Origin of the sequence: Pseudomonas sp. JY-Q, from assembly GCF_001655295.1 — a bacterium.
In the GTDB taxonomy this organism is placed as follows: Bacteria; Pseudomonadota; Gammaproteobacteria; order Pseudomonadales; family Pseudomonadaceae; genus Aquipseudomonas; species Aquipseudomonas alloputida.
The window spans coordinates 4966069-5194063 of sequence record NZ_CP011525.1 but is presented as its reverse complement, the minus strand read 5'-3'; the positions used below and the strand labels follow the sequence as shown (position 1 = coordinate 5194063).

The following is a 227995-nucleotide window of genomic DNA, read 5'->3' as shown; positions in this document are numbered from 1 at the left end:
GCCCGTGCCGCGAGTTTGATGCGTCGTGGGAGGGTGGGGTGCATAACCCGAGCTGTGATGATGCGCGGGCAGCGTATGGCCTGCCACCCTTGACTCCGCCAGAGGCCAACGAGCCGCATTGGCCGGATGATGGGGCTGAGGTGGCCTGAAGTATCAATCAGCCTGACGCGGTCGATGTGGAGCCTTGCGTCGCGAAAGGGCCGCACAGCGGCCCCAGGCATCAGCGGCACCGCGAGAATTGCCAGGGCTGCTTTGCAGCCCCTTCGCGACGCAAGGCCGCTCCCACAGGTAGCGTGCAAGGCTCCTGGCCTGTGGTGAACCTGCCGGCGACGGGCTGCTAAGCTGCCCCGAGATGCCTGAACCCTGCACTTGACGTTAAACTGTCATCTCCCCAGCAATGGACAGGAGATCCGGCGTGACCCCTCCCCGCAGTTTCCCCAGTGACCTCTGCCTCGACAGCCCACGGCTGCAACTGCGCCCCATGCGCCATGCCGATGCCGCGCAGTGGCTGGCGATCATGGCCGACCCCGAGGTCATGCGCTATTGGCACCATGCACCCTGGCAAGACCTGGCCGAGGCCGAAAGCGCCCTGGCCGCCGACCGCGAAGCCTATGCCAATGGCGACCAACTCAAGCTCGGCATGTACCGCCGCGACAACGGCGAACTGATCGGCATGGTCCAGCTGTTCAACATCGACGACATTTCCCGCCGTGGCGAAATCGGCTACTGCCTGGCCAGCGCCGTGCAGGGCAGGGGCTACATGGACGAAGCGCTGACCTGCTTCATCGACTACCTCGCCCACACCCTGCACATGCGACGCCTGGAAGGTGAAATCGACCCGCGCAACCAGGGCTCGGCACGCACCCTGGAGCGGCAAGGTTTTGTGCTGGAAGGCACCTTGCGGGCGCGCTGGTGCGTGGCGGGTGAGCTGTCCGACTCGGGTATTTACGGCCTGCTGCTTGAGCCGCCAGTAGCCTGATCTCATAACACCCGAGCGTGAATTTGGAAGCGGGGCAGGGCCTGGGTTAAGGTCGTAGGCTGTCCCGTTTCTCTCAGGAATCCCCTTTGCCCGCTTTCTACCTGAGTATCAGCCTGCTGCTGTATTTGCTCGCCCTGTTCTTCGATGGCGCGCTGATGAGCGGCGAGCGTCATATGCCGGCCCTGCAGATGCTGCTGTACGGGCCATGGGGCATGCCGTTCGGCTTGTACCAATGGTTTGCCAATCCGCTGCTGGCACTGGCCATCCTGGCTCATCGGCGGTTTCGCCGGCTGGCCTTGCTGGCCGGGCTTGGTGCGGCGTATCTGGCTGCCAGCAGTTTTGGCATCGACCGCTTGCCGGATAACCGCAGCTATGAGTTTCATGACCTTACCGGTTTTGGTGCTGGCTTCTACCTGTGGCTGGTAGCGATGGTGGTGTTTTGCCTGGGGCAAGCCTGGTTTTGCTGGAAGGCGCGAAGGGCTGACGACATGCCAGGCTGGAACTGGCTTGATGTCGCCTTGATTGCCGCCCTGGGGGTAACGTTGTATGCAGCGACGCAAATGCCCTCGCTGCGCTTCGAGCCAGGCAAGGTGCTGATGCCTCCGGAGCAGCCGCAGACGCTTTGATACCCACAAGGAGGGTTAGCATGATCAAGCATTACCTGGCAGGCCTGGCACTGGCCTGCGTGCTACCGGTAGCGATGGCGGACGATTACACGGCGGCCTACGGGCAGTGCATGGACAAGGCCTCCAGCACCGTGGCCATGAGCGCGTGCATCGGGGCCGAAACGCAAGTGCAGGACCAGCGCTTGAACCGGGTGTACAAGCAGCTGATGGGCAAGCTGGATGCCGGGCAACAGAAGAGCCTGCGGGATGTGCAGCGCAAGTGGCTGGCCTACCGTGATGGCAATTGCCAGTTCCATGTACAGGCCAGTGGTGGAACCCTGGCGCAGCTGGAAGGTGGCAGCTGCATGATGGACATGACCCGCGACCGCGCTGCGGAGCTGGAGCGGGTGCTTAGCCCTGGGCAGTAGCGCCTGTTCAGGCATGATTGGCCCACATTTGCAGGTGCGGGTTCAGCCGCGAACACCGGCTTTGCCGGTGTCATGCTCCGCGTTGCCTTCTTCACGGGTGAACCCGCTCCTACAGGGCACTGCAGGGTGCTGGTTCTATTTACGCGGTTGGCGCAGCGCCCGGGCCTTGAGGTACTCGCGCACCTCCACGGCATCCCCGGCAAACTCGATGCGCTCGGCCTTGGCTGCGCGCTGGTAGGCATACATCGGGTCGTAGTACTCGTTCAGCAAGCCTTCGATCCAGCCCCGGTGCAGGTCTACTGCGCCGCTGCGCTGCTGCTCTTGCAGGGCTTCGCGCAGCATCTCGGACAAGCGCTGATGGCGCTCTCCACCCAAACGCTTGTAGATGTTGGCCATGCTCTGCAGCATGCGCTCGGCAAACAGCCGGGGACCGTCTTCTTCGCCATGCACGGCCTTGAACTCGGCGCTCAGGTTGACCACGTAGTCGCGCAGGATGCGCTCCACGCGGTTGGTGAAGCTGTCTTCAAGCCACACCAGCGGGTAATGCTGCATGCCTTGGTACAACTCCAGCGGCACCGTGCAGCTGCCAACAATGCGGCCTTCATCTTCCAGCACAAACTGCCCGATACCGCGGGCGCGCTTTTTCAGCACGTCGATTGCCAGCTGGTTTTCAAAGTCGATCTGCGCCGGTTGCGCCGTGGCGCGCTTGCCGAAACTGGAGCCGCGATGGTTGGCGTGGCCTTCAAGGTCCAGCACGTTGTCCAACTGGTGCAGCACATCGGTCTTGCCGGTACCGGTCAGTCCACCGACCAGTACGAAATCACATTGCTCCACCGCTTGCTGGGTAGTCTCCAGCAGGAAGGTACGCATGGCCTTGTAGCCGCCTTTGACACGCGGGTACTGAATACCCGCCTCATCGCGCAGCCAGCCCTGCACGATCTGCGAACGCAGGCCGCCACGGAAGCAGTACAGGTAACCGTCAGGGTGCGCCTTGGCAAACGCTGCCCAGGCCTCCAGGCGGGCTTGCTTGGTGGTGCCACTGACCAGCTGGTGGCCCAGGGCGATGGCGGCGGCCTGGCCCTGCTGCTTGTAGCAGGTGCCGACCTTCTGCCGCTCCTGGTCGTTCATCAGCGGCAGGTTTACTACGCCAGGGAAGGCGCCTTTGGCGAATTCGACGGGGGCGCGCATGTCCATCATCGGCACGTCGTCGAGGAACAGCTGACGGAAGTCGGTGCAGTCGGGGCGCATCAGATCACCTCGACCGCATGGCTCTGTCGCTCGACCAGCTTGCCGATCGGAGACAGTTTCAGGCCCAGTTCGGCAGCCACGGCGAGGAACTCGGTTTCACCCTCTGGGGCAACAGCAACCAGCAAGCCACCGCTGGTCTGCGGATCGCACAGCAGGTGCTTCTGGTCGTCGCTGAGGGCGCCGATCTTGTGCCCGTAGCTGTCGTAGTTGCGCAGGGTTCCACCGGGGATGCAGCCTTCGGCCAGGTAGTGGTCGACGCTAGGCAGGCGTGGCACGGCGGCGTAGTTCAGGTGCGCGGTGAGGCCGCTGCCTTCGGCCAGCTCGACCAGGTGGCCGAGCAGGCCGAAGCCGGTGACGTCGGTCATGGCCTTGACCCCGTCCAGCTTGCCGAAGCGGCTGCCGGGCGTGTTGAGGGTGCACATCCAGTCACGGGCCAGGCCTTGGTCTTGCACGCGCAGCTTGGCCTTCTTTTCGGCGGTGGTGAGGATGCCGATGCCCAGGGGCTTGGTCAGGTACAGCTGGCAGCCCGCGCTGGCAGTGTCGTTGCGTTTGAGGTGGCGTTTATTGACCACGCCGGTGACGGCCAGGCCAAAGATCGGCTCAGGCGCGTCGATCGAGTGGCCGCCGGCCAGCGGGATACCCGCTTCGGCACACACTGCGCGGCCGCCGCGGATGACTTCGCGGGCGACTTCCGGCGGCAGCACGTTGACCGGCCAGCCGAGGATGGCAATGGCCATCAGCGGGTCGCCGCCCATGGCATAGATGTCGCTGATGGCGTTGGTGGCGGCAATGCGGCCGAAGTCGTAAGGGTCATCGACGATCGGCATGAAAAAGTCGGTGGTCGAAACCACGCCGCGCTCGTCGTCCAGCGCGTACACTGCTGCATCGTCGCGCGAGGCATTGCCGACCCACAGTTTCGGGTCCAGGGCCTGGGTGCCGCTTTCGGCGAGGATCACGTCCAGCACCTTGGGGGAGATCTTGCAGCCACAGCCGGCGCCATGGCTGTACTGGGTCAGGCGAATCGGCTCGCTCATATGCACCTCTGCAGGTCAAATTGTTGCGCGATTGTAGCAAAGCTGGCCTTTAGGCCCTTGCCTCTTATAATTCCCGGTGTCGGCAAATGTGTCGGCACTTCCCCGCTATTGAACCGGAGAACACCCATGCTCAACCGCCCCCTGGCGCTTGCCGCCGGCCTCGTGCTGTCTTGCTGTGCCGTTGTCGTTCAGGCCGCCGAAACCCTGCGGGTCAGCGCCATCCCCGACGAAGCGCCGACCGAACTGCAGCGCAAGTTCAAGCCTTTGGGTGAGTACCTGGCCAAGCAGCTGGGCATGGAAGTGAAGTTCGTACCCGTGGCGGACTACCCAGCGGTGGTCGAGTCGCTGGCCGCAGACCGTCTCGACCTGGCCTGGCTGGGGGGCTTCACGTTCGTTCAGGTGCACCTGAAGGACCCGACCGCCACGCCACTGGTACAGCGTGAGCAGGACGCTCAGTTCACGTCCAAGTTCATCACCGCCAACCCCGACGTGAAGAGCCTGAGCGATCTGAAGGGAAAGTCGTTTGCCTTCGGTTCCATTTCGTCTACTTCGGGCAGCCTGATGCCGCGTTACTTCATGCACAAGCAGGACAATATCAAGCCTGAAGAGTACTTCAGCCGCGTGGCCTATTCTGGCGCCCATGATGCCACCGTGGCCTGGGTACAGGCTGGCAAGGTCGAGGGTGGCGTGCTGAACGCCAGCGTGTGGCAAAAGCTGGTGGATGCCGGCAAGGTCGACACCACCAAGGTGAAGGTGTTCGCCACCACCCCGACCTACTTCGACTACAACTGGACCGTGCGCGGCAACATGGACCCGGCGTTGAAACAGAAAATCAAGAAAGCCTTCCTGGACCTTGACCCGAGCAACCCGGAGCACAAGGCGATCCTGGACCTGCAGGCCGCCAGCCGCTTCATCGAGACCAAGCCTGAGAACTACAAGGGCACCGAACAAGCTGCACGCGAGGCCGGCCTGCTCAAGTGACAGCTTCGAATGCGGCAATCCATCTTCACGGTGCCAGCCTGCGTCATGGCCAGGTACGCGCGCTTGACGCGGTGAGCCTGCGGATCGCGCAGGGCGAGCGTGTCGCCATCATCGGGCCGTCGGGGGCGGGCAAGTCCAGCTTGCTGCACCTGATGGCAACGGCCGTTCAGCCCAGCAGTGGGCGCCTGGAGTTGCTTGGCGAGCAGCCTTGGGCGCTGTCGGCAAGGGCACGCCAGCGACTGCGCGCGCAGGTTGGCCTGGTGCATCAGGCGCCGCCTTTGCCACCGCGTCAGCGGGTAGTGACCGCAGTGCTGGCGGGTCGCCTGGGGCAGTGGGGTACGCTGCGCGGCTTGCTCAACCTGCTGTACCCCAGCGATGTACCGGGGGCGCGCCAGGCCTTGGCCGAACTGGGCCTGGCCGACAAGCTGTTCGTGCAGTGTGGGCAGTTGTCCGGTGGCCAGTTGCAGCGGGTGGGCATTGCTCGGGCGTTGTACCAGCGCCCGCAGGTGCTGCTGACCGACGAACCGGTGTCGGCCATGGACCCGGTGTTGGCCGACCACAGCCTGGCCTTGCTCAATCGCCATGCCCAAGCGACTGGCGTGACGTTGGTGGCGAGCCTGCACGCCGTAGAGCTCGCGCTGGCGCATTTTCCGCGGGTGATTGGCATTCGGGAAGGGCAGGTTGTGTTCGACTGCCCGGCCGAAGCGGTCACCGAGCATCTGCTGGACGCGCTGTATGCCAACGAACAACTGGCTCCGCCGCCAACCCAAGGGCCGATCCTGACCGTGCAGATTCCGCGATGCTAAAGGCTGACGCCCGCGACCCGGCGCTGCTGCCACGGTTGCTGCTGGCCCTGTTGGCGGTAGCAGTACTGTGGCCGGCTATCCAGTCAAGCGAACTGAACCCCGGGGTGCTGTTGCAGGCGGACAACCGTCAGCAGATTGCCAGCTTTACCAGCGCCTTCTGGCCGCCGGCACATGATGCCGATTTTCTTGCACTGCTGTATGAAGCCACCTTGCAGACCCTGGCCGTGGCGACTGCCGGCATGGCGCTGGCGTTGTTGTTGGCGATCCCGGCTGGCTTGCTGGCCAGCCGTGCCTTGTCCTTGCGTGCTGCTTCACGCGGCGGGCGGGCCGGGTTCTGGTCGCGACTGTTGCGCCTGCCGGTGCGTGGGCTGCTGATTTTCCTGCGTAGCGTGCCGGAGATCGTCTGGGCGTTGCTGTTCGTGCGCGCCGTGGGGCTGGGACCGACGGCGGGCGTACTGGCTATCGCCATCACCTACAGTGGCATGCTCGGCAAGGTTTACGCCGAAATCTTCGAGTCGGTCGACCAGCGCCCGGCGCATGCCTTGTTGCAGGCGGGCAGTGGCCGGCTGGCGGCGTTTTTCTACGGCATCCTGCCCAATGCTGCCTCCGAAGTGGTGTCGTACACCGTGTACCGCTGGGAGTGCGCGGTGCGGGCTTCGGTGGTGATGGGCTTTGTCGGTGCTGGCGGGCTGGGCCAGCAGATCGACCTGTCGATGCGCATGTTTGCGGGTGCGCAAGTAGCGAGCATGCTGTTGACGTTCTTGCTGCTGGTGATCCTGGCCGACCTGCTCAGCCGCCTGCTGCGCTGGAGGCTGGCATGAACCGGGTGATCAATTGGGTGTTGCTGGGCGCCATGGTGGCAGCGGCGGTGGCCTCGTTCGCGTATCTGGAACTGGACCTGCACGCACTGGTCGGCAATGGCGGGCTGGGGCAGATGGGCGAGTACGCCGGGCGCTTCCTGCAGCCGGATCTGTCTGCCGGGCACCTCAAGGCGGTGTGGCGCGGGGCCATGGAAACCCTGGCCATGTCTGGCATGGGCACCTTGTTGGCAATGGTAGTGGGGATGTTGCTGGCACTGCCGGCGGCGGGCCGCTTCGGTTGGCCGTTGCAAGGGGCCGCGCGTTTGCTGCTCAATGCCTTGCGTGCCATTCCTGAACTGGTGTGGGCAGCGCTGACTGTGCTGGCGGCTGGGCTGGGGCCGAATGCCGGTACCCTGGCTTTGGCGTTGCACACTGCTGGGGTGCTGGGGCGGTTGTTTGCCGAGGCGCTTGAGAACGCCCCGCCCGAGCCGGCGGCGGCGATCCGTTTGCAGGGGGGCAGCCAAGTGGCGGCGTTCTGCTTTGGTACCCTGCCCAACCTGTGGCCGCAGTTGCTGGCCTACAGCTTGTACCGCTGGGAGAACAACATCCGCATGGCCAGCGTGCTCGGGTTCGTCGGGGCGGGCGGGTTGGGGCAGATGCTGTACACCACCTTGAGCCTGTTCCAGGAGGCCCAGGCCAGCACGGTGATCATCGGTATGCTGGTGTTGGTGTTGCTGGTGGATGTGTCGAGTGATGTGTTGCGTCAGCGCTATGTGCGGGCCTGACGGAAAGCCCGGGCTGCAAAGCAGCCCTGACATCTCTCAGGCGTCTACAGCCTCGGCACACTGCGCCTCCCGCTGCATCGACTCCAGGTTACGCTCGATCGTCTCGCATATGGTATCCATCTGGATCTGATGCTCGCTGAACCTGAACGGGCTCTGCAAGTCCGTGCCGATCCGCTCGATGGCCAGCAACATGAATCCTACCACCGTCGACGCCAGCGGCGTGAACCAGCCCAACGACTCCACCAGCCCCACCGGCACGATCAGGCAGAACAGGGTGATGAACAGCCGTGGGAAATACACATAGGGGTAGGGCAATGGCGTATTGGCAATCCGCTCCATGCCGCCCTGGGCGTTAGACAGGTCTACCAGCGTCGACTCCAGCCGCGCCAGGCGAATGCTGTCCAGTCGCCCGGCCTGGTATTCCCGCGCCAGCAAGGCTGCCGAGCCGCCGAGAATGTCATTGGCGAAATTGTTCGAGCGGTTGCGCCGTTCGAACTCACCTGGCGGGATGAAGGCCATCAGCTCCTCCGGGCAGGGCTCACCTTTCAGGTGCGCCGCCAGGCAGTTCACATAGGCGATATGCCGGCGCAGCAGGGTGGCCTTGACCGGGTTCAGGCTGTCATCCGGGTCATCTATCAGCGTCAGCGTCTGCCGGGCGAAGCTGCGCGAACTGTTCACCAGCGCGCCCCACAGGGTGCGAGCCTCCCACCAGCGGTTGTAGGCGCTGCTGTTGCGAAAACTCACCAGCACCACCAAGGCTGAGCCCAGCAGGGTCAGCGGGATCAGTGGCAGGGTGAACTTGCTGTTCAAGAACAGCATGAAATCGATGGTGACCAGCACATCCCAGATCAGCAGCCAGAACAGCGACCAACCGATATAGCCGATGGTCTTCACCACCAGGCGGTACTTGCGGGCGATGACGTCTTTCACGCGGGGGTACCTCGAAACGCGGGGGATGCAGGATGGGACGCCGAGGCTCGTCGAAGGTTCGAGGGTTGAATGTTGCAAGGGATTTTGTAGCTGAAACGAAGGGAAAACTCCGACCAGCCTATCAGACGTGCCTGAATTCCTGATTCAGCTCAAAAACGACAGAGTGGGTCGCTTCAATCCTTGAATGGGTGTATCCATAAGGATACGATTGGGTGACCACTTGATGTTTCTCGTTGAACAGACGGAAAGCTTTGCCGCTTGGCTATCGAGCTTGAGAGATTTGAGGGCCAGGCTGGCGATAGGTCGTAGGCTGGAGCGAGCAGCGGCGGGCAATCTTGGTGACTTCAAGTGGCTTGGAGGCGGTATTGGTGAGCTTCGCATCGACGTAGCTGCCGGTTATCGCGTCTATTTCACGCAAAAGGGGCAGAGGTTGGTTTTACTGCTGGTCGGCGGCGACAAGTCCACCCAAGCCGCCGACATCCTCAACGCCAGAAAGCTGCTGAAGGAGATGAAATGAGCGAAAAATTGATCCCGTTTGATATGGCAGCCTTGTTGAGCAGCGATGAGGCAATCAGTGAATACCTTAGCCAGGTGCTATCAAATGGCGATACCGAGGAAATCATTCGAGCACTTGGCCATATCGCTCGTGCACGGGGCATGACACATATTGCTACGGAGAGTGGGCTGGGTAGAGAAAGCCTGTACAAGGCGCTGAGCCCTGGCGCGAAGCCTCGTTTTGACACTGTATTGAGGGTCATTCGTGCTCTGGGGGTGGACCTTCTCGTTCAGCCACATGCAATGACCCGCTGATCCAGCTCGGTTAAGTCAATATTTGCTTCATCTGCACCAACGCTACCCGCGTGCCGTCCCACGCCTGCCGCTCCTCGATGCCGAACGGTGTGAAGCCCAGCTGTGGATAAAGCAGCAAGCCTGCGGTGTTGTGATTGAAGCATGACACCCAGACCTCCCGGGCGCTGTACTGCTGGCGGGCGAGGTCGATCATGGCCGTTACCAGATAACGCGCTACACCAAGGCCGCGGGCGCTGGGTGCCACCACTACGTTGCCCAGGGCACATAGGCCGCCATGTTCGGCTTTGTAGAAATTGGCGAAGGCCAGGACAGCGTCGTTACCTTCCACTACCGTGGAGCCGCTGCGTTGGGCTATGGCGTCGCTCAGCTGGTTGGGGGTGAGGGGGTAGGTGGCTTTGGGGAACATGTAGAACAGTTCGTCCGGGCTCTGCGGGAAGCTGCAGATAACGGGGATGTCTTCAGGCCGGATTGGGCGGTGGGTCAGGTGCATGGCAGGTCCTTCTCGCGTTGGCTGGCAGGGCCTCTTCGCGGGTAACCCCGCTCTCACAGGTACTGCACAAGGCTCAAATCCTGTGCAGGCCCTGTAGGAGCGGGTTTACCCGCGAAGAGGCCATCAGCCTCACATCATAGGCCGCTTTCCATCCAACACCGCGCCCCGATTCACGGCTTGGCGGCCACCGCCACGTAGCCTTTGACCGCAGCCGGCGCCCTCGGCTTGGCCTTGTGTGCCAACAGGTACTGATAGCGCCGCCATTCCTTGTCGATCTCGCTAAACGACATGAACACGCTGATGCGATCTTTACCGGCCAGGTCCGGGCGCTTGCCGGCGTCGATCTCGCTGGTGGGAATGATGGCGACGTTGATGCCTACCACCGTGCCGTCATCGGCGAACACTGGCCCGCCCGACATGCCCTTGGTGATCGGGCCGTCATGTACTGAGTAGAAGACGCTGCCAGGCGTACCCTCAAGCCGTACCAGCGACGACAGGGCATGGCCCTTGCCCTGCATCGGCATCATGAAACTGTTGAAGCCCACCGCCGTCACGGCTTCCCCTGGCACGTACTGGCGCCAGTGCGGCACGCTGCTGGCTTTGTGCTTGAAGAACACTACGTCACCGAGGCCCTCGTGGACCACGTTGCGCAGGAAGGGGGTGTGTTTGGCGGTTACAGCGTAATCCTCGTTCCACTGGATGGCGCTGGCCATCAGCAACATCGGCAGAGGGGCACCAGAAGTGACCACGAAAGCCTGACTGTAGACGGGATCTGAAACGTACGACGTTGGCACTCCATTGCACCCACTGAGCAGCATCATTGCCGCCATGCAGGGCGCGATTGTTTTCATGGGATACACAGTGCGTGGAGAAAAGGGAGCGCTACTATGGCTAAGTGCCATTACGCTAACAATACTTTCGGAATATATCTGACGAATGACAGCTTAAGTGCCAGTGCACAGCGCGGCCAATAGAATGCAGGTATGGGGGGAGGCGCGGGAGTCAGGGGGGCGGCGTCAATGACGGGCATAAATCGCAAGCAAAAAAAAACCGACCGTAAGGTCGGTTTTTTCCGGATTTTGGTGCCCCGAGGGAGACTCGAACTCCCACTCCTTTCGAAAACGGATTTTGAATCCGCCGCGTCTACCAATTCCGCCATCAGGGCGTGGCGCGCAGTATAAAGAGGTGCCGCTGGTCGGTCAATCGGCTTTCATGGTCAATTTTCACACATTGGGCTAAACTTCCCGGCCCTGCCGAACCGAACATCATCATGCGCGTCGCCGATTTTTCCTTCGAACTCCCTGATTCCCTGATCGCCCGCCACCCGTTGGCCGAGCGCCATGGCAGCCGTCTGCTGGTGCTCGATGGGCCTACCGGCGCGCTGGCGCACCGGCAATTCCCCGACTTGCTCGACTATCTGCGCCCCGGCGACTTGATGGTGTTCAACAACACCCGAGTGATCCCGGCGCGGTTGTTCGGCCAGAAAGCCTCCGGCGGCAAGCTGGAGGTACTGGTCGAACGCGTGCTCGACAGCCACCGGGTGCTGGCCCATGTGCGCGCCAGCAAGGCGCCCAAGGTTGGCGCGGTCATCCTCATCGATGGCGGTGGCGAGGCCGAAATGGTCGCGCGCCATGACACGCTGTTCGAACTTCGCTTCACCGAAGAGGTGCTGCCGTTGCTCGACCGTGTCGGCCACATGCCGCTGCCGCCCTATATCGACCGCCCGGACGAGGGCGCCGACCGTGAGCGCTACCAGACCGTGTACGCCCAGCGCGCCGGCGCGGTTGCCGCGCCTACCGCAGGCCTGCACTTCGACGAGGCGCTGCTGGAAAAGATCGCCGACAAGGGCGTCGAGCGCGCCTTCGTCACCCTGCATGTGGGCGCCGGCACCTTCCAGCCGGTGCGGGTCGACAAGATCGAAGACCACCACATGCATAAAGAGTGGCTCGAAGTGGGCCAGGATGTGGTCGATGCCATCGAGGCCTGCCGGGCCCGTGGTGGTCGGGTGATCGCGGTTGGCACCACCAGTGTGCGTTCGCTGGAAAGCGCCGCGCGTGATGGCGTGCTCAAGGCCTTCAGTGGCGACACCGACATCTTCATCTACCCGGGCCGGCCGTTCCATGTGGTCGATGCCCTGGTCACCAACTTCCATCTGCCGGAGTCCACGCTGCTGATGCTGGTCTCGGCTTTCGCCGGCTACCCCGAGACCATGGCTGCCTACGCAGCGGCGGTCGAGCATGGGTACCGCTTCTTCAGTTACGGTGATGCCATGTTCATCACCCGCAATCCGGCGCCACGCGGGCCCGAGGATCAAGCATGAGTCGCACCTGTCGAATGTCCTTCGAACTGCTGGCCACCGACGGCAAGGCCCGTCGGGGTCGCATCACCTTCCCACGTGGCACCGTGGAAACCCCGGCATTCATGCCAGTGGGGACCTATGGCACGGTCAAGGGCATGCTGCCACGCGACATCGAGGCCATCGGCGCCGAGATGATCCTCGGCAACACCTTCCACCTGTGGCTGCGTCCGGGCACCGAGGTGATCAAGAAGCACAACGGCCTGCACGATTTCATGCAGTGGAAAGGCCCGATCCTCACCGACTCCGGTGGTTTCCAGGTATTCAGCCTGGGTGCCATGCGCAAGATCAAGGAAGAGGGCGTGACCTTCGCTTCGCCGGTCGATGGTTCCAAGGTGTTCATGGGCCCGGAAGAGTCGATGCAGGTTCAGCGTGACCTGGGCTCGGACGTGGTAATGATCTTCGACGAGTGCACCCCGTACCCGGCCGAGCACGATGTGGCACGCACTTCCATGGAGCTGTCGCTGCGCTGGGCCCAGCGCTCGAAGAACGCCCATGCCGACAACACCGCAGCGCTGTTCGGCATTGTTCAGGGGGGCATGTACCAGGACCTGCGCATGCGCTCGCTGGAAGGCCTGGAAAACATCGGTTTCGACGGCCTGGCCATTGGCGGCCTGTCGGTGGGCGAGCCCAAGCACGAAATGATCAAGGTGCTGGATTACCTGCCGGACCAGATGCCTGCTGACAAACCTCGTTACCTTATGGGGGTAGGCAAACCGGAAGATCTCGTTGAGGGTGTGCGCCGCGGCGTCGACATGTTCGACTGCGTGATGCCGACGCGTAACGCGCGCAACGGTCATCTGTTCGTTGATACAGGGGTGATCAAGATCCGCAATGCGTTCCATCGTCACGATGAATCGCCGCTGGATCCGACCTGTGACTGCTATACCTGCACCAACTTCTCGCGCGCCTATCTCCATCATCTGGACAAATGCGGCGAAATGCTGAGCAGCATGCTGAATACCATCCACAACTTGCGCCATTATCAGCGCTTGATGGCCGGTTTACGCGAGGCTATTCAACAGGGTAAATTGGCCGCCTTTGTCGACGCCTTCTACGCCAAGCGCGGGCTTCCTGTACCGCCCTTGGACTGACTGTCCGCATCCATTATTAGAAAATTACATTAGGAGTGCCCAATGAGCTTCTTCATCCCCGCCGCATACGCGGACGCTGCAGCACCTGCCGCTGGCCCAGCCGGTACCGGCTTCGAGTGGATTTTCCTGGTCGGTTTCCTGGTCATCTTCTACCTGATGATCTGGCGCCCGCAGGCCAAGCGCGCGAAAGAGCAGAAGAACCTGCTGAGCAACTTGCAGAAAGGTGACGAAGTTGTCACCAACGGCGGCATCGCCGGCAAGATCGTCAAGGTTTCCGATGACTTCGTGGTGCTGGAAGTGTCCGACACTGTCGAGCTGAAGTTCCAGAAGGGTGCCATTGCTGCGACCCTGCCAAAAGGTACGCTCAAGGCTATCTGAGTTACCGGTTTTATTTTCCAGTCGGGGCGCGCAACGCGCCCCGCGTCTTGAACGGGCGGCGTGATGCTGAACAAATATCCTCTGTGGAAATATGCACTGATCGTGCTGGTACTGGTGGTCGGTTTCATTTATTCCGCTCCCAACCTCTACCCGGATGACCCGGCGGTACAGATCAGCGGTGCCAGCTCGGCGCTGCAGGTGAATCAGGCCGACCTTGATCGCGTCAGCAAGGCGCTGGTCGATGCCAAGATCGCTGTCAAGGGCGCAAGCCTGGGTGAAAAGGGCAGCGGGCTGATCCGCCTGACCAATCAGGAAGACCAGCTGCCAGCCAAGGATGTAGTGCGCAAGGCACTGGGCGATGATTACGTCGTGGCCCTGAACCTGGCCCAGACTACCCCGCAATGGCTGCGCAACCTGGGCGCAAGCCCGATGAAACTGGGCCTGGACCTGTCTGGTGGTGTGCACTTCCTGCTGGAAGTGGACATGGACAAGGCCATGACTGCCCGCATGAAAGTCTACGAAGGCGAGGTCAAGACCTTGCTGCGCAAAGAGCGCGTCCGCTACCGCAGCCTGCCTCAGCAGGATGGCGGCATCATGCTGGGCTTCGCTGACGATGCCACCCGCGAACAGGCACGCGCCCTGATCCGCAAGAATTTTAATGATTTCGACCTGACCACCACCGACCGCAACGAGCTTGCGGTGCTGCGTCTGGCGCTGACCCAGGCGAAAGTCGCCGAGATCCGCGAATACTCGATCAAGCAGAACCTCACCACCGTGCGCAACCGCGTGAACGAGCTGGGTGTGGCAGAGCCTCTGGTACAGCGCCAGGGCGCCAACCGTATCGTGGTCGAGCTGCCAGGCGTGCAGGACACTGCCGAAGCCAAGCGTATCCTTGGTAAAACGGCCAACCTGGAGTTCCGCTTCGGTGCCGAACCGGGTGCATCCAAGGCCACTACCGAGGTGTTCGAGTTCCGTGAGGGCGGCCGCTCCGCCGCAGTCGAGCGGGGCCTGATCATCACGGGTGACCAGGTTACCGACGCCCAGGCCAGCTTCGACGAGCATGGCCGCCCGCAGGTGAACATTCGCCTGGATGGCCACGGTGGCGAGCTGATGAGCCGTGCTACCCGTAGCAACGTCGGCCGTAGCATGGCGGTGATCTTCATCGAGCAGAAGCCGGTTACCCGCTACGTCAAGCAAACCGTCGGCGGCGTCGAGAAGGACGTTGCCGTGCAAAGCTTCGTCGAAGAGAAAAAAATCATCAGCCTGGCGACCATCCAGTCGCCGCTTGGCAGCCAGTTCCGCATCACCGGCCTGAACGGCCAGGGCGAATCGTCCGAGCTGGCCCTGCTGCTGCGTGCCGGTGGCCTGGCCGCGCCGATGTACTTCGCTGAAGAACGTACCATTGGCCCAAGCCTGGGTGCTGACAACATCACCAAGGGTATCGATGCCTCGCTGTGGGGCATGCTGTTCGTCTCGCTGTTCATCATCGCCATCTACCGCGCCTTCGGTGTGCTGGCCACCATCGCCCTGGCGGGCAACATGGTGCTGCTGCTGGCGTTGATGTCGCTGCTGGGGGCGACCCTGACCCTGCCGGGTATTGCCGGCATCGTGTTGACCATGGGTATGGCGGTGGACGCCAACGTGCTGATCTTCTCGCGTATTCGCGAAGAGATTGCTGCTGGTATGTCGGTGCAGCGCGCTATCCACGAAGGCTTCAATCGCGCCTACTCGGCAATCGTCGACGCCAACCTGACCACCCTGTTGGTCGGCGGCATCCTGTTTGCCATGGGTACCGGCCCGGTCAAAGGCTTTGCGGTCACCATGTCCCTCGGGATTTTCACCTCGATGTTCACCGCCGTCATGGTGACCCGTGCATTGGTCAACCTGACCTGTGGCGGGCGTGACATCAAGAAGCTGTGGGTTTGAGGGAGCTGCGATGAAAACCATCAATTTCATGGGCGTGCGCAATGTCGCGTTCGCCGTCACCGTGCTCCTCACCGTGTTGGCGCTGTTCAGCTGGTGGCAAAAGGGCCTGAACTTCGGGCTGGACTTCACCGGGGGTACGCTGATCGAGCTGACCTACGAGCGTCCTGCCGACCTCAAGGCGGTGCGTGCCGAGCTGGTCAACTCCGGCTTCCACGAGGCGGTGGTGCAGAGCTTCGGTGCCACCACCGACCTGCTGGTGCGCATGCCGGGCGATGACCCGCAGTTGGGCAACAAGGTAGCTGCCGCGCTGCAGAAGGCAGGCGGTGACAACCCGGCCACGGTCAAGCGTGTCGAGTTCGTCGGCCCGCAGGTCGGTGAAGAGCTGCGCGACCAGGGCGGCATGGGCATGCTCCTGGCCCTGGGCGGTATCCTCATCTACCTGGCCTTCCGCTTCCAGTGGAAGTTCGCCGTGGGCGCGATCATCTCGCTGATCCACGACGTGGTGGTAACGCTGGGTATCCTGTCGTTCTTCCAGATCACCTTCGACCTGACGGTGCTGGCGGCGGTCCTGGCGATCATCGGTTACTCGCTGAACGACACCATTGTTGTGTTCGACCGGGTACGCGAGAACTTCCGCGTCATGCGCAAGGCCTCGCTGATCGAGAACATCAACATTTCCACCACCCAGACCCTGCTGCGTACTGTCGCCACTTCGGTTTCGACCTTGCTGGCCATTGCCGCGCTGCTGTTCTTCGGGGGTGACAACCTGTTCGGTTTCTCGCTCGCCCTGTTCATTGGTGTCATGGCCGGTACCTACTCGTCGATCTATATCGCCAACGTGGTGCTGATCTGGCTGAACCTGAACAGCGAAGACCTGATCCCGCCGACCAAGGCCGAGGGTGTGGATGATCGTCCGTAAGGGCTAGTCCATCACCGCCTGGCGGTGTAAAAGGCGCGAGTATTGAACTCGCGCCTTTTTTTTTGCTCCAAGGCTGGGAGAAGCGCGGGTTGATACCCGCTGGTACGATCAGGAGGTCCACGTGAATAAATCAATGCTGGTGGGTGCGGTACTGGGTGCTGTCGGTGTGACTGCCGGAGGTGCTGTCGCGACCTACAGCTTGGTCAACAAGGGGCCTGAGTATGCCCAGGTCACCGACGTGCAGCCGATCAAGCAACAGGTGAAAACCCCGCGTGAAGTGTGCAAGGACGTTACCGTTACGCGCCAGGCGCCGGTCAAGGACCAGCATCAGATCGCCGGCACCGTCGTGGGTGCGCTGGCCGGTGGCTTGCTGGGTAACCAGATTGGTGGTGGTACCGGCAAGAAGATTGCCACGGTGGCCGGTGCGGTCGGTGGTGGTTATGCCGGTAACAAGGTGCAGGAAGGCATGCAGGAGCGTGATACCTACACAACCACGCAAACTCGTTGCAACACGGTCAACGACATCAGCGAGAAGGTGGTGGGCTACAACGTGACCTATTCCATCGGTGATCAGGTAGGCAAGGTGAAGATGGATCGCGAGCCGGGATCGACCATTCCGCTGGACAAGAATGGCAAGTTGATCCTGAGCGAAGCGGGTCAGTAATTTGCGTGGCCTGTGCCGGCCTCTTCGCGGGTAAACCCGCTCCTACATGGAACGCATTGTCCCTGTAGGAGCGGGTTTACCCGCGAAGAGGGCGGCACAGGCCGCGCAAAACCACCAGGCACAAAAAAAGCACCTCGAGAGGTGCTTTTTGTTTGCCAGCAATCTGCGCTTAGCGCTTCATGCTTTCTGGCAGGTGCGGTTGGATGGCAGTCAGTACTGCCTTGAAGCACTTGATGTTGCCTGCAACGATGTGACCTTTGTCGAGGAAGTCGTGGCCACCGTTGAAGTCGCTCACCAAGCCACCGGCTTCCTGGATCAGCAGTACGCCAGCTGCCATGTCCCATTCGGACAGGCCCGACTCCCAGAAGGCGTCGAAGCGGCCAGCAGCCACGTAGGCCAGGTCCAGGCTGGCGGAGCCGGCGCGGCGGATGCCGGCGGTCTGGCCGGTCAAGGCGCGGAACATGCCCAGGTAGTTGTCCATGTCCGCCATCTGGCCGTCACGGAACGGGAAGCCGGTGCCCAGCAGGGCGCCTTCCAGGCTTGTGCGCGAGCTGACGCGCAGGCGGCGGCCATTGAGTTGGGCGCCACGGCCACGGCTGGCGGTGAATTCTTCCTGGCGAACCGGGTCGACGATCACGGCGTGCTCAAGGCGGCCGCGGTATTTGCAGGCGATGCTGACGGCGAAGTGCGGGATGCCGCGCAGGAAGTTGGTGGTGCCGTCCAGCGGGTCGATGATCCACAGGTAATCTTTGCCTTCTTCGCCGCTACCCGCGTGCAGGCCGGTTTCCTCGCCCTGGATGGAGTGGTTCGGGTAGGCCTTGCGCAGGGCGTTGACGATGCTCTGCTCGGCGGCGCGATCGACTTCGGAAACGTAGTCCTTGGCCTCTTTCTCATCGACCTTGATGCTATCCAGGCGTTCGATGGAGCGGAAAATCAGTTCACTGGCGCTGCGAGCGGCGCGCAGGGCGATATTCAGCATAGGCTGCATGGGCGGGTCACCTGGAGATGTTAAAGAAGAAAGCCGATCATTCTAGCAGAAAACTTTGGCGGCAGAAGTGTCACATTTGCTTTCATGGCGTTACGTCTGTCGGTTCTGTAAGATCGAAGGCCCTGATTCCTGCATCTGTGAGCACAACACCTTGCTGCAAAATATTCGTGTTGTTCTGGTCAATACCAGCCACCCCGGCAACATCGGCGGCGCTGCGCGTGCCATGAAAAACATGGGCTTGTCGCGTCTGGTGCTGGTGCAGCCGAAAGAATTCCCCGCCGTGGATGCCAGTGCCCGTGCTTCGGGCGCCGACGATGTGCTGGATAACGCCCAGGTGGTCGACAGCCTCGAACAGGCGTTGGTCGGCTGCAACCTGGTGATGGGCACCAGCGCCCGCGAGCGCAGCATTCCCTGGCCGTTGATCGGCCCGCGTGAATGCGGTGCCAAGGCGGTGGAGCATGCCAATGGCGGCGAGGAAATCGCCCTGGTGTTCGGGCGCGAGCACGCCGGCCTGACCAACGAAGAACTGCAGCGATGTCATTTCCACGTGCACATTCCCTCCAACCCCGACTTCAGCTCGCTGAACCTGGCGGCTGCCGTGCAGGTGCTCTCCTACGAGGTGCGCATGGCCTGGCTGGCTGCCGGTGAAGCACCGGGCAAAGTCGAGAAGGTTGACGCCGCTGAGCTGGCGACCATGGATGAAATGGAGCTGTTCTACGACCACCTGGAGAAAACCCTGGTGGGCATCGGCTTCCTCGACCCCGAAAAGCCCAAGCACCTGATGCCGCGCCTTCGCCGGCTGTATGGGCGGGTGGCGGTCGAGCGTTCGGAAATGAGCATTTTGCGCGGCATCCTCACCGAGACCCAGAAGGTGGTCCGGGGCGAGTCGCATAAACGGAAGGACTGACAGATGTTCGAACGTCTGCGTGAAGATATTCAAAGCGTATTCCACCGTGACCCGGCTGCACGCAATGCCTTCGAGGTGCTCACTTGCTACCCCGGCATGCATGCCATCTGGCTGCACCGCCTGGGCAATGCGCTGTGGAGGCGTGATTTCAAATGGTTGGCCCGGCTGGTGTCGAACTTCGGTCGCTGGCTGACCGGTATCGAAATCCACCCCGGCGCCACCATTGGCCGGCGCTTTTTCATCGACCACGGTATGGGCATCGTCATTGGCGAAACCGCCGAGATCGGTGATGACGTCACCCTGTACCAGGGGGTGACGCTCGGTGGCACCAGCTGGAACAAGGGCAAGCGCCACCCCACCTTGGAAAACGGCGTGGTGGTAGGGGCCGGTGCCAAGGTGCTGGGGCCTTTCACGGTCGGCGCCGGGGCCAAGATCGGTTCCAATGCGGTGGTTACCAAGGCGGTGCCGGCCGGGGCTACAGCGGTTGGCATTCCGGGGCGGATCATCGTCAAGAGCGAGGACACCGAAGTCGAGGCCAAGCGTAAGGCAATGGCCGAGAAGATCGGCTTTGACGCCTATGGTGTCAGTGGCGACATGCCCGATCCGGTGGCGCGGGCCATCGGCCAGATGCTCGATCATCTGCAGGCCGTCGACGAACGGTTGGAGGGTATGTGTGGCGCGCTGACCAAGATGGGCAGTGACTATTGCGCCAAGGAACTGCCGGCCTTGCCGGAAGACGACTTCACCGAGGTTACCCAGGTGGCCCAGCGCGACACTCAGCCGCATTGATCGCGCCGCACTGAAGTCATGGTGGCATGTGGGGCGTGTGCTCGCGCCCCTCGTCTGCTACAATCGCGCCCGCCTCCCTGATGCAAACCCGACTAAAGCAGTAGGTCTAATAGTTGACTTAAATGCTCGGGAATCGCATACTCGCACACATCCTGAAACTCCCGTGGTACCCAATAGCCATGCGACTGACTACCAAAGGCCGATACGCCGTGACCGCCATGCTCGACTTGGCGTTGCACGCGAAGCATGGGCCGGTGTCTTTGGCCGATATTTCCGAGCGCCAGGGCATTTCCCTCTCTTATCTGGAGCAGCTGTTCGCCAAGCTGCGTCGCAGCAGCCTGGTTTCCAGTGTGCGCGGTCCAGGCGGCGGCTATCAGCTGTCGCGGGGCATGGAAACCATCCAGGTGGCCCAGGTTATCGACGCGGTCAACGAATCGGTCGATGCCACCCGTTGCCAGGGGCTCGGGGACTGCCATGCCGGTGATACCTGCCTGACCCACCACCTGTGGTGCGACCTCAGCCAGCAGATCCATGAATTCCTCAGCGGCATAAGCCTGGCCGACCTCGTCAAGCGCCGTGATGTGCAGGAAGTCGCCCAGCGCCAGGACCTGCGCCGTGTCGCAGGACGAACCGCCCAGCTGGACAAGATTGAGACGTCTGCCGTCGATTGATCCCCTGGGACGACGAGCGACGCCACCGCCTGATAGGAGAGACAAATGAAGTTGCCGATCTACCTTGATTACTCTGCGACCACTCCGGTCGACCCACGCGTGGCCCAGAAGATGGCCGACTGCCTGCTGGTCGACGGGAACTTCGGTAACCCGGCCTCGCGCTCCCACGTCTTTGGCTGGAAAGCCGAGGAAGCGGTGGAGAACGGTCGCCGCCAGGTTGCCGAGCTGATCAACGCCGATCCGCGCGAAATCGTCTGGACCAGCGGTGCCACCGAGTCCGACAACCTCGCGCTCAAAGGTGTCGCGCACTTCTATCAGACCAAGGGCAAGCACATCATTACCTCCAAGATCGAGCACAAGGCGGTCCTGGATACCGCTCGCCAGCTGGAGCGCGAAGGTTTTGAAGTCACTTACCTGGAGCCAGGCGAAGACGGCATCGTTACCCCGGCCATGGTAGAAGCGGTGCTGCGCGACGACACCATCCTGGTCTCGCTGATGCATGTGAACAACGAAGTCGGCTCGATCAACGACATTGCTGCCATCGGTGAACTGACCCGTTCGCGCGGCGTATTGTTCCATGTCGACGCCGCCCAATCGGCCGGCAAGGTCGAAATCGACCTGCAAAAGCTGAAAGTCGACCTGATGTCGTTCTCGGCGCACAAGGTCTATGGCCCGAAAGGCATCGGCGCGCTGTACGTCAGCCGCAAGCCGCGTGTCCGTCTTGAAGCCATCATTCACGGCGGCGGTCATGAGCGCGGCATGCGTTCGGGCACCCTGCCGACCCACCAGATCGTCGGCATGGGCGAAGCCTTCGCCATTGCCAAGCAGGAAATGGTTGCAGAAAACGCACGCATCAAGGCCCTGAGCGACCGCTTCTTCAAGCAGGTCTCAAACCTTGAAGAGCTGTACGTCAATGGCAGCCAGACAGCACGTGTACCGCACAACCTGAACCTGAGCTTCAACTACGTCGAAGGCGAATCGCTGCTGATGTCGCTGAAAGACATCGCCGTATCGTCCGGTTCGGCCTGTACCTCCGCGTCGCTCGAGCCGTCCTACGTACTGCGTGCTCTGGGCCGCAACGACGAGCTGGCGCACAGCTCGATCCGCTTCTCCTTCGGCCGTTTCACCACCGAAGAAGAAGTCGACTACGCCGCGCAGAAAGTCTGCGAGGCCGTCAACAAACTGCGTGAGCTGTCGCCGCTGTGGGATATGTACAAAGACGGCGTTGACATCTCCAAGATCGAGTGGGCCGCCCACTAAGCAGTCGCCGGCAAGAGCGGCTCCCTGATGAGGAAGGAATTGCACCATGGCATACAGTGAAAAGGTCATCGACCACTACGAAAACCCGCGCAACGTCGGCAAGATGAATGCCGAAGACCCGGATGTCGGCACCGGCATGGTCGGCGCCCCGGCCTGCGGTGACGTGATGCGCCTGCAGATCAAGGTCAACGAGCAGGGCGTTATCGAAGACGCCAAGTTCAAGACCTACGGCTGCGGTTCGGCCATCGCGTCCAGTTCCCTCGCCACCGAGTGGATGAAGGGCAAGACCCTGGACGAGGCCGAAACCATCAAGAATACCCAACTGGCCGAAGAGCTGGCGTTGCCGCCGGTCAAGATTCACTGCTCGGTACTCGCCGAAGATGCCATCAAGGCAGCCGTACGCGACTACAAGCAGAAGAAAGGCTTGATCTAAGTCGCCTGTTGCAAGGTAAGGAGTTCTGATGGCTATCAGCATGACAGAAGCCGCCGCCAACCACATTCGCCGCTCCCTCGACGGGCGCGGCAAAGGTGAGGGCATTCGCCTGGGCGTGCGCACCACCGGTTGCTCGGGTCTGGCCTACGTGCTGGAATTCGTCGACGAACTGGCGGACGAAGACCAGGTGTTCGAAAACCATGGCGTCAAGGTGATCATCGATCCCAAGAGCCTGGTCTACCTCGATGGCACCGAACTGGATTTCGTCAAGGAAGGGTTGAACGAAGGCTTCAAGTTCAACAACCCCAACGTGCGCGGTGAGTGTGGCTGCGGCGAAAGCTTCAACGTTTGAGGCTGGCTGTGGGTACTCCTTGTCATTACGCATTGTTTGATCTCCAGCCAAGCTTCCGTCTGGATCTCGACAAGCTGGCCACTCGCTATCGCGAGCTGGCCCGCGAAGTCCATCCCGACCGCTTTGCCGACGCCTCCGAGCGTGAGCAGCGGGTAGCGCTGGAAAAGTCCGCAGCACTCAACGACGCCTACCAGACCCTGCGCAGTGCGCCGCGGCGCGCCCGCTATCTGCTGGCCATCAGCGGCCATGAAGTGCCTCAGGAAGTCACGGTCCACGACCCTGACTTCCTGTTGCAGCAGATGCAGTGGCGTGAAGAGCTCGAGGAGTTGCAGGACGAAGCCGACCTTGATGGTGTCGGCGTGTTCAAGAAGCGCCTCAAGGCTGCCCAGGACACGCTGAACGAGGACTTTGCCGCCTGCTGGGATGCCCCAGGCGAGCGCGACAAGGCCGAGCGCCTGATGCGCCGCATGCAGTTCCTCGACAAGCTCGCCCAAGAAGTGCGCCAACTGGAAGAGCGCCTCGACGATTAACCCGGTGTTGCCCGTGATGACACCTAAGGTATTCAGATAAGCATGGCCCTACTGCAGATTGCCGAACCCGGTCAAAGCCCTCAGCCTCACCAGCGTCGCCTGGCGGTGGGGATCGACCTGGGTACCACCAACTCTCTGGTCGCTGCACTGCGTAGCGGCCGCAGCGAGCCCCTGCCCGACGCGCAGGGCAACGTCATTCTGCCGTCCGCGGTGCGCTACCTCGACGGGCGTATCGAAGTGGGGCAGGCTGCGCGTGACGCCGCCTCAAGCGACCCGCTGAACACTGTGCTGTCGGTCAAGCGCCTGATGGGGCGCGGCCTGGCCGACGTCAAGCAACTGGGCGAGCAATTGCCGTACCGCTTCGTTGGCGGTGAGTCGCACATGCCGTTCATCGACACCGTGCAGGGTCCGAAAAGCCCGGTGGAAGTGTCTGCCGACATCCTTAAGGTGTTGCGCGAACGTGCCGAAGCTACCTTGGGTGGCGAGCTGGTAGGCGCGGTGATCACCGTGCCGGCCTATTTCGATGACGCCCAGCGTCAGGCTACCAAAGATGCTGCGCGTCTGGCCGGCCTGAACGTGCTGCGCCTGCTCAACGAACCGACTGCGGCCGCCGTAGCCTACGGCCTGGACCAGAACGCCGAAGGCGTGGTGGCCATCTATGATCTGGGCGGCGGTACTTTCGATATTTCCATCCTGCGCCTGACCGCTGGCGTATTCGAAGTGCTGGCCACCGGGGGTGATACCGCCCTTGGGGGGGATGACTTCGATCACACTATTGCCGGCTGGATCATCGAACAGGCGGGTTTGTCGTCTGACCTCGACCCGGCTACCCAGCGCGCGCTGCTGCAAACCGCTTGCGCCGCCAAGGAGGCCCTGACCGACGCTGACGTGGTCAACGTCAGCCACGGTGCCTGGCACGGTGAGCTGACCCGCAGCGCCTTCGAAGCCATGATCGAACCATTGGTTGCCCGCAGCCTGAAGGCTTGCCGCCGTGCGGTGCGCGACAGTGGTGTTGAGCTGGAGGAGGTCAGCGCCGTAGTCATGGTCGGTGGTTCTACCCGCGTGCCGCGTGTGCGTGAGGCCGTCGGTGCACTGTTCGGGCGCACCCCGCTGACCTCGATCGACCCAGACCAGGTGGTGGCCATCGGTGCCGCCATCCAGGCTGACACCTTGGCCGGCAACCGCCGCGAAGGTGGCGAGCTGCTGCTGCTCGATGTCATCCCGCTGTCGCTTGGTCTTGAGACCATGGGCGGGCTGATGGAGAAAGTGATCCCGCGTAACACCACCATTCCGGTGGCGCGTGCTCAGGAATTCACCACGTACAAAGACGGCCAGTCGGCCATGATGATCCACGTCCTGCAGGGCGAGCGCGAGCTGATCAGTGACTGCCGTTCGCTGGCCCGCTTCGAGCTGCGCGGCATTCCGGCCATGGTTGCCGGTGCTGCGAAAATCCGCGTCACCTTCCAGGTGGATGCCGATGGCCTGCTCAGCGTCGCTGCCCGCGAGCTGGGTTCGGGCGTTGAAGCCAGCATTCAGGTCAAGCCGTCCTACGGCCTGACCGACGGCGAAATCGCCCGCATGCTCAAGGACTCCTTCGAAAACGCCGGTTCCGACAAGCACGCCCGCCAGTTGCGTGAGCATCAGGTAGATGGCGAGCGGCTGCTCGAGGCGGTACAGGGCGCCCTGGACGCCGACGGCGAGCGCCTGCTCAGCAGTGACGAGCGCGACGCCATCGAATTCCAGATGCAAGAACTACGTGATTTGCTGGCCGGCACCGATGGCGCAGCCATCGAGCAACAGACCAAGCGTCTGTCGCAGGTGACCGATGCATTTGCCGCCCGTCGCCTTGATTCGACGGTCAAAGCCGCACTGGCCGGGCGCAACCTGAATGAGATCGAGGAGTAATCGATGCCGCTGGTGACATTCCTGCCGCATGAGAAGTTCTGCCCCGAGGGGCTGACCGTGGAGGTCAAGCCTGGGACCAACATCCTGGAGTTGGCCCACGACCACCACATCGAGATGGAAAGCGCTTGCGGCGGCGTCAAGGCCTGTACCACTTGCCACTGCATCGTGCGCAAGGGCTTCGATTCGCTCGAAGAGGCTGACGAGCTGGAAGAGGACATGCTGGACAAAGCCTGGGGCCTGGAAGCGCAATCGCGCCTTGGTTGCCAGGTTTTCGTCGCTGACGAAGACCTGACCATCGAGATCCCCAAGTATTCGCTCAACCATGCTGCCGAAGCACCGCACTGAGGGCCTGTACATGAGTCTGAAATGGGTTGATGTACTTGAGATCGCAATCCAGCTTGCAGAAAGCAAGCCTGAGGTCGATCCTCGTTATGTGAATTTCGTGGACCTGCACCGCTGGGTGCTGGCATTGCCAGAGTTCAGCGACGATCCGTCACGCGGCGGTGAGAAAGTGCTCGAGGCAATCCAGGCCGCCTGGATCGACGAAGCCGACTAAGCGTCACTTGCAGGTTAGGCAATCCCCCGGAACCCGCGTATAATTCGCGGGTTTAATTTTTCGTAACACTCATATTCTGGAGTTTTCCATGGCTGTTCAACGTACTTTCTCCATCATCAAGCCTGACGCTGTTGCCAAAAACGTCATCGGCAAGATCACCACTCGCTTCGAAGAAGCCGGCCTGAAAATCGTTGCCTCGAAAATGAAGCAACTGTCCAAAGCCGAAGCCGAAGGCTTCTACGCTGAGCACAGCGAGCGCGGCTTCTTCGGTGACCTGGTTGCCTTCATGACTTCCGGTCCGGTCGTTGTCCAGGTTCTGGAAGGCGAGAACGCCATTGCCAAGAACCGTGAGCTGATGGGTGCTACCAACCCTAAAGAAGCTGCTGCCGGCACCATCCGCGCTGACTTCGCCGAGTCGATCGACGCCAACGCCGTTCACGGTTCGGACTCCGAAGCTGCTGCTGCTCGCGAAATCGCTTACTTCTTCGCTGCTACCGAGGTAACCACTCGCTAAGCGAAAGCTTACGGGTGAGGGTGAATCCATGACGACATCTACTGGCAAAATCAACCTGTTGGGTCTGACCCAGCCGGAAATGGAACAATTCTTCGACTCTATCGGGGAGAAGCGCTTCCGTGCCGGCCAGGTGATGAAATGGATTCACCATTTTGGCGTGTCCGACTTTGCGGCCATGACCAACGTAGGCAAGGTCTTGCGCGAAAAGCTCGAGGCCGTTGCCGAAATACGCCCACCGGAAGTGGTCAGTGAAGACATTTCCGCCGACGGCACCCGTAAATGGGTGATCCGCGTTGCCTCCGGCAGCTGCGTCGAGACCGTCTATATTCCAACCGACGACCGTGGCACCCTGTGCGTATCGTCGCAAGCCGGCTGTGCCCTGGACTGCAGCTTCTGCTCCACCGGCAAGCAAGGCTTCAACAGCAACCTCACTGCCGCCGAAGTGATCGGCCAGGTGTGGCTTGCCAACAAATCCTTCGGGACCGTCCCTGCCAAAGTCGACCGCGCGATTACCAACGTGGTCATGATGGGAATGGGCGAGCCCTTGCTGAACTTCGACAACGTCATTGCCGCCATGAAAATCATGATGGATGACCTTGGCTATGGCATTTCCAAGCGCCGTGTCACCTTGTCCACCTCGGGTGTGGTGCCGATGATCGACGAGCTGGCCAAGCACATCGACGTGTCGCTGGCCCTGTCGCTGCATGCGCCGAACGACGAACTGCGCAACAAGCTGGTACCGATCAACAAGAAGTACCCGCTGAAGATGCTGCTGGAATCGTGCATGGGCTACATGTCCACCCTGGGCGGCAAGCGCGTGCTCACCGTCGAGTACACCCTGCTCAAGGACGTCAACGACCAGCCCGAGCATGCTGCGCAGATGATCGAACTGTTGCGCGATGTACCCTGCAAGATCAACCTGATCCCATTCAACCCGTTCCCGCATTCGGGCTACGAGCGACCGAGCAACAACGCCATTCGTCGCTTCCAGGATCTGCTGCACCACGGTGGCTTCAACGTCACCACCCGTACCACGCGCGGCGACGACATCGACGCTGCCTGTGGCCAGCTGGTGGGCCAGGTCAATGACCGTACTCGCCGCAGTGAGCGCTACATCGCTGTTCGCCAGCTTTCTGCGGACGTCGAACTGCCAGACAGCGCCGCCAGCCACTGACAGGTACCTTGCCCATGAGCCTGCGCGCCGCGCTGTCGATCCTTGCGCTTTCGCTGCTGGCCGGCTGCGTGTCGGGCGGCGCGAGCGACCCCTTGGCCAGCCGCCAGGGCAGGGTGGAGGCGGGGCGGGCTTATGTGCAGCTTGGCTTGGGCTATTTGCAACAAGGGTTGACCGAACAGGCCAAGGCGCCGCTTGGAAAGGCCCTGGCGCTGAATGACCAGGATGTCGATGCGCACGCCGCCCTGGCAGTAGTGTTTCAAGCCGAAGGCGAGCCGGCGCTGGCCGAAGCACACTTTCGCAAGGCCTTGCTGATAAGCCGCGGTGACACGCGAATTCGCAACAATTACGGCAGTTTCCTTTATGCTCAGGGGCGATTTGCCGAAGCCAAGCAGATGTTTCGCCAGGCCAGTGCCGATACCCTGTATCCTGAGCGCTCACGCGTGTACGAAAATCTGGGCCTGACCGTCCTGAAGCTCGAACGCCGCGATCAGGCGCACGCGTATTTGTTGAAAGCGTTACAACTCAACCCGCGGCAACCAAAAGCGTTGCTGGAAATGGCTGAGTTGTCCTACGAAAACAGGCATTATGTGCCGGCCCGGGACTACTACGATCGTTTCAGCCAGTTGAGCGACCACGACGCCCGTAGCCTGCTGCTGGGCAGCCGCCTTGCCAGGGTGTTCGACGAGCAGGGCGCACTGGCCGAATTGGGCCAGCAATTACAACGACTTTATCCCGGTACGCCGGAATACCAGCAATACCTGTCGGAGCAACGATGAACGCCGCGCACCCCGAAGTAGCAGTAGCGCCTGGCCAGAACCCCGGTGAGCTTTTGCGCCTGGCCCGTGAGAAACGGGACTGGTCTCAAGCCGAGGTGGCCCGCAAGCTCAACCTCACTGTCAGTTCGTTGAACCACGTGGAAACCGGCGCCTTCGACAAGCTGCCCGGGCATACTTTCGCTCGTGGCTACATTCGTGCCTACGCCAAGCTGATGGACCTCGACCAGGCCGCCCTGGTAGACGCCTTCGACCGTTACACCGGTACCCACGCCAAAGGCAGCGACGTGCATTCGCTGGGCCGTATCGAAGAGCCTGTGCGTCTGTCGCACAACATCCTGCGCGGCGTCAGCCTGCTGTTGCTGGTGGCTGTGGTCGGTGGTGGCTTTTTCTGGTGGCAGGACCAGGGCAGCCTGCGGGGCAAGGACCTGGCCAAGATTGCCCTGGAGCATGTCGAGGTCGAAAGCGCCGACGGCACCACACAGATTCACCCGCTCGATGAGCCTGAAGACCAGGCCGTTTCCGCTGGCCAGCAAGCTGAAAGTGCGCCGCTGGCGCTGGAGCAGGGCGCTGCCGAGCAGCCTGCTTCCGCTGAACAAGCACCGGTAAGCTCTGAGGCCGCCATTGCCGCAGCGCCTGCTCCAGCACAGCAAGCGCCGGTGCAAACCGCCCCTGCTGCTTCGCCTGCACCGGTTACGCCTCCGGTACAGGCCACTGCTGCACCTGCACCTGCACCGGCCGTGGCGGCCACCGAGCCTGCCGCAGTGCCAGCTGGCAGCGCCAAGGTCGCCATCCAGTTCACCGCCGATTGCTGGACCCAGGTCAGCGACGGCAACGGCAAGGTGCTGTTCAGCGCCATCAAGCGCAAGGGGGACAACCTCGAGCTGACCGGCAAGCCGCCATTCGCGGTACGCCTGGGCTTTGCCCGGGGCGCCCAGGTCAGCTACAACGGCCAGGCCGTCGATGTTGCCCCATTCACCAGTGGCGAGACTGCTCGCCTGAAGTTGGGACAGTAAGTCATGCACGGCGAATCTCCGATCAAACGTCGCGAATCCCGCAAAATCTGGGTTGGCAATGTGCCGGTGGGTGGTGATGCGCCCATCGCGGTGCAGAGCATGACCAACACCGACACCAACGATGTCGCTGCTACCGTGGCGCAAATCCAGCGACTGGTCGATGCCGGCGTGGACATCGTGCGTGTCTCGGTGCCGGACATGGACGCCGCCGAAGCGTTTGGCAAGATCAAGCAACGGGTCAGCGTGCCGCTGGTCGCCGACATCCATTTCGACTACAAGATTGCCCTGCGCGTTGCCGAGCTGGGCGTTGATTGCCTGCGGATCAACCCGGGCAACATCGGCCGTGAAGACCGTGTGCGCGCTGTGGTCGATGCCGCCCGCGACCGCGGCATTCCGATTCGTATCGGGGTCAACGCCGGTTCGCTGGAAAAAGACCTGCAGAAGAAGTATGGCGAACCGACCCCGGCCGCACTGGTCGAGTCGGCCCTGCGCCACGTCGAGCATCTCGACCGCCTGGATTTCCAGGACTTCAAGGTCAGCGTCAAGGCCTCGGACGTGTTCATGGCTGTCGAAGCCTACCGTCTGCTGGCCAAGCAGATCGTACAACCGCTGCACCTGGGCATCACTGAAGCCGGTGGCCTGCGTTCGGGGACGGTGAAGTCCGCCGTCGGCCTCGGTATGCTGCTGGCCGAGGGTATTGGCGATACCATTCGCATCTCGCTGGCGGCCGACCCGGTCGAAGAAGTGAAAGTCGGCTACGACATCCTCAAGTCGCTGCATCTGCGTTCGCGTGGCATCAACTTCATCGCCTGCCCGAGCTGCTCGCGGCAGAACTTCGATGTGGTCAAGACCATGAACGAGCTGGAAGGGCGTCTGGAAGACCTGCTGGTGCCGCTGGATGTGGCGGTGATCGGTTGCGTGGTCAACGGCCCGGGTGAAGCCAAGGAGGCCCATGTCGGGTTGACCGGCGGCACGCCGAACCTGATCTACATCGACGGCAAGCCGGCGCAGAAACTGACCAATGACAACCTGGTCGATGAGCTGGAAAAGCTCATCCGCCAGAAAGCGGCCGAAAAGGCCGAAGCTGACGCGGCGCTGATCGTCCGTGGCTGACACACCGAATTCGTAAGGACTTTTCGTGAGCAAATCGCTGCAAGCCATCCGTGGCATGAACGACATCCTGCCAGAACAGTCGCCGCTGTGGCGCTACTTCGAAGGCACCGTGGCCGGGCTGCTGGACACCTACGGGTACAGCCAGATCCGCACGCCGATCGTCGAGTTCACCGAGCTGTTCAAACGCTCGATCGGTGAAGTGACCGACATCGTCGAAAAAGAGATGTACACCTTCGAGGACCGCAACGGTGATTCGCTGACCCTGCGCCCTGAAGGCACCGCGGCCTGCGTGCGAGCGGTGCTCGAGCACGGCATCACCGGCAACGGTCAGGTGCAGAAGCTGTGGTACATCGGCCAGATGTTCCGCCACGAGCGCCCACAGAAGGGCCGCTACCGTCAGTTCCACCAGATTGGCGTGGAAGTGTTCAACCTGGACGGCCCGGACATCGATGCCGAGCTGATCATGCTGACCTGGCGCCTGTGGGGCCTGCTGGGCATCCAGGACGCGGTCAAGCTGGAGCTCAACAGCCTGGGCACCAGTGAAGCCCGCGCACGCTACCGTGACGCGCTGGTCGAGTTCCTCTCGGCGCGCCTGGAGCAACTGGACGAAGACAGCCAGCGCCGCCTGAAGAGCAACCCGCTGCGCATCCTCGACAGCAAAGACCAGAACACCCAGGCGGTGTTGGTCGGCGCGCCGAAGCTGGAAGACTACCTGGACGAAGAGTCGCGCGTGCACTTCGAAGGCCTCAAGGCCCGCCTGGACGCCGCCGGTATTCCGTTCGTGATCAACACCAAGCTGGTACGTGGCCTGGACTATTACAGCAAGACCGTGTTCGAGTGGGTAACCGACAAGCTCGGCGCCCAGGGCACGGTGTGCGCGGGTGGCCGTTACGACGGCCTGGTCGAACAGATGGGTGGCAAGCCGACCACTGGCGTTGGTTTCGCCATGGGCATCGAGCGCCTGATCCTGCTGTTGGAAACCTTGGGCAAGGTGCCGGAGTCCATCAGCCGTCAGATCGACGTTTACCTGTGCGCCTTTGGCGAGCAGGCGGAGCTGGCAGGCCTGCGCCTGTCCGAAGGCTTGCGCGACCGCTTGCCGGGCCTGCGCCTGGCTGTCAACGCCGGGGGTGGCAGCTTCAAGAGCCAGTTCAAGAAAGCCGACAAGAGCGGTGCACTGTTCGCCCTGATCCTCGGCGACGACGAGCTGGCCAAGCAAGAGATCGGCTTGAAGCCCCTGCGTGGCCAGGGCGAACAACAGAACATTGCCTGGGATGCTCTTGCAGAGCACCTGGAAACCGCGATCGCGCAGGCGTAACGCGGTTCAACAAGCGAATAGGCGAAAAGGAGTATTGGGGTGTCGAGTACCGATGATGATGACCTGGCAGGGGTCAAGGACTGGTGGAACCGCAACGGCAAGCCGCTGCTGACCGGTGCATTGCTGGCTGGCGTGGTGGTGTTGGGCTGGAATACCTGGCACAAGTACCAGACCAACCAGTCGCAAGGTGCCTCGCAGTTGTATCAGGCGCTGATTGAAACCAGCCTGACACCGACCGGCCAGCCGGACGCCACCAAGGTCGCGGAACTGGCCGGCAAGCTCAAGAGCGAGTTTGGCGGCACCGCTTACGCCCAGTACGGCAGCCTGTTCGTGGCCAAGGTCGCGGTCGACAGCGGCAAGCTCGATGACGCCGCAGCCGAGCTGAAAAGCGTGCTGGACAAACCGGCCGACGTTACCTTGGGCGAGATTTCGCGTCAGCGTCTGGCGCGCGTACTGGCAGCCCAGAACAAGGCCGAGGATGCCCTCAAGCTTCTCGACGGCGACGCCGACAAAGCCTTCCTGGCCAGCCGTGAAGAGTTGAAGGGTGACCTGCTGGTGCAGCTGGGTCGCGCCGACGACGCACACAGCGCTTACGAAAAAGCCAAGGCTGCGCTGTCCGATGACGCGGCGGTCGGTGGCCTGCAATTGAAGCTGGATGACCTGGCTAAAGGGGACGCGTAAGTGATCGGTTGGAAACATGCAGCAGTGCTGACCCTGGCCGTACTGGCCGCAGGTTGCAGCAGCAACAGCAAGAAGGAACTGCCCCCGGCCGAGCTGACCAAGTTCACCGAGGAAGTGGTGCTGAAGAAGCAGTGGAGCCGTTCGATCGGTGACGGCCAGGGTGAAACCTACAACACCCTGGTACCGGCCATCGAGAACGACCGTATCTACGCTTCCGACGTCAACGGCGAAGTCTTCGCCCTCGACCGCATCACGGGTGACGTGGTGTGGAAGAAGGACCTGGAGCTGCAGGTTTCCGGTGCAGTTGGCGTAGGCTATGGCCTGGTCATGCTCGGTACCCTCAAGGGTGAAGTCATTGCTCTGGACTCCAGCACCGGTGAGGAGCGTTGGCGCTCGCGCGTGACCAGCGAAGTGCTGGCCCCACCTGCCAACAACGGTGACGTGGTGGTGGTGCAGACCCAGGACGACCGCCTGATCGGCCTGGATGCCGCCACTGGCGACCGCCGTTGGATCTACGAAAACTCCCCGGCCGTGCTGACGCTGCGTGGCACCGGTGCGCCGATCGCCACCAACCGCCTGGCGGTTGCCGGCCTGTCCACCGGCAAAGTGGTCGCGGTTGACATCAACAACGGTGTGCCGGTGTGGGAAAGCCGCGTGGCCATCCCGAAGGGCCGTTCCGAGCTGGACCGTGTGGTTGATATCGACGGCGGCTTGCTGCTGTCTGGTGGTACCCTGTACGTCAGCACCTACCAGGGCCGTGTAGCGGGCCTGGACCTGGAAAGCGGCCGCGAGCTGTGGCAGCGCGATGCTTCCAGCTATGTGGGTGTCGCCCAGGGCTTCGGTAACGTCTACGTCAGTGAAGCCTCGGGTACCGTGGAAAGTGTGGATGAGCGCTCTTCCAGTGCCCTGTGGAGCAACGACAGCATGGCTCGCCGCCAGTTGACCGCCCCTGAAGTGTTCAGCAGCTACGTGGCTGTGGGTGACTTTGAAGGTTACCTGCACCTGCTGAGCCAGGTGGATGGCCGCTTCGTCGGCCGTGAGCGTATCGACAGCGATGGCCTGCGCGCCCGCCCACTTGTGGTCGGCGACACCATCTATGTCTTCGGCAACAGCGGCAAGCTCGAGGCACTGACCATCCGCTGAAGCTATGCTTGAAGCCTTGGCGGGCTTCAAGCCGCGGCGTAGGACACGCCGCCCAAACTCCGGCCGCTGCCTTGCAGCGGCCTTTGCATTTTCAAGAATTCGAGAGTGGAGAGCCGATGGTTCCCGTAATTGCCCTGGTGGGCCGCCCGAACGTCGGCAAATCCACCATGTTCAACCGCCTGACCAAGACCCGCGATGCCATCGTCGGTGACCTGTCGGGCCTGACCCGTGACCGCCAGTATGGTGATGCCAGCTGGCAGGGTCGTTCCTTCATCCTGATCGACACCGGTGGTATCACCGGTGACGAAGTGGGCATGGACGAAAAAATGGCCGAGCAGTCGCTCATGGCCATCGAAGAAGCCGACTACGTGCTGTTTCTGGTTGATGCCCGAGCGGGCATGACCGCAGCAGACCAGATGATCGCCGAGCACCTGCGCAAGCGGAACAAGGCCGCGATCCTGGTTGCCAACAAGATCGACAACATCGACCCCGACGTTGCCCGCGCCGAATTCTCGCCAATGGGCATGGGCAACGCCATTCCGGTGGCAGGCTCCCAGGGCCGGGGTATCAGCGCCTTGATGGAGGCCGTGCTCGGTCACCTGCCGCGTGATGCCGAAGACGAAGCCCTCGAACAGGACGTTGCTGAAGGTGAGGAAGCCGTGCGCATTCCTGGCCCAAGCGAGAAGGATGGCATCAAGATCGCCATCATCGGCCGCCCGAACGTTGGCAAGTCGACGCTGGTCAACCGCATGCTCGGCGAGGAGCGTGTGGTGGTCTACGACGAGCCGGGTACTACCCGTGACAGTATCTACATCCCGTTCGAGCGTGATGGTGACAAGTACACCTTCATCGACACCGCCGGTGTGCGCAAGCGTGGCAAGATCCACGAGGAAGTCGAGAAGTTCTCGGTGGTGAAGACGCTGCAGGCGATCAAGGACGCCAACGTCGTCATCTTCGTCATGGATGCCCGCGAAGGTGTGGTCGACCATGACCTGAACCTGCTGGGCTTTGCCCTTGAAGCCGGTCGCGCCATCGTCATTGCCCTGAACAAGTGGGATGGCATGGAGCCGGGTGAGCGCGCCTACGTGAAGACCGAGCTGGAGCGTCGGCTGTTCTTCGTCGATTTTGCTGACATCCACTTCATTTCTGCGCTGCATGGCACGGGCGTGGGCAACTTGTACAAGTCGGTGCAGGCTGCGTTCCAGTCCGCGGTCACCCGCTGGCCGACCAGCCGCCTGACGCAGATCCTCGAAGATGCCGTGAGCGAGCACCAGCCGCCGATGGTCAATGGTCGCCGCATCAAGCTGCGCTATGCCCACCTCGGCGGTGCCAACCCGCCGCTCATCGTGATCCACGGCAACCAGACCGACAGCATTCCCAAGTCGTACTCGCGTTACCTGGAAAACACCTATCGCCGGGTGCTCAAACTGGTCGGTACGCCGATTCGTATCGAGTACAAGGGTGGTGAGAACCCGTACGAGGGTAAGAAGAACACCCTTACCGATCGCCAGGTCAACAAGAAACGCCGCCTGATGTCGCACCACAAGAAGGCCGAGAAGAAGCGTCGCGACAAACGCTAAGTAGCGCCATGTGGGGGCGGGCAAGGCTGCCCCCACAGATGCCCTTTGATCCAGAGCAATCCCCCTATTGTTTCAACCTTTTTCCTGACCGCTCGATCCGCTATGCTCGGACTCCACCCCGTGCCGGATATACCCCAGGAAAGAGGGCTCCATGATCCGCAGCAAACTGCCGAATGTCGGCACGACCATCTTCACCACCATGTCCCAGCTCGCCGTGCAGACTGGCGCGCTCAACCTGTCCCAGGGCTTTCCTGACTTCAATGGCCCGCAGGCCCTGCTCGATGCAGTGGGCCGGCACGTGGCTGCCGGGCATAACCAGTATTCGCCGATGACCGGCCTGCCGGCCTTGCGCCAGCAGGTGGCGGCCAAGGTCGAGCGGCTGTATGGGGCCAGGGTGGATGCCGATCAGGAAGTGACTATCACCCCCGGCGCCACCGAGGCTATTTTCTGTGCCATCCAGGCGGTGGTGCATGCCGGTGACGAAGTGATCGTCTTTGACCCCTGCTACGACAGTTACGAGCCGTCCGTGGAGCTGGCCGGTGGTCGCTGTGTACATGTGCAGTTGAGCGACGGCGATTTCCGTATCGACTGGCAGAAATTCAGCGATGCTTTGAGCCCGCGCACGCGCATGGTCATCCTCAACTCGCCACACAACCCCAGCGGCGCGTTGATCACCCGCGAAGACCTCGACCAGTTGGCCGCACTTATTGCCGACCGCGATATCTACCTGGTCAGCGATGAAGTGTACGAGCACCTGGTCTACGACGGCGTACGCCACGCCAGTGTGCTGGCCCATGAGCAGTTGTACTCACGTGCCTTCGTGGTCAGTTCCTTCGGCAAGACGTACCACGTTACCGGCTGGAAGACCGGTTACGTGATCGCACCGCCAGCCTTGAGCGCCGAGCTGCGCAAAGTGCACCAGTACGTCAACTTCTGTGGCGTGACGCCGCTGCAGTGTGCTTTGGCCGACTTCATGGCCGGGCACCCCGAGCATATTGATGAGTTGCCGGCCTTCTACCAGGCCAAGCGCGACCTGTTCTGCGGTTTGCTGGACGGTTCGCGTTTCAACTTTACCCGCACGACGGGCACTTATTTCCAGCTGGTGGACTATTCGCAAATCCGTCCGGACCTGAACGATGTCGACATGTCGCTGTGGCTGACGCGTGAGCACGGCGTGGCGACCATCCCGGTATCGGTGTTCTACCAGCAACCCATCCCCGAGCAACGCCTGGTGCGCCTGTGCTTTGCCAAACGAGAGGAGACGCTGCGTCAGGCAGCGGAAAGACTATGCGCGATCTGAGTACACTGCCGAACCTGAAAGTCGCCCTGGTGCAAACCACCTTGGCCTGGCACGACCGCGAGGCCAACTATGCGCACTTCGAGGTGCTGCTGGAGCAGGTGGGTGAGGTTGACCTGGTGATCCTGCCGGAAATGTTTACCACCGGTTTTTCGATGCAATCGGAAAGCCTGTGCGAGCCGGAGAACGGTCCGACCTACAAATGGCTGAAGGCACAGGCCAAGAAGCACAACGCGGTGATTACCGGCAGTGTGATCATCCAGGCCGCCGATGGCAGCCACCGCAACCGCCTGTTGTGGGCGCGGCCGGACGGCGAGATTCTGCACTACGACAAGCGCCACCTGTTCCGCATGGCCGGTGAGCACAAACATTACACCCCAGGCGAGCGGCAGGTGCAGTTCGAGGTCAAGGGCTGGCGGATTCGCCCGCTGATCTGCTACGACCTGCGCTTCCCTGTGTGGAGCCGTGACGCCCAGGACACCGACCTGCTGCTGTACACCGCCAACTGGCCGGCCGCGCGTCGCCAGCACTGGAACCGCCTGCTACCGGCGCGGGGGATCGAGAACCTGTGCTATGTGGCGGCGGTGAATCGAGTGGGCACGGACGGTAAAGGCTTTGCTTATTCTGGTGACAGCCAGGTGCTGGATTTCCAGGGTGAGAGCCTGCTCAGTGCCGGGGAGGCGGACGGGGTGTTCACTGCAGTATTGAGCGCGGCGGAACTGGCGGCGTACCGGGCCAAGTTCCCGGCCAACCTGGATGCCGATACCTTCGAGCTGCACTGACAGCAGGGCCGGCTTCTTCGCGGGCTTGCCCGCGAAAGGGCCGGCCTGCTGGCCAATTTCCACCTGTCGTTCACCATTGCCGCCGCCACCGTATTCGCGGGAAAACCGCGCCTACACACGTATCGGCGGGTCACAGGCCGTTGTGTAGGAGCGGGTTCACCCGCGAAAGGGCCGGCCCTGCTGGCCAATTTCCATCCGACGTTCACCGTTGCCGCCGCCACCGTATTCGCGGGTAAACCCGCGCCTACACACGTATCGGTGGTTGGGGAAAGGCCGTCGTAGGAGCGGGTTTACCCGCGAAGAGGCCGGCCCTGCTGGCCAATTTCCACCGGCCGTTCACCGTTGCCGCCGCCACCGTATTCGCCGGTAAACCCGCTCCTACACACCGATCAATACACATCCCGCCGATACCGCCCATCCTCGATCAACTGCTGTACAGCAGCTTCACCCAGCATGCCTTTGAGCGCCGCATCCACCCCCGCCGCCATGCCTTGCAGGCTGCCGCAGACATACACGCAAGCCCCGTCGGCCACCCAGCGCTTGAAGTCCTCGGCCTGCTCCAGCATCACGTCCTGCACATACACCTTCTCAGCCTGATCGCGCGAGAACGCCAGGTCCAGCCGTGCCAGGTCACCGTTGTCCAGCCAAGCGTGCAGCTCATCGCCACACAGCAAGTCATGCGCCCGATTACGCTCGCCGAACAACAGCCAGTTGCGCTGCTCACCGGCATTGACCCGCGCGCGCAACAGGCTGCGAAGGCCCGCCAGGCCAGTGCCGTTGCCGATCAGGATCATCGGCGCAGCAGCCTCAGGCAGATGGAAGCCACTGTTACGCCGCAGGCGCAGGCTCAGGGTGCCATTCATTGGCAGGTATTCGGTCAGCCAGCCAGAGCCCAAGCCAAGGCTGCCGTCGGGGTGGCGTTCCTGGCGCACGATCAGCTCCAGCACACCATCGCTGGCGATCGAGGCGATGGAGTACTCGCGGCAACCGATTGGCACCAGTGCATCGACCAGCGCTTGTGGCTGCAAGCCGATCAGGTGGTCGCGGCGCGTCGGCAGTTGGCGGCCAGCGAGTGCCTGGGCAAGGGTTTCGCTCAGGCCATTCACCTGCACCTGGCTGCTGGCGTCCAGTGCCATGCCCTTGAGGAACGCGTCGATCCGTGGCTGCCCATTCAGCGGCAGTACCTCCACCAGGTCGCCGGCTTCCCAGCTCGCAGGTTCTGCAGCCTGCAGGCCAAGCAGGTACACCGGTTGGCCTTGGCTGCCGGGGTTGAGCAGTTTGCGGCGCACCAGCGACCAGTTGGCAAAGGTTGGCGGCTGCCAGGCGGCCACCGGCTGGACGCCCGTCAGTTGCGCCAGTTCCTGCTGCCATTGCTGCAGGGCGGCCTGGTCGGCGTTGTCCACTTCCACCGGGCTGAATGCACTGCTGGCACCGCGCTCCCCCAGCCACGCCTGGAGACGACGAGCGAAACCGCAGAAGTGCGGGTACTGACGATCACCGAGGGCGAGCAGGGCATAGTTGAGGTTGTTCAGTGCCCAAGGCTGGCCGAGCACCTTGCGCTCGAAGACGCGAGCGCTGTCGGGCGCTTCGCCGTCGCCGAATGTACTCACCACGAAGAGCGCGCGATGGGCCTGGCGCAGGTCGTTTTCACCCAGCTCGGCAAGGGCGCGCACTTGAACGGGCTGGCCAGCTGCCTGCAGCTGCTCGGCACTCTGCCAGGCCAACTGTTCGGCAAAGCCACTCTGGCTGGCGAAGCCGATCAGCCAGCCGTCGCCAGTGCCGCTGTTGGCGACGTTGCCACGGGCTGCGCGCACCTGACGTTTCTTGCGGCGGCGGTCGAGGTACAGCAGCCAGCCGGTGACGAAGAACAACGGCATGGTGAGGCTGGCGATGGTGACGATGATGCGCCCCGGCAAGCCGAAGTATTCGCCGACGTGCAAGGCGTAAACACTCTGCAGCAACTGCGCCTTGAATGACTTGTCGGTGTAGCGATCGTGCTTCTTAACTTGGCCGGTGGCCGGGTCAAGGACCAGGGTATTGAAGGCACGTGGGTGCGCGGCGTTGTCGAGCAGGTAGAACAGGTTGGCCGGCTGACCGCCAGCAGGTGGCAGGCGCAGGTTGTAGGTGGACAGGCCTGGGCCTGCGGCCTCCTGGAGGTTGGCCCAGATGGCGTCGTAGTCCACCACCAGCGGTGGCGCATTCTTGTCGACTGTTTGCGGCCCGTGCCGGCCACGGCCTTCACCTCGTTTTTGCTGCTGGCCCGCGGCTGGCGCGTCGGCCAGCAGCTTGTTCAGGCCTTCACGGTACCACTCATAGGACCAGAACAGCCCGGTCAGGGCGAACAGAAGATAGAACAGCAGGCACCAGGTGCCGGCAACGGCGTGCAGGTCCCAGTTGAAGGCGCGGCCTTTCTTGGCCCAGTCGAAGGTCAGCCAGGTGCGCCAGTCCAGCGCTTTACGCGGCCAGCGCAGGTAAAGGCCGGACAGGCAGAAGAACACCAGCATCAGGGTGCAGGCCCCGGTGATTTGCCGGCCAGTATCGCCCATGGCGAGGAAGCGGTGCAGCTTGAGCATGAGGTTGAAGAAGCCTTGCCCGGCCGCTTCGCCCTTGAGTTCGCCGGTGTACGGGTCGGCATAGCGCAGCTCGCCACGGCGTTCGCCCGGTGCGGGCATGAAGAAGATCCGTGCAGCGTTGCCTTCGCGCACGTCGACCCACAGCATCGAGACTTTGTCGTGTTGCTGGGCTTCGACCCGCTTAACCAGCTCGGCCGGCGGTAGCACGCCTTCGGTGCGTACTTCTACCTTGAGTACATCGGCATTGAATGCGCGCAGCAGTTCTTCCTGGAACGAGTACAGCGCCCCGGTAATGCCCATCAAGGCCAGCACCAGGCCAGCGGTGATGCCAAAGAACCAGTGCAATTGGAACAGCGTCTTCTTCACCACGTTTCTCACCTTGAGTTGCTGCCGCGACCCGCGCGGCGTGCATTATGCCTTGATACGCAAAAGCCCCGCTCACAGGAATGAACGGGGCCAGGTGGGCTGCTTTTCGTGTTGTCTGTGCGGGCCTCTTCGCGGCTAAGGCCGCTCCTGCACCGGCAACGCAGGAGCGGCTTTGGCCGCGAAAGGGCCCGCACAGGCGCAGCCCTTCAACAGATCAACCCAACCCAGACATCAGAAGTGCACGCTGGTGGTCAGCAGTGCCGTCCGCCCGGCCGCCTGGTTGGCGAAGTGGGTGGAGAAGGCCTTGTCGTAGTACACCTCGTTGGTCAGGTTCTGCACGTTCAGTTGCAGGTCGACGTTCTTGGTCAGCTTGTAGGCGGCCATGGCGTCGTAGCGTACGTAGCTGTCGACCATGGTGGTGTTGGCCACGCTGCCGTACACGTCATCCACGTAGAACGCACCACCGCCAACGGTCAGCTTTGGCGTGATCGAGTAGGTGGTCCACAGGCTGGCGCTGTTGTTTGGCGTGTTCGGCAGCTGGTTGCCGTCGTTGGCCTTGCCCACCGGGCCGCCGTCGATCTGGCGAGCCTGCATGTAGGTGTAGCCGGCGAACACCTGCCACTTGTCGGTCAGCTTGCCGCTGGCCGACAGTTCGATACCCTGCACGCGAGTTTCGCCGACGTTCTCGTAGGTAGTGGTGTCCACCTGAACGCGGGCGTTTTCCTTCTCAGTGCGGAAAAGCGCCGCTGCCAGCGACAAGCGTTCGTCCAGTAAGTCCCACTTGGTACCGATTTCGTAGTTGGTGGTTTCTTCTGGTTCCAGGTCGCTGCCCAGAATATTGCCGCTGCGGTCGGTTGTACCTGGCAGTGAGTTGGTCTCAGTACCTTCGCCGAGCATTGCGCCTGGCGGTGTCGCCGAGGTGGCGTAGGAAATATAGATGCTACCGTTCTCGGCTGGCTTCCACACCAGACCCAGCTGGCCCGTGAAGAATTCGCTTTTGTCGCGACCTTTGGTGGGTACGCCGTTCTTGTTCAAGACGGTTGCGCCGCTGGCGTCGTAGGTGCGGAACTTGGTATCGAAATGGTCGTAACGCAGGCCCATGTTCAGCAGCCATTGGGGTGTGAGCTCCAATGTGTCGAAGACATAGATCGCTCGGGTCTTGCCGCTGGTCTTGGTGCCGGCGTAGTTGCGCGAGACAGTGCCGTCCCAAGTGTCGTCCGGGTTAGGGTCGCTCAGTGAGGTGCAGCTACCACCATTGCCAGGCCCGGTGCAGGTGAGCTTGCTGTTTGGCGTGACGGTGTAGCTCTGGCGGTCGGATTCTTCCTTGGTGAGTTCGATACCGGTCGAGAAGTTGTTTTTGAAACCGCCGACGAAGAACTCGCCGAACAGGTCGGTCTGGTTGGTGGTGGTGGCGGTGTTACCCACGCGGGTGTTGGCACGACGCCATACACCGTTGTTGTTCACGTTGCCGGCACTGTCATCCGGCTGGGTCAGCACGTAGTCTTGCATGCTGTTGCCGTGACGCAGGGTGTTCTTGATGGTCAGCGAGTCGGTCAGGTCGTGCTCGATGGCGAAAGTGGCGATGTCCACGCGGCTCTTGCGGAAGTCGCGACCGGTTAAGCCGTAGAAGTTGTCGCTGTCACCGCCATCGATCGGCTTGCTCGGGTGCGCCGAAGTACGGGCAGCGCTGCCAGTAACGGGGATGCTGTAAGGGATACCCGAATCCGGCAGGTCGTCGCTTTCCAGGTGGTAGTAGTCAAGGTTGACGCGGGTCGGCGTGCCCAGGCCAAAGGCCAGCGACGGGGCGATACCCCAGCGGTCGTAGTTGACCTTGTCGCGGCCGGCGACGTTGCTTTCGTGGGTCATCAGGTTCAGGCGACCGGCAACGGTATCGCTGAACTGGTAGTTGCCATCGAAGGTGTAGCGCTGGGTCTGGTCGCTGCCCCAGGTCCAGGCGCCGTCCAGCGAGTTGCCCAGATGCGCGCGTTTGCTTACCAGGTTGATGGTACCGCCGGCCGCGCCGCGGCCACCGATGGCCGAGTTCGGCCCCTTGGCCACTTCAACGGATTCGATGGCGAAGATTTCGCGGGTTTGGGCGCCAGTGTCACGTACGCCGTCCAGGTAAGTATCGCCCTGGGCGTCGAAGCCGCGGATGAACGGGCGGTCACCTTGTGGGTTGCCGCCTTCGCCAGCGCCGAAAGTAATGCCTGGCACGGTGCGCAGGGCATCCTGCAGGGTCAGGGCGTTGGTGTCCTTGATCACTTGCTGCGGGATCACGGTTATCGAGCGCGGGGTGTCTACCAGCGGCGCGGTGTACTTCTGCGAGGCGGCCTTGTCCACCTTGTAATCGGTGCTGGCTTGTTCAGCCTTGCCGTTGACGCTGGTGGCATCGAGGGTGATGGCGCTGCTGGCGGCCGGATCGGCGGCATAGACCGACGAGGCACTCAGGGCGACACCGATGGCAGACACGATCAGGCGTGGCGAACTCACAGCAGATGGTACGTACTGGCGCATTGCAAAGAACCTTCCCCAAGGTATTGAGGCGGTGGATCTTAATGTAAGCAATTTTGACTAACAATTGAGACTCGTTACCATTCGTGAAGAATTTACAATCTTTACAATTTGTCTTTACGGTTTCATGCCGCTTAAACGTCTTAAGTGGCGAATGGGGCTTGTGTAGCGCAAAAGGGAATCAATATCATTGCGCCTTTACATTTCCTAACGGTGCCGTTGCCATGCTGCTTCACATCCCAGGCCTGTTCGACGCTGATGAACTGGCCCGTATCTGCGAGGCGCTGGAGCGGGCCGACTGGGCCGATGGCAAGGTTACGGCGGGTTATCAGTCGGCCAAGGCCAAGCACAACCTGCAGTTGCCGGAAGGTCATGCGCTGGCCAAGGAAATCGGCAGTGCGCTGATCGACCGCCTGTGGAAAACCCCACGCTTCATGTCGGCAGCCTTGCCGCACAAGGTGTTCCCGCCGCTGATCAACTGCTACCGCGAAGGCGGCAACTTCGGTTTCCACATCGACAACGCCCTGCGCCAGCCCAAGGGCAGCCCGGAGCGGGTGCGTACCGACCTGTCTTCCACGCTGTTCCTCAGTGACCCGGAAAGCTACGACGGCGGTGAGCTGGTGATCCAGGACACCTATGGCGTGCAGCAGATCAAGCTGGCCGCCGGTGACATGGTGCTGTACCCCGGCACAAGCCTGCACAAGGTCAACCCAGTAACCCGTGGCCAACGCTATGCCGCATTCTTCTGGACCCAGAGCCTGGTGCGCGATGACAGCCAGCGGGCGCTGCTGTTCGAGATGGACAACGCCATCCAGCAACTGACCGCCGATGTGCCGGACCATCCTTCGCTGTTGCAGCTGACGGGCACCTACCATAACTTGCTGCGCCGCTGGGCTGAGGTCTGAGCCGTGTCCTACCTGCTGCGACGTGAGGAAGTAGTGGATGTGGCCGGCTTGCAGGCCATGCTCGAGGAAACCCCTGGCAAGGCCGCCCAGGCGATTCTGGCGGCAGCGGGGCAGGGCGCGGTCGAGGCGCAGTTGCTGCTGGGGCAGATCCTGCTGGATGGGCGTGGCATCCAGCAGGATGCCACGGTTGCCCGGCGTTGGTTCGGTATCGCTGCACAGGGTGGCAGTGCCATGGCGCACAACATGCTCGGGCGTTGCCTGGAGCATGGCTGGGGCGGCGAGGTGAGTTTGGTGCAGGCGGCCGTTCACTACGCCCGTGCGGCCGATTCGGGTTTGGACTGGGGCCTGTATAACCTGGGCAACCTTCTGGCGACCGGGCGTGGGGTGCCGGCCAATCAGGCGCAGGCACTGATGTGCTACGAGAAGGCTGCGCAGCTGGGGCATGCCAAATCGATGAACCTGTATGGGCGTTACCTGGAGCAGGGCATTGCCACGGCACCCAGCCCGGCGCGGGCGGTGCGCTGGTATCGGCGTTCGGCCGAGGCGGGGGATTTTCGTGGGATGTTCAGCCTGGCGCTGGTGCTGGTCGAGCGTGGGCAGTTGGCCGAGGCAGGGCAGTGGCTGGAGCAGGCCCGGGTTGCGGGGAACATGAATTTCCTGCGTGCTGCGTTGGTAACCCTGCAGGGTGCGGGGCCGGTGTTGATGGCCTTTGCGGCGCGGTATGCCGAGGAGATCGATCGGCGTGGTGAGTGAGGTTGACTGTGCCGGCCAATTTCCACTGGCCGTTCACTGTTGCCGCCGCCACCGTATTCGCGGGTAAACCCGCTCCTACACACGCATCGGTGGTTGGGCGCAGGCCGTTGTACGGTTTACCCACCAAGAGGCCAGCATCGACAGCACGCACATGAAAACGGGGCCTTTCGGCCCCGTTGTGCATTACAGGTAGTAAGCCTTCAGCGGCGGGAAGCCGTTGAATTCCACTGCGCTGTAGCTGGTGGTGTAGGCGCCGGTCGACAGCCAGTACAGGCGGTCACCGATGGCCAGGTTCAGCGGCAGCCCGTACTTGTAGTTCTCGTACATGATGTCGGCGCTGTCGCAGGTCGGGCCGGCGATGACCACTTCTTCGGCTTCGCCTTTCTTCTCGGTCCAGATCGGGAACTTGATGGCTTCGTCCATGGTTTCGATCAGGCCGGAGAACTTGCCCACGTCGGTGTAGATCCAGCGCTCGACGGCGGTACGCGACTTACGTGCGACCAGCACCACTTCGCTGACCAGGATGCCGGCGTTGGCGATCAGCGAACGGCCGGGCTCGAGGATGATTTCCGGCAGTTCGTCACCGAAGTCTTCCTTGAGGAAACGGATGATTTCTTCGGCGTAGGTTTCCAGGCTGTTGGTACGGGTGATGTAGTTGGCCGGGAAGCCACCACCCATGTTGATCAGCTTCAGTTCGATGCCGTCTTCTTCTTTCAGGCGTTCGAAGATTACCTTGACCTTGGCGATGGCGGCGTCCCATACGCTGATGTCGCGTTGCTGCGAGCCCACGTGGAAGGAGATGCCATAAGGCACCAGGCCCAGGTCGCGGGCGAGGATCAGCAGGTCCATGGCCATGTCGGTCTGGCAGCCGAACTTGCGGGACAGTGGCCAGTCGGCAGTGGTGGAGCCTTCAGTCAGAATACGCACGTACACTTTCGAGCCCGGTGCGGCCTTGGCGATGTTGCGCAGGTCGGCTTCCGAGTCGGTGGCGTACAGGCGCACGCCCTTCTCGTAGAAGTAGCGGATGTCCTTGGACTTCTTGATGGTGTTCCCGTAGCTGATACGGTCGGCGCTGACACCGCGGCCCATCACTTTGTCCAGCTCGTAGATCGAGGCGATGTCGAAGCTCGAACCTTTCTCTTTGAGCAGGTCGATGATTTCCACGGCCGGGTTGGCCTTGACCGCGTAGTAAACCTTGGCAAATTCGAAACCGGCGCGCAGGTCGTCGTACGCCTGGCTGATCATCTGGGTGTCGATGAGTACGAACGGGGTTTCCTGCTTGTCAGCGAACGCCTTCATTTTCTGGAAGGTTTCACGCGCGAAATAGTCTTCGACCTGGATCGACATGCTCAGGGACTCCATGGGCAAACTGAAAGATTAAGTGGCTGCAAACTGAACGTCCTCCGTATCCCCACTTTGGTTCGCCTACTCAGTACTTGAGCCGGATGGATCGTTTCCAGCATGGACGTTCGGCGCGCACTTTAGGGCGTGAAGAATGCAGAATCAACAGGCAATCCGGGCGTGATCGACGTGGATCGACGACCAGCCATTTGAATAACCGACTCGTGTGACCGGCTGATGTTCCCTGCGATCTTTCAAGCGTAAAAAATTGTGGAATGGAGCGTGTTGGGCCCTTCGCGGGCAAGCCCGCTTCTACAGGGGATACGCGTTCCATGTGGGGGCGGGCTTGCCCGCGAAAGGGCCGGAGGTGTTCATATTTATGGCCACATTTTCCTGGTACCCCCGTACAGGAAATCGCCCATAAATTTTTTGTTACCGACTGGCGGATTTGCTGCTTTTGATGCGAAACATTACTATTCGCACCCTTATCTGCCTCCCTGATGACCCCCGACCGTGTCCGGACACAAAGGCTTCCTCGACCACTACCATGAGCTGATCGGCACCTGGACGCGCAAGCTGCGCAGTCGTCAGCAGGCCGAGGATCTCACCCACGATGCCTTTGTCCGGGTACTGGAAACCCCGCGCGAGCAGGTTGAGCAGCCACGCGCCTACCTGCATCAGGCTGCGCGCAACATCGCCGTGGATGGCTTCCGTCGCGAAGACCGCCGCCAGGCCCTGGAGCGGGAAGCCTTCGACGAAGGCGCAACCGGCAGTGGCGACCCGGAAGCCTACGTGCATGCCCTGGAGCTGGCCGACAGCGTCGAGCGGGCCCTGGCCGAGCTGCCACTCAACTGCCGGCAGGTGTTCATCTGGCAGAAGCTCGAAGGCCTGACCCAGGCCGAGATTGCCGAGCGCATGGGGTTGAGCAAGAACATGGTCGAAAAGTATATGATCCGCACGCTTCGGCACTTGCGTGAGCACCTGGATGTGTCGGCATGAAGAGTCAGGAGGCCTTTTCGATGAAACAGCACGGTACCGATGCCGTCCGCGAGCAGGCGGCCGCATGGTTCGCCCGCGTGCAGGATGCGCCTCGGGATGCCGGGCTGCACACGCAGTTGCATGCCTGGTTGGCGAGCGACGAGCACCACCGGGAAGAATATGAGCATCTCTGCCGCGTGTGGCAGGCCGCCGGCTTCATTCCACGCCAGCACCTGGAGGCGCTGTGCCAGCCAGACCCGGTGCAGCAGCTGCCACGACGGCGTTTCATGCGCCAGGCGTTGGCCGCCAGTGTTGCGGTAGTGGCGCTGGGCCTGGGCTGGGGCGGCTGGCACCACCTGCAACTGAACCATCAAGGCAGCCTGCAGACGGCCTTCAATGAGCGCCGTCAGGTCGAACTGCCGGATGGCTCGCATCTGGAGCTCAATGGCAGCACGCAGGTGCAGGTCAAGTTCAGCGCCGGCCAGCGGCACGTGCGCCTGAACGCCGGTGAAGTGATGTTCAGCGTCGCCCATGACAGTAACCGGCCATTTGTGGTCGACACTGCCCAGGGCAGTGTGATCGTCACAGGTACCCGCTTTGACGTCCGCCTGGACCCAGCCAGCACCCGTGTGGCGGTGGAACAGGGGTCGGTGCGGGTGCAGGGCAAGGGCGACTCGCCGGCGCTACTGACGGCCGGGCAGGGGTCGCATATAGATGCACAGGGCCTGGTCGCCGCACCCTATGCGGTCAACACCGGCGCCATGACCGCATGGCGACAGGACAAGCTGGTGTTCGACAACGCAACCCTCGCCGAAGTAGTGGCCGAAACCTCGCGCTACCGTCGCCAGCCATTGCGGGTCGCCCCTGGGAAAGTCGCCCGGCTGCGCCTGTCCGGTACCTTCAGTACCAACGATACAGACGCTCTGCTGCGGGCCTTGCCGAGCATCCTCCCGGTGGCCATCAAAGCCCATGAAGACGGCTCCAGCGAAATAATCGCCAACTAGATTCAGGTTTTTTTTCACTCGTTCGTCTTCCTCGCCAGCTGCAACTGCCAAGCATTTCCATTTGCACGCGGTTGGCGTTTATTCCGCATTCCAGGATGTTTCGACGACGTGAACAACAACAAACCTCTCCCACGCTTTCGCGCCCTGGCGCTGGCCCTGGCGGTCAGTACTGTGGCCGTTGGCAGCCAGGCCGCAGAGGCCGCTAATGCCCTCCACATCCAGGCCCAGCCGTTGGGTTCGGCGCTGAACCAGCTCGGCCAGCAAACCAGCCTGCAGCTGTTTTTCAGCCCCGAGCTGGTCGCCGGCAAACAGGCCCCGGCGGTATCGGGCAACCTGGCGCCGGTGCAGGCGCTGCAACAGCTGTTGCAAGGCAGCGGGCTCACCTACGAGATGTCCGGGGACACCGTTGTGGTGAAGCCTCTGCCGACTACCCTTGACCTGGGCAGCGGCAGCCTGGAGCTGGCACCCACCGACATCAAGGTGGTCGGTGACTGGCTGGGTGATGCCCAGCAGAGCGTGGTACAGAACCACCCTGGGGCACGCACCGTGGTACGCCGCGAGGCAATGGTGGAGAAGGGCGCAATGAACGTGCGCGACGTGCTGCGCGGCATCCCCGGCGTGCAAGTGCAGGACTCCAACGGGACCGGTGGCAGCGACCTGTCGCTGAACGTGGGCGTACGCGGCCTTACTTCGCGCCTGTCGCCGCGCTCCACGGTACTGATCGATGGCATCCCGGCCGCCTTCGCGCCGTATGGCCAGCCACAGCTGTCGATGGCACCGATTTCTTCTGGCAACCTCGACAGCATCGACGTCGTGCGCGGTGCCGGCTCGGTGCGCTATGGCCCGCAGAACGTGGGCGGCGTGATCAACTTTGTAACCCGGGCGATTCCGGAAAAGGCCTCGGCAGAGCTGTCCACCACCCTGGAGACCTCTCAGCACGGTGGCTGGAAACACACCGAGTCAGCCTTCGTCGGTGGCACGGCCGACAATGGCATGGGCGTGGCGCTGTTGTACACCGGGGTGAATGGCAACGGTTACCGTGAAAGCAACAACGGCAACGACATCGATGACGTAATCCTCAAGACGCATTGGGCGCCAACCGATGTCGATGAGTTCTGGCTCAACTTCCATTATTACGATGGCCGTGCCGACATGCCGGGTGGCCTGACCCAGGCCCAATACGACAGCAACCCGTACCAGTCGCTGCGCGATTACGACTACTTCGCGGGCCGGCGCAAGGATGTGTCGTTCAAATGGCAGCGGCAGCTCGACGATGCCACCCAGTTCGAAGTGCTGACCTACTACACCGACAGCTTCCGCGGCAGCACCATCGCCTCGCGGGACATGAAGACGTTGTCGTCGTACCCGCGCAACTACCACACCTTTGCCATCGAACCCCGTGTGTCGCGCATCTTCTTTGCCGGCCCAACCACCCAGGAAGTCAGTGTCGGTTACCGTTACCTGAAGGAAGCGATGCGCGAACAATCGACTCGCCTGGCGCTGATCGACAACGTGCCGACGGTGACCCCGACTTCCGACGGCCACGTGTTCCAGGACCGCAGTGGCGGCACCGAGGCCAGCGCCTACTACATCGACGACAAGATCGACGTGGGCAACTGGACCATCACCCCTGGCGTGCGCTTCGAACACATCAATACCGACTGGCGCGACCGCCCGGTGCTGGACGCCAACAACCGCCCGGTAGCCGAGAAGAAGCGCAGCATCACCAGCAACGAGCCTTTGCCGGCACTGAGCGTGATGTACCACGTTTCCGATGCCTGGAAGGTGTTCGCCAACTACGAGACTTCGTTCGGTAGCCTGCAGTACTTCCAGCTGGGCCAGGGCGGTTCTGGCAACAGTACGGCCAATGGCCTGGAGCCGGAAAAAGCCAAGACCTACGAAATCGGTACCCGTTATGACAATGGCGGCTTTGCCGGTGAGCTGACGGCGTTCTACATCGACTTCGATGATGAGCTGCAGTACATCAGCAACGACGTGGGCTGGACCAACCTCGGTGCGACCAAGCACCAGGGCATCGAGGCTTCGGTGCGTTATGACCTGGCCGGGCTGGACCCGCGCCTGGACGGGCTGTCGGTGAGCGGTGGCTACACCTATACCCGCGCGACCTATGAAGGGGATATCCCAGGGTTCAAGGGCCGAGACCTGCCGTTCTATTCACGCCAGGTGGCCACTGCCGGGGTGCGTTACGCAGTTAACCGCTGGACCTGGAACCTGGACGCCTATGCCCAATCGAAGCAGCGTGCGCCGGGAACCGGGATCAATGCCGATGGCAGCTTCAATGGCGATTACATTACCCAGCCAAGTGCCGACGGGCAGTATGGCGATATTCCGGGTTATGTGACCTGGCATGCCCGCGGTGGGTATGAATTCGGGCCTGAACTGTCCAACCTGAAGCTGGCGGCGGGGGTGAAGAACCTGTTCGACAAGCAGTACTTCACCCGCTCCAGTGACAACAATGCCGGCCTTTACGTGGGTGAGCCGCGGACCTTCTACGTGCAGGCCAGTGTTGGGTTTTGATCCGAGATTGCCGGGGCCGCTTTGCGGCCCTTCGCTCGCTCTTGTAGGAGCGGGTTTACCCGCGAAAGGGCCGGGCCTGCTGGCCAATTTTCACCAGTCGTTCACCGTTGCCGCCACCACCGTATTCGCGGGTAAACCCGCTCCTACACATGATCGGTGGTGGACATACATCGGGGATTGAACACAGGCCGTTGTAGGAGCGGGTTTACCCGCGAAGGGGCGCAAAGCGCCCCCGACGATTACGAAACCACCGCCTCGGCCGGCGAAACGATACTGCTTTTCGCCCCCCGCGATCTCCCCGAGCTCAGGTACGCGGCAATCGACTCCTGCGTCACCTCGCCCAAGAACACCTGCTCGGCATCCAGCACCGGCAACCACGCGCGGTTGAACTCGTACATGCGCGACAGCAGGATGCGCAAGTGCTCATCGTACGAGGCCGTGGCATTGAACGGCCGCAGGAAATCGCCACACGTCCCTTGCTGGCGGTGCATGTCGCGCCGGCGCACATAGCCCAAGGCCTTGTTTTGCGCATCGGTCACCACCACGTAGCGGCGGTCGTGCTCATCCAGCAGCTCCAGCGCGTCGCCCACCGGTGTTTCCGGGCTCACCGACGGCGCGTTGTCCGCTGCATCCTCGGCACGCACCAGCAACAGGCGTTTGAGGGTGCTGTCCTGGCCCACAAAGTTGCTGACGAAATCATCCGCCGGGTGCGCCAGCAGGGTATCCGGGTGATCCAGCTGCAACAGCTTGCCGGCACGGAAGATGGCAATCTTGTCGCCCAGCTTGATCGCTTCGTCGATGTCGTGGCTGACCATGATCACGGTCTTGTTCAGCGCCCGCTGCATTTCGAAGAACTCGTTCTGGATCATTTCGCGGTTGATCGGGTCGACCGCGCCGAACGGTTCATCCATCAACAGCACGGGTGCATCTGCTGCCAGGGCGCGAATCACGCCGATACGCTGTTGCTGGCCGCCAGATAGCTCGCGCGGGTAGCGTTGCAGGTACTGCTTGGGTTCGAGCTTGATCATGTGCATCAGCTCGCGAGCCCGCTCGTGGCATTTCTGCTTGTCCCAGCCAAGCAGGCGCGGGACCACGGTAATGTTCTCCTCGATGGTCATGTTGGGGAACAGACCGATCTGCTGGATCACATAGCCGATGTGCCGGCGCAGGGTAACTTCGTCCAGGCCGGTGGTGTCTTCGCCGTTGATGAACACCTGGCCCGAGGTGGGCGTGATCAGGCGGTTGATCATTTTCAGCGTGGTGCTCTTGCCGCAGCCCGACGGGCCGAGGAACACGCAGATTTCCCCTTCATTGACGGTGAGGCTTACCGAGTCGACGGCTTTGACGTCCTTGCCGTTGACGTTGAAGGTTTTGCTGAGGTTCTTCAGTTCGATCATGAGCGCAGTCCTTCTGGAGTCAGGGCACGTTGCAGGGTTTGCAGCAGCAGGTCGGCGATGATCGCCAGCAGGCTGACCAGTACGGCGCCGACCAGCAGCATCGACATGTCGCTGCGGCTGATGGAAGTCAGGATCAGCACGCCGAGGCCGCCGGCGCCGATGGTGGCGGCAATGGTCATCACACCGATGTTCATCACCACGGCGGTGCGCACGCCGGCGAGGATCACCGGTACGGCGATGGGCAGCTCGACCATGCGCAGGCGCTGACCGAAGGTCATGCCGATGCCACGCGCGGCTTCACGGATACCGGGCTCGACATTGGTCAGGGCCAGGTAGGTGTTGCGCATGATTGGCAGCAGCGAATAAAGAAACACGGCAGTGATCGCCGGCAAGGGGCCCAGCCCCTGGCCGAACTTGGAGTAGAACGGCAGCAGCAGGCCGAACAACGCAATCGAGGGGATGGTCAGCAGCACTGTGGCGCTGGCCTGCAGCGGGCCGGCCACCGCCGGGAAGCGGGTCATCAGGATGCCCAGCGGCACGCCAACGAGGATCGCCAGGCCGACGGCGATGCCGACCAGCATGATGTGCTGCCAGGTCAGTTGCAGCACCTGGGCCCAGTCGAGGTGGGCGAACGTGTCGAGCAGGCTCATGGCTGTACCTCCTTGAGGGGATGCTCTCGCAGGAATGCGGCGGCCACAGCGGTCGGGTTCTGGTGGTCTACGTCAACCTTGGCATTGAGCTGGCGCATGGTCTCGTCATCGAGCTGCTCGGCCAGTGGCTTGAGTAGGGCGACCAGTTGCGGGTTGGCGTCGAGCACGGCCTTGCGCACCACCGGGGCGGCGGTGTAGTCGGGGAAGTAGTGCTTGTCGTCTTCGAGCAGCTTGAGGTTGAACGCGCTCAGGCGACCGTCGGTGGTGTAGACCAGGCCTGCGAACACCTGGTTGTTGTGCATGGCCGTGTAGACCAGGCCCGCGTCCATCTGGCGGATGTTGGCGCGGCCGACCTGCAGGTCGTACATTTCCTTGAGCCCGACCAGGCCGTCGGGGCGGTTGGCGAACTCGGTGTCCAGAGCCACCAGGTGATTACGCTTGCGCTCGTCGCGCAGCACCTGATTGAGGTCGCTGATCGAGTTGATCTGCGGGTAGGCCTCGGCGACCTGCTTCGGCAAGCCGAGGGCATAGGTGTTGCTGAATTTCGACGGGGTCAGCCAGATCAGGTCTTTTTTGGCATCCAGCTCCTTGACCTTGGCGTAGGTGGCCTCGGCGCTGGGCATACGCTCATCGATATGGTTGTAGGACACCAGCGACACCCCGGTGTATTCCCACATCAGGTCGAGCTGGCCGGTTTCCTGGGCCTGGCGAGCAATGCTGCTGCCCAGGCCGGTGGTGACGCGTACGTCAAAGCCGTTGGCGCGCAGGTACTGCGCGGTGATTTCGGCGAGCACGGTCTGTTCGGTGAACACCCGCGCGCCGATGCGCACCAGGGGTTTTTCCGCTGCCTGGGCAACTCCTGCGAACAGCAGGGCCGCGCCCAGCAGCAAGGCGATTCTCTTCTTCATACGTTTCCTATCCTTATTGGGCCAGGCCACGTTCCAGCCAGCGCCTGCTGGAGAAACTCACCGCCGCGTCCAGCACCAGTGCCAGCAGCGCGGTGCAGGCGGCACCCAGCAGCAGCTGCGGCTGGTTGTTCAGGGCGATGCCGGGAAAGATCAGGCTGCCCAGGCTGTTGGCGCCGATCAGGAATGCCAGCGGTGCGGTGCCCACGTTCAGCGCCAGGGCCACGCGTACGCCGCCGACGATGATCGGCACGGCGTTGGGCAGTTCCACCTGCCAGAGTTGCTGGCGCGGGGTCATGCCGATGCCGGTAGCGGCTTCCTTGAGCGATGCGGGGACGTTTTTCAGGCCTTCGTAGGTGTTGCGCACGATGGGCAGGAGGGACGCGAGGAACAGTGCGAAGATCGCAGGCCCGGCGCCGATGCCCAGGATACTCAGGGCGATGGCCAGAACGGCCAGAGGGGGGATGGTGTTGCCAACGTTGAAGAACTGCATGAAGCGCTCGGCTTTGTCGACCCGGTGCGGTCGACTCAACGCAATGCCGGCGGGGATGCCCACGGCCAGCGCTGCCACCATCGAAGCCAGCACCAATACCAGGTGCGCTTGCAGGTAGAACCCAAGATCGTCGCGATAACGCGCGATCGTGTCGATGCCGATCCAGTGGACCAGCAGGGCCAGGATGACGAGCACGGCGGCCCATCCCAACAGCCCCTTTCCGTAGCGTTTAGCCACAGGCGGACTCCTTGTGTTGTCGGCGAGCACACTTCTTGGAAGCCGGCCAATCCTGGCGGCGGGTGGTGTGTTCGCGAGTAGCAGCGAGATGCAAGCCGAAGGCTGCGATCAGGCCATGAGCCGAACCCCGTCGGGCCCGAAAATGCTGATGAAACCAGTCCCCAACCGAAGCGGGTTGCAGGGGAGTGGACGTCTCCGTGGGCGTAAAGGTTCCCATCTGAGGCGGCATTTGGCCAGCGTTAATCGCTGGGTTGCGGGATTTTTGGCGAGAAAAAACAGCGGCTTAATACGCTGCAGGCGTTGAAATAACTGCGCTTTTGGCATTTGTCGTGATAAATCGATTGCCTGTTGGATTTCTTTTGTCTGTGCCGGCCTCTTCGCGGGTAAACCCGCTCCTACAGTGACTGCACCGCATCCGAACCCTGTGTCGTACCTGTAGGCGCGGGTTTACCCGCGAAGAGGCCGGCACAGGTGCCATTCATTCGGCAGATTTTGGTCCAGGCCCAACTTCAGGTATGATACTGCCCCTTTCAAATCCCCCAGTCAGGCGATTTCCCATGACCAACCAGGCCGCCGAAGTCGCGAAGCGCCGCACTTTCGCAATCATTTCCCACCCCGACGCCGGTAAGACCACCATCACCGAGAAGCTGCTGTTGATGGGCAAGGCCATTGCCGTCGCCGGTACCGTGAAGTCGCGCAAGTCCGACCGCCATGCCACCTCCGACTGGATGGAAATGGAGAAGCAGCGCGGCATCTCCATCACCACCTCGGTGATGCAGTTCCCGTACCGCGAGCACATGATCAACCTGCTCGACACCCCCGGCCACGAAGACTTCTCGGAAGACACCTACCGCACCCTGACCGCGGTGGACTCGGCGCTGATGGTGCTCGACGGCGGTAAAGGTGTAGAGCCGCGTACCATCGCCCTGATGGACGTGTGCCGCCTGCGCGACACGCCCATCGTCAGCTTCATCAACAAACTCGACCGAGACATCCGCGACCCGATCGAACTGCTCGACGAAATCGAAGCCGTTTTGAAGATCAAGGCCGCGCCAATCACCTGGCCGATCGGTTGCTACCGCGACTTCAAGGGCGTGTACCACCTGACCGGTGACTACATCGTGGTGTACACCCCGGGCCACGGCCACGAGCGCACCGAAGCCAAGATCATCCAGAAGCTGGACTCGGACGAAGCCCGCGCGCACCTGGGCGACCAGTACGATTCGTTCGTCGAGCAACTGGAGCTGGTGCAGGGCGCTTGCCACGAGTTCAACCAGGAAGAGTTCATCAACGGTCAGCTGACCCCGGTGTTCTTCGGTACTGCGCTGGGCAACTTCGGTGTCGACCACGTGCTCGACGCCGTGGTCGACTGGGCGCCGCGCCCGCTTGGCCGTGTGGCCCACGAGCGCACCGTGGAGCCTGTGGAAGAGAAGTTCACCGGCTTCGTGTTCAAGATCCAGGCGAACATGGACCCGAAACACCGCGACCGTATCGCCTTCATGCGCATCTGCTCGGGCAAGTACGAGAAGGGCATGAAAATGCGCCACGTGCGCTTGAACAAAGACCTGCGTATCGGCGATGCGCTGACGTTCTTCTCCTCCGAGCGTGAGCAGCTGGAAGAAGCCTTTGCCGGTGACATCATCGGCCTGCACAACCACGGCACCATCCAGATCGGCGACACCTTCACCGAAGGCGAGGCGCTGGGCTTCACCGGTATCCCGCACTTCGCGCCGGAGCTGTTCCGCCGCGTCCGCCTGAAAGACCCGCTGAAATCCAAGCAACTGCGTCAAGGCCTGCAGCAGCTGGCCGAAGAAGGTGCTACTCAGGTGTTCTTCCCTGAGCGCAGCAACGACATCATCTTGGGTGCGGTCGGTGTGCTGCAGTTCGACGTGGTCGCCAGCCGCCTGAAGGAAGAGTACAAGGTCGAGTGCGCCTACGAGCCTATCACCGTCTGGTCGGCGCGCTGGATCAGCTGCGATGACAAGAAGAAGCTCGAGGAATTCCAGACCAAGGCCATGGAAAACCTGGCTATCGACGGCGGCGGTCACCTGACCTACCTGGCGCCGACCCGGGTCAACCTGGCGCTGATGGAAGAGCGCTGGCCGGACATCAAGTTCCGCGCTACCCGCGAGCACCACTGATCTCAGTCGCCTGCTCCTGACCCTGTGTAGGAGCGGGTTTACCCGCGAATGCGGCGTCAAGTCTACCGACGCATTCGCGGGTAAACCCGCTCCTGCCAGTGATCGCGTAGCGGGTGAAATCAGTTCCCTGCTTTGATACTGGTCCAGATTCGCGTACGAATACGGTCGATCTTCGCCGGCATCGCCTCCAGCGCATACAGCTTGCCCATCACCTCGTCGCTCGGGTAAATCATCGTATTACCCTTCATCGCCGGGTCCACCAGCCCGTCCGCCTTGAGGTTGCCGTTGGCGTACTGGACGTGGTTGCTGATGTTGGCCATCACCTCCGGCTGCAGCAGGTAGTTCATGTAGGCATATCCGGCCTTTTCATCCGGCGCATCGACGGGCATGGCGACCATGTCGAACCACATCGGCGCGCCCTCCTTAGGTATCGAATAGCCCACCTTCACGCCATTGTTCGCCTCATCGGCGCGGTTCTTCGCCTGCAGCACATCCCCCGAGAACCCCACTACCACGCAGATATCGCCGTTGGCCAGGTCGCCCGTGTACTTGGACGAGTGGAAATAGCTGATGTAAGGCCGCACTTTCATCAGCAGGTCCTTGGCCTTCTCGTAGTCCTTGGGGTCTTGGCTGTGATGGGGCAAGCCCAGGTAGTGCAGGGCGATCGGCAGCAGTTCGGGGCCATTGTCCAGCACCGCGACGCCACAGCTTTTCAGCTTGCTCATGTACTCGGGCTTGAAGATCAGGTCCCAGGAGTCCACGGGCGCGTTGTCGCCGAGCACCGCCTTGACCTTGTCGATGTTGTAGCCAATACCGGTACTGCCCCACAGGTACGGGAAGCCGTACTGGTTGCCCGGGTCGTTCACCTCCAGCGCCTTGAGCAGCACCGGGTTGAGGTTGTGCCAGTTAGGCAGCTGGGATTTGTCCAGGCGCTTCAAGGCCTTGCCCTGGATCTGCCGGGCCATGAAATGGTTGGAGGGGAACACCACGTCGTAGCCGGAATTGCCGGTCATCAACTTGCCATCGAGGGTTTCATTGCTGTCGTACACGTCATAGGTCGGCACGATGCCGCTGGCTTGCTGGAAGTTCTTCAACGTATCGGGGGCCACGTAGCTGGACCAGTTGTAGATCTTCACCGTTTCAGCGGCGCTGGCCACGCTGGCGGCCAGCATCAGGGGGGCGAGGAGGAAGGTGCGCATGTCGGGTTTACCTTGCTTTGTCTGTTGTTATCGAAGGCAGGCGATCAGCGGATCAGAAAATAAGCACGTAGGTCTTGCGCACGGTCTCCAGGATGTCCCAGGTGCCGGTGCTGTTGGCCGGTAGCATCAATGCGTCTCCGGCTTCTATGACCAGGGGCTCGCCACCGTCGGGGGTGAACGTGCAGCGGCCCTTGATGAAATGGCAGAACTCCTGTTGCACGATCTGCCGCCGCCAGCGCCCTGGGGTGCATTCCCAGATGCCGGTCTCAACGCCATCGCTGCGCTCCACGCAGGTGACTGACGTGACTGCCACGGGTTCGCCGAGCGGTACCGCGACCGGGTTGGAGCTGTCGAGCACGGCAAATTCGGTGTTCTTGAACTGGGTGATGCTCATGACCGGTGGATCCTGTACGAGTGAAAAGGGAAGTCAGTGCATGAAGCCTTCCATGAAGTCCGCAACCGAGATGGCCAGGCGCCGCCTCCACGGCGCACTGGCGGGGTTGGCGAGGGTCCGGTCCTCATGGACGAAACTCTGGATGATCGCGTTGTAGCCCAGCCAGCGGCAGGGCTCGGGAGGCCAGCTGGCCAGGCTCGATAGCGGGCGGTTGTCGAGCACCCAGGGTTGCGCCGTCAGCTCGTTGCGCTGGTTGAGGATCAGCGCCGCCAGGGTGCGCCCACCCAGGTTGGTAGCCCCGACGCCTTCGCCGCCGTAGCCGCCGGCAAGGGCGATGCCGCGCTGGCGGTCGCAAAGCATGTGTGGGCGGAAGCGTCGCGCCATGCCGAGGTTGCCGCCCCAGGTATGAGTGATGCGTACCTGTTTGAGCTGCGGGAACAGTTCGCCGAACAGGTAGCGGCGCAGTTCGACTTCGTGTTCGTCGAGGTTGAAGTTCTCGCGCAGACGCCCACCGAAGCGGTAGCCACCGCGGGCACCGAAGACCAGGCGGTTGTCGGCGGTGCGCTGGCCGTAGGTGACCTGGCGGCTGCTTTCACTGAAGGCTTGGCCCTTGCTCAGGCCAATTTGCTCCCAGATGGCCTCTGGCAGCGGCTCGGTGGCCACCAGCAGGCTCTGTACTGGCAATTGGTGTTTGCCCAGTGGCGGCAGGCTGGCGGCGTAACCCTCCACGGCAGGCACCATCCACTGGCAGCGAATCTGTGCCAGCGGGGTACGCACCTCGCTCGGCTGCCAGTCGATGGCCGGGGTGTTTTCGTAGATCGATACGCCCAGCGCCTCCACTGCCCGGGCAAGGCCGCGCACCAGCTTGGCTGGCTGGATGGTCGCCGTGTGCGGGCTGTAGATGGCTCCAAACGCATTGCTGACCCGTAACTGGTTACCCAGCTGCTCGGGGCTCAGCCAGCGGTAGTCGTCCTCGGTCATGCCTTGGCGATACAAGTCGTCGAGGTAGGCGCGCAGGCTGCGTTCCTGCTCCGGGTAGCGCGCCGCGCAATAAAGGACGCCGCCTTTGCGGTAGTCGCAGTCGATGCCTTCGCTTTGCAGCACGCGATGCACTTCATCCGGGATGCCGTGCAGCAGGTCGATGCTGGCGCGGCGCTGTTGCGGCGAGAGGGTGCCGAGCAGGCGGTCTTCGCCGAGCAGGTTGCCCATCAGCCAGCCCCCATTACGACCGGAGGCGCCGAAGCCAGCGATTTGGGCTTCGATCACCGCGATGTTCAGCTGGGGTGCCTGGCGCTTGAGGTAGTACGCGGTCCAAAGGCCGGTATAGCCGGCACCGATGATGCACACGTCAACGTCGAGGTCATTGCGCAGTGCCGGGCGCGCGCACAGCGGCTCGTCGAGCTGGTCCATCCACAGGCTGAGCGTGCGCAGGGGTTGCATCGGGTTCGGCTCCACATCCGTCAAGGTCTGTGGGCGATGCTAGTGGTGTCAGTGGGCGGCTGTCTTACGTGCGTGCACGCAGGGAAATTTGCTTCAGGTAGGCCTTGGGCGTGAGCCCGGTGTGCTCACGGAAGCACTTGTAGAACGCCGACAGCGAGTTGAAGCCGGCACTGAAGGCCAGCTCGTCGATCGTCGCCTCGACGCTGTCGTCGCCGAGGCTGGCCATCAGGTGCTGCAGGCGTGCCTGGTTGACGTAGCGGTAGAAGCTTTGCCCCAGCACCTGGTTGAGCAGGTAGGAAATCTGGTTGCGGCTGTAGCCGCTGGCGTCGGCGACCTGTTGCAGGTCGAGCTCCGGGTCGAGGTAGGGGCGTTGACGCTGGAAGTAATGCTCCAGGTCCTGGGCCATGGTCGACAACTGCCGGGGCGACAGGCCCAGGCGGCTGGTGGCGGGGCGCGGACCGCTGTTGGCGTGGCCTGTGCCGTTCTGGCGGACCAGCGTGGCGTATTCGTTGACCCGCCAGATCAGCCCGTCCCTGACGGTGATCGCCTCGCTGGACTGGAACGCAACCAGGCCGTCGCCGCCCTGGACCGTGACCTGATACTGGATGAATGCGGTGCAGCCATCGACGCGGATGCGGTCGCTGTGGACGATGTCTTCGCCGGCTTCATGGGGCAGGCAGCCGCGTACGTAGTCGCGCAGTTCCTGATGGCCGAGCACGCGATTCTGGAAGAAGTCGTGGTACTGGATATCGGGGTGGTAGAGCGCCATGACACCGTCGAGGTCGCGATGCTTCCAGCAGAGGTGGTAGCGCAGCACGATTTCGGCGGTAAGCGGCGTTTGCTCGGGGCCGTCGGGGAGGGTGATGGCGATCATGGGTGGATAGTGCATTGCAGAACACCCAGGTGCAAGGGCGTGGATCCTGCATATTGCACGGTTTGCTCAGGCGGCTTGGAGGGTAAGCCTTTGATTCTTATGAATGTAGTTTTTTGATACAACTGGCATGGCGGCTGCACCTTTCTTGTCACCATCGAACAAGGAGAAAGGCCATGCGCTCGATACTGCTTTGGATGATTGGGGTGCCGATTCCGGTGATCATTCTGATCTGGTTCTTTATGCATTGAGATTTTGGGGGCCGCTTTGCGGCCCTTTTGCTACAACTCTTCGCTACAAAAGGCATGTGCAAGGTAGGCAGGCGCGAACATAGTCGAATCCCCAGATTTTGTAGGTTTGGAGAAAACCGCACCCACAGGTAACGTCGCAGAATGCCCTGGGCAAAGCCCTCAGTTATCTGGCCAGCAACTGGTACTAGGTGAGGGTTTCCACCGCTTTGTTGTTCGTCACCCGCTTGATGTCGGTCAGGCGACCCAGCGGGTTGTCGTAATTCAGGCGCACGTGGGTGCAGCCGGTGGCGCTGAAGTCGGTCAGTTTGCCGTCGGACGTTGTAGGCTTACCGCTGTTAAACTCAAGCGAACAACCAAGGTGACCCCGGGCACTTAGCATTAGTCATCCGAAAATGCCATTAGAAAATACAAGCTCACATATCATCCCGACCTTCAACAAAACAAATACCAATCACAGCCTTATCCTGAAGCGACTCAGCTGCCCGATTCGACACTACGATGCGCGACATGCTTTCCAATGCGCGAAAAATTGAATGAGTTGGTTCGATATCCTGCAGAACGATCCTACTGAATCTTTTAGGCCCGTCAGGCAATGATTTTATTAAGGGTTTATAAATGCACCTTTCCATATCAAAAGCGCTTTCTGATGCTAAATAGTTCACTGCGTAATAATCATTATACACATCACCATTGATCACAATACATGCAGGTACAAACTGAATCTCACCTTCAAGCCCCATACCAAGAAAAATATTGAAAAGCCTAGACGTTATAATGTCAGGCCCATCACTAAAAAGATAGTCATACTTCCTAAACGCACTCAAGCCGACCTTTTGCTTGAGTGAAAGCTGAACTGGCAAATCAGAACCCGAAATCAGTTTACACTCTTGAAAGCTCAAGTGATCTATGTTGGTCCCATGATCATAGGAAAGCCAATATTTTTCAGGATAATTATCCACAGGCTCAATCAGTTTCATTAACATGCCACCCCTCTAATTGAGTTTTTATTGAGTTTTATTTTGCCCTTGCGCAAGCCTTGACGATTTTCGCTAATAATATCTTCAACAGCTGCCTTATATTGGGCTTGTGTCCATTTTTCCTGACGCCCAATTTTCTCTACCTCATTCAAACTTGCTTTGACATCTCGACTATACCCCGGGTGAGATCCTCTGTGGACTGTTCGCGTAGGATGGAGCTCTTCATGCGTCGGGAGATAAATTATATTATTCAGCGCGTGTATATTCATGCCTGACGCTTTTAAAACAGGATGATCCACTAGCTGCTGTGGGATAATATGGTGTTTTTGGAACCCTTCGATGCCCGGCATGGTGTTATACGTTGCCAGCCCCATTGGGTCGAGCCAGAGAATAGGGCTAGGGGCATATAAATAAAGATTAAATCCTCCTTCAAGCCCAATTGGATCTTGCGTAACGAACCTCCCGCACTCCGGATCATAGTGCCTGAAAGTATTGTAGTGCAGACCTGATTCATCATCAAAGTACTGGCCTTGGAAGCGTATATTTTGCTCAATCTCATCGACTGCAAGATGTTCCAGTGCCCCCCATGACCGATAAGTCGCCTGCCAAACGATCTTGCCGTCGCTGTCCGTCAACTCCAACGGTGTACCAATCTGGTCAGTATGGAAGTAATAGACCTTCTGCCCTTCCCCTTCAACCTGATCAACCCGCGCCAACGGCGCATAGCTACCCGGCTCGTACAGGTACAAGATGCTCTGCCCAGGCGTTTCCTCCCGCAGCATCCTTAGCCCTTGCCAGAGAAAGCGCTTCTGCTCGACCTCGCCATTGATTTCAGCCTGCTTGGCTATTCGCCTCCCCAAGCTGTCGTAACGATACTCGCCTTGGCTTTCCAGCTTGCCATTGACCAACGTCTCCGCCCGCACCAGCCGGTTCTCACAGTCATAGCTGAAGTGCTGCAGCTTGCTGTGCCCCGAGCGTTTCTCGACCAGATTGCCCCACGGGTCGTAGCGGTACTCCTGATCCCGCCACTGTTTGATCCGGTTGTCCTTGACCTTGTCGAACTGCCGCGCATTGAAGTCCAGGCGGTTGGCTGCCGGGTCGTAGCGGAATTCCTCGCTGCCGATCAAGGAGCCAGTATCACGACTGCGCAACTGGCCGTTGGCTTCGTATTCGTACTTGATCTCACCGCGTAGCTTGTCGAGGGTACGCACCAGTTCACCGGCCGGGTCGTACTGGTAACGGCGGTGGATCGGGTTGTAGGCGTGCTCGACCAGCAACGAGGTATTGATGCCGGTGTTGTGCACCTGCGAGAGCTTGTCGGCCGGCAAGGTCGAGGCAAACTGCCAGGCCTTGCGCCCCATGGCGTCATAACCGAAGCAACTGGTGAGCTTGCCCTGGGTCCGGTACACCTCGCGGTGCAGGTCATCGCGCTCCATGTCGCTGATCACCTGACCATCCAGGTTCAGCTGGTGCAGGTGGCCACTGCCGTAATACAGGTGATTGACCTTACGCCCATCCGGCAGGGTCAGCGTGGTCAGGTTGCTGAGCGGGTCGTACTCGTAGCCAAGCGTGCCGTCAGGGGTGATTTCTTTGGTCAGACGGCCGAGCAGATCGTAGGTGTACTCAAGCTTTTCTTCTGTGATCCCAAGCTGCTTGCCGATCCCGGTCGGTTGCCGCTCGATGCTCAGCAACCGGTCACCGTCGTCATAGGTGAATCGCTGTTGTGCGTCGCTATTCAGTTTGGCGACCAAACGGCCAATGGCATCACGCTCGAACAGCGTATGGCGCTCCGGCCGCTCGGCATTTTCGCCATAGCCAATCTCATCCAGTCGTGTGAGATGGCCACCGACGTTGTAGCTGAAACGCCGGGTCAGGTTATCCACCCGCACTTCTTCGCTCAGCCGGTCCGAAGCGTCGTAGCCAAAGCTGTACGTGGCGTTGTTCTCGTTGACCAGCGCGGTCAGGCGAATGGCCTTGTCGTACTCGTAGCGAACCCGCTGGCCCTTGGCATCCTGGCGGCTGCTCGGCAGGCCGCGGGCGGTGCGCATCAGGCGAGTGGTCTGGCCCTTGCCGTCGGTGTGGCTGAGCACCTGACCGTATACGTTGTAGGTGAAGCTTTCCGTGGTGCCGTCCGGGTGGCTGATGCGCAGCACTTCGCCGTCGGGCTTGCGCGCCAGCGTGGTGGTCTGGTTTAGCGCATCGGTCACCGCCACCAGGTGCTGGCGTTCGTCATAGCGGTAGTACGTACTCTTGCCCGAGCAGTCCTGGTAGCGCTCGACCTGGGCCAGGGTGTTCCACCACAGGTACTTGGACTTGTAGGTCGCATCGATGATGGTGTGCGGCAGGCCGTCATCGCTGTTCAGGTACTCGGTCATCTGGCCGAGGGCATCGAATTCGGCGAGCAGGTTGCCCTTGTCGTCGTAACGCGCTCGCCAAGTGCTGCCATCCGGGTAGCTAACCTGGGTCACCAGTGTGGTCAGGTGGTGATATTCGTAGGTGGTCTTGCGGCCCAGCGGATCGGTCTCTTCTAGCAAGCGGGAGAATTCGTCGTACTTGAATTGCAGGCGGTTACCGTCCGGCAAGGTCAGGCCAACCATATTGCCGTGTTCGTCCAGCTCGATGGCGTAACGCTCCCCGCCATAATCGCGGCTGGCGACCACGCGGTGGTCGGCGTTGTACTGCACTTCCAGCTCGCGGCCAAGTACGTCGGTGGCCCAGCTGGTGCGGCTATCGAGGTCGTAGCGGAAGTGGTAGTGCTCGCCGTCGCTGGTCCAGTGCTCGACCACACGTGGCTTGTCGCCCAGGGTTTGCCAACGGTAGTGGCAGCCCAGCCCCAGCGCGTTGCTGTGGGTCACCATCAGGCCGTCGGCGTAGCTGAAGCTGCGCACGGTGTCGCCGTTGCGGTTGATCACCGCGCTCAGCTGGCCGTGTTCGTCGTAGCGGTACTGGGTAAGCGTTTCCACCGCTTCGTTGTTCACCACGCGCTTGATGTCGGTCAGGCGACCCAGCGGGTTGTCGTAGTGCAGGTGCACGCGGGTGCCGCCGGTGGCGCTGATGTCGGTCAGTGTGCCGTCGGGCGTGCGGGTGAAGTGCAGGAAGTGGCCGAGGACGTTCTCGATACGCTGCAGCGGCACTTCGGTGTTGGTGTCTGGCACTTCGCCGAAGTAGAAGAACAGGTTATCGAGGGTCTGCAGGATGTAGTGGCCGCCCTCGGTGCACACCAGGTACACCTGCTCGTGCGGGTTGTAGATGCGCTGCCCCGGTTGCAGGGTCACGAACGGGACTTCGCGGCCCTGGTTGTCGGTGAGGTAGATGAATGCCCCCTGGCGGCGCAGGCTCTGCTCCCAGGGCAGCACCCAGCCGCGGCCGAGTACGCTGTCGACCGTCAGGTCGCTGGCGTAGAAGCGCGACCACTCGATCGGCATCAGGCCCGGCAGGCTGAAGTCGATTTCATCGGGGATCAGCTTGCGGCCCGTCGTGAGGTCGACGGGGTTGCCGACCAGGCCGCCGATAGCCTTGCGGGCCACGGGTTCGACCACGTAACGGCTGGCCACCTCACCGGCGACGAAGCCGGCCGTGAACTTCAGCGCGCAAGGCATGACGGCTTTCATGCCGGCCTGGGTACCCGCCTTGATCAGCTGGGCGATACCGCCTGCGGCACCGGCGATGGCCATCAGCACATCCACGGTGGTGCGCAGCCACTCCGGGACTTCATCGTCCACGGGCAGGTAACGGTAGGTGCCGCCGCCGATGATGACGTTGTCCGAACCACCGGAAATGGTGGCGCCGCAGGTCAGCTTGTCGCCCTTGCGCGCGGCGGCGACGCTGTTGATGAAGACGTTGGTCGAGCCTTCGGCAATCTGCACCGGCCCTGGGTGCTTGTCGCAGGCACCGATGCTTTTTTCGACGCGGGCGGCCTTGCGGCTGTTGATGAACACGTTGGGTGAGGCAGTGGTTATCGTCCCTGAGGGGGACGAGAACATACTGCCTATCGCCTCTCCGGCGGCAGTCAGCAAGCTGCCCCCGATGCCGGCTGCGAGGCCGGCCAGCAAGGCCACGCCGAACCCGCAGGTGAACGTGGCGATGGCCACCGTGGCCACCAGCGCAATCCCCAGGGCGGCCCCGATCAGGAAGCCCCCCAGCGCGCTGGTGTGCGATATCTCGTCGCCGAACCTGGCCGCTTCGAACATGAGGGGTTACTCCTGTTCGCCAGATACGGGACAACGTGCGACCCGGTCGAGTCGATCCATGATCATGGGCATCTCCCTGAAATGCACGGTGAGCGTTTCAATCCAATTGCCGTGTAATCTTCCGTGAAAGGTGTCAAGTAAATAGACCCGTGCGCCGCTCTGTCAACGATGCGAAAGCCAAGTATGGTAAGGGTTATGCGCGGTTTAGCGTGGTGTCATAGAGCCACGTCCCGGGAGTTTTCTGGGTTGTAGAGAGGGGAGGGGCTTTGCGCACGAAGTCTGTATTTTTTTGAGTTTCAGAGGCGCCTGTCAGAAAAGTCGTAGTTGTTGGAGGAGTTGCACTCAGCTCAGTAATGCATCATTCCTTATCAGCGTTTCGATGAAGGGGACCGAAGCCTGGAGCAGTTCACACTACCCCGGCAGCCTCATCGGCTTTCTCGTCCCCTTCGCGTATCACCTCACAAGATTAGAGAAATTGCTCGGCATAGTGACAAGCCACCTGCCGCGTACTCACCTGCCTCAGCGCCGGCACCTCCTTGGCACACCGCTCGGTCGCATACGGGCAGCGTTTGTGGAACGCACACCCATCCGGCGGGTTCAGCGGGTTGGGCAGCTCCCCGACGATGCGAATCTTCGGCTTCAACGGGTCTGGATGAATCGCCGGTGTCGCCGACAGCAGCGCCTGGGTATAGGGATGCAGCGGCTTGTTGTAGATGTCCTCCTTCGGCCCCATTTCCGCCGGCCGCCCCAGGTACATCACCAGTACCTGATCCGCCACATGCCGCACCACCGCCAGGTTGTGCGAGATGAACACGTAGGCAGTGTTGAACTCCTTCTGCAGATCCATGAACAGGTTCAGCACCTGCGCCTGAATCGACACGTCCAGCGCGGAGGTCGGTTCGTCGGCCACCAGCACCTTGGGTTGCAGCATCATCGCCCGGGCCAGGGCGATACGCTGGCGCTGGCCGCCAGAGAACATGTGAGGGTAGCGCTGGTAGTGCTCGGGGCGCAGGCCGACCTGCTCCATCATTTTCTGCACTTTGTCGCGGCGCTCGGCCTTGCTCAGCGAGGTGTTGATCAGCAGCGGTTCGGCCAGTTGGTCACCGATCTTCTGCCGTGGGTTGAGCGAGGCGTAGGGGCTCTGGAACACCATCTGCACATCGCGGCGCAGTTGTTTGCGCTCTGCCTTGCTGGCGCCCTTCACCTCAGTGCCGGCAATTTGCAGCGAGCCGGACGACGGCTCTTCGATCAGGGTCAGGGCGCGGGCCAGGGTCGACTTGCCGCAGCCCGACTCGCCGACCACGGCCAGGGTCTTGCCGGCCTCCAGTTCGAACGACACGCCATTGAGCGCGCGCACCAGCGCATGGCCCTTGAACAGCCCGCGGGAGACTTCGTAGTGCCGGGTCAGCTCCCGGGCAGATAGAACGACGGCCATCACGCCACCTCCTGGTTCAGCGGGTAGAAGCAACGCACCAGGCTGTGGGCCTGTGGGTCGAGGGGCGGGCGCTGGCGCCGGCAATTGTCCTGTACATAGGGGCAGCGTGGTGACAGCAGGCAGCCGACCGGGCGGTCGTAGCGGCCGGGGACGATGCCAGGCAGTGTGGCCAGGCGCTCGGCGCCAATGCTGTGCTCGGGGATCGCGGCGAGCAGGGCTTCGCTGTAAGGGTGGGCGGGCACATCGAACAGTTCTGGCACCTGGCCCACTTCCACGGCTTGGCCGGCGTACATCACGCACACCCGCCTGGCGGTTTCGGCGACCACGGCGAGGTCGTGGGTGATCAGGATGAGCGCCATGTTGCGCTCCTTCTGCAGGTTGACCAGCAGTTCCATGATCTGTGCCTGGATGGTCACGTCGAGGGCCGTGGTCGGTTCGTCGGCGATCAGCAGCTTGGGCTCGCCGGCAATGGCCATGGCGATCGCCACACGTTGGCTCATGCCGCCTGACAGCTGGTGCGGGTAAGCGTCCAGGCGGCTTTCGGCGGCCGGAATCTCGACCTTCTTCAAGAGCTCCAGAGCACGCTGGCGTGCAGCCTTACCTTTCAGGCCCAAGTGCTGGCGCAGCACTTCCTCTATCTGGAAGCCCACGGTGTAGCTGGGGTTGAGCGCGGTCATCGGGTCCTGGAAGACCATGGCGATGTCTTTGCCCACCACCTTGCGCCGCTGACGGCCGCTGAGCTTGAGCATGTCGGTGCCGTCGAAGGTGAGGGCGTCGGCGGTGATGCGCCCGGGCGCATCGATCAGGCCCATCAGGGCCATCATGGTGACCGACTTGCCCGAGCCAGACTCGCCGACGATGGCCAGGATTTCGCCGGCATCCACCGCCAGGTCCAGGCCATCGACCACCGGTACCGCGTTGGCGTCGCCGAAGCGCACATTCAGGTTGTTGATCTGCAACAGTGACATGGCGTTCTCCTCAGGCGGCGTTCTTGAGTTTCGGGTCCAGCGCATCGCGCAGGCCGTCGCCCATCAGGTTGATTGCCAGCACACTGAGCAGGATGGTCAGGCCGGGTAGGCTTACCACCCACCAGGCGCGCTCGATGTAATCCCGGGCCGAAGCCAGCATGGTGCCCCACTCGGGGGTTGGCGGCTGTACGCCGAGGCCAAGGAAGCCCAGTGCGGCGGCGTCAAGGATGGCCGAGGAGAAGCTGAGCGTGGCCTGCACGATCAGCGGTGCCATGCAGTTGGGCAGCACGGTGACGAACATCAGCCGGGGCAAGCCGGCGCCGGCCAGGCGGGCGGCGGTGACGTAGTCGCGGTTCAGTTCGCCCATCACCGCGGCGCGGGTCAGGCGCACGTAGGACGGCAGGGAAACGATGGCGATGGCGATCACGGTGTTGATCAGGCCAGGGCCGAGGATGGCGACGATGGCCACGGCCAGCAACAGCGACGGCAGCGCCAGCATCACGTCCATCAGGCGCATGATCGACGGGCCGAGCAACTGCGGGAAAAAGCCGGCCAGCAGGCCAAGGAGAATGCCCGGGATCAGTGACATCACCACTGACGACAGGCCGATCAGCAGCGACAGCCGTGCACCTTGAATCAGCCGCGAAAGCAGATCACGGCCCAGTTCGTCGGTGCCCAGGATGAACTGCCAGGTGCCGCCTTCCAGCCACACCGGCGGGGTCAGCAGGAAGTCGCGGTACTGCTCGCTCGGGTCATGCGGGGCGACCCAAGGCGCGAACAGCGCGCAGAATACCACCAGGCACATGAAGGCCAGGCCCATGACCGCGCCTTTGTTGCGCGCGAAGGCTTGCCAGAATTCTTTGTACGGGGAGGGGTAGAGCAGGCTCTGGTCCACCGGGCTGGCCGGTGACACGGATTTTGTAATCGGGCTAGTCATGGCAAGGGCCTCAGCGCTGATGACGGATGCGTGGGTTGGCCAGGCCGTAGAGGATGTCCACGACGAAGTTGACCAGAATCACCAGGCAGGCGATCAACAGGATGCCGTTCTGGACCACGGGGTAGTCACGGGCACCGATGGCTTCGATCAGCCATTTGCCGATGCCCGGCCAGGAAAAGATGGTTTCGGTCAGCACCGCCCCGGCCAGCAGCGTGCCGACCTGCAGGCCGAACACGGTCAGTACCGGGATCAAGGCATTGCGCAGGCCATGCACGAACACCACACGGGCCGGCGACAGGCCTTTGGCGCGGGCGGTGCGGATGTAGTCTTCGCGCAGTACTTCGAGCATCGACGAGCGGGTCATGCGGGCGATCACCGCCAGCGGGATGGTGCCGAGCACGATGGCCGGCAGGATCAGGTGCATCACAGCGTCCTTGAACGCGCCTTCTTCATCGCTGAGCAGGGTGTCGATAAGCATGAAGCCGGTTTTCGGCTCGATGTCGTAGAGCAGGTCGATGCGCCCGGAAACCGGGGTCCAGCCCAGGCTCACGGAGAAGAACATGATCAGGATCAGGCCCCACCAGAAAATCGGCATCGAGTAGCCGGCCAGTGATATGCCCATGACCCCGTGGTCGAACAGCGAACCGCGCTTGAGTGCGGCGATTATACCGGCCAGCAGGCCGACGACGCCGGCGAACAGCAGGGCGGCGAAGGCCAGTTCCAGGGTGGCCGGGAACAGGGTGAGGAACTCGCGCCACACGCTTTCGCGGGTGCGCAGCGATTCGCCAAGGTCACCCTGGGCAAGTTTGCCGACGTAGTCCAGGTACTGGACCGGCAGTGGCTTGTTCAGGCCCAGGCGTTCCATGGCCTGGGCATGCATTTCGGGGTCGACCCTGCGCTCGCCCATCATCACTTCCACCGGGTCGCCGGGGATCAGGCGTATGAGCGCGAAGGTCAGCAAGGTGATGCCGAAAAAGGTCGGTATCAGCAGGCCAAGGCGCCGGGCAATAAAACTCAACATTGTCGGGGTTACCTCATCAGGCCGTGGGGCGATCAGCCCGGTACGGCAGTGCCGCCGGTCCCCGTGTGGGTGGCCGGCGGTCGTTGTTGTTCTACTTCACCTTGGTCGTGGCGAAGTTATTGTTGGTCAGAGGGCTGATCACGTAGCCCTCCACGTTGTCACGCATGGCCGTGAACACCTTGGGGTGGGCCATGCTGATCCAGGGTTGGTCGTCATCGTACACCTTCAATGCCTCGCTATAGAGCCTTGCGCGCTCGTCGTTGTCGATCACCTCGCGGGCACGGGTGATCAGTTCCTGGAATTTCGAGTTGCACCAGCGCGCGTAGTTCTCACCGTTTTTGGCTGCCTCGCAACTGAGCAGCGGGCCAAGGAAATTGTCCGGGTCGCCGTTGTCGCCTGCCCAGCCGGTGGACACCAGGTCGGCTTCGCCCTGCTTGGCGCGGCGCAGCATCTCGGCCCATTCCATCACGCGAATATCCAGCTTCAGGCCGATCTGCTTGAGGTCGGCTTGCAGCATTTCGGCGGACAGGCGCGGGTTAGGGTTGGTCATGCCGCCGCCGTTGCGGGTGAACAGGGTGATTACCGTGCCCTCGGGTACACCGGCCTGCCTGAGCAGGGCGCGGGCTTTATCGAGGTCGCGCGGTGGGTTCTGGTTGTGGGTGTTGTAGCCGATCATGGTGGGTGGGTAAGGGTTTACACCCACCAGTGCGTTGCCTTTGCCAAACAGTTGGTCGACATGGGTCTGGCGGTCGAAGGCCATGTTGATGGCTTTACGCACGCGCACGTCGTTGAGGTATTTGTGCTGGGTATTCATGGCGATGTAGCCGGTGACCAACGCTTCGGTCTCTGCGACCTTGAGCCTGGCGTCGGCCTTTATCGACGGCACGTCCTCGGGTTTGGGGTACAACGCCACCTGGCACTCGTTGGCGCGCAGTTTCTGCAGGCGCACGTTGCTATCGGTAGCGATGGCGAATATCAGGGCGTCGGCAGGCGGCTTGCCGCGAAAGTAATCCGGGTTAGGTTTGAAGCGGACCTGCGCATCCTTGTTGTAGCGCTGGAAGATGAACGGGCCGGTGCCGATCGGCTTGCTGTTCAGCGCTGCGGTCTTGCCGGCCTTGAGCAACTGGTCGCCGTATTCGGCGGAGTAGATCGAGGTGAACCCCATCGCCATGTCCCGCAGGAACGGCGCTTCCGGGCGGGTGAGTGTGATCACCACCGTGTGGTCGTCGGTTTTGTCCACCGACTTGAGCAGTTGCTTGAAGGCCATGCTTTCGAAGTACGGGTAGCCGACGCTGGTCTTGTCGTGCCATGGATGGGCGGGGTCGAGCTGGCGGCGCAGGCTCCACAGCACATCGTCGGCGTTGAATTCACGGGTTGGGGTGAAGTACTCGGTGCTGTGGAACTTCACCCCCTGGCGCAGGTGAAACGTGTAGGTCAGGCCGTCGGCTGAAATGTCCCAACGCTCGGCCAGGGCCGGCTGGATATCGGTGGTGCCGGGCTTGAAGTCGACCAGGCGGTTGAACAGGGTTTCGGACGCGGCATCGAAAGTGACCCCAGTGGTGTACTGAACCACGTCGAACCCTTCCGGGCTGGCTTCGGTACACACCACCAGCGGCTTGGCGGCCAGATGCGTGGCGCTGCCCAGTATCAGCGCTGCCAGGGTAAGGCGCAGCACTGGCGTTTTCCTGAAAGCTATCTGCATAGGTTGAAGTCTCCCTGCGTGCATTGATTCCAGCGTAGCTGCCACGGCCCGCAGCGAAACAGGCCGTGGCGCCCGCGCTCAGAGAATGTTGAACGGAATGGTGGTGACCACGCGGAACTCATCCAGGCTGCCATCGCCCTGGGCCTTGCTGGCGCGATGGGTGGTGTAGGTGGCGCGTATGCTGGTGTCTTTCAGCGGCCCGCTCTGCAGCGCGTAGCTGGTGCCGATACCCCACTCATAGTGGGTTTCGCCATCCAGGCCATTCACGTCGTAGGCAGTGCCGCGGTAGTGAGTGCCGTCGATACCCCAGCCGCGGGCGTTGTACAGGTTGAACTTCAGGCCAGGCACGCCATAGGGCGCCATGTTCAGCACATAGGAAATCTGCAGCGATTTCTCGTTGGGGCCGTTGAAGTCCGACAGCAGCGAGTTGGCCAGGAAGATGCCGTTGGTTTCGTGCAGGTAGTCGAAGTACTCATTGCCGTTGACCTGCTGCCAGGAGGCGCTGAGGGTGTGGGCCTGATGGGTCAGGCCCAGTGACAGGCTGTAGGTGTCGTTGTCGATCTTGCCCATTTTCTGGCTGCCGGCGTCGACGGTCTTGTAGTAGTTCAGGCCGGTGCTCAGGCTGAGCACTGCGCTGTCGCCGAGCACATGGTTGGCGCCGAAGTAGTACTGGTTCCAGAAGTCGTCGACCTTGGTGGCGTACAGGCTGGTACTCAGGCTCTTGAACGGCTGGTAGTTGATGCCGGCGGTGCTGGCACGGTCGGTTTCCACGCCGGTGGCGCTGTACTCGCTGCGGAACTTGCTGAGGCTCTGTTCGGTACGTGGCGAGACGCGGTCGAAGGTGCCCAGGTCGAGGCTGAGGTTGTCGAATTCAGCGCTGTGCAGGAACGCGCCCTGGAAGCTCGAGGGCAGGGCGCGGTTGCCGATGTAGGCGATCATCGGCGTGTCCACCGACTGGCGGCCAAGGGTAAGGGTGGTGTTGGACACGCGCGCCTTGATATTGCCCAGGCCCAGTTTGCTCCACTGGCCGACGGGGTCGCCATCGCTGTGGGTGAGGGTGCGGTTGTTGGGGCCGGCAATGGCTTCGCGGCTCTGCTGCAGGGCGATGGCGTTGTAGCCGGCAGCCTCGACGGCGAAGCCCACGGTGCCCTGGGTGAAGCCGGAGCTGTAATTGAGGATGGTGCCCTGGACCCAGTTTTCACGGCTGTGGGTGTCGTGGCGGGTGCCGTCGTTCTTGTAGTACTTCCACAGCGGCGCGCGTGCGGCACGTTCGCGGGCATACCAGTTGCGGGTGCTGCCGGACAGGCTTTGGCCGTCGATGAAGCCGCTGGCTTGCGCTTGCTCGCTGCTGCTTTTGAGGGTGAGCGGGAGGTAGTCCTGGCTCTGCGGATCTGCCTGGGCCACCGTGGAAAAGGCACCGATGGATAACGCCAGTGCGGTCAAGGTGAATACTTTCAAGGTTAAAGCTCCCTTTCTTTTCTAGTTATGGCCGGCCTTGTGGGCCGGGTGATTGCTGCGGTGTTGCCAGGGGTGCCGCGGGATCGCCGGGCAGAATCGGGGCGTTGTGTTGGCCGTTCTGGCCTCGTCGCGGGCAAGCTCGCTCCCACAGGTAGGGCGCAGTGTCCGAACCTGTCGAGATCCTGTGGGAGCGGGCTTGCCCGCGAAGAGGCCGGTACTGGCTAACGCTTAATCAACACTCACACCGGAAAAATCATTGCGCCCAAACGGGCTGACCTTGAACTGGGAAACCTTGACGCTAAGCGGCTGGCTCACGGTGGAATGCGCCACCGGCGTAATCGGTACCTGCTGCTTTAGCCGCTGCTGGGCCTGCTGGTACAGGGCGGTGCGTTGCGTACGGTCGGTCACTTGCTTGGCCTGCTTGACCAGGCTGTCGTACTGCGGGTCGCACCACTGCGAGTAGTTGTTGCTGCCGATGGCATCGCAGCTGTAGAGGGTGCCCAGCCAGTTGTCCGGGTCGCCGTTGTCACCGGTCCAGCCGATCAGGGCGATGTCGTGCTCACCGTTTTTCATGCGCTTGAGGTATTCGCCCCATTCGTAGCTGACGATGCGCACCTTGAAACCGAGTTTGCTCCAGTCGGCCTGGAGCATTTCGGCCATCAGCTTGGCATTGGGGTTGTACGGGCGTTGCACCGGCATGGCCCACAGGGTGACCTCGGTGCCAGGTTTGACACCGGCCTGCTGGAGCAGCTGTCTGGCCTTTTCGGGCGCGTACGGGGCGTCCTTGATGCTGTCGTCATAGGACCACTGGGTTGGTGGCATGGCGTTGACCGCCCGTTGGCCGGCGTCCTGATACACCGCCTGGAGGATGGCTTTCTTGTTGACCGCCATGTCCATTGCCTGGCGCACTTCCAGGCGGTCGAATGGCGGGTGCTGGGTGTTGTAGGCGATGTAGCCGAGGTTGAAGCCTGGTTGCTGGAGCACCTGCAGCGTGCTGTCGGCCTTGAGCGCCGGCAGGTCGGCCGGGCGTGGGTGCAGGGTGACCTGGCATTCGTTGCGGCGCAGCTTCTGGATGCGCACCGAGGGGTCGGTATTGATCGAGAACACCAGGTTGTCGATCTTCACCTCGTTCGCTGCCCAATAGTCCTTGTTGCCCTTGTAGCGGATCTGCGAATCCTTCTGGTAGCGCTGGAACACGAACGGCCCGGTACCGATAGGCTGCTGATTGATGTCGCTGGGGCGTCCACTGGCCAGTAGCTGTTCGGCGTATTCAGCGGAGAGGATGGAGGCGAAACTCATGGCCAGGTTCTGGACGAACGCGGCATCGACGGTGTTCAGGGTGAACACCACGGTCAATGGGTCGGTCTTCTCGACGCGGGCGATGTTCTTGTCCAGGCCCATGCCGTTGAAATAGGGAAACTCGGTAGGGTAGGCCTGACGGAACCGATGCCCCTTGTCGAGCATGCGGTTGAAGGTGAACAGCACATCATCGGCGTTGAACGTGCGGCTCGGGCTGAAGGCCTTGTTGCTGTGGAACTTGACCCCTTCACGCAGGTGGAAGGTGTAGCGCAGGCCGTCGTCGGACACCTCCCAGTGCGTCGCCAGGGCCGGGTGCACGGCGGTGCCGCCACGTTCGAACTCGACCAGGCGGTTGTAGATGGGTTCGGCGGCGTCGTTGTCGGTGGCGCTGGTGTACTGGGCGGTGTCGAAGCCAGCTGGGCTGCCCTCGGAGCAGAACACCAGATTGTTGGCCAAAAGGGCCGGGGATTGGCTGATCAGGCCCAGGGCCAGCAGGGTCGAAAGGCGTTTGGCGTGGCGCATGGCAGTTCCTTTTTCATCTGTTTGCGCCGCCTCGGGGTGCGAATGGCGGCAACAGTTAGCCGACCCCGCAGCGGATAGCCGCAGGACGACATGAAAGGGTGGCAAGGAGGGAGGGGCACCCGCCGCTCAGCGGGTGCCACGGTCAGCCTATTTGTCCACGCTGACGCCGTAGAAGGCGTTCAGCGCGAATGGGCTGATCTTGAAGTCCTTCACCTTGGCGCTCATGGGCTGGTAGACGGTGGAGTGGGCGATCGGGGTGATCGGTACCTGCTCCTTGAGGATGTGCTGCGCCTTTTGGTACAGCTCGGTACGTTTGGCCTGGTCGGACGTGGCCTTGGCCTGCTTGATCAGGTCGTCGTAGGGCTTGTAGCACCACTTGGAGAAGTTGTTGCCATCGACGGCATCGCAACCGTAGAGGGTACCCAGCCAGTTGTCCGGGTCACCATTGTCACCGCTCCAGCCAATCAGCATGGCACCCTGTTCGCCGCCTTTGGAGCGTTTGATGTACTCGCCCCATTCATAACTGACGATCTTCGCCTTGATACCGATCTTGGCCCAGTCGGACTGGAGCATCTCGGCCATCAGTTTGGCATTGGGGTTGTACGGGCGTTGCACGGGCATGGCCCACAGGGTGATTTCGGTGCCTTCCTTGATGCCGGCTTCCTTGAGCAGTTGCTTGGCTTTCTCGGGGTCGAAGGCGGCGTCCTTGATGCTGTCGTCATAGGACCACTGCGTTGGCGGCATGGCGTTGACCGCCAGCTGGCCGGCGCCCTGATACACCGACTCGATGATCTTTTTCTTGTCCACGGCCATGTCCAGCGCCTGTCGGACTTTCAGCTGGGCCATGGGGTTGGCCTCGTTGCTGCCCTTGATCTTGTCCATCACGTTGTAGGCGATATAGCCGAGGTTGAAGCCGGCCTGCTGCGGCATTTGCAGGTTCTTGTCGGCTTTTAGCGGCTCGATGTCGGCCGGGCGTGGGAACAGGGTGACCTGGCACTCGTTCTTTTTAAGCTTCTGCATGCGCACCGAGGCGTCGGTGGTGATGGCAAAGATCAGGTTGTCGATCTTCACGTCCTCGGGCTTCCAGTAGTCCTTGTTGCCCTTGAAGCGGATCTGCGCGTCCTTCTGGTACTTGCTGAACACGAACGGGCCGGTGCCGATCGGCTTCTGGTTGATGTCGGCGGCCTTGCCATTCTTGAGCAACTGGTCGGCGTATTCGGCGGACTGGATCGAGGCAAAGCTCATGGCCAGGTTCTGGATGAACGCGGCGTCCACCTCGTTGAGGGTGAACTTAACCGTGTGCTCGTCAAGCTTCTCCACCTTGGCAATGTTCTTGTCCATGCCCATGTCGGTGAAGTATGGAAACTCGGTGGGGTACGCCTTGCGGAACGGGTTGTCCTTGTCGAGCATGCGGTTGAAGGTGAACAGCACGTCGTCGGCGTTGAACGGGCGACTGGGCTTGAAGTAGTCGGTGGTGTGGAACTTGACCCCTTCACGCAGGTGGAAGGTGTAGGTCTTGCCGTCGTCGGACACTTCCCATTTGGTCGCCAGGCCCGGGATGACCGCAGTGCCGCCGCGCTCGAACTGGGTCAGACGGTTGAACACGGTCTCTGCCGAGGCGTCGAAGTCGGTCCCGGTGGTGTACTGCCCCGGATCGAAGCCGGCTGGGCTGCCTTCGGAGCAGAACACCAGGTTGGATGCGGCAACGGCCGACGGTGCGCCGCTGAGCAAGCCTGCACCCAGCAGGAACGGAATGACTGCGTGTTTGAGCATGGTGGCCTCATTGTTGTCATTTTTTGGATGAGGTGGCCTCGTGAGCCGACCTGCGGATACTTATGCAGGGGGTGTTCCCAATGCAACAGGTACAAGGATAGTTGGCGTCAGAAAAGTGGTACGACCGTACATGGATGTCGCATCGGTATAACTTTTGGCGAAGTTAAACGTTTGCGTAGGCAAAATGATGGCGTTTTGCGCGATGTTTCTAGGCAAGGGTAAACGTAGGACGCACCTTGATGGTGCGTAAGAAAGGTCTGAAAATCGTGAAAATGGCGCGTTCACCTGTAGGAGCGGGTTTACCCGCGAACACGGGCGAAGCCCGTGCCATCCACCGCCGTGTCTTGCTCGCGGGCTCCCACAGATGATGCGTGGACGCCTTATGGCATCTGCACTTCGATCAGGCCATCGGCATTCATGCTCACTTCACTGGTGCCCGCCTCGATATCTGGCGCCGGTGCTGCTTCATCAGCCCCCATGGCCTTCATTGCCATCGGCGCGCTACGCAAGTACGGGCGCGGGTAGCCGCTGCTGTTGAGGTTCAGGCTCACCACTTTGTAGCCTTTGCCACCCAGCGCTTCAGTCGCCAGTTGCGCGCGTGCCTTGAAGGCATCGACCGCATCCTTGAGCAGAGCATCCTCGCTGGCCTTGCGCGTGGCCGGGGCGATGGAGAAGTCCATGCCAGCCATTTTCAGCTCTTGCAACAAATCGGCGGTAAGCTGGGACAAGGCCGGGAAGTTGGCGCTTTCAAGGCGCAGTTCGGCGCGTTCGCGCCAGCCGGTAATTTTCTGGCCCTTGCTGTCATACACCGGGTAGCTGTTGCGGCTGCCTTGGCTGATCTTCACGTCCTTGACCTGGCGTGACTGCTGCACGGCCTTGTTCATGGTTTCGGTAATCTGCTTGGCGAGCTTGCCCGGGTCGCTGTTCTGCGCTTCGCTGTACAGGGTCACGACCATCAGGTCGCGCGCCACTTCCTTGCTGACTTCGGCACGCAGCGATACCTGGTTGAAGCGCGGTTCATCGGCGGCCAGTGCCGGCAGGCTGGCGAGCAGGCCGCAAGACATGATCAGGGCAGCGCCGCGACGTGGGATTTGCATGTGGTACTCCTTGGCATTTAAAGGCGTGGGGGCTGGTCATCCATTCCACGCATGGCCCATAAGACCGGCAACAGTGTAGTGGGTTCAAAAGTGCCATCATGAACCTGTGACAAAGTGTGGCGCTTTGCCGCATCGCTGCAGCGAGGCGCCCGGCTTCGGTATACTCCAGCCGATTTTTCTGGAGCACTCATCAGGAGAGCTCATGCTCGCCGCCGTACAACCGTTGTCCGCTACCCGCCAGAACCTCTGGCGCCTGACCGTCATTCGGGTCCTGGTCCTGGCTGCCCAGGCCGGCTCGGTGGGCGTTGCCTACTGGACCGAACTGCTGCCGTTGCCCTGGCTGTCACTGGCCGGCACCTTGGCCTTGTCTTCGTTGCTGTGTGCCTTCACGGCCCTGCGCCTGCGGCTATCGCTGCCCGTCACCGAAATGGAGTACGCCCTGCAGCTGGCCTGTGACCTGCTGATCCACAGTGCCTTGCTGTATTACTCCGGCGGCTCGACCAACCCGTTCGTGTCGTATTACCTGGTGCCGCTGGCGATTGCCGCGGTGACCTTGCCGTGGCTGTATTCGCTGATCCTGTCGGGCATTGCGCTGACGGCCTACAGCTTGCTGCTGGTGCAGTTCTACCCGCTCGAAGGGCTGCCGATGGCGCGGGACAAGATGCAGGTCTACGGCATGTGGCTGAGCATTGCCCTGGCGGCGGCTGTGATCACCTTCTTTGCCGCGCGCATGGCCGAAGAGCTGCGCCGCCAGGAGCAGCTGCGTTCAGAGCGGCGTGAAGAAAGCCTGCGCGACGAGCAACTGCTGGCTGTGGCTACCCAGGCTGCCGGTGCCGCCCATGAACTGGGTACGCCGCTGGCGACCATGAGCGTGCTGATCAACGAAATGCGCCAGGACCACACCGACCCGCTGTTGCAGGAGGACCTGCAGATCCTCCAGGACCAGGTAAAGCTGTGCAAAGAGACCTTGCAACAGCTGGTGCGCGCAGCCGAAGCCAACCGACGCCTGGCCATCGTGGAGCAGGATGTGACTGCCTGGCTGGACGAGGCGCTCAACCGCTGGCACCTGATGCGCCCGGAAGCCAGCTACCGCTTCCAGCGCCTGCGCGACGGCAAGGTGCCGCGTCTGGCGCCGCCGCCAGACCTGACCCAGGCGTTACTGAATCTGTTGAACAATGCCGCCGATGCCTGCCCTGATGATCTGGAGGTTCGCCTGGACTGGGACGCCCAGGACATCGTCATCAGTATCCGCGACCATGGTCCTGGTGTACCGCCAGCCATTGCCGAAGCCATTGGCAAACCTTTTATTACCACCAAGGGCAAAGGCTTCGGCCTGGGCCTGTTCTTGAGCAAGGCCAGCGTGACCCGTGCGGGCGGCTCGGTGAAACTCTATAGTCATGAACAGGGTGGCACCCTGACCGAACTGCGCCTGCCCTATGGCAAGCGAGGAGATGAATGATGAGCGAAGAAAACCAGGTCGAAAGCGAAGAGCTGCCGCACCTGCTGCTGGTGGATGACGATGCCACCTTCACCCGGGTCATGGCCCGGGCCATGAGCCGTCGCGGTTTCCGTGTGAGCACTGCCAGTTCTGCCGAAGAAGGCTTGATTCTGGCCCAGCAGGACCTGCCGGACTACGCCACGCTGGACCTGAAGATGGATGGCGACTCCGGCCTGGTGCTGCTGCCCAAGCTGCTGGAACTGGACCCGGAAATGCGCGTGGTGATCCTGACCGGGTACTCGAGCATTGCCACCGCAGTGGAGGCGGTCAAGCGCGGTGCCTGCAACTACCTGTGCAAGCCGGCTGACGCTGATGATGTGTTGGCAGCACTGCTGTCGGAGCACACCGACCTGGATACCCTGGTGCCGGAAAACCCGATGTCGGTCGATCGCCTGCAGTGGGAACATATCCAGCGCGTGCTGAACGAGCATGAAGGTAATATCTCGGCCACCGCGCGGGCGTTGGGCATGCACCGACGGACGTTGCAGCGCAAGCTGCAGAAGCGGCCGGTTCGGCGCTGATTCTGTATTGATGATGTTGGCCTGTTCGCGGGGGAATCCGCTCCTGCAACTGTGAGCGCGGGCTTGCCCGCGAAGGGCTGCAAAGCAGCCCCCATCAAGGCGAGCACGATGAAGGTACTGTTGGTCATCCTTGCGCTGGTTGCAGGTAGTGCCAAGGCGGAGGACTGGCCCGACCCGCAGTGGCAGAACGACCCCGCCACCCTCGACTGGCAGGCCGTCGACGCTTACGCCTTTCCTGCACGCTCCCCCTCGGAGCGCAGCGGCATCCGCACGGACGCTCTGCTGATCATCCGCGACGGGCGTATCCTCCACGAGCGCTACACCGCGCCCACCCGTGCCGCCACCGCGCACCTGACCTGGTCGGTCAGCAAGAGCGTACTGGCCACGATAATGGGCGTGGCCCAGGGCGAAGGCCGCTTCCAGCTGCAAGACCCGGTCAGCCGCTTCTATCCACCCATGCGCGCCCACCCCGGCGTGCGCGTGGCCGACCTGCTGCACTGGGCCAGTGGCCTCGAGTGGCAGGAAGACTACGAATACGCGCCGCTGAAGTCCTCGGTGGTGGCCATGCTGTATACCCGTGGCCGCGCAGACATGGCTGCCTACGCGGCGGCGCAGAGTGCCGCCGCCAGCCCCGGTCAGCGATTCCTCTACTCCAGCGGCGACAGCAACCTGCTGGCCGCCGCGCTGCGCGGCATGCTCGATGCCGGGCAGTACCCCGACTACCCCTGGCACGCACTGTTCACCCCGTTGGGTATCGGCAGTGCGGTGTGGGAGCGTGACCGGGCAGGCACCTACGTAGGCTCTTCCTATCTCTACCTCAGTGCCCGTGATTTGGCCCGTATTGGCCTGCTGATGCAGCGCGACGGGCGCTGGCAGGGCCGACAATTGCTGCCCAAGGCCTGGGTCGCCTTCAACCGCACCCCGTTTGCCCAGGCCCAAGCGCTGCCTGGTGAGGCCGTCCCTGGTGGCCATTGGTGGCTCAACCAGTCGCTGGCTGGCGCCGAGCGGCCTTGGCCCAGTGCACCGGCAGACACCTTCGCCGCCCTTGGCCACTGGGGGCAGGCGTTATATGTGCTGCCTGAGCAAAAGCTGGTGATCGTGCGCTACGCCGATGACCGCGACGGCAGCTATCGACACGACGAATTGCTCAAGCGGGTGCTGGCGGTACTGGCCGGGGAGGGGGCATGAAGCGGTTAGTGCTGCTGGCGCTGGCAGGGCTCCTGTACTGGGCCTGGCAGGAACGCCAGGCGCTGGCGGACTTCCCCGGCATACTCTCGGCCTACTCGGCCAAGGAATACTGTTCCTGCCGCTTTGTCATGGGCTTCGACAAGGTGTATTGCCAAGGGTACGTGAAGCAGTGGCTGCCACTGAGCCTGCTGGAGGAAAACAGCCAGCAGCAGCGAGTCACCGCTGAAGGCCTGGGGCGACGCAGCCAGGCGGCCTGGCAAGGCGCGCGTGAGGGCTGCCGCTTGCTGCCATGAATGCAGGCGGGTAAGGTTGGCGGCCTGGTTTCACGAGATCTGTCATGTTCAAGTTGCCCCGTCTGCTGCCTGCCTTATTGCTGGCTTTGTGCCTGCCCGCTCATGCCAATTGGCACCTGGATGGCGAATCCTCACGGCTGTCATTCATCACCGGCAAGAACGGCGACACCGCCGAAGTGCATCGCTTTCTGGTGTTGCATGGCACGGTCGATCGCAAGGGTATGGCCGGGTTGAGGATCGAGATGGACTCGGTGAGCAGTGGTATTCCGCTGCGTGACGAGCAAATGCGCGACAACCTGTTCGAGGTCGAGCGCTTCGCCGAGGCCACCGTGAAGGCGCAGATTGACCTGCAGCCGATCAATGACCTGGCCGACGGTGCACAGATCGAATTGCGCCTGCCGCTGACGGTCACCCTGCATGGCCAGTCGCACAGTTACAGTGTTCTGTTGCTGGCTACCCGCCTGGATGCGCGGCGCTTCCAGGTGGTGACCCTTGAGCCTCTGGTGCTGCGCGCCGAAGATTTTGGCTTGCTGCAGGGGCTGGAAAGCCTGCGCAAGTTCGCCAGGTTGAAGTCCATCAACCCGTCGGTACCGGTTAGCGCGGTGCTGATCTTCACTGCGCGCTGACATGGCGGGGCCGGTCTTCCCCTGGCGTGATGGCAATCAGTTCGAACTGCTTATCGACGGCCCTGTGTTTTTTCCGCGCATGCTCCAGGCGATCATGCGTGCCGAGTTCCAGGTTGACCTGGAGCTGTACCTGGTCGAGGCCGGGGCCTGTGCCGATGCAGTGGTCGACGCGCTGGAGCGGGCTGCCCGGCGTGGCGTACGGGTGCGGTGCCTGTTTGATGACTACGGTTCATTGGCCTTCAACAGCGCGTTGCGTCAGCGCCTGCTGGACGCTGGCGTGTACTTGCGCTGGTATAACCGCCTGCGCTGGAAGCGTGGCCTGCGTAATCTCTACCGTGATCATCGCAAATTGCTGCTGGTTGACGAACGTTGGGCCGTGGTGGGGGGGACGGGCGTTACCGACGAGTTCTGGACGCCCGGTGAGGCGACCAGCGAATGGCACGAAGTGATGGTGCAGATGCAGGGGCCGGTGGTGAGCGACTGGCAGTTGCTGTTTGACCGTCAGTGGCAAGCCAACAACCGCCGCACCGCCTGGCGCCCTGCTGAAGGCTTTGGTCTGCCGCGTCTGCCCAAGGTGCCTGCGCAGGGGCAGGGCATGGGCCGGGTCGCTTATGCCGACGCCCGCCAGCACCAGGACATCCTTCACGCGCTGGTACGGGCGCTGAACAGCGGCAAGAAACGGGTGTGGCTGGCCACGCCGTACTTCTTGCCGACCTGGAGCGTGCGCCGTTCATTGCGTCGGGCCGCCAGCAAGGGGCTCGACGTGCGTCTGTTGTTGACCGGTCCGCGCACCGATCACCCCTCGGTACGCTACGCCGGGCATCGGTACTACCCGCGTCTGTTGCGTGCGGGCGTGCGGATTTTCGAGTACCAGCCGTGCTTCCTGCACCTGAAGATGGCTGTGGTAGACGACTGGGTCAGCGTCGGTTCGTGCAACTTCGACCACTGGAACTTGCGCTTCAACCTTGAAGCCAACATCGAAGCGCTGGACCCGCCGTTGACAGCGGCGGTGGTGGCCAGCTTCGAGCGCGACTTCGCCCAGAGCGAAGAAGTCGACCTCGCCCACTGGCATGCGCGCCCTTTGTGGCGCAGGGTGAAGCAACGGATCTGGGGCTGGCTTGATCGGTTGGTGGTCAACTTCCTCGACCGCCGTGACTGACAGCGGCTATCGTGCAGTGACTATTCACAGTTAACCGAAGGAGTGGGCGAGATGACGGCGAAGAAAATTCTCATGCTGGTGGGCGACTACGTCGAAGATTACGAAGCGATGGTGCCGTTCCAGGCCTTGAGCATGGTGGGCCACACGGTGCATGCGGTGTGCCCGGAAAAGCTGGCGGGGCAGACCGTGCGTACCGCGATTCATGACTTTGAGGGTGAACAGACCTACAGCGAAAAGCCAGGGCACAATTTTGCCCTGAATTATGATTTCGTGCGGGTGCGGCCCGAGAGTTATGACGCGCTGCTGATCCCAGGTGGCCGCGCGCCGGAGTACCTGCGCCTGAATGAAAAGGTGTTGGACCTGGTGCGGGCGTTCGACCAGGCCGGCAAGCCGATTGCGGCGGTGTGCCATGGGGCCCAGCTGCTGGCGGCGGCAGGGGTGCTGGAGGGGCGTGAGTGCAGCGCGTACCCGGCATGTGCGCCAGAAGTGCGCCTGGCGGGTGGCACGTTCATCGACATCGCGGTGGACCAGGCGCATGTGGATGGCAACCTGGTGACCGCACCGGCATGGCCCGCGCACCCGGCCTGGCTGGCGGCGTTCCTTCAAGTGCTGGGCACGCGTATTGTCTGACAGGCTTGATTGAATTGGCAGCGGGTTGCTCAGGCAACCTGCTCAACCCAGTCATTGAGGTTGTAGTAGTTGGTCACCCGGGCAATCTTGCCACAGTGAATATAGAAGAACGCCCCCGCCGGCAGCACATAGGTTTGGCCGTTTGCTGTCGGCAACCCTTCGTCATCGGCCAGGTATTGGCCATGCACGGTGAACTCCGCCGCCGCGCGGCTGCCATCGGCGTTCTGCATCACCACGATGTCGGCCAGGCGCTCGCGGTAGCAGCGGTTCATCTTGTCCATGAACGCGGCGAACCTGGCCTTGCCCATCTGACGCTCGCCCTGGTTGATGTCGTGGATCACGTCTTCGCTGAGCAGCGCCAGAAAGCCCGGCATGTCACCCGCGTTGAAGGCGGCGTAGTAAGCATTTACCAGTTCGGTTGCGGTCATGGAACATTTCCTGTCGTGTAGGGAAAAGGCGGGTCGTTACCTCGGATGATAGGGTTTCCCCTCAAGCCCGGCTTAGCCGAGCGCGTCATCCACATCGACAAAACGACCGCCAAACATGGAAATACGCCTGTTGCACGGTGCCGCTATCGCGCCTTACATCGATGACCTCGCTCGCCTGCGCCTTACTGTGTTCCGCGAGTTCCCCTACCTGTACGACGGCACCCCGGAGTACGAGGCCGACTACCTGGCCAACTATGCCCGCTCCGGGCGCAGCCTGGTTGTGCTGGCGCTGGACGACGGCAAGGTGGTTGGCGCCTCTACCGGCCTGCCGTTGGTGGATGTCGCGCCCGAATTCCAGCAGCCATTCCTGGCCCAGGGGCGCGACCCGGCCAGTGTGTACTACTTCGGGGAGTCGCTGGTGTTGCCGGCATACCGCGGTCAGGGCCTGGGGGTTCGCTTCTTCATCGAGCGCGAGTCCTACGCACACAAACTGGCCGAGTTCGATTACTGCGCGTTCTGCGCGGTCGAGCGACCCGGTGCGCACCCGCGCCGGCCAGCCGAATACAAACCCCTGCACGGCTTCTGGCGCAACCGCGGCTTCCTGCACGACCCATCGCTGCGTACCACCTACGCCTGGCGCGACCTGGACGAGCAGGAAAGCTCCGACAAGCTGATGTCGTTCTGGCTCAAGGCACTGCCGATATGATCCGTCTGGCAGCCTGCCAGTATGCTATCGAGCTGCACGAAACCTGGGATGCCTACGCCGACCACCTGCAAGGCCTGTGCGCCGAAGCGGTGGAGGCGGGGGCACGCTTGCTGCTACTGCCGGAGTACGCCGGGCTGGTGCTGAGCGGCCAGCTGAATGCCGGGCAGCGGGAAGACCTGAAGGCTTCGATTGCCGGCATCCAGCCGCTGATCGAACCCTGGAAAGCGTTGTGCGAGAGCCTTGCCCGACGCTGGGGGATCTACTTGCAACCGGGCAGTGTGCCGGTGCTGGACAACGATGGGCGCTACCGCAACCGTGCCTGGCTGTTCGGCCCCCAAGGTGTGCTGGGTTATCAGGACAAACTGATGATGACCCGCTTCGAGCGCGAGCAGTGGGACATCGCTGCAGGCCAGGGGCTGCAGGTGTTCGAAACCGAACTGGGGCGCTTGGGCATTCTGATCTGCTACGACAACGAGTTCCCGATGCTGGCCCGCCGCCTGGCCGAGTGTGGTGCCGACCTGATCCTGGCGCCGAGTTGTACCGATACCGAGGCCGGTTACCATCGGGTGCGTATTGGCGCCCAGGCGCGCGCCCTGGAGAACCAGATTGCCGTGTTGCAGAGCCCTACGGTGGGGGTGGCGCCCTGGTCGCCGGCATTGGACGAGAATATCGGCCGGGCAGGCTTGTTCGTGCCGCCGGATCACGGGATGCCGGGGGATGGGGTGGTGGCGTTGAGCGAGCAGTTGAACCCGGACTGCAGCCAGTGGCTGGTGTGCGAGGTAGATCTGCAGGACGTGCGGCGGGTGAGGCGGGAAGGGCAGGTGTTTACCTGGCGGGACTGGCCGGAGCAGTTCGAGAGAGTCCTGTGATGACAGTGCGGCCTCTTCGCGGGCAAGGCCGCCCCACAGGTAACGCGTAGCCTTCTGGCTTGCGCTGTACGTGTGGGAGCGGGCCTGCCCGCGAAGCCGCCGCCGCAGTTACATCAGGTTACTTCACTTCGACGGCCAGGCTTTCGGCAATCTTGCTCTGCCACAGGGCAGGGCCAGTGATGTGTACCGACTCGCCGTTGCTGTCCACAGCGACGGTCACCGGCATGTCCTTGACCTCGAACTCGTAGATCGCTTCCATGCCCAGCTCGGCGAAGGCCAGTACCTTCGACTTGCGGATGGCCTGGGCGACCAGGTAGGCAGCGCCGCCAACAGCCATCAGGTACACGGCCTTGTTGTCCTTGATCGCCTCGATGGCGGTCGGGCCACGCTCGGACTTGCCGATCATGCCCAGCAGGCCAGTCTGCTCAAGGATCTGGCGGGTGAACTTGTCCATACGGGTAGCAGTGGTCGGGCCGGCTGGGCCTACCACTTCGTCACCCACCGGGTCGACCGGGCCGACGTAGTAGATGAAGCGGCCTTTCAGGTCTACCGGCAGCTCTTCACCACGGTTGAGCATTTCAACCATGCGCTTGTGCGCGGCATCGCGGCCGGTCAGCATCTTGCCGTTGAGCAGGATGGTTTCGCCCGGCTTCCAGCTGGCCACTTCTTCCGGAGTAATGTCGTCGAGGTTGACGCGACGGGCGCTTGGGCCGGCTTCCCAGACGATTTCCGGGTAGGCGTCCAGCGACGGCGCTTCCAGTTCTGCCGGGCCGGTGCCATCAAGCACGAAGTGGGCGTGGCGGGTAGCGGCGCAGTTGGGGATCATGCACACCGGCAAGGACGCCGCGTGGGTCGGGTAATCCATGATCTTGACGTCGAGCACGGTGGTCAGGCCACCCAGGCCCTGGGCGCCGATGCCCAGCTGGTTGACCTTGTCGAACAGCTCCAGGCGGATTTCTTCCAGGCGGTTCTGTGGGCCACGGGCTTTCAGTTCGTGAATGTCGATGGACTCCATCAACACTTCCTTGGCCATGACCGCGGCCTTCTCGGCGGTACCGCCGATGCCGATGCCGAGCATGCCAGGCGGGCACCAGCCAGCACCCATGGTCGGCACGGTTTTCAGTACCCAGTCGACGATCGAGTCGGACGGGTTGAGCATGGCCATCTTCGACTTGTTTTCCGAGCCGCCGCCCTTGGCTGCGACATCGACTTCCACCTTGTCGCCGGGGACGATGGAGTAGTGGATCACTGCCGGGGTGTTGTCCTTGGTGTTCTTGCGGGCACCGGCCGGGTCGGCCAGGATCGAAGCGCGCAGGACGTTTTCAGGCAGGTTGTAGGCGCGACGCACACCTTCGTTGATCATGTCGTCGACACTCATGGTGGCGCCGTCCCAGCGCACGTCCATGCCCACGCGGATGAACACGGTGACGATACCGGTGTCCTGGCAGATTGGACGATGGCCGGTGGCGCACATGCGCGAGTTGATCAGGATCTGGGCGATGGAATCGCGTGCAGCAGGCGATTCCTCACGCAGATAGGCCTCGTGCATGGCCTGGATGAAATCGACGGGGTGGTAGTACGAGATGAATTGCAGGGCGTCGGCGACGCTCTGAATCAGGTCGTCTTGCTTGATCACGGTCATGCAGCGCGCTCCTCTTAAAGACGGGAACATTCAAAAAGACGCTCGACATAGCCGACCAGCACGTCGAAGCGCCTTGCAAGGCGCCGGCAGGTCAGGCCGACGGAAAAAGGCGCGGCAGTATAGCGCGCATCCGTGCCCGGCACACCTGCGGCCGGTCTGGACCATGGTCGGTAACGGGCAGGCATGGTTTTTCTGCCAAGCGTGACGTCGCAGGCGACAGGTATCCAAGAGGCTGAGTGGTGATAGGGGGTGAGCCGACTGAAGAATATGGAGGGTACAGGCCGAGCTCGTGCACGGGTTAAGGTGAACTCGGCCTTTGATCACTACAACGTAGCAGAGGTGATGGGGTCAACTGTCCGTGTTGCAACGGAGTAAAAAGCCCAAGCGGGCACGACCGGACTCGAAATCGATTCCGCAGATGATGGTTTTGCCATTCACTTCGGCGCTGGAACTCCAGGCAACTTCGACGCTGTCACCCAATGCAATGCGTCCCCAGCCGCGGTTTTCACCAAATGCTGTGTCAGGAGTTCCGTCAAGGTTGAAGCGCCCGACGACGACATCAGCTTCTTCACCGCCTAACGTGGAACCGGTGGTGATAATTTTCTCCAAGGAACGGTTGACGTATCCGCTTGTCCACTGCCCGCCCTCACCACCAAAATCGGTGGCGCCACCGAAGCCGGGGATTTTCGAGCCGCTGCGCGTAAAGGCCGTCAGGTAGCCTTTTTGCAGGCCCTCCGAGGCGATGCAAACGATACTGCCTTCATCATTCAGCGTATCCAGATCATGGAAATACAAGCCGCTCGCGAGCTCCGATAGTAAATACCCATTCGCACAAAACTCTCCATCTTCCAACCCCGTGTCTTTCAAGCAGAGTATGTAGGGGCCACTGTCGCCATTGATTGTAGTGAAGCCGCAGACATAGATTTTTCTGCCTGTGATCAAGCAGACTCTCCCGGAGCTTTCGGAACATAGAGGAGGGGTCAGGAATTTATATCCAACCTTATTGAAGCTGGTGTCGTAATCTCCGTCGAAGTTGAACTTCATCAGCACGCTGAGTGACCAGGGGTACTGGTAGGTGACAAAAACTCCGTCTGCGCTGGATATGCTGGTGAGGGTCGGTGCCGCTGCCGGCTTCGTTGTCGGATTTGTTGAGGACTTCGGAGGTGCCGGGGGCAGTTCGATGACTTTGTGTCCATGGCTGCCGAATCGGGTGTCCAACTGCCCGTTCGCAGTGAAACGAGCCAGCGCCGGAAAATGCAAGTTGGTCGATGGGTCGTGGTAGAGGCCTGTGATGATGATGTGCTCGCCGTGCAGATGAATGCCTCCGGCTGTAGAGTTGAAGCCCTCTTTGAAGGTTCCGGTAGCCAAGCCGCCTTTGCCAAACGTAGTATCCAGTTTCCCGTTGTGGTCTATGCGCATGAGCGCATAACCCATCGCCTCGCCAATACGGGTCTCCCCCACGCACAGGCGCCATTTATCATGTTTGACTGAGACTATTGAGGCGTTTATTGCCACCACGTCCGGGTCTGGATGAACAATGCCTTGTTCGCCGTAGCTAGGGTCTAATAGTTCTGACTTTATAGATGTGAATTTCATGATGGGTACCTCCACGCTTGAGGAGATCCCAGCGTGATGTGTTAACCATCAAGGTTAAACTGTCAAATTTGTCAGTTGACACTCAATTCGTTGATTGTAAAAAATAATTCTGCCGTCGCTGTGGTACATTCGCCATGAAACCCGCCGTCAGGTTCCTTGTTTTGGAGAAACTGTAATCATGCCCATAATCTATGTGGGCTTGCGCCGTTGGACTGTGCCCATTGGCAGCAACCTGCTCGATGCCCTCAACGAGGCGGGGCTGAATGTGCCTTACAGTTGCCGTGCTGGTAGTTGCCACGCCTGCCTGGTGCGCTGCCTGGAAGGGCAACCGGCAGACGCATTGCCCGAGGCATTGGCATTGGAGAAACACGCCCAGGGCTGGCGTCTGGCTTGCCAGTGCCGGGTGGTCGAGGACCTGCGTGTGGCGTTGTACGACCCCCAGCAGGGTGGCGTACCGGCACAGGTCTGTGCGTTGGACTGGTTTGGCGATGTATTGCGCCTGCGGTTGCGCCCCGATCGGGTGGTGCGTTACCAGGCGGGGCAGCACGTGGTGCTGTGGCTAGGCGCGGTTGCTCGGCCTTATTCCTTGGCCAGCCTGCCGGGTGAGGACGATTTTCTCGAGTTTCATATCGATTGTCAGCGGCCTGGTGCCTTTTGCGACAAGGCGCGTGGTCTGCAGGTCGGCGATCAGATGCGTTTGGGGGAGTTCAGAGGCGGAGCCCTTCATTACGACCCTGATTGGCAGGAGCGGCCGCTGTGGTTGCTGGCTGCGGGAACCGGGCTGGCGCCGCTCTGGGGTATCTTGCGCGAAGCGTTGCGCCGGGGGCATCGGGGCGAAATCCGGGTGGTGCATGTGGCGCGGGATCCGGCTGGGCACTATCTGGCGGAGAAGCTGCTGGAGCTGCCCGGGGTGAGTGTCGAGCTGGTGCTGGTGGAGCATGTGGATGAAGCGTTGGCTGGGATGCGGCTGTTGTCGCGCCAGACGGTGGCGCTGCTGTGTGGGGCACCGGCGAGTGTCGAGCGGTTTGCCCGGCGGATGTTCATGGCAGGGGTACCGCGGGGGCAGGTGTTTGCTGATGTGTTCGTCGAGCATGCCTGAGGGTCGCCTTGAAGTGCGAAGGGCCGCAAAGCGGCCCCTCTTTCATGCGGCGCTGCGCTCGGCGACGGGTACCTCGGCCAGCCCCCGCCGATAGAGAACCAGGTAATACGACCCCAATCCGATCAACCAGCAGAACACTGCCGTCCACATATTGTGCGACAGGAAGTGCGCCCCCTGCATCATCCTGCCCACCGACAGTACCGACCCTGCTATCAAGGCCACTGCAAGCGCCACCCGCGCCAGGCGCGGCTTGCGATCACGCAGCATGAAGAACAAGGCGAACAGGCAGAAACCGGTCGCTGCATGCCCGCCCGGCCAGCACAGGCCAGGCTTGTCGGTAGGCGGCCGTGGTTCCAGCAGCTTGCTGTAGGTTTCGGTGCCGCCAAACTGGGTCAGGCTCCAAGGGCACTGCACCTGGGTGACTTTTTTCAGCGGTGTGACAAACGCCGTGGACAAGCCCAGTGCCAGCGCCAGGCAGCCCAGTTCACGGCGCCAGCCAAACAGGCGCTTCCAGAAAAAGCTCGCGGCAAAGGTCAGCAGCGATATCACCCCCAACAGGATCACCACTTGCTTGACCCGGTCATGCAGGATGTTTTCCAGCAGGTAACTGTGGCGGCCAATGAACTGCCCGACAGCGGGGTCGAAGAACAGGTTGGCGACATCCATGTCGACTGAAGTCAGCTCCAGCAGGATCAAGGCCAGCGCAGTCGCCAGGGGAATTCCCAGGTACAGCCAATAGTTGATCGGGCGAGGGGAGGTGCGTTGCTGCATGACGGCTCCAGGGCGCGAAAAAGATCGGGTATTGTCGGCCGCCCGCTATCCTGTGTCCGTGAAGGATCAGTGAAAAAACCGTCAAGTGCGGTGAATTTTCCCTAGGGCTGGCACCGTGCAGGCATAGGCCTTAAGCTGCGCCTGCCGCGCACCACAGCGAAGAGCGCCGCACAGGAGAAACCGATGCGCATTCTTTTGGTTGAAGACAACCGCGATATCCTGGCCAACCTGGCCGATTACCTGGGCATGAAAGGCTACACCGTCGACTGTGCCCAGGATGGCCTGTCCGGGCTGCATTTGGCCGCCACCGAACACTACGACCTGATCGTACTCGACATCATGCTGCCAGGCATCGATGGCTACACCCTGTGCAAGCGCTTGCGTGAAGATGCCCGCCGTGACACGCCGGTGATCATGCTCACTGCCCGTGACCAGCTGGACGACCGCCTGCAGGGCTTCCGCTCTGGGGCTGACGACTACCTGCTCAAGCCATTTGCCTTGTCGGAGCTGGCGGCGCGCATCGAAGCGGTGCTGCGCCGTGCCCAGGGCGGTGGGCGCCGCACCCTCCAGGTGGCTGACCTGAGCTACGACCTCGATACCCTTGAGGTAACCCGCCAGGGGCGCCTGCTGAAGCTTAACCCGGTCGGCCTCAAGCTGCTGGCGGTACTGATGCAGAAAAGCCCGCACGTACTGCGCCGCGAGGTGCTGGAAGAAGCCTTGTGGGGCGATGACTGCCCCGATAGCGACAGCCTGCGCAGCCATGTGCATCAGTTGCGCCAGGTGATCGACAAACCGTTTGAAAAACCGTTGCTGCATACCGTCCATGGCGTCGGCTATCGCCTCGCCGAGGGCCGCGATGGAGTTTAAGCAAAGCCTTGCCCAGCGCATCATCATCGCCTTTGCCCTGATGAGTGCGCTGGTGGCCGGGGCCTTCGCATTCGGTATCGTTGGCACGGTGCACCTGGTCGAAGAGCGACTGATTTCCTCGGTACTGGGCGGTGACCTGCAGCGCCTGCTGCGTATGGACAGCGTCAGTGACTGGAGTCATCGGCCTCGTCCAGACCAGCTGTTCTATTTCAGCGGCGGGCGTGACGACTTCGAGCTGCCCAAGGACCTGCGGCACCTCGACCGCGGTTTCCACGAAGTGTTCCGAGACCAGCTGTCCTACCACGCCATGGTTGAGATCGTCGATGGTCGCCGTTATGTACTGCTGCAGGACCAGAGCGACTTCGAGGAGCGCGAGCGCGTACTGTTTGCCGTGGTTGTGGTGGGCTTCGTGCTCAGCCTGGTGTTGGCGGTCATCCTTGGCTGGCTGGTTGCACGTCGGGTAATGGCACCGGTCATCCGCCTGGCGCGTCAGGTGCGCCACCGCGATCAACTACTGGGCCTGGCCCCGCCGCTGGCTCCGGATTATGCGGCGGACGAAGTCGGCCAGCTTGCAGTGGCTTTCGACGACACCCTGGGCCGCCTGCGTGATGCGCTGACCCGCGAGCGGCTGTTCACCAGCGACGTCAGCCACGAGCTGCGCACGCCTTTGATGGTGTTGGCGACCTCGTGTGAGCTTCTGATGGAAAACCCCGGCCTCGATGCCCGTGCGCGTAGCCAGGTGGAGCGCGTGGCGCGGGCCACCGAAGAAATGCGCGAGCTGGTCAAGACCTTCCTTATGTTGGCCCGCGCGCAGCGTGATGAGGGGGCAGTGGCGTCACGGGCGACCCTGCGCGAAGTGGCCGACGAGCTCATCGGGGTGTGGCGCGACACCATCGAACAGAAAGGCCTCACCCTGTATTTCGATGGCCGCGTGAGCGCTAGCCCTGTGCTGTACAACGCCACCTTCCTGCAGTCGGTGATGGGCAACCTGCTGCGCAATGCGGCGCACTACACCGACAGTGGGTATATCCGCCTGAGCCTGGAAGCCAACGGTTTCAGCGTAGAGGACAGCGGCGTGGGTATCCCCGAAGAGCAGCGTGAGGCCATGTTCAGGCCGTTCGTGCGCGGCGATGAACGGCGTGGCGAGGGCCTGGGGCTAGGGCTTTCGCTGGTGCAGCGGATCTGTGACGACCAGGGTTGGCGTGTCACCCTGACATCCACCTTGCCGCATGGCTGCCGCTTCCAGGTGGACCTGAGCAACACCGTGGCCAAAGGCGACCCGGACGCCCTGGCCGAGTAATTTCTTGTATCAGGTCAAATGGTGTTCAACGTTTTTTTCACATTGGCATGACCTGATTCCAACGCTTGCATACCTAATGTGGGCGCAATGGAGTCAGGAGATGTCCAATGCGTAGCCCCATCAAGCTTGAATTTTCCGAGAAGTACGACAAAGACCATGCGCGCGAGTACTTTCTCAAGCACCAGGACGGCCTGGCGCGACGCCTTTCCCACAAGCGAGATGAGCAGTTGGCGCGCCGCGCCCTGGCATTGGCGGGCGAGCCTGGTTTGGTACTGGACCTGCCATGCGGAGCGGGCCGTTTCTGGCCGCTGTTGGCGGAAAAGCCCAATCGGGTAATCATCGGTGCCGACAACTCCGAGGCCATGATCGAGACCGCCTGTGCGGCGCAACCGCCAGAAGTGGTGGCACGGGTACGGCCTTTGCAGACTTCGGCATTTGCCATCGACCTGCCAGATAACGCCGTGGACAGCATTTTCTGCATGCGCCTGTTCCATCACATTGGCGAGGCAGCGCACAGAAAGACCATTCTTTCGGAATTTCAACGGGTTAGCCGTGATAGCGTGATCCTGTCACTGTGGGTGGATGGCAACTTCAAGGCCTGGCGCCGGAAAAAGCTGGAGCAGCGCCGTAGCGCCAAGGCCGAACAGGATAATTACCAGAACCGTTTCGTGTTACCTGCCGAAACGGTCGAAGAAGAATTCAGGGCCGCCGGCTTCAGAATCCAGGAACGCCTGGACTTCCTGCCGTTCTATGCCATGTGGCGGGTCTATGTATTGCGTAAGGGGTAGTGTTTGATGGCTGTAGCCCATAAAGGGGAAGCACAGTTCGATTTTTACTGGCGCCAGCAAGGCGAGTGGGTCGAGGAGCCTAACCAGCGCCGCGGCGGCGAGAGTGGCGTGCAACGCCTTAACGATGCCGATGGCAAGCTGTTGTATGCCAAACGCCAGGTCGGGCATATCTACCGCAGCCTGTTGCACCCTTTTGGTCGGCCGACCGTGTTGCGTGAACTCGATGCGCTGAACAGTTTCGAGCAGTTGGGCGTGCGTGTACCGCGCATCGTCTTCTGTGGCGCGCAGCGCGATGCCGAGCACCAGTGGCGCGCGCTGCTGGTCAGCGAAGCGCTGGACGGTTTTGTCGAACTCGACACCTGGCATGCCGAAGGTGCCCGCGAGCGTTACCCGCAGGTGGTGCATGAGCGCATGCTCAAGGACCTGGCGGACAACCTGGCGCGGATGCACCTGGGGCACTGGCAGCACGGCTGCCTGTACGGCAAGCACGTATTTATCAAGGTAATCGGCGAGGGCGAGCAGGCCCGCGTCGAAGTGGCGCTGCTGGACCTGGAAAAGTGCAGGCGGCGTATCAGCTGCCAGCGGGCGGCCGGCAATGACCTGCGTCAGCTACGCCGCCATTCGTCGCTCAATGACGCGGAATGGCAGACACTGCTCTACTTTTACAAGATGGCGTTTGGCAGCGCTGTCAAAGGGTTAGAGTAATGAAACTAGAAATTGCTCGAGCTTTGTTCCTGGTAGCTGGCCTGGCGGTGACCACCGTGGCGGTGGCTGCCTGGGAAGAGCCGAGGCCAACGGTGTTCAGCAAGGCTGAGATGGCAGACCAGTGCGCGTTGCCGCGGGATGCAAAACCGCAGCAGCAGGCCCAGAGCGAGCCGGACCAGGACCTTTTGCTGTTCCTGTTTGGCCTGCGTCAAGGGTTGCGGCCATTTGGATGAACCCTGCGTTAGCTGAAAAAGCCAGAGGCCTCGCGATTGCGGGGCCTTTGGCTTTTTGCGTCTGCGTTGCCGGCCTCTTCGCGGGCAAGCCCGCTCCCACAGGTCGGTTCAAGCGATTGCAGGTGCCTTGGCGCTCGCCTTGTGCGCCAGCAGGGTGTAGATGCACGGCAACACAAACAAGGTAAACAGCGTGCCAATCGACATCCCGGTGGCAATCACCATACCGATGTCAAACCGGCTGACCGCTCCCGCCCCGGTTGCCAGAATCAGCGGCACCATGCCGAACACCATAGCCGCAGTGGTCATCAGCACCGGCCGCAGGCGAATGGCCGCTGCTTCCTCGATCGCTTCGCGCACACTCAGGCCACGCTCATCGCGTAGCTGATTGGCGAACTCGACGATCAGGATTCCGTGCTTGCTGATAAGCCCGATCAATGTCACCAGCCCGACCTGGGTGTAGATGTTCATGCTCGACACACCCAGGAACAGCGGCAAAAGCGCGCCACAGATCGACAACGGCACGGTCACCAGAATCACCAACGGGTCGCGGAAGCTTTCGAACTGTGCAGCCAGCACGAGGAAAATGATCGCCAGCGCCAGGCCGAAGGTGACCCACAATGCGCTGCCTTCCTGCACATACTGGCGGGCCACGCCGGCGTAGTCGAAAGCAAAGCCCTCCGGGGCCTCTTCGCGAGCGATGTCCTGCACGGTCTTCAGTGCCTCGCCCAGGCTGACCATGGGGACGCCCTGGATGATCGCAGCGTTCAGTTGCTGGAACTGGTTGAGCTGGCGTGGGCGAGCGCGGTCGGTGAGGGTGATCAGGGTCGACAGCGGCAACAACTGGCCCTGCTCGTTCTTCACGTAGTAATTGTTCAGCCAGCCGGGGTTGTCGCGGTAAGGCCGTTCAACCTGGGCGATTACCTTGTAACTGCGGCCTTCAAGGGTGAAGCGGTTGATTTCCGCCTCGCCCAGCAGGGTCGCCAGGGTGCCGCCGAGGGTGTCCATCGACACCCCCATCTGCGCCGCCTTTGCCCGGTCGATGTCCACCACCACTTCGGGCTTGTCGAAGGCAAGATCGATATCGAGGAAGGCGAACTTGCCCGATGCCTGAGCGCGCGTCTTGATGCGCTGGGCCACGTCCAGCAGTGCCGGGTAGTCGCCAGCGGTATTGATCACAAACTGGAATGGCAAGCCCTCGCCAGTGCCGGGCAACGACGGCAGGTTGAAGCCGAAGATCTGCAGCCCGCTGATTTCCATGAGTTTGGCCTGCACCAGCGGCAGTAGCTCCATCTGTGTGCGTTCGCGCTCGTTCCAGGGCTTGAGCAAAAAACCACCGATACCAGTCTGCACGCCGTTGAAGCCGTTGATCTGAAACGACGAGTAATACTCGGGGAAGGCCTTGAACAGCGGTGTGAACTGGTCGGTGTAGGCGTTGAGGTAGTCGAGGTTGGCCGGTTGAGGCGAGCTGCTCATCATGAAAATCACCCCCTGGTCCTCGTTGGGTGCCAGTTCGTTCTGGGTGAATTTGAGCAGCACCGGGATCAGGCACAGGATGATCACGGCAAACACCAGCACCACCGGCCGGCTGTCGAGGGTGGCGTGCAGCACGCGCTGGTAGCGCCCTTTCAGGCGTTCGAACAGCTGGTCGAGGCGGTGGGCCAGGCCGCTCGGGTTCTGCTCCCGGCGCAGCAGCAGGGCGCACATCATTGGTGACAGCGTCAGGGCAACGATACCGGAAATGACCACCGCCCCGGCCAGCGTCAGGGCAAACTCCTTGAACAGCGCGCCGGTGAGCCCGGTGAGGAAGCCGATCGGTGCATACACGGCAGCAAGGGTGATGGTCATGGACACCACTGGCATGGCAATTTCGCGCGCGCCTTCCAGGGCTGCGTCGAACGGCGACTTGCCTTCTTCCATGTGCCGGTGAATGTTTTCCACCACCACAATGGCATCGTCCACCACCAGGCCGATGGCCAGCACCATGGCGAGCAGGGTCAGCAGGTTGAGCGAGTAGCCCATCATCTGCATGAAGAACAGTACACCGATCATCGACAGCGGTATGGTCACCACCGGAATCAGTACCGAGCGCAGGGCGCCAAGGAACAGGAACACCACGACGATGACGATCAGCACCGCTTCGCCCAAGGTCTTGATCACTTCGTCGATCGAGGCCTGGATGAACCGCGTGGCGTCGTAGGCAATCGACACTTTCAATGCCGACGGCAGCTGGCTTTCCAGCTCAGGCATGATGCGCCGCACTTCCTTGATGACATCCAGTGGGTTGGCGGCCGGGGTGGCCTTGATGCCGATATAGACCGACGGGGTGCCGTCGAACGAGCTGACCGTGTCGTAGTTTTCTGCGCCCATCTCGACCCGCGCCACATCGCCCAGCAGCACGCGGCTGTCACCGCTGGTCTTGAGCGGCAGGGCGGCGAACGCCTCGGCCGACTTCAGCTCGGTGCTGGCGTTGACGCTGGTGACCACGTATTCGCCTTTCACCTCGCCAGCGGCGGAAAGGAAGTTGTAGCGGCGTACGGCATTGGTCACGTCGGTAGCCGAAAGGCCGAAACCGGCCAGCTTCACCGGGTCCAGCCAAAGGCGCATGGCGAACACCTGGTTGCCGAGGATCTCCGCCTCGGCCATGCCCGGCAAAGTGGCCAGCTTGGGCTGGATCACACGTGACAGGTAGTCGGTGATCTGCGGGTTGCTCATTTCCTTGCTGTAGAAGCTGACGTACATCAGCGCCGAGGCGTCGGCAGCTTCCTTGCTCAGTACCGGGTCTTCGGAGTCCTGGGGTAGCTTGTTACGCACCTCATTGGCCTTGGCCAGCAGCTCGGTGAACAGCCGGTCGCTGTCGGCGCCAACGCGCGCGTAAATGGAAATGATCGAGAAGTTCTGCCGGCTCACCGAGGTCATGTAGTCAATGCCTTCGGCGCTGGCCAGGCTTTGCTGCAATGGCTGGGTGATATAGCCCTGAATGGTTTCGGCGTTGGCCCCGGGGTAGGCGGTGGTGACCGTGATCAGGGCGTTTTCCATTTGCGGGTACTGGCGGATCTGCAGCTTGTTCCAGGCCTGGAAGCCGAGCAGCAGAATCAGCAGGCTGACCACGCTGGCCAGCACCGGGCGGCGGATGAACGGGTCGGTGAACGCCATGCCAGCCTCCTGTCAGTCCTTGGCCGCTGCGCCCGGTTCGGGCTTGAGGGCGTTGTCCTGGCCAATGCGTATCGCGGCACCGGGTGTGAGTTTCAGCTGCCCGGCGGTGACCACCTGTTCCCCGGCCTGCAGGCCTTCGCTGACTACAACCACGCCGTCTCGGCGCTCGCCAGTCTTTACCGTGCGCTGTTCGGCGACCAGCTGGGGTTGGCCCTTGTCGTCGTACTCCGGCTTGCCGTCCTTGTCCTTTTTCGGTGAGGCGACATACACCGAGTTGCCATACAGGGTGTAGGTAATGGCGCTTTCCGGCACCACCACTTGTGGCTGCGGGTTGGGCAGCAGGATCAACAGGCTGGCGAACATGCCTGGCAGCAGTTTGCCGTCGGGGTTGGCCATGGTGGCACGTACCAGCAGGTTGCGCGTGGTTTCCTCGACCTTGGGGTTGATGGCGCTAAGGCTGGCGGGGAAGCGCTGGCCGGGGTAGGCGGCCACTTGCACCAGCACCTGCTGGCCCAGGCTCAGGCGTGGCAGGGCCTGTTCCGGCACGTTGAAGTCTACGTACAGGCTGGACGTGTCTTGCAGGGTGGCGATCACAGCCCCGGCGGCCAGGTACTGGCCGATGTCCACCTGGCGGATGCCGATGGTGCCGCTGAAAGGTGCATTGATGCGTTTCTTGATCTTCTGCGCCTTAAGCTGCTCGACCACTGCCTGGTTGCGCCGGTACTGGGAGGAAAGGCGGTCGAACTCGCCGCGGGAGATGGCCGAATCGCCCACCAGCTGGCTGCCACGGCCGAAGTCGACCTTGGCCAGGCCCAGGTCGGCCAGGGCGGTACCGAGCAGGGCTGTTTCCTGATCGTCGTTGAGCTGCAAGAGCAGTTGCCCGGCCTTGACCTGCTGGCCTGAGTCGAAGTGCAGGGATTTGACGATGCCTTCCACCTCCAGGCTCAGATCCACACCCTGCAGCGCCTTGAGGCTGCCGACAGCGGGCAGGCGCTCTTGCCACGGGCGCTGTTCAGCCATGGCAGCCGCCACGGTGATAGGGGGCTTGGGGGCAGTGAACATCTGGATCTGCTGGTAGATCGAGAAGGCTTTGTAACCCCCCAGGGCCAGCACGATCAGCAGAACCACGGCCAACATGATGAGCATGCGGCGGCGCAGCATAGGTCCGGTTCCTTGGATGCAGTTGTTATTCGCTTCTACACGACAACGGGCGATCCTGCCCACGTGTGGATGGGGGAAGTATTGACTGTTTTTCCGGAGGTGGGGGGGTGAAATGCCTGTGCCGGCCTTTTCGCGGCTAAAGCCGCTCCTACAGGGACTGTGTAGAACCCTGTGGGATCGGCTTTAGCTGCGAGAAGGCCAGTGAGTGCGACAGAACAATCAGACGAGATGCAGGTGGTTGTCCCAGAAGCCGGACGGCAGGTTCATCGGTTGCCCGACCAGTTCGGCCTTGCGGCAATCGTAGAACCGGCAGCGGCCCTGCCCGGAGGTGACGACAAAGCCGTCCTTCACCGCGCCAACGCCTGCGCAGTCGGGCATCGGGGCATCCAGCCGCACCGCGCCGCTGTCCAGGTCCCAGACGAACAGGCGGTTGGCCCGTGGTGCCGTCAGCGCCACCAGCCGCAGCTCGCTGTGGATGGCAACGCTTGCGGTGTATTGGGCCATGGCTTGCAGTTGCCGCTCTGGCACCGGGAAGGCCTTGAATGGCTCGCCCGGGCGCTTGATCGCCAGCAGCTCGGCAGTTTCATCGGCATCGCCCATGAACTGCTGGCAGGCGGCGATGGTGCCATCGCTGGCCACTGCCAGGTGTCGCACGCTGTTCATCTGCTGGGTCAGGGTTTCCTTGCTCAGCAGGGTGCCGTCGCGCTGCATCAGCACCAGGCTCGGTTGCATGGCGTCGAGGTTCATCTCGACACGGCTTTCGGCTTCGGTACGGATACCGCCGTTGGCCACGACCAGCGTTTCACCGTCAGGCAGCCAGGCAACCTCGTGCGGGCCGATACCGTGGGTCGGGATCTCACCGGTGTGCACCAGGCGTTCGCCTTCGAAACGGTACACGCCAAGCACACCGCGCCCGGGGTCGGTGGTGTCGTTCTCGGTGGCATACAGCCATTCGCCGCCTTTGTGCACGACGGCGTGGCCATAGAAGTGCCGGTTCGGCTGCGAGGTTACTGTTTGCAGCAGGCGCCCGTCACGCAGGTCGATCAGGTAGCTTTCGGTGCCCGGGCGGCGGGCGACGAACAGGGCGATGGGCAGCTCGGGGTGGTGGATGATGGCATGGCAACGCTGAGCGACCTGGGTGCTGAACACCTGTGTGCCGTCCAGGCGAAAACCTACGGCAAAGTGCTGGCCGTTGCCGTTGTCACGCGCCGAGAGCAGCAAGGGTTCGCTGCCTTTGTTGCGGAACAGGCTCCAGCCGCCCAAGGTGAGGGCACTGAGCAATACGCTACCGAGTTTGAGTGCCTGGCGTCGCAGCATGATCAGTCACCGTCGTTGGCATTGAAGCCCAGCTGGATGTTCAGCGCCTTGGCAAGATCGCCTTCGTGCAGGCGGTGGACGACGTTCAAGCTGTCGTAGATCTGGTCGAGGGTTTGCTGACCGGCGTCGTCGGCCAGCAGCTCACCGAGCGTTTTCTGGTTGTCGGCAAGCAACTTGAGCGAAGTAGCGTAGGCGGCGTCGATCTTGTCCACCAGCGCTTTCTGATCGCTGGGCAACAGACCGCGCAGGCCCTTGTTGTCTACCCCGACCCAGACAGCTTCGGCGGCCTTGAGGCTGGCCTGCAGGCTGTTCATCGAGTTGTGGCTGCGCCAGGCCTCGGCCTGCAGCGGCTGCGGAATGCCCTTGCTCTGACGGCCCATCGGTGCGCCGAGCTTCTTCTTCAGGGTGTCCAGGGCGGTCACCTGGGCGCGCAGCAGATCGGCGATAGCCTCGTGGGAGTCGGCGTAGCGCTGGTTGGGGAACTTGGTCAACTGCGAGAGCATGCCGTCGGTGCTGTTCCAGCCTTTGAGAATCTCCTCTGCCAGGGCTTTCTGGTGTGCGCCGATGGCCACCAGCAGCGGGCAGTAGCGGGCTTTCTGTTCGGCAGTGGCGATGTCCGGCTTGCTGTCGAACAGGATGTACTCATAGGCCGACAAGCCACGTACCACTACGCTGGACTTGCCCAAAGCCTCAGCATCAACCGGCTTGTCGCCGTTGACCAGCTGCTCGACCTGACGGCCGACCAGGTTTTTCTTGTCAGGCCAGAATTGGACCTGCCAGGCGCGGTTGCCTTCAGCCAGCGGGCCGACCAGTAGCGGTTGCAGCTCGGCCCAGGCTTTTTGTGCATTGAGGAAGTCGGCGCGGGCTTTGTCCAGGCTTTCCTTGCCTTCGCAATACGCCAGGGCACTGGCAGCCAGCGTACGATCGGCCTCGACCCAGCGGCTGTAGGTAGGCAGGATCACCTGGTTGGCGATGGCGGCGGAGGTCACTGCTTGCGGGTCTTGTGGCGAGCAGGCACCGAGGGCGAGTGCGGCGAGGCTGGTGAACAACAGTTTGGGTCGGAACATGCCCGGCTCCTTTGCGCGTTTAAAGTGAGTTCAGGAACGCCAGCAACGCGGCGCGCTGCTCGGCATTGAAAGTGAGTACGAAGTTGCGTGCCGCCTCGGCTTCGCCACCGTGCCACAGCACGGCTTCAAGCAGGTTGCGGGCGCGGCCGTCATGCAGGAACTGGCTATGGCCACTGACCGTTTCGCTCAGGCCTATGCCCCACAGTGGCGGCGTACGCCAGTCCTGGCCGTTGGCGGCGAATTCGGTGCGCTCGTCGGCCAGCCCCGGGCCCATGTCATGCAGCAGCAAGTCGCTGTAGGGGCGGATGACCTGGTTGGCCAACGCGGGTTCGGTGGCGTCGGCGGCGGTGGTGAACTGCGGTGTGTGGCAACCTTGGCAACCCGCCTGGTAGAACAGGTTCTTGCCCGCCAGTACCTGTGGCGAGCCGACGTCGCGGCGGGCCGGCACCGCCAGGTTGCGGGTGTAGAACGTGACCAGGCGCAGGATGTTGTCGCTGACTTCTTTCTCGCCATCGGCACCGTCGCCGTTGGGCGCAGCCAGGCAGCCGGTTTGTGCCGGAGTGCAATCGTCGTTGGGCAGCAGGGTGCTGGTCAGGCCCATGTCGCCGGCAAAGGCGTGCACGTTCTGCTGGTTGACGTTGGGCTGCCCGGCTTTCCAGCCGAAGCGGCCGATCACTGTTTTGCCCTGGGCGTCGTCCCATACACGGTTGGCCCGCCCGCGGATGCCATCGCGGTTACGGTCGTCCGGGTCTTCGTTGGCCAGCAGGTCGGCTTCGGGGATCGCTTCAAGCAGGCCCAGGCCGATCATCGGTGGTGCCACCCGCGCAGAAAAGCGCGTGTCGGGGTGCATCACTCCATAGCCGAGCTGGGTGATTTGCAGGGCTGGCTTGCGCAACTCGACCTGATGGCCGTCCTTGAATGACACGGTTTCGCGGGTGTAGCTCACCCGCACCTTGCCTTCGGGCGCCACGCCGGGAATGGCCATGTCCTGCAACTGGGTACCGTAGACAGGTTCTGGCACCACGCCGAGGCGCTCGATCACTTTGGCCAGGTAGGGTTGGTCGGGGATCGACAGGCGTACCAGCATACCCACCGCGTTGACGTCGCCCGGCTCTGGCGGGTGGCCACGGCCATCGCGCACGTGGCAGTTCTGACAGGCGTTGGTATTGAACAGCGGGCCCAGACCATCACGCGCGGTGGTGGTTGACGGCGCGATCACCCAGGGGTTGCGAAAGAAGCTGTTGCCAACGGCGAAGTCCAGGCGCAGCGCTGGCGAGAGGTTGGCCGAGGGCAGGGAATAGGCATTGCGGTCGCTGCGCTGCACGGTCGCCTGGCCACCCGACAACGCTTCGCCGGGCTCGGCGTGAGTGAAACGCGGGGCGTCGTCACAGGCGGCCAAGGCCAAGGCCAGCAGCAAGGGAAGGAGTCGGGACAGCGACAAGGACATCGAGAATCCTGGGCGTGAGCGAAAAACCGGCGTGCAGCTTAGCAGGCCCAGGATCATTGAATAAGAGCAATTTGCGTTTGCTTGATGAAATCGCTGCCAGCGCGGTTGCTCAGGCCATATAGAGCATGAAGTGTCGGTTGACCAGGTTGACGATCAGGTTCTTGTTGCCGCCACCGCGATTATCGCCGATGACTTCGATGACGTCTTCGCTGGTGTATTCCATGGAGGAGGCGGTAATGCACTTGACCGCGTCCATGTGCGCAGGTTGCCAGTAATCCTGGAATAACCAGATGCTGGTGTCGGCAGACGGGCCGAGGATCAGGCGCAAGGCCTTGTGGTTCTCAGTCGATCTGCCGATCCACGGGATGGCCAGCGAGCCATTCCAGACGTGCTGGGCGCCGACTGCCAGGCTGTTGCTGCGGTTTTCACCGTCGATCAGGGTCAGGGTATAAGGCGTGTTATTGGCGATGGAGCGCAAGTAGGTGACGTTGGCCATGTAGTGTTTTCCTTTCAATGTTCAGTTTTCGGGCGTGGCAACGGGCTGGTCGGGGCGCGATAGACATAAGCCGCGAGCAAAGTGATTTCGTTGAACGGAGGGTCGAGCTCGGCGGGATGAAAGCGTCCGAGCAGTTGCATCCCTTGGTCAATGGCGACTGCCTCGAACATACGGCGGTCAGTTTCGTTGGGGTCGTACAGGTAGATCTTGCCGGGGCGGGCAACTACCCGGCACATTTCCTCGGCCACATGCCGGGTGATCGGAGCGCCCATCAGCGTCACGTGAGGGACTGCATGGTCGTCGAGGGGAAAGTCCGGAGCATCGTATTCGTATACGACAATGAGGTTGGGAATGTGCCCGCCAGCGAACGGCCCGTTGGAGATGAGCTGGCCAGCCTTGTTCAGGTTGTACGCATCGTTGAATCCGGTGATGAGGTCTTCCCCATTCATGCGCTGGACGATTCGGCCTTCGCCCCAGACATCAAGAATCTGCAGCACTGTGCCTCCTGTTAGCTTTGATCGAAGGCCTACAGGATGAGCATCTGCGTGCACGCCAGGCAGCGGGAAGCGTTTTACCCGGCAGCAAACGAAAACGCCCGGCACAAGGCCGGGCGTTTTCGATGAAGCGCTACAGCAGGATCAGAACTCGTGATCCGCAGTGTCCGGGTTCAGGTTGGCAATGCCCAGCTTGCCCGCGGCCTGCTCGATCGAGCCGGTCTGCTTGACCAGGGAGGCGATGGCGTCACGCACGATCTGGTTGCCGGCAGCGTTGTCGGCGGCGATCAGCTGGTCGTAGTGCTCGCCTTTGAGGGCGTGGTCGACGATCACCTGAAGCTTGGCCTCGGTGGCTTCCAGATCGGCCTTGAGGGCTGCATCGGCGGCCGGGTCAACCTTGGCGACCAGCGACGACAGGCTAGGGCCGGTCAGCTTGGTGCCGTCCGGGCGGGTGTACTCGCCCAGGTAGACGTTGCGGATGCCCTTGGCGTCGTAGAAGTGCGAATAGTGAGTGTTGTCGCTGAAGCAGTCTTGCTCGTCTTCTGGCGAGTTGGCTTCCAGCGAAACTTTCATGCGCTCGCCAGCCAGTTCGCCCAGCGACAGGCTGCCCATGCCGAACAGCATCTTGCGCAGGCCGTCGTTGACAGGCTCGGCTTCCAGCTTGGCGCGGTAGTTGTCGGCGACGTTCGGTGCCCAGTTGCCGACCATCTCTTCGAGGTCGGTGACCAGCAGGTCGGTAACCGCTTTGAGGTAGGCGCGGCGGCGGTCGTTGTGGCCGCCGGTGGCGCCCTGGCCTTCCAGGTAGTCGGATGCCGGGCGGTTGCCAGCGCCAGGGCCGGTGCCGTTCAGGTCCTGGCCCCAGAGCAGGAATTCGATGGCGTGATAGCCCGTGGCAACGTTGGCCTCGGAGCCAGCCAGCTCGTTCAGGCTAGCCAGTTTTTCGGGGGTGATGTCCTTGACGTCGACCTTCTCTTCGCCCACCTGGATCTCGGTGTTGGCGATGATGTTGGCGCTGGCCCCCGGGTTGCCCAAGGCGTGCTCGTAGCTCTTGTCGACGTAGTCGATCAGGCCTTCGTCCAGGGGCCAGGCGTTCACCTGACCTTCCCAGTCGTCGATGATGGTGTTGCCAAAGCGGAAGGTTTCGCTCTGCAGGTACGGTACGCGCGCGGCGAACCAGGCTTCCTTGGCGGCTTTCAGGGTTTCGTCGTTGGGCTTGGCCAGGAACGCGTCGACTGCGCTCTGCAGTTTCTTGGCAGTGCTCAGCGAGTCGCTGTACACGGCGTAGACCATGTCGGTGTAATGCTTGACCACGGCTTTGCCGGCGGCTTCGTCGACAGCCCCTGGCGCAACAGCGGTGGTGGCGGCAGCAGGTGCCTGGGCTTGCGGCGCGGCGGCTTTTTCGTCCTTGCCTTCACCGCAACCGGCGAGGGCGATGGCAATGGCCAGCAGACTGGCGGAGGCCAGAGGCATTCGAATCATTATTGGTTTTCCTGCATCGTGTGGTTGGACCAAAGGGGTGGACCGTGCGCCGTGGCACGCAAAACTACAACATCATGCGAAAGATTTGCATTTGCTGTAAAGAGGCGGGCGCGCAATTCATGTAAATCAGGGGCACGGCCTGTAACCGGGCAGGTGACCTCAGGACACCGAAACCCGGTTGCGTTGCGCTTGTTTGAGGAAGTGGGTCAGTTCACGGGCCGAAAGGGGCTTGCTGTAGTGGTAGCCCTGGCCCTCGTGGCAACCCTGGGCAACGATGTAGGTTTCCTGCTCGGCAGTCTCCACGCCCTCGGCGATGACCTGCATCCCCAGGCTCTTGCCCAGCTGGATGATGGCGCGAACGATGGTGGCGTCGTCATCATCGTCGAGCAGGTCCTGAACGAAGCTCTTGTCGATCTTGATCTTGTCCAGTGGCAGCGACTTCAGGTAGCTGAGGGACGAGTAGCCGGTGCCGAAGTCGTCGATGGCAATCAGCGCCCCGGAGCGGCGCAGGCTCAACAGGTGCTGGGCGGCGGTGCTGATGTCTTCCATCAGGCCGGTTTCGGTGACTTCCAGTTCCAGGCTGCGCGGTGGTAGGCGATAGGCTTGCAGCAGGTTGTTGACCACCCGTGGCAGCTCGCTGTGGTGCAGTTGCACGGTAGACAGGTTGACCGCCATGCGCAGGTCGCTGAAGCCTTGGTCGTGCCATTCGCGCAGTTGCCGGCAGGCCTGGTCAAGCACCCATTCGCCGATGCTGATGATGCTGCCGTTCTGCTCGGCCAAGGGGATGAACTGGTCGGGTGGCACCATGCCCAGTTCCGGGTGCTGCCAGCGCAGCAGGGCCTCTACGCCAACTACCCGGTGGTCGCGGTAGCTGATCTGTGGCTGATACACCAGGTAAAGCTGGTTGCGGGGCAGGGCTTCACGCAGGTCCTTTTCCAGTTCGCGACGGCGACGCATCTCGCTGTCGACGCTGGCGATATAGAACTGGTAGCGGTTGCGCGAGCGGGCCTTGGCCAGGGTCATGGTCTGTTCGGCTTTCTGCAGCAGTTTTTCGGTGCTGTCACCGTCTTCGGGGAACAGGGTGATGCCGATGGTCGCGCGCAGGCGGATTTGCTCGTGGTCGAGGTCGAACGGTACTTCCAGGTCATCAAGGATGCTTTGCGCCAGTTCGGCAGCCTCGTAGGGCTGCTCGATATTGGCCTGTACCAGGGCGAACTGGTCGCCGCCCAGCCGCGCCAGAGCGCCCAGGCGGCCGCTGTGGGCGCGTAGTCGATCGGCCAGGGCCAGCAGCAACTGGTCACCGACCTGGTAGCTGAACTGTTCGTTGATACCCTTGAAGTCGTCCAGGCCAACGCACAGCACTGCCACACGGTGCTGCAGACGGCCGCCGTCGACGAGGATCTTGTCCAGTTGCTGCTGCAGTTGCTGGCGGTTGGGCAGGCCGGTAAGGAAGTCGTACTGGGCCATGCGTTGCAGGCTGTTTTCCGCCTCGTGGCGCAGATGGGTGTTGCGCTCGATCGAGGCCAGCAACTGGTTGGCGGTGTTCACCCACAGGCCCAGTTCGTTTTTCTCGTGGCCCTTGAGCAGCGGTATCTGGTGCTGGCTGGGGCGGTCAGGGTTGATCTGGGTGAGGTGCTCGATGATCTTCGACAGCGGTTTGGTCAGCAGCCAGTGGTAGACCAGGTAAAGCACCAGGCCCATGGCCATGGCCCGCAGCACGCCGGATATGAAGATGATCACCGCGTTGATCAGGAAATCTTTGCCGTAGGAGGAGGTATCGAGGGTAATGCTGAGGTCGCCGTAGTATTCGCTGTAAGGGCCACGGCCGACCAGTTGCGTGGTGTAGGTGCGCTCCTGGCCGAGGATGAGGTCGGTAAGCCAGCGCATGGACATGTCCTGCAGCGGGCGGGACTTTTCTGCCAGCATGGTTTCGTTGGGGTGGCCAATGGAGGCCATGCGCACTGATTCGTCCTGGAACAGGCCTTCCATGACCTGCATGCCCATTTCACGGTCGAGGCTGTAAACCGCCTGGGTCGAGGGATCGCGGAACATGTCGAGGATGCGCTGGGCATCGTTGTCCACGGCCTGGCGGGTCTTGTAGGTGTCATAGACGATTTGCGCACAGCTGAGCACGACGCCAACCGCCAACGCCGACAGCAGCACGACCCTGAGCAACTTGACCGACAAGCTGTTCCGCAATTCCAGCTTCAATGGGGTTTCCTTAATCCATGCGCATGGCATCATTTTGCCATCAACGATGACGATACACTACCGGCCGACCGTTAGCAGTGTATCGGTTGCCTGACCCCGCAACTTGAATGCGCTGTATCAATCTTCCAGAGGTTTGATGTTAGCGTGGTATGCGGCCTGAGCAAGCGTTTTGCGGGTGGGGCGCAGGTGAAATGCGTGCTGGCTGCTTCGCGGATAGCCCGCCCCCCCAGGCATGGCAAACTCCTCGAACAGAGGGCCGGTGGAGCGGAAGTAACCGATGGCTGCCCCTGAAAGGCAGCGCTATTTCTCCGGCAGCGCCCAGGCAATGATGCTGTCACCCAGCTTGGTCGGAATCCGGTCATGCCCGCCGACCACGGCAACCACGTACTGGCGGCCTTCGCTCACGTAGGTCAGGGGCGACGCCTGGTTGCCGGCCGGTAGGCGTTCTTCCCACAGCAATTCACCACTTTCGCTGTTGTAGGCGCGCATGAAACGGTCGATGGCAGCGCCGATGAAGGTCACGCCGCCGGCTGTAGCCACGCCGGTGGCATCGCTCGGTGTGCCGATTTCGAAGCGCAGTTTCGAGGCGATGCCCAAGGGGCCACTGTCATAGCCGGTGCCGAATGGGCGGCTCCAGCGCACTTCACGGGTGCGCAGGTCGATAGCGGAGATGAACCCCCAGGGTGGCGCGATGCACGGTTGTTCCAGCGCCGACATCCATGGGTCCTTGATGGTCCCATACGGCAGGCCGGCCTGGACGCGGAACCCTTGGTTATTGCCGGGCGACTCCTGAAACGATTTGGCATTGATCGCATCGAGCTGCTCGCGTGGAACCAGCCCCTGCATGTACGGCAGCCGCTGGTTGTTGATGATCAGCAGGCCTCGCTGCAGGTCCACCATCACGCCGCCCCAGTTCAGGCCGCCGTGGTGCCCGGGGAAGATCAGGCTTTGCTGGCCGACTACCGGTGGCGTAAAAATCCCTTCGTAACGCGCCTGGCGAAACTCGATGCGACATTGCAGCTGATCGAACGGCGTCAGGCCCCAGGCATTGGCTTCGTTCAGCACTTCCGGGTTTTTCGATGGACGGCCCATGGTGCTCGGCATGCCCGGTGAGAAGGGTTGCGTCGCCGCGGTGTAGTCCCCTGGGGCCGTGCCCTGTGGGACGGCAGCCTCCGAGATATCGACCAGCGGTTCGCCGGTGGCTCGGTCCAGGACGAACAACTGGCCTGACTTGGTGGCTTGAATGACTGCCGGGCGTGTGCCGTTGGCGGTGGGGAAATCGATCAGCGCCGGTTGTGGGCTCAGGTCGTAGTCCCAGAGGTCGTGATGGACGGTCTGGAAGTGCCATTTGACCTTGCCGGTGAGGGCATCCAGGGCCACCAGCGAAGAGCTGAACGTGTCTTCCTGTTCGGTGCGGGTACCGCCATAGAAGTCACCTGCAGCATTACCAGTGGTGATGTAGACCAGCCCCAGCTCGTCGTCGGCGGAAATCGGCGCCCATGAGTTGGGCGTGCTGAGCGTATAGGTTTCATCTGCCTCGGCAGGGGCAGTGCTATCGGGACGGCCAAGATCCCAGGCCCACTTTTGTTTGCCGCTGACTGCATCGTAGGCGCGAACCACGCCTGACTGTGCCGGGCGCACATCCGAGTCCAGCACCCGGCCACCGGTGATGACCACCCCGCGGATGACCAGCGGTGCGGAAGTGATGCCGGTGGAGCCTTTACGGAACGTACCCAGGCCGCCCTTGAGGTCGGCAAAGCCTGCCGTGCCGAAGTCTGGGCAGGCCTGCCCGGTAAGCGCATCAACTGCACCCAGGCGGATGTCGTTGGTGCCCCAGATGATGCGTTTGGCGCACAGCCCGCTGGCATTGGGTACTTCGTAGTACGAGACACCACGGCAATAGGCACCGCCGTTGGCGAAGTAGTCCGGGTCGACTTTCGAATCGTAGCGCCAGTGCTCTTTGCCGGTGGTCGCGTTCAACGAAATGATGATTTGCTTCGGCGTGCAGGTATACAGCGAGTCGCCAACCTTGATGGGGGTCGCCTCGTTCAGATACTTGGTTTTTTCGCCAGGCTGTTTGACATCGCCATGGTGGTATTCCCACGCCTTGACCAGGCCGGAAACGTTAGCTGGAGTAATCTGCGCTGCAGCGGAATAGTGGTTGCCGAGGTTCGAGCCGGCATAGGCGGTCCAGTTGGTCTTGTCGTGAGACGCGGCGACGTTGGCGTCTGGTGATACCACCGTGCTGCGGCTGAACGGTTGCTGTGAATGCGCGGTGATAGCCGGCGAGTCGGCCAGATGAACGGTGTTCGGGAAGAACAGCGGTGCCAGGATGGTGGCCGCCATCAGCAGCGGCAGCACGCCCATGATGCTGAAGTACAGTGCCTTGTTGATTTTGGCGAAGTCGCGGCGGACCAGTGGCCAGAAAGCCAGAAAGATCACACTGAGCAGTATCAGCCAGGCCAGGCGTGGAATATAGGCCCAGCCGTTGTAGCCCGACTCCCAGATCGCCCAACCGTAGGTGGCCAGGGATGCTGCGCCATAGAGGTAGATTCCGACCGCCTTCTTCAGGCCCATGAGTGCGGCGGCCAGCAACAATACGGTGCCCATCATCGCGTAGTACGGCGAGCCACCGGCATTGACCAGCGCGCCTCCCTGATAGGCCAGTGTCAGGCCAAGCAGGGCCAGCAGAATCGTGTAGACCCCGAACAGAAGGCTCGAGACCCCCGTCCCTTTAGCCAACGTTCCTCGTTCCATTGCATCCATTCCTGTGTGATTCGGTGCCACAGTGCGTCCGAGCGGTGCGCATATTGCTTATTGTTACAATGAAATACAATAAGTGGCGCGAAATTTACGGCGAGCGCTGATTTTTCAGGTTGCTTTGTATCTTGTGTCAAAAGGAGGCAATAGCTAAGCTGCCATGCCTGATTCACGCGCGGGTTTGAAGGGAGGTGGGAGAAGGGTTATGCCGGCTGGCTTTCCTGCAAGGCAGCCTGGCCGGTTTTGAGGCGGCCTACTTCGTCCAGATGTTTCCACAGAAACCGTGCCGCCTCTTCGCGCCGACCGGATTCGATCAGGTCGAGCAGGTGCAGGTGCTCCAGGCATTGCGTCATCAGGCGACTGCGGTCGACATTGGCTTTGTAGCTCATGAAGCGTCTGAGCTGGTTTTGCCGGCGTATGGCATCGATGAAGAAGAGGTTGCCCGAGCATTGCACGATCATTTCGTGAAACTGGGCGCCGATTTCAAACAGTTGGGCACGTGACAGCGTGTGAATCTCGCCGTCGAGCATGGCCTGCTGTTGCGCCCTGGCTTTGGCAAAGGCGGCCTGGTTCACGTTGTAGCCCGGCTCACGCAGTGCGGCCGGCTCGATGGCCATGCGGAAGCGGTAGCTCTGGATGTGGGTCTGGGCGTTGTGCACGAATTCGTTGAGGCTCCAGCCTTGCCCGGGCTTGCGCTCGACCATGGCCTCGCTTGCCAGCCGGTTGAGGACCTTGAGCAGTTGCCCGCGAGGCACAGAGTAGCGTCGCAGGAGCTGGGCTTCGAAGAATTCGGCAGGGATTTCCCCGTTGAGGATGTCGTCCACCACACGCAGGTAGAAGTCTTCGAAGGGGTCGCAGACGGGCGGTACGGTGGCTTCCTGGATCTGCCCGGCGTCCTGTTTCAGAAAATAGCCGCGATTGGGCTCCTGGACCGCGATGTTCCACTCGGCGAGCAGGGCGAATACCCTGCGGATCGGGGAGCGGGAGACATCGAAGGCTTGGGCGAAGGTTTGCTCGCGCAATGGCTCGCCGGCCTTCATCGACCGGGCGCGGATCATCTCGATGACGCGAGGGGCCAATTGCAGGGCGAGGTCTTTCTTGATCACAGGCTGTATTCCGAATGTTTGACTTCAGTCGATCCGGCAGATTTGGGTCGGACTGGGGCAGGAAAATACCACACACGAAGGACCTGAGTATCTGCACGCAGCGAGCTGGCGCAGTTGCCGCCAGCGCAGTGCCTGAGCCGCGGCTCAGGATTTGGAACGACGAATGTTTTCTTCCCGGGATGGATCTTTACACATGCTCAAATTCAATGCTCACCTCGGCTTCCAGTTCAACGAAATGCCTTTTCTGCAGCGTATCGAAGCCGCCGCTGCCGCCGGATTTCGCGCGGTGGAATTCCCCTCGCCCTATGAGTTGGATGCGAGTTTGTTGGCTGATGAACTGGCGAAGTACGCGTTGCCATTGGTCCAGTTTGCCGCACCGGCTGGCGTTTCCAAGGGCATTGCTGCAGTGGCGGGCAGGGAACCCGAGTTTCGTGACGGGTTGCGCCAGGCAGCCAGCTATGCCCGCACACTGGCATGTACGGATGTGCACCTGATGTCCGGGATAACCCACGAGGATGGCGCCGGCAAGGTGTACGCGAGCAACCTGGACTATGCCGTGAAGTACTTCGAGGACCAAGGGCTGCGGCCATTGATCGAAGTGATCTGCACGCAGGAAATGCCAGGGTATTACATGTCCGACTTCAGCAAGGCACAGCAGGTGCTGGAGACGCATGTGAGTCTCGGGCTGATCCTTGATCTTTACCATGCGCAGTTGTTGACCGGAAATGCGGCCGATGTGTTGGCACAGTTCTTTGAGCGGACGGTGCATGTGCAGGTGGCCGACTGTCCTGGGCGGCATCAACCGGGGACGGGGCAGATGGATATTGCAGGGTTGTTTGCGACGCTGGAGCAGCGCGGGTATGCGGGCTGGGTCGGGTGTGAGTACCGGCCTACGGGCGCTACTGCGGATAGCCTTGGCTGGCTTGGTCAGTACGCCTCATGAAAGCCCTGTGCGCTGGCCCGTTCCAGAACCCTTGAAAAAAAACCGATGCCAGAAGACTGGCATCGGTTTTTCGAGGAAGCCCGGCGTGGATGGCAATGCTGGACTGCCAGCATTACGGCGCGAGGCCGGGTTTCTTGCTCAAGGCTGAGGGACTCAGGCCTTGAAGGTCTTGCCTTCGAACTGCTCGGCAACGAAGGCCCAGTTGACCAGGTTCCAGAACGCCTCGACGTACTTCGGACGCAGGTTGCGGTAGTCGATGTAGTAGGCGTGTTCCCAGACGTCGCAGGTCAGCAGCGGGGTGTCGCCGCTGGTCAGTGGGCAGCCGGCGCCGATGGTGCTGGCCAGGGCCAGGGAACCGTCAGCTTTCTTCACCAGCCAGCCCCAGCCGGAACCGAAGGTGCCAACCGAAGTCTTGGTGAACTCTTCCTTGAACTTGTCGAAGGAACCGAAAGCGGCGTTGATGGCGTCAGCCAGTGCACCGGTAGGCTGGCCGCCGCCGTTTGGCGACAGGCAGTTCCAGTAGAAGGTGTGGTTCCAGACTTGAGCGGCGTTGTTGAAGATGCCGCCCGAAGAGCTCTTGACGATCTCTTCCAGGGTCTTGCCTTCGAATTCGGTGCCTGGGACCAGGTTGTTCAGGTTCACGACATAGGTGTTGTGGTGCTTGTCGTGGTGATACTCCAGGGTTTCCTTGGAGATGTGCGGCTGCAGGGCATCATGGGCGTACGGCAGCGGCGGCAATTCAAAAGCCATGGTGGATCTCCTGATTCAGGTCTGTTTGCGGTTTGCGCAAGGCCGATCACGGGCGGCCCGATAAGCGTCGGCGAGTCTGTACTCTTTGCGACGCAAGGGCTGGATCATAGCACCGGGCCCGGCGCATAACCACGCAACAAACATAGGGAATAGAGGTTCCGGAGGGGTTGGGCTGTACCGACCAGTGGCTCGCCGTTGCGTTGGTGTTGCCAGTGAGGGCGAGCGTCGCTCGATCTGGCAGGCGATGAATATGCCGCACCAAGCCCCGAGGTCAGTTGAAGATCAATTGTGCCGCCACCGCGAACATCATCACCGCCACCATCAGGTCGAGCATGCGCCAGGTCGCAGGCCGCGCCAGCCACGGTGCCAGCCACGCCGCGCCAATGGCCAGGGTCGAGAACCACAGCAGCGAAGCGCTGGCCGCACCGGCCACGTAGGCGCCAGGGGCGGACTGTTGGGCGCCCAGCGAGCCGATCAGCAACACCGTATCGAGGTACACGTGCGGGTTCAGCAGGGTCACCGCCAGGGCGCTGAGCAGTACGGCGCGACGTGAGCGAACGCCCTGGCCTTGCTGGTGCTGCAGGCTCTGCTTGGAGCAGGCACTGCGCAGCGCCTTGGCGCCGTACCAGATCAGGAACACTGCGCCGCCCCAGCGGGCGATTGCCAGCAAGGTCGGGTTGTGTGCCAGCACGGTGGCCAGGCCGAATACCCCGGCGGCCACGAGGATGGCGTCACAGACGATGCACAGCGCTGCCACCGGCAGGTGATGCTCACGGCGCAGGCTCTGGGCGAGGACGAAGGCGTTCTGGGCGCCGATGGCCATGATCAGGCCGAAGGCCACCAGCATGCCATTGAGATAGCTTTGCCACATGGCAGGGCTCTCCAAAAAGGGTCACGGAAGATGCTGGCCATTGTGATGTTCGGCGCTGTATAAGAAAAACAAATAAAGCTGATCACCCATTAGGAAAATCGATGTTCGACTACAAACTGCTGGCTGCCCTCGCGGCCGTGATCGAACAAGGCGGTTTCGAGCGTGCGGCGCAGGTGCTGGGCTTGTCGCAATCGGCCATTTCCCAGCGCATCAAGTTGCTTGAGGCGCGGGTCGGCCAGCCGGTGTTGGTACGTGCCTCGCCGCCCGGCACGACCGAAGTCGGTCGGCAGCTACTCAACCATGTGCAGCAGGTGCGCCTGCTTGAACGCGACCTGCAGCGCCAGGTACCGGCGCTGGATGAAGAGGGCATGCCGGAGCGCCTGCGTATCGCCCTCAACGCCGATAGCCTGGCCACCTGGTGGGCCGGCGCTGTGGGCAACTTCTGCGCACAACAGAACGTGCTGACCGACCTGGTGGTTGAGGACCAGGAAGTGGGCCTGAAACGCATGCGTGCCGGCGAAGTGGCGGCCTGCCTGTGTGGGAGTGAGCGGCCGGTAGCCGGCGCACGCAGTTTGCCACTGGGGGCCATGCGCTACCGGGCATTGGCCAGTCCCGTGTTCATGGCGCGGCACTTCCCCCAAGGTTTTGTCGCCAGCCGCCTGGCCCGTACGCCAGCGATCGTGTACGGCCCGGACGATTTCCTGCAGCATCGCTACCTGGCATCGCTGGGCATAGAGGGTGGTTTCCTGCACCACCTGTGCCCTTCATCCGAAGGCTTCCTGCGCATGACCGAGGCCGGGTTGGGGTGGGGCCTGGTGCCTGAGCTGCAGGCCCGGGAGCAACTGGCCAGTGGGCAATTGGTAGAAATCTGCCGCGATACCCCTATCGATGTGCCGCTGTACTGGCATCATTGGCGCAATGGCGGGCAATTGCTCGCGCAACTGACCGACCACCTTCGGCACACCGCACAGCATTGGCTGGTGCCCTTGTAGCCATGGCTGGCGTCAGTTGCATCTGAAATCTGGCAAGACGGAGTGTTACATGCGAATTCTGGTCACCGGCGCGAGTGGCTTCATTGGCGGGCGCTTTGCGCGTTTCGCCCTGGAGCAAGGCCTGGACGTGCGCGTCAGCGGCCGCCGTGCCGAAGGGGTCGAGCATCTGGTCAAGCGTGGCGCACAGTTCATCCCGGGTGATCTGGGTGACGCCGAGCTGGCCCGGCGTTTGTGCCAGGGTGTCGAAGCCGTGGTGCATTGCGCTGGCGCGGTGGGTAACTGGGGGCGCTATCAGGATTTCTACCAAGGCAACGTGGTGGTGACCGAGAACGTGGTCGAGGGCTGCCTGAAAGAGCACGTACGGCGCCTGGTGCATCTGTCTTCGCCGTCGATTTACTTCAATGGCCGTTCGCGTCTGGACGTCCGTGAAGACCAGGTACCGCGTCGCTTCCACGATCACTATGGGCAAACCAAGTACCTGGCCGAGCAGAAAGTGTTCGGTGCCCAGGAGTTCGGCCTGGAAGTGCTGGCGCTGCGTCCGCGCTTCGTTACCGGTGCGGGCGATGCCAGTATCTTCCCGCGGCTGATGCAGATGCAGCGCAAAGGGCGTGTGGCGATCATCGGCAACGGCCTGAACAAGGTCGATTTCACCAGTGTGCACAACCTCAACGAGGCGCTGCTAAGTGCATTGTTCGCTGATGACCGGGCGCTGGGCCAGGCCTACAACATAAGCAACGGCCAGCCACTGCCGCTGTGGGACGTGGTCAACTACGTGATGCGCCAGATGCAGCTTCCCCAGGTGACCCGCTACCGTTCCTATGGTCTTGCCTATAGCCTGGCCGCGCTCAACGAGGCGGCCTGCATGTTATGGCCAGGGCGCCCGCAACCGACCTTGTCGCGCCTGGGGATGCAGGTGATGAGCCGTGATTTCACCCTGGATATCAGCCGTGCCCGGCAGTACCTGGACTACCAACCCAAGGTCAGCCTGTGGACGGCGCTGGATGAATTCTGCGGCTGGTGGAAGCATTTGCCGCCCGGCTGACAATGGTCATCAATGCGCCGCGCTGGCGGTTTATACTCGTGCCTCTTTGTGACTACCGCGGTTGAATGTATCCATGCGTAACCATGCTCACGATGACTTTGATGACGTGCCTGCCTTGCGGGCGGGCACCGTTGATGATGACGAACTGATGCCGGCGCATGTGATGCGCAGCCGCCAGAAAGCCGCCCGCGGGGCTAGCACGGCGCCGTTGTGGGCGTTGATCGGTGCCGCGTTCATCGCGTTGGCGGGCCTGGGTTGGTGGAGCTTTCAGCAGATCTCGCTGATGGAGCAGCAACTGGTGGCGACCCAGGAAAGCTTTGCCCGCATCAGTGAAGAGGCGGCTGGCCGCCTTCAGGCGATCAGTGGCAAGGTGGCGGCCAGTGAGTCTGGCGCCACTACCAGCAGTGAGGCATTGAAGCTACAGCTGCGCCAGTTGCAGCAGGGTGTTGCCGGGCAGACCGGCGACCTGGGCAAGCGTCTGGAGCAGGTGCTGGCCGATACCCGAGAACAGCAGAAGGCTGTGACCGAGCTGCAAAGCCAGTTGCAGGCGCAACTGAAGCTGGTGAATGGCGAGTTGGCGGCGCTGCGTTCGGGCCAGGTCGATGGTGGCAAGCTGGATGCCCAGTTCAAGAGCCTGAGCGAGCAGGTTGCCGCGCTGAAAGCCTCACAGGTGGATGGCGGCCAGCTGGACGGCCAGCTCAAGAGTTTGGGTAGCGAGGTGGCGGCCTTGAAGAAACAGGGCAACCCAAGCGCTGAGATTCAGAGCCTGCAGCAGGACATGCTGGTGTTGAAGAGCCAGGTCGACAACCGCCCGGCCGCGGCGTCATCCAGTGGTGCTTCGGTGCAGGAGTTCGATGCCTTCCGTGCGCAGATGACGCGTAACCTGAATACGCTGCAGAGCCAGATTCAGAACCTGCAGCAACAGATCAATGCTCGGCCGTGACGCCGCAGGGGAGGGCGTTGCCCTCCTATCGCGACACAAGGCCGCTCCCACTATGTACGGTGTACGCCGATTGAGCTGCGCCCCGGCAATCTTGATTACAACCGCGGGTAATCGATGTACCCCACCGGCCCCTTGCCATAGAAAGTCTCAGGCCGCGCCTCATTCAACGGCGCGTCCGCTGCCAGCCGTGCTGGCAGGTCGGGGTTGGCGATGAACGGCACACCAAACGCCACGGCATCCGCTTTGCCACTGGCCAGGGCCGCAGTGGCACTGGCCTTGTCGAACCGCTCGTTGACGATGTACGGGCCACCGAATGCCTCTTTGATCAGCGGCCCGATGCTGTCGTCGGCTTCCCGCTCCCGCGAGCAGATGAAGGCGATGCCGCGCTTGCCCAGCGCTCGGGCCACATAGGTGAAGGTCTCGGCGCGGTCGGCGTCGCCCATGTCATGGGCGTCGGCTCGCGGTGCCAGGTGCACACCTACGCGCTGCGCGCCCCACACTTCAATGGCCGCATCGGTCACCTCCAGCAGCAGGCGCGCGCGGTTTTCCAGCGAGCCACCGTAACGGTCGGTGCGCTGGTTGGTGCTGCTTTGCAGGAATTGGTCGAGCAGGTAACCGTTGGCGCCATGGATCTCCACACCATCGAAACCGGCAGCCTTGGCATTTTCGGCACCACTGCGGTAGGCCTCGACGATGTCGTTGATTTCTTCGGTTTCCAGCGCCCGCGGGGTAGGGTAGTCACTCAGCGGGCGCACCAGGCTCACATGGCCCTTGGGCTGGATCGCGCTGGGGGCCACAGGCAGTTCGCCATTCAGATAGCTGGGGTGGGAGATACGACCCACGTGCCACAGCTGCAGGAAGATGCGACCGCCCGCGGCATGTACGGCCTTTGTCACATTGTTCCAGCCACGTACCTGTTCATCGTTCCAGATGCCGGGGGTATCTGGGTAGCCGACGCCCATCGGGCTGACCGAAGTGGCCTCGCTGAGGATCAGCCCGGCGCTGGCACGTTGTACGTAGTATTCGGCCATCAGCGCATTGGGCACACGGCCTTCATCGGCACGGCAGCGGGTGAGCGGGGCCATGATGATACGGTTGGGCAGTTGCAGGTCGCCCAGTTTGATCGGATCGAAAAGCGTGGTCATTGTGGTTACCTGCCTTGTCAAAGTGCTTGGCGCAGTTGTTCGAGGAACGCCTGGATGGTGGCTTCGTCGCGTTTGAAGAAGTGCCATTGGCCAATCTTCTGGCTGCTGATCAGCCCGGCGCGCTGCAACGTGGCCAGGTGGGCAGAGACGGTCGACTGCGACAGGCCGCAGCGTTGGTCGATTTGCCCCGCACACACACCGTTTTCGGTGCTGTGGTACTGGTCCGGAAACTGGGTTGCCGGGTCTTTCAGCCAGCTGAGAATTTCTCGCCTGACCGGGTGGGCCAGTGCTTTTATGATTTCGTCGAGATCGAGTGGCATGGTTTGAGGCTCGTTGTAGCGGTATATCGCGATAGGCCGAAATATAATTCGCTGAATTCCGATATACAAATACGAAGGCGTTCTGAGCTGAGCGCGAATCGATATATCGCGTTATAACGATATGCTGGGTGGCGATGCTAGACTGCGCTCATGAACTACCTCGCACACTTGCACCTGGGCGGCCCGGCGCCGCAACAACTGCTTGGCAGCCTGTATGGCGACTTTGTCAAAGGCTCCTTGGAAGGGCGCTTTCCGCCTGCGCTGGAGGCGGCCATCCGGCTGCACCGGCATATCGACAGTTACACTGACCAGCACCCGTTGGTGCTGGCGGCTCTGGCACGTTTTCCGCGCGAGCGGCGGCGCTTTGCCGGCATCGTCCTGGATGTGTTTTTCGACCATTGCCTGGCACGGCACTGGGGCAACTACGCCGATCAGCCGCTGGAGCAGTTCACTGGCGCGTTTTATCGGGTATTGCTGGCAGAGCCCGAGCTGCCTGGGCGGCTGGCGCGGATTGCGCCGTTCATGGCAGCGGATGACTGGCTAGGGGCGTATGGCGATTTCGACACGCTGGAGCAGGTGTTCAACGGCATTGCCCGGCGCTTGTCACGGCCTGAGGGGATGGCCGGGGTGATGGTGGAACTGGAGCGACTGTATGAGCCGCTGCTGGCGGATTTTCGCGAGTTCTACCCGCAGCTGCAGGCGTTTGCGGCGGTAGGGCGGATGTCTGACAGTTAGAGGTGTGTGGGTGATACTGGCCCCTTCGCGGGTAAACCCGCTCCTACGGGCAATGCGCTCGGTGTAGGAGCGGGTTCACCCGCGAAAGGGCCAGAACAGGCAGTACACGCATTCAGGCAGCCCGCGCCTGTCGACGTGGCGCCATCTCTACGTCCTCAACCCCAAACAGCGCCAGGTGAATCGCCTGCTGTGCCTGCAATGCCAGCACCGCACGTTCCTTGCCCACGCTACCTATTGGCTGCAGCAGGTGGATGCACACCTCGCCCCGCGGCAGGGCGAACAGGCGCATCAGGTGCGACACCAGGTCGTCCTCACCAATGAACGGCGCTACCGGGTCGATCTGGCCATCACGCAGGTACTGGATAGCGACTGGCTGCACTGCCACGCCACGGTCGATGGCACCTGCCAGCAGGCGGCCATGAAAGGTGCGCAACGTGCGGCCGCTGGTAGTGGTGCCTTCGGGGAATATCAGCAGCGGGCGGGCCAGCCCCAGTTGCCCGGCGATCTGTTCGCGCAGGCGCTGACTGTCGCCACCACCACGGCGAATGAACAGCGTGCCGGCCTTTTCCGCCAGCCAGCCGGCCACCGGCCAGTGGCGCACTTCGGCCTTGGACAGGAAAGACAGCGGCGTGAGCATGCCAAGCAGGGGGATGTCGGTCCAGGAAACATGGTTGCTGACCCACAGCATCGGTCGCTGTGGCAGTTCGCCAACTACCTTGACGTCGAAGGGCAGGGCGGCGACCAGGCGCTTCATGAACAGGCAGGTCCAGCGCTGGCGCCGTTCGATCGGCGCCTTGAAGCCCAAGCGTTCGCCCAAGGCGATAATGCTGGCCATCAGCATGCCTTGCGCCAGCACCAGCAGCAGTCGGATGAGGCGGGCCAGTACCCGCAACTTCGGCATCAGACCGCCGCCTTGAAGTGGCGGGCGTAGCGTGGGCACAGCTCGTCGCGTTTGAGCAGGATGAACACGTCAGCCACCTGGAAATCCTCGTCCCAGCATGGCTCGCCGCAAATCTTTGCGCCCAGGCGCATATAGGCCTTGAGCAGCGGGGGCATTTCGGCAATGACGTTATTGGGCAGGGCCAGTTTCGGCAGCGGGTTCTTCGGCTCGGCACGCAAGTGTTCGGTGCACAGGTAACGTTCACGCAGGCGCTGCATCACTGCATGGGCCTGCACGCCGCCGTCCTGCATGGGGATACTGGCGCAGCCCATCAGATAGCTGTAGCGACCCTCGTTGAGCACCTCGGCCAGTTCGCCCCAGAGCACGGCGATGGTACCGCCGTTGCGGTAGTCGGGGGCGACGCAGGTACGGCCCAGTTCGAGGATTGGGCCTTGCAGCTGCAACAGGCCGTGCAGGCTGAATTCTTCTTCGCTGTAGAAACGGCCCAGGCTGCTGGCGGCCTGGTGATCGAGCAGGCGGGTGGTGGCAACCAGTTCGCCGGTGCTCAGATCGCGTACACCAATGTGGCGGCAGTGCACGTCGTAGTCGTCCATGTCCAGGCCCTGCTCGGCACCTTTGAGCTTGGCCTTGAATTCTGCGCTGAATACGGTATAGCGCAGAGCCTGGGCTTCTTGCAGCGCCGCGGCGCCAACCAGGCGTTCGGCTTGCAGACGGCGTTCAGTGCTGTAGTCGCCAGCGGTAGCGATCCGAGTCATTACGAGTCTCCATAAGCCAGCCAAGAAGGGTTGCGGCCGGTCGGCTTTGTTGTGCAAAGTCAGCCTAGGTAGACCCAGTGTCACCCCTGTGAATGTTTGGTGATGCTTGCGTGACACACCCTGAGCCTTAACTGAAAGCCCTCCAGCAAGGAGCTGTTCCATGGCCTGGTTGCAACGACTCAACGATCCGCTTCGCCTCGCGCCGACAGGCACCCTGGGCGAAACCTACGCCGCGCTGCTTGAGCGCCTCGGCCCGGTTGCCCCGTTCGAATTGGCGGTACTGGGTGGGCGTGCAATGGCCACCCCGGGCCTGGCCTTCCTGGTGGGTTACCAGGCTGCCCTTCGCGTGCTGTGGCCCAGTGCGCCGCACAGCCTTGGCGCCTTGTGTGCCACCGAGCGGCGCAGCGTGCGGCCGGCAGACATGCACACACGGCTGGACGCTCTGCGGCTGTCGGGCTGCAAAGACTTCGTTACCGCAGGCCTGGAGGCGGAGTGGTTGCTGGTGGCGGCGCGTAGCGAAGCGGCTGGCGCGGCGCCACAACTGAGCTTGGCGGTGGTCTACCCCGGGGAGCCTGGGGTGACACTGGAGCCATTGCCGACCCTGCCGCTGATGCCGGAAGTCGGGCACGGCCGACTGCTGCTGGAGCAGGCATCGTGCGAGTTGCTGGCCGGTGACGGCTGGGATGCCTACGTGAAGCCGTTCCGTTCGCTGGAGGATTTGTATGTGCTCACGGCGCTGACCGCTTGGTTGTATGGCGTTGGGCAGGAGTGCGCCTGGCCGCAGGGGCTTCGCCTGCAGTTGCTTGGGCTGTTGGCCGGCTGCGCCGAGGGTAGCCGGCAGTGTGCCGATAGCATGGGTTGTCACTTGTTGCTGGGCGGGTTGTTTGCACAGTTCCAGGCGTTGCGGGGGGAGATCGATGCGGCGTTGGCGACAGGGCCGGGGCATTGGGCGCACATCTGGCAGCGTGACCAAGGGGTGATGGCGCTGGCGGCGTCGGCACGGGAGAAGCGGCTGAACAAGGCGTGGGTTGCTGCGGGTTTGTCATGAATGGCTGACAGGTTTGTGTGAACCGATGAGCCGCGGCGTGGTACCTGTGGGGGCGGGGTTAGGTGCAAAGCGGCCGGTACTGGCAGCAGAAAACCTGAAAGACATGTCCTTTTATCGCGCTTGATCCCCGCAAATCCCAGCCGTTGACGTATCATTGGCCGCCTGACGGCAACCCCTCCAGGATCGCTTGCGCATGCTCGCCCTTCTTATCCAGACCCTGAACATCACGGCACCGGTTTTCGCCATGCTGTTCATGGGCGTCCTGCTCAAACGCATTCACTTGATCGACGACAACTTCAACCGCGTCGCCTCGCAGCTGGTATTCAACGTCTGCATGCCGGCGCTGCTCTTCCTCGGCATCTACCACGCCGACCTGGCCGCAGCGGTCAAGCCCGGTGTCATCCTGTATTTCATCGTCGCCACCCTGGCCGGTTTCGCCCTTGCCTGGGGCATGGCCATCTGGCGCAGCCCGATGGCCGACCGAGGCATCTATACCCAGGGCGCCTTCCGCGGCAACAACGGTGTGATCGGCCTGGCCCTGGCCGCCAGCCTGTACGGTGACTATGGCATTTCCCTGGGGGCAGTACTCGCAGGCCTGGTCATCCTCATGTACAACTCGCTGTCAGCGGTGGTTCTGGCGGTGTACAGCCCGGACCTCAAGTCCGACCCGTGGAGCATCTGCAAGAGCATTTTCAGCAACCCGCTGATCATCAGCGTGCTGGTGGCCGCGCCGATGGCTTACGGCCAGGTGCCATTGCCCAACTGGCTGCTGACCTCAGGCGACTACCTGGCACAGATGACCCTGCCGCTGGCGCTGATCTGTATTGGTGGCACGCTGTCGCTGGCAGCGCTGCGTAACTGTGGCCGGCTGGCCATCGATGCCAGCCTCGTGAAAATGCTCTGGCTGCCGCTGCTCGGCACCCTTGGGGCCTGGTTGTGCGGGTTTCGCGGGGCGGAGCTGGGCATCCTGTTCCTGTACATAGGCAGCCCGACCGCTGCGGCCAGCTACGTGATGGCGCGGGCGGCCAACGGCAATCATGAACTGGCCGCGTCGATCATCGTGATTACCACGCTAATGGCGGCGATCACCACCAACATTGGTATTTTCATCTTGCAGTGGGGCGGATGGATCTAGATCCTTGACTGCAAATAACAGCAACAACACTGCCTCACTGAGCTAAAGGACACTTCATGCAAGACCAGAGCACGCCCGAGCGGTTACAGCGCGGGCTGAAGAATCGCCATATCCAGCTGATCGCGCTGGGCGGGGCCATCGGTACCGGGTTGTTCCTGGGCATTGCCCAGACCATCCAGTTGGCCGGCCCCTCCGTGTTGCTGGGCTACGCCATCGCCGGCCTGATGGCCTTCCTGATCATGCGCCAGCTGGGCGAAATGGTGGTGGAAGAGCCGGTTGCCGGCAGCTTCAGCCACTTCGCCCACCAATACTGGAGCGAGTTCGCCGGCTTTGTCTCAGGCTGGAATTACTGGGTGGTGTACGTGCTGGTCGGCATGGCCGAGCTGACGGCAGTCGGTATCTACGTGCAGTACTGGTGGCCGGACTTCCCCACCTGGGCCACGGCGGCGATCTTCTTCGTGGTGATCAACCTGATCAACCTGACCCAGGTAAAGGTCTATGGCGAGATGGAGTTCTGGTTCGCCCTGGTCAAGGTAGTAGCCATCGTCAGCATGATCGGCTTTGGTGCCTGGTTGCTGGGCAGCGGTCATGGTGGCCCGGATGCCAGCGTGGCCAACCTGTGGCAGTACGGCGGCTTCTTCCCTAACGGCGTCACGGGTCTGGTAATGGCCCTGGCGGTGATCATGTTCTCGTTCGGTGGCCTGGAGTTGGTCGGCATCACGGCTGCCGAGGCTGACAACCCGCGCGAGAGCATCCCCAAGGCCACCAACCAGGTGGTGTACCGCATCCTGATTTTCTACATCGGTGCCTTGGCAGTGCTGTTGTCGCTGTACCCGTGGCAGAAGGTGGTGCAGGGCGGCAGCCCGTTCGTGATGATCTTCCACGAACTGGACAGCGACCTGGTGGCGACCATCCTCAATATCGTGGTGCTGACGGCTGCGCTCTCGGTGTACAACAGCTGTGTGTACGCCAATAGCCGTATGCTGTTCGGCCTGGCCAGCCAGGGCGATGCGCCGCGTCAGTTGCTGAAGGTGAGCCGTAGCGGCGTACCGCTGACTGCGCTGGCCGTGTCGGCCTTTGCGACCGGCCTGTGCGTGCTGATCAATTACCTGATGCCGGGCGGGGCCTTTGGCTTGCTGATGGCGTTGGCAGTGTCCGCGTTGGTGATCAACTGGGCGAGCATCAGCATTACCCACCTCAAATTCCGCAAGGCCAAGCTGGCCGCCGGGATCACCCCCTTCTACAAAAGCCTGGGGCACCCACTGACCAACTACCTGTGCCTGGCGTTCATCGTGCTGATCCTGGTGGTGATGTACCTGACGCCGCCGATTCGCATCTCGGTAATGCTGATCCCGGCATGGATCGCTGTGCTGTGGGTGGCCTTCAAGCTGAAGAAGGCTCGCCAGGCCAAGGGCTGATCGGGTTTGTTCGTAAGGGGCATGCCGTTAGGTTTTCGGCGCCTGTGAGATCGAGCGCCGCCCGCGCGGCGCTCGATCTCACAGGCGATGAAAGCCTAAAGGCATGCGTCTGGCGGCCCTGACGCGTGCCCCTTCCATGCCCCTCAATGCTGCCTCCGCCAGGCACGCACAGTGGTGTACAGCAACACCGCAGCGAGCACCGGCAGTACATAGAACAGCATCAATCGCTCCAGGCGGCCAGCCAGCGGCATACCCATGGTAAAAGCCGCCACATGAAGGCCGTAGGCCAGGTACAGGCAAAGAAACACCAGGCCTTCGGCGCGAGTGATGCGGTAACCGGAATAGAACACTGGCAGGCTCAGGACAGCAACGCCGAGCATTACAGGCAGATCGAAAGACAGCGCGTTAGGCGAGATCGACAGGGGTTCCGGGGTGATCAGTGCGGTCAGGCCCAGTACGGCCAGCAGGTTGAACAGGTTGCTGCCGATCACCGCGCCCACGGCGATCTCCCGTTCGCCACGCAAGGCGGCGATCAGCGCAGCGGCCAGTTCCGGCATGGAGGTGCAGATGGCGACGACTGTCAGGCCGATAATACGCTCGGACAGGCCCAGGTCGGTGGCCACCTCGATGGCAGCTTCCAGTAGCAAGTGGCCCGCCAGGCTCAGCAGGCCAAGGCCGACCAGTATCTGCAGCAGCGTACCTGACCAGAAGCGCCCGGCACCGGACCTGGCGGCGTCCGGGGCCGGGTAGGTGCGTGCGTAATGGCGCGACTGATGCCAGAGCATTGCCAGGTAACCGGCCAGCCCCAGCAATAGCAGTGCCCCTTCAACCCTACCCAGGTGGGCATTGGCGGACAGTGCATACACCAGCCCGCTGGCGACGATCATCAAGGGAAGATCCAGGCGCACCAGCTGACGAGACACCCGTAGCGGGATGATCAGCGCGGCCAGGCCGAGAATGACCAGCACGTTGAAGATGTTGCTGCCGATCACGCTGCCTACTGCCACATCCGGCGCGCCCTGGTAGGCGGCCTGCAGGCTTACGGTCAGTTGTGGCGCGGTACTGCCGAAGGCCACCAGGCTCAGGCCTATGATCAGCGGGCGAACGTGCAGGCGTTGCGCCAGGCGCAAGGCGGAGCGCACCAATAGCTCGGCGCCACCGATCAGCAACAACAGGGCAACGCCCATTTGCAGCAGGCTAAAAGTGGGGAGGGTGGCCAGGTCGAAAATGGTCGGACTCCTGTCGCGTCAGTCGCTAAGCCCTTGTACGCGCACGCGCGCTGTTCCGCTACGGAGCATACCGATTTTTTCTGCTGCTGCGCGAGACAGGTCGATCAGGCGGCCGCGGGTGTGCGGGCCACGGTCGTTGATGCGTACCACCACACTGCGCTGGTTGGCCATGTTGGTCACCCGTACACGTGTGCCGAAGGGCAGGCTGCGGTGCGCGGCGGTGAGGCCGTGCTGGTTGAACGGTTCGCCACTGGCGGTGCGTTTGCCATGGTGGCGCGAGCCGTAGTAGGAAGCGGTGCCCGTCTGGTCGTAGCCGCGCGGGTCGATGTCATGGCTGGCGCAGCCGGCCAGGAAAGAAAACAGGGCGAGGGTGCCGAGGGAACGTTTTAGCAAGTCAGGTGCTCTCCGGTGCGACCATTCGCGGGTAAACCCGCTCCTACAGGGAAAACGCTGGCTTGTGTAGGAGCGGCTTCAGCCGCGAACGAGGGCGAAGCCCTCGCAGCATTACAGGGGTAAAACCATCACCCTTCGAGCTTGGCCTTGAGCAATTGGTTCACCTGCCCCGGGTTGGCCTTGCCTTTGGAGGCTTTCATGGCCTGACCGACGAAGAAGCCGAACATCTTGCCGCGCTTGGCCTCATCGGCTGCGCGATATTGTTCGACCTGCTCGGCATTGGCTGCCAGCATTTCGTCGAGCATCTTGTCGATCGCACCCGTGTCGGTAACCTGTTTCAGGCCTTTGCTCTCGATGATGCTGTCGGCATCGCCTTCACCGGCGGCCATGGCCTCGAACACGGTCTTGGCAATCTTGCCGCTGATGGTGTTGTCACGAATGCGCAGCAGCATGCCGCCCAGTTGCGCAGCGCTGACCGGCGCCTGATCGATTTCGACGCCCAGCTTGTTCAGCAGGCTACCCAGTTCGACCATGACCCAGTTGGCCGCCAGCTTGGCATCACCACCGATCTTCACCACTTCTTCGAAGTAGTCAGCCTGTTCGCGGCTGGAAGCCAACACGTTGGCGTCGTAGGCCGACAGACCGTACTGAGTCTGGAAGCGCTCGACCTTCTGTGGCGGCAGCTCCGGCAGGCCGGCGCGAATGGTTTCGAGGAAGCTGTCCTCGATGACCACCGGCAGCAGGTCGGGGTCGGGGAAGTAACGGTAGTCGTTAGCTTCCTCTTTGCTGCGCATGGAGCGGGTTTCGTCCTTGTTCGGGTCGTACAGGCGTGTTTCCTGCACGACTTTGCCACCGTCTTCGATCAGGTCGATCTGGCGCTGGATTTCGCTGTTGATCGCGCGCTCGATGAAACGGAACGAGTTGACGTTCTTGATTTCGCAGCGAGTGCCGAACTCGGTCTGGCCTTTCGGGCGGATCGATACGTTGCAGTCGCAGCGCAGCGAACCTTCGGCCATGTTGCCGTCGCAGATGCCCAGGTAGCGCACCAGCGCGTGGATTGCCTTGACGTAAGCCACGGCTTCCTTGGCGCTGCGCATGTCAGGCTCGGAGACGATTTCCAGCAGCGGGGTGCCGGCACGGTTCAGGTCGATACCGGTGGAGCCGCTGAAGTCTTCGTGCAGGCTCTTGCCGGCGTCTTCTTCCAGGTGCGCGCGGGTTACGCCGATGCGCTTGATGGTGCCGTCTTCCAGCGCGATGTCCAGGTGGCCCTTGCCGACGATCGGCAGGTCCATCTGGCTGATCTGGTAGCCCTTGGGCAGGTCGGGGTAGAAGTAGTTCTTGCGTGCGAACACGTTGCGCTTGCCGATCTCGGCATCGATGGCCAGGCCGAACATGCACGCCATGCGCACGGCTTCCTCGTTCAGCACCGGCAGTACACCGGGCATGCCCAGGTCAACCAGGCTGGCCTGAGTATTCGGCTCGGAGCCAAAGGTGGTAGCGCTGCCGGAGAAGATCTTCGACTGGGTGGCGAGCTGAGTGTGGATTTCCAGCCCGATCACAACTTCCCATTGCATGTGTGAATTCCTCAGAAGCCGTTGGGGGCGCGGGTATGCCAGTCGGTCACCTGTTGGTAGCGGTGCGCGACGTTGAGCAGGCGGCCTTCCTGGAAGTAGGGCGCCAGCAGTTGCACGCCGACCGGCAGGCCGTCGACGAAGCCCGCAGGCATCGACAGGCCAGGCAGGCCCGCCAGGTTGGCGGTGATGGTGTAGACGTCTTCGAGATAGGCGGCAACCGGGTCGCTGCTCTTGGCGCCAAGCTTCCAGGCCGGGTTTGGCGTGGTCGGGCCGAGAATCAGGTCGACATCGTTGAAGGCGGCCATGAAGTCGTTCTTGATCAGGCGGCGGATTTGCTGCGCCTTCACGTAATAGGCGTCGTAGTAGCCGGCCGACAGGGCGTAGGTACCGACCATGATGCGGCGCTGTACTTCAACGCCGAACCCTTCGCCGCGTGAGCGCTTGTACAGGTCGGTGAGGTCTTTGGGCTCTTCACAGCGGTAGCCGAAGCGTACGCCGTCGAAACGCGACAGGTTGGAAGAGGCTTCAGCCGGGGCGATCACGTAGTAGGCCGGAATGGCATGCTGCATGTTCGGCAGGCTGATTTCCTTGACCACTGCGCCGAGCTTTTCCAGCTCTTTGACGCTGGCCTGGACCAGGTCGGCGATGCGTGGGTCTAGACCGGCACCGAAGTACTCTTTCGGCAGACCGATGCGCAGGCCCTGCAGCGAAGCGTTCAGGCTGGCGCTGTAGTCCGGCACCGGTTCTTCGATGCTGGTGGAGTCCTTGGCGTCGAAACCGGCCATACCTTGCAGCAGCAGCGCGCAGTCCTCGGCGGTGCGGGCCAGTGGGCCGCCCTGGTCGAGGCTGGAGGCGTAGGCGATCATGCCCCAGCGCGACACACGACCGTACGTCGGCTTGAGGCCGGTGAGGTTGGTCAGTGCCGCTGGCTGGCGGATCGAGCCGCCGGTGTCGGTGCCCGTGGTGGCGGGCAGCAGGCGCGCGGCCACAGCAGCGGCCGAACCACCGGACGACCCGCCCGGAACGTGCTCGAGGTTCCACGGGTTCTTCACCGCGCCGTAATGGCTGGATTCGTTGGCCGAACCCATGGCGAACTCGTCCATGTTGGTCTTGCCCAGGGTGACCATGCCGGCTTCGGCCAGCTTGGCGACCACGGTGGCGTCATAGGGCGCCTTGAAGTTGTCGAGCATCTTCGAGCCGCAGCTGGTGCGTACGCCGTTGGTGCAGAACAGGTCTTTGTGGGCGATCGGTGCACCCAGCAGCGCGCCGGTTTCGCCAGCAGCGCGACGGGCATCGGCGGCACGCGCCTGAGCCAGGGCCAGGTCGTCGGTGATGCTGATGAAGCTGTTGATCTGCGGGTCGAGCTGTTTGATGCGCGCCAGCAGGGCGCCGGTCAGCTCTTCGGAAGAAAACGATTTGTCGGCGAGTCCGCGGGCGATCTCGGCCAGGGTCAATTGATGCATGGCAGGCTCTATCCCTTACTCGATGACTTTGGGAACCAGGTACAGACCGCTTTCGGTCGACGGCGCGATGGCCTGGTAGGCATCGCGCTGGTTGCTTTCGGTGACTTGGTCAGGACGCAGGCGCTGGCTGGCCTCCAGCGGGTGGGCCAGGGGCTCGATGCCAGTGGTATCGACCGCTTGCATCTGGTCGACCAGGCCGAGAATGCTGTTCAGGGCGTCGGTAATGCGTGGCAGTTCGCCATCATTCAGGCCCAGGCGGGCCAGATGGGCGATCTTTTCCACGTCGCAGCGTTCAAGCGCCATGAGGATCTCCAAGGGAAACAAAGAACGGAATTTGGGTCCGCGGTGAGGAACATGTCAGCTTTCTGGCGGTCTAACGGCCGCGAAATTCTGCTGGCGTGCTCGGAAAAACAGCCAATTTAACATATTGGCTCCTTGCCCAAAATCCCTGCCATTGTTAGAGTTTGCCGCACTTTTTTACCCACGCTTTCCCCAGGGTCACTTTCCCATGTTCAAGAAACTGCGTGGCATGTTTTCCAGCGATCTTTCTATCGACCTGGGTACTGCCAACACCCTTATTTACGTGCGTGAGCGCGGTATCGTCCTGAATGAGCCCTCGGTTGTTGCCATCCGTACCCATGGCAACCAGAAAAGCGTCGTCGCCGTCGGTACCGAAGCCAAACGCATGCTGGGCCGTACGCCTGGCAACATTGCAGCCATTCGTCCGATGAAGGACGGCGTCATTGCCGACTTCAGCGTCTGCGAAAAAATGTTGCAATATTTTATCAACAAGGTTCACGAGAACAGCTTCCTGCAGCCGAGCCCGCGCGTGCTGATCTGCGTGCCGTGCAAGTCGACCCAGGTCGAGCGCCGCGCCATCCGTGAGTCGGCCCTCGGTGCGGGTGCCCGAGAAGTGTTCCTGATCGAAGAGCCAATGGCCGCTGCCATCGGTGCCGGCCTGCCGGTTGAAGAGGCCCGCGGTTCGATGGTCGTCGATATCGGTGGCGGTACCACTGAAATCGCCCTGATCTCGCTCAACGGCGTGGTCTATGCCGAGTCCGTCCGCGTTGGCGGTGACCGCTTCGACGAAGCCATCGTTACCTACGTGCGCCGCAACTACGGCAGCTTGATCGGCGAATCCACCGCCGAACGTATCAAGCAGGAAATCGGTACTGCCTACCCAGGTGGCGAAGTACGTGAAGTCGACGTGCGTGGTCGTAACCTGGCCGAAGGTGTACCGCGTGCCTTCACCCTGAACTCCAACGAAGTGCTCGAAGCGCTGCAGGAATCGCTGGCGACCATCGTCCAGGCGGTCAAGAGCGCCCTCGAGCAATCGCCGCCGGAGCTTGCCTCGGACATCGCCGAGCGCGGCCTGGTGCTGACCGGTGGTGGTGCGCTGCTGCGTGACCTCGACAAACTGCTGGCCCAGGAAACCGGCCTGCCGGTGATCGTCGCCGAGGACCCGTTGACCTGCGTCGCCCGTGGCGGCGGTCGCGCCCTGGAGATGATGGACAAGCACGCGATGGACCTGCTCTCCAGCGAGTGATCCCGCTCGCTGTTCACGAGCGCCCGGTTTACAGGTAGTACGTACAGTGCTACCTGTATGCGCTGGGCTGGCGCCCGTTTGGGCGCCGTATCCGTCAACCCGCAACCAGGCTGGTGCGTTGTTCCATGTCCAATGACCTCCTGAGTCGTCCACGAGGAACGGCCCATTAAACCGCTTTTCTCCAAGGGCCCTTCGCTGGGCGTTCGCCTGCTCGTTCTGGTGGTGATGTCGGTCGCGTTGATGGTTGTCGACGCGCGCTTCGACGTGCTCAAACCCGTGCGCAGCCAGATGGGCCTGGTGCTGATGGAGTCGTACTGGATCACCGATTTGCCACAGCGTGCCTGGCAAGGTGTGGCCGGCCAGTTCGGTAGCCGCACCGAGCTGATTGCCGAAAACGAGAAGCTCAAGACCGAAGCCCTGCTGCTGCAGGGGCGCCTGCAGAAGCTGGCGGCCCTGACCGAGCAGAACGTGCGGCTGCGCGAGCTGCTCAACTCTTCGGCGCTGGTCAACGAAAAGGTTGAAGTGGCCGAGCTGATCGGTGTCGACCCCAACCCGTTTACCCACCGCATTCTGATCAACAAGGGTGAGCGTGATGGTGTGTTCCTGGGCCAACCGGTGCTCGATGCCCGCGGCCTGATGGGCCAGGTCGTAGAGTTGATGCCCTATACCGCGCGGGTGCTGTTGCTGACCGATACCACCCACAGCATTCCGGTGCAGGTCAACCGCAACGGTCTGCGAGCCATCGCCAGCGGCACTGGCAACCCGGAGCGCCTGGAGTTGCGGCATGTGGCCGACACGGCCGACATCAAGGAAGGCGACCTGCTGGTCAGTTCCGGCATGGGGCAGCGCTTTCCTGCCGGCTACCCGGTGGCCACGGTCAACGAAGTGATCCACGATTCCGGCCAACCCTTTGCCATCGTCCGTGCCATCCCCACCGCCGCGCTTAACCGCAGCCGCTACATGTTGCTGGTGTTCAGTGACCGGCGTAGCCCGGAGCAGCGTGCCACCGATGCCGCCATTGCCCAGGAAGAGGCTGACCGAAAGGGGGCTGCACCTGCTGGCCAGCCGGCCGCTACCCGTGATCCGGTCGCACCCGCCGCTGGTACGCCTGCCGCGTCGGTCACACCGGCAGCACCGGCCACTCCGGTCGCGCAGCCAGCAGCCCCGTCTGCTGCACCTGCCACGCCGGCCGCACCCGCTCAACCCCGGAGGCAATGATGGCTGCATCACGCCGCAATAACGGCTGGGTCATCTGGCTTACGTTCGCCATCGGCCTGCTGCTCAGTGTTTCCCCCATGCCGCAGTTCATGGAAGTGTTCCGGCCCATGTGGCTGGCCTTGCTGGTGTCGTTCTGGACCCTTGCCGTGCCGAACAAGGTCGGCATGACCACGGCATTCGTGCTGGGCCTTGCCGAGGACGTGCTGTATGGCACGCTGCTGGGGCAGAATGCGCTGGTCCTTACCCTCATCACCTTTCTGGTGCTGTCCCTGCAGCAGCGTCTGCGCATGTTCCCCATGTGGCAGCAAAGCCTGGTCATTCTGGTGATCTTTGGTATCGCCCAGTTGATCCAGCTGTGGCTCAGTGCACTGACCGGCAACCGCCTGCCCACCCTGGCGCTGGTCTGGTCGGCGGTGATCAGTGCCTTGCTCTGGCCATGGATCAGCTTTGCCTTGCGCGACCTGCGTCGACGCTTGCACATCAACTGACGGCAACGCGCCACTGACAGGGAGATGTCTGCATGACCCCGCTATACCTGGCTTCAGGCTCGCCCCGTCGTCGTGAACTGCTGACGCAGATCGGCGTGCCGTTCATTGTCATCAGTGCCCCCATCGATGAATCTCCGCTACCCAGCGAAAGCGCCCCTGCCTACGTCGAACGCCTGGCCCGGGCAAAGGCCGCCGCCGGCCTGGCCCGTATCGACGGCCCGGCTGTAGTGCTCGGCGCAGACACTGCCGTGGTGCTCGATGGTCGTATTCTCGGCAAACCGGAAAACCGTGAAGATGCCTTGGCCATGCTGGCTGACCTGTCAGGCCGCGAGCATCAGGTGCTGACCGCTGTCGCCCTGGACGATGGCCAGCGTGTGCACAGTTTTTGCGTGACCAGCACAGTGCGCTTTCGCGCCATCAGCACCGATGAAGCGCAACGCTATTGGGCCAGCGGTGAGCCAGCTGACAAGGCTGGCGGCTATGCCGTCCAGGGGCTGGGTGCGGTCTTCGTCACCGGTCTTTCCGGCAGCTATTCGGCGGTGGTCGGCTTGCCGCTCTGTGAAACGGCCGATTTGCTTGGCCAGTTCGGCATCGCCTGCTGGCAATCGCTCGCGCATACGCCAGAGGTAACAAACCCGCAGTAGCCAGCAGTGCATACGCCATCCATCATTAGAAAGAACCTTTGACGAGAGCCTGCCATGAGTGAAGAGATCCTGATCAACATCACCCCGATGGAGTCACGTGTGGCGGTGGTGGAAAACGGGGTGCTGCAGGAAGTGCATGTCGAGCGCACCCAGCGCCGTGGCATCGTCGGCAATATCTACAAGGGCAAGGTGGTGCGTGTGCTGCCAGGCATGCAGGCGGCCTTCGTCGACATCGGCCTCGAGCGCGCAGCGTTTATCCATGCCTCGGAAATCTCCCAGCGCGAAGGCTCGGCGGTAGAGAACATCACCGCACTGGTACATGAAGGCCAGGCCCTGGTGGTGCAGGTGACCAAGGACCCGATCGGCACCAAGGGCGCGCGCCTGACCACCCAGCTATCGATCCCGTCGCGCTACCTGGTGTACATGCCACGCAGCAGCCATGTCGGTATTTCGCTGAAAATCGAGGACGAGGCCGAGCGTGAGCGCCTCAAGCAAGTGGTCAGCGACTGCATGGACAGCGAGAACATCAAGGATGCCGGCGGCTTCATCTTGCGCACCGCCGCCGAAGGCGCGCGTGCCGAGGAGATCTTGCAGGACATCCGTTACCTGCGCCGCCTGTGGGAGCAGATCGGCACCCAGATCAAGACCTGCGGCGCGCCAACGGTCATTTACGAAGACCTTGGCCTGGCCCTGCGTACCCTGCGCGACCTGGTCAATCCGAAGATCGAGAAGATCCGCATCGACTCGCGGGAAACCTTCCAGAAGACCACGCAGTTCGTTGGCGAGTTGATGCCGGAAATTGCCGACCGCCTCGAACATTACCCCGGCGAGCGCCCCATCTTTGACCTGTACGGTGTCGAAGACGAGATCCAGCGGGCTCTGGAGCGCAAGGTGCCGTTGAAGTCCGGCGGTTACCTGGTGGTCGACCCGGCCGAAGCGATGACCACCATCGACGTCAACACCGGGGCTTTCGTCGGTCATCGCAACCTCGAAGAAACCATCTTCAAGACCAACCTCGAGGCCGCTACCGCCATCGCCCGGCAACTGCGCCTGCGCAACATTGGCGGCATCATCATCATCGACTTCATCGACATGGAAGACGAAGATCACCAGCGTCAGGTACTGCGTACCCTGGAAAAACAGCTGGAGCGCGATCACGCCAAGACCAACATCATCGGCATCACCGAGTTGGGCCTGGTGCAGATGACCCGCAAGCGTACGCGGGAAAGCCTGGAACAGGTGCTTTGCGAGCCGTGTCTGGCCTGTCAGGGCCGCGGCAAGCTGAAAACACCCGAGACCATCTGTTACGAAATATTCCGCGAGATCCTGCGTGAGGCCCGTGCCTATCAGGCTGAAGGCTACCGTGTGCTGGCCAACCAGAAGGTGGTCGACCGCCTGCTGGATGAAGAGTCAGGCAACGTGGCGGAACTGGAAGCCTTTATCGGTCGAACCATTCGCTTCCAGGTCGAGTCGATGTATTCGCAGGAACAATACGACGTGGTGCTGCTCTGAGGTCTTCTGAAACACGCCACTGCATTGTCGTCCTGGCAAAACCGGCACGACGGGCCATCATGGATAAACGACTTGGAGGGCCATGGCCATGGGACGTCTGAACCGCGTTCTTGTTGCTCTGACCCGCTGGGGGTTGGGCATATGTGCCCTGCTGGCCGTATTGGTGGCGCTGTATGTCAGCCTTGGTCGTGAACTGGTGCCGCTGGTAGCCGAGTACCGTGCCGACGTAGAAAGCAAGGCCGAGCAGGCGCTGGGCCTGCCCGTGCATGTCGGTGCCCTGGAAGGGCACTGGAGCGGACTGGCCCCTGTGCTGCGGGTGCGCGACCTGCAATTGGGCGAAGGCACCAAGGCGCTCCGGCTGGACGACGTCATGGTGGTGCCCGACATCTGGGCCAGCCTCACCGCCCGCGAAGTGCGCCTGGCGCGCATCCAGCTGGGCGGGCTGCAACTGATCCTTCGCGAGAACGAGCAGGGCGCCTGGAGCCTGGAAGGCCTGCCGAAGAAGGACGACGCGCCGCTGGACCCTGCCGACTTGCTGCAGCGCCTGCGCCAGCTGGGGCGCATCGATGTGTTCGACAGTCTGGTCACTCTGCACCCCTGGCAGCGCGACCCGCTGACCCTGACTTATGTGAGTGCCGGCCTGCAGGCCGGTGCCACCCGTCAGGCCTTGGATTTGCGTGCGACCCTGCCTGACGGCCAACCCCTGGCGTTGAGCCTGAACAGCCGTATGTCGGCCGACGCTTGGCGTGATGGCGAGGTAGACGCCTATGTCAGCCTGCCGCAAAGTGACTGGGCACATTGGTTGCCGCCCAAGGTGTTGGGGCAGTGGCATGCTGACACCCTGCGGGCGGGCGGTGAGTTCTGGATCGGCTGGGGCAAGGGGCAGTTGCAACGGGCCGTCGTAAGGCTCAATGCACCCAGGCTGGAGGGGGCCTATGCCGGGCGCAAGGCTGCCAACCTGAATAATCTGGCTTTGGGTGCCTGGTTCCAGCGCCGGGAGCAAGGCTTCGATGTGGTCGTCGACTCGTTGGCCATGGACCTCGGCAAGGCCCGCTGGGAGTCTCACCTGCAGTTGCAGCAGCGCCCTGGCCAGAACGCAGCCGATGAAAGCTGGCAGTTGCAGGCCGACCGCCTCGACCTCACCCCGCTGACTCCGCTGATCGATGCCCTGGCCCCCCTGCCGGACAAGGTCAAGGATGTGGTCGATGGCTTGAAGGTGACCGGTGCGTTGCGCAATGTGCGCCTCGAGGCCAGGCCCAAGGCCGAGGGTGACCAGCGCCTGCAGTTCGCAGCCAACCTGGAGAAGGTAGGCTTCGATGCTTATCACAACGCCCCGGCGGCCGGTAACGTCAGTGGCAGCATCAGTGGTGACCTGGGCCACGGCGAGCTGCGCCTGGATACCGATGCGTTCATGCTGCATCTGTACCCGATCTTCGCCAAGCCCTGGCATTACCAGAAGGCGAATGCGCGCTTGACCTGGACCTTGGACAAAGACGGTTTCACCCTGATTGCGCCCTACCTCAAGGTGCTGGGCGAGGAGGGCAAGATCGCCGGTGACTTCCTGATTCGCCTGTTGTTCGAGGAAGGTCGCGAGGACTATATGGACCTGCGCGTCGGCCTGACCGAAGGCGATGGCCGCTATACTGCCAAGTATCTGCCCGAGGTGCTCAGTCCGGCCCTCGACGAGTGGCTGCGCAGCGCTATCGTCAAAGGCGCTGTGGATGAAGGCTACTTCCAGTATCAGGGCTCGCTGAACCATGGCGCAGCGCCGCAAGCGCGCAGCATCAGCCTGTTCTTCAAGGTGCATGACGCCGCGCTGGATTTCCAGCCCGGTTGGCCACAGGTGCAGCACGTCGATGGTGATGTGTTCATCGAGGACAGTGGCGTGCGCATCAAGGCCCAGCGAGGCGTGCTGCTCGACACCAAGGTCAGCGATGTGAATGTCGATATCCCGCATGTCGAGGGTGGCCAGCACAGCCACCTCTACCTGGATGGCGATTTCGACGGTAGCCTGGGTGATGGCCTGAAGATTCTCAAGGAAGCGCCAATCGGCACCGGGGAGATTTTCGCCGGCTGGGAAGGTGAGGGGCCGCTGAAGGGCAAGGTCAAACTCGATATCCCACTGGCCCATGGGCAGCGCCCAAAGGTGCAGGTGGACTTCGCCACCCACGATGCGCGCCTGAAAGTGGCCCCGCCAAGCCTGGAGTTGAACCGCCTGAAGGGCGACTTCAGCTTCGACTTCGACAAGGGCCTGAGTGGCAAAGGCATCAGCCTGCAGGCTTTCGGCAAGCCGGTAACGGCGCAAATAACCGCTGAAGGTCAGGCTGGGCAGATGCAGACCCGCATCAATGCCAATGGCCAGGTATCGCTCAAGACACTGACTGACTGGCTGCAGTTCAAGCAGGCCTTGCCGGCCTCCGGTGAACTGCCCTATCAGTTGCAGCTCAGTCTGGGGAGCCGGGACAACCGCCTGAATGTCACTTCCAGCCTCAAGGGGCTGGCCATCGACCTGCCGGCTCCGTTCGGCAAAGCGGCAGCAGATACCCGTGACAGCCGTTTCAACATGAGCCTTCAGGGCCCGGAGCGGCAATTCAACGCTGCCTACGCCGACCTTGCCCGCTTTGCCTATGCTGCACCGGCTGAAACGTTGACTCAGGGCCGTGGCGAGCTAGTGCTGGGCACAGGCGACGCCCGGGTACCTGCCAGCCAGGGGCTGAGGGTGCGCGGGCGCCTGGAGACCCTGGACCTGGCCCCTTGGCAAGAGCAGGCAGGCCGGCTGGCTGGGGACGACCCCGGTGGCAGCGCGCGGCAGAACCTGCAAAGCGTCGACCTGAGCATCGGCCAGTTGAAAGCCTTTGGCATGGACCTGAACCAGGCCGTGGTACGCCTGGCCCGGGGCGGCCCGGCCTGGGATTTGCGCCTCGACAGCAAGGAAGTCATCGGTAATGCGCGCGTACCGGATGCCAAGGGCGCGCCCATGGTCGTGCGCATGCAGACCTTGCGGCTGCCTGCCGCCAGCGCCGCTGAACAGCAGGCTGAAGACGGCCCCGACCCGCTTGCCTCGTTCGATCCGCGCAAAGTCCCGGCACTGGACCTGAGCATCGACAAGCTCTATCGCGGTGACGATCTTTACGGCAGCGCCGCGATCAAGCTGCGGCCGACCCCACGTGGCGTCACAGCCAGTGATATCGACCTCGACCTCAAGGGGTTGCGCATTGATGGCGGTGGTGGCTGGGAGGGTGAAACGGGCAAAACCAGCAGTTGGTACAAAGGGCGCCTTGACGGCAAGAACCTGGCGGATGTGCTCAGCGCCTGGGGCTTTGCCCCGACGGTGACCAGCCGCGACTTCCGCCTGGATGTGGATGGCCGCTGGCCGGGTTCGCCGGCCGCGGTGGGCCTGAAACGCTTCTCGGGCAGCATGGATGCAGCACTGCGCACCGGCCAGTTCGTCGAGGTCGAAGGCAGCGCACAGGCGCTGCGGGTGTTCGGCCTGCTCAACTTCAACTCGATTGGCCGGCGCCTGCGTCTGGACTTTTCCGACCTGTTTGACAAGGGCCTGGCCTATGACCGGGTCAAGGGCTTGCTGGTGGCCAGCAGTGGCGTGTACGTGACCCGCGAACCGATTACCGTGACCGGCCCGTCGAGCAACTTCGAGCTCGACGGCACGCTGGACATGGTCAGCGACCGGGTCGATGCTGACTTGCAGGTGAGCCTGCCGGTGACCAACAACCTGCCGCTGGCGGCGTTGATCGTCGGCGCGCCGGCGGTGGGCGGTGCGCTGTTCCTGGTCGATCGGCTGATCGGTGACCGCGTGTCACGCTTTGCCAGCGTGCACTACCGTGTCGAAGGGCCGTGGAAAGAGCCTAGAATCACCTTTGTGAAACCTTTCGAGAAATCCCGCTAGGAGTACCCATGAAGGCAGCGGTAATCCAGATGGTCAGCCAGGACGACGTGCAGACCAACCTGCAGCGTGCCGGTGCCCTGTTGGAGCAGGCCGCATTGGGCGGCGCACGGTTGGCGGTGCTGCCGGAAAACTTTGCCGCCATGGGGCGCAAGGACGCTGCTGCCATCGGCCGTGCCGAAGCCTTGGGGGAAGGGCCCATTCTGCCGTGGTTGAAACGCACCGCCCGCGACCTCAAGTTATGGATTGTTGCCGGTACTTTGCCCTTGCCACCGTTCGGCCAGCCCGATGCCAAGGCCCATGCGTGCTCGCTGCTGGTCGATGAACACGGCGAGGTGGCGGCAAGGTATGACAAGCTGCACTTGTTTGATGTGGACGTGGCCGACAACCGGGGCCGTTACCGCGAGTCGGATGACTACGCGCAGGGTGCTCAGGTGGTGGTGGCTGATACGCCGGTCGGGCGGCTGGGGCTGAGCGTGTGTTACGACCTGCGCTTTCCCGAACTGTACAGCGCGCTGCGCGCTGCCGGCGCGGAGCTGATCACCGCGCCAGCAGCTTTTACCGCAGTGACCGGCGCAGCACATTGGGAGGTGCTGGTGCGTGCCCGGGCCATCGAAACCCAGTGTTACCTGCTGGCTGCGGCACAGGGCGGCGCCCATCCTGGCCCACGGGAAACCCATGGCCATGCGGCGATCGTCGACCCTTGGGGGCGCATTCTCGCAGAACAGGCGCAAGGTGAAGCGGTACTGCTTGCCGAGCGCGACATTGAAGAACAAGCGTCCATTCGGGCGCGCATGCCGGTGGTATCGCACCGGCGCTTTTTTTCGCAGGGCGCGTTGCGACCTGCGCATACCTCGGAGTGACTATGAGCCAGATGTTATCCACCGTCAGTGAGCAGCTCCTGGCCCCAGGCGGCTTGACCCTGGACAGCCTGCAGAGCGTGCTGGGTGAGTTGGCTGGCCCCGGCATCGACGCCGCCGACCTGTATTTCCAGGGCCAGATCTCGGAAACCTGGGCGCTGGAGGACGGTATCGTCAAAGAGGGCAGCTTCAACCTCGACCAGGGCGTGGGCGTGCGTGCCCAGTCCGGCGAAAAAACCGGCTTCGCCTACAGCAACGCGATCAACCTTGAAGCGCTGACCTCGGCAGCCCGTGCCGCCCGTTCGATTTCCCGTGCCGGGCAAAACGGCACGGTGCAAGCCTTCCGCAGCCAGGAGGTGGCCGCCCTGTATACCGCGGACAACCCGCTGGACGTGCTCAGCCGTGCCGAAAAGGTCGAGCTGCTTAAGCGTGTCGATGCCGCCACCCGTGCCCTGGACCCGCGCATTCAGCAAGTCAGCGTGAGCATGGCCGGGGTCTGGGAACGCATTCTGATTGCCGCGGCCGATGGCAGCCTGGCTGCCGACGTACGCCCGCTGGTGCGCTTCAATGTCAGCGTCATCGTCGAGCAGAACGGCCGTCGTGAACGCGGTGGGCAGGGCGGTGGCGGGCGTACCGATTACCGCTACTTCACCGAGGAGCGGGTGATGGGCTATGCCCGCGAGGCCCTGCGCCAGGCCCTGGTGAATCTGGAAGCGATCCCGGCACCGGCCGGTACCTTGCCGGTAGTGCTGGGCTCGGGCTGGTCGGGCGTGCTGTTGCACGAGGCCGTCGGCCATGGCCTGGAAGGCGACTTCAACCGCAAGGGCAGTTCGGCGTTCAGTGGCCGCATTGGCGAGAAAGTGGCGTCGAGCCTGTGCACCATCGTCGACGATGGCACCCTTGAAGGCCGCCGTGGTTCTCTGAGCGTGGATGACGAAGGCACCCCGACCGAATGCACCACGCTGATCGAGAATGGCGTGCTCAAGGGGTACATGCAGGACAAGCTGAACGCGCGCCTGATGGGCATGGCTGTGACCGGCAACGGCCGCCGTGAATCCTACGCGCACCTGCCGATGCCACGCATGACCAACACCTACATGCGTGCCGGCGAAAGCGACCCACAGGAGATTATTGCGTCGGTGAAGAAGGGTATCTACTGCGCCAACCTCGGTGGTGGGCAGGTGGATATCACCAGCGGCAAGTTCGTGTTCTCCACCAGTGAGGCCTACCTGATCGAAGACGGCAAGATTACCGCGCCAGTGAAGGGCGCAACCCTGATCGGCAATGGTCCCGAGGCGATGAGCCGGGTTTCGATGGTCGGTAACGACCTGGCACTGGACAGCGGAGTAGGGACGTGCGGCAAGGACGGGCAGTCGGTGCCGGTTGGGGTGGGGCAGCCTACCTTGAAACTGGATGCGATTACCGTGGGCGGTACCGGGGCTTGATGGCTTCGGGAGCCATTGTAGGAGCGGGCACGCCCGCTCCCACAAGGCCCCAGTCCGTCAGCGCAACCCGCGCTGCAACTCGTCGAGGTCGCGGATGTACTTGAACACCTTGCGCGCGGCGGCAGGCGGCTTGTTCCGCGCCTTCTCGTGCTGGGCATGGCGCACCAGCGAGCGCAGCTGCTGGCGGTCGGTGTCGGGATACTCGTTGACGAAGCGCTCGAGGTCTTCGTCGTTACCGTCGATCAACCGGTCACGCCAGCGCTCCAGGCTGTGGAAACGTTCGTTGTACTGGCGAGTCGAGCTGTCCATCTGTTCGAGCAAGGCGTGGATGGCATCGAGGTCTTGCACGCGCATGAGCTTGCCGACGAACGACATGTGGCGTTTACGGGCGCCATGAGCGGTGTGCTTGCTGGCCTCGGCCAGTGCCTTGCGCAGCTCGTCGGTCAAAGGCAGGCGCGCCAAGGTATCGGCCTTGAGGGTGGTAAGCCGCTCGCCGAGTTCGACCAGCGCATGCAGTTCGCGCTTGATCTGGGTTTTGCTTTTTTCGCCGTCGAAGGCGTCGTCGTTTGAATCAACCATGGTGGCAGTCCGCTAGAAATCGCCGCCATGATAACCAGTCGGGGGCCGCTTGTCCGGCCCGGTCGTAGAATGACCCCAAGCCGTACGCAGAATTTGAGTGGAGAGAACCATGAGTGCAGTCCAGAGCGTAGGTCCGAAAGACCTGCCAGCATTGCAGGAACAGGTCGAGGCGATCATCGCCGAGGCGCGTCGGCAGGGGGCCAGTGCCTGCGAAGTGGCGGTGTCGCTGGAGCAAGGGCTGTCCACCACCGTGCGCCAGCGTGAGGTCGAAACGGTCGAGTTCAACCGCGACCAAGGCTTTGGTATCACCCTTTATGTTGGCCAGCGCAAAGGTTCGGCCAGCACCTCGGCCAGTGGTCCGGAGGCGATTCGCGAGACCGTCACTGCAGCGTTGGCAATTGCCAGGCATACCTCCGAGGATGAATGCTCGGGCTTGGCCGACGCAGCGCTGATGGCGCGTGAAATCCCGGACCTGGACCTGTACCACGACTGGGGTATCGAGCCCGAGAAGGCCATCGAAATGGCCCTGGCCTGCGAGGCAGCGGCGTTCGACGCCGACCCGCGCATCCTCAACGCCGATGGCACCACCCTCAATACCCACCAAGGCTGCCGCGTGTATGGCAACAGCCATGGGTTCATCGGTGGTTACGCCTCGACCCGGCACAGCCTGAGCTGCGTGATGATTGCCGAAGGCGACGGGCAGATGCAGCGTGACTACTGGTACGACGTGAACCGCCAGGGCAACCTGCTGGCCGACCCGAGCAGCATCGGCGTGCGCGCTGCCCAGCGTGCCGCTAGCCGCCTTGGCGCCCGACCGGTGCCGACTTGCGAGGTACCGGTGCTGTTCTCGGCCGAATTGGCCGGTGGCCTGTTCGGCAGCTTCCTGTCGGCCATTTCCGGCGGCAACCTGTACCGTAAGTCGTCGTTCCTGGAGGGTACCATTGGCCAGCGCCTGTTCCCTTCCTGGCTGACCCTCGACGAACGCCCGCATATTCCGCGCGCGTTGGGCAGCGCCGCCTTCGACGGTGATGGCCTGGCCACCTATGCCAAACCGTTTGTCGACAAAGGTGAGCTGGTGTCGTACTTGCTGGGTACCTATTCGGGGCGCAAGCTGGGTTTGCCGAGTACGGCCAATTCCGGTGGCGTGCACAACCTGTTCGTCAGCCACGGTGTCGAAGATCAGGCCGCGCTGATTCGCCGCATGGGGCGCGGGCTGCTGGTGACCGAACTGATGGGGCATGGCTTGAACATGGTGACGGGGGACTATTCCCGTGGTGCGGCGGGGTTCTGGGTCGAGAATGGCGAGATTCAGCATGCCGTACAGGAAGTTACCATCGCCGGAAACATGAAGGACATGTTCCAGCAGATTGTCGCGATTGGTAGCGATCTTGAAACCCGTAGCAACATTCATACGGGCTCGGTGCTGATCGAGCGGATGACCGTTGCTGGTAGCTGATCTTTAGCCTGCGCCGGCCCTTTCGCGGATCAATCCGCTCCTACACGGTAGTGGACGCACATCGGGGTTGGACACCGGCCGCTGTAGGAGCGGGTTTACCCGCGAAGAGGCCTACACAGCACTACACCTTTCTCTGCAAATCCGAAGACCCGGCCCTCGCGCCGGGTTTTTATTTCATCACTTTTTTTCTTGAAGTGATTCTGTTTATCACTTAATAATGAATATCATTATCCAGTAACTCGGCGATGATGTTCATGAAATCCGTCCTCCGCGAACTGCCCTACCTGGAAAACTGGCGCTGGCTCAGCCGGCGCATTCGCTGTGCGCTCGACCCCGACGAGCCGCGCCTGATCGAGCATTACCTGGCCGAAGGCCGCTATCTGGTGTGCTGCACCGAAACCTCGCCATGGACGGTGGCGCTGACAGCGTTTCGCTTGCTGCTGGATACCGCCTGCGATCGCATGCTCCCCTGGCATTGGCGTTGTCTGTGCCTGGACCAAGCCTGGCGCCCTCTGCTGGACCTGCGCAACCTCGACCGCCAGGAACAGAACCAACGCTGGCAACCCTACGCCCTGCAGTTGGCCAATTGCCGTCTGCTGCCTTCGATTTCTCCCGATGAACTGATGCAAGGATTTGATGATGAGTGATACCCGTATCGAGCGTGACAGCATGGGTGAGCTGCAGGTGCCGGCCCAGGCCCTCTACGGCGCCCAGACCCAGCGCGCGGTCGACAACTTCCCGATCAGCGGCCAGCGTATGCCGGCCCAGTTCATTCGTGCCTTGTTGCTGGCCAAGGCCGCTGCGGCCAAGGCCAACGTCGAACTGGAGCAACTGTCTGCCGGGCAGGGCCAGGCTATCGTCAAGGCTGTCGAGCAATTGCTGGCCGAGGACTTCATCCAGCACTTCCCGGTGGATGTGTTCCAGACAGGCTCTGGCACCAGTTCGAACATGAACGCCAATGAGGTGATCGCCACCTTGGCTACCCATGTACTGGGTGAGGCGGTCAACGCCAATGACCACGTCAACTGTGGCCAGAGCAGCAATGACATCATTCCGACCACCATCCACGTCAGCGCCGCGCTGGCCCTGCACGAGCAGTTGCTGCCAGCCCTGGCGCACCTCGTACAGGTGATTGAGGTCAAGTCGGCACAAGTACATCAATTCGTGAAGACCGGTCGTACTCACCTGATGGACGCGATGCCCGTGCGCATGAGTCAGGTGCTGGATGGCTGGGCAGCGCAGATCAATGCTGCCAAGGCGCACATCGAAGGGGTGCTGCCGCGCTTGCAGGCGCTGGCCCAAGGCGGAACCGCCGTGGGTACCGGCATCAATGCCCATCCGCAGTTCGCTGTCGGTTTCGCTCGCCAGCTCAGTGGCCTGACCAAGATCGAGTTCACGCCCGGCCAGAACCTGTTCGCACTGATCGGCTCGCAGGACACTGCCGTGGCTTTGTCTGGCCAGCTCAAGACCACTGCGGTGGCGTTGATGAAAATCGCCAACGATCTGCGCTGGATGAACTCCGGCCCGCTGGCCGGTCTGGGCGAAATCGAGCTGCAAGCTCTGCAGCCGGGCTCTTCGATCATGCCAGGCAAGGTCAACCCGGTGATCCCGGAGGCCACTGCCATGGTCGCCGCCCAAGTGATTGGCAACGACGCGACCATCGCCGTCGCAGGCCAAGCCGGTAACTTCGAGCTGAACGTGATGCTGCCGGTGATCGCTCGCAACCTGCTGGAAAGCATCGAGCTGATGGCCAATGTCAGCCGTTTGCTGGCCGACAAAGCCATCGCCAGCTTCAAGGTCAACGAAGACAAACTCAAGGAAGCCCTAGCCCGCAACCCGATTCTGGTCACGGCGTTGAATCCGATCATCGGCTACCTCAAGGCCGCCGAAATCGCCAAGACCGCCTACAAGCAGGGTCGTCCAATCATCGATGTGGCGCTGGAGCACACCGACCTGTCCCGCGACCAGCTTGAAGCGCTGCTGGACCCGGAAAAACTCACCGCCGGCGGTATCTGACCTGCGTCACCGCCCAGGAGACAACCATGCAGCACTGGAAACGCACCACGGAAACCGCCAACCGCCTATTCGAACAAGGCGAGCTGGTGGACGCCCGGGAACACTACCTGCAAGCCTTGGCGTTGGCCCAGGTGCTGTTCGAGCGCTGGCATGACGTGGACGAAGCGGTGGCTGCATTCGTCATCGCCCACCACAACCTGGCTGACCTGCACCTGCGCCTTGACCAGCCGCATGAAAGCGCCGACTACCTGTGCGCGGCTCATCAGCGACTGCTGCAGGCCTGCCAGGAAGCGCGCCTGCCTCAGGGGCTGCGTGATGCAGCCTTGCGCCACAGTGCGCGCACTTACACCGAGCTGCTGAGTTTCATTGCCGAGTATGGCCAGTATCCGCGTACCGAGCGCTTGCTCAACCGCCACAGCGCCGGGGCCAGCGAGCTCGCTGCCCTACCGGATGTGGCGCCCAGAACCCATGCCTACGGAATTCACTGACATGCCCCATACCTTGCCTGCATTGCCATACGCCTACGATGCGCTGGAACCACACATTGATGCCCAGACAATGGAAATCCACCACACCAAGCATCACCAGACCTACGTGAACGGCCTCAATGCCGCCCTCGAAGGTACCGAGTGGGCCGAATGGCCGGTGGAAAAACTGGTCGCTGCCGTCAAGCAACTGCCGGAGAACCTGCGTGGCGCTGTGACCAACCACGGTGGCGGTCACGCCAACCACAGCCTGTTCTGGACTGTCATGTCACCTCAGGGCGGTGGCGAGCCTGTGGGCCAGCTGGCGCAAGCCGTCACAGCACAACTTGGCGGCTTCGAGGCTTTCAAGGAGGCTTTCACCAAAGCCGCGTTGACCCGCTTCGGCAGCGGTTGGGCCTGGCTCAGCGTGACGCCGCAAAAAACGTTGGTGGTGGAGAGTAGCGGCAACCAGGACAGCCCGCTGATGCACGGCAATGCGCCGATCCTGGGCCTGGACGTGTGGGAGCACGCTTACTACCTCAAGTACCAGAACCGTCGTCCGGAATACATCGGTGCCTTCTACAACGTCATTGACTGGGTGGAAGTTGAACGTCGTTACCTTGAAGCCCTGAAGTGAGTCGGACCGGTATGCGCTCTGAGGTGATGTCTGTCAGCAGTGTGCGCTTGTTCCGCCTGGCGCTTGGGACTTTGCTTTTGCTGGCTGGCGCCGCGTTACTGGTGGCACGGGGCCTCGCCTGGCTAGACCTCGATCCGCGCATGCTGCGCGCCCTGGAGGGCGGTGCTTTATGCGCGCTGGGTACGGCACTGGGCGCAGTACCGGTACTGGTCATTCGCAATATGCCCGTGGCGCTGGCGGATACGCTGTTGGGCTTCGGTGCTGGCGTGATGCTGGCGGCCACCGCGTTTTCCCTGATCATGCCAGGCCTGGCGGCGGCTCAGTCTATTGGCTTCAGCCCTTGGGGGGCAGGTGGCCTGGTCAGTTTTGGCCTGATGTTCGGGGCGTTGTGCCTGTTCCTGGTCGACCTCAAGGTATCCTGGGCTTCGCCTGAAGCGTTGGTGGGCACAGCAAACCAGCCGGTGATTGCAGCGCGCATCTGGCTGTTCGTGATTGCCATCATTGCCCACAACATCCCCGAAGGTATGGCCATTGGTGTGTCGGCCGGGGGAGGTATGGCCGACGCCGACAGCCTGGCCATGGGCATTGCCTTGCAGGATGTGCCTGAGGGGCTGGTGATCGCGCTGGTGCTGGCAGGGGCGGGCATGCCGCGCTTCAAGGCCTTCCTGATCGGCGCAGCCTCAGGCTTGGTCGAGCCGGTGGCGGCGTTGATCTGTGCCTGGCTGGTGAATGTTGCCGAACTGCTGCTGCCGCTGGGGCTGGCCTGTGCAGCAGGGGCGATGTTGCTGGTGGTCACCCAGGAAATCATCCCCGAATCGCGCAGCAACGGCCATCATCGTCTGGCCAGTCTTGGGCTGTGTACAGGCTTCTGTCTGATGATGGTGATGGATACCGCGATGTCCTGATCTTGTGCAAGCGCAGGTTTGCGAGGCCTATTCGCCTTCGTCAAAGAAATTGTTGATCAGTTCGACCAGTGCATCCATGGCGTCGTTGTCCTGCTCACCCTCGGTATGCAGGTGCACCTGGGTGCCTTTGCCTGCGGCCAGCATCATCACCGCCATGATGCTCTTGCCATCCACCAGCTTGTCCGGGGCGCGACCCACCCGTACCTGGCAGGGGAAGCGGCCGGCCACACCGACGAACTTGGCTGCCGCCCGGGCATGCAGACCCAGCTTGTTGATGATGGTGATTTCGCGGGCGGGCATCAGGGGTGGATCCTTGGGCTAGAGGTCGCGATGACGGACCTGGACGTTTTTCAGGGTTTGCTGCAGCTGTTGACCAAGGCGCTCGGTGATGTACACCGAACGGTGATGGCCGCCAGTGCAGCCGATGGCAATGGTTACGTAGGCGCGGTTGCTGGCAGCGAAGTGGGGCAACCATTTGAGCAGGTAGCTGGAGATGTCGTTGTACATGTCTTCGACATCCGGTTGTGCGGCCAGGTAGTCGATCACGGGTTGATCGAGACCTGAGTGCTCACGCAGTTCTGGTTTCCAGTAGGGGTTGGGCAGGCAGCGCACGTCAAAAACCAGGTCGGCGTCGACCGGCATGCCCCGTTTGAACCCGAACGACTCGACCAGAAACGCTGTGCCAGGCTCGGGTTGGTTGAGCAGACGCAGTTTGATCGAGTCACGCAACTGGTACAGGTTCAGGTTGGTGGTGTCGATCTTCAGGTCGGCCAGGTCGGCAATGGGGCCCAACAAATCGCTTTCCACGCGGATCGCTTCCGCGAGCGAGCGGTTGGCGTTGGTCAGGGGGTGCCGCCTGCGGGTTTCCGAGAAACGCTTGAGAAGGACCTCTTCATCGGCATCCAGGTACAACACGTCGCACTGGATGTGCCGTGCGCGGGCTTCTTCAAGCAGCTCGGGAAAACGCATCAGGTGGCTGGGCAGGTTGCGTGCGTCGATCGAAACCGCCACCTTGGGCTGCAGCAATTCGGTGTTGATCAGTGCATTTTCCGCCAACTGCGGCAATAGCCCGGCTGGGAGATTGTCGATGCAATAGAAACCGCTGTCTTCCAGGACATCGAGGGCGGTGCTCTTGCCGGAGCCGGACCGGCCGCTGACGATGATCAGGCGCATGTTCAGTGCTCGTTCTGTACGTCCAGGACAACCTGGAACAGGGCCTCGTTGCTGGTGGCCGCACGCAGTCGATCACGGACCTCCTTGCGATCGAGCATGCTGGCGATCTGACGCAGAAGTTCAAGGTGGGCATCGGTGGCCGCTTCGGGCACCAGCAGCACAAACAGCAGGTCCACCGGCGCGCCATCGATGGCGTCGTAATCGATAGGCGCTTCCAGGTGCAGCAGGGCGCTGACTGGCGCAGAGCATCCTTCAAGCCGGCAGTGCGGGATGGCGATGCCATTGCCAAAACCGGTAGAACCGAGCTTTTCCCGGGCTACCAGTTTTTCGAAGACGTCCTGCATCTCCAGTTCTGGCACTTGGTCGGCGATGACAGTGGCGACCTTTTCCAGGGCGCGCTTCTTGCTGCCGCCCGGCACGTTCACGAGGGAACGGCCGGGGGTCAGGATGGTTTCAAGTCGGATCATGGATGAGGGGGATCAGCGGGCAGCTGCACCTTGCAGCAGGCTTTGCTGTTTTTCCTTGTGTTTTTTCAGTTGGCGGTCGAGCTTGTCGGCCAAGGCGTCGATCGCTGCATACATGTCTTCGTGTTCGGCGTTGGCTACCACTTCGCCGCCGGGAATCTGCAGGGTCGCCTCGACCTTCTGCTGAAGCTTCTCGACTTTCATGATTACCTGCACGTTGGTGATCTTGTCGAAGTGACTCTCCACGCGGGCGAGCTTTTCAAGCACGTAATCGCGCAGTGGCTGGGTGACTTCTACATGCTGTCCACTGATATTGACTTGCATACAGCTTCTCCTTTGTTGCCCGTGCATAAAGAGGCAGGTCTTGCACCTGCCACGAAAACGCTGTGGCACATCTCAGGGGCTACATCAGTCGCTTGCGTTCGCTCGACGGTGCGATGCCGAGGGACTCGCGGTACTTGGCGACGGTGCGACGGGCTACCTGGATGCCTTGTGCCTCCAGTAAACCAGCGATCTTGCTGTCACTCAATGGCTTTTTCTGATTTTCCGCCGCAACCAGTTTCTTGATGATCGCGCGGATCGCCGTGGACGAGCATTCTCCGCCTTCGGAGGTGCTGACATGGCTGGAGAAAAAGTATTTCAGTTCGTAGATGCCACGCGGGGTGTGCATGTATTTCTGCGTGGTAACCCGCGAGATGGTCGATTCGTGCATGCCTACGGCTTCGGCAATGTCATGCAGTACCAACGGCTTCATCGCTTCGTCGCCGTGGTCGAGGAAGCCGCGCTGGTGCTCGACGATCTGCGTGGCAACTTTCATCAGGGTTTCGTTACGGCTTTGCAGGCTCTTGATGAACCAACGCGCTTCCTGCAGCTGGTTGCGCATGAAGGTGTTGTCGGCACTGGTGTCGGCACGGCGCACGAAGCCGGCGTATTGTGGGTTGACGCGCAGGCGTGGGATGGCTTCCTGGTTCAGTTCTACCAGCCAACGGTCGCTGTCCTTGCGCACGATGACGTCGGGCACCACGTACTCGGGCTCGCTGGACTCGATCTGCGAACCAGGGCGCGGGTTAAGGCTTTGCACCAGTTCGATGACCTGGCGCAGCTCGTCTTCCTTGATTTTCATCCGCCGCATCAGCTGGCTGTAGTCACGGCTGCCGAGCAGGTCGATGAAATCGGTGACCAGGCGCTTGGCTTCGGTCATCCACGGGGTTGTAGCGGGCAGTTGGCGCAGTTGCAGCAACAGGCATTCGCCCAGATTGCGGGCGCCGACGCCAGCCGGCTCGAACTGCTGGATGCGGTGCAGTACTGCTTCGACCTCGTCCAGCTCGATATCCAGCTCCGGGTCGAAACCGGCGCAGATTTCTTCGAGTGTGTCTTCCAGGTAGCCCTGGCCGTTGATGCTGTCGATCAGGGTCACGGCAATCAAGCGGTCGGTGTCGGACATCGGCGCCAGGTTCAACTGCCACAGCAGGTGGCTTTGCAGGCTTTCGCCGGCCGATGTGCGCGTGGTGAAGTCCCATTCGTCATCATCGTTGCTCGGCAGGCTGCTGGCGCTGGTCTGGTAGATGTCTTCCCAGGCCGTATCGACCGGGAGCTCGTTGGGGATGCGCTCGCTCCACTCACCGTCTTCCAGGTTGTCGGCGCTGACGGTGCTTTCCTGAAAGCTGTTGTCCTGAACTTCGGCGGCCGGCTTGTTCTCGGCGTTGTCGGCCATCGGGTCGCTGTTGTCGAAGTCCTCGCCGTCTTCCTGACGTTCGAGCATCGGGTTCGACTCCAGCGCTTCCTGGATTTCCTGTTGGAGGTCCAGGGTAGAGAGCTGGAGCAGGCGGATGGCCTGTTGCAACTGAGGTGTCATCGTCAGTTGCTGGCCCATTTTTAGGACGAGCGATGGTTTCATGGCAGGGGCTTAATACCTTGTTCGCCGGCGCGCATGCGCCATCCACTACACGAGGGCGCCGAAGCGCCAGATCAAGCAAGTTTTATGCCTTAAATTGTAGCGTTTGCCTAGAGTACCGTAACAACTTTACCCGCAGTCTCAGGGCTGTTTGCCAGTACTTCAGGCGCGTGCCGGGTCAGAGGCGGAACTCGTGGCCCAGGTAAACTTCTTTGACCAAGTCGTTTGCCAGGATGGTTTCAGCGTCGCCTTCGGCGATCAATCGGCCATCGTTGACGATATAAGCGGTTTCGCAGATATCCAGGGTTTCACGCACGTTGTGGTCGGTAATCAGTACGCCGATACCTTTGGCCTTGAGGTGATGGATGATCTGCTTGATGTCGCCGACCGAAATCGGGTCGACACCGGCGAACGGTTCGTCCAGCAGGATGAACTTGGGTGCGGTCGCCAGGGCGCGCGCAATTTCGACGCGGCGGCGTTCACCACCGGACAGGCTCATGCCGAGGTTGTCCCGGATGTGGCTGATGTGGAACTCCTGCAGCAGGCTTTCCAGCTCTTTGCGGCGGCCGTCCCGGTCGAGGTCCTTGCGGGTCTCGAGGATGGCCATGATGTTGTCGGCGACCGACAGCTTGCGGAAGATCGAGGCTTCCTGCGGCAGGTAGCCGATACCGGCGCGAGCGCGGCCGTGCATGGGCTGGTGGCTGACATCGAGGTTGTCGATCAGTACGCGGCCCTGTTCGGCCTGGACCAGCCCGACAATCATGTAGAAGCAGGTGGTCTTGCCGGCGCCGTTGGGGCCGAGCAGGCCGACGATCTGGCCGCTGTCGATAGACAGGCTGACATCACGTACTACCTGCCGCCCCTTGTAGCTCTTTGCCAGGTGCTGGGCTTTGAGGGTTGCCATTTACTCGGCCTTCTTCTTGGGCTGGATCACCATGTCGATGCGCTGACGGGGTGTTGTCACATTGCCACCACGGCCGGCGGTCGCCACCTGGGTCTGAGTGTTGTAGACGATCTTTTCGCCTTCGGTGGTATTGCCTTCGCTCTCGACCTTGGCGCGGTCGGTGAGAATGACCAAGTCCTTCTGCGACTGGTACTGGATGGTTACGCCCCAGCCTTTCATCTTGTCCGGCTTGGCTGCGCTCTGCTGCTGCTCGAAGTAGGCCAGGTTGCCCACCGAGGTCACTACGTCGATATCGCCAGAGGCGGAGCGGGTAATGGTCACGGTGTTGCCTTTGATCATCATCGAACCCTGAGTGATGATCACGTCGCCGGTGTAAGTGGCCACGCCTTGTTTGTCATCCAGGTGAGCGTTGTCGGCCTGGATGCGGATAGGCTGGTCACGGTCGTTCGGCAGGGCGAGGGCGCTCGCGCTTCCCAGTGCTGCGCTCAGGCTGAGCAAAAGGGGGAGGGTTTTAACGAGCCTCATACTGTCCTCTTACGTTAGAGAGCAAGTCCATCTTGCCTTCTTTCAAATACGCTTTCATGCCTTTGCCCGTAGTGGTGCCTCCGGCGCCGTCGATTCTAACGGCTTGCTCGGTCTGCGCATATTGCTTCTGCGGGAACACGGTCATGCGTGAGCTGGTAATGATGGTTTCACGCTGCCTTTCATCGGTGCGGGCAATCCGTACCTTGTCGATCAGTTCGACCTCGGTACCGTCAGGATTGACCTCGGCGCGCGTGCTCTGCACATGCCACGGGTACTCGGTGCCGCGGTACAGGTGCAGGTCCGGTGTGGTCACCTGGGTGACTTCGCTGGTCTTGAGGTGTTCGATTCTGTCGGCGGTCATTTCGTATTGCAGCTTGCCGTCGGGCAGGAACTGCACGCTGTGGGCGTTGATCGCGTAGTAATCGATGGCGCTTTCGTCGACTTGGGCCACGGGCTTGTCGAGGAAGCTTTCCGGGCTGACATTCCAGTAGCCAATGGCTACCAACAGGGCGGCTATCGCCCCGAGCAGCGCAATGTTTCGGGCTTTCTTGCTGAGCATGGGCAGCCTTACAGGTAGTTGGCGTTGGCAGCGTCCAGGGTGCCCTGGGCCTGCATGATCAATTCGCAGAATTCACGGGCCGCGCCTTCGCCGCCACGTGCCTGGGTCACGCCGTGGGCGTGCTGGCGTACGAACGGTGCAGCGTTGGCTACGGCCATGCCCAGAGCCACTCGGCGAATCACTGGCAGGTCGGGCAGGTCGTCGCCCAGGTAAGCCACTTGATCATAGCTTAGGCCCAGTTCGGCGAGCAGGCCGTCAAGCACCACCAATTTGTCCTCCCGGCCTTGGTAGAGGTGCGGGATACCGAGGTTACTGGCCCGGCGTTCGACCACGGGGGTCTTGCGCCCGCTGATGATCGCGGTGGTCACGCCCGAGGCCATTAGCATCTTGATGCCCTGGCCGTCGAGGGTATTGAACGTCTTGAATTCGCTGCCATCCTCGAGGAAGTACAGGCGCCCGTCGGTGAGCACGCCGTCCACGTCGAAGACTGCCAGCTTGATGCCTTTGCCGCGTTGCATGAGGTCCTGGTTCATTCCATCGCTCCTTTACATTACGCCGGCGCGCAGCAGGTCATGCATGTTCAGGGCGCCGGTCGGGCGGTCTTCACGGTCCACCACCACCAGGGCGTTGATCTTGTGGTCTTCCATTATCTTCAGGGCTTCGGCGGCGAGCATGTCGGCACGCGCAGTCTTGCCATGAACGGTCATGACCTGGTCGATCAGGGTGGTGTGCACATCGATATTGCGGTCCAGGCTGCGGCGCAGGTCACCGTCGGTGAAGATCCCGGCCAGTTTGCCATCGGCTTCGACGATCACGGTCATGCCCAAACCTTTGTGGGACATTTCCAGCAGCGCGTCCTTGAGCAGGGTGCCGCGTGATACTTGAGGTAGATCGTCGCCGGCGTGCATCACGTTCTCGACCTTCAGCAGCAGGCGGCGGCCCAGCGCGCCTCCCGGGTGCGAGAAGGCGAAGTCCTCGGCGGTGAAGCCGCGGGCTTCGAGCAAGGCGATGGCCAAGGCGTCGCCCAGTACCAGCGCTGCCGTGGTGGAGGAGGTGGGGGCCAGGTTCAGCGGGCAGGCCTCTTGTGCGACACGTGCGTCAAGGTTGACCTCGGCGGCCTGGGCCAGCGGCGAGTCCGGGTTGCCGGTCAGGCTGATCAGCTTGATGCCAAGGCGTTTGATGAACGGCAGCAGGGTGACGATTTCGGCGGTGCTGCCGGAGTTCGACAGCGCAAGGATGACATCATCCCGGGTGATCATGCCCATGTCGCCATGGCTGGCTTCGGCCGGATGCACGAAAAACGCCGGTGTGCCGGTGCTGGCCAGGGTCGCGGCGATCTTGTTGCCGATGTGCCCGGACTTGCCCATGCCGACCACGACGACCCGGCCCTTGCTGGTCAGAATCAGTTCGCAGGCTTTGACGAAATTGTCGTCGATGCGCGCCAAAAGGGCCTCTACGGCCTCGAGTTCCAGGCGCAGAGTGCGTTGGGCGGATTGGATCAGCTCGCTGGATTGGCTCATGTCGAAAAGCAATGCCTGATGAAAGGGCGACGATTATACGCGCAATGATGAAAACCCTCACCTCCTCGATTGTTGCAGTGAATACCACCAAAGCCTGTCCCTGGGCTGAACGACTGCTTGCCCGGCCTTGGGGCGGGGCTGTCAGCGGTGCTATAGTTCGCCGCTATTCGGCCTGTCAGGGGTGCGTGTGCCTTCCAGATGGAGGCCGGCGTCCATTAGGACGAGGCTGCATTAGCAAGGAGTCTAGATGAGTGTGGATAGCGCCTACGCGGTCGAGTTGAAGGGTGTAACCTTCAAACGTGGTTCGCGCAGCATTTTCAGCAACGTGGACATCAGCATCCCGCGCGGCAAGGTCACCGGCATCATGGGGCCATCGGGTTGCGGCAAGACGACGTTGCTCCGCCTGATGGGCGCACAGTTGCGTCCCGCGAGCGGTGAGGTATGGGTTGCCGGGCAGAACCTGCCGACGCTGTCGCGCAGCGACCTGTTCGACGCCCGCAAGCAGATGGGCGTGCTGTTCCAGAGCGGCGCGTTGTTCACCGACCTCGATGTGTTCGAGAACGTCGCGTTCCCGCTGCGCGTGCATACTCAGCTGTCGGACGAAATGATCCGTGACATCGTGTTGATGAAGCTGCAGGCCGTGGGCCTGCGCGGTGCCATCGACCTGATGCCCGACGAGCTGTCCGGTGGCATGAAGCGCCGTGTGGCACTGGCCCGGGCGATTGCCCTGGACCCGCAGATCCTCATGTACGACGAACCGTTCGTCGGCCAGGACCCGATCGCCATGGGGGTGCTGGTGCGCCTGATTCGCCTGCTCAACGATGCCCTGGGCATCACCAGCATCGTGGTTTCCCATGACCTGGCAGAAACCGCCAGCATCGCCGACTACATTTACGTGGTAGGTGACGGCCAAGTGCTGGGCCAGGGGACGCCTGATGAGCTGATGGGTTCGGACAATCCACGGATCCGCCAATTCATGAAAGGCGACCCGGATGGCCCGGTTCCCTTCCACTTTCCCGCGCCTGACTACCGCGCCGACCTGCTGGGGGCGCGTTGATGCGCAGAAAATCCTTACTCGAACGTGTCCGCCTGCTGGGCCGCTCGGCAATCGACGTGCTGGCCGTGCTCGGGCGTTCGTGCCTGTTCCTGTTCCATGCGCTGGTCGGTCGCGGTGGTATTGGCGGCGGCTTCCAGCTGCTGACCAAGCAGTTGTACTCGGTGGGTGTGCTGTCGCTGGCGATCGTCGTCGTGTCCGGTGTGTTCATCGGCATGGTGCTGGCGCTGCAGGGCTACAGCATCCTGACCAAGTACGGCTCGGAGCAGGCGGTAGGGCAGATGGTCGCCCTGACCCTGCTGCGTGAACTTGGCCCGGTGGTAACGGCGTTGCTGTTTGCCGGGCGTGCCGGTTCCGCGTTGACCGCCGAAATCGGCAACATGAAGTCCACCGAGCAGTTGTCGAGCCTGGAAATGATCGGTGTCGACCCGCTCAAGTACATCGTTGCGCCACGCCTGTGGGCCGGTTTCATCTCGCTGCCGCTGTTGGCGCTGATCTTCAGCGTGGTCGGTATCTGGGGTGGCTCGTGGGTGGCGGTGGACTGGCTGGGTGTCTACGAGGGCTCGTTCTGGGCCAACATGCAGAACAGTGTTTCTTTCACTGACGACGTGCTCAACGGGCTGGTCAAGAGCCTGGTGTTTGCTTTCGTCTCGACCTGGATCGCCGTATTCCAGGGGTACGACTGTGAGCCCACCTCAGAAGGGATCAGTCGTGCAACCACCAAGACCGTGGTCTATGCCTCGTTGGCAGTGCTGGGTCTGGACTTTATTCTGACCGCCTTGATGTTTGGAGATTTCTGATGCAAAACCGCACCCTGGAAATCGGTGTCGGCCTGTTCCTCCTGGCCGGGATCCTGGCGCTGCTGCTGCTGGCCCTGCGTGTCAGCGGGCTGTCGGCCAGCCCGACCACTGATACCTATAAAGTTTATGCGTACTTCGACAATATCGCCGGTTTGACGGTCAGAGCTAAAGTGACCATGGCCGGTGTGACCATCGGCAAGGTCACCGCCATCGATCTGGACCGTGATTCCTACACCGGTCGGGTGACGTTGCAGCTGGACAAGTCGGTCGATAACCTGCCGACCGACTCCACTGCCTCGATCCTGACCGCCGGTTTGCTTGGTGAGAAGTACATCGGCATCAGCGTGGGCGGTGAAGACGATGTCCTCAAGGATGGTTCAACCATCCATGACACTCAGTCGGCACTGGTGCTGGAAGATCTGATTGGCAAGTTCCTGCTCAACTCTGTTGGCAAGGAACCGAAAGAAGCGCAACCGGCTAATTAAGGAGTACCCATGATTTCGATCCTGCGACGTGGCTTGCTGGTGCTGCTGGCGGCCTTCCCCCTGCTGGCCCTGGCTGTGCAGACACCGCACGAAGTGGTTCAAAGCACCACCAATGAACTGCTCGGCGACCTCAAGGCCAACAAGGAGCAGTACAAGTCCAACCCCAACGCCTTCTATGACTCGCTCAACCGCATTCTCGGCCCGGTGGTGGATGCCGACGGTATCTCGCGTAGCATCATGACCGTGAAGTATTCGCGCAAGGCGACCCCGGAGCAGATGCAGCGCTTCCAGGAAAACTTCAAGCGCAGCCTGATGCAGTTCTATGGCAATGCCTTGCTCGAGTACAACAACCAGGGCATCACTGTCGACCCGGCTAAAGCCGATGACGGCAAACGCGCCAGTGTCGGCATGAAGGTTACCGGCAACAACGGTGCCGTGTACCCCGTGCAGTACACCCTGGAGAACATTGGCGGCGAGTGGAAGGTGCGTAACGTGATCGTCAACGGCATCAACATCGGCAAGCTGTTCCGTGACCAGTTCGCCGATGCCATGCAGCGCAACGGCAATGACCTGGACAAGACCATCGACGGCTGGGCTGGCGAAGTGGCCAAGGCCAAGCAGGCTGCCGACAACTCGCCAGAGAAGACCGTCAAATGAGCGAGGCCGCTGTAAGCATGGCAGAGCCGGGCGTGCTGCGTCTGGCTGGCGTGCTGGATTACCGCAGCGGCCCGGCCTTGCGCAAGCAAGGCAAGGTGCTGATCGATGGCTCGCGCGAGCCGCGACTGGTGCTTGATTGCTCGGCTGTCGAGAAGTCGTCGAGTGTCGGCTTGTCGTTATTGCTTGCGTACATGCGTGATGCTCAGGCCACTGGCAAGGCGTGCGAAGTGCGTGGCATGCCTGACGACATGCGGGAAATTGCCGAGGTCTATGATCTCGATGAAGTGCTGGCAAGCTAGTGGCCCGGCACGGATGATGGCCCCTCGGTCAGCGAAGCCTTCGTTGGGCTTCGCAGGCGAGGGGCTTTTTTGTATGATGGCCGACCCGTGCGCATCGGGCGCCGATTGAGGTTGAGCATGCAGGCCGTAGAAGTTAAAAGCTTCCTTGAAGAGAAATTGCCGGGTTCCCGGGTCGAAGTTGAAGGCGAAGGCTGCAACTTCCAGTTGAACGTGATCAGCGACGAGTTGGCTGGCCTGAGTCCGGTCAAACGCCAGCAGGCGATCTATGCTCACCTGAATCCGTGGATCGCCAATGGCAGCATCCATGCGGTAACCATGAAATTTTTCAGCAGCGCAGCCTGGGCTGAGCGCACCTGAGCCAACTTGGCGGCGAGACTCCAATGGACAAACTGATTATTACTGGCGGCGCTCGCCTTGACGGCGAGATCCGCATTTCGGGCGCGAAAAACGCAGCCCTGCCGATTCTGGCAGCGACCCTGCTGGCCGATGGCCCGGTCACCGTGGGCAACCTGCCGCACCTGCACGACATCACCACCATGATCGAGCTGTTCGGGCGCATGGGCATCGAGCCTGTGATCGACGAAAAGCTGTCGGTGGAGATCGATCCCCGCACCATCAAGACCCTGGTCGCGCCGTACGAGCTGGTCAAGACCATGCGCGCCTCGATCCTGGTGCTGGGCCCGATGGTTGCCCGTTTCGGCGAAGCCGAAGTGGCCCTGCCTGGCGGTTGCGCCATTGGCTCGCGCCCGGTCGATCTGCACATCCGTGGCCTTGAGGCCATGGGGGCGAAGATTGAAGTGGAGGGCGGCTACATCAAGGCCAAGGCGCCTGAAGGTGGCCTGCGTGGCGCGCACTTCTTCTTCGACACCGTCAGCGTGACCGGTACCGAGAACATCATGATGGCCGCTGCCTTGGCCAAGGGCCGCAGCGTGTTGCAGAACGCCGCGCGTGAGCCTGAAGTGGTCGATCTGGCCAACTTCATCAACGCCATGGGCGGGAACATTCAGGGCGCAGGTACCGACACCATCACTATCGATGGTGTCGAACGACTGGATTCGGCCAACTACCGCGTCATGCCGGACCGCATCGAGACCGGTACCTACCTGGTTGCCGCTGCCGTGACCGGTGGCCGCGTCAAGGTCAAGGACACCGACCCTACCATCCTTGAAGCCGTGCTTGAAAAACTCAAGGAAGCGGGTGCCGACATCAACACCGGCGAGGACTGGATCGAGCTGGACATGCATGGCAAGCGGCCGAAAGCCGTGAACCTGCGTACTGCCCCGTATCCGGCGTTCCCGACCGACATGCAGGCGCAGTTCATCTCGCTGAACGCCATTGCCGAAGGCACTGGCGCGGTAATCGAGACCATCTTCGAAAACCGCTTCATGCATGTTTACGAAATGCACCGCATGGGCGCGCAGATCCAGGTCGAAGGCAACACCGCCATCGTCACTGGCGTCAAGGCGCTGAAGGGTGCCCCGGTCATGGCCACCGACCTGCGTGCTTCCGCCAGCCTGGTGCTGTCGGCGCTGGTTGCCGAAGGCGATACTCTGATCGATCGCATCTACCACATCGACCGTGGTTACGAGTGCATCGAGGAAAAACTGCAGATGCTCGGCGCGAAAATCCGCCGCGTACCGGGCTAGTACCCCGCGGGTGCAAGGACGCACCTTTTGAATTGAATGCGGCCAGGTCGATGACCTGGCCGGCAGCAGCCGCTTAAGGACGGACGTTCCAATGTTGACCATCGCGCTTTCCAAAGGCCGTATTCTCGACGATACCTTGCCGTTGCTCGCCGAGGCCGGCATCGTGCCGACCGAAAACCCGGACAAGAGCCGCAAACTGATCATCCCCACCACGCAGGACGATGTGCGCCTGCTGATCGTGCGTGCCACCGACGTGCCGACCTATGTCGAGCATGGTGCTGCCGACCTGGGTGTGGCCGGCAAGGACGTGCTGATGGAGTACGGCGGCCAGGGCCTGTATGAGCCCCTGGACCTGCAGATTGCTCAATGCAAGCTGATGACCGCGGGCGTAGTCGGCGCAGCCGAGCCCAAGGGCCGCCTGCGTGTGGCCACCAAGTTCGTCAACGTAGCCAAGCGTTACTATGCCGAACAAGGTCGCCAGGTCGACATCATCAAGCTGTATGGCTCGATGGAGCTGGCGCCGCTGATCAACCTTGCCGACAAGATCATCGACGTGGTCGACACCGGCAACACCCTGCGTGCCAACGGCCTGGAACCCCAGGAACTGATCGCCACGATCAGCTCGCGCCTGGTGGTCAACAAAGCCTCCATGAAAATGCAGCACGCCCGTATCCAGAGCCTGATCGACACGCTGCGTCAAGCGGTCGAATCGCGACACCGCGGTTGACTCCTGCGCGCGACCTTCGCTGTCGCGCCCGTCTATCCGCGTCATAGCCATTTTTCTCGGGTGCCCGCGCGGATGGACTGGTAGCTTGGGATTGTGCGAAAAGTCGCCGAGCGGCGATCATGCAAGAACGAAAACAGGCGAGGAACGGCCGGGGTCGCGCCCGACTTTACTGGTTGCAAATGAGCATTCCGAGCCTGTTTTTAACGTAGCATGATCGTCGCGCAGGCACTTTTCGCACAATCCCCTAGGGCGCCTGAGCATTCGCTAATATTACGAGGCCCTCGCCATGACCGTGTCCACTGCAATTGCCCGTCTCAACGCCGCTGATCCGGATTTCGCTCGACATCTGGATCATCTGCTGAGCTGGGAAAGTGTGTCCGATGACGCGGTCAATCAGCGCGTGCTCGACATCATCAAGGCCGTGCGTGAACGCGGTGATGCGGCGCTGGTGGAATTCACCCAGCGCTTCGATGGTGTTGACGCCAAGTCGATTGACGACCTGATCCTCAATCGCGCGCGCCTGGAACTGGCGCTGACCCGTATTACCCCGGTCCAGCGCGAGGCCCTGGAAAAGGCCGCCAACCGTGTGCGCATTTATCACGAGCGGCAGAAGCAGGACTCCTGGCAGTACACCGAGGCCGACGGCACCGTGCTCGGCCAGAAGGTCACCCCGCTGGACCGTGCTGGCCTGTATGTGCCGGGCGGCAAGGCGTCGTACCCGTCGTCGGTGCTGATGAACGCCATCCCGGCCAAGGTCGCGGGCGTGGCTGAAGTGGTGATGGTGGTACCGACCCCGCGTGGTGAGGTCAACGAGCTGGTGCTGGCGGCTGCCTGCATCGCCGGTGTCGACCGGGTGTTCACCGTCGGTGGTGCCCAGGCCGTGGCTGCGCTGGCCTACGGTACTGAAAGCGTGCCGCAGGTGGACAAGATCGTCGGCCCGGGCAACATCTACGTTGCCACCGCCAAGCGCCACGTGTTCGGCCAGGTAGGCATTGACATGATCGCCGGCCCCTCGGAAATTCTCGTGGTGTGCGACGGTCAGACCGACCCGGACTGGATTGCCATGGACCTGTTCTCCCAGGCCGAGCACGACGAAGACGCCCAGGCCATCCTGGTCAGCCCGGATGCCGCCTTCCTTGATCGTGTGGCTGCCAGCATCGACAAGCTGATGCCGACCATGGAACGTGCCGATATCATCGAGAAGTCGATCAATGGCCGTGGTGCGCTGATCCAGGTGCGTGACATGCAGCAGGCCATGGACGTGGCCAACCGCATTGCACCGGAGCACCTGGAGCTGTCCGTGGCCGACCCGCAAGCCTGGCTGCCACACATTCGCCACGCTGGCGCGATCTTCATGGGCCGCCACACCAGCGAAGCGCTGGGCGATTACTGCGCTGGCCCTAACCACGTGCTGCCCACTTCAGGTACCGCGCGTTTTTCGTCGCCGCTGGGGGTGTATGACTTCCAGAAGCGTTCGTCGATCATCTTCTGCTCCGAACAGGGCGCTTCCGAACTGGGCCACACTGCCTCGGTTCTGGCCCGTGGCGAGTCGCTGACCGCCCACGCCCGCAGCGCTGAATACCGTATCCTGACCCAAGAGAAGGGGAACTGAGCATGAGTCGATTCTGGAGCCCCTTCGTCAAGGACCTGGTGCCTTACGTGCCGGGCGAGCAACCCAAGCTGGCCCGCCTGGTCAAGCTGAACACCAACGAAAACCCCTATGGCCCGTCGCCCAAGGCGCTGGAGGCCATGCGCGGCGAGCTGAACGATAACCTGCGCCTGTACCCGGACCCGAACGGTGACCGTCTCAAGCAAGCGGTGGCCGAGTACTACGGCGTGACCCCGGCGCAAGTGTTTGTCGGCAACGGCTCGGACGAGGTGCTGGCGCACATCTTCCACGGCCTGTTCCAGCACGATGCGCCCCTGCTGTTCCCGGACATCAGCTACAGCTTCTACCCGGTGTACTGCGGCCTGTACGGCATTGCCTTCGAACAGGTGGCGCTGGATGAGCAGTTCCAGATCCGTATTGAGGACTACAAAAAGCCCAACGCTGGCATCATCTTCCCCAACCCCAACGCGCCGACCGGTTGCCTGATGCCGTTGCAGGTGGTGGAGCAGCTGCTGCAGGCCAACCGTGATTCGGTGGTGGTAGTGGATGAGGCCTACATCGATTTCGGTGGTGAAACGGCGATCAGCCTGGTGGACCGCTACGATAACCTGCTGGTTACCCAGACGCTGTCGAAGTCGCGCTCGCTGGCGGGGCTGCGAGTGGGCCTGGCGGTGGGGCACCCGGACCTGATCGAGGCCTTGGAGCGGATCAAGAACAGCTTCAACTCCTATCCGCTTGACCGTGCAGCTATCGTCGGTGCGGCGGTGGCGTTCGAAGACCGTGAGTACTTCGAGGACACCTGCCGCAAGGTGATAGACAGCCGGGAGGTGTTGGTCGGTCAGCTGCAGGCCAAGGGTTTTGAGGTGCTGCCGTCGGCTGCCAACTTCATCTTCGCCCGCCACCCGCAGCAGGATGCCGGCGAGCTGGCGGCACGCTTGCGCGAGCAGGGCGTGATCGTGCGTCACTTCAAGCAGCCGCGTATTGCCCAGTTCCTGCGGATCACCATCGGTACTCCGGAAATGAACCAGGCACTGCTGGATGCGTTGAGCTGACGTGTAGGAGCGGGTTTACCCGCGAATACGGTAGCGGCGGCAACGGTGAACGGCGGGTGGAAACTGGCCAGCAGGGCCGGCCCATTCGCGGGTGAACCCGCTCCTACAACAGCCTGTGCGCGTCCATCGTAGGAGCGGGTTTACCCGCGAATACGGTAGCGGCGGCAACGGTGAACGGCGGGTGGAAACTGGCCAGCAGGGCCGGCCCATTCGCGGGTGAACCCGCTCCTACAACAGCCTGTGCGCGTCCATCGTAGGAGCGGGTTTACCCGCGAATACGGTAGCGGCGGCAACGGTGAACGGCGGGTGGAAACTGGCCAGCAGGCCCGGCCCTTTCGCGGGTGAACCCGCTCCTACAACAGCCTGTGCGCGTCCAATGTAGGAGCGGGTTTACCCGCGAATACGGTAGCGGCGGCAGCGGCGAACGGTCGGTGGAAATTGGCCAGCAGGCCCGGCCCTTTCGCGGGTGAACCCGCTCCTACAACAGCCTGTGCGCGTCCAATGTAGGAGCGGGTTTACCCGCGAATACGGTAGCGGCGGCAACGGTGAACGGCGGGTGGAAACTGGCCAGCAGGGCCGGCCCTTTCGCGGGTGAACCCGCTCCTACGGGGATCGCGCCAGCCCTTGAGGAACGACAGAACTGTTGCTTCTCAAGGGCTTAATAGCGGCGGTCTTCGATCACAAATGGCTTGGCTGCCGGCCTGTTGCGCACCGCCGCCGGTGTACCATCCAGCACCAGTACATAATCGTTCTGCTTGTCCATCCCCTCCGGATCGATCCATTGATCGTCTCTGGCCGCAACCTGGGCAACCACATGGCCGTTCTTGATAATGGTCAGATAACCCTTGGCGTTACTGTTCCAGCGTAGCCGTCCTTTGTTTTCATCGGCCCGCGCCTTGCGCACGCCGGTATCACCCAGTAAAGGCGTGCCGTCCAATAGCCATTCCGGCTGCAGCTTGAGGCCCATGTGACGCAGCACCGTGGGCGCTACCGAGGTCTGCGCGGGAAGCCCGTACAGGCCGCCGGGCCCAGGCATCTCCACAGGAATGCTCAGCTCGGTCAGTTCCTGATTCAACGGCTTGTTGCTGGCGATGAAGATACTCTTTTCCTGCTCCGAAGCGCCGCCATGGCCTTTCCCCCAATAGTCCCGGCCATGGTTGGTGCTGACGAGTACCAGCCAGTCTTCCTGTGGGAACATGCGACGCCGCTGGTCTACCTTGTCCAATAGCCGCCCGATCTCGCTGTCGGCCTTGCGCAACGCCTGCGCATAGTGCTCACCGTAACCCCTTTGATGGCCGATCTGGTCAGGTTCGTCCAGTTGAATGAACGTGAAGTCAGCGGGTGTGTCACCCAGGATCTGCAACGTACGCGCAATCACCTGTTCATCTGGCAAACCACTTTCGCGTACATCGGCGTCATGGGCGTCCTCCAGCAGAAATGCCGTGTTGATGGGTGACCAGTTGACGATGCTGGAGAGGTAGGCATTGGGGTAGGCCAGGCGTAGCCGCTTGAACAGGCTGGGAAACGCCGGGTTGACCCGTTGCGAGTCGTCGTCCGATTCAACGCCATGCTTGTTGCTCCACACGTCGGTCAGCAAAGTGATCCAGCCAGGGCCGCTCAACGTGAGCTGCTCGCTGGCTTTACCATTGATACCCCCGGCGTAAGCCTTGCCGTAGTAAAGCCGCTGCTCCAGGTTGGTTGCATCGCCCAGTTGCAAATACTGCTGCAGTTGCACGCCATCAAGGCCGATGAGCAAGGTCTTGGGGCGGCTCGGGTGGCGGGCCGGGTCACAGCCTGGCTGCAGGGCCAGGAACAGCAGTAACAGCAAACTCGCCATTCGCATGTGGGCGCATCCTTGAAAGCACGCAACGAGCGTTGCAACAAAGTGGCATGCCCACAACTGGCAGAAATACCAGGTGGTTTACGTCTTCGCCTGCAATCCAGTAAGCTGCGGCAATTCATCGGATGATTGGTTGAGTGACATGAATACAGAGCTGACCAAGCGTTCCCTGGTGGAGTTGGCGGTAGAGCGCATGCGCGAATGCATCGTGCTGGGCGATTGGCAGGTCGGTCAGCGCCTGCCTACCGAGCCCGAGCTTGCCTTGCAACTGGGCATTAGCCGTAACACGGTGCGTGAGGCCATGCGCGTGCTGGCGTTCAGTGGCCTGGTGGAAATTCGCCAGGGAGACGGCAGCTACCTGCGCACTGCCCAGGACCCGCTGCAGGCGGTGCACGCGATGTCCCGATGTACGCTCGAGCAGGCCCGCGAGACCCGCCATATCCTCGAGGCGGAGGCCATCGGCCTGGCGGCTTTGCGTCGTAACGATGCCGACCTGCAAGCGCTGAAGGATGCCCTGGAAGGCAGTGCGGGGCACTTTCACGGCGATGTCGATGCCTATGTCGCCTGCGATCTGGTCTTCCACCAGCGGCTGGTCGATGCCGCCCATAACCCGGCATTGAGCGAGCTGTACCGTTACTTCTCCGGGGTCGTGGCTGCCGCTCTGCAACACAATATGGCCACCGTTCCGCGCTGCCAGGCCACGTTCGACTTGCATGGGCAGATCCTCGACGCCATCGAGCAACGTGACGCTGAACGGGCCAAGCGCCTGAGCCGTACCCTCATTGAATCCTGACACCGAGAAGGCCATGGCTGAATCCATCACCCGTAATACCCCATCGAACGAGCGGGATCTCGATGAGCTGCTGATCGACGCTGAAGCTGACGACGAACAGGTCCAGCAACAGGCTGTGGTGTTGCGGCGGCCCTGGCTGTTGCTGCTGGGCCTGGTGCTGGTGGCCTTGAACCTGCGCCCGGCATTGTCGAGCATGGCGCCGGTGCTGGGCCAAGTATCTGAAGGCTTGGGGCTGAATGCTTCGCAGGCGGGCTTGCTGACCACCTTGCCGGTGCTCTGCCTGGGCCTGTTTGCTCCCTTGGCGCCAGTGCTGGCGCGGCGCTTTGGCAGCGAGCGGGTGATTCTTGGCATCCTCGTCACCCTGGCGCTTGGCCTCGTGGTACGAAGTACCTTTGGGGCTGTCGGGGTGTTCCTCGGCAGCCTGATGGCAGGGGCCAGCATCGGCATTATCGGCGTATTGTTGCCAGGTATCGTCAAGCGCGACTTTCCGCAACACGCTGGCACGCTGACCGGTGTATACACCATGGCATTATGCCTGGGCGCGGCCATGGCCGCGGGTGCCACCGTGCCGTTGGCCCAGCATTTCGACGGCAGCTGGGCACTGGGGTTGGGCTTCTGGGTGCTGCCGGCTTTGCTGGCCATGCTGGTGTGGCTGCCACAGGCCCGTCAGGGGCATGGGCTGCACAGGGTGGCCTATCGCGTGCGAGGCTTGTGGCGTGACCCACTGGCCTGGCAGGTGACCCTGTATATGGGCCTGCAGTCATCACTGGCCTACATCGTGTTCGGTTGGTTGCCATCGATCCTGATCGGTCGCGGCCTCAGCCCTACCGAGGCAGGGCTTGTGCTGTCGGGGTCGGTAATCGTGCAGTTGATCAGCTCGCTCAGTGCTCCCTGGCTGGCCACCCGCGGCAAGGACCAGCGGCTGGCAATCGTGCTGGTCATGTCAGGTACGCTGGCGGGGCTGTTCGGTTGCCTGTATGCGCCACTTTCCGGGTTGTGGGGGTGGGCCATTGTGCTGGGCCTGGGGCAGGGCGGTACCTTTGCCCTGGCGCTGACCTTGATCGTGCTGCGCTCGAAAGATGCCCACGTGGCGGCGAACTTGTCGAGCATGGCCCAAGGGGTGGGTTATACCCTGGCCTCGATGGGGCCTTTCGCGGTGGGCCTGGTGCATGACCTGACCGGCGGCTGGGCGGCATTGGGTTGGATTTTTGCGGTACTGGGCGTTGGCGCCGTCGTGTTCGGGCTGGGTGCCGGGCGGGCACTGCAGGTGCAGGTGACCTGCGAAAAAGTCTGAGGCCTGTTTCAGCAGTACCGTCCTCTTGCCTGCCAAGAGGACGGTACTGGCATAAGCCATCGGGGCAGATTATCGTGCAGTTTTCGAACCTAGGACGGACAAGCCCACAATGAGCGATGCCAACCGCGCCCTGATTACCCGTTTCTACCAGGCTTTCCAGCGCCTGGATGCCGACGCCATGCTGGCCTGCTACAGCAGCGATATCGTTTTCAGCGACCCGGTGTTCGGCACCCTGCGCGGCAAGGACGCAGGCGATATGTGGCGGATGCTCACCACCCGCGCCAAGAACTTCACCCTGACATTCGACAGCATACGTGCAGATGAGCACAGTGGCAGCGCGCACTGGGTGGCTACCTACCTGTTCAGCCAGACCGGCCGTGTTGTGGTCAACGATATCCAGGCACGCTTTGTCATGCGTGATGGGCTGATTTGCCAGCATGACGATACCTTTGACCTGTGGCGCTGGTCGCGGCAAGCGTTGGGTGTTCCTGGAATGCTGCTGGGGTGGTCGCCGCTGATGCAGAACAAGGTCCGCCTGCAGGCATTCAAGGGGTTGCGCGCATTCCAGCAGGCCCAGGGTGAGTGAAGTCGTCGAACCTGCCGTTGGTAAGCCCTGGTTTGTCTATCTGGTAAGGGCAGCCAATGGCTCGTTGTATTGCGGCATCAGCGATGACCCGCAGCGTCGGTTCGCCGCGCATCAGAAAGGGCAGGGCGCCCGCTATTTCAAGACCAGCCCGGCCCAGGCGCTGGTGTATGTGGAGCAGTGGCCGGACAAGGGCGCGGCGCTGCGCCAGGAGCGGTTGGTGAAACGGCTGCGCAAGTCGGCGAAGGAGGCACTGGTGGCCTCCTTTGGCGGCTTGGGGGAAATCAGTCCTTGCGGCGCTTCAGCTGATCCACCAAGGTTGTCGGCAGCCCCTTGATGATCAAGGTCCCCGCCGCTTCGTCATACTCCACCTTGTCCCCCAGCAGATGCGCCTCGAAGCTGATCGACAGCCCCTCGGCACGCCCGGTGAAACGGCGGAACTGGTTGAGGGTGCGTTTGTCAGCAGGAATTTCCGGCGACAGGCCGTAGTCCTTGTTGCGGATGTGGTCGTAGAACGCTTTGGGGCGGTCTTCGTCGATCAGGCTGGACAGCTCTTCGAGCGTCACCGGCTCGCCCAGCTTGGTCTGGGTGGTGGCGTACTCGACCAGGGTCTGGGTCTTTTCGCGGGCGGATTCTTCCGGCAGGTCTTCGCTTTCGACGAAATCGCTGAAGGCCTTGAGCAGGGTACGGGTTTCGCCCGGGCCGTCGACGCCTTCCTGGCAGCCGATGAAGTCGCGGAAGTAATCCGACACCTTCTTGCCGTTCTTGCCCTTGATGAACGAAATATACTGCCTGGAGTTCTGGTTGTTCTTCCACTCCGACAGGTTGATGCGTGCTGCCAGGTGCAGCTGGCCAAGGTCGAGATGACGGGAAGGGGTCACGTCGAGCTCGGCATTCACCGCCACGCCTTCGCTATGGTGCAGCAGGGCGATCGCCAGGTACTCGGTCATGCCTTGCTGATAGTGGGCAAACAGGATGTGGCCGCCGGTGGACAGGTTGGACTCTTCCATCAGCTTCTGCAGATGCTCGACAGCCACGCGGCTGAAGGCGGTGAAGTCCTTTTCCCCCTCCAGGTACTGCTTCAGCCAGCCGCTCAGCGGGTAGGCGCCCGATTCGCCGTGGAAAAAGCCCCAGGCCTTGCCTTGCTTGGCGTTGTAGCTGTCATTGAGGTCGGCCAGGAGGTTTTCGATGGCATCGGAGGCAGCCAGTTCGGAGTCGCGAGCATGCAGCACGGCGGGGCTGCCATCGGGCTTTTTGTCGATCAGGTGAACGATGCAATGACGGATTGGCATGGAATTCTCGGCGAGCTGCAAAAGTTGCCAAGTTTAACCTAGACCTGAGGTGATGCAGTGGCCGTATGTTGGCAGATATGTCGGTTGTTCGTTTTTTGTTCAATTTTGTGTGTTTTCAGCTGAAACCCCCGAAAAACCTGCATTTAATCAAAGTGCGAGGCGGATATTTATCCATTCATGTGGTAGTTTTGCGCGGTCTTGCGCCCCTCGTGTGCGCATTGCTGGCAGCATGCTGTCGTCGTGTCGAACCAAACGCCGATTTTCGTATCTACATACGCAATTGGCGCGGCCCTCCATTTCAAGGGGCTGGCCCGATAACGTCGTAGTCCGCTGCATAACCATCGAATTTGATAGGGAAGGAACACCACCATGGCATTGACCAAAGACCAACTGATTGCCGACATCGCCGAATCGATCGCCGCGCCAAAAGCCACCGCCAAGAACGCTCTGGAGCAACTGGGCCAGATCGTTGCCGACCAACTGGAAAACGGCGCTGAGATCACTCTGCCAGGCATCGGCAAGCTGAAAGTCTCCGAGCGTCCTGCCCGTACCGGCCGCAACCCTTCGACTGGCGCTGCCATCGAAATCGCTGCCAAGAAAGTCGTCAAGTTCGTTCCAGCCAAAGTGCTGACCGACGCTATCAACAAGTAATTGTTGTTTTGACGAAACCGCGCCCGGCTTGCCCGGGCGCGGTTTTTTCATGCCTGTGATTTACGCTGGGCGTGCCAGGCCTGGCGTGCGGCGTCGTCATGGAAGCTCCAGGCGACCATGCGGCTCTGTTTCTGCCCCTGGCCCATCTCGATGATGCGCACGGCCTTGGCGCCGGACTTCTTCAACGCGGCCTCGATGCCCGGCAGGTTGCTGGCCTTGGACACCAGGCTGGTGAACCACAGCACCCGTTCGGCGTACTGCACGCTTTCGCCAATCAACTGGGTGACAAAGCGGATTTCGCCACCTTCGCACCACAGTTCATTGTTCTGGCCACCGAAGTTCAGCACCGGCAGCTTGCGTTTGGGGTCCTGCTTGCCGAGGTTCTTCCATTTGCGCTGGCTGCCGCGGGTGGCTTCGTCGCGTGAGGCATGGAAGGGCGGGTTGCACAGGGTCAGGTCAAAGCGTTCGCCCTCCTGCAGCAGGCCGCTGAGGATGTGCGCTCGGTTGGCCTGCTGGCGCAGGGTAATGGCTTTGCCCAGGCCATTGGCCTGGACGATAGCCTTGGCCGAGGCCAGAGCCACGGGGTCGATGTCTGAACCGAGGAAGCGCCAGCGGTAGTCGCTGTGGCCCAGCAGTGCATAGATGCAGTTGGCCCCCACGCCGACGTCCAGCGCACGCACTTGGGCGCCCCTTGGGACGTCGCCAGCATTGTCATCGGCCAACAGGTCGGCGGCTACGTGGATGTAGTCGGCACGGCCAGGAATGGGCGGGCACAGGTAATCGGCTGGGATGTCCCAGTGCTGGATGCCGTACTGGGCCTTGAGCAGTGCACGGTTGAACACGCGGACGGCTTCGGGGTTGGCAAAGTCGATACTGGGCTTGCCGTGGGGGTTGGTGATGGTGAAGCGGGCCAGGTCAGGGTGGGCCTTGATCAGGCTGGGGAAGTCGTAGCGACCCTGGTGGCGGTTGCGCGGGTGCAGGGTGGGTTTGTTCGGGGTCATGGCAGTGTCCAGCCCTATACGAGCGGTGGCTTGAAGAACCTGGGGCTGCTACGCAGCCCTTTCGCGACACAAGGCCGCTCCCACAGGGTGGTGGCGCCTTGAAGGTTGGCGCCGTCCTGTGGGAGCGGCCTTGTGTCGCGAAAGGGCCGTGCAGCGGCCCCAACGGTCTCTCTAGTGATTACAGCGCTGAAATCCGCGCATGCTGCTCGGTGAAGTTGGCCAGGGCCTGTTCGGACTCGGCCAGCTTGGCGCGTTCCTTCTCGATCACCGCAGGCGGGGCCTTGTCGACGAAGGCTGCGTTGGACAGCTTGCCGCCAACACGTTGCACTTCACCTTGCAGACGCTGGATTTCCTTGTTCAGGCGCGCCAGCTCGGCATCCTTGTCGATCAGCCCGGCCATTGGCACCAGCACTTGCAGGTCACCGACCAGGGCGGTAGCGGACAGCGGCGCTTCGTCGGCATCACCCAGTACGGTGAACGACTCGACCTTGGCCAGCTTCTTCAGCAGCGCTTCGTTTTCCTGCAGGCGGCGCTGGTCGTCGGCATTGGCGTTCTTCAGGAACAGCGGCAGTGGCTTGCCGGGGCCGATGTTCATTTCGGCGCGGATATTACGCAGGCCGACCATCAACTCTTTCAGCCACTCGATGTCGCCTTCGGCGGCGGCGTCAATGCGCGCTTCGTTGGCCACTGGCCATGGCTGCAGCATGATGGTCTTGCCGTCGATGCCGGCCAGCGGCGCGATGCGCTGCCAGATTTCTTCGGTGATGAACGGCATGAACGGATGCGCAAGACGCAGTGCCACCTCCAGCACGCGCACCAAGGTGCGGCGGGTGCCACGGGCGCGCTCTACCGGGGCGTTTTCGTCCCACAGTACCGGTTTGGACAGCTCCAGGTACCAGTCGCAGTACTGGTTCCAGATGAACTCGTACAGCGCCTGGCTGGCCAGGTCGAAGCGGAACTGCTCCAGCTGGCGGGTTACTTCGGCTTCGGTACGCTGAAGTTGCGAGATGATCCAGCGGTCTGCCAGCGACAGCTCGTAGGCTTCGCCGTTCTGGCCGCAGTCTTCACCCTTGTCCAGCACGTAGCGGGCAGCGTTCCAGATCTTGTTGCAGAAGTTACGGTAGCCTTCGACGCGGCCCATGTCGAACTTGATGTCGCGGCCTGTCGAGGCCAGCGAACAGAAGGTGAAGCGCAGGGCGTCGGTGCCGTAGCTGGCAATACCTTCGGGGAACTCGGCCTTGGTCTGCTTGGCGATCTTCTCGGCAAGCTTGGGCTGCATCATGCCGCTGGTGCGTTTTTCCAGCAGGGCGTCGAGGGTGATGCCGTCGACGATGTCCAGCGGGTCCAGCACGTTGCCCTTGGACTTGGACATCTTCTGGCCCTGGCCGTCACGTACCAGGCCGTGCACGTACACGGTCTTGAACGGTACCTGCGGGGTGCCGTCTTCGTTCTTGATCAGGTGCATGGTCAGCATGATCATGCGCGCAACCCAGAAGAAGATGATGTCGAAGCCAGTCACCAGCACGTCGGTGGAGTGGAACTTCTTGAGGAATTCGGTCTGTTCCGGCCAGCCCAGGGTGGAGAATGTCCACAGGCCCGAGCTGAACCAGGTGTCGAGTACGTCGTCATCCTGACGCAGGACCACGTCGGCGCCCAGCTTGTGCTTGGCGCGCACTTCTTCCTCGTTGCGGCCAACGTAGACCTGGCCGGCCTCGTCGTACCACGCAGGAATGCGGTGGCCCCACCACAGTTGGCGGCTGATGCACCAGTCCTGGATATCGCGCATCCAGGAGAAGTACATGTTCTCGTATTGCTTGGGCACGAACTGGATGCGGCCATCTTCCACGGCGGCGATGGCAGGCTCTGCCAGCGGCTTGGTGGAAACGTACCACTGGTCGGTCAGCCAAGGCTCGATGACCGTGCCGGAGCGGTCGCCTTTCGGCACTTTCAGGGCGTGGTCGTCGATGCTGACCAGCAGGCCCTGGGCGTCCAGGTCGGCGACGATCTGCTTGCGCGCGACAAAGCGGTCAAGGTTGGCGTACTGGGCCGGCAGCTGGGTGTCGACCTGCTCGTTAACGCTGCCGTCGAGGTTGAAGGCCTGGGCGCTGGCCAGCACGAAGGCGTTCTTGTCGAAGATGTTCAGCAGCGGCAGGTTATGACGCTTGCCGACTTCGTAGTCGTTGAAGTCGTGGGCCGGGGTGATCTTCACGCAACCGGTACCGAACTCGGGGTCGCAGTAGTCATCGGCGATGATCGGGATGCGGCGGCCGACCAATGGCAGTTCGACGAATTTGCCGATCAGTGCCTGGTAGCGTTCGTCGTTCGGGTTGACTGCTACGGCAGCGTCACCCAGCAGGGTTTCCGGACGCGTGGTGGCAACTACCAGGTAGTCCTGGCCTTCGGCAGTCTTGGCGCCGTCGGCCAGTGGGTAGCGCAGGTTCCACAGGTGGCCTTTCTCGTCGTGGTTTTCCACTTCGAGGTCGGAGATGGCCGTGTGCAGCTTGGTGTCCCAGTTGACCAGGCGCTTGCCGCGGTAGATAAGGCCGTCTTCATGCAGGCGCACGAACGCTTCTTTAACCGCTTCGGAGAGGCCGTCGTCCATGGTGAAGCGCTCGCGGCTCCAGTCTACCGATGAGCCCAGGCGGCGAATCTGGCGGCTGATGTTGCCGCCGGACTGATCCTTCCATTCCCAGACTTTTTCCAGGAACTTTTCGCGGCCCAGGTCATGACGGTTCTGGCCTTTGGCTTCAAGTTGGCGCTCGACCAGCATCTGCGTGGCGATACCCGCGTGATCGGTACCCGGCTGCCACAGGGTGTCGCGGCCTTGCATACGGCGGAAACGGATCAGGGCGTCCATGATCGCGTTGTTGAACCCGTGGCCCATGTGCAGGCTGCCGGTTACGTTCGGCGGCGGGATCATGATGGTGTAGGACTCGCCTGCACCTTGTGGAGCGAAATAGTTCTCGGACTCCCAGGTGTTGTACCAGGAAGTTTCGATTGCGTGCGGCTGGTAGGTCTTATCCATGCGCGGCGGGACCCTGTGCATTTATTCGGGAAAGCCGGGAAGTATAACCAAGCTGGGGGCCGCAGGCGACAAGCTGCTGACAACTGTCGGAACAGAGTCGCCTGCTTCGCGGGCAAGTCCGCTCCCACGGGCAAAGCGCAGGCTCAGAGCCTGTGGGAGCGGGCTTGCCCGCGAAGCAGGCGACACCGTTGCCCGGTTCTACTCGGAACGCTTGATCAGCCGCTCGATCCGCGCATCCAGCCGGCGCTTGATTTCGTTCTCGATATGCGGGGTAAAGTCGTTGATCACGTCCTGCATGATCATCTGCGCTGCGGCGCGCAGCTCGCTTTCCAGGTGCAGCAGGGTGTCCTGGCGGCGGGTCTGCGGGTCGTCCTCGGGTTCGGCAGCTACAGGTTCGGCGGGCGCCGCGGGGTCGCTGGCGGCTTCGTCCAGCAGCAACGGAATCTGCTCTACCGTCTCGGTGAGCAGCGGCGGTTGCAGGTCGGCGTCGCCAAGCAGCTGACGGATCGACTCGAGGTCATCGAGCAGATGGGCGGAATCGGGCAAAGGGGAGGGCTTGTCCATCGTCGTCAAAGTCGCTGTAAGCGGTGGTCTTGCAGAGCATAGCCCTGTTCACGGTAGAAACGGAATCGCTCACGGGCTGATTGGCGGATAGCCGGCTCTTCAACAACGATTTCGGCCACCCGCTCGAACTGCCCGACAAAGCCCGGCACGCTGGCGCCGAGGTTGATCAGCAGGCCGTGGTGCTCGCCGGCGTTGTCAGCCAGGCCCAGAACCACGTCAGCATCGGCATGCACCTCGGCGAGGTCGTGGGGCACGAAGGCCTCGCCCTTGAAGCGCCACAAGCGTTGGTCCAGTTCACTGCGCTGTTCTGCATCCTGGCAGTGCAAATAGACCTGGTGGCCAAGGCGCCAGGCCTTCTCGCACAGCTTGCAGGCGAAATCGAGCCGCGCCGACAGCGAGTCGGTGGGCAGAATGTAGAAGTCGACTTTGCTCATGGTGGGAATCGCCGGCCGGTGGCGCGCAAGGCACCACCGGCTTCACGGCTTCAGGCGCCAGCGCGGTCCAGCAGGTACTGGGTCAACAGAGGTACCGGGCGGCCAGTGGCGCCCTTGTCCTTGCCGCCACTGACCCAGGCGGTGCCGGCGATGTCCATGTGCGCCCAGTTGTAGGCTTTGGCGAAGCGCGACAGGAAGCAACCCGCGGTGATCGTACCGGCCTTCGGCCCACCGATGTTGCCCATGTCGGCGAACGGGCTGTCCAGCTGCTCCTGGTATTCATCGAACAGCGGCAGCTGCCAGGCACGGTCGTCGGCGCGCTTGCCGGCATCGAGCAACTGCCCGACCAGGTCGTCGTTATTGCCCATCAGGCCGGAGGTGTGGCTGCCCAGGGCGACGATGCAGGCGCCGGTCAGGGTGGCGATGTCGATCACCGCCTGCGGCTTGAAGCGCTCGGCGTAGGTCAGGGTGTCGCACAGCACCAGGCGGCCTTCAGCGTCGGTGTTGAGGATTTCCACGGTCTGACCGCTCATGGTGGTGACGATGTCACCTGGGCGGGTGGCGCCGCCGCTTGGCATGTTCTCGGCGCAGGCCAGCAGGCACACCAGGTTGATCGGCAGTTGCAGCTCGAGCACTGCACGCAGGGTGCCGAACACGCTGGCGGCGCCGCACATGTCGTACTTCATTTCATCCATGCCGGCGCCTGGCTTGAGGCTGATGCCGCCGGTGTCGAAGGTAATGCCTTTACCCACCAGCACGAATGGCTTGTCGGCCTTTTTGCCGCCCTGGTAATTGAGCACGATCAGGCGTGGCGGCTGGTCGCTGCCCTGGCCCACGGCGTAGAACGCGCCCATGCCCAGGTCCTTGATCTTTTTCTCGTCCAGCACTTCAACCTTGAGGGCCTTGTGCGCCTTGCCCAGTTCCTTGGCCTGTTCGGCCAGGAAGCTTGGGTGGCAAAGGTTGGGTGGCAGGTTGCCGAGGTCACGGGTGAAGGCCATGCCGCTGGCGATGGCGCTGGCATGCTTGACCGCACGCTCGACTTCGGCCTGGCCGGCTTTGTCGGCCAGCAGGGTGACCTTTTTCAGCGCACGCGGCTCGGCTTTCTGGCTTTTGAAACGGTCGAACACATATTCGCCGTCCAGCAGGGTTTCGGCCAGCAGGCGGTATTTGCCGTAATGGGCGTCGCGGTTGCTGACCGCGATATCGTCCAGGGCCAGTACTGCGTCAGCGCCGTTCAGGCCCTTGAGCACGCCAGCGACACTGGCCACCAGTTTGCGCCAGGCGCGGTCGCCCAAGGCTTCTTCCTTGCCGCTACCCACCAGCAGCACGCGCTCGGCCTTCAGGCCCGGGAGGTTCTGTAGCAGCAGGGTCTGGCCCGGCTTGCCGGCCAGGTCGCCGCGCTTGAGCACGGCGCTGATGGCGCCTTCGCTGGCCTGGTCGACAGCCTTGGCAACAGCGCCGAGCTTGCGGTTTTCACCTACCGGAAGGACCAGTGTGGCGGTTTTTACGGATGCAGCAGCTACGCTTTTTACAACCAGTTCCATGTCAGGATCCCCGAATGATCGATACGAATGGCGCTGTGTGTTCCAGCGCTCTGGACGGGCCTGGCCGCGTCGTCGCGCACCAGCGGAAAAGCTGCCAGTTTGAGCCTGTGGCAAGCGTGCTGACAACCCCGTTGTGCACCTTCGTACGCGGCCAAGTGACAGGGGCGGTCAATCACAGGATAATGCGCGCACTTTACATGGAGGTTCGCCTTTGGCGAACCGGCATTGGTCTTGGATGTACTAAGTCATTGTTTGGCGCCATTGCATGGCAGTCCGCCCTGACAACCCAGGAGTGTCTGGTTTGATCGTCTTTCGTTATCTGTCCCGCGAGGTCCTGGTCACCTTGAGCGCCGTCAGCGCTGTGCTGTTGGTGATCATCATGAGCGGGCGCTTCATCAAGTACCTGGCCCAGGCTGCCCAGGGCGTGCTCGACCCTGGCGTGTTGTTCCTGATCATGGGCTTCCGCTTGCCAGGCTTCCTGCAACTGATCCTGCCTCTGGGGCTGTTCCTCGGCATCCTCCTGGCTTACGGGCGCCTGTACCTGGAGAGTGAGATGACCGTGCTGTCGGCCACTGGCATGAGCCAGCAGCGCCTGCTGGGCATGACCATGGCGCCGGCTGCCCTGGTTGCCCTGCTGGTGGCCTGGCTGAGCCTGAGCCTGGCCCCGCTGGGCGTGGCCCAGGTGCAGCAGATCATCAGCCAGCAGGATGCCCTGACCGAGTTCGACACCTTGGTGCCGGGCCGCTTCCAGACATTGCGTGATGGCTCGCGGGTAACCTATACCGAGCAACTGTCGGATGACCGCATCAACCTGGGCGGGGTGTTCATCTCCGAGAAGCGCTTCAACCAGGACAAGACCAAGGACCGCGCCCCCTCGGTGCTGGTCGCCGAGAAAGGCCACCAGGAAATCCAGGCCGACGGCAACCGCTATCTGGTGCTGGAAAACGGTTACCGCTACGACGGCAACCCGGGCCAGGCCGACTACCGCGCCATCAAATATGACACCTACGGCGTGCTGCTGCCCAAGCCGGAAGTCGCCGAGGAAGTGACCGAGCGCGAAGCGCTTCCCACCTCCGAACTGATCGGCAAGGAGGGCCTGCGTGAGCGCGCCGAGCTGCAATGGCGGTTGTCGCTGCCGATCCTGGTGTTCGTCGTCACCCTGCTGGCGGTGCCGCTGTCGCGGGTCAACCCGCGCCAGGGCCGTTTCCTCAAGCTGCTGCCGGCAATTCTTCTGTACATGGCCTACCTGACAATGCTGATTTCCGTACGCGGCGCCCTCGAGAAGGGCAAACTGCCGATCGCCCTGGGCATGTGGTGGGTACACGGTCTGTTCCTGCTGATCGGCCTTGGCCTGATGTACTGGGAGCCGCTGCGCCTCAAACGCGCCGCCCGCCGTGCGGAGGTGGCCCATGGCTAAGCTCGATCGCTACATCGGCCAGAGCGTGCTGCTGGCCATCCTGGCCGTGCTGGGGATCATCCTCGGCCTGGCTTCGCTTTTCGCCTTCATCGATGAGATGGGCGACCTGAGTGACACCTACACGGTGCTGGAGGCAGGCAACTTTGTCCTGCTTACCGCACCTCGGCGGCTGTATGAAATGCTGCCAATGGCCGCCCTGATCGGTTGCCTGATCGGCCTGGGCAGTCTGGCCAGCAGCAGCGAGCTGACCATCATGCGTGCGGCCGGCGTGTCCATCGGTCGTATCGTCTGGGCGGTGATGAAACCCATGCTGGTGCTGATGCTGGTGGGGCTGCTGATTGGCGAATATGTGGCACCGGTGACCGAGAACAAGGCTCAGGCCGACCGTTCCCTGGCCCAAGGTGGTGGTGAAGCACAAAGTTCCAAACGTGGCATGTGGCACCGCCAGGGCGAGGAGTATGTGCACATCAACGCCGTACAGCCCAATGGCCTGCTGCTGGGCGTGACCCGCTACCGCTTCGACAGCGAGCGCAAGATTGTCACCTCGAGCTTTGCCCGCCGTGCGCAGTACCAGAACGACCACTGGCTGCTCGCTGATGTGCGTACCACCTATTTCCGTGGCGACCACACCGAGGTGGTCAACGCGCCGGAGGAGCGCTGGGATGTTTCGCTCACCCCAGAACTGCTCAATACCGTGATCCTCGCGCCGGAGTCGCTTTCGATTACCGGCTTGTGGGACTACATCCACTACCTGTCTGACCAGGGCCTGAACAACTCCCGATATTGGCTGGCATTCTGGACCAAGGTGCTGCAGCCGATGGTAACGGCGGCCCTGGTGCTGATGGCGATTTCGTTCATCTTTGGCCCGCTGCGTTCGGTTACCCTTGGTCAGCGCGTGTTCACGGGTGTGCTGGTGGGCTTCGTGTTTCGCATTGGCCAGGACCTGCTCGGGCCTTCGAGCCAGGTATTCGGCTTCCCACCGCTGCTGGCGGTGGTGATACCGGCGGGCATCTGTGCCTTGGCCGGTGTGTGGTTGTTGCGCCGGGCAGGGTAATAGCCAGAGCTGCACAAGAAAGCCGACCTCAGGGTCGGCTTTTTCATGGCTGTTTATCTGGCCCGGCCCGTTCGCGGGTAAACCCGCGCCTACAAGTATCGCGCGGGCGTCAGGAAAGGGCCCGAACCGGCAACGCCAATCCTCTGGCTCATTTCTTCTGTTTAGGTACCCGCACCAACTGGCTTTCCGAATAGATGTCATGCCAACCACGCTTGCGCTTGTCGATCAGCACCCAGAAAAAACCCAGCCCCAGGCACAGCCACGAGGCAATCGACACGACGAACCGCAAGAGCGCCTGCCACAGGCTGATGGCCGAGCCATCGGCATTCTGCACCCGAACGCCCCATACCTGCATACCCAGCGTCTGCCCACCGTGGGTCCAGAACTTGGCAAAGAAGCCGAACAGGGCAAACAGCAGTACCGTAGACAGCAATGGGTCGCCATCCAGTGCACCGGCCTCGGTCAGCTCGCGCATACGTGCTTCGCCGATGATCGACATCTGAATCATCTTGTAGGCGCCGGCGGTCACGATCAGCAGCGCGGTGCACAGTAGAAAGTCATAGAACATCGCTGCCAGGCGCCGGCCCAGGCCGACCGGCGGAAAATCACCCTGGGGTGTGAGCAGAGGCTTGGACATGCAGGACAGCTCCAGAAGACGAGCCTGCTATTCTACGGGCAAAAAAAAACCCCTGCACTTGGCAGGGGCTTTTCAAAGTCTGGCGCTGGATCAGACAGGTTGAACCTTGTCAGCCTGCATGCCTTTCTGGCCCTGAACTGCTTCAAAGGTAACCTTCTGGCCTTCTTTCAGGCTTTTGAAGCCGCTACCTTCGATAGCGCGGAAGTGCACGAACAGATCCGGACCGCTTTCTGGGGTGATGAAGCCGTAACCTTTTTCGTCATTGAACCACTTGACGGTACCGTTCTGACGCTCAGCCATTGTCTTATTTCCTATGAAGCTTAAATTTTGATGACAGTTTCTTTCGCACTTTTTTGTAAGCGAAAGATTACTGGGCTGGGTTGCAGGAAGTAAGAGACGTCGAACGGGTTGTAGCAAATCTCGGCTACTGGCCCAGGTCACGAACTGTTGCGACCCATGCAAACACAGTGCAGTGACTCTACGCCAACTCCCGAGCGAAAAACAAGCCCTTGGTCGTATGGAAAACTGGCCGCTTGCCGATAACCGACCGATTTGTCGGAAACGGCATGGCGCCTGGCCTGGCGCCATGTTCAAAAGTTATTGGGCAGGTTCGAAAACGAATATGTCGACGCTGCCCAAAACCTTCACAAAGCTGTTTCAGCCACGGTAGTAACGTGGTGTCACGAAAGGCATTTTGCTGACTTTCAAGGCCACCTTCTTTCCACGCACCACGGCAAACAGTGCGGTGTCGAGTGCAGCATGTTCACTATCGATATAACCCATTGCGACAGGTGCGGCGAGTGTCGGGCCAAAGCCCCCGCTGCACACTTTGCCTACCGCTTTATCGTTTGCGTCGACAATGTCCGCACCTTCACGAACAGGCGTACGCTCCTGCGGCAACAGGCCGACACGTTTGCGCGCAACACCATCGCGCACGTGGGCGAAGATCGTCTCGGCACCCGGGAAGCCGGCAGCGCGTGCACCCTCGGCACGGCGCACCTTGGAAATTGCCCACAGCAGGCTGGCTTCGATCGGCGTAGTCTCGCTGTTCATGTCGTGGCCATACAGGCACAGGCCAGCTTCCAGGCGCAGCGAGTCGCGTGCGCCCAAGCCGATCGGCTGTACTTCCGGCTCGGCCAGCAGGCGGCGAGCCAGGGCGTCGGCAGCGTTGACCGGTACCGAGATCTCGTAGCCGTCTTCGCCGGTGTAGCCCGAGCGGCTGACGAAGCAGTCCACACCCAGCAGTGTTACTCGGCGGAACTGCATGAAGGTCATGCCGGCCACTTCTGGAGCCAGGCGTTCCAGCACCTTGACTGCAGCCGGGCCTTGCAGGGCGAGCAGGGCACGCTCCTCGAACAGCGGCTGCACCTCGCAACGGTTGCCAATGTGGGATTGCAGGTGAGCCAGGTCCTGCTCCTTGCAGGCGGCGTTGACTACCAGGAACAGGGTGTCCTCGCCCAGGTTGGCCACCATCAGGTCGTCGAGAATGCCGCCTTGCTCATTGGTGAACATGGCATAACGCTGCATGCCCACCGGCAGGTCGATGATGTCCACCGGTACCAGGCTTTCCAGCGCCTTGGCGGCGTCAGCGCCACGCAGAACGATCTGGCCCATGTGCGAGACGTCGAACAGGCCGGCCTGTTCGCGGGTGTGCAGGTGTTCCTTGAGCACGCCCAGCGGGTACTGCACCGGCATGTCGTAGCCGGCGAACGGCACCATGCGTGCACCCAGTTCCAGGTGCAAGGCATGCAGTGGGGTCTTGAGCAGTGTTTCGGACATCGATGACTCCTTGCTGTCATTGTTGGGTCAACATTCGATGATGTTGACGGCCAGGCCGCCACGGGCGGTCTCTTTGTATTTGCTTTTCATGTCGGCGCCGGTCTGGCGCATGGTGCGGATGACCTTGTCCAGCGACACGTAGTGCTGCCCGTCGCCGCGCAGGGCCATGCGTACCGCGTTGATGGCCTTCACCGAGCCCATGGCATTGCGCTCGATACAGGGCACCTGTACGAGGCCGCCGATCGGGTCGCAGGTCAGGCCCAGGTTGTGTTCCATGCCTATTTCGGCTGCGTTCTCCACCTGCTGCACGCTACCGCCCATCACTTCGCACAGCGCACCGGCGGCCATCGAACAGGCAACGCCGACCTCGCCCTGGCAGCCCACTTCGGCCCCGGAGATGGAGGCGTTTTCCTTGTACAGGATGCCGATGGCTGCGGCGGTGAGCAGAAAGCGCACCACCCCGTCCTCGCTGGCACCGGGGACGAAGCGCATGTAGTAGTGAAGGACTGCCGGGACGATGCCCGCTGCACCATTGGTAGGGGCGGTGACCACACGACCGCCGTAGGCGTTTTCCTCGTTCACCGCCAAGGCGTAGAGGTTGACCCAGTCGAGCACTGACAGGGCATCACGCAGGCTGGCTTCCGGGTGGCCGCTCAGTTGGCGGTACAGGGCCGGCGCGCGGCGTTTGACCTTGAGCCCTCCCGGTAATATGCCCTCATGCTGGCAACCTGCCGCGACGCAATCTTGCATCACCTGCCAGATGCGCAGCAGCCCGGCTCGGGTTTCTGCTTCAGGGCGCCAGGCGGTCTCGTTGGCCAGCATGACCTGGCTCACCGACAGGTCATGCGCGGTGCAGTGGCCGAGGAGCGCCTTGGCGGTCTTGAACGGATAGGCCAGCACCGTGGTGTCTTCGACGATGCGGTCATGGCCGGCAGCGTCCTCGTCGACCACGAAACCACCGCCTACCGAGTAATACTCGCGGCTTCGGATTTGCAGGCCTGCGTCGTCGAAGGCGCGAAATATCATGCCGTTGGGGTGGTAGTCCAACGGCTTGCGGATCATCGCCAGGTGCTGCTTTTCGATAAACGCAATGCTGTGTTCGCCCAGCAGGTTGATGCGTCCGCTGTCGCGGATGACCTGCAGGCGGGCGGGAATGCTGTCGGTGTCGATAATGTCCGGGTGTTCGCCTTCAAGGCCCAGCAGCACGGCTTTGTCACTGCCGTGGCCTTTGCCTGTGGCGCCCAGTGAGCCATACAGCTCGGCTTTGACGCTGGCAGTGCGGGCCAGCAGGCCGTCACGGCGCAGCCCTTCGGCAAACCGCGCAGCGGCGCGCATCGGGCCGACCGTGTGGGAGCTGGAGGGGCCGATGCCGATCTTGAACAGGTCGAAGACGCTCAGTGACATGTTGACCTCCTGCCAGTTTGTTGGGCGGACGTTGAGCCCTGTAGGCGCGGGTTTATCCGCGAATGCGGTGGTATTGCCACCCTCGCATTCGCGGGTAGACCCGCGCCTACACAGAGCCCGCCACTCAAGCCAGGTGGCGGGGAGGGGCTATCAGGCGTCCTGATAGCTCTCGATCGACGGGCAGGCGCACACCAGGTTGCGGTCGCCGAACACGTTGTCGACCCGGCCGACCGGCGGCCAGTACTTGCCTTCCACCAGGCTCGCCAGGGGGTATACCGCCTGCTCGCGGCTGTAGCCATGGGTCCATTCGCCAACCAGCTCAGCCGCAGTGTGCGGTGCGTTTTTCAGCGGGTTGTCGTCCTTGTCCAGGCTACCGTCCTCCACCGCGCGGATTTCTTCGCGGATCTGGATCATCGCGTTGCAGAAGCGGTCCAGTTCTTCTTTGGACTCGCTTTCGGTCGGTTCGATCATCAGCGTGCCAGCCACCGGGAAGGACATGGTCGGGGCGTGGAAGCCAAAGTCGATCAACCGCTTGGCCACGTCGTCGACACTGATGCCGCTGGTGTCCTTCAGTGGGCGCAGGTCGAGAATGCACTCGTGAGCCACCAGGCCGTTACCGCCGGTATACAGAACAGGATAGTGCTCTTCCAGGCGGCGGGCGATGTAGTTGGCGTTGAGGATTGCCATCTGCGAGGCACGTTTGAGGCCGGCACCGCCCATCATGCGGATATACATCCATGTGATGGGCAGGATGCTGGCGCTACCGAACGGCGCAGCGCATACCGCGCCTTGGGTGTTTTCCAGCTGTGCATGGCCTGGCAGGAACGGCGCCAGGTGCGACTTGACGCCAATCGGGCCTACGCCCGGGCCACCACCACCGTGCGGGATGCAGAAGGTCTTGTGCAGGTTCAGGTGGGAAACGTCGCCGCCGAACTTGCCGGGTGCGCACAGTCCGACCATGGCGTTCATGTTGGCGCCGTCGATGTACACCTGGCCACCGTTGTCGTGGATGATCGCGCAGATTTCGCCGATCGCTTCCTCGAACACGCCGTGGGTCGACGGGTAGGTGATCATGATTGCGGCCAGGCGCTCGCGGTGCTCGATGGCTTTGGCGCGCAGGTCCTCGACATCGACGTTGCCACGGGCGTCACAGGCGGTAACCACGACACGCATGCCAGCCATGTGTGCGGTGGCCGGGTTGGTGCCATGGGCCGACGACGGGATCAGGCAGATATCGCGGTGGCCTTCACCCCGGCTGCGGTGGTAGGCGCGGATCGCCAACAGCCCGGCGTATTCGCCCTGCGAGCCGGCGTTGGGCTGCAGCGACACGGCATCATAGCCAGTGGCCGCGCACAGCATGGCCTCCAGTTCGGTGGTCATCTGCAGGTAGCCCTGGCTCTGCTCGGCCGGGGCGAATGGGTGCAGGTTGCCGAACTCGGCCCAGGTGACCGGGATCATCTCGCTGGCGGCGTTCAGCTTCATGGTGCACGAGCCCAGCGGAATCATGCTGCGGTCCAGCGCCAGGTCCTTGTCGGCCAGGCGGCGCAGGTAGCGCATCAGCTCGGTTTCGCTGTGGTAGCGGTTGAATACCGGGTGTTCGAGGATGGCCGACTGGCGCAGCAGGGCGGCAGGCAGCAGGGAACCGGTGCTGGCGGCCAGTGCGGTGAAGTCAGGCTGTGCCTGCTCGCCCCCCAACAGCTGCCACAGCGATTCGACGTCAGCCTGAGTGCTGGTTTCGTCCAGAGACAGGCCCACATGGGCGGCATCGATCTGGCGCAGGTTGATGCCCTGGGCGCGTGCCTTGTCATGCAGGCTGGCGGTGGCAGTGCCGGTGGCCAGGGTCAGGGTATCGAAGGCGCTGGCGCCCACCACTTGTACGCCCAGCGCCTTCAGGCCGGCGGCGAGGATCGCGGTCAGGGCATGGGTGCGCTCGGCAATGCGCTTGAGGCCGGCAGGACCGTGGTACACGGCGAACATGCTGGCGATGTTGGCCAGCAGCACCTGGGCGGTGCAGATGTTGCTGGTGGCCTTTTCGCGGCGGATGTGCTGCTCGCGGGTCTGCATGGCCAGACGCAGGGCGGTTTTGCCGAAGCGGTCGATCGACACGCCGACCAAGCGGCCAGGCATGTCGCGCTTGAACGCGTCGCGGGTGGCGAAGTAAGCCGCGTGCGGGCCACCGAAGCCCAGTGGCACGCCGAAGCGCTGGGCGCTGCCGATGGCTACATCGGCGTCGAATTCGCCCGGTGGGGTCAGCAGGGTCAGGGCCAGCAGGTCTGCCGCTACGGCGACCAGGGCGTTGGCCGCGTGGAAGCGCTGCACGACCTCGCGGTAGTCGAACACTTCACCGTTGCTGGCCGGGTATTGCAGCAGGGCCCCGAAGAAGGCGCTGACATCGCCCAGCTCGCGTTCGTCGCCAACCACAACCTCGATACCCAGCGGCTCGGCACGGGTGCGCAGCACGTCGAGGGTTTGCGGGTGACAGTGCACGGAGGCGAAGAAGGCATGGCTGGATTTGTTCTTCGACAGGCGCTTGCAGAAGGTCATGGCCTCGGCCGCAGCCGTGGCTTCGTCGAGCAAGGAGGCGTTGGCGATCGGCAGGCCGGTGAGGTCGCTGATCAGGGTCTGGAAGTTCAGCAGCGCTTCCAGGCGGCCTTGGGAAATTTCTGGCTGATACGGGGTGTAGGCGGTGTACCAGGCCGGGTTTTCCAGCAGGTTGCGCAGGATCGGTGCCGGGGTGTGGGTGTTGTAGTAGCCCTGGCCGATGTAGCTTTTGAACAGCTGGTTCTTGCTGGCGATGGCCTTGAGTGCGGCGAGTGCGTCGGCCTCGCTCTGGCCGTCGTGCGAGCCAAGCACGCTGGTGCCTTTGATGCTGTCGGGGATGACCGCAGCGGTCATGGCGTCCAGCGAGTCGAAGCCCAGTGCAGTGAGCATGGCCTGTTCGTCAGCGGCGCGCGGGCCTATGTGACGGGCGATGAATTCGTTGGCGGTGCCGAGGTTGATGGTCATGGTGGGATTCCTCAGGCGTCGTCGTTGGCTTTGAGCAGGCGGTCGTAGGCGTCCTGGTCGAGCAGAGCGGTGACGGCTTCTGCATCGGCAGGGATGAAGCGGAAGAACCAGCCTTCGCCCATCGGGTCTTCGTTGACCAGTTCCGGGCTGTCTTCAAGCTGGCCGTTGACCTCGACCACTTCACCCGTCAGTGGCATGTACACGCCGCTGGCGGCCTTGACCGATTCGACGGTGGACGCTTCGCTGCCTTTCTCATACTGCTGCAACTCTGGCAGTTGCACGAAAACCACGTCGCCCAGGGCATTCTGGGCGTAGGCGGTGATGCCCACGGTGACGCTGCCATCGGCTTCGACGCGCAGCCATTCGTGATCTTCAGTGAAACGCAACTCGCTCATGGGGAATCCTCGGGAAGCAGGGCGTTGGGGGCGCGGTGGCGCCGCGCTCTTAGGGTAGGATTCCCTTAGCAATAATGCGGCCAACCTATAAAACTTCTTATTTATCAATATGTTACGTAAATAAGCGGAGAAGCCGTATTTTTTGTATGGAATGATATCGTTACAGGTGCTCATGGGAGGAAAAGGGTTTGAGCATCAAACCCTTGTGCACCCGCGTCGAGGAGGGTGTGTATCGTTTTCGTTACGACGTATTGAAAACGATACATATGGTGTCCGACAGGCCAGGTGCCAATGGCCTCCGGTCATCTCACTTTCAGCATATGATCCAGCGAAAACGCGCCGGCGCCACGTGCGACCAGGAGCAGCAAGAGCCCCGCCCAGGTCAGGTGGGTGGGCCACGCATCGGGGTAGACGAACACTTCGATCACCAACGTCATGCCCAGCAGTGCCAGCGCTGATAGCCGGGTCATCAGCCCGAGCACCAGCAATAGCGGGAACAAGTGCTCAGCGTAGGCGGCCAGGTGCGCTGCAAGCCAGGGTGAGAGTAGCGGCAGCGCGTACTCGGTGCGGAACAGCTCATAGGTGCTGGGTGTAAGGGTGAGGAAACCCTCCACTTTGGTGCGTCCGGAAAGAAAGAATACCGAGGCGATCCCGAACCGGGCGACCAGGCACAACAGGTCATCGCTCAAACGGTGCTCGAGGCTCTGTGCAATGTGGTTCCAGGCGCGCCGCAGGCTGCTGGCCGGGGGCGTGAAGTCGGCACTAGCCATGAGGGTGTTCTCCTGTGAAGGCGAGTGGGCGAAAAGCCTGGGCTGTCATCAGGCGCCCGAGCATCTCGGTGAAATCCAGGTCGGTTTCAGCGTGTTGCGCCAGTTCCGAGGCCTGCATCAGCGACTGTCCGGCCGCACAGGCCTTGAGAAACGCATGGCCACCTTTCCCCAGCGGCTGATGGGATACGCCATCAGCGGTGCCGACAAACAGCACCCCTTCGCCCACCCATGGCTGGTCATGGGGCCACGCAACCTGCTCGCGGGCGCAGCGCCACAGGGTGTACACAGGATGCGCTTCGCACCAGTACCAGCGAGCACTGGCACGGGGGGGCAAGCAACCGTGATCAAGATCACTGGGGGTCATGCCTGCCAGTTCGACAAGGTTCAGGCACGTTTCGTACGGCGCGCTGAAGGCTTCTGTCCAATGCAGGTCCAGGCGGGCGACATCCGCCAGATACGGCACAGCGTGCTGTGACTGAATGTCTTCGAGGAAATCCGGGAAGGTTGCGCCATAGCAGATCAGCCGGGGATCGCTGGGGGGGAATTGCCGCGCGTAAACTGCCGCGGTCTCATCCATCCAGGCGCGCCCGACGAGTGTGCACACGCTCGGAAAGTTTGCGCGCAGCGCATCCACGCAGCCGGCCAGCACCGTGTTGCGATAAACCGCGAACGCCGCCTGTTCGGTCACTCCTGAAAGCTCGGGAGCAGGACGGGAATAGAGCGCCTCGATGAACGCTTGCTGGAACTGACCAAGGGAAAGGTTCATGGCAATACACCTGGGCAAGACATGATCGACTGTGCGATGGACCGTTCAGCAAGCAGCTCGGTGAACGGGGGAAGCTTGTCGTCACGTTCAATGAGTGTCGGGCGCGGGCCGACACGGGAAACCAGTTGGCGGTACAGCGCCCACACAGGCTCGGCCACCTGTGCATCATGAGAGTCGATCAACAGGCTGCCTTGGTCATCATCGCTGTGCCCGGCCAGATGAACTTCTGTGATGGCTTGCGCTGGAAAGCGGTCCAGGTAGGCAGTTGCCGAAAACCCCAGATTGTGAGCACTCACATAGACGTTGTTGATGTCCAGCAGCAGGCCACAACCGGTGCGACGTGTCAGTTCGTCAAGAAAGTCGATCTCGTCCCAGTCATGGCCCTGCAGCTGCAAGTAATGACTGGGGTTTTCGATGGATATACGCCGGCCCAATACCTCCTGGCATCGCTGGATGTTTTCAGCGATGCGCTGCAGGGCTTCTTTGCTGCGGGGAAATGGCAGCAGGTCTGGATGGTAGTGCCCCTGCCAGGTGGACCAGGCCAGGTGCTCTGACACAAGTACCGGTTCGATCTGATCGCACAGTGCGCGCAGACGCTGCAAATGGTCCTGATCGGGGGGCGCGTCAGCCGCAAGCGAAAGTGCTACACCATGCAATGAGACCGGGTGAAGTGCTGCGATTCGGTTCAGCCAGGCAAGGCGAGGGCCACCGACCATGTAGTTCTCCGGGTGAACCTCAAACCAGAGCCCTTCGAGATTGCACGCCAGCGCCTGGTCGTAGTGCTCGGCCTTCAGGCTGATTCCGGCGCCCATTCGTGCGTCTGCGTTCATGGTCGGTTTCCCCTGATCAAGACTTTTGAGGTGTCAGCGAGCCCATGCCGGCAGGTGTCTTGATCGATGTGCAGGTGCCGGCGGGGACGTTTTTCCAGTGCATGCCGTCGTAGTCCTTCTTCGCACTGCCGGCGCAGCTGGTACCGGCGCCGGCCTTGCAATCGTTCTTTCCTGCCATGGCGACGCCGTAGCATTTCTCCATGGCAGCGCCACTGCCTGCGGGTTGCGTGCTGTCGGCCGCCATGGCAACGCCTGCAAGCGAGGCGAGAGCGAGTGCTGCAGTGGTGAGGGCGAGGGTTTTCATGGGTCAATCTCCTGAGAATGTGGCCGTGGTCTTTACCGGCGGCTCATGGAGTAGTTCGTGCCTTGCGTAAAACGGGTTACAGCCTTGGAAGAAATTTTTTCAGGGCGTGTCTTCACGACCTGATGTTGAAGCCAAGGGCATGGCATATTTGCAGCACCTGCGTGCCACACGCCGGGAGCGGATGAATCAAGTCAATTGTATTCAGGGTGTAACCCAGGCGACCCATGCAGCGAACTAACTCACAGGATGAGCTCGAGGCTCGCGAGGCCCGGTTGAAAGCACTGTTGCTTCGGGGGCTGACAGGCGACCAGCTGGCCTATCAGGATTTTCTTGGCACGCTTGCGCTGCATGTACGTGCGTTTCTGCGCAGCCGTCTGAGCAGGCGCCCGGCCGAGATAGAGGACATGGTGCAGGATGTGCTGCTGGCGGTGCATAACGCGCGCCACACGTACCAGCCGCAGCAGCCGTTGACCGCCTGGGTGCAGGCGATCGCCCGTTACAAGCTGGCGGATCATCTGCGAAGTGTTTCACGTCGCGACGCCCGGCATGATGTGCTGGACGATGATGCGCAACTGTTTGCCGTCTCGGAGGTTGAATCAGCCGAGGCCAGCCGAGACCTGACCAAGCTGCTCAAGCAACTGCCAGAGCGGCAACGACTGCCGATTGTTCATGTCAAGCTGGAGGGGTTGTCCGTCGAGGAGACGGCACAACTTACCGGGCTTTCCAGTTCAGCGGTAAAGGTGGGGATACATCGAGGTCTGAAAGCGCTATCCAGGCTGATTGGAGGAGCCAACAACCATGAAGACTGACGATTTGATCGCCTTGCTGGCTGCAGGCGAAGGGCCAGTACCGCGCCACGCCGTTTGCAATCGGATGGCAGTGGCTGTGCTGGGCGGGCTGACCGCCGCACTGCTGCTGACAATTACCCTTTACGGTGTACGCAGTGATATCACAGAGGTCGCACAAACCCCGTTGTTCTGGGGCAAAGTCGCCTTTCCAACCAGCTTGGCGTTGATCGGGCTGTGGTTGACGAGCCGCTTGGCCAGGCCAGGAGGGAAGGGCGCTGCAGGCTGGAAGATGCTTGGCTTGCCACTGCTGCTGGTCTGGTGCGGGGCGGCGGTGAGTATCGCCGGGGCGCCTGTGGAGGCGCGCGCCGACCTGTTGTTCGGGCGCACATGGCGTACCTGCGCACTGAATATCACGTTGCTGTCGGTGCCGGCCTTTGTCACCGTGTTCTGGGCGCTGAAAGGTCTGGCGCCCACCCGGTTACGGCAAGCGGGCGCTGCCGGTGGCCTGCTGGCGGGCTCGACCGCAACGGTTGCCTACTGCCTGCATTGTCCGGAAATGGGCGTACCGTTCTGGGGTGTGTGGTATGTCCTAGGCATGCTCGTGCCGACGGTATTCGGTGCCTGGTGGGGCCCCCGCATGCTGCGTTGGTAGGCTGTACCGGCAGGCCCCACGCCACTCAGAACGATGTCATTCAAGGGGAGCGTGAGATCGCTTAACCCGCAACAAACCAGGGCAATGCCAGGTACAGCTTGATCACGATGACATTGATGATGTCGATGAAGAACGCCCCCACCATCGGCACCACCAGGAAGGCAAGGTGCGAGGCACCAAAGCGTTGTGTCACCGCCTGCATGTTGGCGATGGCTGTCGGTGTTGCACCCAGGCCGAAGCCACAGTGGCCAGCAGCCAGGACTGCTGCATCGTAGTTGCGCCCCATTACCTTGAACGTCACGAAGATTGCGAACAGCGCCATGACCAGTGTCTGCGCGGCCAACAAGGTAAAGAAGGGTAACGCCAGGGCTGCCAGGTCCCACAACTTGAGCGACATCAAGGCAATGGCCAGGAACAGGGACAAACTCACATTGCCCAGTACCGACACTTCCCGTTCGAATACTTTGTAAACGCCTAAAGCCCGAAGCCCATTGCGCAACACTACACCGACGAAGAGTACGCAAACGAAGGTCGGTAGTTCGAATGCTGTGCCTTTCAACAAGCCATTAAGTAATGTGCCCGTCAGTAAGCTGACCGCAATAAGTGCCAAGGTTTCTATAAATGAAAACGATGTGATCAGGCGCTCTTTGTCGGGTTGTTCAAAGCCCTTGGGTAATTGCGGTGCTTCTTCTTGCACGCCAGGTGTTTCGACCCGTTTGATCAGCAACCGGGCGACTGGCCCACCGATCAAACCGCCCAACACCAGGCCGAAAGTGGCAGAGGCCATTGCCAGTTCCGAAGCCGAAGCCAGGCCGAACCGCTCAGTGAAGGTCGCGCCCCAGGCAGCGCCTGTACCGTGGCCACCCGACAAGCTGATCGAACCGGCCAGCAGGCCCATCAGCGGGTCGAGCCCCAGTGCGGTTGCCAGGCCGATGCCCATGGCGTTCTGAACCATTAGCAAACCCGTCACCACCAAAAGGAATACGGCGACCACGCGTCCCCCCTTCTTCAGGCTTGCGAAGTCTGCACTCAAGCCGATGGTAGCGAAGAATGCCAGCATCAACGGTGTTTGCAACGAGGTATCGAATTGGACGTGTACATCGAAACTGCGCAATGCCAGGAGTAACAGGGCAACGACCAGGCCGCCTGCAACAGGCTCCGGGATATTGTATGCGCGCAGGAAACCAATGCGTGCAACCAGGCCGCGTCCCAGTAGCAGTACCAACGAGGCGGCTACCAGTGTCCCGTAAAAATCGAGTTCGAACATCAGGGTACTCTTCGTTCAGGGTGACAAGCAAAATTGCAATGTCGCCATTCTACGGGGAGCACTCCAGTCACATGTGGCTGAGCGGCTAGGAAAAGTCCGATTCAATTATGGGTTTTGACCACAGCCGTCATGGTTTCCCGGGTATTCCATATTTACGCAGCCTCTGCGCGATAGCCGTGTGCGAAGTTTGCAAGCGCCCGGCCAGTTGCCGTGTTGACGGGTAGCTGGCATACAAGCGCTGTAACAGTTCGCGCTCGAAATCACCTACAGCCTGTTCCAGGCTGGCCACTTCGCCATCTTGCCCGCGTGCCACCGAGGTGCCGGCGATGTCCAGGTCGCCGATATCCACCAGGTTGCCCTCGCAGATAGCCGCAGCGCGGAAGATCACGTTCTGCAATTGGCGCACATTGCCCGGCCAAGGGTTGGCCAGCAGTGCCGAATGGGTGGAGGGGGTCAGCCGACAGGCTGGGCGCTGGATCTGTGTGCACGCCTGCTGCATGAAGAAGTGCGCCAGCATCAGGATGTCCTGGCCACGGTCGCGAAGCGGCGGTACCTCCAGGTTAAGCACGTTCAGGCGGTAGAACAGGTCTTCGCGAAAGCTGCCTTCGGCGACCATGCGCTCCAGATCGCGGTGGGTGGCGCTGATGATGCGCACATCCACCTTCACCTCACGGTCGCCACCCACCCGGCGGAAGCTGCCATCGCTGAGAAAACGCAGCAGCTTGGCCTGCAGGTAGGGCGACATTTCACCAATTTCATCGAGAAACACGGTGCCCTGGTTGGCCAGTTCCATCAGCCCAGGCTTGCCACCTCGTTGCGCGCCGGTAAAGGCCCCGGGCGCGTAGCCGAACAGCTCGCTTTCGGCCAGGCTCTCGGGCAGCGCGGCGCAGTTCAGCGCCAGGAACGGGGCCGCATGGCGGCTGCTGACGGCATGGCAGGCGCGGGCGACCAGTTCTTTGCCGGTGCCGGTCTCGCCATGCACCAGCAGCGGCGCATCGAGCGCAGCCACGCGTAAGGCGCGGGCCTTGAGGGTGCGGATGGCCGGCGACTCGCCAAGCAAGGCATCGAAGCCTTCGGCGTGGTCGTGGTGCAAGGCCGACAGGCGTTCGCCCATGCGCGAGGGGGGGGACAGCGTCAGCAGGCCACCGGCGTTGGTAATCGGCATGGCGTCCAGCAGCAGGCTATGGCCGTTCAGCTGCATTTCGCGCATGGGCAGGTGGAAGTTGTTGTCCAGCAGCGCTTGCAGCAGCGCGGGATCGCCAAACAGCTCACCCACCGAGCGCCCGGCAGATTCGCGGCCGCACAGTTCGATCAGCGCCGGGTTGGCCAACAGCACCAGGCCTGCGCTGTCCACCGCCAGCACCGGGTCGCTCATGGCGGCCAGCAGGGCATCGAGCTGCAGGTGGCGGCGCTGGCCGGGGAGGATGTCGACCACGTCCACCGATTGCACGCCGTGTACTTCGAACAGCGCGTCGTGCAGTTCTTCAAGTACGGCGGGGCTGAGGGTGGGGGCGTCGATGTAGACGTTCGGCGGGACCATCTCCACGGCGTCCAGGTTGAGGTTGCGGGCACCGAGCAGGGCGAGGACTTCCTGGGTGATGCCGACGCGGTCGATGAAGCTGACGTGGATGCGCATGGGGTTCGAACAGTTGGCAACGGAGGCCGCCAGTATGCCCTGAGACGGGGTTCAGGCCCAAGGTCGGCGGTGGCGCATTCGCGGTCGCGCCCGCTCCCGCTGCCACAGGGTTGCTGCTGTCCATGCGGGGGCGGGCTTGCTCGCGAAAAGGGTCACTCCAGATGTTCAGGTTTGATCGGGTCGCCCGATTTCACGTCGAGCTTTTCGCGGATGTCCGCAAACATATGGTCATAGAGCTTGTGCGGCGAACTCAGGGTCTCGAATTTCTTCGGCGGCGCCAGATACGACTGCGCCTTGCGGGTCAGTAACATGAGGAAGCTGGGCAAGGCCTGGTCCTTGGCCAGGAAGAATTTTTCTTCCACCGTTTTGCCTTCGATGCTGCCATGCATGTGGAACTGAATGCCTCTGCCTTCCTTGGGGTCCGACACAGCTTCGTACTCGATGTTCAGGTCATAGCTGTGGTCGGCGTTGTTCAGCGCAGAGCGCTCGATGTGTACATGACCAGGCTGATACTGGGCCATGGCTATCTCCTTTGGAAGGTCGAAAATGGCGGGCCGCGTAAGCCCGCCGACTGCATTCAACGGTAGCTGATCCCCGGCTTCTCGGTGGAAACCCGAGTGCCGGCTTTGCCTTTGACGATGCCTTCGATGTTCTCCAGCGAACTGATCACCGCCACCTTGCCGGTGTTGCGGGCAAAGTCGCAGGCGGCCTGCACCTTCGGCCCCATGGAGCCGGCGGCAAACCCCAGCGTTTCCAATGCGTCCGGGTGGGCCTGGGCGATGGCCTTCTGCGTCGGCTTGCCCCAGTCAATGTAGGCTGCATCGACGTCGGTGGCGATAATCAGAAGGTCGGCTTCCAATTGCTCGGCCAGCAGCGCCGAGCACAGGTCTTTGTCGATCACCGCCTCGATGCCTTTGAGCTTGCCGTTTTCATCGTACATGGTGGGGATGCCGCCACCGCCTGCGCAAATCACGATGCTGCTTTTTTCCAGCAGCCACTTGATCGGGCGAATTTCGAAGATGCGCTTGGGTTTCGGGCTGGCTACCACGCGGCGGTACTTGTCGCCGTCGGCCTTGACCACCCAGCCCTTTTCCTTGGCCAGGCGCTCGGCCTCTTCCTTGCTGTAGACCGGGCCGATGAACTTGGTCGGGTCCTTGAAGGCAGGGTCGTTGGCGTCCACTTCCACCTGGGTCAGGAGGGTGGCGAACGGCACTTCAAAGTCCAGCAGGTTGCCCAGTTCCTGTTCGATCATGTAACCGATCATGCCCTCGGTCTCGGCACCCAGCACGTCCAGCGGGTAGGCCTCGTCTGGCTTGTACGACAGGGCCTGAAGCGACAGCAGACCCACTTGCGGGCCGTTGCCGTGGGCGATGACCAGCTCGTTGCCAGGGTGAATCTTGGCGATCTGTTCGGTGGCGGTGCGGATATTGGCGCGCTGGTTGTCAGCGGTCATGGGCTCGCCGCGACGAAGCAGGGCGTTGCCGCCCAATGCAACAACGATACGCATGGTAATGTCCTTTGGTGAAAGAGGGGACGCTGCTCTCGGACCGTACCGCTCCCAGTTGTAGGAGCGGGTTTACCCGCGAATGCGTCGGTAGCACCAACAGCGTTACCTGGGCTGACGCCTTCGCGGGTGAACCCGCTCCTACACACACACACACACAAGGGCGGGGTGGCCGCGCTATCGAGACAGCCCTTACAGATCAGCCAGGGTCGATACCAGGATCGCCTTGATCGTGTGCATGCGGTTTTCCGCCTGCTCGAAGGCGATGCACGCTGGCGATTCGAACACGTCATCGGTCACTTCGATGCCGTTGGCCAGGTCCGGGTATTGTTCGGCGATCTGCTTGCCTACCTTGGTGTCGGAGTTGTGGAATGCCGGCAGGCAGTGCATGAACTTGGTCCGCGGGTTGCCGGTGGACTTCATCAGTTCGGCATTCACCTGATAAGGCTTGAGCTGCTTGATGCGCTCACCCCAGGCTTCGATCGGCTCGCCCATCGATACCCACACGTCGGTATGCACAAAGTCGACACCCTTGACCGCGGCTTTCGGGTCTTCGGTGAGGGTAATGCGTGCGCCGCTTTCTTCAGCGTACTGCTTGCAGCGCTCGACCAGGTCGTCATGTGGCCACAGTGCCTTGGGCGCGGCGATGCGCACATCCATGCCAAGCTTGGCGCCGATCAGCAGCAGCGAGTTGCCCATGTTGTTGCGGGCATCGCCCAGGTAGGCGTAGCTGATGTCGTGCAGCGGCTTGTCGCTGTGCTCACGCATGGTCAGCACGTCTGCGATCATCTGGGTGGGGTGATATTCGTCGGTCAGGCCGTTGAACACCGGTACGCCGGCGAACTTGGCCAGCTCTTCGACGATTTCCTGCTTGAAGCCACGGTACTCGATGGCGTCATACATGCGCCCGAGCACTCGGGCGGTGTCCTTCATGCTTTCCTTGTGGCCGATCTGCGAGGAGTTGGGGTCGATGTAGGTGACGTTGGCGCCTTGGTCATAGGCTGCGACTTCGAAGGCACAACGGGTACGGGTGGAGGTTTTTTCGAAGATCAGGGCGATGTTGTTGCCCTTCAGGTGCTGCTGCTCGGTGCCGGTGTACTTGGCGCGCTTGAGGTCGCGGGACAGGTCCAGCAGGTAGCGCAACTCGCGGGTGGTGTGGTGTTCCAGGCTGAGCAAGTTGCGGTTGTGAATGTTGAACGCCATGACAGTTTCTCCTTGAGTTCGGTGATGTCCCGGCCGCCACTTCATGGGTGCGGCCGGGCGTAATGGTCGTTAGTAGTCGATCGGGTCGCGCACGATAGGGCAGGTCATGCAGTGGCCGCCGCCACGGCCCCGGCCCAGTTCGCCGGCGCTGATGGTGATGACCTCGATGCCGGCCTTGCGCAGCAGGGTGTTGGTGTAGGTGTTGCGGTCGTAGCCAATGACCACGCCCGGCTCGATGGCCACCACGTTGTTACCGTCATCCCACTGTTCGCGCTCGGCGGCGAAGCTGTTGCCGCCGGTCTCGACCACGCGCAGCTTGACACCCAGTTGCTCGCCCACCACTTCGATGAACGACTTGTTGATGCGGCGTACATCCATTCCGTAAGGCTTGCTTTCGTCCGGGCGGATGATGAATGGCACAATCTCTTTCACCACTTCCGGGAAGACCGTGACCAGGTCGCGGTCGCAGAAGCTGAAGACAGTGTCCAGGTGCATGGCGGCGCGGGACTTTGGCAGGCCGGCGACGATCACTTCCTTGACGGCGCCCTTGGCGAACAGGTTTTGCGCGAGCTGGCCGATGGCCTGGCGCGAGGTGCGCTCACCCATGCCGATGAGCACGATGCCATTGCCGATCGGCATCACATCACCGCCTTCGAGGGTGGCATTGCCATGGTCCTTGTCCGGGTCGCCATACCACACCTGGAAGTCGGCCTCGGTGAACGCCTTGTGGAACTTGTAGATGGCGGTGGTCAACAGGGTTTCCTGGCGACGCGCCGGCCAGTACATCGGGTTCAGCGTCACGCCGCCGTAGATCCAGCAGGTGGTGTCGCGGGTGAATTGGGTGTTGGGCAGGGGTGGCAGGATGAAGCTGGAGTGGCCCAGGTAGTCGTTGTACATCTTCACGACTTCGGCGCCTTCGCTCTGCGGCAGGTCCTGGCCTGCCACGCCGCCGATCAGGAATTCGGCCAGGTGGCGTGACTCCAGGCCTTCGAGCCAGCTGCGCACTTCGTTGGTCAGGCCTACGCCGACGGTATCAGGGGTGATCTTGCGGTCGAGGATCCACTTGAGCGCCTCTTTGTTCTGCACGATATCGGTCAGCAGGTTGTGCATCTCCAGCACATCCACACCACGCTCGCGCATCTTGGTGACGAAGTCGAAATGGTCACGCTTGGCCTGGTCGACCCAGATCACATCGTCGAACAGCAGTTCGTCACAGTTGCTCGGCGTCAGGCGCTTGTGCGCCAGGCCCGGTGCGCAAACCATCACTTTGCGCAGTTTGCCGGCTTCGGAGTGGACACCGTACTTCTGTTTTTCAGCGGACATGGTTTCATTCCTCCAATTGAGCGAAGACGTGGGTCAAAGGGTCAGGAAGCCGTCATACAGGCCAAAGGCTGCCACCAGGGCGCCAATGACCACGGCTGCGAAGATCAGTTTTTCCACGTTGGTGAAGACCGGTTTGCCCACCTCACGCTTGGCCTTGGCGAACAGGATGGCGCCAGGTGCGTAGAGCAGGGCAGAGAGCAGCAGGTATTTCACGCCGCCGGCGTACAGCAGCCAGATGGCGTACAACAGGGCGATGCCACCGATGATCAGGTCCTTCTTGCGTTCGGCCAGGGCCTGTTCGTAGGTTTCGCTGCGCAGTGCCAGCAAGAACGCATAGGCGGCCGACCACAGGTAGGGCACCAGGATCATCGAGGTGGCGAGGTAGATCAGAGACAGGTAGGTGCTGCTTGAGAACAGCGTGATGACCAGAAAGATCTGCACCATGGCGTTGGTCAGCCACAGGGCGTTGGCCGGTACCTGTTTGGCGTTCTCGCGGCGCAGGAACTCCGGCATGGTGTGGTCCTTGGCTGCGGCGAACATGATCTCGGCGCACAACAGCACCCACGACAGCAGCGCCCCGAGCAGCGAGATGACCAGGCCGACGCTGATCAGCACCGCCCCCCAGTGGCCGACCACATGCTCCAGCACGGCAGCCATCGATGGGTTCTGCAGCTTGGCCAGTTCCGGTTGAGTCATGATGCCCAGCGACAGCACGTTGACCAACACCAGGAACAGCAGCACGGTCACGAAGCCGATCACCGTTGCCTTGCCCACGTCGGTGCGTTTTTCCGCCCGCGCCGAGAAGATGCTCGCGCCCTCGATGCCGATGAATACCCACACGGTAACCAGCATCATGTTGCGCACTTGGTTCATGACGCTGCCAAGCTCTGGCGTGCCTACGGCCCAGATATCGGCGGTGAAGATGTCGAGCCTGAAGGCGAACAGGCAGATCAGGGCGAACAGCACCAGCGGCACCACTTTGGCCACAGTGGTGACCAGGTTGATGAAGGCTGCCTCCTTGATGCCGCGCAGTACCAGAAAGTGCACCGCCCACAACAGGATCGATGCGCCAATGATGGCGGCTGGGGTGTTGCCTTCACCGAAGATCGGGAAGAAGTAACCCAGGGTGCTGAACAGCAGTACGAAGTAGCCGACGTTGCCCAGCCAGGCACTGATCCAGTAGCCCCAGGCCGAGGAAAAGCCCATGTAGTCGCCGAAGCCGGCCTTGGCATAGGCATACACCCCGCCATCCAGGTCAGGCTTGCGGTTGGCCAGGGTCTGGAACACGAAAGCCAGGGTCAGCATGCCGACCGCGGTGATCCCCCAACCGATCAGCACGGCCCCAACCCCTGCGCTGGCGGCCATGTTTTGCGGCAGCGAGAAAATCCCGCCGCCAATCATCGAACCGACGACAAGTGCAACTAATGCGCCGAGCTTTAGTTTTCCGGATGAATCAGACATTTAACAACTCCTGCCAGGAGAAAGTTGACGACAGAATAGATCCGACGCCGTTGCCTTGACCTGACTTACGTCAGTTTAAGGCGACGTGAAGGTAGGAAATTTCCTTCACGGGTGCTCCTGGAGAGTGCCGACAGCTTGAGCTGCAGGCCTTGTGTGCTGGCACCTCCATGTCCTTCTAGAGCAAACGCTCTGTTCAGCCTGCGAAGCTTGAAATTAGCCGCTTTTGCCGCTTTAGCAAATTTTTCACAAGAATTTCGAGTTTTATCAGTTTCTTTTCTAGTTGCTGGACTGCTGCTAGTTTTGAGGGAGCAGGTACATAGACAAAGCAGTTATTAGTGATATAGGTTGGGCGCACGGCTTCAGTATAAGTAACGGTATTTATATAGCCAGCAAGGCTGTTTCAAACGCATGACAGGGCTGGAAGAAAGGGAGGCTCATGAGCGAACCGGGACAGAAGCTGCGCCTGGGCGCGCTGATCGCGCTGGTGGTCGGGTCGATGATTGGCGGCGGGATCTTCTCGCTACCGCAGAACATGGCCGCGCGTGCTGATGTGGGTGCAGTGCTGATCGGCTGGGGGATCACCGCAGTCGGCATGTTGGCCCTGGCTTTCGTGTTCCAGACCCTGGCCAACCGCAAGCCGGAACTGGACTCAGGGGTATATGCCTACGCCAAGGCCGGCTTTGGCGAGTACATGGGCTTTTCCTCGGCCTGGGGCTACTGGATCAGCGCCTGGCTGGGCAATGTCGGCTACTTCGTATTGCTGTTCAGCACCCTGGGTTTCTACTTCCCGGTGTTCGGCGAAGGCAACACGCCCATCGCCATCGGTTGTGCCTCGCTGCTGCTGTGGTCGGTGCACTTCCTGGTACTGCGCGGCATCAAGGAGGCGGCCTTCATCAACCAGGTCACCACCGTCGCCAAAGTGGTGCCTTTGCTGATTTTCGTGGTGATCGCTGCATTTGCCTTCCGCGCCGATATCTTCACCCGGGATATCTGGGGCTTGAGCAACCCACAATTCGGCAGCGTGCTGGAGCAGGTGCGCAATATGATGCTGGTGACCGTATTCGTGTTCATCGGCATAGAGGGTGCCAGCGTGTATTCCGGGCGCGCCCAGCGTCGGTCAGACGTGGGCAAGGCCACGGTCATCGGTTTTCTGGGTGTGCTGGCGCTGCTGGTGCTGGTCAACGTGTTGTCGCTGGGCATCATGACCCAACCGGAACTGGCTGGGCTGCAGAACCCCTCACTGGCCTCGGTGCTGGAGCATATTGTCGGCCCTTGGGGCGCCTTGCTGATCAGCCTCGGCCTGGCGGTCTCGCTGCTTGGCGCCTTGCTTTCATGGGCGTTGTTGTGTGCCGAAATCCTCTACGCCACGGCGCGGGACAAGACCATGCCGCGCTTTCTGGCCAAGGAAAACGCCAACCATGTGCCGGCTAACGCCCTGTGGCTGACCAACTGCATGATTCAGGGTTTCCTGCTGATTACGCTGTTCTCCGCCGGTACGTACACCAGTCTGATCTACCTGGCCTCGTCGATGATCCTGGTGCCCTACCTGTGGTCTGCGGCGTATGCCGTGCTGCTGGCGATGCGCGCAGAAACCTATGCCGGGCAGCCGAGGTTGCGGCGCAAGGACCTGCTGGTGGCGCTGGTTGCCCTGCTGTATGCCGTGTGGCTGCTGTATGCCGGCGGGCTCAAGTACCTGCTGCTTTCGGCGCTGCTGTACGCCCCCGGCGTCATCTTGTTCGCGAGGGCCAAGCATGAGCAGGGGCAGACGTTGTTCACGGCCTGGGAAAAGCTGATTTTCGCCGCCGTGCTGGTGGGCGCCGCGCTGGCGGCCTACGCCTTGTATTCAGGGCTGCTGAGCTTGTGACGGGGCAGGGCAGGCGTGTTCCGGGCGTGACCAGATCCACAGGTTGCCCAGGGTCATGCCGGCGATTGCCAGGAATACTGGCCAGTGGTGTTCCAGAAAGGTCAGCATCAGGCCCGCGCACAGCAGCATGCTGATGGTTGCGCTGACCTTGGCCCGGCGCTGGATCACCTTGCCGTTGCGCCAGTTATGCAGAATTGGCCCGAACAGCCGGTGGTTCTCCAGCCATGCCGACAGGCGCGGTGAGCTGCGCGTGGCGGCCCAGGCGGCCAGCAGGATGAACTCGGTGGTCGGCAAGCCAGGAATCACAATGGCGACCAGGCCCACCCCGAGGCTCACGTAGGCCAGGATTCCATACAACAGGCGGGCGAGTTTCGAGCGGGCTGGTCGGGTCATGTTCTCACTGCATAAAACGGTTCGGCCACCGGAGGGGTGGCCGGCTTCGGCGTATCAGACCAGCGCGGCATCCGCAGCGTAGGCGTGCTTGAGCAGCTCGGTGAAGCGCTCGAAAGCGGCCACTGCACCGCGCTCGGCAGCCGCTTCCTCTTCCGGCGAGAGCGCCAGGCCATCGAGGATGCGGGTGAACTGCTTCCAGCCTTCGGCACGGCCACCGGCGGGCTCCCCCAGGTGACGGGCACCGAAGCTGTCGGACAGTTCCAGGGCCACGGCACGCTTGATCAGAAACGCAGCGCCCAGTTTGGAGCCTTCGGAGACGAAGATCCAGCCCATTGCCTCGCCCAGGCTCAGCTTGCCCACGGCACCCGGTACGGCGGCCGGTACTTCGGTGTCGAGGTCGGCAAGGTCCAGGCGGGCCTGGTCGGCACGGCAGCGCTCAGCCAGATCAGGGACGATGGCGATCAGCTGAGGGTCGTTGTACAGGGCCTGCAGCTCGGACTGGAACAGGTACTGCGCGACGACGAAGCGGGCGAAGCTTTCGCGGCTGTCGAAAGGCGCGTGGGATTTGACCAGGGCATCCAGTTCGGCGTGCGGGGCGTGGGTGATCTGGTTCAGGCGCTGGGAGCGCAGGGATGGGCGTTCGGTCATGGGGCAGTCCTTGGAAAGAGGGCGTCTAGATACAAGACGAAACAGCGGGAGCGGGACAGTAAAAAAAGCCGGTATTTGTGTTGCCAGTACCGGCCTCTTCGCGGGTTTACCCGCAAAGAGGCCGGTACAGACGTAACGCCTCAGATATCCCAAACCACATTGATACCGAAGTTGCGCCCCGGCATGGTCAGGCGGTCGATGTTGGCTGGCTGGGTCACAGCCGCCTCACCCTGGCCGTCGTAGCTGCGCACCGAATCCCACTGCCAGTACTTCTTGTCGGTAAGGTTGTACAGCCCGGCGTTGATGGTGACGTCGTCGGTGACCTTGTAGTAGCCGGTCAGGTCCATCACACCGTAGCCCGGGGTGCGGAACTTCGAGGTAGAACCGTCAGGCGAATAAAAGGTGCTGTCGTCGACACGGGTCTTGCGCTTGACCAGCGTCCAGCTCAGCAAGCCACCGTAGTTCTGCTGCTCGTAGCCCAGGCCGAATACGCCCTTGAGCGGGTTGACACTGTTCAGCGGTTGACCGGTGTCATCGTTACGACCATAGGTGTAGGCAATCGAGGTTTGGGTATAGAGGCCCTGCGGTGCGCCGAAGTGGTCGAGGTTCAGGCGGCCCTTGAATTCGGCACCCTTGATGGTGGCGTGCTTGATGTTGTTGGCCTGGAAGGTCTGTTCCAGGTTGGCGCTTTGCACGGCATCTTCGTCGATGAAATCACGGTACTTGTTGTAGAACACTGCCACGTCGAAGTTGCCGGCGTCGAAGTTGCCACGCAGGCCGGTTTCGTAGCTTTTGCTCTTTTCAGGCTCAAGGTTCGGGTTGCCCTCCACGCGGTAGCCTTGGTCCAGGTTCTGGAAGCGGCCATACATGGCTTTGGCGGTCGGCGTGCGGAAGCCCTCTGCATATTGGCCGTACCAGGTGTAATTGTCGTTGAAGGCGTAGGTCAGGCCGAACTTGGGCGAGACGCGGTGCCACTTCTTGTCCGAATCGTCCTGGGAGGTAGGCGCCGTACCGCTGGACTCCAGGCCACGCAGGAATGCCTCGGTGAATTTGGGCTCCATACGGGTGTAGTCGTAGCGCGCGCCGGGCATGAAGGTCCAGTTGTTCCAGCGGATTTCATCCTGCGCGAACAGGCTGTAGGTATTCACGGTCGGGTCCGGGAAGTCGCTGACCAAGGCCTGGCCGTCTGCCGGGCGTTCGGCGCCGGCGGCGGAACAACCGGATCCTACGGTCAAGCAGGTACCGGTACCGCTGCGCGAACCGGTGACCTTTTCGTGCTTGAGCGTTGTGCCGTAGGTCAGCAGGTGGTCGGTGGCGCCGATGCTGAAGGCTTTGTCCAGCTGGGCGTCGAACACCCACTGGCGGTCCTTGTAGGTGGTATCGCGGGTGCGCAGCACTTGGCGGCCAGGCGGCACGTAAACTTCCTCGGTGTGCTGGTCGGTCTTGGCAATCTGGTAGTTCAGGCTCCACTTGACGTGGTCGGCGACCAGCGAGTCCAGGCCGAACTCATGGTTAATGCCGAAGCGCTCGCGGGTGATGGTGTCGTTGCCATTACGCGCCTTGTAGTAGCCCATGCCACCAAAGCCGGGGATGAACGGCCCACCCACCGCGCTGAGGATGTTCTGGTCGCGGTCATCTTTGTAGCGCTCGTAGGTGAACCCCAGACGCGCGTCGTCGGCGTAGTTCCAGCCCAGCTTGGCCAGCACGTTGGTGGTGCGCACGTCCATCGGGTTGGCTTCGGTGCGCGACAGGCCGTCGCCACTGTGGCTGCCGTGGGTTTCGGTCTCGTGGCCGTTGCGCTGGCTCAGGTGCAGCAGGCCGTCGAAATCACCCTGGCGGCCGGCGACGGTGGCGGAGGTCAGCCAGCTTTCGTCGGCCGAGCTGTAGCCGGTTTTCAGGCGTGCACCCACGTCTTTACCGGGCTTGATGATGTCGTCCGGGTCGAGGGTGAAGTAGCTCACCGCACCGCCGATGGCGTTGCTGCCATACAACACCGAGGCCGGGCCGCGGAGGATTTCCACACGCTTGACGATTTCCGGGTCGACGTAGTTGCGCTGGGTCTGGGCGTAAGGGCCGTAGAAGAAGCTGTCGGGGATCGACACGCCGTCGACTTGGGTGAGGATCCGCTCGCCGTCGATACCACGGATGTTGTAGCCGTTCAGCCCGCTGCGTTGGCCGGTTCCGGATACCGACACCCCCGGCTCGTAGCGCACCAGATCCTGGATATTGTTCACGTTCTGCCGGTCCAGTTGCTCACGGGTCTGCACGCTGACAGTGCTCGGCACCTGGCTGACGTCCTGTGCGCTGCGGGTGGCGCTGACGGTCACCTGCTGCAGGGCGATCACGTTGCTTGCGGTTTGGCGCTCCAGTACCACATTGCCGTTGCTGATCTTGCGAAAGCTCAGCCCGGTGCCCCGCAACAGGCGCTTGAGGGCAGCAGCTGGCGGCAGCGAACCTTGTACGCCTGGCGAAGCCACGCCGTCGGCCAGCTCGGCGCTGAAGCCGACCTGCCAGCCGGTGACCTGGCTGAAGGCGTTGATCGCCGACACCAGCGGCTGCTGGTCGATGCTGAAGCGGTAGTCGCCCATGCGCGGGCTGCTGGCCTGGGCCGGCTCGGCGGCCAGCGCCGGCAGGCTGCAGGCGCCGCTGGCGAGCAGAGCAAGGGTCAACAGGGACAGTTGTCCTGTACGGCGGGGAAGGTTGGACGAGCGGGTAGGACCAGTGGACATCGGAAGCGCTCCCAGACGCGCGGGCTGTTATAGGTGATGGCTGCTCTTGCTTTAAACAAGAATCAGTTGCATTGGCTATAACGAGACGGGCGGGCAAGTGCGATCGCGTAAAAATAATTCAGGGGTCAGTTCAGGATGACCAGCGCCGGGTACTCATGCAGTTGTGCCGAGGTGATGTGGGCCAGTGCGCGCAGGGTTTCCAGCGGCTGGTCGAGGCGGTAGTTACCGGTGACGGCAACGTTCTCCAGCTGCGCATTGCGGTTGATGATCCAGCCCGGGTAGTAGCGCTGCACTTCGGCCAGTACCTGGCTCAACGGGCAGTTCTCGAACACCAGACGGCCGTCGATCCAGGCCAGGTCCTTGTGCATGTCGGGGCGCTGGCGCTGGCCAAAGCCCTGGGGGCCGACGCTGATGCTGTCGCCGGCAGTCAAGCGGATGCGCTGGTCACGATCCCCCTGCAGGTCGACATCACCGCGTTGCACCCGTACCTGGGCCTCGCCGTCAAGGTAGCGCACGGCAAAGTCGGTGTCGCGCACCTGTGCGCGCAACGGCCCGGCTTCAACCTCCAGCGGCAACTGAGCGCCCTCGGGGACCTGGAAGTAAGCCTCGCCCTGTAGCAGGCGGGCGACCTGGCGGCCGTCCTGGCGTTCGCTGGCAAACGCTGAATTGGTGTTGAGCAGCACTTTTGCGCCGTCTTCCAGTTGCAAGCGCTGGCGCTCGCCGACCACCGTAAGGTGGTCGGCCTGCAGGCGCATGGGCAGGTTACCGACGGTGAACAGCCCGACCAGCAGCATCGCCGCGGTGGCCAGGGGTTTCCAGTGACTGCGCAGGCGCCCGCGTAATGAGCGGCGTTGCCGCTGGTGCATGTGCGTGGCCACCTGATGTAACGGCGCACCGTTCCACAGTGCCTCAGCCTCGACATAGGCCTCGGCGTTTTCGGGCGCGGCGCTCAGCCAGGCTTCAAAGGCCTGGGTGTCCTCGGCATCTGCGCATTGCAGGCGCACCAGCCAGTCCAGCGCCTCGTCCATGGCACGAGCACGGGCAATAGGCCTGGCAGGTGACGGGCGAGGGGCGGGGCTGTCGGTCACGGTGAATCCTTGAATGGTTTTTTGCGAATGATCAAGACTAAGGCGGGGTGTGGCAAGGGCTTTGCGTTGCCGTTCGCCTGCGGTCAGCTTACTTGAGTCGTTCGGCAACACCCATGCAGATTGCCATGATCAGTTTCAGTTCCTTTTGTACCGTGCTGGGCGAAACACTCAGTTGTTCGGCGATTTCCAGATAGGTGGCGCCATGCAGGCGGCTTAGGATGAAAATGCGTTGTTGGCGCTCGCTCAGTTGATTGAGGCTGACGCTGAGGTGCTTGAGCAACTGCTCGGCGTGCGCGGCATCCTCGCTGCTGGTGGCGTGCGCGGCGACACTGTGCAGCACTTCGTCGGGCACGTCGTCGACCAGCATGCGTGCCTGCACCCGGCGTGCACGCAGGTGGTCCAACGCCAGGTTGCGCGCGGTCTGAAACACAAACGGCTCGATGTGCTCGATGGGCCGCTCGCCCAGCGCGCGGGACACCCGCAGGTAGGTTTCCTGCAGCAGGTCTTCGGCCGTGCTGGGGTTACCGACCATGCGCTGCAGGGTACGCAGCAGGGTGAGGCGCTGAACGAGGAAGACGGAATTGAACCGGGACTGACTCACGGGGGGACCTGGCCGACGAAAGGTTAATGATAATGCTTATCATCCGTGCTGCAGGTCAAGTGTGGAATTATCAGGAAAAGGTAAAGATTGTAGTCGCGGGATGCCGTGTGCTTTTTTGTGGGAGCGGCCTGCAACCTTGAGCCTGCCCCAACCATTCATCGGTCACGGTGCGTTATACCTTGGTCGACGACCACGTTTGCCACGAGGCCTGAGCAACCCTTGTGGGAGCGGCCTTGTGTCGCGATAGGGCCGCAAAGCGGCCCCAGCAATCTATGCATGATGCGGAGATCCTGGGGCCGCTGCACGGCCCTTTCGCGACGCAAGGCCGCTTGTGTCTTGATGGGGGATTAGAATCTGGAGTGAGAGCGGTGAATGGCAAGCTGAATGCCGTAGGTGCCTTGAGCACGTGTGGGAGCATAAGCTGCCATTCACCGTTCCACTTTGGCGAGAGCCCGAACAGTTGGATGCGGCTCTGATCTCGAATCACAAGCGTGGGCCAAGCCAAAGTCCTCTCACTGTGTTGAGTTTAGGAGGTTTTGGTGATGGCTTCCTTCTTGGGTATCGATGTTTCCAGTCTCTCCCTTGATGCTGCGGTGCGGCCACAGGGCATCAAAATGCATTTAAGCAATGATCCCACAGGCTTTGAGGCGCTACTGGAGAGCCTTCGCAAGCTCAGTATCAAGCGCGTCCTGTTAGAGGCAACGGGTGGCTACGAGCGAGATGTCATGCGTTTTCTACAGGACGCTGGCTACAAGGTCATACGCGTTAATCCCAGGCGAGCCAGGTCATTCGCTGACTCTTTAGGCATCAAGGCCAAGACTGACGCCATCGACGCCGAGGTTCTGGCGCACTATGCCGAAGTCATTCCAGATCAACCCTCCCTGCGAATCAGCCCCGAACGAGCGCTTCTGCGAGAGTTGCTTCAGCAACGTGATCGGTTGGTTCAACAGCGAGATGACGACCTGCGGCGCCTGAAGCAGGTGCAATCGACTGCAGTTGCTAACTACCTGAATGCCAACCTGAAACACTTCAAAGCGCAGATCAAACTGGTTGAGCGTGAGATCGAACAGCAAACCGCGATGCTGAACGACGAACGGGTTACCCAACTGATTAAAGTGAAAGGCATTGGGATGGTGACAGCGGGCAAGCTAGTAGCGCTGCTGCCGGAGCTGGGTCGGGTTGAATCCAGAGAAATTGCCTCCCTGGTCGGAGTGGCGCCCTTCAACCACGACAGTGGGAAATTCATGGGCAAGCGCTCTATCTCTGGCGGACGATTTGCGGTCAGGCGATCGCTGTACATGGCATGCCTTGTGGCGATGAGATACAACCCAGCACTCAAGGCTCGTTATCAGTCACTGCGGGAGCGCGGAAAACTTCCCAAAGTCGCTATCGTGGCCTGCATGAGAACGTTCATCGTGCGGTTAAATGCCATGCTCAGAACGGGTACATCATGGCTCGATCTAGTGCTACCGCAGCCTGAAAGTACAACGTAAATCCAGAACGCAGCGTGAGCCGCGTGGAAGCGGGCTTGCCCGCGAAGCCAACACCGTGGTGGATGGCACGGGCTTCGCCCGTGTTCGCGGGCAAGCCCGCTCCCACAGGGAAGGCGCCAGCTTTTAGAAATTGAGCAAGACAGTTGCTCCCACAGGGATCGCGCCAGCTTTTAGAAATTGAGCAGGGCAGTTGCCCCCACACGGGTCGCGTCAGCCAGCCCGGTGCAGCGCCAGGCAGTTATCCAGCATCCGGTTGCTGAACCCCCACTCGTTGTCATACCAGGCCAGCACCTTGAGCATCCGCCCGTTGGCCCGGGTATGGTTGGCATCGAAGATCGACGACAGCGGGTTGTGGTTGAAATCGCAGGAAACCAATGGCAGGGCGTTGTAGCCCAATACCTTGGAATGCTTGCTGGCCTCGAGGAACAGCTGGTTGACCTGCTCGGCCGTGGCCTCGCGCTTGAGGTTGACGGTGAGGTCCACCAACGACACGTTGATGACGGGCACCCGCACCGCCATGCCGGTCAGCTTGCCGGCCAGCTCCGGCAGCACCAGGCCCACGGCCTCGGCGGCACCGGTCTTGCTCGGGATCATCGACTGGGTGGCTGAACGCGCACGGTACGGGTCGCTGTGGTAAACGTCAGTCAGCACCTGGTCGTTGGTGTAGGCGTGAATGGTGGTCATCAGGCCTTGCTCGATGCCGAACTCCCGGTGCAGCACCTGGGCGATCGGCGCCAGGCAGTTGGTGGTGCAGGAAGCATTGGAAATGACTTGGTGCGAGGCCCGCAGGATGTCGTGGTTGACCCCGTACACCACAGTGGCATCGGCACCCTTGGCCGGAGCCGAGACAATCACCTTGCCCGCCCCGGCGGCCAGGTGCGCAGCGGCTTTGGCGCGGTCGGTGAACAGCCCGGTGCACTCGAACACCACGTCGATCGCCTCGGCCTTCCAGGGCAGTTCGGCCGGATTGCGAATGGCACTGACCGCAATACGGTCCCCGTTGACCGTCAGGCTTTCGTGGTCGGCCTCGACGGTCGCGTCGAAGGTGCCGTGGACACTGTCGTACTTGAGCAGGTGGGCATTCATGGCGCTGTCGCCCAGGTCGTTGATGGCGACGACCTGCAGGTCCTGGCGGTAGCCTTGGGTATACAGTGCGCGCAGGACGTTGCGCCCGATTCGGCCGAATCCATTGATGGCGATGCGAAGGGTCATGGCAGTACCTCTGGCAGTTCGAGTGAAACCTGTGGCACAAAGGAGCTTCACTGAAACGGTTTTGTTGTTGGAATTACAAGATTATTCACTGGCTGATAGAAAACAAGCCTTTTTAGTGGCAGTATTTTGTTTAAATATACAACGAGTGGTTGGGCGACGTGCCTCCACCGATGCAGCGGGCTCCTAACCATGAGCCTAGGCCGCAATCGTTTGGAGGGGAAATGCCCGGTAAACCGCCCTTACAATTAGCCTGGAGTCCAGTACATGCATCCGCGCATCCTTGAGGTCACCCAGCGGCTGGTCGAACGCAGCCGCGCCACCCGCGAACGCTACCTGCAACTGATTCGCGGTGCGGCCAGTGAAGGCCCCATGCGTGCCAGCCTGCAGTGCGCCAACTTCGCCCACGGCGTGGCCGGTTGCGGCAGCGAAGACAAGCAGACTCTGCGCCTGATGAACGCGGCCAACGTGGCCATCGTCTCGGCCTACAACGACATGTTGTCTGCCCACCAGCCTTACTTGCACTTCCCCGAGCAGATCAAGCAGGCCCTGCGCGAGGTCGGCTCGGTCGGCCAGTTCGCCGGTGGCGTGCCGGCCATGTGCGACGGGGTGACCCAGGGCGAGCCGGGCATGGAGCTAGCGATCGCCAGCCGTGAAGTGATCGCGATGTCCACGGCGGTAGCGCTGTCGCACAACATGTTCGACGCAGCACTCATGCTGGGCATCTGCGACAAGATCGTTCCCGGGCTGATGATGGGCGCGCTGCGCTTTGGCCACCTGCCGACCATCTTCGTCCCGGGTGGGCCAATGGTTTCCGGCATCTCCAACAAGCAGAAGGCCGATGTGCGCCAGCGCTATGCCGAAGGCAAGGCCAGCCGCGAAGAGCTGTTGGAGTCCGAGATGAATTCCTACCACAGCCCCGGCACCTGCACCTTCTACGGCACCGCCAACACCAACCAGTTGGTGATGGAAGTGATGGGGCTGCACCTGCCGGGCGCCTCGTTCGTCAACCCGTACACGCCGCTGCGTGACGCACTCACCGCCGAGGCTGCGCAGCAGGTGACGCGCATGACCAAGGCCAGCGGCAGCTTCATGCCGCTGGGCGAAATCGTCGACGAGAAGGCGCTGGTCAATTCCATCGTCGCGCTGCACGCTACTGGCGGCTCGACCAACCACACCCTGCACATCCCGGCGATTGCCCAGGCTGCCGGTATCCAGCTGACCTGGCAGGACATGGCCGACCTCTCCGAAGTGGTGCCGACCCTGTCGCACGTGTACCCCAACGGCAAGGCCGACATCAACCACTTCCAGGCTGCCGGCGGCATGGCCTTCCTGATTCGTGAACTGCTCGATGCCGGCCTGCTGCACGAAGATGTCAACACCGTGGCCGGCCATGGCCTGCGCCGCTACACCCAGGAACCCTTCCTCGACAATGGCAAGCTGGTGTGGCGCGAAGGGCCGCAACACAGCCTGGACGAAAGCATCCTGCGCCCGGTGTCGCGACCATTCTCGGCCGAAGGCGGCCTGCGTGTGATGGAGGGCAACCTGGGCCGTGGCGTGATGAAAGTGTCTGCCGTTGCCCCCGAGCACCAGGTGGTCGAGGCCCCGGCGCGGGTGTTCCAGGACCAGCAGTCGCTGGCCGACGCGTTCAAGGCCGGTGAGCTGGAGCGTGACTTTGTCGCGGTGGTGCGCTTCCAGGGCCCGCGTTGCAATGGCATGCCGGAACTGCACAAGCTCACCCCGTTCCTCGGTGTATTGCAGGACCGTGGCTACAAGGTTGCGCTGGTTACCGACGGGCGTATGTCCGGTGCCTCGGGCAAGATCCCCGCGGCCATCCACGTTTGCCCGGAGGCTTACGACGGCGGCCCGCTGGCGCGGGTGCGCGATGGTGATATCGTGCGGGTCGACGGAGTCGAAGGCACGTTGCGGATCATGGTGTCGGCCGAAGAACTGGCCAGCCGTGAGCTGCCGCCAGCCCCCCAGGGCAACGACCTGGGGTGTGGGCGCGAGCTGTTCGGCTTCATGCGCATGGCGTTCAGCCCGGCAGAGCAGGGCGCCAGTGCCTTTACCTCGGCCCTGGAGCACCTCAAATGAAGCACCTGCTGGTTGGTGATATTGGCGGCACCAATGCCCGTTTTGCGTTGTGGCGTGACAACCAGCTGCATGAGGTAAATGTTTTCGCCACCGCGGACTACACCAACCCCGAGCAGGCCATCGAGGCCTACCTGGAAAGCCAAGGTATCGCCCGCGGTGGCCTGGCGGCGGTGTGCCTGGCGGTGGCCGGCCCGGTCGATGGCGATGAATTTCGCTTCACCAACAACCACTGGCGCCTGAGCCGCACGGCATTTTGCAAGACCTTGCAGGTCGAGCGACTGTTGCTGATCAATGATTTCACCGCGATGGCGCTGGGCATGACGCGTCTGCGCGAAGGCGAGTTCCGCGAGGTGTGCCCCGGCCAGGCCGACCCCTCGAGGCCGGCACTGGTGATCGGGCCAGGTACTGGCCTGGGTGTGGGCTCGCTGCTGCGTCTGGGCGAACAGCACTGGAAGGCCCTGCCGGGTGAAGGCGGGCATGTTGACTTGCCGGTAGGCAATGCTCGCGAAGCGGCAATCCACCAGCAGATCCACAGTCAGATCGGCCATGTCAGCGCCGAGGCCGTGCTCAGTGGGGGTGGCCTGGTGCGGCTGTACCAGGCGATCTGTGCGCTGGACGGCGACACGCCCAGGCACAAGACTCCGGCGCATATCACCGATGCCGCACTGGGCGGTGAGCCACGGGCGCTGGCGGTGGTCGAGCAGTTCTGTCGTTTCCTTGGGCGAGTGGCGGGTAACAATGTGCTGACGCTGGGCGCGCGAGGCGGGGTCTATATTGTGGGCGGCGTGATTCCGCGTTTTGCCGAGCTGTTCTTGCGTAGCGGGTTTGCCGCGAGTTTTGCCGACAAGGGGTGTATGAGTGGCTATTTCACCGGGGTGCCGGTGTGGCTGGTGACGGCGGAATTTTCCGGGTTGGAGGGGGCAGGGGTAGCGTTGCAGCAGGCGTTGGATCACTGATGGAGCCGCTTTGCGGCGCCAATGGCACTACCCGACAGCAGGCAAAAAGACCTGCAATCAACAAGAGGAAGGACCACCTTGAGCACTGCCGGCAAATCGATCCTGATGGTCGACGACGACCAGGAAATCCGTGAACTGCTGCAAACCTACCTGAGCCGCTCCGGCTTCCAGGTACATGCCGAGGCTGACGGCAAGGGCTTTCGCCACGCGCTGGAAACCACGCCCTGCGACCTGGTCATTCTTGACGTCATGTTGCCCGACGAAGACGGCTTCAGCTTGTGCCGCTGGGTACGCCAGCACCCACGCCAGGCGCGCGTACCTATCATCATGCTCACCGCCAGCTCCGACGAGGCCGACCGGGTCATCGGCCTGGAGCTGGGCGCTGACGACTATCTGGGCAAGCCGTTCAGCCCCCGCGAATTGCAAGCGCGAATCAAGGCTTTGTTGCGCCGCTCCGAGTTCGGCCAGGCGGCGCCGGGCAGTGCCGTATTGGCCTTCGACGACTGGCGCCTGGACACGGTCAGCCACCGCCTGTTCCACCGTGATGGAGAGGAGGTGATCCTCTCTGGCGCCGACTTTGCCCTGCTCAAACTGTTCCTCGATCACCCGCAGCAAATCCTCGACCGCGACACCATCGGCAACGCCACCCGTGGCCGCGAACCGATGCCGCTGGACCGTATCGTCGACATGGCGGTCAGCCGTCTGCGCCAGCGCCTGCGCGATACCGACAAACCTCCCCGGCTGATCCGCACCGTGCGTGGCAGTGGCTACTTGTTGGCGGCGCATGTCTGCTGTGCGCCCTGAGCGGCGCTGGCGCCTGCTGCCGCGCTCCTTGCTGGGGCGCATGCTGCTGCTGACCTTGCTGGTTGTCCTGCTGGCCCAGGGGTTGTCCAGCATCATCTGGGTGTCCCAGCTGCGGGCCAGCCAGCTTCAGGGGCTGCGTGCCAGCGCCAGCAGCCTGGCCCATTCCATGAGTGCCAGCGTCAGTTACTTCCGCTCGCTGCCGGTGGCCTACCGGCCGCTGGTGCTCGACCAATTGCGCAGCATGGGTGGCACGCGTTTCTTCGTGTCGCTCAACGCCACGCCGCTGGACATGCAGGCACTGCCCGTCACCCCTCGCAAGCAGGCGGTGATCGATGAATTCCAGCAGGTGCTGCACGAGCGCCTGGGTTCGCAGATGGAAATTTCCGTGGAGTTTGTCGGGCCTGACGACCTGCGCATCTTCAACAGCGGCCTCAAACTCGACGAGCTGCCGCGCTCATGGGCCCATTATTCGCTGACCCTGGAGCCGCTGAAACCCCCGGTACTGGTCACGCAGATCCGCTTGGGCGAGGGCGAATGGTTGTACATCGCCTCACTGTTGCCCGAACCGTACACGGGGCTGGAAGCCGAACGCCTGCCGCGCCAGCAGATCGGCTTCATCGTGCTGACCACGGCCTTGCTGTTGCTGTTCATCGGCTTGCTGGTGCATTGGCAAAGCTGGCCACTGAAGCGCCTGGCGCGGGCCGCCCGAGAGATGTCGCTGGGTGCCGATGTGGCGCCAGTGGCTGAAGCTGGCGGCAGCGAAGTGGTCGAGGTGAGCCGGGCATTCAACAGCATGCGCGAGCGTATCAGCCGTTACCTGACCGAACGCAGCCAGCTGTTCAGCGCCATTTCCCACGACCTGCGCACGCCGATCACGCGCCTGCGACTGCGCGTCGAACTGCTGGAAGACGAGCGATTGCAGGCCAAGTTCAGCCAGGACCTGGACGAGCTGGAGTTGCTGGTCAAAGGCGCCTTGCAGTGCGTGAAGGACACCGACATCCACGAAAACATCGAGCCGGTCGACCTTAACCAGGTGCTGGAGATTCTGGCCGAGCCTTACCTGGGCGATGGTCGCATCACCGTCGAGGGCCAGGCGCTGGCGCCTTACCCGGGCAAGCCGCTGGCGTTGCGTCGCTGCATCGGCAACCTGATCGACAACGCCATCAAGTACGGCGAACGGGCGCGGCTACGTATCATCGACGGGGCAGAGGGCTTTGTGCTGCAGGTGGATGACCAGGGGCCCGGGGTGCCGCAACAGCAGCTGGAACAGGTGTTCGAGCCGCATTTCCGTCTGGCCGGGCAGCAGCAGGGCTATGGGCTGGGGTTGGGCATTGCGCGCAACATCGCCCATAGCCATGGGGGCGAGGTGAGCTTGCTGAACCTGCGTGAGGGCGGGCTGCGGGTGACCCTGTATCTGCCGCGGGGTATGGATTGAATTTTTGGGGTGCCAGTGCGGGCCTCTTCGCGGGTGAACCCGCTCCTGCGACGACCGAGTCAGGTTTGCGTCGTAGGAGCGGGTTCACCCGCGAAGAGGCCCGCACAGGCACCCAAAATGTCACTGCCCGGTGACAATCCCGTCGTCCTTCGTGACATCCGCCATGACCCCGCTGGCTAGAATTCGCAAACGACTGGCAAGGATCAAGCTGGCCCATGATTTCCCTCAACCTGTCCGCTCACAGCTGGCTCAATGCCCCGGCCCACACCGCCTGGCGCCTGGCCGAAGCGCAGCGCCTGCTGGCATTCGCCAAAGCTGCGAAACTGCCTGACGGCTTTGGCAACCTGGATGCCAAAGGCCAGCTCGCTCCGGGCGCCTGCGCCGAAACCATGAACACCGCGCGAATGACCCACTGCTTCGCCCTGGCCCATCTGCAGGGCATTCCCGGTAGCCTGGCCTATGCCGAACACGGTGTGGCTGCCCTGCGTGGGGCCATGCAGGACGCCAGCTACGGTGGCTGGTTCGCCCACCCCGGCGGCCAGGAAGACAGCGGCAAGGCCGCCTACCTGCATGCCTTCGTCGCCCTTGCCGCCAGCTCTGCAGTGGTGGCCGGTGCAGCCGATGCCCAGCTGTTGCTGGCCGATGCAACCGAGGTGATCGAAACGCACTTCTGGAGCGAAGCCAAGGGTGCCCTTCGAGAGACCTTCTCTCGCGCATGGCAACTGCCTGAGCCGTACCGTGGCGCCAACAGCAACATGCACGCGACCGAGGCCTTCCTGGCCCTGGCCGATGCCACCGGCAACAGCCTTTGGCTGCAACGCGCCTTGCGCATTGCTGAGCGCATTATCCATACCCATGCCGCCGCCAACGGTTATCGGGTCATCGAACATTTCGACGCCCATTGGCAGCCGCTGCCGGATTACAACCGCGAGCACCCCGCTGACCACTTCCGGCCCTATGGCACTACGCCCGGGCATGCCATGGAGTGGGCACGGCTACTGTTGCACCTGGAGGCCAGCCTGCAACGGGCCGGGCTGCTCGCCCCGCAGTGGCTTCCAGACAGTGCCTGCAGATTGTTCGATGCCGCCTGCCAGCATGCCTGGAACGTCGATGGCGCTGCAGGTTTCGTCTACACCCTGGACTGGGCCAATCGCCCGGTGGTGCATGCACGCCTGCACTGGGTGCACGCCGAAGCTTGCGCCGCCGCAGCAGCCTTGTTGCAGCGCACCGGCGAAGCCCAGTACGAGCAGTGGTACCGCAACTGCTGGGGCTTTATCGCCAACCATTTCATCGACCCTGTCGCTGGCAGCTGGCACCACGAACTCGATGCCCGCAACCGGCCAGCGGGGACCCTCTGGCCGGGCAAGCCCGACCTCTACCACGCCTACCAGGCGCTGCTGCTGCCAGGCTTGCCGCTGGCACCCAGCCTGGCCAGCAACCTGGCCAGCTCCAGCTATGTAACCAGATGATGACATTCACGCATCGCTTCGTTACCTGACGAGGCGGGCACGCTGTTTAGACTTCATGCTACGCAAGCGATCGACTTGCACGGCATAACAACAAGAAAGGTGCTCCGATGAATTCCACGCTCCGTCTCGCTGCCGCAATCTCTCTGGCTTCTTTACTTCCTTTGGGGGCTTCGGCTGCCGAATCCAAAGGCAGTGTCGAGGTCGTGCACTGGTGGACCTCTGGCGGTGAAAAGGCGGCGGTCGATGTGCTCAAGGCGCAGGTCGAGAAAGACGGCTTCACCTGGAAGGACGGCGCTGTTGCCGGTGGTGGTGGTGCCACGGCCATGACCGTGCTGAAAAGCCGCGCCGTCGCAGGCAACCCGCCCGGTGTCGCGCAGATCAAAGGCCCCGACATCCAGGACTGGGCGGCCACCGGCTTGCTCGACGCCGATGTGCTCAAGGATGTGGCCAAGGCCGAAAAGTGGGACTCGCTGCTCGACAAGAAAGTGGCCGACACCGTGAAGTACGACGGTGACTACGTTGCCGTACCGGTGAACATCCACCGCATCAACTGGTTGTGGATCAACCCCGAGGTGTTCAAAAAAGCCGGCATCGACAAGGCGCCTACCACCCTCGACGAATTCTACGCCGCCGCCGACAAGCTCAAGGCGGCCGGCTTCATCCCGCTGGCTCATGGTGGCCAGCCGTGGCAGGACAGCACCGTGTTCGAAAGCGTGGTGCTGGCAGTGATGGGCGCCGACGGCTACAAGAAGGCCATAGTCGACCTCGACAGCGCAACGCTGACCGGGCCGCAGATGGTCAAGGCGCTGACCGAGCTGAAGAAGGTCGCCACCTACATGGACCCGGACGGCAAGGGCCAGGACTGGAACCTGGAAGCCGCCAAGGTCATCAACGGCAAGGCCGGCATGCAGATCATGGGCGACTGGGCCAAGAGCGAATGGACCCTGGCGAAGAAAACCGCCGGCAAGGATTACCAGTGCGTGCCGTTCCCCGGTACCGACAAGGCCTTCCTGTACAACATCGACTCGCTGGTGGTGTTCAAACAGAACAACGCCGGCACCTCTGCCGGGCAGCAGGACATCGCGCGCAAAGTGCTGGGGGAGGACTTCCAGAAGGTCTTCAGCACCAACAAAGGGTCGATCCCGGTGCGTAACGACATGCTCGCCGACATGGGCAAGCACGGTTTTGATGCCTGCGCGCAAACCTCCGCCAAGGACTTCCTTGCCGATGCCAAGACCGGCGGCCTGCAACCGAGCATGGCGCACAACATGGCCACCACGCTGGCCGTGCAGGGCGCGTTCTTCGATGTGGTGACCAACTACATCAACGACCCCAAGGCCGACCCGGCCGATGCGGCGAAGAAGCTGGCGGCGGCGATCAAGGCTGCCCAGTAACGGCTGTTCGCGGGCACGCCCGCTCCCAGATGGGCCCTGCTCACCACTGTTCCTGGTCATGACGCCGGACCTGTGGGAGCGGGCTTGCCCGCGAAGCGGTGCGTAGCACCGCCACTACCTCGGGATCCAAGACATGACTACGACCACCGCCCAACTGCGGGCCTCACCCCTGGACGCGCTTCAGCGCTGGCTGCCCAAGCTGGTGCTGGCACCCAGCATGTTCATCGTCCTGGTGGGCTTCTACGGCTACATCCTCTGGACCTTCGTGCTGTCCTTCACCACCTCGACCTTTCTGCCTACCTACAAGTGGGCGGGCCTTGCGCAATACGCCCGTCTGTTCGACAACGACCGCTGGTGGGTGGCGAGCAAGAACCTGCTTCTGTTCGGCGGCCTGTTCATCGCCATCAGCCTGGCCATCGGTGTGTTGCTGGCAGTGTTGCTCGACCAGCGCATCCGTCGCGAGGGCTTCATCCGCACTATCTACCTGTACCCCATGGCACTGTCGATGATCGTCACCGGCACGGCCTGGAAGTGGCTGCTCAACCCCGGCATGGGCCTGGACAAGCTGCTGCGCGACTGGGGCTGGGAGGGTTTTCGCCTGGACTGGCTGATCGATCCCGACCGGGTGGTGTATTGCCTGGTGATCGCGGCCGTGTGGCAGGCTTCGGGCTTCATCATGGCCATGTTCCTTGCCGGCTTGCGTGGCGTTGACCCGTCGATCATCCGCGCTGCGCAAATGGATGGTGCCAGCCTGCCGCGTATCTACTGGACCGTGGTGCTGCCCAGCCTGCGCCCGGTGTTCTTCAGCGCGCTGATGATCCTCTCGCACATTGCCATCAAGAGCTTCGACCTGGTGGCGGCAATGACGGCCGGCGGCCCGGGTTACTCCTCCGACCTGCCGGCAATGTTCATGTACTCGTTCACCTTCAGCCGCGGCCAGATGGGCATGGGCTCGGCCAGCGCCATCCTGATGCTCGGGGCAATCCTGGCGATCCTCGTGCCTTACCTGTACTCGGAGCTGCGGAGTAAACGCCATGCATAGTCCTGTCGACAAGCCGGTGCTCAGCCTCAGCCGCATGGCCATCCATGCCGTGTTGCTGATCGCTGTGCTGCTGTATCTGGTGCCGCTGGTGGTGATGCTGCTGACCAGCTTCAAGACCCCCGAAGACATCAGCACCGGCAACCTGCTGAGCTGGCCTGCAGTGATTACCGGCATAGGCTGGGTCAAGGCCTGGGGAGCGGTCAGCGGTTACTTCTGGAACTCGATCATGATCACCGTGCCCGCGGTGCTGATCTCCACCGCGATTGGTGCACTGAACGGCTATGTGCTGTCGATGTGGCGCTTCCGAGGTTCGCAACTGTTCTTCGGCCTGCTGCTGTTCGGCTGTTTCCTGCCGTTCCAGACTGTGCTGCTGCCGGCCTCGTTCACCCTCGGCAAGCTTGGCCTGGCCAGCACCACCGGTGGCCTGGTGCTGGTGCATGTGGTCTACGGCCTGGCCTTCACCACGCTGTTCTTCCGCAACTTCTACGTGAGCATCCCCGACGCCTTGGTCAAGGCCGCACGGTTGGACGGCGCCGGGTTCTTCACCATCTTCCGCCGCATCATCCTGCCGATGTCCACGCCGATCATCATGGTCTGCCTGATCTGGCAGTTCACCCAGATTTGGAACGACTTCCTGTTCGGCGTGGTGTTCTCCAGCGGCGACTCGCAACCGATTACCGTAGCCCTGAACAATCTGGTCAATACCAGCACCGGGGCCAAGGAATACAACGTCGATATGGCGGCAGCGATGATCGCTGGCCTGCCAACCCTGCTGGTCTACGTGGTGGCAGGCAAATATTTCGTGCGCGGGCTGACGGCCGGCGCGGTCAAGGGGTAAGCCATGGCAACGCTCGAACTTCGCAATGTGAACAAGACCTACGGCAGCGGCCTGCCGGATACCCTCAAGGACATCCAGCTGTCGATCAAGGATGGCGAGTTCCTGATCCTGGTGGGCCCGTCGGGCTGCGGCAAGTCGACCTTGATGAACTGTATCGCCGGCCTGGAGCAGATCACCGGCGGCGCCATCCTCATTGACGAGCAGGACGTCAGTGGCATGAGCCCCAAGGACCGCGATATCGCCATGGTGTTCCAGTCCTATGCGCTGTACCCCACCATGAGCGTGCGCGAGAACATCGAATTCGGCCTGAAGATCCGCAAGCTGCCCCAGGCCGCCATCGATGAGGAAGTGGCGCGGGTGGCCAAGTTGCTGCAGATCGAACACTTGCTGGCGCGCAAGCCGGCGCAGCTGTCCGGCGGCCAGCAGCAGCGCGTGGCCATGGGCCGGGCACTGGCGCGGCGACCCAAGATCTACCTGTTCGATGAACCCCTGTCCAACCTCGATGCCAAGCTGCGGGTCGAAATGCGCACCGAAATGAAGTTGATGCACCAGCGCCTGAAGACCACCACGGTGTACGTCACCCATGACCAGATCGAGGCCATGACCCTGGGCGACAAGGTGGCGGTGATGAAGGACGGCATCATCCAGCAGTTCGGCACCCCGCAGCAGATCTACAACGACCCGGCCAACCAGTTCGTGGCCAGCTTTATCGGATCGCCACCAATGAACTTCATTCCGGTGCGTCTGGCCAGGCAGGACGGCCGCTTGCTGGCGTTGCTCGACAGCGGCCAGGCGCGCTGCGAGCTGCCCTTGGGGGGGGCTGCTGACGCGCTTGAGGGGCGCGAGATCATCCTCGGCATCCGCCCTGAGCAGATTGCCCTGGGCGCTGCTGACGGCAATGGTTTGCCGGCTATCCGCGCCGAGGTGCAGGTCACAGAGCCCACCGGGCCGGACCTACTGGTGTTCGTCACTCTCAACCAGACCAAGGTGTGCTGCCGCCTGGCGCCAGATGTGGCGTGCCGGGTGGGTGACACCCTCAACCTGCAATTCGACCCGGCCCGGGTGCTGCTGTTCGACGCTGCCAATGGCGAGCGCCTGCACCTGGCCGGCACTGGCGCAACCGCAAAGGACAACGTGGCTCACTTCAAAGGCCGTTGAATCGTCTACACCATCAATAAGAAAAAGAGGACGCAAAGGGATGGAACAGCGCAAACGCATCAAGACACTGGGATCGCTGGCTCTGCTTGCACTTGTAGGCAGCAGCGGTACACAGGCTGCCGAGGCTTTTTCCAGCGAATCCAAATGGATGACCGGCGACTGGGGCGGCACCCGGACCGAGCTCCTGGACAAAGGCTATGACTTCACCCTTGATTATGTGGGTGAGGTGGCTGGCAACCTGCATGGCGGCTACAACGACGACAAGACCGCACGCTACAGCGACCAGTTCGCCCTCGGCGCGCATCTGGACTTGCAGAAAATACTGGGCTGGCATGATGCCGAGTTCAAGCTGGCGATCACCGAGCGAAGCGGTCGCAACCTGTCCAACGACCGCATCAGCGACCCGCGCGCCGGGCAGTTCAGCTCGGTGCAGGAGGTGTGGGGCCGTGGCCAGACCTGGCGCCTGACCCAGATGTGGATCAAGCAAAAGTACTTTGACGGCGCGCTTGACGTGAAATTTGGCCGTTTTGGCGAGGGGGAGGACTTCAACAGCTTCCCTTGCGACTTCCAGAACCTGGCCTTCTGCGGCTCGCAGGTGGGCAACTGGGTGGGCGGTATCTGGTACAACTGGCCGGTCAGCCAGTGGGCGCTGCGGGTGAAGTACAACATCACCCCGGCGTTCTTCGTGCAGGTCGGGGCCTTCGAGCAGAACCCCTCCAACCTGGAAACCGGCAACGGCTTCAAGCTGAGCGGTAGCGGTACCAAGGGTGCGATCTTGCCGGTGGAAGCGGTGTGGTCGCCCAAGGTCAATGGTCTGCCGGGCGAGTACCGCCTGGGTTACTACTACAGCACGGCCAAGGCTGACGATGTGTACGACGACGTCAACGGCAACCCGCAGGCGCTGACCGGTGAAGCCTTCAAGTCGCATTCCAGCAAGCACGGATGGTGGGTGGTGGCGCAGCAGCAGGTCACTGCCCATGGCGGCGACGTCAACCGTGGCCTTAGCCTGTTCGCCAACTTCACCGTGCACGACAAGGCCACCAACGTGGTCGACAACTACCAGCAGGTGGGGCTGGTCTACAAAGGCGCTTTCGACGCTCGGCCCAAGGATGATATCGGCTTCGGCGTGGCGCGAATTCATGTGAATGACGACGTGAAGAAGCGCGCCGAACTGCTCAACGCACAGAGCGGCATCAACGATTACGACAACCCTGGTTTCGTACCGCTGCAGCGTACCGAATACAACGCAGAGCTCTACTACGGCTTCCACGTCACCAACTGGCTGACCGTGAGGCCCAACCTGCAGTACATCAAGAGCCCTGGCGGGGTGGACGAGGTGGATAACGCGCTGGTCGCTGGCTTGAAGATTCAGTCGTCATTCTGAGGCAACTTGTTGTAAATTTACGCCAATCCATTTTCGGTTCCCGGCACCCACTGGTCTGCAGTGGGTGTTGGGGATAGGCCGAGACAGCGCTATCTCAAACAACAAGAGCTCTGAACCATGCCCGAACATCCGCTCCATCGCTTCTTTTCCTCGCAGCGGCCTCGGCCGACATTCGAGTGGGAGCGTTATCAGCAGCGCGATGTCCTGATCATCGATCACCCCCGTTGCCAGGCGGTGTTCAGCCGCCAGGGCGCGCAGTTGTTGCACTTTCAACCAGCGGGTGAACGGCCGTGGCTGTGGTGCGCCGAACAGTGGCCGCAGGTTGGGGCGATCCGGGGGGGTGTGCCGGTGTGCTGGCCCTGGTATGGCCGTCATCCCAGCGAAGACCTGTGGCCGGCCCACGGTTGGGCGCGGCTGCTGGACTGGAAGCTGGTGGACAGCCGTGAGGACGAGGAGGGCGTGACCCTGAAATGGCGGCTGGACCTGTGCGACTGGCAGGTCGACCTGCACGCCCGGCTGGGTAGCCGCATGGAACTGAGCCTGAGCACCGAGCATCAGGACAGCGAACCCTGCCAGTTGAGCCATGCACTGCTGGCGTACTGGCGCATCAGTGACGTGTCCGAGATAGCGCTGTCTGGGTTGGAAGATATTGAGGGCTACGACCGCCTCAACCGTCAGGCTTGCCGTGAAGATGGCGCGCTGAAGCTCAAGGGCGGCTGCCAGAAGGTCTACCCCGGTACGCCACGGGTGCAATTGCAGGACCCGGCCTGGCAGCGCGAGCTGTGCATCGACACCGGTGACAGCGACGACACCGTGGTCTGGCACCCTGGCAATCGCCCGCTGATGGGGGTGACTGGCCGCGAGTCGCAGCGTTTTGTCTGCGTCGAGGCGACCAGCGGCAGTGGTGAAGGCCTGAGCCTGGCGCCTGGGCAGCGTGCGCACCTGCGTTTGCAGGCGCACCGGCTCAGTTGAGTTCGTCGTCCTCGATCGGGTAGCGGCTGGCGTTGAGGCTTTCCTTGATCTTGCGCAGGTGGGGCTGGAAGTCCACGCCGCGGCGCAGGGTCATGCCGGTGGCCAGTACATCGAGCACGGTCAGCTGGATGATCCGCGAGGTCATCGGCATGTAGATGTCGGTATCTTCCGGCAGCGGGATGTGCAGGCTCAGGCTGCAGGCATTGGCCAGTGGCGAGCCCGCGGCGGTCAGGCCCAGCACCGAAGCGCCGTTTTCACGTGCCAGGCGCGCCACTTCGACCAGTTCGCGGGTGCGCCCGGTGTAGGAAATGATCACGAACAGGTCGCCGGTGTGGGCGACCGAGGCCAGCATGCGCTGCATCAGCACATCGGCGTGGGCCGACACGGCCAGGTTGAAGCGGAAGAACTTGTGCTGCGCATCCAGGGCCACCGGGGCCGAGGCACCGAGGCCGAAGAAGTGGATCTGCCGGGCCTGGATCATCATGTCCACAGCGCGGCTGACCTGTTGCGGGTCCAGTTGCTGGCAGGCGCTGTCAAGCGAGGCGATGGCGCTGGCGAAGATCTTCTGGGTATAGGCGGCCGGGTCATCGTCGGCCTCCACTGCGCGGCTGACATACGCAGCACCACTGGCCAGGCTCTGCGCCAGTTGCAGCTTGAGCTCGGGGTAGCCGCTGACGCCGAACGAGCGGCAGAAGCGGTTGACGGTCGGTTCGCTGACCTTGGCCGCCTGGGCCAGCGCAGCGATGCTGAAACGGGTGGCTTGTTGCGGGTTGAGCAGGATGACTTCGGCGACTTTGCGTTCGGCCTTGTTCAGCTCGTCGAGGCGGCCCTGGATCTGTTCCAGGAGGTTTCGCACGCGGTCCATGGGTGTGTCCTTGGGTCGGGAAGACAGCCGGCTGTGTGAGCAGCAGGCTTTTTGCACGGTCGTCTATCGTACTGTCGGTGCGGTTGGCGTACCACTTGTCTGTAACACTTGTGTGTAATGTTGTGGTTTTTACTACATTATCCCTTGAAAACCGTGTGTGAAAGCGGTATTCCTAGACCAACTTTAGGAAAGAACCAACATCATGGCTGCAATCAGTGTCGAACCTTGCACCTTTGCCCTGTTTGGCGCCCTCGGCGACCTGGCATTGCGCAAGCTGTTTCCTGCGCTCTACCAGCTCGACCGGGCCAACCTGTTGCACCCGGACACTCGCCTGCTGGCCCTCGCCCGTGAGGTCGGCAGTGCGCAGGAGCACCTGGACAGCATCGAAGCCCACCTGCGCCGGCACGTGCCCGAGGCAGATATCGAGCCTGCCGCGCTGGGTCGCTTCCTCGCCCGCCTGAATTATCAGCATCTGGACTTCCTTCAGCCCGAGGGCTATCAGGCCCTGGCCGAGCAACTGCCGGGCGAGCTGCCGCTGATTGCCTACTTCGCCACGGCGGCGGCGGTGTATGGGGCCATCTGCGAAAACCTCGACAAGGTCGGGCTGGCTGCGCGCACCCGGGTAGTGCTCGAGAAACCGATTGGCCACGACCTGGAGTCGTCGCGCCGGGTCAACGATGCCGTTGCGCGGTTTTTCCCTGAAAGCCGGGTTTACCGCATTGACCACTACCTGGGCAAAGAGACGGTGCAGAACCTGATTGCCCTGCGCTTCGCCAATAGCCTGTTCGAAACCCAGTGGAACCAGAACTCCATCTCCCATGTGGAGATTACCGTCGCGGAAAAGGTCGGTATCGAGGGCCGTTGGGGTTATTTCGACAAGGCCGGCCAACTGCGCGACATGATCCAGAACCACCTGCTGCAGTTGCTGTGCCTGATCGCCATGGACCCGCCCAGCGAACTGTCCGCCGATGCCATCCGCGACGAGAAGGTGAAAGTGCTTAAAGCCCTGGCACCGATCACTGGTGACGGTTTGAGCACCAGTGTGGTGCGTGGCCAGTACATTGCCGGCTACAGCGAAGGCAAGCCGGTACCTGGTTACCTGGACGAAGACAACGCCAACGCCCAGAGCGACACCGAAACCTTCGTCGCCCTGCGCGCCGACATCCGTAACTGGCGCTGGTCGGGCGTGCCGTTCTACCTGCGAACCGGCAAGCGCATGCCGCAAAAACTGTCGCAGATCGTCATTCACTTCAAGGAAACGCCGCATTACATCTTCGCCCCGGAACAGCGTTTGCAGATCGGTAACAAGCTGATCATCCGCCTGCAACCGGACGAAGGCATTTCTTTACGGGTGATGACCAAGGAGCAGGGCCTGGACAAGGGCATGCAACTGCGCAGTGGCCCATTGCAGCTGAATTTTTCCGATGCCTGGCGCAGTGCACGAATTCCGGATGCCTACGAGCGGCTGTTGCTCGAAGTGATGCGCGGCAACCAGAACCTGTTCGTGCGCAAGGACGAAATCGAGTATGCCTGGAAGTGGTGCGACCAGTTGATCGCCGGCTGGCGTAATGCGGGCGACGCGCCCAAGCCATACGCGGCGGGCTCCTGGGGGCCGATGAGCTCGATTGCACTGATCACACGCGATGGGAGGGCGTGGTATGGGGATATCTGAATTGAAACTGCCAGCGGCCGTGAAGGCTCATGAACTGGCGGATGCCAAGGCACTGTCCGTGTCCTTGGCCCATGATGTGGCTGAGCGCCTGCGCGCCGCGATTGCCGCCAAGGGGCAGGCCTGTGTGGTGTTGTCTGGCGGCCGCAGCCCGGTGCCGTTCCTGGAGAAGCTGGCCAGCGAGCAGCTGGACTGGGCCAAGGTCATCGTCAGCCTGGCTGATGAGCGCTGGGTGCCAGTGGAGCACGCTGACAGCAATGCCGGCCTGCTGGCTCGCCACCTGTTGAAGGGCGCAGCGGCCAAGGCCCGCTTCGTTGGCCTGTACCAGCAGGCGGAGAACCTTGATGCAGCTGCGCTCAAAGCTGACCAGGCCTTGGCCGAGCTACCGCCGATCGACGTGCTGGTGCTGGGCATGGGCGATGATGGCCATACCGCCTCGCTGTTCCCCGCCAGTCCCAACCTGGAAGCAGGCCTGGACCCGGCCGGCCCGCGCCGCTGCCTGCCATTGCTGGCGCCGAGCGTGCCGCACCAGCGCCTGTCGATGACCCGTTCGCTGCTGGCCAGCGCGGCCTTCATCGCGCTGTCTGTGCAAGGCCAGGGCAAACTCGCTACCCTGCGCGCCGCGCTGGCGGGCAATGACCTTACTGAAATGCCGATTCGCGCTTTTCTTCACGACCCCCTGGACATCTACTGGTGCCCATGAGCCAAGGATCCACAGTCATGACCACCCTTGAACGCCCACAGCCCAAGCTCTCGATGGCTGATAAAGCCGCGCGGATCGACGCCATTTGCAAAAAGGCGCGCATCCTGCCGGTAATCACCATTGCTCGTGAGGAAGACATCCTGCCGCTGGCTGACGCCCTGGCCGCTGGCGGTATCCGTACCCTGGAAGTGACCCTGCGCTCACAGCATGGCCTCAAGGCCATTCAGGTGCTGCGTGAGCAGCGCCCGGAGCTGTGTGTCGGCGCCGGTACCGTGCTCGACCGCAGCATGTTCGCGGCGGTTGAAGCTGCGGGCGCGCAGTTCGTCGTTACCCCAGGTATTACCCAGGACATTCTCGAGGCTGGCGTGGACAGTGAAATCCCGCTGTTGCCGGGCATCAGCACGCCGTCCGAAATCATGATGGGCTATGCCCTGGGCTACCGCCGGTTCAAGTTGTTCCCGGCGGAAATCAGCGGCGGCGTAGCGGCGATCAAGGCCTTTGGTGGCCCGTTCGGCGATATTCGTTTTTGTCCTACCGGTGGTGTAAACCCGGCCAACGTGCGCAACTACATGGCACTGCCAAACGTGATGTGCGTGGGGGGAACCTGGATGCTCGACAGCAGCTGGATCAAGAACGGTGACTGGGCGCGGATCGAAGCGTGCAGTGCCGAGGCGATGGCACTGCTGGACGCCAACTGAAAACTGTTGTGTGCTTTACGGCTTGTGGGGCGCTTGGTCGGCGCCCCTTTTTTTGCCTGGGGTATTTGCAGTGGTTGTGCTGGCCCTTTCGCGGGTAAACCCGCTCCTACGCACCGATCTGCGGTGGACATACACCGGGGGGCACAGGCCGTTGTAGGAGCGGGTTCACCCGCGAATGGGCCGGGCCTGCTGGCCAATATCCCTGGCCGTTCACCGTTGCCGTGGCCTCCGTATTCGCGGGTAAACCCGCTCCTACACCTGATCGGTGGTGGACACACATTGGTGATTGGACACAGGCCGTTGTAGGAGCGGGTTTACCCGCGAAAGGGCCAGTGCAGGCCAACAAAAAAGCCCGCATCAAACGATGCGGGCTTTCTCATCCCTCATTCCAGGCTTCAGGCCGCCTTGGCTTCCTGCTGGCTCAGCGAGCGGTTCAGCGCGCTGAACAGGGCCTTGAAGCTGGCCGTGGTGATGTTCTCATCGATACCCACGCCATGCACCGGACGGCCACCGGCTACACGCAGTTCAATGTAGGCCGCGGCCTTGGCATTGGTGCCAGCGCCAATGGCGTGCTCGTTGTAGTCCATGATCTCCACGGCAATCGGCAGGCCGGCCACCAGTGCTTCCAGGGCGCCGTTGCCCTTGCCGCGCCAGTGCAGGGTGGTTTCGCCTTCACCGGCAACTTCCACTTCCACAGCGCTGTGGCCGTTTTCTTCCTGCAGGCGATGGCTGACCAGTGCGTATGGCGCGTTGGCCTGGAGGTATTCCTTGTGCAGCAGGCTGTAGATCTGCTGGGCGGTCATTTCCAGGCCCAGGCGGTCAGTCTCACCCTGCACCACCTGGCTGAATTCGATCTGCATGCGACGCGGCAGGCTGATGCCATATTCCTGCTCGAGCAGGTAGGTGATACCGCCTTTGCCCGACTGGCTGTTGACGCGGATTACCGCTTCGTAGCTGCGGCCGATGTCGGCCGGGTCGATCGGCAGGTAAGGCACCTCCCACAGTTCCCCATCCTGCTGCTTGGCGAAGCCCTTGCGGATGGCGTCCTGGTGCGAGCCGGAGAACGCGGTATGGACCAGGTCGCCCACATACGGGTGACGTGGGTGTACTGGCAACTGGTTGCACTCTTCGACCACCTTGCGCACACCGTCGATGTCGGAGAAGTCCAGCAACGGGTCGATGCCCTGGGTGTAGAGGTTCAGTGCCAAGGTCACCAGGTCGACGTTACCGGTACGCTCGCCGTTGCCGAACAGGCAGCCTTCGGCACGGTCGGCGCCGGCCATGAGGCCCAGTTCGGTGGCAGCGATGCCGGTGCCGCGGTCGTTGTGGCAGTGCAGGCTGATGATCACGCTGTCGCGGCGGCTGACGTTGCGGCAGAACCACTCGATCTGGTCGGCGTAGATATTTGGCGTGGACACTTCCACGGTGGCCGGCAGGTTGAGGATGATCTTGTGTTCAGGGGTAGGGTTCCACACCTCGATGACCGCGTCGCAGACTTCCTTGGCGAACTCCATTTCAGTGGCGCTGAAGGTTTCTGGCGAGTACTGGAAGGTCCACTGGGTTTCCGGCTGCTGGGCGGCGTACTTGACGAACAGCTTGGCCGCGTTCACCGCGATGTCCTTCACGCCTTGCTTGTCCTGATTGAAGACGATGCGGCGGAACGACGGGCTGGTGGCGTTGTACAGGTGGACGATGGCCTTCTTCGCACCGCGCAGCGATTCGAAGGTGCGGGCAATCAGGTCTTCACGTGCCTGGGTGAGCACCTGGATGGTGGTGTCATCCGGGATGTGGCCGTCCTGGATCAGGGTGCGCACGAAGTCGAAATCGGTTTGCGAGGCAGACGGGAACGAGGCTTCGATCTCCTTCACGCCAACCTGCACCAAGGTCTTCCAGAAGCGCAGTTTCTTCTCCGAGTCCATCGGCTCTATCAGCGACTGGTTGCCGTCACGCAGGTCGGAACTGCACCAGATAGGTGCCTGGGTGATGGTCTTCGACGGCCAGGTACGGTCAGGCAGGTCGATGGTCGGGAAAGCGCGGTATTTCTTCGAAGGGTCTTTGAGCATGGTCATGGAAGCAATCCTTTTGTGTGCGGCCGAGATCGGGCCTGCCGAGCGATAACGATATGAAGAGGCGAGGCGACGCGATTCAGCCTGGTAGTCGGGCGCTGACCAGGCAGAGGCTGCGATGTTGTCGGAGCAGGATGAGGGTGCTGAAGGTTTTCATGCCTTCAAACTTAACCAGTGGGGTGGGGGATGGCAAGTGTTCGGGGAAAATTGAGAGAAATGCTTAAAAAAAGCCATTAGGCGAGATTTTATGGCTTGATTGGGCTGAGTGCTTCGTTGCTTTTGCGCGGTATTTTTCGATGGCGCAACACAATGGAAGAAATGCCAGCGGTGCTGGCCCATTCGTGGGTAACCCCGCGCCTACAGGTACGCCGCCCCTTGTAGGAGCGGGTTTACCCGCGAATGGGCCGGCCCAGGCAGCGCACCGTTCAGGGCTGGAACGCCCCAATGAAAATCGCCGGGTCCACCCGCGCATCGTTCAGGCTGACGTTCCAGTGCATGTGCGGCCCGGTAGCCCGCCCGGTCGAGCCCACGCGCCCGACCACCTCGCCACGACGCAGTTGCTGGCCCACCTGCACATCGATTTTCGACATGTGGCAGAACATGCTGATAAAGCCCTGCCCATGGTCGACGAACACCGTGCGGCCGTTGAAGAAATAGTCCCCCACCAGAATCACTTTGCCATTGGCGGGTGTCTTGATCGGCGTGCCTGCCGGCACCGCAAAATCCAGCCCCGCATGCGGGTTGCGTTCTTCGCCGTTGAAGAAGCGGCGCACGCCGAACTTGCTCGACAGCGGGCCGTTGACCGGCTTGTCGAGAACCAGGTTGCTCGGCAGGTTAGGGCTGAAGCTGCGGTAGGCCTTGATCTGCTCGGCCAGTTCGCGGTCGATGCGCTTGAGGTCGGCCGGGTTCGGGTTGACCTGGCGCGTGTTCTTCAGGGTGATGCGCTGCTCAGGGTACTTCTTGCTGCCTACGCTGAAAGGCAGGGTGCGCCCGCCCTGGTTCAGCACTGCGGTGCCGGGCTTCTGGGTCAGCGGGATGCCGACGATGGCCAGCCAGTTGTCCTGCTCCTTCACCACCAGCACCGGTTTGCCGTCGAAACGGGCGCTGGGTGCGTTGGCGGCGGGGCCTAGGTCGACGACTGCCACACCGCCGGGTACCGGTTTGTTCAGTGTGCGGGTGATGTAGCTGGCCTGGGCGCCGCCGGCCAGCAGCAGCAGGGAAAGGGCAAGCAGATGCGCGAGCACGCGGGGCATGTGTCAGTCCAGTAGTGAGAGGGTGACCGGGGTCAGGTGGTTGTCTTCGACCCGCACCAGCAGCTCGCCTTCGTTCAGGCGGGCGGTCAGGCGTTGGCCGTTGTGGGTCTGTTCCGCGCTGCGAATGGCCTGGCCTTGTTCATCCAGCAAAATGCTGTATCCGCGGGCCAGGGTGGCCAGCGGACTGACCACCTGCAGTGTCTGCAACTGGGCCTGGAACCGCTGGCGACGGTCCTTGAGCACCTCACGCATGGCCCGTGGCAGGCGCTCGGCCAGGCTGTCCAGGCGCTGGTTCAGCAGTTTCAGGTT

At 62.1% G+C, this 227995-nt stretch carries 215 protein-coding genes and 1 tRNA gene (2 of these 216 running past the window's edge); 115 read left to right on the top strand and 101 right to left on the bottom strand.

Annotated elements, in window-relative coordinates; translation table 11 throughout:
* The 4 genes from AA098_RS23365 to AA098_RS23350 all read left to right on the top strand — a co-directional run.
* Positions 1-149, top strand: partial view of a YkgJ family cysteine cluster protein gene (locus tag AA098_RS23365; RefSeq protein ID WP_003248590.1) — the 3' portion only. The gene continues 235 nt to the left of window position 1, outside the view; 149 of the gene's 384 nt are visible here — the last part of the coding sequence; its start codon lies beyond the left edge, outside the window; its stop codon occupies positions 147-149.
* A gap of 266 nt (positions 150-415) precedes the next feature.
* Positions 416-979, top strand: coding sequence for a GNAT family N-acetyltransferase (locus AA098_RS23360; protein ID WP_003248588.1), 564 nt, complete (start codon positions 416-418; stop codon positions 977-979).
* A gap of 86 nt (positions 980-1065) precedes the next feature.
* A complete protein-coding gene (locus AA098_RS23355; RefSeq protein ID WP_004576355.1) occupies positions 1066-1605 on the top strand; it encodes a hypothetical protein in 540 nt (179 codons plus the stop codon).
* A 20-nt stretch (positions 1606-1625) separates the two neighbouring features.
* Positions 1626-2012, top strand: coding sequence for a lysozyme inhibitor LprI family protein (locus AA098_RS23350; protein ID WP_003248584.1), 387 nt, complete (start codon positions 1626-1628; stop codon positions 2010-2012).
* A 135-nt stretch (positions 2013-2147) separates the two neighbouring features.
* On the opposite strand, the gene mnmH is transcribed toward AA098_RS23350, so the two are convergent.
* Complete coding sequence (mnmH, locus tag AA098_RS23345; protein ID WP_019750484.1) at positions 2148-3260, bottom strand: tRNA 2-selenouridine(34) synthase MnmH; 1113 nt, start codon at positions 3258-3260, stop codon at positions 2148-2150.
* On the bottom strand, positions 3260-4294 hold the full coding sequence (gene selD, locus AA098_RS23340; RefSeq protein WP_003248580.1) for a selenide, water dikinase SelD: 1035 nt from the start codon (positions 4292-4294) through the stop codon (positions 3260-3262). The genes mnmH and selD overlap by 1 nt, the downstream gene beginning before the upstream one ends.
* A 126-nt stretch (positions 4295-4420) precedes the next feature.
* On the opposite strand from selD, the gene AA098_RS23335 reads away from it, so the two are divergent.
* From AA098_RS23335 to phnE, 4 genes are read left to right on the top strand one after another with little or no spacing between them, the layout of a single operon-like run.
* A complete protein-coding gene (locus AA098_RS23335) occupies positions 4421-5275 on the top strand; it encodes a putative selenate ABC transporter substrate-binding protein (RefSeq protein WP_064615033.1) in 855 nt (284 codons plus the stop codon).
* Complete coding sequence (locus AA098_RS23330; protein ID WP_003248576.1) at positions 5272-6081, top strand: phosphonate ABC transporter ATP-binding protein; 810 nt, start codon at positions 5272-5274, stop codon at positions 6079-6081. The genes AA098_RS23335 and AA098_RS23330 overlap by 4 nt, the downstream gene beginning before the upstream one ends.
* On the top strand, positions 6075-6902 hold the full coding sequence (locus AA098_RS23325) for an ABC transporter permease (protein ID WP_003248575.1): 828 nt from the start codon (positions 6075-6077) through the stop codon (positions 6900-6902). The genes AA098_RS23330 and AA098_RS23325 overlap by 7 nt, the downstream gene beginning before the upstream one ends.
* A complete protein-coding gene (gene phnE / locus AA098_RS23320; protein ID WP_004576349.1) occupies positions 6899-7666 on the top strand; it encodes a phosphonate ABC transporter, permease protein PhnE in 768 nt (255 codons plus the stop codon). The genes AA098_RS23325 and phnE overlap by 4 nt, the downstream gene beginning before the upstream one ends.
* A 36-nt stretch (positions 7667-7702) precedes the next feature.
* On the opposite strand, the gene AA098_RS23315 is transcribed toward phnE, so the two are convergent.
* Complete coding sequence (locus AA098_RS23315) at positions 7703-8596, bottom strand: bestrophin family protein (protein ID WP_003248571.1); 894 nt, start codon at positions 8594-8596, stop codon at positions 7703-7705.
* A 223-nt stretch (positions 8597-8819) separates the two neighbouring features.
* Between AA098_RS23315 and AA098_RS23310 the strand changes: the two genes are divergently transcribed.
* Entirely contained in the window at positions 8820-9113 is a 294-nt protein-coding gene (locus AA098_RS23310; protein ID WP_004576348.1) for a type II toxin-antitoxin system RelE/ParE family toxin, read from the top strand.
* A complete protein-coding gene (locus tag AA098_RS23305) occupies positions 9110-9406 on the top strand; it encodes an addiction module antidote protein (RefSeq protein WP_004576347.1) in 297 nt (98 codons plus the stop codon). The genes AA098_RS23310 and AA098_RS23305 overlap by 4 nt, the downstream gene beginning before the upstream one ends.
* 10 nt (positions 9407-9416) lie before the next feature.
* Here the strand turns inward: AA098_RS23305 and AA098_RS23300 are convergent, their stop codons facing one another.
* The 3 genes from AA098_RS23300 to AA098_RS23290 all read right to left on the bottom strand — a co-directional run bounded on the left by AA098_RS23300 (position 9417) and on the right by AA098_RS23290 (position 11061).
* Positions 9417-9896 carry a GNAT family N-acetyltransferase gene (locus tag AA098_RS23300; RefSeq protein WP_004576346.1) on the bottom strand — a complete coding sequence of 160 codons (480 nt, stop codon included), beginning with the start codon at positions 9894-9896 and terminating at the stop codon, positions 9417-9419.
* A 170-nt stretch (positions 9897-10066) separates the two neighbouring features.
* Positions 10067-10714, bottom strand: coding sequence for a trypsin-like peptidase domain-containing protein (locus tag AA098_RS23295; RefSeq protein ID WP_064615263.1), 648 nt, complete (start codon positions 10712-10714; stop codon positions 10067-10069).
* Positions 10715-10976: 262 nt separating this feature from the next.
* Positions 10977-11061: transfer RNA gene (locus tag AA098_RS23290), tRNA-Leu, on the bottom strand.
* Between the two features lie 105 nt (positions 11062-11166).
* Between AA098_RS23290 and queA the strand changes: the two genes are divergently transcribed.
* The 6 genes from queA (at position 11167) to AA098_RS23260 (ending at position 17233) form a co-directional block, all read left to right on the top strand.
* Positions 11167-12216, top strand: coding sequence for a tRNA preQ1(34) S-adenosylmethionine ribosyltransferase-isomerase QueA (gene queA / locus AA098_RS23285; RefSeq protein ID WP_004576301.1), 1050 nt, complete (start codon positions 11167-11169; stop codon positions 12214-12216).
* A 14-nt stretch (positions 12217-12230) separates the two neighbouring features.
* Positions 12231-13346 (top strand): tRNA guanosine(34) transglycosylase Tgt, encoded by a 1116-nt coding sequence (tgt, locus tag AA098_RS23280; protein WP_003248558.1) that lies wholly within the window; start codon positions 12231-12233, stop codon positions 13344-13346.
* A 42-nt stretch (positions 13347-13388) separates the two neighbouring features.
* Positions 13389-13724, top strand: coding sequence for a preprotein translocase subunit YajC (gene yajC / locus AA098_RS23275; RefSeq protein WP_003248556.1), 336 nt, complete (start codon positions 13389-13391; stop codon positions 13722-13724).
* A gap of 63 nt (positions 13725-13787) precedes the next feature.
* A complete protein-coding gene (gene secD / locus AA098_RS23270) occupies positions 13788-15650 on the top strand; it encodes a protein translocase subunit SecD (protein ID WP_047603284.1) in 1863 nt (620 codons plus the stop codon).
* Between the two features lie 10 nt (positions 15651-15660).
* Positions 15661-16569, top strand: coding sequence for a protein translocase subunit SecF (gene secF, locus AA098_RS23265; RefSeq protein ID WP_003248552.1), 909 nt, complete (start codon positions 15661-15663; stop codon positions 16567-16569).
* Between the two features lie 121 nt (positions 16570-16690).
* Positions 16691-17233 (top strand): glycine zipper 2TM domain-containing protein, encoded by a 543-nt coding sequence (locus tag AA098_RS23260; RefSeq protein ID WP_003248550.1) that lies wholly within the window; start codon positions 16691-16693, stop codon positions 17231-17233.
* Positions 17234-17402: 169 nt separating this feature from the next.
* Here the strand turns inward: AA098_RS23260 and suhB are convergent, their stop codons facing one another.
* The gene (gene suhB / locus AA098_RS23255) at positions 17403-18221 is read right to left on the bottom strand and encodes an inositol-phosphate phosphatase (RefSeq protein WP_003248548.1); all 819 of its coding nucleotides are present in this window, start codon (positions 18219-18221) and stop codon (positions 17403-17405) included.
* A 151-nt stretch (positions 18222-18372) separates the two neighbouring features.
* Between suhB and trmJ the strand changes: the two genes are divergently transcribed.
* From trmJ to AA098_RS23150, 21 genes are all read left to right on the top strand, one after another.
* Positions 18373-19128, top strand: a complete 756-nt coding sequence (trmJ, locus tag AA098_RS23250; RefSeq protein ID WP_064615261.1) for a tRNA (cytosine(32)/uridine(32)-2'-O)-methyltransferase TrmJ — start codon at positions 18373-18375, stop codon at positions 19126-19128.
* Positions 19129-19131: 3 nt separating this feature from the next.
* Positions 19132-19917: a serine O-acetyltransferase gene (gene cysE, locus AA098_RS23245; RefSeq protein WP_003248544.1), complete on the top strand. Its 786-nt coding sequence runs from the start codon at positions 19132-19134 to the stop codon at positions 19915-19917.
* 179 nt (positions 19918-20096) lie between these two features.
* Positions 20097-20588 (top strand): Fe-S cluster assembly transcriptional regulator IscR, encoded by a 492-nt coding sequence (iscR, locus tag AA098_RS23240; protein WP_003248542.1) that lies wholly within the window; start codon positions 20097-20099, stop codon positions 20586-20588.
* Positions 20589-20633: 45 nt separating this feature from the next.
* Positions 20634-21848 (top strand): IscS subfamily cysteine desulfurase, encoded by a 1215-nt coding sequence (locus AA098_RS23235; protein WP_003248541.1) that lies wholly within the window; start codon positions 20634-20636, stop codon positions 21846-21848.
* A 46-nt stretch (positions 21849-21894) separates the two neighbouring features.
* A complete protein-coding gene (gene iscU, locus AA098_RS23230; RefSeq protein ID WP_003248539.1) occupies positions 21895-22281 on the top strand; it encodes a Fe-S cluster assembly scaffold IscU in 387 nt (128 codons plus the stop codon).
* 28 nt (positions 22282-22309) lie between these two features.
* Complete coding sequence (iscA, locus tag AA098_RS23225) at positions 22310-22633, top strand: iron-sulfur cluster assembly protein IscA (protein ID WP_003248536.1); 324 nt, start codon at positions 22310-22312, stop codon at positions 22631-22633.
* A gap of 8 nt (positions 22634-22641) precedes the next feature.
* Complete coding sequence (hscB, locus tag AA098_RS23220; protein WP_003248535.1) at positions 22642-23163, top strand: co-chaperone HscB; 522 nt, start codon at positions 22642-22644, stop codon at positions 23161-23163.
* A 42-nt stretch (positions 23164-23205) separates the two neighbouring features.
* Complete coding sequence (gene hscA / locus AA098_RS23215) at positions 23206-25068, top strand: Fe-S protein assembly chaperone HscA (RefSeq protein WP_003248532.1); 1863 nt, start codon at positions 23206-23208, stop codon at positions 25066-25068.
* Positions 25069-25071: 3 nt separating this feature from the next.
* Positions 25072-25413 (top strand): ISC system 2Fe-2S type ferredoxin, encoded by a 342-nt coding sequence (gene fdx, locus AA098_RS23210; RefSeq protein WP_003248531.1) that lies wholly within the window; start codon positions 25072-25074, stop codon positions 25411-25413.
* Between the two features lie 10 nt (positions 25414-25423).
* The gene (iscX, locus tag AA098_RS23205; protein WP_003248529.1) at positions 25424-25624 is read left to right on the top strand and encodes a Fe-S cluster assembly protein IscX; all 201 of its coding nucleotides are present in this window, start codon (positions 25424-25426) and stop codon (positions 25622-25624) included.
* A gap of 88 nt (positions 25625-25712) precedes the next feature.
* Positions 25713-26138: a nucleoside-diphosphate kinase gene (ndk, locus tag AA098_RS23200; protein ID WP_003248526.1), complete on the top strand. Its 426-nt coding sequence runs from the start codon at positions 25713-25715 to the stop codon at positions 26136-26138.
* 28 nt (positions 26139-26166) lie between these two features.
* A complete protein-coding gene (gene rlmN / locus AA098_RS23195) occupies positions 26167-27312 on the top strand; it encodes a 23S rRNA (adenine(2503)-C(2))-methyltransferase RlmN (RefSeq protein ID WP_003248524.1) in 1146 nt (381 codons plus the stop codon).
* Between the two features lie 14 nt (positions 27313-27326).
* Positions 27327-28088, top strand: coding sequence for a type IV pilus biogenesis/stability protein PilW (gene pilW, locus AA098_RS23190; protein WP_003248522.1), 762 nt, complete (start codon positions 27327-27329; stop codon positions 28086-28088).
* Positions 28085-29101: a RodZ family helix-turn-helix domain-containing protein gene (locus AA098_RS23185; RefSeq protein WP_064615032.1), complete on the top strand. Its 1017-nt coding sequence runs from the start codon at positions 28085-28087 to the stop codon at positions 29099-29101. The genes pilW and AA098_RS23185 overlap by 4 nt, the downstream gene beginning before the upstream one ends.
* Positions 29102-29104: 3 nt before the next feature.
* A complete protein-coding gene (gene ispG, locus AA098_RS23180; protein WP_003248517.1) occupies positions 29105-30214 on the top strand; it encodes a flavodoxin-dependent (E)-4-hydroxy-3-methylbut-2-enyl-diphosphate synthase in 1110 nt (369 codons plus the stop codon).
* 25 nt (positions 30215-30239) lie between these two features.
* Positions 30240-31529, top strand: a complete 1290-nt coding sequence (gene hisS, locus AA098_RS23175; RefSeq protein WP_003248516.1) for a histidine--tRNA ligase — start codon at positions 30240-30242, stop codon at positions 31527-31529.
* Between the two features lie 39 nt (positions 31530-31568).
* Positions 31569-32210, top strand: a complete 642-nt coding sequence (locus tag AA098_RS23170; protein WP_003248514.1) for a tetratricopeptide repeat protein — start codon at positions 31569-31571, stop codon at positions 32208-32210.
* Positions 32211-33353: an outer membrane protein assembly factor BamB gene (bamB, locus tag AA098_RS23165; protein WP_004576298.1), complete on the top strand. Its 1143-nt coding sequence runs from the start codon at positions 32211-32213 to the stop codon at positions 33351-33353.
* Between the two features lie 116 nt (positions 33354-33469).
* Positions 33470-34933 carry a ribosome biogenesis GTPase Der gene (der, locus tag AA098_RS23160; RefSeq protein WP_003248512.1) on the top strand — a complete coding sequence of 488 codons (1464 nt, stop codon included), beginning with the start codon at positions 33470-33472 and terminating at the stop codon, positions 34931-34933.
* Between the two features lie 151 nt (positions 34934-35084).
* On the top strand, positions 35085-36233 hold the full coding sequence (locus AA098_RS23155) for a pyridoxal phosphate-dependent aminotransferase (RefSeq protein ID WP_003248511.1): 1149 nt from the start codon (positions 35085-35087) through the stop codon (positions 36231-36233).
* A complete protein-coding gene (locus AA098_RS23150) occupies positions 36221-37012 on the top strand; it encodes an amidohydrolase (protein WP_003248510.1) in 792 nt (263 codons plus the stop codon). The genes AA098_RS23155 and AA098_RS23150 overlap by 13 nt, the downstream gene beginning before the upstream one ends.
* A 389-nt stretch (positions 37013-37401) precedes the next feature.
* On the opposite strand, the gene AA098_RS23145 is transcribed toward AA098_RS23150, so the two are convergent.
* On the bottom strand, positions 37402-39954 hold the full coding sequence (locus AA098_RS23145; protein WP_064615031.1) for a sulfite reductase flavoprotein subunit alpha: 2553 nt from the start codon (positions 39952-39954) through the stop codon (positions 37402-37404).
* A 228-nt stretch (positions 39955-40182) separates the two neighbouring features.
* Entirely contained in the window at positions 40183-42465 is a 2283-nt protein-coding gene (locus tag AA098_RS23140; protein WP_004577176.1) for a TonB-dependent siderophore receptor, read from the bottom strand.
* A 221-nt stretch (positions 42466-42686) separates the two neighbouring features.
* On the opposite strand from AA098_RS23140, the gene AA098_RS23135 reads away from it, so the two are divergent.
* Positions 42687-43367, top strand: a complete 681-nt coding sequence (locus tag AA098_RS23135) for a Fe2+-dependent dioxygenase (RefSeq protein ID WP_004577175.1) — start codon at positions 42687-42689, stop codon at positions 43365-43367.
* 3 nt (positions 43368-43370) lie between these two features.
* Positions 43371-44120: a tetratricopeptide repeat protein gene (locus AA098_RS23130; protein WP_047603297.1), complete on the top strand. Its 750-nt coding sequence runs from the start codon at positions 43371-43373 to the stop codon at positions 44118-44120.
* Between the two features lie 183 nt (positions 44121-44303).
* Here AA098_RS23130 and AA098_RS23125 read toward each other — a convergent pair whose 3' ends face one another.
* Positions 44304-45467, bottom strand: a complete 1164-nt coding sequence (locus AA098_RS23125) for a type III PLP-dependent enzyme (RefSeq protein ID WP_003248498.1) — start codon at positions 45465-45467, stop codon at positions 44304-44306.
* A 507-nt stretch (positions 45468-45974) separates the two neighbouring features.
* Between AA098_RS23125 and AA098_RS23120 the strand changes: the two genes are divergently transcribed.
* The 3 genes from AA098_RS23120 (at position 45975) to AA098_RS23110 (ending at position 49981) form a co-directional block, all read left to right on the top strand.
* A complete protein-coding gene (locus tag AA098_RS23120; RefSeq protein ID WP_064615030.1) occupies positions 45975-46460 on the top strand; it encodes an RNA polymerase sigma factor in 486 nt (161 codons plus the stop codon).
* A 20-nt stretch (positions 46461-46480) separates the two neighbouring features.
* The gene (locus AA098_RS23115; RefSeq protein WP_054889331.1) at positions 46481-47443 is read left to right on the top strand and encodes a FecR family protein; all 963 of its coding nucleotides are present in this window, start codon (positions 46481-46483) and stop codon (positions 47441-47443) included.
* Between the two features lie 108 nt (positions 47444-47551).
* Positions 47552-49981: a TonB-dependent siderophore receptor gene (locus tag AA098_RS23110; protein ID WP_003248491.1), complete on the top strand. Its 2430-nt coding sequence runs from the start codon at positions 47552-47554 to the stop codon at positions 49979-49981.
* 239 nt (positions 49982-50220) lie between these two features.
* Here the strand turns inward: AA098_RS23110 and AA098_RS23105 are convergent, their stop codons facing one another.
* The 4 genes from AA098_RS23105 to AA098_RS23090 are packed head-to-tail and all read right to left on the bottom strand — an operon-like array spanning position 50221 to position 53663.
* Positions 50221-51378: a betaine/proline/choline family ABC transporter ATP-binding protein gene (locus AA098_RS23105; protein ID WP_003248489.1), complete on the bottom strand. Its 1158-nt coding sequence runs from the start codon at positions 51376-51378 to the stop codon at positions 50221-50223.
* Entirely contained in the window at positions 51375-52028 is a 654-nt protein-coding gene (locus tag AA098_RS23100; RefSeq protein WP_003248487.1) for an ABC transporter permease, read from the bottom strand. The genes AA098_RS23105 and AA098_RS23100 overlap by 4 nt, the downstream gene beginning before the upstream one ends.
* Complete coding sequence (locus tag AA098_RS23095; protein WP_004575997.1) at positions 52025-52936, bottom strand: glycine betaine ABC transporter substrate-binding protein; 912 nt, start codon at positions 52934-52936, stop codon at positions 52025-52027. The genes AA098_RS23100 and AA098_RS23095 overlap by 4 nt, the downstream gene beginning before the upstream one ends.
* A 13-nt stretch (positions 52937-52949) precedes the next feature.
* On the bottom strand, positions 52950-53663 hold the full coding sequence (locus AA098_RS23090) for an ABC transporter permease (RefSeq protein ID WP_004575998.1): 714 nt from the start codon (positions 53661-53663) through the stop codon (positions 52950-52952).
* 557 nt (positions 53664-54220) lie between these two features.
* On the opposite strand from AA098_RS23090, the gene AA098_RS23085 reads away from it, so the two are divergent.
* Complete coding sequence (locus AA098_RS23085; RefSeq protein WP_003248481.1) at positions 54221-55804, top strand: peptide chain release factor 3; 1584 nt, start codon at positions 54221-54223, stop codon at positions 55802-55804.
* Positions 55805-55923: 119 nt separating this feature from the next.
* Here the strand turns inward: AA098_RS23085 and AA098_RS23080 are convergent, their stop codons facing one another.
* The 16 genes from AA098_RS23080 to AA098_RS23005 form a co-directional block, all read right to left on the bottom strand.
* Positions 55924-57003, bottom strand: coding sequence for a polyamine ABC transporter substrate-binding protein (locus AA098_RS23080; protein WP_003248478.1), 1080 nt, complete (start codon positions 57001-57003; stop codon positions 55924-55926).
* 52 nt (positions 57004-57055) lie between these two features.
* Positions 57056-57397: a cupin domain-containing protein gene (locus AA098_RS23075; protein ID WP_003248474.1), complete on the bottom strand. Its 342-nt coding sequence runs from the start codon at positions 57395-57397 to the stop codon at positions 57056-57058.
* A gap of 33 nt (positions 57398-57430) precedes the next feature.
* Positions 57431-58837, bottom strand: coding sequence for an FAD-binding oxidoreductase (locus AA098_RS23070; protein ID WP_064615029.1), 1407 nt, complete (start codon positions 58835-58837; stop codon positions 57431-57433).
* A 64-nt stretch (positions 58838-58901) separates the two neighbouring features.
* Complete coding sequence (locus AA098_RS23065) at positions 58902-59726, bottom strand: nuclear transport factor 2 family protein (RefSeq protein ID WP_177342686.1); 825 nt, start codon at positions 59724-59726, stop codon at positions 58902-58904.
* 417 nt (positions 59727-60143) lie between these two features.
* Positions 60144-60338 carry a hypothetical protein gene (locus AA098_RS23060; protein WP_064615028.1) on the bottom strand — a complete coding sequence of 65 codons (195 nt, stop codon included), beginning with the start codon at positions 60336-60338 and terminating at the stop codon, positions 60144-60146.
* Positions 60339-60372: 34 nt separating this feature from the next.
* On the bottom strand, positions 60373-60936 hold the full coding sequence (locus tag AA098_RS23055) for a hypothetical protein (RefSeq protein ID WP_003248461.1): 564 nt from the start codon (positions 60934-60936) through the stop codon (positions 60373-60375).
* The gene (locus AA098_RS23050) at positions 60936-65126 is read right to left on the bottom strand and encodes an RHS repeat-associated core domain-containing protein (RefSeq protein WP_082916922.1); all 4191 of its coding nucleotides are present in this window, start codon (positions 65124-65126) and stop codon (positions 60936-60938) included. Before AA098_RS23050 ends, AA098_RS23055 begins: the two co-directional genes overlap by 1 nt.
* Before the next feature lie 466 nt (positions 65127-65592).
* Positions 65593-66561: a peptide ABC transporter ATP-binding protein gene (locus AA098_RS23045; protein WP_003255261.1), complete on the bottom strand. Its 969-nt coding sequence runs from the start codon at positions 66559-66561 to the stop codon at positions 65593-65595.
* Positions 66561-67529, bottom strand: coding sequence for an ABC transporter ATP-binding protein (locus AA098_RS23040; RefSeq protein ID WP_003255260.1), 969 nt, complete (start codon positions 67527-67529; stop codon positions 66561-66563). The genes AA098_RS23045 and AA098_RS23040 overlap by 1 nt, the downstream gene beginning before the upstream one ends.
* 10 nt (positions 67530-67539) lie before the next feature.
* Complete coding sequence (locus AA098_RS23035; protein WP_003255259.1) at positions 67540-68466, bottom strand: ABC transporter permease subunit; 927 nt, start codon at positions 68464-68466, stop codon at positions 67540-67542.
* Between the two features lie 10 nt (positions 68467-68476).
* Positions 68477-69487 carry an ABC transporter permease subunit gene (locus AA098_RS23030; protein ID WP_064615027.1) on the bottom strand — a complete coding sequence of 337 codons (1011 nt, stop codon included), beginning with the start codon at positions 69485-69487 and terminating at the stop codon, positions 68477-68479.
* A gap of 91 nt (positions 69488-69578) precedes the next feature.
* Positions 69579-71189 carry an ABC transporter substrate-binding protein gene (locus AA098_RS23025; protein ID WP_033726404.1) on the bottom strand — a complete coding sequence of 537 codons (1611 nt, stop codon included), beginning with the start codon at positions 71187-71189 and terminating at the stop codon, positions 69579-69581.
* Between the two features lie 78 nt (positions 71190-71267).
* The gene (locus tag AA098_RS23020) at positions 71268-72647 is read right to left on the bottom strand and encodes an OprD family porin (RefSeq protein WP_003255254.1); all 1380 of its coding nucleotides are present in this window, start codon (positions 72645-72647) and stop codon (positions 71268-71270) included.
* A 228-nt stretch (positions 72648-72875) separates the two neighbouring features.
* A complete protein-coding gene (locus tag AA098_RS23015) occupies positions 72876-74468 on the bottom strand; it encodes an ABC transporter substrate-binding protein (protein ID WP_054889102.1) in 1593 nt (530 codons plus the stop codon).
* A gap of 147 nt (positions 74469-74615) precedes the next feature.
* Positions 74616-76241 carry an ABC transporter substrate-binding protein gene (locus AA098_RS23010; RefSeq protein WP_019750529.1) on the bottom strand — a complete coding sequence of 542 codons (1626 nt, stop codon included), beginning with the start codon at positions 76239-76241 and terminating at the stop codon, positions 74616-74618.
* Positions 76242-76621: 380 nt separating this feature from the next.
* The gene (locus AA098_RS23005) at positions 76622-77338 is read right to left on the bottom strand and encodes an SIMPL domain-containing protein (RefSeq protein WP_003255248.1); all 717 of its coding nucleotides are present in this window, start codon (positions 77336-77338) and stop codon (positions 76622-76624) included.
* 202 nt (positions 77339-77540) lie between these two features.
* Here AA098_RS23005 and AA098_RS23000 point away from each other — a divergent pair, with 202 nt between their 5' ends.
* The 7 genes from AA098_RS23000 (at position 77541) to AA098_RS22970 (ending at position 83253) form a co-directional block, all read left to right on the top strand.
* Positions 77541-78797 (top strand): ATP-binding protein, encoded by a 1257-nt coding sequence (locus tag AA098_RS23000; RefSeq protein WP_003255246.1) that lies wholly within the window; start codon positions 77541-77543, stop codon positions 78795-78797.
* Entirely contained in the window at positions 78797-79357 is a 561-nt protein-coding gene (locus AA098_RS22995; protein ID WP_003255244.1) for a response regulator transcription factor, read from the top strand. The genes AA098_RS23000 and AA098_RS22995 overlap by 1 nt, the downstream gene beginning before the upstream one ends.
* 108 nt (positions 79358-79465) lie before the next feature.
* Positions 79466-80545 (top strand): serine hydrolase, encoded by a 1080-nt coding sequence (locus tag AA098_RS22990; protein WP_064615026.1) that lies wholly within the window; start codon positions 79466-79468, stop codon positions 80543-80545.
* Positions 80542-80838: a hypothetical protein gene (locus tag AA098_RS22985; protein ID WP_004574417.1), complete on the top strand. Its 297-nt coding sequence runs from the start codon at positions 80542-80544 to the stop codon at positions 80836-80838. Before AA098_RS22990 ends, AA098_RS22985 begins: the two co-directional genes overlap by 4 nt.
* A gap of 44 nt (positions 80839-80882) precedes the next feature.
* A complete protein-coding gene (locus AA098_RS22980) occupies positions 80883-81464 on the top strand; it encodes a YceI family protein (protein WP_054889104.1) in 582 nt (193 codons plus the stop codon).
* A 1-nt stretch (position 81465) separates the two neighbouring features.
* Entirely contained in the window at positions 81466-82623 is a 1158-nt protein-coding gene (locus tag AA098_RS22975; RefSeq protein WP_004574420.1) for a phosphatidylserine/phosphatidylglycerophosphate/cardiolipin synthase family protein, read from the top strand.
* Positions 82624-82674: 51 nt separating this feature from the next.
* Positions 82675-83253 carry a DJ-1/PfpI family protein gene (locus AA098_RS22970; RefSeq protein ID WP_003255238.1) on the top strand — a complete coding sequence of 193 codons (579 nt, stop codon included), beginning with the start codon at positions 82675-82677 and terminating at the stop codon, positions 83251-83253.
* Positions 83254-83282: 29 nt separating this feature from the next.
* On the opposite strand, the gene AA098_RS22965 is transcribed toward AA098_RS22970, so the two are convergent.
* Positions 83283-83681 carry a nuclear transport factor 2 family protein gene (locus AA098_RS22965; RefSeq protein WP_003255237.1) on the bottom strand — a complete coding sequence of 133 codons (399 nt, stop codon included), beginning with the start codon at positions 83679-83681 and terminating at the stop codon, positions 83283-83285.
* Positions 83682-83796: 115 nt separating this feature from the next.
* Here AA098_RS22965 and AA098_RS22960 point away from each other — a divergent pair, with 115 nt between their 5' ends.
* Entirely contained in the window at positions 83797-84387 is a 591-nt protein-coding gene (locus tag AA098_RS22960; protein WP_003255235.1) for a GNAT family N-acetyltransferase, read from the top strand.
* Positions 84384-85256 carry a carbon-nitrogen hydrolase family protein gene (locus AA098_RS22955; RefSeq protein ID WP_054889106.1) on the top strand — a complete coding sequence of 291 codons (873 nt, stop codon included), beginning with the start codon at positions 84384-84386 and terminating at the stop codon, positions 85254-85256. Before AA098_RS22960 ends, AA098_RS22955 begins: the two co-directional genes overlap by 4 nt.
* Positions 85257-85374: 118 nt before the next feature.
* Here the strand turns inward: AA098_RS22955 and AA098_RS22950 are convergent, their stop codons facing one another.
* Both AA098_RS22950 and AA098_RS22945 read right to left on the bottom strand, forming a co-directional pair.
* Positions 85375-86898: a fumarate hydratase gene (locus tag AA098_RS22950; RefSeq protein ID WP_003255232.1), complete on the bottom strand. Its 1524-nt coding sequence runs from the start codon at positions 86896-86898 to the stop codon at positions 85375-85377.
* A gap of 348 nt (positions 86899-87246) precedes the next feature.
* On the bottom strand, positions 87247-88494 hold the full coding sequence (locus AA098_RS22945; RefSeq protein WP_004574427.1) for a hypothetical protein: 1248 nt from the start codon (positions 88492-88494) through the stop codon (positions 87247-87249).
* 178 nt (positions 88495-88672) lie between these two features.
* On the opposite strand from AA098_RS22945, the gene AA098_RS22940 reads away from it, so the two are divergent.
* On the top strand, positions 88673-89593 hold the full coding sequence (locus AA098_RS22940) for an iron-sulfur-binding ferredoxin reductase (RefSeq protein ID WP_004574428.1): 921 nt from the start codon (positions 88673-88675) through the stop codon (positions 89591-89593).
* A gap of 42 nt (positions 89594-89635) precedes the next feature.
* Here the strand turns inward: AA098_RS22940 and AA098_RS22935 are convergent, their stop codons facing one another.
* Positions 89636-90364 carry a phosphatase PAP2 family protein gene (locus AA098_RS22935; RefSeq protein ID WP_004574430.1) on the bottom strand — a complete coding sequence of 243 codons (729 nt, stop codon included), beginning with the start codon at positions 90362-90364 and terminating at the stop codon, positions 89636-89638.
* Between the two features lie 183 nt (positions 90365-90547).
* Here AA098_RS22935 and colR point away from each other — a divergent pair, with 183 nt between their 5' ends.
* The 5 genes from colR (at position 90548) to AA098_RS22910 (ending at position 94257) form a co-directional block, all read left to right on the top strand.
* Positions 90548-91231, top strand: a complete 684-nt coding sequence (colR, locus tag AA098_RS22930) for a two-component system response regulator ColR (protein ID WP_003255215.1) — start codon at positions 90548-90550, stop codon at positions 91229-91231.
* Positions 91221-92531 (top strand): HAMP domain-containing sensor histidine kinase, encoded by a 1311-nt coding sequence (locus AA098_RS22925; RefSeq protein WP_003255212.1) that lies wholly within the window; start codon positions 91221-91223, stop codon positions 92529-92531. Before colR ends, AA098_RS22925 begins: the two co-directional genes overlap by 11 nt.
* Before the next feature lie 107 nt (positions 92532-92638).
* On the top strand, positions 92639-93319 hold the full coding sequence (locus AA098_RS22920; RefSeq protein ID WP_003255211.1) for a class I SAM-dependent methyltransferase: 681 nt from the start codon (positions 92639-92641) through the stop codon (positions 93317-93319).
* 6 nt (positions 93320-93325) lie between these two features.
* Entirely contained in the window at positions 93326-94024 is a 699-nt protein-coding gene (locus AA098_RS22915; protein ID WP_004574440.1) for a lipopolysaccharide kinase InaA family protein, read from the top strand.
* Entirely contained in the window at positions 94024-94257 is a 234-nt protein-coding gene (locus AA098_RS22910) for a hypothetical protein (RefSeq protein ID WP_003255207.1), read from the top strand. The genes AA098_RS22915 and AA098_RS22910 overlap by 1 nt, the downstream gene beginning before the upstream one ends.
* A gap of 108 nt (positions 94258-94365) precedes the next feature.
* Here the strand turns inward: AA098_RS22910 and AA098_RS22905 are convergent, their stop codons facing one another.
* The 11 genes from AA098_RS22905 to AA098_RS22855 form a co-directional block, all read right to left on the bottom strand.
* Positions 94366-97410, bottom strand: a complete 3045-nt coding sequence (locus AA098_RS22905) for a multidrug efflux RND transporter permease subunit (RefSeq protein ID WP_060545902.1) — start codon at positions 97408-97410, stop codon at positions 94366-94368.
* Between the two features lie 12 nt (positions 97411-97422).
* Positions 97423-98571: an efflux RND transporter periplasmic adaptor subunit gene (locus AA098_RS22900; RefSeq protein ID WP_003255202.1), complete on the bottom strand. Its 1149-nt coding sequence runs from the start codon at positions 98569-98571 to the stop codon at positions 97423-97425.
* A gap of 219 nt (positions 98572-98790) precedes the next feature.
* Entirely contained in the window at positions 98791-99888 is a 1098-nt protein-coding gene (locus AA098_RS22895; protein WP_004574444.1) for a DUF1513 domain-containing protein, read from the bottom strand.
* A gap of 2 nt (positions 99889-99890) precedes the next feature.
* On the bottom strand, positions 99891-100955 hold the full coding sequence (locus tag AA098_RS22890; RefSeq protein ID WP_064615025.1) for an imelysin family protein: 1065 nt from the start codon (positions 100953-100955) through the stop codon (positions 99891-99893).
* A gap of 19 nt (positions 100956-100974) precedes the next feature.
* On the bottom strand, positions 100975-102402 hold the full coding sequence (locus AA098_RS22885) for a di-heme oxidoredictase family protein (protein ID WP_003255199.1): 1428 nt from the start codon (positions 102400-102402) through the stop codon (positions 100975-100977).
* A gap of 109 nt (positions 102403-102511) precedes the next feature.
* Positions 102512-102898: a hypothetical protein gene (locus AA098_RS22880; protein WP_003255197.1), complete on the bottom strand. Its 387-nt coding sequence runs from the start codon at positions 102896-102898 to the stop codon at positions 102512-102514.
* Between the two features lie 14 nt (positions 102899-102912).
* On the bottom strand, positions 102913-103395 hold the full coding sequence (locus tag AA098_RS22875; protein WP_003255196.1) for a hypothetical protein: 483 nt from the start codon (positions 103393-103395) through the stop codon (positions 102913-102915).
* Between the two features lie 141 nt (positions 103396-103536).
* A complete protein-coding gene (locus tag AA098_RS22870) occupies positions 103537-104871 on the bottom strand; it encodes an imelysin family protein (RefSeq protein ID WP_004574448.1) in 1335 nt (444 codons plus the stop codon).
* Positions 104872-105030: 159 nt separating this feature from the next.
* Complete coding sequence (locus tag AA098_RS22865) at positions 105031-107082, bottom strand: bifunctional diguanylate cyclase/phosphodiesterase (protein WP_003255193.1); 2052 nt, start codon at positions 107080-107082, stop codon at positions 105031-105033.
* Between the two features lie 300 nt (positions 107083-107382).
* Positions 107383-109839: a membrane-bound PQQ-dependent dehydrogenase, glucose/quinate/shikimate family gene (locus AA098_RS22860; protein WP_064615024.1), complete on the bottom strand. Its 2457-nt coding sequence runs from the start codon at positions 109837-109839 to the stop codon at positions 107383-107385.
* Between the two features lie 206 nt (positions 109840-110045).
* Complete coding sequence (locus tag AA098_RS22855) at positions 110046-110948, bottom strand: GntR family transcriptional regulator (protein WP_003255190.1); 903 nt, start codon at positions 110946-110948, stop codon at positions 110046-110048.
* A 193-nt stretch (positions 110949-111141) separates the two neighbouring features.
* Here AA098_RS22855 and AA098_RS22850 point away from each other — a divergent pair, with 193 nt between their 5' ends.
* A complete protein-coding gene (locus AA098_RS22850) occupies positions 111142-111891 on the top strand; it encodes a hydroxypyruvate isomerase family protein (RefSeq protein WP_004574452.1) in 750 nt (249 codons plus the stop codon).
* 153 nt (positions 111892-112044) lie between these two features.
* On the opposite strand, the gene AA098_RS22845 is transcribed toward AA098_RS22850, so the two are convergent.
* Positions 112045-112641 carry a superoxide dismutase gene (locus AA098_RS22845; protein WP_003255187.1) on the bottom strand — a complete coding sequence of 199 codons (597 nt, stop codon included), beginning with the start codon at positions 112639-112641 and terminating at the stop codon, positions 112045-112047.
* Between the two features lie 271 nt (positions 112642-112912).
* On the bottom strand, positions 112913-113512 hold the full coding sequence (locus AA098_RS22840) for a LysE/ArgO family amino acid transporter (RefSeq protein WP_003255185.1): 600 nt from the start codon (positions 113510-113512) through the stop codon (positions 112913-112915).
* Between the two features lie 101 nt (positions 113513-113613).
* Here AA098_RS22840 and AA098_RS22835 point away from each other — a divergent pair, with 101 nt between their 5' ends.
* The 3 genes from AA098_RS22835 (at position 113614) to AA098_RS22825 (ending at position 116489) form a co-directional block, all read left to right on the top strand.
* The gene (locus tag AA098_RS22835; protein ID WP_003255184.1) at positions 113614-114504 is read left to right on the top strand and encodes a LysR family transcriptional regulator ArgP; all 891 of its coding nucleotides are present in this window, start codon (positions 113614-113616) and stop codon (positions 114502-114504) included.
* A 49-nt stretch (positions 114505-114553) separates the two neighbouring features.
* Positions 114554-115546, top strand: a complete 993-nt coding sequence (locus AA098_RS22830) for an NAD(P)-dependent oxidoreductase (protein ID WP_003255182.1) — start codon at positions 114554-114556, stop codon at positions 115544-115546.
* 73 nt (positions 115547-115619) lie between these two features.
* The gene (locus AA098_RS22825) at positions 115620-116489 is read left to right on the top strand and encodes a hypothetical protein (protein WP_003255181.1); all 870 of its coding nucleotides are present in this window, start codon (positions 115620-115622) and stop codon (positions 116487-116489) included.
* Positions 116490-116584: 95 nt separating this feature from the next.
* On the opposite strand, the gene AA098_RS22820 is transcribed toward AA098_RS22825, so the two are convergent.
* Together AA098_RS22820 and AA098_RS22815 are read right to left on the bottom strand one after the other, a co-directional pair.
* On the bottom strand, positions 116585-117634 hold the full coding sequence (locus AA098_RS22820; RefSeq protein ID WP_014755426.1) for an alkene reductase: 1050 nt from the start codon (positions 117632-117634) through the stop codon (positions 116585-116587).
* A gap of 17 nt (positions 117635-117651) precedes the next feature.
* Positions 117652-117954: a helix-turn-helix transcriptional regulator gene (locus AA098_RS22815; protein ID WP_003255178.1), complete on the bottom strand. Its 303-nt coding sequence runs from the start codon at positions 117952-117954 to the stop codon at positions 117652-117654.
* A gap of 150 nt (positions 117955-118104) precedes the next feature.
* Here AA098_RS22815 and AA098_RS22810 point away from each other — a divergent pair, with 150 nt between their 5' ends.
* Positions 118105-118689: an ACP phosphodiesterase gene (locus tag AA098_RS22810; protein WP_004574459.1), complete on the top strand. Its 585-nt coding sequence runs from the start codon at positions 118105-118107 to the stop codon at positions 118687-118689.
* A gap of 112 nt (positions 118690-118801) precedes the next feature.
* Here AA098_RS22810 and AA098_RS22805 read toward each other — a convergent pair whose 3' ends face one another.
* On the bottom strand, positions 118802-119590 hold the full coding sequence (locus AA098_RS22805) for a lysophospholipid acyltransferase family protein (protein WP_003255176.1): 789 nt from the start codon (positions 119588-119590) through the stop codon (positions 118802-118804).
* A complete protein-coding gene (gene olsB / locus AA098_RS22800) occupies positions 119590-120345 on the bottom strand; it encodes an L-ornithine N(alpha)-acyltransferase (protein ID WP_003255175.1) in 756 nt (251 codons plus the stop codon). Before olsB ends, AA098_RS22805 begins: the two co-directional genes overlap by 1 nt.
* A 160-nt stretch (positions 120346-120505) precedes the next feature.
* Between olsB and AA098_RS22795 the strand changes: the two genes are divergently transcribed.
* From AA098_RS22795 to AA098_RS22785, 3 genes are all read left to right on the top strand, one after another.
* Entirely contained in the window at positions 120506-121393 is an 888-nt protein-coding gene (locus tag AA098_RS22795; RefSeq protein ID WP_003255174.1) for a hypothetical protein, read from the top strand.
* 193 nt (positions 121394-121586) lie between these two features.
* Positions 121587-122528 (top strand): AEC family transporter, encoded by a 942-nt coding sequence (locus tag AA098_RS22790; protein WP_003255173.1) that lies wholly within the window; start codon positions 121587-121589, stop codon positions 122526-122528.
* A 56-nt stretch (positions 122529-122584) separates the two neighbouring features.
* Positions 122585-123946 (top strand): amino acid permease, encoded by a 1362-nt coding sequence (locus AA098_RS22785; RefSeq protein WP_003255172.1) that lies wholly within the window; start codon positions 122585-122587, stop codon positions 123944-123946.
* 143 nt (positions 123947-124089) lie between these two features.
* On the opposite strand, the gene AA098_RS22780 is transcribed toward AA098_RS22785, so the two are convergent.
* The 5 genes from AA098_RS22780 to gatC all read right to left on the bottom strand — a co-directional run bounded on the left by AA098_RS22780 (position 124090) and on the right by gatC (position 128908).
* Positions 124090-125133 carry a calcium/sodium antiporter gene (locus AA098_RS22780; protein ID WP_064615023.1) on the bottom strand — a complete coding sequence of 348 codons (1044 nt, stop codon included), beginning with the start codon at positions 125131-125133 and terminating at the stop codon, positions 124090-124092.
* A gap of 60 nt (positions 125134-125193) precedes the next feature.
* Positions 125194-125568: a septal ring lytic transglycosylase RlpA family protein gene (locus AA098_RS22775; protein ID WP_003255170.1), complete on the bottom strand. Its 375-nt coding sequence runs from the start codon at positions 125566-125568 to the stop codon at positions 125194-125196.
* Positions 125569-125696: 128 nt separating this feature from the next.
* On the bottom strand, positions 125697-127142 hold the full coding sequence (gene gatB, locus AA098_RS22770) for an Asp-tRNA(Asn)/Glu-tRNA(Gln) amidotransferase subunit GatB (RefSeq protein ID WP_003255169.1): 1446 nt from the start codon (positions 127140-127142) through the stop codon (positions 125697-125699).
* 11 nt (positions 127143-127153) lie between these two features.
* Complete coding sequence (gene gatA, locus AA098_RS22765) at positions 127154-128605, bottom strand: Asp-tRNA(Asn)/Glu-tRNA(Gln) amidotransferase subunit GatA (protein ID WP_004574465.1); 1452 nt, start codon at positions 128603-128605, stop codon at positions 127154-127156.
* A gap of 15 nt (positions 128606-128620) precedes the next feature.
* Complete coding sequence (gene gatC, locus AA098_RS22760) at positions 128621-128908, bottom strand: Asp-tRNA(Asn)/Glu-tRNA(Gln) amidotransferase subunit GatC (RefSeq protein WP_003255165.1); 288 nt, start codon at positions 128906-128908, stop codon at positions 128621-128623.
* Between the two features lie 205 nt (positions 128909-129113).
* On the opposite strand from gatC, the gene mreB reads away from it, so the two are divergent.
* The 8 genes from mreB to tldD all read left to right on the top strand — a co-directional run bounded on the left by mreB (position 129114) and on the right by tldD (position 140219).
* Complete coding sequence (gene mreB / locus AA098_RS22755; protein ID WP_003255163.1) at positions 129114-130151, top strand: rod shape-determining protein MreB; 1038 nt, start codon at positions 129114-129116, stop codon at positions 130149-130151.
* A 165-nt stretch (positions 130152-130316) separates the two neighbouring features.
* On the top strand, positions 130317-131369 hold the full coding sequence (mreC, locus tag AA098_RS22750; protein ID WP_080634910.1) for a rod shape-determining protein MreC: 1053 nt from the start codon (positions 130317-130319) through the stop codon (positions 131367-131369).
* The gene (gene mreD, locus AA098_RS22745) at positions 131369-131857 is read left to right on the top strand and encodes a rod shape-determining protein MreD (protein ID WP_003255161.1); all 489 of its coding nucleotides are present in this window, start codon (positions 131369-131371) and stop codon (positions 131855-131857) included. Before mreC ends, mreD begins: the two co-directional genes overlap by 1 nt.
* Before the next feature lie 32 nt (positions 131858-131889).
* Positions 131890-132501 (top strand): nucleoside triphosphate pyrophosphatase, encoded by a 612-nt coding sequence (locus AA098_RS22740; RefSeq protein ID WP_054889114.1) that lies wholly within the window; start codon positions 131890-131892, stop codon positions 132499-132501.
* A gap of 54 nt (positions 132502-132555) precedes the next feature.
* Positions 132556-134013 carry a ribonuclease G gene (gene rng, locus AA098_RS22735; protein WP_003255158.1) on the top strand — a complete coding sequence of 486 codons (1458 nt, stop codon included), beginning with the start codon at positions 132556-132558 and terminating at the stop codon, positions 134011-134013.
* 82 nt (positions 134014-134095) lie between these two features.
* On the top strand, positions 134096-137917 hold the full coding sequence (locus tag AA098_RS22730; protein ID WP_064615022.1) for a YhdP family protein: 3822 nt from the start codon (positions 134096-134098) through the stop codon (positions 137915-137917).
* An 8-nt stretch (positions 137918-137925) separates the two neighbouring features.
* A complete protein-coding gene (locus AA098_RS22725; protein WP_012051308.1) occupies positions 137926-138777 on the top strand; it encodes a carbon-nitrogen hydrolase family protein in 852 nt (283 codons plus the stop codon).
* A gap of 2 nt (positions 138778-138779) precedes the next feature.
* Complete coding sequence (gene tldD / locus AA098_RS22720) at positions 138780-140219, top strand: metalloprotease TldD (RefSeq protein WP_003255154.1); 1440 nt, start codon at positions 138780-138782, stop codon at positions 140217-140219.
* Positions 140220-140276: 57 nt separating this feature from the next.
* Here tldD and yjgA read toward each other — a convergent pair whose 3' ends face one another.
* Positions 140277-140798, bottom strand: a complete 522-nt coding sequence (yjgA, locus tag AA098_RS22715) for a ribosome biogenesis factor YjgA (RefSeq protein ID WP_003255152.1) — start codon at positions 140796-140798, stop codon at positions 140277-140279.
* Positions 140799-140907: 109 nt separating this feature from the next.
* Here yjgA and pmbA point away from each other — a divergent pair, with 109 nt between their 5' ends.
* The 6 genes from pmbA to AA098_RS22685 all read left to right on the top strand — a co-directional run bounded on the left by pmbA (position 140908) and on the right by AA098_RS22685 (position 146276).
* Positions 140908-142254 (top strand): metalloprotease PmbA, encoded by a 1347-nt coding sequence (gene pmbA, locus AA098_RS22710; protein ID WP_003255150.1) that lies wholly within the window; start codon positions 140908-140910, stop codon positions 142252-142254.
* 245 nt (positions 142255-142499) lie between these two features.
* The gene (locus AA098_RS22705; RefSeq protein ID WP_012051310.1) at positions 142500-142901 is read left to right on the top strand and encodes a hypothetical protein; all 402 of its coding nucleotides are present in this window, start codon (positions 142500-142502) and stop codon (positions 142899-142901) included.
* Positions 142894-144270: a lyase family protein gene (locus AA098_RS22700; RefSeq protein ID WP_047604996.1), complete on the top strand. Its 1377-nt coding sequence runs from the start codon at positions 142894-142896 to the stop codon at positions 144268-144270. The genes AA098_RS22705 and AA098_RS22700 overlap by 8 nt, the downstream gene beginning before the upstream one ends.
* A gap of 26 nt (positions 144271-144296) precedes the next feature.
* Positions 144297-144758: a hypothetical protein gene (locus tag AA098_RS22695; protein ID WP_004574483.1), complete on the top strand. Its 462-nt coding sequence runs from the start codon at positions 144297-144299 to the stop codon at positions 144756-144758.
* Between the two features lies 1 nt (position 144759).
* The gene (locus AA098_RS22690) at positions 144760-145371 is read left to right on the top strand and encodes a superoxide dismutase (RefSeq protein ID WP_003255144.1); all 612 of its coding nucleotides are present in this window, start codon (positions 144760-144762) and stop codon (positions 145369-145371) included.
* Positions 145372-145382: 11 nt separating this feature from the next.
* Positions 145383-146276 carry a ZIP family metal transporter gene (locus tag AA098_RS22685; protein ID WP_003255142.1) on the top strand — a complete coding sequence of 298 codons (894 nt, stop codon included), beginning with the start codon at positions 145383-145385 and terminating at the stop codon, positions 146274-146276.
* A 27-nt stretch (positions 146277-146303) separates the two neighbouring features.
* Here AA098_RS22685 and AA098_RS22680 read toward each other — a convergent pair whose 3' ends face one another.
* The 10 genes from AA098_RS22680 to AA098_RS22635 all read right to left on the bottom strand — a co-directional run bounded on the left by AA098_RS22680 (position 146304) and on the right by AA098_RS22635 (position 153315).
* Positions 146304-146576: an HPr family phosphocarrier protein gene (locus AA098_RS22680; RefSeq protein WP_003255140.1), complete on the bottom strand. Its 273-nt coding sequence runs from the start codon at positions 146574-146576 to the stop codon at positions 146304-146306.
* An 18-nt stretch (positions 146577-146594) separates the two neighbouring features.
* Positions 146595-147449, bottom strand: a complete 855-nt coding sequence (rapZ, locus tag AA098_RS22675; RefSeq protein ID WP_064615021.1) for an RNase adapter RapZ — start codon at positions 147447-147449, stop codon at positions 146595-146597.
* A gap of 2 nt (positions 147450-147451) precedes the next feature.
* A complete protein-coding gene (gene ptsN, locus AA098_RS22670; protein ID WP_003255137.1) occupies positions 147452-147916 on the bottom strand; it encodes a PTS IIA-like nitrogen regulatory protein PtsN in 465 nt (154 codons plus the stop codon).
* Positions 147917-147928: 12 nt separating this feature from the next.
* Positions 147929-148237, bottom strand: coding sequence for a ribosome hibernation-promoting factor, HPF/YfiA family (hpf, locus tag AA098_RS22665; protein WP_003255135.1), 309 nt, complete (start codon positions 148235-148237; stop codon positions 147929-147931).
* Between the two features lie 79 nt (positions 148238-148316).
* Entirely contained in the window at positions 148317-149810 is a 1494-nt protein-coding gene (locus AA098_RS22660) for an RNA polymerase factor sigma-54 (protein WP_003255133.1), read from the bottom strand.
* Between the two features lie 175 nt (positions 149811-149985).
* Entirely contained in the window at positions 149986-150711 is a 726-nt protein-coding gene (lptB, locus tag AA098_RS22655; RefSeq protein WP_003255132.1) for an LPS export ABC transporter ATP-binding protein, read from the bottom strand.
* Positions 150712-151236 (bottom strand): lipopolysaccharide transport periplasmic protein LptA, encoded by a 525-nt coding sequence (gene lptA, locus AA098_RS22650; RefSeq protein WP_003255131.1) that lies wholly within the window; start codon positions 151234-151236, stop codon positions 150712-150714.
* A complete protein-coding gene (gene lptC / locus AA098_RS22645; protein WP_004574491.1) occupies positions 151223-151795 on the bottom strand; it encodes an LPS export ABC transporter periplasmic protein LptC in 573 nt (190 codons plus the stop codon). Before lptC ends, lptA begins: the two co-directional genes overlap by 14 nt.
* A gap of 8 nt (positions 151796-151803) precedes the next feature.
* Positions 151804-152328, bottom strand: a complete 525-nt coding sequence (locus tag AA098_RS22640) for an HAD family hydrolase (RefSeq protein WP_003255129.1) — start codon at positions 152326-152328, stop codon at positions 151804-151806.
* 12 nt (positions 152329-152340) lie between these two features.
* On the bottom strand, positions 152341-153315 hold the full coding sequence (locus tag AA098_RS22635; protein WP_003255128.1) for an SIS domain-containing protein: 975 nt from the start codon (positions 153313-153315) through the stop codon (positions 152341-152343).
* A 247-nt stretch (positions 153316-153562) separates the two neighbouring features.
* Here AA098_RS22635 and AA098_RS22630 point away from each other — a divergent pair, with 247 nt between their 5' ends.
* The 10 genes from AA098_RS22630 to hisC all read left to right on the top strand — a co-directional run bounded on the left by AA098_RS22630 (position 153563) and on the right by hisC (position 161644).
* Entirely contained in the window at positions 153563-154372 is an 810-nt protein-coding gene (locus tag AA098_RS22630) for an ATP-binding cassette domain-containing protein (RefSeq protein WP_003255127.1), read from the top strand.
* A complete protein-coding gene (mlaE, locus tag AA098_RS22625; RefSeq protein ID WP_003255125.1) occupies positions 154372-155169 on the top strand; it encodes a lipid asymmetry maintenance ABC transporter permease subunit MlaE in 798 nt (265 codons plus the stop codon). The genes AA098_RS22630 and mlaE overlap by 1 nt, the downstream gene beginning before the upstream one ends.
* Positions 155169-155654, top strand: coding sequence for an outer membrane lipid asymmetry maintenance protein MlaD (mlaD, locus tag AA098_RS22620; RefSeq protein ID WP_003255124.1), 486 nt, complete (start codon positions 155169-155171; stop codon positions 155652-155654). The genes mlaE and mlaD overlap by 1 nt, the downstream gene beginning before the upstream one ends.
* Positions 155655-155663: 9 nt before the next feature.
* Complete coding sequence (locus AA098_RS22615; protein WP_003255123.1) at positions 155664-156311, top strand: phospholipid-binding protein MlaC; 648 nt, start codon at positions 155664-155666, stop codon at positions 156309-156311.
* Positions 156308-156610, top strand: coding sequence for a lipid asymmetry maintenance protein MlaB (locus tag AA098_RS22610; protein WP_003255122.1), 303 nt, complete (start codon positions 156308-156310; stop codon positions 156608-156610). The genes AA098_RS22615 and AA098_RS22610 overlap by 4 nt, the downstream gene beginning before the upstream one ends.
* Before the next feature lie 117 nt (positions 156611-156727).
* Positions 156728-156967 (top strand): BolA family protein, encoded by a 240-nt coding sequence (locus AA098_RS22605; protein WP_003255121.1) that lies wholly within the window; start codon positions 156728-156730, stop codon positions 156965-156967.
* Between the two features lie 23 nt (positions 156968-156990).
* Positions 156991-158256 carry a UDP-N-acetylglucosamine 1-carboxyvinyltransferase gene (gene murA / locus AA098_RS22600; protein ID WP_003255119.1) on the top strand — a complete coding sequence of 422 codons (1266 nt, stop codon included), beginning with the start codon at positions 156991-156993 and terminating at the stop codon, positions 158254-158256.
* A 91-nt stretch (positions 158257-158347) separates the two neighbouring features.
* Positions 158348-158983: an ATP phosphoribosyltransferase gene (gene hisG / locus AA098_RS22595; protein WP_003255118.1), complete on the top strand. Its 636-nt coding sequence runs from the start codon at positions 158348-158350 to the stop codon at positions 158981-158983.
* A gap of 286 nt (positions 158984-159269) precedes the next feature.
* Positions 159270-160595: a histidinol dehydrogenase gene (hisD, locus tag AA098_RS22590; RefSeq protein WP_003255117.1), complete on the top strand. Its 1326-nt coding sequence runs from the start codon at positions 159270-159272 to the stop codon at positions 160593-160595.
* Positions 160596-160597: 2 nt separating this feature from the next.
* A complete protein-coding gene (gene hisC / locus AA098_RS22585) occupies positions 160598-161644 on the top strand; it encodes a histidinol-phosphate transaminase (RefSeq protein ID WP_004574500.1) in 1047 nt (348 codons plus the stop codon).
* 658 nt (positions 161645-162302) lie between these two features.
* Here the strand turns inward: hisC and AA098_RS22580 are convergent.
* A complete protein-coding gene (locus tag AA098_RS22580) occupies positions 162303-163487 on the bottom strand; it encodes an alkaline phosphatase family protein (RefSeq protein WP_064615020.1) in 1185 nt (394 codons plus the stop codon).
* A 139-nt stretch (positions 163488-163626) separates the two neighbouring features.
* Between AA098_RS22580 and AA098_RS22575 the strand changes: the two genes are divergently transcribed.
* The 4 genes from AA098_RS22575 to AA098_RS28860 all read left to right on the top strand — a co-directional run bounded on the left by AA098_RS22575 (position 163627) and on the right by AA098_RS28860 (position 166491).
* A complete protein-coding gene (locus tag AA098_RS22575) occupies positions 163627-164277 on the top strand; it encodes a FadR/GntR family transcriptional regulator (RefSeq protein ID WP_004575660.1) in 651 nt (216 codons plus the stop codon).
* A gap of 13 nt (positions 164278-164290) precedes the next feature.
* Positions 164291-165571 carry an MFS transporter gene (locus tag AA098_RS22570; RefSeq protein ID WP_047605000.1) on the top strand — a complete coding sequence of 427 codons (1281 nt, stop codon included), beginning with the start codon at positions 164291-164293 and terminating at the stop codon, positions 165569-165571.
* Between the two features lie 109 nt (positions 165572-165680).
* A complete protein-coding gene (locus AA098_RS22565) occupies positions 165681-166157 on the top strand; it encodes a nuclear transport factor 2 family protein (RefSeq protein ID WP_003255111.1) in 477 nt (158 codons plus the stop codon).
* Entirely contained in the window at positions 166150-166491 is a 342-nt protein-coding gene (locus tag AA098_RS28860; protein WP_003255109.1) for a GIY-YIG nuclease family protein, read from the top strand. Before AA098_RS22565 ends, AA098_RS28860 begins: the two co-directional genes overlap by 8 nt.
* Here the strand turns inward: AA098_RS28860 and yejK are convergent.
* Positions 166439-167446 carry a nucleoid-associated protein YejK gene (gene yejK, locus AA098_RS22560; protein ID WP_003255108.1) on the bottom strand — a complete coding sequence of 336 codons (1008 nt, stop codon included), beginning with the start codon at positions 167444-167446 and terminating at the stop codon, positions 166439-166441. The genes AA098_RS28860 and yejK overlap by 53 nt on opposite strands.
* Positions 167447-167815: 369 nt before the next feature.
* Here yejK and AA098_RS22555 point away from each other — a divergent pair, with 369 nt between their 5' ends.
* Positions 167816-168097: an HU family DNA-binding protein gene (locus tag AA098_RS22555; protein WP_003255106.1), complete on the top strand. Its 282-nt coding sequence runs from the start codon at positions 167816-167818 to the stop codon at positions 168095-168097.
* Between the two features lie 47 nt (positions 168098-168144).
* Here the strand turns inward: AA098_RS22555 and rlmF are convergent, their stop codons facing one another.
* The 5 genes from rlmF to AA098_RS22530 all read right to left on the bottom strand — a co-directional run bounded on the left by rlmF (position 168145) and on the right by AA098_RS22530 (position 174665).
* Complete coding sequence (gene rlmF, locus AA098_RS22550) at positions 168145-169098, bottom strand: 23S rRNA (adenine(1618)-N(6))-methyltransferase RlmF (protein ID WP_064615019.1); 954 nt, start codon at positions 169096-169098, stop codon at positions 168145-168147.
* Positions 169099-169276: 178 nt separating this feature from the next.
* Positions 169277-172123 carry a valine--tRNA ligase gene (locus AA098_RS22545; RefSeq protein ID WP_064615018.1) on the bottom strand — a complete coding sequence of 949 codons (2847 nt, stop codon included), beginning with the start codon at positions 172121-172123 and terminating at the stop codon, positions 169277-169279.
* A gap of 198 nt (positions 172124-172321) precedes the next feature.
* Positions 172322-172687: a hypothetical protein gene (locus tag AA098_RS22540; protein WP_003255102.1), complete on the bottom strand. Its 366-nt coding sequence runs from the start codon at positions 172685-172687 to the stop codon at positions 172322-172324.
* Between the two features lie 5 nt (positions 172688-172692).
* The gene (locus AA098_RS22535) at positions 172693-173121 is read right to left on the bottom strand and encodes a DNA polymerase III subunit chi (RefSeq protein WP_004575657.1); all 429 of its coding nucleotides are present in this window, start codon (positions 173119-173121) and stop codon (positions 172693-172695) included.
* 50 nt (positions 173122-173171) lie between these two features.
* Positions 173172-174665, bottom strand: coding sequence for a leucyl aminopeptidase (locus AA098_RS22530; protein WP_004575656.1), 1494 nt, complete (start codon positions 174663-174665; stop codon positions 173172-173174).
* Between the two features lie 301 nt (positions 174666-174966).
* Here AA098_RS22530 and lptF point away from each other — a divergent pair, with 301 nt between their 5' ends.
* Both lptF and lptG read left to right on the top strand, forming a co-directional pair.
* Positions 174967-176082, top strand: a complete 1116-nt coding sequence (lptF, locus tag AA098_RS22520) for an LPS export ABC transporter permease LptF (protein WP_004575655.1) — start codon at positions 174967-174969, stop codon at positions 176080-176082.
* Positions 176075-177136, top strand: a complete 1062-nt coding sequence (lptG, locus tag AA098_RS22515) for an LPS export ABC transporter permease LptG (RefSeq protein ID WP_003255095.1) — start codon at positions 176075-176077, stop codon at positions 177134-177136. Before lptF ends, lptG begins: the two co-directional genes overlap by 8 nt.
* 148 nt (positions 177137-177284) lie before the next feature.
* On the opposite strand, the gene AA098_RS22510 is transcribed toward lptG, so the two are convergent.
* The 10 genes from AA098_RS22510 to AA098_RS22465 all read right to left on the bottom strand — a co-directional run bounded on the left by AA098_RS22510 (position 177285) and on the right by AA098_RS22465 (position 187027).
* The gene (locus tag AA098_RS22510) at positions 177285-177773 is read right to left on the bottom strand and encodes an RDD family protein (RefSeq protein ID WP_003255094.1); all 489 of its coding nucleotides are present in this window, start codon (positions 177771-177773) and stop codon (positions 177285-177287) included.
* 90 nt (positions 177774-177863) lie between these two features.
* Positions 177864-178073: a cold-shock protein gene (locus AA098_RS22505; protein ID WP_003255093.1), complete on the bottom strand. Its 210-nt coding sequence runs from the start codon at positions 178071-178073 to the stop codon at positions 177864-177866.
* 357 nt (positions 178074-178430) lie between these two features.
* A complete protein-coding gene (gene gcvT, locus AA098_RS22500; RefSeq protein ID WP_060546320.1) occupies positions 178431-179552 on the bottom strand; it encodes a glycine cleavage system aminomethyltransferase GcvT in 1122 nt (373 codons plus the stop codon).
* 27 nt (positions 179553-179579) lie between these two features.
* Positions 179580-180956 carry an L-serine ammonia-lyase gene (locus AA098_RS22495; protein WP_004575653.1) on the bottom strand — a complete coding sequence of 459 codons (1377 nt, stop codon included), beginning with the start codon at positions 180954-180956 and terminating at the stop codon, positions 179580-179582.
* A gap of 150 nt (positions 180957-181106) precedes the next feature.
* On the bottom strand, positions 181107-183962 hold the full coding sequence (gene gcvP, locus AA098_RS22490) for an aminomethyl-transferring glycine dehydrogenase (RefSeq protein ID WP_060546319.1): 2856 nt from the start codon (positions 183960-183962) through the stop codon (positions 181107-181109).
* Between the two features lie 11 nt (positions 183963-183973).
* Positions 183974-184357, bottom strand: a complete 384-nt coding sequence (gene gcvH / locus AA098_RS22485) for a glycine cleavage system protein GcvH (RefSeq protein ID WP_003255087.1) — start codon at positions 184355-184357, stop codon at positions 183974-183976.
* Positions 184358-184659: 302 nt separating this feature from the next.
* Entirely contained in the window at positions 184660-185127 is a 468-nt protein-coding gene (locus tag AA098_RS22480; protein WP_004575651.1) for a DoxX family protein, read from the bottom strand.
* Positions 185120-185893, bottom strand: coding sequence for a DNA-binding domain-containing protein (locus tag AA098_RS22475; RefSeq protein ID WP_064615017.1), 774 nt, complete (start codon positions 185891-185893; stop codon positions 185120-185122). Before AA098_RS22475 ends, AA098_RS22480 begins: the two co-directional genes overlap by 8 nt.
* On the bottom strand, positions 185890-186723 hold the full coding sequence (locus AA098_RS22470; protein ID WP_004575649.1) for a DUF692 domain-containing protein: 834 nt from the start codon (positions 186721-186723) through the stop codon (positions 185890-185892). The genes AA098_RS22475 and AA098_RS22470 overlap by 4 nt, the downstream gene beginning before the upstream one ends.
* A gap of 16 nt (positions 186724-186739) precedes the next feature.
* Complete coding sequence (locus AA098_RS22465; RefSeq protein ID WP_003255083.1) at positions 186740-187027, bottom strand: DUF2282 domain-containing protein; 288 nt, start codon at positions 187025-187027, stop codon at positions 186740-186742.
* Between the two features lie 224 nt (positions 187028-187251).
* Between AA098_RS22465 and AA098_RS22460 the strand changes: the two genes are divergently transcribed.
* Together AA098_RS22460 and AA098_RS22455 are read left to right on the top strand one after the other, a co-directional pair.
* The gene (locus AA098_RS22460; protein WP_003255081.1) at positions 187252-187836 is read left to right on the top strand and encodes a sigma-70 family RNA polymerase sigma factor; all 585 of its coding nucleotides are present in this window, start codon (positions 187252-187254) and stop codon (positions 187834-187836) included.
* On the top strand, positions 187826-188467 hold the full coding sequence (locus tag AA098_RS22455; RefSeq protein WP_003255080.1) for a DUF1109 domain-containing protein: 642 nt from the start codon (positions 187826-187828) through the stop codon (positions 188465-188467). The genes AA098_RS22460 and AA098_RS22455 overlap by 11 nt, the downstream gene beginning before the upstream one ends.
* A 61-nt stretch (positions 188468-188528) precedes the next feature.
* Here the strand turns inward: AA098_RS22455 and gltS are convergent, their stop codons facing one another.
* The 7 genes from gltS to arcD (AA098_RS22420) form a co-directional block, all read right to left on the bottom strand.
* Entirely contained in the window at positions 188529-189734 is a 1206-nt protein-coding gene (gene gltS / locus AA098_RS22450) for a sodium/glutamate symporter (protein WP_003255079.1), read from the bottom strand.
* Between the two features lie 127 nt (positions 189735-189861).
* Positions 189862-191370 carry a sigma-54-dependent transcriptional regulator gene (locus AA098_RS22445; RefSeq protein ID WP_019438105.1) on the bottom strand — a complete coding sequence of 503 codons (1509 nt, stop codon included), beginning with the start codon at positions 191368-191370 and terminating at the stop codon, positions 189862-189864.
* Between the two features lie 152 nt (positions 191371-191522).
* Complete coding sequence (locus tag AA098_RS22440; RefSeq protein WP_003255077.1) at positions 191523-191891, bottom strand: DUF5064 family protein; 369 nt, start codon at positions 191889-191891, stop codon at positions 191523-191525.
* Between the two features lie 56 nt (positions 191892-191947).
* A complete protein-coding gene (gene arcC / locus AA098_RS22435) occupies positions 191948-192877 on the bottom strand; it encodes a carbamate kinase (RefSeq protein WP_004575648.1) in 930 nt (309 codons plus the stop codon).
* Positions 192878-193066: 189 nt separating this feature from the next.
* On the bottom strand, positions 193067-194077 hold the full coding sequence (locus AA098_RS22430; RefSeq protein ID WP_003255074.1) for an ornithine carbamoyltransferase: 1011 nt from the start codon (positions 194075-194077) through the stop codon (positions 193067-193069).
* Between the two features lie 69 nt (positions 194078-194146).
* A complete protein-coding gene (gene arcA, locus AA098_RS22425; protein WP_064615016.1) occupies positions 194147-195400 on the bottom strand; it encodes an arginine deiminase in 1254 nt (417 codons plus the stop codon).
* Between the two features lie 33 nt (positions 195401-195433).
* Positions 195434-196861 (bottom strand): arginine-ornithine antiporter, encoded by a 1428-nt coding sequence (gene arcD / locus AA098_RS22420; RefSeq protein WP_003255071.1) that lies wholly within the window; start codon positions 196859-196861, stop codon positions 195434-195436.
* Between the two features lie 436 nt (positions 196862-197297).
* Between arcD (AA098_RS22420) and arcD (AA098_RS22415) the strand changes: the two genes are divergently transcribed.
* Positions 197298-198725 carry an arginine-ornithine antiporter gene (gene arcD / locus AA098_RS22415; RefSeq protein WP_003255067.1) on the top strand — a complete coding sequence of 476 codons (1428 nt, stop codon included), beginning with the start codon at positions 197298-197300 and terminating at the stop codon, positions 198723-198725.
* Here the strand turns inward: arcD (AA098_RS22415) and AA098_RS22410 are convergent.
* From AA098_RS22410 to AA098_RS22390, 5 genes are all read right to left on the bottom strand, one after another.
* Positions 198705-199118, bottom strand: a complete 414-nt coding sequence (locus AA098_RS22410) for a YbaN family protein (protein WP_003255065.1) — start codon at positions 199116-199118, stop codon at positions 198705-198707. The two genes, arcD (AA098_RS22415) and AA098_RS22410, sit on opposite strands and share 21 nt — an antisense overlap.
* 54 nt (positions 199119-199172) lie before the next feature.
* Positions 199173-199766 (bottom strand): biliverdin-producing heme oxygenase, encoded by a 594-nt coding sequence (locus tag AA098_RS22405; RefSeq protein WP_003255063.1) that lies wholly within the window; start codon positions 199764-199766, stop codon positions 199173-199175.
* 140 nt (positions 199767-199906) lie between these two features.
* Positions 199907-202495, bottom strand: coding sequence for a TonB-dependent receptor (locus AA098_RS22400; RefSeq protein WP_064615015.1), 2589 nt, complete (start codon positions 202493-202495; stop codon positions 199907-199909).
* A gap of 125 nt (positions 202496-202620) precedes the next feature.
* Complete coding sequence (locus tag AA098_RS22395) at positions 202621-203583, bottom strand: FecR domain-containing protein (protein ID WP_014860122.1); 963 nt, start codon at positions 203581-203583, stop codon at positions 202621-202623.
* Positions 203584-203671: 88 nt separating this feature from the next.
* Positions 203672-204184, bottom strand: coding sequence for an RNA polymerase sigma factor (locus AA098_RS22390; RefSeq protein ID WP_064615014.1), 513 nt, complete (start codon positions 204182-204184; stop codon positions 203672-203674).
* 542 nt (positions 204185-204726) lie between these two features.
* Between AA098_RS22390 and AA098_RS22385 the strand changes: the two genes are divergently transcribed.
* Positions 204727-205677 carry an IS110 family transposase gene (locus AA098_RS22385; RefSeq protein WP_004577666.1) on the top strand — a complete coding sequence of 317 codons (951 nt, stop codon included), beginning with the start codon at positions 204727-204729 and terminating at the stop codon, positions 205675-205677.
* A gap of 210 nt (positions 205678-205887) precedes the next feature.
* On the opposite strand, the gene gap is transcribed toward AA098_RS22385, so the two are convergent.
* On the bottom strand, positions 205888-206889 hold the full coding sequence (gap, locus tag AA098_RS22380) for a type I glyceraldehyde-3-phosphate dehydrogenase (RefSeq protein WP_003255058.1): 1002 nt from the start codon (positions 206887-206889) through the stop codon (positions 205888-205890).
* Positions 206890-207153: 264 nt separating this feature from the next.
* Between gap and edd the strand changes: the two genes are divergently transcribed.
* From edd to AA098_RS22325, 11 genes are all read left to right on the top strand, one after another.
* Complete coding sequence (gene edd / locus AA098_RS22375) at positions 207154-208980, top strand: phosphogluconate dehydratase (RefSeq protein ID WP_003255057.1); 1827 nt, start codon at positions 207154-207156, stop codon at positions 208978-208980.
* Positions 208977-209936, top strand: a complete 960-nt coding sequence (locus AA098_RS22370; protein WP_004575645.1) for a glucokinase — start codon at positions 208977-208979, stop codon at positions 209934-209936. The genes edd and AA098_RS22370 overlap by 4 nt, the downstream gene beginning before the upstream one ends.
* 78 nt (positions 209937-210014) lie before the next feature.
* Positions 210015-210740, top strand: a complete 726-nt coding sequence (gltR, locus tag AA098_RS22365; protein WP_003255055.1) for a two-component system response regulator GltR — start codon at positions 210015-210017, stop codon at positions 210738-210740.
* Positions 210721-212175, top strand: a complete 1455-nt coding sequence (locus AA098_RS22360; RefSeq protein WP_004575644.1) for an ATP-binding protein — start codon at positions 210721-210723, stop codon at positions 212173-212175. The genes gltR and AA098_RS22360 overlap by 20 nt, the downstream gene beginning before the upstream one ends.
* 215 nt (positions 212176-212390) lie before the next feature.
* The gene (locus AA098_RS22355) at positions 212391-213644 is read left to right on the top strand and encodes an AGE family epimerase/isomerase (protein WP_004575643.1); all 1254 of its coding nucleotides are present in this window, start codon (positions 212391-212393) and stop codon (positions 213642-213644) included.
* Positions 213645-213751: 107 nt separating this feature from the next.
* Positions 213752-215038 (top strand): ABC transporter substrate-binding protein, encoded by a 1287-nt coding sequence (locus tag AA098_RS22350; RefSeq protein ID WP_064615013.1) that lies wholly within the window; start codon positions 213752-213754, stop codon positions 215036-215038.
* A gap of 133 nt (positions 215039-215171) precedes the next feature.
* Positions 215172-216080 (top strand): carbohydrate ABC transporter permease, encoded by a 909-nt coding sequence (locus AA098_RS22345; protein WP_003255050.1) that lies wholly within the window; start codon positions 215172-215174, stop codon positions 216078-216080.
* A complete protein-coding gene (locus AA098_RS22340; protein WP_003255048.1) occupies positions 216073-216918 on the top strand; it encodes a carbohydrate ABC transporter permease in 846 nt (281 codons plus the stop codon). Before AA098_RS22345 ends, AA098_RS22340 begins: the two co-directional genes overlap by 8 nt.
* A gap of 3 nt (positions 216919-216921) precedes the next feature.
* Positions 216922-218076, top strand: coding sequence for an ABC transporter ATP-binding protein (locus AA098_RS22335; RefSeq protein WP_004575642.1), 1155 nt, complete (start codon positions 216922-216924; stop codon positions 218074-218076).
* 40 nt (positions 218077-218116) lie between these two features.
* The gene (locus AA098_RS22330) at positions 218117-219460 is read left to right on the top strand and encodes a carbohydrate porin (protein WP_004575641.1); all 1344 of its coding nucleotides are present in this window, start codon (positions 218117-218119) and stop codon (positions 219458-219460) included.
* Between the two features lie 117 nt (positions 219461-219577).
* The gene (locus tag AA098_RS22325) at positions 219578-220432 is read left to right on the top strand and encodes a D-hexose-6-phosphate mutarotase (protein ID WP_003255044.1); all 855 of its coding nucleotides are present in this window, start codon (positions 219578-219580) and stop codon (positions 220430-220432) included.
* Here the strand turns inward: AA098_RS22325 and hexR are convergent.
* The gene (hexR, locus tag AA098_RS22320) at positions 220425-221288 is read right to left on the bottom strand and encodes a DNA-binding transcriptional regulator HexR (RefSeq protein ID WP_169774905.1); all 864 of its coding nucleotides are present in this window, start codon (positions 221286-221288) and stop codon (positions 220425-220427) included. The genes AA098_RS22325 and hexR overlap by 8 nt on opposite strands.
* 211 nt (positions 221289-221499) lie before the next feature.
* Between hexR and zwf the strand changes: the two genes are divergently transcribed.
* Genes zwf through AA098_RS22305 form a run of 3 tightly spaced genes read left to right on the top strand, consistent with a single transcriptional unit; the run spans position 221500 to position 224367 of the window.
* Complete coding sequence (zwf, locus tag AA098_RS22315) at positions 221500-222969, top strand: glucose-6-phosphate dehydrogenase (protein WP_003255039.1); 1470 nt, start codon at positions 221500-221502, stop codon at positions 222967-222969.
* Positions 222956-223669, top strand: coding sequence for a 6-phosphogluconolactonase (pgl, locus tag AA098_RS22310; RefSeq protein ID WP_003255038.1), 714 nt, complete (start codon positions 222956-222958; stop codon positions 223667-223669). The genes zwf and pgl overlap by 14 nt, the downstream gene beginning before the upstream one ends.
* 17 nt (positions 223670-223686) lie before the next feature.
* Positions 223687-224367 (top strand): bifunctional 4-hydroxy-2-oxoglutarate aldolase/2-dehydro-3-deoxy-phosphogluconate aldolase, encoded by a 681-nt coding sequence (locus AA098_RS22305; protein ID WP_003255037.1) that lies wholly within the window; start codon positions 223687-223689, stop codon positions 224365-224367.
* Between the two features lie 395 nt (positions 224368-224762).
* Here AA098_RS22305 and leuA read toward each other — a convergent pair whose 3' ends face one another.
* The 3 genes from leuA to xseA all read right to left on the bottom strand — a co-directional run.
* Positions 224763-226436 (bottom strand): 2-isopropylmalate synthase, encoded by a 1674-nt coding sequence (gene leuA / locus AA098_RS22300; protein ID WP_003255035.1) that lies wholly within the window; start codon positions 226434-226436, stop codon positions 224763-224765.
* 422 nt (positions 226437-226858) lie between these two features.
* On the bottom strand, positions 226859-227686 hold the full coding sequence (locus AA098_RS22295) for a M23 family metallopeptidase (RefSeq protein WP_054889405.1): 828 nt from the start codon (positions 227684-227686) through the stop codon (positions 226859-226861).
* Between the two features lie 3 nt (positions 227687-227689).
* Positions 227690-227995, bottom strand: partial view of an exodeoxyribonuclease VII large subunit gene (gene xseA / locus AA098_RS22290; protein ID WP_060546313.1) — the 3' end only. Its footprint extends 1074 nt past the window's final position; 306 of the gene's 1380 nt are visible here — the last part of the coding sequence; its start codon lies off the right edge, out of view — the gene reads right to left on this strand; its stop codon occupies positions 227690-227692.

Coding starts and splice junctions, on each gene's coding strand:
- AA098_RS22555 (WP_003255106.1), top strand. CDS start 167,816: ATGGCATTGACCAAAGACCAACTGATTGCCGACATCGCCGAATCGATC.
- AA098_RS23070 (WP_064615029.1), bottom strand. CDS start 58,837: ATGCAACCCCTGCGCACGCTCAGCCTGTGGATGGACCAGCTCGACGAG.
- AA098_RS23305 (WP_004576347.1), top strand. CDS start 9,110: ATGAGCGAAAAATTGATCCCGTTTGATATGGCAGCCTTGTTGAGCAGC.
- AA098_RS23025 (WP_033726404.1), bottom strand. CDS start 71,189: ATGCAGATAGCTTTCAGGAAAACGCCAGTGCTGCGCCTTACCCTGGCA.
- secD (WP_047603284.1), top strand. CDS start 13,788: ATGCTGAACAAATATCCTCTGTGGAAATATGCACTGATCGTGCTGGTA.
- AA098_RS23045 (WP_003255261.1), bottom strand. CDS start 66,561: ATGGCCGTCGTTCTATCTGCCCGGGAGCTGACCCGGCACTACGAAGTC.
- AA098_RS22980 (WP_054889104.1), top strand. CDS start 80,883: ATGTTCAAGTTGCCCCGTCTGCTGCCTGCCTTATTGCTGGCTTTGTGC.
- hisG (WP_003255118.1), top strand. CDS start 158,348: ATGTTGACCATCGCGCTTTCCAAAGGCCGTATTCTCGACGATACCTTG.
- arcC (WP_004575648.1), bottom strand. CDS start 192,877: ATGCGTATCGTTGTTGCATTGGGCGGCAACGCCCTGCTTCGTCGCGGC.
- AA098_RS22975 (WP_004574420.1), top strand. CDS start 81,466: ATGGCGGGGCCGGTCTTCCCCTGGCGTGATGGCAATCAGTTCGAACTG.
- AA098_RS23300 (WP_004576346.1), bottom strand. CDS start 9,896: ATGCACCTGACCCACCGCCCAATCCGGCCTGAAGACATCCCCGTTATC.
- tgt (WP_003248558.1), top strand. CDS start 12,231: ATGTCCTTCGAACTGCTGGCCACCGACGGCAAGGCCCGTCGGGGTCGC.
- AA098_RS22790 (WP_003255173.1), top strand. CDS start 121,587: ATGCTCGCCCTTCTTATCCAGACCCTGAACATCACGGCACCGGTTTTC.
- zwf (WP_003255039.1), top strand. CDS start 221,500: ATGGCTGCAATCAGTGTCGAACCTTGCACCTTTGCCCTGTTTGGCGCC.
- AA098_RS23075 (WP_003248474.1), bottom strand. CDS start 57,397: ATGAGCATCACCCAGTTCAAGAACACCGAATTTGCCGTGCTCGACAGC.
- AA098_RS22880 (WP_003255197.1), bottom strand. CDS start 102,898: ATGGCCAACGTCACCTACTTGCGCTCCATCGCCAATAACACGCCTTAT.
- AA098_RS22840 (WP_003255185.1), bottom strand. CDS start 113,512: ATGTGGCAAAGCTATCTCAATGGCATGCTGGTGGCCTTCGGCCTGATC.
- AA098_RS22480 (WP_004575651.1), bottom strand. CDS start 185,127: ATGGCTAGTGCCGACTTCACGCCCCCGGCCAGCAGCCTGCGGCGCGCC.
- secF (WP_003248552.1), top strand. CDS start 15,661: ATGAAAACCATCAATTTCATGGGCGTGCGCAATGTCGCGTTCGCCGTC.
- AA098_RS22430 (WP_003255074.1), bottom strand. CDS start 194,077: ATGGCGTTCAACATTCACAACCGCAACTTGCTCAGCCTGGAACACCAC.
- AA098_RS22455 (WP_003255080.1), top strand. CDS start 187,826: ATGAAGACTGACGATTTGATCGCCTTGCTGGCTGCAGGCGAAGGGCCA.
- AA098_RS22705 (WP_012051310.1), top strand. CDS start 142,500: ATGATGTTCATGAAATCCGTCCTCCGCGAACTGCCCTACCTGGAAAAC.
- arcA (WP_064615016.1), bottom strand. CDS start 195,400: ATGTCCGCTGAAAAACAGAAGTACGGTGTCCACTCCGAAGCCGGCAAA.
- gatC (WP_003255165.1), bottom strand. CDS start 128,908: ATGGCGCTTGAACGCTGCGACGTGGAAAAGATCGCCCATCTGGCCCGC.
- AA098_RS22845 (WP_003255187.1), bottom strand. CDS start 112,641: ATGGCTTTTGAATTGCCGCCGCTGCCGTACGCCCATGATGCCCTGCAG.
- AA098_RS22305 (WP_003255037.1), top strand. CDS start 223,687: ATGACCACCCTTGAACGCCCACAGCCCAAGCTCTCGATGGCTGATAAA.
- AA098_RS22850 (WP_004574452.1), top strand. CDS start 111,142: ATGCTCAAATTCAATGCTCACCTCGGCTTCCAGTTCAACGAAATGCCT.
- AA098_RS22725 (WP_012051308.1), top strand. CDS start 137,926: ATGAAGGCAGCGGTAATCCAGATGGTCAGCCAGGACGACGTGCAGACC.
- edd (WP_003255057.1), top strand. CDS start 207,154: ATGCATCCGCGCATCCTTGAGGTCACCCAGCGGCTGGTCGAACGCAGC.
- hisC (WP_004574500.1), top strand. CDS start 160,598: ATGAGTCGATTCTGGAGCCCCTTCGTCAAGGACCTGGTGCCTTACGTG.
- AA098_RS23335 (WP_064615033.1), top strand. CDS start 4,421: ATGCTCAACCGCCCCCTGGCGCTTGCCGCCGGCCTCGTGCTGTCTTGC.
- iscU (WP_003248539.1), top strand. CDS start 21,895: ATGGCATACAGTGAAAAGGTCATCGACCACTACGAAAACCCGCGCAAC.
- AA098_RS23050 (WP_082916922.1), bottom strand. CDS start 65,126: ATGTTCGAAGCGGCCAGGTTCGGCGACGAGATATCGCACACCAGCGCG.
- AA098_RS22635 (WP_003255128.1), bottom strand. CDS start 153,315: ATGAGCCAATCCAGCGAGCTGATCCAATCCGCCCAACGCACTCTGCGC.
- AA098_RS22970 (WP_003255238.1), top strand. CDS start 82,675: ATGACGGCGAAGAAAATTCTCATGCTGGTGGGCGACTACGTCGAAGAT.
- cysE (WP_003248544.1), top strand. CDS start 19,132: ATGTTCGAACGTCTGCGTGAAGATATTCAAAGCGTATTCCACCGTGAC.
- AA098_RS22795 (WP_003255174.1), top strand. CDS start 120,506: ATGGCCTGGTTGCAACGACTCAACGATCCGCTTCGCCTCGCGCCGACA.
- AA098_RS22535 (WP_004575657.1), bottom strand. CDS start 173,121: ATGAGCAAAGTCGACTTCTACATTCTGCCCACCGACTCGCTGTCGGCG.
- selD (WP_003248580.1), bottom strand. CDS start 4,294: ATGAGCGAGCCGATTCGCCTGACCCAGTACAGCCATGGCGCCGGCTGT.
- AA098_RS23105 (WP_003248489.1), bottom strand. CDS start 51,378: ATGATCGAACTGAAGAACCTCAGCAAAACCTTCAACGTCAACGGCAAG.
- AA098_RS23155 (WP_003248511.1), top strand. CDS start 35,085: ATGATCCGCAGCAAACTGCCGAATGTCGGCACGACCATCTTCACCACC.
- AA098_RS22680 (WP_003255140.1), bottom strand. CDS start 146,576: ATGCCCGCCCGCGAAATCACCATCATCAACAAGCTGGGTCTGCATGCC.
- AA098_RS22955 (WP_054889106.1), top strand. CDS start 84,384: ATGATCCGTCTGGCAGCCTGCCAGTATGCTATCGAGCTGCACGAAACC.
- AA098_RS22965 (WP_003255237.1), bottom strand. CDS start 83,681: ATGACCGCAACCGAACTGGTAAATGCTTACTACGCCGCCTTCAACGCG.
- phnE (WP_004576349.1), top strand. CDS start 6,899: ATGAACCGGGTGATCAATTGGGTGTTGCTGGGCGCCATGGTGGCAGCG.
- AA098_RS22565 (WP_003255111.1), top strand. CDS start 165,681: ATGAGCGATGCCAACCGCGCCCTGATTACCCGTTTCTACCAGGCTTTC.
- AA098_RS23235 (WP_003248541.1), top strand. CDS start 20,634: ATGAAGTTGCCGATCTACCTTGATTACTCTGCGACCACTCCGGTCGAC.
- AA098_RS22405 (WP_003255063.1), bottom strand. CDS start 199,766: ATGACCGAACGCCCATCCCTGCGCTCCCAGCGCCTGAACCAGATCACC.
- AA098_RS22325 (WP_003255044.1), top strand. CDS start 219,578: ATGCCCGAACATCCGCTCCATCGCTTCTTTTCCTCGCAGCGGCCTCGG.
- AA098_RS22860 (WP_064615024.1), bottom strand. CDS start 109,839: ATGGAACGAGGAACGTTGGCTAAAGGGACGGGGGTCTCGAGCCTTCTG.
- colR (WP_003255215.1), top strand. CDS start 90,548: ATGCGCATTCTTTTGGTTGAAGACAACCGCGATATCCTGGCCAACCTG.
- hisD (WP_003255117.1), top strand. CDS start 159,270: ATGACCGTGTCCACTGCAATTGCCCGTCTCAACGCCGCTGATCCGGAT.
- AA098_RS22825 (WP_003255181.1), top strand. CDS start 115,620: ATGCGTAACCATGCTCACGATGACTTTGATGACGTGCCTGCCTTGCGG.
- AA098_RS22820 (WP_014755426.1), bottom strand. CDS start 117,634: ATGACCACGCTTTTCGATCCGATCAAACTGGGCGACCTGCAACTGCCC.
- AA098_RS23060 (WP_064615028.1), bottom strand. CDS start 60,338: ATGCTAAGTGCCCGGGGTCACCTTGGTTGTTCGCTTGAGTTTAACAGC.
- AA098_RS22410 (WP_003255065.1), bottom strand. CDS start 199,118: ATGACCCGACCAGCCCGCTCGAAACTCGCCCGCCTGTTGTATGGAATC.
- AA098_RS22815 (WP_003255178.1), bottom strand. CDS start 117,954: ATGCCACTCGATCTCGACGAAATCATAAAAGCACTGGCCCACCCGGTC.
- AA098_RS22910 (WP_003255207.1), top strand. CDS start 94,024: ATGAAACTAGAAATTGCTCGAGCTTTGTTCCTGGTAGCTGGCCTGGCG.
- AA098_RS22580 (WP_064615020.1), bottom strand. CDS start 163,487: ATGCGAATGGCGAGTTTGCTGTTACTGCTGTTCCTGGCCCTGCAGCCA.
- AA098_RS23005 (WP_003255248.1), bottom strand. CDS start 77,338: ATGCAAATCCCACGTCGCGGCGCTGCCCTGATCATGTCTTGCGGCCTG.
- AA098_RS23115 (WP_054889331.1), top strand. CDS start 46,481: ATGAAACAGCACGGTACCGATGCCGTCCGCGAGCAGGCGGCCGCATGG.
- AA098_RS22810 (WP_004574459.1), top strand. CDS start 118,105: ATGAACTACCTCGCACACTTGCACCTGGGCGGCCCGGCGCCGCAACAA.
- AA098_RS23350 (WP_003248584.1), top strand. CDS start 1,626: ATGATCAAGCATTACCTGGCAGGCCTGGCACTGGCCTGCGTGCTACCG.
- gltS (WP_003255079.1), bottom strand. CDS start 189,734: ATGTTCGAACTCGATTTTTACGGGACACTGGTAGCCGCCTCGTTGGTA.
- AA098_RS23000 (WP_003255246.1), top strand. CDS start 77,541: ATGCTCGCCGCCGTACAACCGTTGTCCGCTACCCGCCAGAACCTCTGG.
- AA098_RS23015 (WP_054889102.1), bottom strand. CDS start 74,468: ATGCGCCACGCCAAACGCCTTTCGACCCTGCTGGCCCTGGGCCTGATC.
- AA098_RS22460 (WP_003255081.1), top strand. CDS start 187,252: ATGCAGCGAACTAACTCACAGGATGAGCTCGAGGCTCGCGAGGCCCGG.
- mlaD (WP_003255124.1), top strand. CDS start 155,169: ATGCAAAACCGCACCCTGGAAATCGGTGTCGGCCTGTTCCTCCTGGCC.
- AA098_RS22640 (WP_003255129.1), bottom strand. CDS start 152,328: ATGAACCAGGACCTCATGCAACGCGGCAAAGGCATCAAGCTGGCAGTC.
- pilW (WP_003248522.1), top strand. CDS start 27,327: ATGAGCCTGCGCGCCGCGCTGTCGATCCTTGCGCTTTCGCTGCTGGCC.
- AA098_RS22345 (WP_003255050.1), top strand. CDS start 215,172: ATGACTACGACCACCGCCCAACTGCGGGCCTCACCCCTGGACGCGCTT.
- AA098_RS23030 (WP_064615027.1), bottom strand. CDS start 69,487: ATGTTGAGTTTTATTGCCCGGCGCCTTGGCCTGCTGATACCGACCTTT.
- AA098_RS22385 (WP_004577666.1), top strand. CDS start 204,727: ATGGCTTCCTTCTTGGGTATCGATGTTTCCAGTCTCTCCCTTGATGCT.
- AA098_RS22700 (WP_047604996.1), top strand. CDS start 142,894: ATGAGTGATACCCGTATCGAGCGTGACAGCATGGGTGAGCTGCAGGTG.
- AA098_RS22685 (WP_003255142.1), top strand. CDS start 145,383: ATGCGCTCTGAGGTGATGTCTGTCAGCAGTGTGCGCTTGTTCCGCCTG.
- rapZ (WP_064615021.1), bottom strand. CDS start 147,449: ATGCGCCTGATCATCGTCAGCGGCCGGTCCGGCTCCGGCAAGAGCACC.
- AA098_RS22695 (WP_004574483.1), top strand. CDS start 144,297: ATGCAGCACTGGAAACGCACCACGGAAACCGCCAACCGCCTATTCGAA.
- AA098_RS22920 (WP_003255211.1), top strand. CDS start 92,639: ATGCGTAGCCCCATCAAGCTTGAATTTTCCGAGAAGTACGACAAAGAC.
- AA098_RS22340 (WP_003255048.1), top strand. CDS start 216,073: ATGCATAGTCCTGTCGACAAGCCGGTGCTCAGCCTCAGCCGCATGGCC.
- lptA (WP_003255131.1), bottom strand. CDS start 151,236: ATGAGGCTCGTTAAAACCCTCCCCCTTTTGCTCAGCCTGAGCGCAGCA.
- iscA (WP_003248536.1), top strand. CDS start 22,310: ATGGCTATCAGCATGACAGAAGCCGCCGCCAACCACATTCGCCGCTCC.
- mreB (WP_003255163.1), top strand. CDS start 129,114: ATGTTCAAGAAACTGCGTGGCATGTTTTCCAGCGATCTTTCTATCGAC.
- iscX (WP_003248529.1), top strand. CDS start 25,424: ATGAGTCTGAAATGGGTTGATGTACTTGAGATCGCAATCCAGCTTGCA.
- ispG (WP_003248517.1), top strand. CDS start 29,105: ATGCACGGCGAATCTCCGATCAAACGTCGCGAATCCCGCAAAATCTGG.
- AA098_RS22510 (WP_003255094.1), bottom strand. CDS start 177,773: ATGTCCAAGCCTCTGCTCACACCCCAGGGTGATTTTCCGCCGGTCGGC.
- AA098_RS22530 (WP_004575656.1), bottom strand. CDS start 174,665: ATGGAACTGGTTGTAAAAAGCGTAGCTGCTGCATCCGTAAAAACCGCC.
- AA098_RS23055 (WP_003248461.1), bottom strand. CDS start 60,936: ATGAAACTGATTGAGCCTGTGGATAATTATCCTGAAAAATATTGGCTT.
- suhB (WP_003248548.1), bottom strand. CDS start 18,221: ATGCAGCCTATGCTGAATATCGCCCTGCGCGCCGCTCGCAGCGCCAGT.
- AA098_RS23010 (WP_019750529.1), bottom strand. CDS start 76,241: ATGCTCAAACACGCAGTCATTCCGTTCCTGCTGGGTGCAGGCTTGCTC.
- AA098_RS23035 (WP_003255259.1), bottom strand. CDS start 68,466: ATGACTAGCCCGATTACAAAATCCGTGTCACCGGCCAGCCCGGTGGAC.
- rlmF (WP_064615019.1), bottom strand. CDS start 169,098: ATGACCCCGAACAAACCCACCCTGCACCCGCGCAACCGCCACCAGGGT.
- AA098_RS22885 (WP_003255199.1), bottom strand. CDS start 102,402: ATGTCCTTGTCGCTGTCCCGACTCCTTCCCTTGCTGCTGGCCTTGGCC.
- fdx (WP_003248531.1), top strand. CDS start 25,072: ATGCCGCTGGTGACATTCCTGCCGCATGAGAAGTTCTGCCCCGAGGGG.
- AA098_RS22890 (WP_064615025.1), bottom strand. CDS start 100,955: ATGTTCCGACCCAAACTGTTGTTCACCAGCCTCGCCGCACTCGCCCTC.
- gcvH (WP_003255087.1), bottom strand. CDS start 184,357: ATGAGCGAGTTGCGTTTCACTGAAGATCACGAATGGCTGCGCGTCGAA.
- AA098_RS22935 (WP_004574430.1), bottom strand. CDS start 90,364: ATGCAGCAACGCACCTCCCCTCGCCCGATCAACTATTGGCTGTACCTG.
- AA098_RS23065 (WP_177342686.1), bottom strand. CDS start 59,726: ATGCACTATCCACCCATGATCGCCATCACCCTCCCCGACGGCCCCGAG.
- AA098_RS22495 (WP_004575653.1), bottom strand. CDS start 180,956: ATGTCACTGAGCGTCTTCGACCTGTTCAAGATCGGCATCGGCCCCTCC.
- murA (WP_003255119.1), top strand. CDS start 156,991: ATGGACAAACTGATTATTACTGGCGGCGCTCGCCTTGACGGCGAGATC.
- gcvT (WP_060546320.1), bottom strand. CDS start 179,552: ATGTCCGAAACACTGCTCAAGACCCCACTGCATGCCTTGCACCTGGAA.
- AA098_RS22990 (WP_064615026.1), top strand. CDS start 79,466: ATGAAGGTACTGTTGGTCATCCTTGCGCTGGTTGCAGGTAGTGCCAAG.
- AA098_RS22475 (WP_064615017.1), bottom strand. CDS start 185,893: ATGAACCTTTCCCTTGGTCAGTTCCAGCAAGCGTTCATCGAGGCGCTC.
- tldD (WP_003255154.1), top strand. CDS start 138,780: ATGAGCCAGATGTTATCCACCGTCAGTGAGCAGCTCCTGGCCCCAGGC.
- AA098_RS22630 (WP_003255127.1), top strand. CDS start 153,563: ATGAGTGTGGATAGCGCCTACGCGGTCGAGTTGAAGGGTGTAACCTTC.
- AA098_RS23095 (WP_004575997.1), bottom strand. CDS start 52,936: ATGAAGAAGAGAATCGCCTTGCTGCTGGGCGCGGCCCTGCTGTTCGCA.
- AA098_RS22465 (WP_003255083.1), bottom strand. CDS start 187,027: ATGAAAACCCTCGCCCTCACCACTGCAGCACTCGCTCTCGCCTCGCTT.
- AA098_RS22505 (WP_003255093.1), bottom strand. CDS start 178,073: ATGGCTGAGCGTCAGAACGGTACCGTCAAGTGGTTCAATGACGAAAAA.
- AA098_RS23135 (WP_004577175.1), top strand. CDS start 42,687: ATGCTGCTTCACATCCCAGGCCTGTTCGACGCTGATGAACTGGCCCGT.
- AA098_RS22350 (WP_064615013.1), top strand. CDS start 213,752: ATGAATTCCACGCTCCGTCTCGCTGCCGCAATCTCTCTGGCTTCTTTA.
- AA098_RS22330 (WP_004575641.1), top strand. CDS start 218,117: ATGGAACAGCGCAAACGCATCAAGACACTGGGATCGCTGGCTCTGCTT.
- lptG (WP_003255095.1), top strand. CDS start 176,075: ATGGCTAAGCTCGATCGCTACATCGGCCAGAGCGTGCTGCTGGCCATC.
- AA098_RS23040 (WP_003255260.1), bottom strand. CDS start 67,529: ATGTCACTGTTGCAGATCAACAACCTGAATGTGCGCTTCGGCGACGCC.
- AA098_RS22925 (WP_003255212.1), top strand. CDS start 91,221: ATGGAGTTTAAGCAAAGCCTTGCCCAGCGCATCATCATCGCCTTTGCC.
- AA098_RS23325 (WP_003248575.1), top strand. CDS start 6,075: ATGCTAAAGGCTGACGCCCGCGACCCGGCGCTGCTGCCACGGTTGCTG.
- AA098_RS22355 (WP_004575643.1), top strand. CDS start 212,391: ATGATTTCCCTCAACCTGTCCGCTCACAGCTGGCTCAATGCCCCGGCC.
- rlmN (WP_003248524.1), top strand. CDS start 26,167: ATGACGACATCTACTGGCAAAATCAACCTGTTGGGTCTGACCCAGCCG.
- lptB (WP_003255132.1), bottom strand. CDS start 150,711: ATGGCAACCCTCAAAGCCCAGCACCTGGCAAAGAGCTACAAGGGGCGG.
- mnmH (WP_019750484.1), bottom strand. CDS start 3,260: ATGCGCCCCGACTGCACCGACTTCCGTCAGCTGTTCCTCGACGACGTG.
- AA098_RS22360 (WP_004575644.1), top strand. CDS start 210,721: ATGTCTGCTGTGCGCCCTGAGCGGCGCTGGCGCCTGCTGCCGCGCTCC.
- AA098_RS22905 (WP_060545902.1), bottom strand. CDS start 97,410: ATGGCGTTCACCGACCCGTTCATCCGCCGCCCGGTGCTGGCCAGCGTG.
- AA098_RS22660 (WP_003255133.1), bottom strand. CDS start 149,810: ATGAAACCATCGCTCGTCCTAAAAATGGGCCAGCAACTGACGATGACA.
- lptC (WP_004574491.1), bottom strand. CDS start 151,795: ATGCTCAGCAAGAAAGCCCGAAACATTGCGCTGCTCGGGGCGATAGCC.
- gap (WP_003255058.1), bottom strand. CDS start 206,889: ATGACCCTTCGCATCGCCATCAATGGATTCGGCCGAATCGGGCGCAAC.
- yejK (WP_003255108.1), bottom strand. CDS start 167,446: ATGCCAATCCGTCATTGCATCGTTCACCTGATCGACAAAAAGCCCGAT.
- AA098_RS22610 (WP_003255122.1), top strand. CDS start 156,308: ATGAGCGAGGCCGCTGTAAGCATGGCAGAGCCGGGCGTGCTGCGTCTG.
- AA098_RS22440 (WP_003255077.1), bottom strand. CDS start 191,891: ATGGCCCAGTATCAGCCTGGTCATGTACACATCGAGCGCTCTGCGCTG.
- AA098_RS22985 (WP_004574417.1), top strand. CDS start 80,542: ATGAAGCGGTTAGTGCTGCTGGCGCTGGCAGGGCTCCTGTACTGGGCC.
- AA098_RS22805 (WP_003255176.1), bottom strand. CDS start 119,590: ATGCCGAAGTTGCGGGTACTGGCCCGCCTCATCCGACTGCTGCTGGTG.
- AA098_RS23125 (WP_003248498.1), bottom strand. CDS start 45,467: ATGTCGATCCAGGTCGAAGACTATTTCGCGCGTGAAACCTTCCAGAAA.
- AA098_RS22470 (WP_004575649.1), bottom strand. CDS start 186,723: ATGAACGCAGACGCACGAATGGGCGCCGGAATCAGCCTGAAGGCCGAG.
- AA098_RS23185 (WP_064615032.1), top strand. CDS start 28,085: ATGAACGCCGCGCACCCCGAAGTAGCAGTAGCGCCTGGCCAGAACCCC.
- AA098_RS22900 (WP_003255202.1), bottom strand. CDS start 98,571: ATGCTGCGCCGCCGCATGCTCATCATGTTGGCCGTGGTTCTGCTGATC.
- AA098_RS22690 (WP_003255144.1), top strand. CDS start 144,760: ATGCCCCATACCTTGCCTGCATTGCCATACGCCTACGATGCGCTGGAA.
- der (WP_003248512.1), top strand. CDS start 33,470: ATGGTTCCCGTAATTGCCCTGGTGGGCCGCCCGAACGTCGGCAAATCC.
- AA098_RS22570 (WP_047605000.1), top strand. CDS start 164,291: ATGGCTGAATCCATCACCCGTAATACCCCATCGAACGAGCGGGATCTC.
- pgl (WP_003255038.1), top strand. CDS start 222,956: ATGGGGATATCTGAATTGAAACTGCCAGCGGCCGTGAAGGCTCATGAA.
- AA098_RS23150 (WP_003248510.1), top strand. CDS start 36,221: ATGCGCGATCTGAGTACACTGCCGAACCTGAAAGTCGCCCTGGTGCAA.
- AA098_RS22945 (WP_004574427.1), bottom strand. CDS start 88,494: ATGAAATTCACATCTATAAAGTCAGAACTATTAGACCCTAGCTACGGC.
- yjgA (WP_003255152.1), bottom strand. CDS start 140,798: ATGGTTGATTCAAACGACGACGCCTTCGACGGCGAAAAAAGCAAAACC.
- AA098_RS22950 (WP_003255232.1), bottom strand. CDS start 86,898: ATGACCGTGATCAAGCAAGACGACCTGATTCAGAGCGTCGCCGACGCC.
- AA098_RS23310 (WP_004576348.1), top strand. CDS start 8,820: ATGTTTCTCGTTGAACAGACGGAAAGCTTTGCCGCTTGGCTATCGAGC.
- AA098_RS22830 (WP_003255182.1), top strand. CDS start 114,554: ATGCGAATTCTGGTCACCGGCGCGAGTGGCTTCATTGGCGGGCGCTTT.
- pmbA (WP_003255150.1), top strand. CDS start 140,908: ATGAGTGCAGTCCAGAGCGTAGGTCCGAAAGACCTGCCAGCATTGCAG.
- AA098_RS22615 (WP_003255123.1), top strand. CDS start 155,664: ATGATTTCGATCCTGCGACGTGGCTTGCTGGTGCTGCTGGCGGCCTTC.
- gatA (WP_004574465.1), bottom strand. CDS start 128,605: ATGCATCAATTGACCCTGGCCGAGATCGCCCGCGGACTCGCCGACAAA.
- AA098_RS23080 (WP_003248478.1), bottom strand. CDS start 57,003: ATGCGCACCTTCCTCCTCGCCCCCCTGATGCTGGCCGCCAGCGTGGCC.
- AA098_RS22545 (WP_064615018.1), bottom strand. CDS start 172,123: ATGGATAAGACCTACCAGCCGCACGCAATCGAAACTTCCTGGTACAAC.
- mreD (WP_003255161.1), top strand. CDS start 131,369: ATGGCTGCATCACGCCGCAATAACGGCTGGGTCATCTGGCTTACGTTC.
- AA098_RS22740 (WP_054889114.1), top strand. CDS start 131,890: ATGACCCCGCTATACCTGGCTTCAGGCTCGCCCCGTCGTCGTGAACTG.
- hscA (WP_003248532.1), top strand. CDS start 23,206: ATGGCCCTACTGCAGATTGCCGAACCCGGTCAAAGCCCTCAGCCTCAC.
- AA098_RS23085 (WP_003248481.1), top strand. CDS start 54,221: ATGACCAACCAGGCCGCCGAAGTCGCGAAGCGCCGCACTTTCGCAATC.
- rng (WP_003255158.1), top strand. CDS start 132,556: ATGAGTGAAGAGATCCTGATCAACATCACCCCGATGGAGTCACGTGTG.
- arcD (WP_003255067.1), top strand. CDS start 197,298: ATGAGCGAACCGGGACAGAAGCTGCGCCTGGGCGCGCTGATCGCGCTG.
- AA098_RS22995 (WP_003255244.1), top strand. CDS start 78,797: ATGAGCGAAGAAAACCAGGTCGAAAGCGAAGAGCTGCCGCACCTGCTG.
- queA (WP_004576301.1), top strand. CDS start 11,167: ATGCGCGTCGCCGATTTTTCCTTCGAACTCCCTGATTCCCTGATCGCC.
- yajC (WP_003248556.1), top strand. CDS start 13,389: ATGAGCTTCTTCATCCCCGCCGCATACGCGGACGCTGCAGCACCTGCC.
- gcvP (WP_060546319.1), bottom strand. CDS start 183,962: ATGACCATCAACCTCGGCACCGCCAACGAATTCATCGCCCGTCACATA.
- arcD (WP_003255071.1), bottom strand. CDS start 196,861: ATGTCTGATTCATCCGGAAAACTAAAGCTCGGCGCATTAGTTGCACTT.
- gatB (WP_003255169.1), bottom strand. CDS start 127,142: ATGCAATGGGAAGTTGTGATCGGGCTGGAAATCCACACTCAGCTCGCC.
- AA098_RS22335 (WP_004575642.1), top strand. CDS start 216,922: ATGGCAACGCTCGAACTTCGCAATGTGAACAAGACCTACGGCAGCGGC.
- mlaE (WP_003255125.1), top strand. CDS start 154,372: ATGCGCAGAAAATCCTTACTCGAACGTGTCCGCCTGCTGGGCCGCTCG.
- ptsN (WP_003255137.1), bottom strand. CDS start 147,916: ATGATCCGACTTGAAACCATCCTGACCCCCGGCCGTTCCCTCGTGAAC.
- olsB (WP_003255175.1), bottom strand. CDS start 120,345: ATGACTCGGATCGCTACCGCTGGCGACTACAGCACTGAACGCCGTCTG.
- AA098_RS22780 (WP_064615023.1), bottom strand. CDS start 125,133: ATGGGCGTTGCCCTGTTGTTGCTGATCGGTGGCGCCGAGCTATTGGTG.
- AA098_RS23295 (WP_064615263.1), bottom strand. CDS start 10,714: ATGCTGCTCAGTGGGTGCAATGGAGTGCCAACGTCGTACGTTTCAGAT.
- hpf (WP_003255135.1), bottom strand. CDS start 148,237: ATGCAAGTCAATATCAGTGGACAGCATGTAGAAGTCACCCAGCCACTG.
- AA098_RS22940 (WP_004574428.1), top strand. CDS start 88,673: ATGCCCATAATCTATGTGGGCTTGCGCCGTTGGACTGTGCCCATTGGC.
- AA098_RS22575 (WP_004575660.1), top strand. CDS start 163,627: ATGAATACAGAGCTGACCAAGCGTTCCCTGGTGGAGTTGGCGGTAGAG.
- AA098_RS22445 (WP_019438105.1), bottom strand. CDS start 191,370: ATGCGCATCCACGTCAGCTTCATCGACCGCGTCGGCATCACCCAGGAA.
- iscR (WP_003248542.1), top strand. CDS start 20,097: ATGCGACTGACTACCAAAGGCCGATACGCCGTGACCGCCATGCTCGAC.
- AA098_RS22605 (WP_003255121.1), top strand. CDS start 156,728: ATGCAGGCCGTAGAAGTTAAAAGCTTCCTTGAAGAGAAATTGCCGGGT.
- AA098_RS22960 (WP_003255235.1), top strand. CDS start 83,797: ATGGAAATACGCCTGTTGCACGGTGCCGCTATCGCGCCTTACATCGAT.
- AA098_RS22835 (WP_003255184.1), top strand. CDS start 113,614: ATGTTCGACTACAAACTGCTGGCTGCCCTCGCGGCCGTGATCGAACAA.
- ndk (WP_003248526.1), top strand. CDS start 25,713: ATGGCTGTTCAACGTACTTTCTCCATCATCAAGCCTGACGCTGTTGCC.
- AA098_RS22730 (WP_064615022.1), top strand. CDS start 134,096: ATGGCCATGGGACGTCTGAACCGCGTTCTTGTTGCTCTGACCCGCTGG.
- AA098_RS22895 (WP_004574444.1), bottom strand. CDS start 99,888: ATGCTGCGACGCCAGGCACTCAAACTCGGTAGCGTATTGCTCAGTGCC.
- AA098_RS22400 (WP_064615015.1), bottom strand. CDS start 202,495: ATGTCCACTGGTCCTACCCGCTCGTCCAACCTTCCCCGCCGTACAGGA.
- leuA (WP_003255035.1), bottom strand. CDS start 226,436: ATGACCATGCTCAAAGACCCTTCGAAGAAATACCGCGCTTTCCCGACC.
- AA098_RS22370 (WP_004575645.1), top strand. CDS start 208,977: ATGAAGCACCTGCTGGTTGGTGATATTGGCGGCACCAATGCCCGTTTT.
- AA098_RS22915 (WP_004574440.1), top strand. CDS start 93,326: ATGGCTGTAGCCCATAAAGGGGAAGCACAGTTCGATTTTTACTGGCGC.
- AA098_RS22540 (WP_003255102.1), bottom strand. CDS start 172,687: ATGGACAAGCCCTCCCCTTTGCCCGATTCCGCCCATCTGCTCGATGAC.
- AA098_RS23140 (WP_004577176.1), bottom strand. CDS start 42,465: ATGCGCCAGTACGTACCATCTGCTGTGAGTTCGCCACGCCTGATCGTG.
- AA098_RS23100 (WP_003248487.1), bottom strand. CDS start 52,028: ATGAGCCTGCTCGACACGTTCGCCCACCTCGACTGGGCCCAGGTGCTG.
- AA098_RS22870 (WP_004574448.1), bottom strand. CDS start 104,871: ATGATTCGAATGCCTCTGGCCTCCGCCAGTCTGCTGGCCATTGCCATC.
- AA098_RS22785 (WP_003255172.1), top strand. CDS start 122,585: ATGCAAGACCAGAGCACGCCCGAGCGGTTACAGCGCGGGCTGAAGAAT.
- AA098_RS22295 (WP_054889405.1), bottom strand. CDS start 227,686: ATGCCCCGCGTGCTCGCGCATCTGCTTGCCCTTTCCCTGCTGCTGCTG.